The 179,453-nt window shown below is 59.7% G+C and carries 163 protein-coding genes, 1 tRNA gene and 6 pseudogenes; 98 read left to right on the top strand and 72 right to left on the bottom strand.

Annotated features, from left to right (window positions below):
- On the top strand, positions 1 to 596 hold a 596-nt coding region (locus tag BKP54_RS02865), incomplete at its 5' end, for a 4Fe-4S dicluster domain-containing protein (RefSeq protein ID WP_198956809.1).
- A gap of 236 nt (positions 597 to 832) precedes the next feature.
- Here BKP54_RS02865 and BKP54_RS02860 read toward each other — a convergent pair.
- The 6 genes from BKP54_RS02860 to BKP54_RS02835 all read right to left on the bottom strand — a co-directional run bounded on the left by BKP54_RS02860 (position 833) and on the right by BKP54_RS02835 (position 6,710).
- Positions 833 to 1,906 carry a GSU2403 family nucleotidyltransferase fold protein gene (locus tag BKP54_RS02860; protein ID WP_084814248.1) on the bottom strand — a complete coding sequence of 358 codons (1,074 nt, stop codon included), beginning with the start codon at positions 1,904 to 1,906 and terminating at the stop codon, positions 833 to 835.
- 301 nt (positions 1,907 to 2,207) lie between these two features.
- A complete protein-coding gene (locus BKP54_RS02855; RefSeq protein WP_084814247.1) occupies positions 2,208 to 2,435 on the bottom strand; it encodes a hypothetical protein in 228 nt (75 codons plus the stop codon).
- A gap of 262 nt (positions 2,436 to 2,697) precedes the next feature.
- Complete coding sequence (locus tag BKP54_RS02850; RefSeq protein ID WP_025428240.1) at positions 2,698 to 3,003, bottom strand: hypothetical protein; 306 nt, start codon at positions 3,001 to 3,003, stop codon at positions 2,698 to 2,700.
- Positions 3,004 to 3,219: 216 nt separating this feature from the next.
- The gene (locus BKP54_RS02845) at positions 3,220 to 4,953 is read right to left on the bottom strand and encodes an adenylate/guanylate cyclase domain-containing protein (RefSeq protein ID WP_084814246.1); all 1,734 of its coding nucleotides are present in this window, start codon (positions 4,951 to 4,953) and stop codon (positions 3,220 to 3,222) included.
- 251 nt (positions 4,954 to 5,204) lie between these two features.
- Entirely contained in the window at positions 5,205 to 5,987 is a 783-nt protein-coding gene (locus BKP54_RS02840; RefSeq protein WP_084814245.1) for a pyrroline-5-carboxylate reductase, read from the bottom strand.
- Positions 5,988 to 5,990: 3 nt separating this feature from the next.
- On the bottom strand, positions 5,991 to 6,710 hold the full coding sequence (locus BKP54_RS02835) for a GntR family transcriptional regulator (protein ID WP_025430602.1): 720 nt from the start codon (positions 6,708 to 6,710) through the stop codon (positions 5,991 to 5,993).
- Positions 6,711 to 6,908: 198 nt separating this feature from the next.
- Here BKP54_RS02835 and BKP54_RS02830 point away from each other — a divergent pair, with 198 nt between their 5' ends.
- The 10 genes from BKP54_RS02830 (at position 6,909) to BKP54_RS02785 (ending at position 16,241) form a co-directional block, all read left to right on the top strand.
- Positions 6,909 to 7,742: a transporter substrate-binding domain-containing protein gene (locus BKP54_RS02830; RefSeq protein ID WP_084814244.1), complete on the top strand. Its 834-nt coding sequence runs from the start codon at positions 6,909 to 6,911 to the stop codon at positions 7,740 to 7,742.
- 61 nt (positions 7,743 to 7,803) lie between these two features.
- A complete protein-coding gene (locus tag BKP54_RS02825) occupies positions 7,804 to 8,574 on the top strand; it encodes an amino acid ABC transporter ATP-binding protein (protein WP_084814243.1) in 771 nt (256 codons plus the stop codon).
- A gap of 10 nt (positions 8,575 to 8,584) precedes the next feature.
- Positions 8,585 to 9,253: an amino acid ABC transporter permease gene (locus tag BKP54_RS02820; protein ID WP_025430605.1), complete on the top strand. Its 669-nt coding sequence runs from the start codon at positions 8,585 to 8,587 to the stop codon at positions 9,251 to 9,253.
- 11 nt (positions 9,254 to 9,264) lie between these two features.
- Positions 9,265 to 9,930, top strand: a complete 666-nt coding sequence (locus tag BKP54_RS02815; protein ID WP_084814242.1) for an amino acid ABC transporter permease — start codon at positions 9,265 to 9,267, stop codon at positions 9,928 to 9,930.
- A 35-nt stretch (positions 9,931 to 9,965) separates the two neighbouring features.
- Positions 9,966 to 10,844 carry a dihydrodipicolinate synthase family protein gene (locus BKP54_RS02810; RefSeq protein WP_084814269.1) on the top strand — a complete coding sequence of 293 codons (879 nt, stop codon included), beginning with the start codon at positions 9,966 to 9,968 and terminating at the stop codon, positions 10,842 to 10,844.
- 62 nt (positions 10,845 to 10,906) lie between these two features.
- Positions 10,907 to 12,139, top strand: a complete 1,233-nt coding sequence (locus BKP54_RS02805; protein ID WP_084814241.1) for an FAD-binding oxidoreductase — start codon at positions 10,907 to 10,909, stop codon at positions 12,137 to 12,139.
- Positions 12,140 to 12,236: 97 nt separating this feature from the next.
- On the top strand, positions 12,237 to 13,706 hold the full coding sequence (locus BKP54_RS02800; RefSeq protein WP_025430609.1) for an aldehyde dehydrogenase family protein: 1,470 nt from the start codon (positions 12,237 to 12,239) through the stop codon (positions 13,704 to 13,706).
- The gene (locus BKP54_RS02795; protein ID WP_084814240.1) at positions 13,703 to 14,734 is read left to right on the top strand and encodes a proline racemase family protein; all 1,032 of its coding nucleotides are present in this window, start codon (positions 13,703 to 13,705) and stop codon (positions 14,732 to 14,734) included. The genes BKP54_RS02800 and BKP54_RS02795 overlap by 4 nt, the downstream gene beginning before the upstream one ends.
- On the top strand, positions 14,731 to 15,483 hold the full coding sequence (locus BKP54_RS02790) for an SDR family NAD(P)-dependent oxidoreductase (RefSeq protein ID WP_084814239.1): 753 nt from the start codon (positions 14,731 to 14,733) through the stop codon (positions 15,481 to 15,483). The genes BKP54_RS02795 and BKP54_RS02790 overlap by 4 nt, the downstream gene beginning before the upstream one ends.
- 5 nt (positions 15,484 to 15,488) lie before the next feature.
- Entirely contained in the window at positions 15,489 to 16,241 is a 753-nt protein-coding gene (locus tag BKP54_RS02785; RefSeq protein WP_084814238.1) for an SDR family NAD(P)-dependent oxidoreductase, read from the top strand.
- Between the two features lie 297 nt (positions 16,242 to 16,538).
- On the opposite strand, the gene BKP54_RS02780 is transcribed toward BKP54_RS02785, so the two are convergent.
- Positions 16,539 to 17,435, bottom strand: a complete 897-nt coding sequence (locus tag BKP54_RS02780) for a DMT family transporter (RefSeq protein ID WP_084814268.1) — start codon at positions 17,433 to 17,435, stop codon at positions 16,539 to 16,541.
- A gap of 161 nt (positions 17,436 to 17,596) precedes the next feature.
- Here BKP54_RS02780 and BKP54_RS02775 point away from each other — a divergent pair, with 161 nt between their 5' ends.
- Entirely contained in the window at positions 17,597 to 18,487 is an 891-nt protein-coding gene (locus BKP54_RS02775) for a LysR family transcriptional regulator (protein ID WP_084814237.1), read from the top strand.
- A 285-nt stretch (positions 18,488 to 18,772) separates the two neighbouring features.
- Here BKP54_RS02775 and BKP54_RS02770 read toward each other — a convergent pair whose 3' ends face one another.
- From BKP54_RS02770 to BKP54_RS02760, 3 genes are all read right to left on the bottom strand, one after another.
- Positions 18,773 to 19,216, bottom strand: coding sequence for a TA system VapC family ribonuclease toxin (locus BKP54_RS02770; protein WP_084814236.1), 444 nt, complete (start codon positions 19,214 to 19,216; stop codon positions 18,773 to 18,775).
- Positions 19,213 to 19,440, bottom strand: a complete 228-nt coding sequence (locus BKP54_RS02765; protein ID WP_128090363.1) for a CopG family transcriptional regulator — start codon at positions 19,438 to 19,440, stop codon at positions 19,213 to 19,215. Before BKP54_RS02765 ends, BKP54_RS02770 begins: the two co-directional genes overlap by 4 nt.
- 322 nt (positions 19,441 to 19,762) lie before the next feature.
- The gene (locus BKP54_RS02760; protein ID WP_084814235.1) at positions 19,763 to 20,596 is read right to left on the bottom strand and encodes an IclR family transcriptional regulator; all 834 of its coding nucleotides are present in this window, start codon (positions 20,594 to 20,596) and stop codon (positions 19,763 to 19,765) included.
- Positions 20,597 to 20,925: 329 nt separating this feature from the next.
- On the opposite strand from BKP54_RS02760, the gene BKP54_RS02755 reads away from it, so the two are divergent.
- The 10 genes and pseudogenes from BKP54_RS02755 to BKP54_RS02710 all read left to right on the top strand — a co-directional run bounded on the left by BKP54_RS02755 (position 20,926) and on the right by BKP54_RS02710 (position 31,778).
- Entirely contained in the window at positions 20,926 to 21,987 is a 1,062-nt protein-coding gene (locus tag BKP54_RS02755) for an ABC transporter ATP-binding protein (RefSeq protein ID WP_084814234.1), read from the top strand.
- Positions 21,987 to 22,859, top strand: coding sequence for an ABC transporter permease (locus tag BKP54_RS02750; protein WP_084814233.1), 873 nt, complete (start codon positions 21,987 to 21,989; stop codon positions 22,857 to 22,859). Before BKP54_RS02755 ends, BKP54_RS02750 begins: the two co-directional genes overlap by 1 nt.
- A 4-nt stretch (positions 22,860 to 22,863) precedes the next feature.
- Positions 22,864 to 23,658 carry an ABC transporter permease gene (locus BKP54_RS02745; protein ID WP_084814232.1) on the top strand — a complete coding sequence of 265 codons (795 nt, stop codon included), beginning with the start codon at positions 22,864 to 22,866 and terminating at the stop codon, positions 23,656 to 23,658.
- Positions 23,659 to 23,666: 8 nt separating this feature from the next.
- Positions 23,667 to 23,975 carry a (2Fe-2S)-binding protein gene (locus BKP54_RS02740; RefSeq protein WP_084814231.1) on the top strand — a complete coding sequence of 103 codons (309 nt, stop codon included), beginning with the start codon at positions 23,667 to 23,669 and terminating at the stop codon, positions 23,973 to 23,975.
- Positions 23,968 to 25,365 carry an FAD/NAD(P)-binding oxidoreductase gene (locus BKP54_RS02735; protein ID WP_084814230.1) on the top strand — a complete coding sequence of 466 codons (1,398 nt, stop codon included), beginning with the start codon at positions 23,968 to 23,970 and terminating at the stop codon, positions 25,363 to 25,365. The genes BKP54_RS02740 and BKP54_RS02735 overlap by 8 nt, the downstream gene beginning before the upstream one ends.
- Entirely contained in the window at positions 25,362 to 26,504 is a 1,143-nt protein-coding gene (locus BKP54_RS02730) for an FAD-dependent oxidoreductase (RefSeq protein ID WP_084814229.1), read from the top strand. Before BKP54_RS02735 ends, BKP54_RS02730 begins: the two co-directional genes overlap by 4 nt.
- A gap of 17 nt (positions 26,505 to 26,521) precedes the next feature.
- Positions 26,522 to 27,577, top strand: a complete 1,056-nt coding sequence (locus BKP54_RS02725) for an ABC transporter substrate-binding protein (protein ID WP_084814228.1) — start codon at positions 26,522 to 26,524, stop codon at positions 27,575 to 27,577.
- Positions 27,578 to 27,747: 170 nt separating this feature from the next.
- Positions 27,748 to 28,665 (top strand): hypothetical protein, encoded by a 918-nt coding sequence (locus BKP54_RS02720; RefSeq protein WP_084814227.1) that lies wholly within the window; start codon positions 27,748 to 27,750, stop codon positions 28,663 to 28,665.
- A gap of 422 nt (positions 28,666 to 29,087) precedes the next feature.
- Complete coding sequence (locus BKP54_RS02715) at positions 29,088 to 30,131, top strand: GlxA family transcriptional regulator (protein WP_084814226.1); 1,044 nt, start codon at positions 29,088 to 29,090, stop codon at positions 30,129 to 30,131.
- Between the two features lie 166 nt (positions 30,132 to 30,297).
- A pseudogene (locus BKP54_RS02710) lies at positions 30,298 to 31,778 on the top strand (sulfite oxidase).
- A 103-nt stretch (positions 31,779 to 31,881) separates the two neighbouring features.
- On the opposite strand, the gene BKP54_RS02705 reads toward BKP54_RS02710, so the two are convergent.
- From BKP54_RS02705 to BKP54_RS02695, 3 genes are read right to left on the bottom strand one after another with little or no spacing between them, the layout of a single operon-like run.
- Positions 31,882 to 33,033, bottom strand: coding sequence for an efflux RND transporter periplasmic adaptor subunit (locus BKP54_RS02705; RefSeq protein WP_084814225.1), 1,152 nt, complete (start codon positions 33,031 to 33,033; stop codon positions 31,882 to 31,884).
- A gap of 15 nt (positions 33,034 to 33,048) precedes the next feature.
- On the bottom strand, positions 33,049 to 36,192 hold the full coding sequence (locus BKP54_RS02700) for a multidrug efflux RND transporter permease subunit (protein ID WP_084814224.1): 3,144 nt from the start codon (positions 36,190 to 36,192) through the stop codon (positions 33,049 to 33,051).
- On the bottom strand, positions 36,189 to 36,410 hold the full coding sequence (locus BKP54_RS02695; protein WP_084814223.1) for a hypothetical protein: 222 nt from the start codon (positions 36,408 to 36,410) through the stop codon (positions 36,189 to 36,191). The genes BKP54_RS02700 and BKP54_RS02695 overlap by 4 nt, the downstream gene beginning before the upstream one ends.
- A 308-nt stretch (positions 36,411 to 36,718) precedes the next feature.
- Between BKP54_RS02695 and BKP54_RS02690 the strand changes: the two genes are divergently transcribed.
- Positions 36,719 to 37,321, top strand: coding sequence for a TetR/AcrR family transcriptional regulator (locus tag BKP54_RS02690; RefSeq protein ID WP_084814267.1), 603 nt, complete (start codon positions 36,719 to 36,721; stop codon positions 37,319 to 37,321).
- Positions 37,322 to 37,332: 11 nt separating this feature from the next.
- On the opposite strand, the pseudogene BKP54_RS37250 reads toward BKP54_RS02690, so the two are convergent.
- Together BKP54_RS37250 and BKP54_RS02685 are read right to left on the bottom strand one after the other, a co-directional pair.
- A pseudogene (locus tag BKP54_RS37250) lies at positions 37,333 to 37,548 on the bottom strand (MFS transporter); the annotation flags it as partial.
- Entirely contained in the window at positions 37,537 to 38,049 is a 513-nt protein-coding gene (locus BKP54_RS02685; RefSeq protein WP_084814222.1) for a hypothetical protein, read from the bottom strand. The gene BKP54_RS02685 and the pseudogene BKP54_RS37250, both read right to left, overlap by 12 nt.
- A gap of 368 nt (positions 38,050 to 38,417) precedes the next feature.
- On the opposite strand from BKP54_RS02685, the gene BKP54_RS02680 reads away from it, so the two are divergent.
- Positions 38,418 to 40,181 (top strand): adenylate/guanylate cyclase domain-containing protein, encoded by a 1,764-nt coding sequence (locus BKP54_RS02680; RefSeq protein WP_192433551.1) that lies wholly within the window; start codon positions 38,418 to 38,420, stop codon positions 40,179 to 40,181.
- A 239-nt stretch (positions 40,182 to 40,420) separates the two neighbouring features.
- Here the strand turns inward: BKP54_RS02680 and BKP54_RS02675 are convergent, their stop codons facing one another.
- The 5 genes from BKP54_RS02675 to BKP54_RS02650 form a co-directional block, all read right to left on the bottom strand.
- The gene (locus BKP54_RS02675; RefSeq protein WP_084814220.1) at positions 40,421 to 40,816 is read right to left on the bottom strand and encodes a type II toxin-antitoxin system VapC family toxin; all 396 of its coding nucleotides are present in this window, start codon (positions 40,814 to 40,816) and stop codon (positions 40,421 to 40,423) included.
- Positions 40,813 to 41,013, bottom strand: coding sequence for a type II toxin-antitoxin system VapB family antitoxin (locus BKP54_RS02670; protein ID WP_084814219.1), 201 nt, complete (start codon positions 41,011 to 41,013; stop codon positions 40,813 to 40,815). The genes BKP54_RS02675 and BKP54_RS02670 overlap by 4 nt, the downstream gene beginning before the upstream one ends.
- 335 nt (positions 41,014 to 41,348) lie before the next feature.
- Positions 41,349 to 43,157: an adenylate cyclase gene (locus tag BKP54_RS02665; protein ID WP_084814218.1), complete on the bottom strand. Its 1,809-nt coding sequence runs from the start codon at positions 43,155 to 43,157 to the stop codon at positions 41,349 to 41,351.
- Positions 43,158 to 43,571: 414 nt separating this feature from the next.
- Entirely contained in the window at positions 43,572 to 44,588 is a 1,017-nt protein-coding gene (locus tag BKP54_RS02655) for a DUF4105 domain-containing protein (protein ID WP_084814216.1), read from the bottom strand.
- 54 nt (positions 44,589 to 44,642) lie between these two features.
- The gene (locus tag BKP54_RS02650; protein ID WP_084814215.1) at positions 44,643 to 44,909 is read right to left on the bottom strand and encodes a hypothetical protein; all 267 of its coding nucleotides are present in this window, start codon (positions 44,907 to 44,909) and stop codon (positions 44,643 to 44,645) included.
- 228 nt (positions 44,910 to 45,137) lie between these two features.
- Between BKP54_RS02650 and BKP54_RS02645 the strand changes: the two genes are divergently transcribed.
- Positions 45,138 to 45,440: a DUF2147 domain-containing protein gene (locus tag BKP54_RS02645; protein ID WP_198956817.1), complete on the top strand. Its 303-nt coding sequence runs from the start codon at positions 45,138 to 45,140 to the stop codon at positions 45,438 to 45,440.
- Between the two features lie 428 nt (positions 45,441 to 45,868).
- Here BKP54_RS02645 and BKP54_RS02640 read toward each other — a convergent pair whose 3' ends face one another.
- From BKP54_RS02640 to BKP54_RS02625, 3 genes are all read right to left on the bottom strand, one after another.
- A complete protein-coding gene (locus tag BKP54_RS02640; protein WP_245317784.1) occupies positions 45,869 to 46,711 on the bottom strand; it encodes a polysaccharide lyase in 843 nt (280 codons plus the stop codon).
- Between the two features lie 883 nt (positions 46,712 to 47,594).
- A complete protein-coding gene (locus tag BKP54_RS02630) occupies positions 47,595 to 48,164 on the bottom strand; it encodes an OmpA family protein (RefSeq protein WP_025430581.1) in 570 nt (189 codons plus the stop codon).
- A 24-nt stretch (positions 48,165 to 48,188) separates the two neighbouring features.
- Positions 48,189 to 48,611, bottom strand: a complete 423-nt coding sequence (locus tag BKP54_RS02625) for a cysteine rich repeat-containing protein (protein ID WP_025430580.1) — start codon at positions 48,609 to 48,611, stop codon at positions 48,189 to 48,191.
- Positions 48,612 to 49,193: 582 nt separating this feature from the next.
- On the opposite strand from BKP54_RS02625, the gene BKP54_RS02620 reads away from it, so the two are divergent.
- The 3 genes and pseudogenes from BKP54_RS02620 to BKP54_RS02610 all read left to right on the top strand — a co-directional run bounded on the left by BKP54_RS02620 (position 49,194) and on the right by BKP54_RS02610 (position 51,840).
- Positions 49,194 to 50,159, top strand: coding sequence for a hypothetical protein (locus tag BKP54_RS02620; RefSeq protein WP_084814212.1), 966 nt, complete (start codon positions 49,194 to 49,196; stop codon positions 50,157 to 50,159).
- 103 nt (positions 50,160 to 50,262) lie between these two features.
- Positions 50,263 to 50,541, top strand: a pseudogene (locus tag BKP54_RS36345) (SOS response-associated peptidase family protein); the annotation flags it as partial.
- 297 nt (positions 50,542 to 50,838) lie between these two features.
- A complete protein-coding gene (locus BKP54_RS02610) occupies positions 50,839 to 51,840 on the top strand; it encodes a phosphatase PAP2 family protein (protein WP_158071669.1) in 1,002 nt (333 codons plus the stop codon).
- A gap of 411 nt (positions 51,841 to 52,251) precedes the next feature.
- Here the strand turns inward: BKP54_RS02610 and BKP54_RS02605 are convergent, their stop codons facing one another.
- The 5 genes from BKP54_RS02605 to BKP54_RS02580 all read right to left on the bottom strand — a co-directional run bounded on the left by BKP54_RS02605 (position 52,252) and on the right by BKP54_RS02580 (position 57,876).
- Positions 52,252 to 53,238, bottom strand: a complete 987-nt coding sequence (locus tag BKP54_RS02605; RefSeq protein ID WP_158071668.1) for an acyltransferase — start codon at positions 53,236 to 53,238, stop codon at positions 52,252 to 52,254.
- A 64-nt stretch (positions 53,239 to 53,302) separates the two neighbouring features.
- Positions 53,303 to 53,695, bottom strand: coding sequence for a hypothetical protein (locus BKP54_RS02600; RefSeq protein WP_128090361.1), 393 nt, complete (start codon positions 53,693 to 53,695; stop codon positions 53,303 to 53,305).
- Between the two features lie 474 nt (positions 53,696 to 54,169).
- Positions 54,170 to 55,168 (bottom strand): phosphatase PAP2 family protein, encoded by a 999-nt coding sequence (locus BKP54_RS02590; RefSeq protein WP_245317776.1) that lies wholly within the window; start codon positions 55,166 to 55,168, stop codon positions 54,170 to 54,172.
- Positions 55,169 to 55,348: 180 nt separating this feature from the next.
- Positions 55,349 to 56,722, bottom strand: coding sequence for a hypothetical protein (locus BKP54_RS02585; RefSeq protein WP_084814206.1), 1,374 nt, complete (start codon positions 56,720 to 56,722; stop codon positions 55,349 to 55,351).
- A 236-nt stretch (positions 56,723 to 56,958) separates the two neighbouring features.
- The gene (locus BKP54_RS02580; protein WP_084814205.1) at positions 56,959 to 57,876 is read right to left on the bottom strand and encodes a hydrogen peroxide-inducible genes activator; all 918 of its coding nucleotides are present in this window, start codon (positions 57,874 to 57,876) and stop codon (positions 56,959 to 56,961) included.
- A 166-nt stretch (positions 57,877 to 58,042) separates the two neighbouring features.
- Here BKP54_RS02580 and katG point away from each other — a divergent pair, with 166 nt between their 5' ends.
- Complete coding sequence (gene katG, locus BKP54_RS02575; protein ID WP_084814204.1) at positions 58,043 to 60,217, top strand: catalase/peroxidase HPI; 2,175 nt, start codon at positions 58,043 to 58,045, stop codon at positions 60,215 to 60,217.
- A 388-nt stretch (positions 60,218 to 60,605) separates the two neighbouring features.
- Here the strand turns inward: katG and nhaA are convergent, their stop codons facing one another.
- On the bottom strand, positions 60,606 to 61,835 hold the full coding sequence (gene nhaA, locus BKP54_RS02570) for a Na+/H+ antiporter NhaA (protein WP_128090360.1): 1,230 nt from the start codon (positions 61,833 to 61,835) through the stop codon (positions 60,606 to 60,608).
- A 115-nt stretch (positions 61,836 to 61,950) separates the two neighbouring features.
- On the opposite strand from nhaA, the gene BKP54_RS02565 reads away from it, so the two are divergent.
- On the top strand, positions 61,951 to 62,865 hold the full coding sequence (locus BKP54_RS02565; protein ID WP_025430574.1) for a hydrogen peroxide-inducible genes activator: 915 nt from the start codon (positions 61,951 to 61,953) through the stop codon (positions 62,863 to 62,865).
- 171 nt (positions 62,866 to 63,036) lie between these two features.
- On the opposite strand, the gene BKP54_RS36000 is transcribed toward BKP54_RS02565, so the two are convergent.
- The 3 genes from BKP54_RS36000 to BKP54_RS02550 form a co-directional block, all read right to left on the bottom strand.
- Positions 63,037 to 63,861, bottom strand: coding sequence for a hypothetical protein (locus tag BKP54_RS36000; protein WP_025430573.1), 825 nt, complete (start codon positions 63,859 to 63,861; stop codon positions 63,037 to 63,039).
- Between the two features lie 55 nt (positions 63,862 to 63,916).
- Positions 63,917 to 64,942, bottom strand: coding sequence for an HAD family hydrolase (locus BKP54_RS02555; protein WP_084814203.1), 1,026 nt, complete (start codon positions 64,940 to 64,942; stop codon positions 63,917 to 63,919).
- A gap of 79 nt (positions 64,943 to 65,021) precedes the next feature.
- Complete coding sequence (locus BKP54_RS02550; RefSeq protein WP_084814202.1) at positions 65,022 to 66,728, bottom strand: arylsulfatase; 1,707 nt, start codon at positions 66,726 to 66,728, stop codon at positions 65,022 to 65,024.
- A 786-nt stretch (positions 66,729 to 67,514) separates the two neighbouring features.
- On the opposite strand from BKP54_RS02550, the gene BKP54_RS02545 reads away from it, so the two are divergent.
- From BKP54_RS02545 to BKP54_RS02525, 5 genes are all read left to right on the top strand, one after another.
- Entirely contained in the window at positions 67,515 to 69,632 is a 2,118-nt protein-coding gene (locus BKP54_RS02545) for a carboxy terminal-processing peptidase (protein ID WP_084814201.1), read from the top strand.
- Positions 69,633 to 70,028: 396 nt separating this feature from the next.
- Positions 70,029 to 70,106 (top strand) — tRNA-OTHER (locus BKP54_RS35715).
- Between the two features lie 134 nt (positions 70,107 to 70,240).
- Complete coding sequence (locus BKP54_RS02535; protein ID WP_025430569.1) at positions 70,241 to 70,516, top strand: type II toxin-antitoxin system ParD family antitoxin; 276 nt, start codon at positions 70,241 to 70,243, stop codon at positions 70,514 to 70,516.
- Positions 70,513 to 70,842: a type II toxin-antitoxin system RelE/ParE family toxin gene (locus tag BKP54_RS02530; RefSeq protein WP_025430568.1), complete on the top strand. Its 330-nt coding sequence runs from the start codon at positions 70,513 to 70,515 to the stop codon at positions 70,840 to 70,842. Before BKP54_RS02535 ends, BKP54_RS02530 begins: the two co-directional genes overlap by 4 nt.
- A gap of 128 nt (positions 70,843 to 70,970) precedes the next feature.
- The gene (locus BKP54_RS02525; RefSeq protein WP_025430567.1) at positions 70,971 to 72,563 is read left to right on the top strand and encodes a gamma-glutamyltransferase family protein; all 1,593 of its coding nucleotides are present in this window, start codon (positions 70,971 to 70,973) and stop codon (positions 72,561 to 72,563) included.
- A 266-nt stretch (positions 72,564 to 72,829) separates the two neighbouring features.
- Here BKP54_RS02525 and BKP54_RS02520 read toward each other — a convergent pair whose 3' ends face one another.
- On the bottom strand, positions 72,830 to 73,426 hold the full coding sequence (locus BKP54_RS02520) for a TetR/AcrR family transcriptional regulator (protein ID WP_025430566.1): 597 nt from the start codon (positions 73,424 to 73,426) through the stop codon (positions 72,830 to 72,832).
- 101 nt (positions 73,427 to 73,527) lie between these two features.
- Between BKP54_RS02520 and BKP54_RS02515 the strand changes: the two genes are divergently transcribed.
- The 3 genes from BKP54_RS02515 (at position 73,528) to BKP54_RS02505 (ending at position 78,011) form a co-directional block, all read left to right on the top strand.
- On the top strand, positions 73,528 to 74,214 hold the full coding sequence (locus BKP54_RS02515) for a PspA/IM30 family protein (protein ID WP_025430565.1): 687 nt from the start codon (positions 73,528 to 73,530) through the stop codon (positions 74,212 to 74,214).
- A 27-nt stretch (positions 74,215 to 74,241) separates the two neighbouring features.
- Entirely contained in the window at positions 74,242 to 74,520 is a 279-nt protein-coding gene (locus BKP54_RS02510) for a YiaA/YiaB family inner membrane protein (RefSeq protein ID WP_025430564.1), read from the top strand.
- 92 nt (positions 74,521 to 74,612) lie between these two features.
- Positions 74,613 to 78,011: an acyl-[ACP]--phospholipid O-acyltransferase gene (locus tag BKP54_RS02505; RefSeq protein ID WP_025430563.1), complete on the top strand. Its 3,399-nt coding sequence runs from the start codon at positions 74,613 to 74,615 to the stop codon at positions 78,009 to 78,011.
- A 21-nt stretch (positions 78,012 to 78,032) separates the two neighbouring features.
- Here the strand turns inward: BKP54_RS02505 and BKP54_RS02500 are convergent, their stop codons facing one another.
- The 7 genes from BKP54_RS02500 to BKP54_RS02470 form a co-directional block, all read right to left on the bottom strand.
- Positions 78,033 to 79,052: a hypothetical protein gene (locus BKP54_RS02500; protein ID WP_084814199.1), complete on the bottom strand. Its 1,020-nt coding sequence runs from the start codon at positions 79,050 to 79,052 to the stop codon at positions 78,033 to 78,035.
- Complete coding sequence (locus BKP54_RS02495) at positions 79,049 to 80,155, bottom strand: GNAT family N-acetyltransferase (RefSeq protein WP_025430561.1); 1,107 nt, start codon at positions 80,153 to 80,155, stop codon at positions 79,049 to 79,051. Before BKP54_RS02495 ends, BKP54_RS02500 begins: the two co-directional genes overlap by 4 nt.
- Positions 80,148 to 81,347, bottom strand: a complete 1,200-nt coding sequence (locus BKP54_RS02490) for a hypothetical protein (protein ID WP_084814198.1) — start codon at positions 81,345 to 81,347, stop codon at positions 80,148 to 80,150. Before BKP54_RS02490 ends, BKP54_RS02495 begins: the two co-directional genes overlap by 8 nt.
- Positions 81,348 to 81,358: 11 nt before the next feature.
- Positions 81,359 to 82,270 (bottom strand): ThiF family adenylyltransferase, encoded by a 912-nt coding sequence (locus BKP54_RS02485; RefSeq protein ID WP_245317775.1) that lies wholly within the window; start codon positions 82,268 to 82,270, stop codon positions 81,359 to 81,361.
- Positions 82,240 to 83,187, bottom strand: a complete 948-nt coding sequence (locus BKP54_RS02480) for a hypothetical protein (RefSeq protein WP_245317774.1) — start codon at positions 83,185 to 83,187, stop codon at positions 82,240 to 82,242. Before BKP54_RS02480 ends, BKP54_RS02485 begins: the two co-directional genes overlap by 31 nt.
- Before the next feature lie 298 nt (positions 83,188 to 83,485).
- Positions 83,486 to 83,746 carry a helix-turn-helix transcriptional regulator gene (locus BKP54_RS02475; protein ID WP_084814195.1) on the bottom strand — a complete coding sequence of 87 codons (261 nt, stop codon included), beginning with the start codon at positions 83,744 to 83,746 and terminating at the stop codon, positions 83,486 to 83,488.
- 217 nt (positions 83,747 to 83,963) lie between these two features.
- Positions 83,964 to 84,164 (bottom strand): helix-turn-helix transcriptional regulator, encoded by a 201-nt coding sequence (locus BKP54_RS02470; RefSeq protein WP_192433684.1) that lies wholly within the window; start codon positions 84,162 to 84,164, stop codon positions 83,964 to 83,966.
- A gap of 164 nt (positions 84,165 to 84,328) precedes the next feature.
- Between BKP54_RS02470 and BKP54_RS02465 the strand changes: the two genes are divergently transcribed.
- Positions 84,329 to 85,219 carry a LysR family transcriptional regulator gene (locus BKP54_RS02465; RefSeq protein ID WP_084814193.1) on the top strand — a complete coding sequence of 297 codons (891 nt, stop codon included), beginning with the start codon at positions 84,329 to 84,331 and terminating at the stop codon, positions 85,217 to 85,219.
- A 107-nt stretch (positions 85,220 to 85,326) separates the two neighbouring features.
- Here the strand turns inward: BKP54_RS02465 and BKP54_RS02460 are convergent, their stop codons facing one another.
- The gene (locus tag BKP54_RS02460; protein WP_084814192.1) at positions 85,327 to 86,277 is read right to left on the bottom strand and encodes a LysR substrate-binding domain-containing protein; all 951 of its coding nucleotides are present in this window, start codon (positions 86,275 to 86,277) and stop codon (positions 85,327 to 85,329) included.
- A gap of 131 nt (positions 86,278 to 86,408) precedes the next feature.
- Between BKP54_RS02460 and BKP54_RS02455 the strand changes: the two genes are divergently transcribed.
- From BKP54_RS02455 to BKP54_RS02430, 6 genes are all read left to right on the top strand, one after another.
- Entirely contained in the window at positions 86,409 to 87,641 is a 1,233-nt protein-coding gene (locus BKP54_RS02455) for a M20 aminoacylase family protein (RefSeq protein ID WP_084814191.1), read from the top strand.
- Between the two features lie 51 nt (positions 87,642 to 87,692).
- The gene (locus tag BKP54_RS02450) at positions 87,693 to 88,478 is read left to right on the top strand and encodes an ABC transporter substrate-binding protein (protein ID WP_025430552.1); all 786 of its coding nucleotides are present in this window, start codon (positions 87,693 to 87,695) and stop codon (positions 88,476 to 88,478) included.
- Positions 88,479 to 88,595: 117 nt separating this feature from the next.
- Entirely contained in the window at positions 88,596 to 89,285 is a 690-nt protein-coding gene (locus tag BKP54_RS02445; RefSeq protein ID WP_084814190.1) for an ABC transporter permease, read from the top strand.
- On the top strand, positions 89,282 to 90,022 hold the full coding sequence (locus tag BKP54_RS02440) for an ABC transporter permease (protein ID WP_084814189.1): 741 nt from the start codon (positions 89,282 to 89,284) through the stop codon (positions 90,020 to 90,022). The genes BKP54_RS02445 and BKP54_RS02440 overlap by 4 nt, the downstream gene beginning before the upstream one ends.
- Before the next feature lie 82 nt (positions 90,023 to 90,104).
- Positions 90,105 to 90,899 carry an ATP-binding cassette domain-containing protein gene (locus BKP54_RS02435; RefSeq protein WP_084814188.1) on the top strand — a complete coding sequence of 265 codons (795 nt, stop codon included), beginning with the start codon at positions 90,105 to 90,107 and terminating at the stop codon, positions 90,897 to 90,899.
- A gap of 24 nt (positions 90,900 to 90,923) precedes the next feature.
- Complete coding sequence (locus tag BKP54_RS02430) at positions 90,924 to 92,774, top strand: LysR family transcriptional regulator (protein WP_084814187.1); 1,851 nt, start codon at positions 90,924 to 90,926, stop codon at positions 92,772 to 92,774.
- Between the two features lie 28 nt (positions 92,775 to 92,802).
- On the opposite strand, the gene BKP54_RS02425 is transcribed toward BKP54_RS02430, so the two are convergent.
- The 4 genes from BKP54_RS02425 to BKP54_RS02410 are packed head-to-tail and all read right to left on the bottom strand — an operon-like array spanning position 92,803 to position 97,447.
- The gene (locus BKP54_RS02425) at positions 92,803 to 93,426 is read right to left on the bottom strand and encodes a UbiX family flavin prenyltransferase (protein WP_084814186.1); all 624 of its coding nucleotides are present in this window, start codon (positions 93,424 to 93,426) and stop codon (positions 92,803 to 92,805) included.
- Entirely contained in the window at positions 93,416 to 94,762 is a 1,347-nt protein-coding gene (locus BKP54_RS02420) for a UbiD family decarboxylase (RefSeq protein WP_084814185.1), read from the bottom strand. Before BKP54_RS02420 ends, BKP54_RS02425 begins: the two co-directional genes overlap by 11 nt.
- Positions 94,763 to 94,775: 13 nt before the next feature.
- Positions 94,776 to 96,062: a Zn-dependent hydrolase gene (locus tag BKP54_RS02415; protein ID WP_198956814.1), complete on the bottom strand. Its 1,287-nt coding sequence runs from the start codon at positions 96,060 to 96,062 to the stop codon at positions 94,776 to 94,778.
- A 14-nt stretch (positions 96,063 to 96,076) separates the two neighbouring features.
- On the bottom strand, positions 96,077 to 97,447 hold the full coding sequence (locus BKP54_RS02410) for a dihydroorotase family protein (protein ID WP_057216542.1): 1,371 nt from the start codon (positions 97,445 to 97,447) through the stop codon (positions 96,077 to 96,079).
- Positions 97,448 to 97,780: 333 nt separating this feature from the next.
- Here BKP54_RS02410 and BKP54_RS02405 point away from each other — a divergent pair, with 333 nt between their 5' ends.
- A complete protein-coding gene (locus tag BKP54_RS02405) occupies positions 97,781 to 99,088 on the top strand; it encodes an MFS transporter (RefSeq protein WP_084814183.1) in 1,308 nt (435 codons plus the stop codon).
- 293 nt (positions 99,089 to 99,381) lie between these two features.
- On the opposite strand, the gene BKP54_RS02400 is transcribed toward BKP54_RS02405, so the two are convergent.
- Positions 99,382 to 100,038 (bottom strand): TetR family transcriptional regulator, encoded by a 657-nt coding sequence (locus BKP54_RS02400; RefSeq protein ID WP_084814182.1) that lies wholly within the window; start codon positions 100,036 to 100,038, stop codon positions 99,382 to 99,384.
- Between the two features lie 92 nt (positions 100,039 to 100,130).
- Here BKP54_RS02400 and BKP54_RS02395 point away from each other — a divergent pair, with 92 nt between their 5' ends.
- Positions 100,131 to 100,787, top strand: a complete 657-nt coding sequence (locus tag BKP54_RS02395; RefSeq protein ID WP_084814181.1) for a class I SAM-dependent methyltransferase — start codon at positions 100,131 to 100,133, stop codon at positions 100,785 to 100,787.
- A gap of 90 nt (positions 100,788 to 100,877) precedes the next feature.
- Positions 100,878 to 101,744 (top strand): SDR family oxidoreductase, encoded by an 867-nt coding sequence (locus BKP54_RS02390; protein WP_084814180.1) that lies wholly within the window; start codon positions 100,878 to 100,880, stop codon positions 101,742 to 101,744.
- A 96-nt stretch (positions 101,745 to 101,840) separates the two neighbouring features.
- Here BKP54_RS02390 and BKP54_RS02385 read toward each other — a convergent pair whose 3' ends face one another.
- The 4 genes from BKP54_RS02385 to BKP54_RS02370 form a co-directional block, all read right to left on the bottom strand.
- Positions 101,841 to 102,626, bottom strand: a complete 786-nt coding sequence (locus BKP54_RS02385) for an alpha/beta hydrolase (protein WP_245317772.1) — start codon at positions 102,624 to 102,626, stop codon at positions 101,841 to 101,843.
- A gap of 211 nt (positions 102,627 to 102,837) precedes the next feature.
- Complete coding sequence (locus BKP54_RS02380; protein ID WP_025430537.1) at positions 102,838 to 103,734, bottom strand: NAD(P)-dependent oxidoreductase; 897 nt, start codon at positions 103,732 to 103,734, stop codon at positions 102,838 to 102,840.
- 184 nt (positions 103,735 to 103,918) lie between these two features.
- Positions 103,919 to 104,908 carry a sugar-binding protein gene (locus BKP54_RS02375; protein ID WP_025430536.1) on the bottom strand — a complete coding sequence of 330 codons (990 nt, stop codon included), beginning with the start codon at positions 104,906 to 104,908 and terminating at the stop codon, positions 103,919 to 103,921.
- 47 nt (positions 104,909 to 104,955) lie between these two features.
- Positions 104,956 to 105,936 (bottom strand): NAD(P)-dependent oxidoreductase, encoded by a 981-nt coding sequence (locus BKP54_RS02370; RefSeq protein WP_084814178.1) that lies wholly within the window; start codon positions 105,934 to 105,936, stop codon positions 104,956 to 104,958.
- A 132-nt stretch (positions 105,937 to 106,068) separates the two neighbouring features.
- Between BKP54_RS02370 and BKP54_RS02365 the strand changes: the two genes are divergently transcribed.
- From BKP54_RS02365 to BKP54_RS35710, 3 genes are read left to right on the top strand one after another with little or no spacing between them, the layout of a single operon-like run.
- Positions 106,069 to 106,866: an ATP-binding cassette domain-containing protein gene (locus BKP54_RS02365; RefSeq protein WP_084814177.1), complete on the top strand. Its 798-nt coding sequence runs from the start codon at positions 106,069 to 106,071 to the stop codon at positions 106,864 to 106,866.
- Between the two features lie 37 nt (positions 106,867 to 106,903).
- Complete coding sequence (locus BKP54_RS02360) at positions 106,904 to 107,902, top strand: ABC transporter permease (protein WP_084814176.1); 999 nt, start codon at positions 106,904 to 106,906, stop codon at positions 107,900 to 107,902.
- 52 nt (positions 107,903 to 107,954) lie between these two features.
- Complete coding sequence (locus tag BKP54_RS35710; RefSeq protein ID WP_158071667.1) at positions 107,955 to 108,107, top strand: hypothetical protein; 153 nt, start codon at positions 107,955 to 107,957, stop codon at positions 108,105 to 108,107.
- 84 nt (positions 108,108 to 108,191) lie between these two features.
- Here BKP54_RS35710 and BKP54_RS02355 read toward each other — a convergent pair whose 3' ends face one another.
- The 3 genes from BKP54_RS02355 to BKP54_RS02345 all read right to left on the bottom strand — a co-directional run bounded on the left by BKP54_RS02355 (position 108,192) and on the right by BKP54_RS02345 (position 110,397).
- Positions 108,192 to 108,449 carry a hypothetical protein gene (locus BKP54_RS02355; RefSeq protein ID WP_128090359.1) on the bottom strand — a complete coding sequence of 86 codons (258 nt, stop codon included), beginning with the start codon at positions 108,447 to 108,449 and terminating at the stop codon, positions 108,192 to 108,194.
- A 289-nt stretch (positions 108,450 to 108,738) separates the two neighbouring features.
- Positions 108,739 to 109,533 (bottom strand): Ku protein, encoded by a 795-nt coding sequence (locus BKP54_RS02350; protein ID WP_084814175.1) that lies wholly within the window; start codon positions 109,531 to 109,533, stop codon positions 108,739 to 108,741.
- Between the two features lie 3 nt (positions 109,534 to 109,536).
- Entirely contained in the window at positions 109,537 to 110,397 is an 861-nt protein-coding gene (locus tag BKP54_RS02345) for a Ku protein (protein ID WP_084814174.1), read from the bottom strand.
- Positions 110,398 to 110,568: 171 nt separating this feature from the next.
- Between BKP54_RS02345 and BKP54_RS02340 the strand changes: the two genes are divergently transcribed.
- Positions 110,569 to 110,898, top strand: a complete 330-nt coding sequence (locus tag BKP54_RS02340) for a hypothetical protein (protein ID WP_084814173.1) — start codon at positions 110,569 to 110,571, stop codon at positions 110,896 to 110,898.
- The gene (locus BKP54_RS02335) at positions 110,895 to 111,125 is read left to right on the top strand and encodes a hypothetical protein (RefSeq protein ID WP_057206861.1); all 231 of its coding nucleotides are present in this window, start codon (positions 110,895 to 110,897) and stop codon (positions 111,123 to 111,125) included. Before BKP54_RS02340 ends, BKP54_RS02335 begins: the two co-directional genes overlap by 4 nt.
- 98 nt (positions 111,126 to 111,223) lie before the next feature.
- On the opposite strand, the gene BKP54_RS02330 is transcribed toward BKP54_RS02335, so the two are convergent.
- The gene (locus BKP54_RS02330) at positions 111,224 to 111,418 is read right to left on the bottom strand and encodes a hypothetical protein (protein ID WP_084814172.1); all 195 of its coding nucleotides are present in this window, start codon (positions 111,416 to 111,418) and stop codon (positions 111,224 to 111,226) included.
- A 19-nt stretch (positions 111,419 to 111,437) separates the two neighbouring features.
- Complete coding sequence (locus BKP54_RS02325; RefSeq protein WP_084814265.1) at positions 111,438 to 111,998, bottom strand: NADPH-dependent FMN reductase; 561 nt, start codon at positions 111,996 to 111,998, stop codon at positions 111,438 to 111,440.
- 413 nt (positions 111,999 to 112,411) lie between these two features.
- On the opposite strand from BKP54_RS02325, the pseudogene BKP54_RS34845 reads away from it, so the two are divergent.
- Positions 112,412 to 112,507, top strand: a pseudogene (locus BKP54_RS34845) (LysR family transcriptional regulator); the annotation flags it as partial.
- 27 nt (positions 112,508 to 112,534) lie between these two features.
- On the opposite strand, the gene BKP54_RS02320 reads toward BKP54_RS34845, so the two are convergent.
- Complete coding sequence (locus BKP54_RS02320; RefSeq protein ID WP_084814171.1) at positions 112,535 to 113,278, bottom strand: NYN domain-containing protein; 744 nt, start codon at positions 113,276 to 113,278, stop codon at positions 112,535 to 112,537.
- A 143-nt stretch (positions 113,279 to 113,421) separates the two neighbouring features.
- Complete coding sequence (locus tag BKP54_RS02315; protein ID WP_084814170.1) at positions 113,422 to 113,943, bottom strand: prepilin peptidase; 522 nt, start codon at positions 113,941 to 113,943, stop codon at positions 113,422 to 113,424.
- A gap of 328 nt (positions 113,944 to 114,271) precedes the next feature.
- Here BKP54_RS02315 and BKP54_RS02310 point away from each other — a divergent pair, with 328 nt between their 5' ends.
- From BKP54_RS02310 to BKP54_RS02245, 14 genes are all read left to right on the top strand, one after another.
- Positions 114,272 to 114,475 carry a hypothetical protein gene (locus tag BKP54_RS02310; RefSeq protein ID WP_084814169.1) on the top strand — a complete coding sequence of 68 codons (204 nt, stop codon included), beginning with the start codon at positions 114,272 to 114,274 and terminating at the stop codon, positions 114,473 to 114,475.
- Between the two features lie 95 nt (positions 114,476 to 114,570).
- Positions 114,571 to 115,572, top strand: a complete 1,002-nt coding sequence (gene cpaB / locus BKP54_RS02305) for a Flp pilus assembly protein CpaB (RefSeq protein WP_084814168.1) — start codon at positions 114,571 to 114,573, stop codon at positions 115,570 to 115,572.
- A 63-nt stretch (positions 115,573 to 115,635) separates the two neighbouring features.
- Positions 115,636 to 117,123 (top strand): type II and III secretion system protein family protein, encoded by a 1,488-nt coding sequence (locus BKP54_RS02300; RefSeq protein ID WP_084814167.1) that lies wholly within the window; start codon positions 115,636 to 115,638, stop codon positions 117,121 to 117,123.
- A gap of 55 nt (positions 117,124 to 117,178) precedes the next feature.
- Positions 117,179 to 117,406 carry a pilus assembly protein gene (locus tag BKP54_RS02295; RefSeq protein WP_245317783.1) on the top strand — a complete coding sequence of 76 codons (228 nt, stop codon included), beginning with the start codon at positions 117,179 to 117,181 and terminating at the stop codon, positions 117,404 to 117,406.
- A 100-nt stretch (positions 117,407 to 117,506) separates the two neighbouring features.
- The gene (locus BKP54_RS02290) at positions 117,507 to 119,123 is read left to right on the top strand and encodes a pilus assembly protein TadG-related protein (protein WP_084814166.1); all 1,617 of its coding nucleotides are present in this window, start codon (positions 117,507 to 117,509) and stop codon (positions 119,121 to 119,123) included.
- Positions 119,123 to 119,605: a TadE/TadG family type IV pilus assembly protein gene (locus BKP54_RS02285; protein ID WP_084814263.1), complete on the top strand. Its 483-nt coding sequence runs from the start codon at positions 119,123 to 119,125 to the stop codon at positions 119,603 to 119,605. Before BKP54_RS02290 ends, BKP54_RS02285 begins: the two co-directional genes overlap by 1 nt.
- On the top strand, positions 119,599 to 120,222 hold the full coding sequence (locus tag BKP54_RS02280; protein WP_084814165.1) for a TadE/TadG family type IV pilus assembly protein: 624 nt from the start codon (positions 119,599 to 119,601) through the stop codon (positions 120,220 to 120,222). The genes BKP54_RS02285 and BKP54_RS02280 overlap by 7 nt, the downstream gene beginning before the upstream one ends.
- Positions 120,223 to 120,250: 28 nt before the next feature.
- On the top strand, positions 120,251 to 121,393 hold the full coding sequence (locus BKP54_RS02275; RefSeq protein ID WP_084814164.1) for a pilus assembly protein: 1,143 nt from the start codon (positions 120,251 to 120,253) through the stop codon (positions 121,391 to 121,393).
- 29 nt (positions 121,394 to 121,422) lie between these two features.
- Positions 121,423 to 122,001: a L,D-transpeptidase gene (locus BKP54_RS02270; RefSeq protein WP_198956812.1), complete on the top strand. Its 579-nt coding sequence runs from the start codon at positions 121,423 to 121,425 to the stop codon at positions 121,999 to 122,001.
- Positions 122,002 to 122,020: 19 nt separating this feature from the next.
- A complete protein-coding gene (locus tag BKP54_RS02265; RefSeq protein WP_084814162.1) occupies positions 122,021 to 123,478 on the top strand; it encodes a CpaF family protein in 1,458 nt (485 codons plus the stop codon).
- Complete coding sequence (locus BKP54_RS02260; protein WP_084814161.1) at positions 123,475 to 124,428, top strand: type II secretion system F family protein; 954 nt, start codon at positions 123,475 to 123,477, stop codon at positions 124,426 to 124,428. Before BKP54_RS02265 ends, BKP54_RS02260 begins: the two co-directional genes overlap by 4 nt.
- Before the next feature lie 7 nt (positions 124,429 to 124,435).
- On the top strand, positions 124,436 to 125,380 hold the full coding sequence (locus BKP54_RS02255) for a type II secretion system F family protein (protein ID WP_084814160.1): 945 nt from the start codon (positions 124,436 to 124,438) through the stop codon (positions 125,378 to 125,380).
- A 16-nt stretch (positions 125,381 to 125,396) separates the two neighbouring features.
- A complete protein-coding gene (locus BKP54_RS02250) occupies positions 125,397 to 126,701 on the top strand; it encodes an AAA family ATPase (RefSeq protein WP_084814159.1) in 1,305 nt (434 codons plus the stop codon).
- Between the two features lie 179 nt (positions 126,702 to 126,880).
- Positions 126,881 to 127,459, top strand: coding sequence for a hypothetical protein (locus BKP54_RS02245; RefSeq protein WP_084814158.1), 579 nt, complete (start codon positions 126,881 to 126,883; stop codon positions 127,457 to 127,459).
- Positions 127,460 to 127,651: 192 nt separating this feature from the next.
- On the opposite strand, the gene BKP54_RS02240 is transcribed toward BKP54_RS02245, so the two are convergent.
- Positions 127,652 to 128,173 carry a tetratricopeptide repeat protein gene (locus tag BKP54_RS02240; protein WP_084814157.1) on the bottom strand — a complete coding sequence of 174 codons (522 nt, stop codon included), beginning with the start codon at positions 128,171 to 128,173 and terminating at the stop codon, positions 127,652 to 127,654.
- Between the two features lie 316 nt (positions 128,174 to 128,489).
- Between BKP54_RS02240 and BKP54_RS02235 the strand changes: the two genes are divergently transcribed.
- Positions 128,490 to 128,984, top strand: coding sequence for a hypothetical protein (locus BKP54_RS02235; protein WP_128090356.1), 495 nt, complete (start codon positions 128,490 to 128,492; stop codon positions 128,982 to 128,984).
- A gap of 183 nt (positions 128,985 to 129,167) precedes the next feature.
- On the opposite strand, the gene BKP54_RS02230 is transcribed toward BKP54_RS02235, so the two are convergent.
- Complete coding sequence (locus BKP54_RS02230) at positions 129,168 to 130,211, bottom strand: AraC family transcriptional regulator (RefSeq protein ID WP_084814155.1); 1,044 nt, start codon at positions 130,209 to 130,211, stop codon at positions 129,168 to 129,170.
- Between the two features lie 129 nt (positions 130,212 to 130,340).
- On the opposite strand from BKP54_RS02230, the gene BKP54_RS02225 reads away from it, so the two are divergent.
- On the top strand, positions 130,341 to 131,336 hold the full coding sequence (locus tag BKP54_RS02225; RefSeq protein ID WP_084814154.1) for a prolyl oligopeptidase family serine peptidase: 996 nt from the start codon (positions 130,341 to 130,343) through the stop codon (positions 131,334 to 131,336).
- 1 nt (position 131,337) lies between these two features.
- Here the strand turns inward: BKP54_RS02225 and BKP54_RS02220 are convergent, their stop codons facing one another.
- Positions 131,338 to 132,165: an arylamine N-acetyltransferase gene (locus BKP54_RS02220; protein WP_084814153.1), complete on the bottom strand. Its 828-nt coding sequence runs from the start codon at positions 132,163 to 132,165 to the stop codon at positions 131,338 to 131,340.
- 1 nt (position 132,166) lies between these two features.
- Positions 132,167 to 133,339, bottom strand: coding sequence for a serine hydrolase domain-containing protein (locus BKP54_RS02215; RefSeq protein WP_084814152.1), 1,173 nt, complete (start codon positions 133,337 to 133,339; stop codon positions 132,167 to 132,169).
- Between the two features lie 177 nt (positions 133,340 to 133,516).
- On the opposite strand from BKP54_RS02215, the gene BKP54_RS02210 reads away from it, so the two are divergent.
- The 3 genes from BKP54_RS02210 (at position 133,517) to BKP54_RS02200 (ending at position 135,989) form a co-directional block, all read left to right on the top strand.
- Positions 133,517 to 134,332 (top strand): glucose 1-dehydrogenase, encoded by an 816-nt coding sequence (locus BKP54_RS02210; protein WP_084814151.1) that lies wholly within the window; start codon positions 133,517 to 133,519, stop codon positions 134,330 to 134,332.
- A 36-nt stretch (positions 134,333 to 134,368) separates the two neighbouring features.
- Complete coding sequence (locus tag BKP54_RS02205) at positions 134,369 to 135,295, top strand: LysR family transcriptional regulator (RefSeq protein WP_128090354.1); 927 nt, start codon at positions 134,369 to 134,371, stop codon at positions 135,293 to 135,295.
- 142 nt (positions 135,296 to 135,437) lie between these two features.
- A complete protein-coding gene (locus tag BKP54_RS02200) occupies positions 135,438 to 135,989 on the top strand; it encodes an isochorismatase family protein (RefSeq protein ID WP_084814149.1) in 552 nt (183 codons plus the stop codon).
- Between the two features lie 441 nt (positions 135,990 to 136,430).
- Here BKP54_RS02200 and BKP54_RS02195 read toward each other — a convergent pair whose 3' ends face one another.
- Positions 136,431 to 137,312: an AraC family transcriptional regulator gene (locus tag BKP54_RS02195; protein ID WP_084814148.1), complete on the bottom strand. Its 882-nt coding sequence runs from the start codon at positions 137,310 to 137,312 to the stop codon at positions 136,431 to 136,433.
- A 104-nt stretch (positions 137,313 to 137,416) separates the two neighbouring features.
- Positions 137,417 to 137,578, bottom strand: a pseudogene (locus tag BKP54_RS02190) (transposase domain-containing protein); the annotation flags it as partial.
- A 370-nt stretch (positions 137,579 to 137,948) separates the two neighbouring features.
- Between BKP54_RS02190 and BKP54_RS02185 the strand changes: the two are divergent.
- The 4 genes from BKP54_RS02185 (at position 137,949) to BKP54_RS02170 (ending at position 143,443) form a co-directional block, all read left to right on the top strand.
- Complete coding sequence (locus BKP54_RS02185) at positions 137,949 to 139,898, top strand: PrkA family serine protein kinase (protein ID WP_057206879.1); 1,950 nt, start codon at positions 137,949 to 137,951, stop codon at positions 139,896 to 139,898.
- Between the two features lie 25 nt (positions 139,899 to 139,923).
- Positions 139,924 to 141,240 (top strand): YeaH/YhbH family protein, encoded by a 1,317-nt coding sequence (locus BKP54_RS02180; RefSeq protein ID WP_084814147.1) that lies wholly within the window; start codon positions 139,924 to 139,926, stop codon positions 141,238 to 141,240.
- Between the two features lie 12 nt (positions 141,241 to 141,252).
- Entirely contained in the window at positions 141,253 to 142,794 is a 1,542-nt protein-coding gene (locus BKP54_RS02175; protein ID WP_084814146.1) for a SpoVR family protein, read from the top strand.
- Positions 142,795 to 143,116: 322 nt separating this feature from the next.
- The gene (locus BKP54_RS02170) at positions 143,117 to 143,443 is read left to right on the top strand and encodes a GYD domain-containing protein (protein ID WP_084814145.1); all 327 of its coding nucleotides are present in this window, start codon (positions 143,117 to 143,119) and stop codon (positions 143,441 to 143,443) included.
- A 736-nt stretch (positions 143,444 to 144,179) separates the two neighbouring features.
- Here the strand turns inward: BKP54_RS02170 and BKP54_RS02165 are convergent.
- The gene (locus BKP54_RS02165; protein WP_084814144.1) at positions 144,180 to 146,576 is read right to left on the bottom strand and encodes an arylsulfatase; all 2,397 of its coding nucleotides are present in this window, start codon (positions 146,574 to 146,576) and stop codon (positions 144,180 to 144,182) included.
- Positions 146,577 to 147,274: 698 nt separating this feature from the next.
- On the opposite strand from BKP54_RS02165, the gene BKP54_RS02160 reads away from it, so the two are divergent.
- Positions 147,275 to 148,774: an arylsulfatase gene (locus BKP54_RS02160; protein ID WP_084814143.1), complete on the top strand. Its 1,500-nt coding sequence runs from the start codon at positions 147,275 to 147,277 to the stop codon at positions 148,772 to 148,774.
- Positions 148,775 to 149,605: 831 nt separating this feature from the next.
- Here BKP54_RS02160 and BKP54_RS02155 read toward each other — a convergent pair.
- Complete coding sequence (locus BKP54_RS02155) at positions 149,606 to 150,481, bottom strand: transporter (RefSeq protein WP_245317770.1); 876 nt, start codon at positions 150,479 to 150,481, stop codon at positions 149,606 to 149,608.
- Between the two features lie 513 nt (positions 150,482 to 150,994).
- Entirely contained in the window at positions 150,995 to 151,948 is a 954-nt protein-coding gene (locus tag BKP54_RS02150; protein ID WP_245317781.1) for a GntR family transcriptional regulator, read from the bottom strand.
- Positions 151,949 to 152,051: 103 nt separating this feature from the next.
- On the opposite strand from BKP54_RS02150, the gene BKP54_RS02145 reads away from it, so the two are divergent.
- The 14 genes from BKP54_RS02145 (at position 152,052) to BKP54_RS02080 (ending at position 166,190) form a co-directional block, all read left to right on the top strand.
- The gene (locus BKP54_RS02145) at positions 152,052 to 152,735 is read left to right on the top strand and encodes an amino acid ABC transporter permease (RefSeq protein WP_084814141.1); all 684 of its coding nucleotides are present in this window, start codon (positions 152,052 to 152,054) and stop codon (positions 152,733 to 152,735) included.
- A gap of 10 nt (positions 152,736 to 152,745) precedes the next feature.
- Entirely contained in the window at positions 152,746 to 153,399 is a 654-nt protein-coding gene (locus BKP54_RS02140) for an amino acid ABC transporter permease (protein ID WP_084814140.1), read from the top strand.
- Positions 153,383 to 154,111: an amino acid ABC transporter ATP-binding protein gene (locus tag BKP54_RS02135; protein WP_084814139.1), complete on the top strand. Its 729-nt coding sequence runs from the start codon at positions 153,383 to 153,385 to the stop codon at positions 154,109 to 154,111. The genes BKP54_RS02140 and BKP54_RS02135 overlap by 17 nt, the downstream gene beginning before the upstream one ends.
- A 49-nt stretch (positions 154,112 to 154,160) precedes the next feature.
- A complete protein-coding gene (locus BKP54_RS02130) occupies positions 154,161 to 154,952 on the top strand; it encodes a transporter substrate-binding domain-containing protein (RefSeq protein WP_084814138.1) in 792 nt (263 codons plus the stop codon).
- A 64-nt stretch (positions 154,953 to 155,016) separates the two neighbouring features.
- Positions 155,017 to 156,030, top strand: coding sequence for a zinc-binding alcohol dehydrogenase family protein (locus BKP54_RS02125; protein WP_084814137.1), 1,014 nt, complete (start codon positions 155,017 to 155,019; stop codon positions 156,028 to 156,030).
- Entirely contained in the window at positions 156,027 to 156,830 is an 804-nt protein-coding gene (locus BKP54_RS02120) for an SDR family oxidoreductase (RefSeq protein WP_084814136.1), read from the top strand. The genes BKP54_RS02125 and BKP54_RS02120 overlap by 4 nt, the downstream gene beginning before the upstream one ends.
- A 25-nt stretch (positions 156,831 to 156,855) precedes the next feature.
- Positions 156,856 to 157,554, top strand: a complete 699-nt coding sequence (locus BKP54_RS02115) for an RraA family protein (RefSeq protein ID WP_084814135.1) — start codon at positions 156,856 to 156,858, stop codon at positions 157,552 to 157,554.
- A gap of 4 nt (positions 157,555 to 157,558) precedes the next feature.
- Positions 157,559 to 157,891, top strand: a complete 333-nt coding sequence (locus BKP54_RS02110) for a UxaA family hydrolase (RefSeq protein ID WP_084814134.1) — start codon at positions 157,559 to 157,561, stop codon at positions 157,889 to 157,891.
- A complete protein-coding gene (locus BKP54_RS02105) occupies positions 157,888 to 159,081 on the top strand; it encodes a UxaA family hydrolase (RefSeq protein WP_084814133.1) in 1,194 nt (397 codons plus the stop codon). The genes BKP54_RS02110 and BKP54_RS02105 overlap by 4 nt, the downstream gene beginning before the upstream one ends.
- A 146-nt stretch (positions 159,082 to 159,227) precedes the next feature.
- Complete coding sequence (locus tag BKP54_RS02100) at positions 159,228 to 162,299, top strand: AAA family ATPase (RefSeq protein ID WP_084814132.1); 3,072 nt, start codon at positions 159,228 to 159,230, stop codon at positions 162,297 to 162,299.
- Between the two features lie 40 nt (positions 162,300 to 162,339).
- Complete coding sequence (locus BKP54_RS02095) at positions 162,340 to 163,518, top strand: YcaO-like family protein (protein ID WP_084814131.1); 1,179 nt, start codon at positions 162,340 to 162,342, stop codon at positions 163,516 to 163,518.
- Positions 163,519 to 163,526: 8 nt separating this feature from the next.
- A complete protein-coding gene (locus tag BKP54_RS02090) occupies positions 163,527 to 164,294 on the top strand; it encodes a TfuA-like protein (RefSeq protein WP_084814130.1) in 768 nt (255 codons plus the stop codon).
- 35 nt (positions 164,295 to 164,329) lie between these two features.
- On the top strand, positions 164,330 to 165,514 hold the full coding sequence (locus BKP54_RS02085) for a hypothetical protein (protein WP_025430510.1): 1,185 nt from the start codon (positions 164,330 to 164,332) through the stop codon (positions 165,512 to 165,514).
- Between the two features lie 16 nt (positions 165,515 to 165,530).
- Entirely contained in the window at positions 165,531 to 166,190 is a 660-nt protein-coding gene (locus BKP54_RS02080; RefSeq protein ID WP_084814129.1) for a hypothetical protein, read from the top strand.
- A 290-nt stretch (positions 166,191 to 166,480) separates the two neighbouring features.
- On the opposite strand, the gene BKP54_RS02075 is transcribed toward BKP54_RS02080, so the two are convergent.
- The gene (locus BKP54_RS02075; RefSeq protein WP_057206895.1) at positions 166,481 to 167,137 is read right to left on the bottom strand and encodes a TetR/AcrR family transcriptional regulator; all 657 of its coding nucleotides are present in this window, start codon (positions 167,135 to 167,137) and stop codon (positions 166,481 to 166,483) included.
- A 112-nt stretch (positions 167,138 to 167,249) separates the two neighbouring features.
- Here BKP54_RS02075 and BKP54_RS02070 point away from each other — a divergent pair, with 112 nt between their 5' ends.
- The 4 genes and pseudogenes from BKP54_RS02070 to BKP54_RS02055 all read left to right on the top strand — a co-directional run.
- Positions 167,250 to 168,452 (top strand): HlyD family secretion protein, encoded by a 1,203-nt coding sequence (locus BKP54_RS02070; RefSeq protein WP_084814128.1) that lies wholly within the window; start codon positions 167,250 to 167,252, stop codon positions 168,450 to 168,452.
- Positions 168,453 to 168,477: 25 nt separating this feature from the next.
- Complete coding sequence (locus BKP54_RS02065) at positions 168,478 to 170,061, top strand: DHA2 family efflux MFS transporter permease subunit (protein WP_057226120.1); 1,584 nt, start codon at positions 168,478 to 168,480, stop codon at positions 170,059 to 170,061.
- Between the two features lie 148 nt (positions 170,062 to 170,209).
- Positions 170,210 to 170,674 carry a hypothetical protein gene (locus tag BKP54_RS02060; protein ID WP_084814127.1) on the top strand — a complete coding sequence of 155 codons (465 nt, stop codon included), beginning with the start codon at positions 170,210 to 170,212 and terminating at the stop codon, positions 170,672 to 170,674.
- A gap of 82 nt (positions 170,675 to 170,756) precedes the next feature.
- Positions 170,757 to 171,000: pseudogene (locus tag BKP54_RS02055) on the top strand (transposase domain-containing protein); the annotation flags it as partial.
- A gap of 25 nt (positions 171,001 to 171,025) precedes the next feature.
- Here the strand turns inward: BKP54_RS02055 and BKP54_RS02050 are convergent.
- The 3 genes from BKP54_RS02050 to BKP54_RS02040 all read right to left on the bottom strand — a co-directional run bounded on the left by BKP54_RS02050 (position 171,026) and on the right by BKP54_RS02040 (position 173,488).
- Positions 171,026 to 171,451, bottom strand: a complete 426-nt coding sequence (locus BKP54_RS02050) for a pyridoxamine 5'-phosphate oxidase family protein (RefSeq protein ID WP_057206903.1) — start codon at positions 171,449 to 171,451, stop codon at positions 171,026 to 171,028.
- A 269-nt stretch (positions 171,452 to 171,720) separates the two neighbouring features.
- Positions 171,721 to 173,040, bottom strand: a complete 1,320-nt coding sequence (locus BKP54_RS02045; RefSeq protein ID WP_084814126.1) for an epoxide hydrolase — start codon at positions 173,038 to 173,040, stop codon at positions 171,721 to 171,723.
- A 46-nt stretch (positions 173,041 to 173,086) separates the two neighbouring features.
- A complete protein-coding gene (locus BKP54_RS02040) occupies positions 173,087 to 173,488 on the bottom strand; it encodes a cupin domain-containing protein (RefSeq protein ID WP_084814125.1) in 402 nt (133 codons plus the stop codon).
- Positions 173,489 to 173,801: 313 nt separating this feature from the next.
- On the opposite strand from BKP54_RS02040, the gene BKP54_RS02035 reads away from it, so the two are divergent.
- Both BKP54_RS02035 and BKP54_RS02030 read left to right on the top strand, forming a co-directional pair.
- Positions 173,802 to 174,227, top strand: coding sequence for a VOC family protein (locus BKP54_RS02035; protein ID WP_084814124.1), 426 nt, complete (start codon positions 173,802 to 173,804; stop codon positions 174,225 to 174,227).
- 742 nt (positions 174,228 to 174,969) lie between these two features.
- Positions 174,970 to 176,889 carry an alkyl sulfatase dimerization domain-containing protein gene (locus BKP54_RS02030; protein ID WP_280951614.1) on the top strand — a complete coding sequence of 640 codons (1,920 nt, stop codon included), beginning with the start codon at positions 174,970 to 174,972 and terminating at the stop codon, positions 176,887 to 176,889.
- 526 nt (positions 176,890 to 177,415) lie between these two features.
- On the opposite strand, the gene BKP54_RS02025 is transcribed toward BKP54_RS02030, so the two are convergent.
- A complete protein-coding gene (locus BKP54_RS02025) occupies positions 177,416 to 177,607 on the bottom strand; it encodes a DUF6494 family protein (protein WP_025430499.1) in 192 nt (63 codons plus the stop codon).
- 87 nt (positions 177,608 to 177,694) lie between these two features.
- Positions 177,695 to 179,254, bottom strand: a complete 1,560-nt coding sequence (locus BKP54_RS02020) for a hypothetical protein (protein WP_198956808.1) — start codon at positions 179,252 to 179,254, stop codon at positions 177,695 to 177,697.
- Positions 179,255 to 179,453: the final 199 nt, after the last annotated feature.

Raw genomic sequence — 179,453 nt, 5'->3', positions numbered from 1 at the left:
CGGCGGCAATCGCCAGCTGTCGCGCCAATGACGAGCCGATCGAAATCGAGCGTGGTTGGCGCGACAGCGCCATCGGCCAGGACCTGAAGCGGGTCAGGAACGTCAAGCCGCTGTGGTCGAAGTTCGGGACAGTGGTCGGCGTGGCGCTCGGCGGTCTCGACATGTGGACCAACCAGCTGTTCGGCTTCTCGTTCTTCGGCACGCTGAAACATGGGCTAACCGACGCGCAGAGCCTCGAACCGGCAGCCCAGCACAAAAAGATCGACTATCCGAAGCCCGACGGTGTTTTGACCTTCGATCGGCTGTCCTCGGTGTTCCTGTCGAACACCAACCACGAGGAAGACCAGCCGATCCACCTGCAGGTGAAGAACCCGGAGCTGCAGCGCACGTCGGAACTGGACGTCTTTGCCGGTCCGTCGACGCGCTACTGTCCCGCCGGGGTCTATGAGTGGGTGGAGAAGGACGGCAAGCCGGTCTTCGTCATCAACGCGCAGAACTGCGTGCACTGCAAGACCTGCGACATCAAGGACCCGAACCAGAACATCAACTGGGTGCCGCCGCAGGGCGGCGAGGGACCGGTCTATCCCAACATGTGAGGGCGGGCGTTTGAGCCCGACTTCGGGCGTCGACGAGGACGTGTGGTCGGCTGCCTGCGTTCTTGGCCCATATCTGTCGCAAGTTTCCGAACATTGGCCTCCATGTCATGAGCGGCTCGACTATTGTACGGAGACATTGGGGAACTCTTCAGCGCCATCACCTATGAAATAAAGCTTACCCAAAGTCGGCTATGCCGCGTGTGTCGAAAAATGACACGACCACCGCTGTCATGTCGCTACCCTTTTCCGAGATCGTTGACTTCCACACCGAGGGCGCCCGCCAGCGCCTCCTTACCGCTATCAGGCATCAGCGCGATGCCTGCCGCAAGGCCTTCCTGCCACGAGGCCCCCCGATCCAATGCCTCCTGGTACGCGTCTGCCAAGAGGTCGCCCTGCCGGGTTTGGATCATGGCCTCGAAGAGCGTGGCCGCTTGCAGGAGGTCCTTGTCCCGCTTCGCCCGCCCGAGCGCGTCTGTCAGCCGCCTTGAAGCCACAATGAGCTTATGGACGGCATACCGTTCGGGAGCAGGCACGTTCACGCTCACGCCTTCCCGATGGAGCAGCACCGTCCGCACGGGCTCGTAGATGAGGTAGTCGAGGAACCGGAGGTTTTCCGCCGACGCACCGCCGAGAGCGGGCATGGGCGAAGGCTTACCCGTGTATTCATCCGACCCCCGATTGCCCGTCAGGAATTCGACCCGGTAATTGGTCCGGTTGACGAATGCAGTCACACGCGCGTTGTCGGCCTGATGGGGGACGGCCCGAAACGAGGGGTCGACAGCTTCCAAGATACCCAAGATCGGAGGCAGGCTGTCATCGACCTCCTGCGAGATCGCGAAATCCATAGCCAGGTCGGCATCGCCAGTCTGCATTGCCGTCGTGGGCAACCGGACGCCAAGGACGCCCGAATAGCAGCCATAGGCAACCGAGCCGACGAGGACGCCACGCAGACGGAAGAACCCCGCATCCGCGAGCGCCTTCGTGACATCGCCGGCGAACCGATCGGGAGCCGACATGCCGCCCGAGCGAAGAAGGGTGGACACCAATCGTCGCCGCTGCTTGATGTTGTCCTTGATCTCGCGATGTCGCCCGACACGCGCTGCGATCTCGGAATCAGCTGCGGGGCCAACATAGGTTCGCTTGTCCTTGCCCTCGGGAGTTGGGATGTCGAAATAGAAATAGTCTTTGCCCTTCACCGGGACCGTGACAAAGCGGCCCTCGAGTGGAAAGTCCGACTGCCATTGAGCGTCCAACGTCTGCTGGGCGAGTTCCGCGAACATCGTCCGGAATACAAGATCCATATCTCTCATGGTCTTCGAAGGCCTCGGTTATAATGAGTTTGCTAAAACATTATAGACGGCAGAAGAGTTATAATGTTTCTGCGAAAAAATTATAACTCTTCTGCCGTCTGTCAAGGCATCAGCCGCGGTCGATCTTTGCGGTAAGCCGACTCGGGTGGCGGCTGCACGCAAATCACGAGCTAGCCAACGCCGGGAGCAAAGGCTTTCGCCGGACGAATTCAACTCATCAAATGTATCAGAAGGTGATCGGAAAATGACGCGACGCATGAGGGAGGCTCCGGAGCTCGCTCAATTGGGAGTGACATAGCTCCTAACGCACCATGCGCGGGCTCACACCTGCCAGCATCTTGATGATGTCGTCCTCTAGCTTCTGACAGCGATCCTCATACTCCTCGATCACCGTGGGATCTGGCATCAGTTGCTCACGTAACTCATCACGCTTCATGGCGGCGACGCCGTAGGCTTCGAGCAGATCGTTGATCGCAAGGAAGTTGGCATCGGAAATCTGTTTCCGGTGTCGTGGCAGCCGCATCATCATTCGGCTTCGCCCGACCTATTCGAAATTCATCACCCGCTCCTCGGCCTGTCGGCTGAGAAGATTGTCCACCACCAAGATGAAAGTGGCAACATGACTTTGAACCGAGGCATCAACGCAGCGGGCCTGTCAGACAGCGGGGAAGGCCTGAAGACGAGGGCCTATCGCGACGTCGCTGGCATCTGGACGGCTACGGCCCCTCGGGGTCGCCGATCTCAGGTGAATTGAATTGCGGGTATGTCTGCGCAACATGGCGGCGCAGTTCTTAAATCCCTGACCCGTCGAGTTCTCGCTCGTCTTCGCCTTCCCAGGGTGAGGGCATCGAGGTGCGATTGAGATTGGCCGAGGGCATCGGCATCCAGCACTTCAATTCGGGCTCGGCGTATTCGATGATGCGGCCGGGCGAGGAATCAGAGGCGCGCCAGCCTTCTGCACCGAACTGATCGCCATTCGACCAATACGCGAGGTCAACTTCTGCCGCCCCCTGTTCGGACGGGCGGATCGTAACGAGGATCCGACTGCCGTTTTTCGGCGCGCTTGCCATGTGGCGCCAGGGGTCTGGTTCGGCCATCATTTTCCTCCTGTCCTGCTGCAGGTTGCAAGTGTCGCCTCGCCATCGAAAACGGTCAACTCAAACTGTGCACAACCCATCGTCTATCGATTGACTGTCCGGTCAGGATGGACGCCCCGAATTGAGGCGTACCATCGCTCCTCGGCTGGTATTTCGCCTCAATCATGCGGAGCGGCCCGCGGGGGTTAGTCTTCCCTGTTCCCGGCGCATCAACGCTCATGGTGGCAATCCTGCCTTCACAAGCCCTTTTCGGAACAAATCCAGCTGCTCCGGACGCTCCAGCAGCAGCCCTCGGCTGATGAAGTTGTCGATCGAGAAGTCGGGACAGAGCCCTAGCAGCTGACGTTTTGCCTTCTCGGTTGCGATCGGATCCCCTGTTTGCGCGTAACAGGCGACCAGGCGCGCGCACGTGAATGGGCCTGGGCTTGGTAGTTCTTCCAGGGCGGCAGCGGCTTCCGCGTAGCGGCCAGTAAGATAGAGGGCGTTGCTGAGGGCTGCGCTGTACCATGGCGGCGGAAACGGATTTAACCGGAAACCTTCATCGATCCATTCCAGCGCTTCATCGAGCTTGCCGCGTCGGGCCAGCAGGCCACCCATTTGCACCAGCGTGTTGGCGTCGTTGGGGTTCATCTGATAGGCCCGACGATAGTGTCGCTCACCCAACTCAAATTCACGTCGGTTAACGTGAATAAGTGCCAGCAATCGTTGGCAACCACTCTCGCCTTCGTCAAGTGTTACCGCCCTACGCGCCAGGGCTAGCGCTTCGTCAAGAACGCCGGATGGTGAGTTGGCGTAGCCGTTCAGTGCGATTTTCGCCAACGCGAGGTGGGAAAGTGCCAACCCGAACTGCGGATCTCGCTCCAGTGCTGCACTGAACATCGTGAACGCCTGTTGATTGTCGTCCTTGTCATAGCTGCGCATATGCACAAGGCCGCGCAGATAGTACTCGTAGGCTGCCAGGCTGTTTGTTGGTTTTCGCAGTGCTTGGCGAACATCCTCGCACTCTATGTGTCCCACGAGGGTGGCGACAATCGTCCGGGTTAGTTGATCCTGAACTGCGAATAGATCTTGGACATCCCGGTCGTAGCGTTCAGACCACAGCTGCTTTCCGGAAACCGCTTCGACGAGCTGGGCCGCAATTCTTAGTCGCTCGCCTGCGCGCCGAACACTGCCCAGAACAAGATAAGTAACACCCAACTTCTTGCTGATCTCATTCAGGTCCGAGTGCCGGTCGCGAAAGCGGAATGACGAGCTAGCATCGATGACGGTAAGCGAACGAAACCGCGCCAGTCCGCATATGACGTCCTCAGTAATTCCGTCGCTGAAAATATCGTGGTGTTGCGATCCGTCCAAATTCTCAAACGGCAAAACAGCAATCGATGTCGGCCTGGCAAGCGAGCCTATCGAAGGGCTGGCTGCCGGCGTTTCCCCCCAATGCCACACGTGGAGGGGACGGGCTATGTTCTTGAGTGATATCTCGCCGCCGTCGACAAATTCCAAGTAGCGACCCGACCCAAGCTGCCGGTGAACGAGATCAGAAATACATATGCCACCTGGCTCCGCCGCCGCCTCCAGGCGGGCTGCAACGTTTACACCATCGCCCAGGACGTCATCACCTTCGACCACCACATCGGCGAGATTGATACCGATCCGCAAGACAAGCGGGAAATCTACTCTCTGGGTTTGTCGGCGGGACTCAAGCTTCGATTGAATTGATATCGCACAATCCACCGCTTCCACAGCTGAGCTGAAGACCACGAGGGAGCCGTCGCCCATCAACTTGACAACCCGGCCGCCTCGGGCATCAACACTTGGCTGAAGAACTGAGGATTGCAGCCGTTTAATAGACCGAACTGTTCGCGTTTCGTCGGCTTCCATGAGCCGCGCATAGCCGACGACGTCGGTCGCCATAATGGCCGCCAGCCGCCGATCAACGCGTTGCTTCGCCATTGCGGTCGTCTCCGCATGAGGTGACGGAAGATATTATCGTACTCTCAAGTGCCGCAAAAGGCGCCGGCCGCGCTCTATCCCGTGTCGGGCCTATTCGCGTGCTGGACAAATGGTCCAGAAACCTACGAGCGCTTGGCGCGCTTCCTCGATGCTCTGGAAAGGCGATGGGTGCCGTGCAAAAACTAATTTGCCGCCCAGAACATCCGCGTAGAGGTCGAATGGGGTAGTCTGGCGCAGGGACCTGCGTCGGCCTACCCGCGTATTCGTGCTAGAACGCGGTCGAGCGCGAGCATGATTGAGCGACTCCCGCCATTTTCCTCGAAGTCTCTGAATACCTGCTCGTTCAGGCCACCCTTGGTGGCAAATTCACGGCTCATCTCAATGAAATCGACCTCCTTGTCGGCAAGGAGCGCCGTTTCGGAAAGGCCAGCAAAGAGGGGTGCGAGATAGGCCTGGCCCTTTTCTTCCGGGAGGCCGTTTTCGGCGAGCCATTCTGTCGCGCGATGCATGATGCCGAAGTAGGTGGCCATCAGGGCGCTCGCCGCCGCGAGTAGATCGTATTCCTCCCTGGTATCGCATTCGACGGCGCTGCCTAGCACATTGAAAATTTCAGCGGTCTCCCGGTCCGGTGGATAGACGGCCGTGACACCCTTGCGCCTGCAGACAAAAGGCAGTGGTATCGCCTGCGTCAGGCTCACATCCGCCCCGATCCAGTCCGATAGCGTGGGTCGACCGGTTGCAGCGATGACGCTGATTACCTTCTGACCGTCGCGGAACTGCAGGGGGCGGATGACCGCTTCGGCAATCTGTGGCCGGACCGCAAGAACGACGGTATCGCAACCATCGACGATCGCCTGATTATCGCTTGAGACGAGAACGGCGGGGAAATCCGCTGCGAGTTTCGCGGAAATCTCCGCATTGCGCGAAGAAAGCATGACCTGTGACACGGCGGCCGGCTCTGCGAGCAGGCCACGCACCATTGCGTCGGTGATCGCTCCGGTTCCGATGAATCCGATCTTCTGGGGGAGGGGCATGGTCTATTCCGCAGCAGCGAGCGGCCCGAAGGCGACGTCGGTCGTGTAGTTCTCGCGCAGGAACGAGATGAAGTTGTCCTGAAATTGCCGGGTGTGGGCATGCGCCAGTTCGTCGGCGCGCTCGACGTTCTTCGCCCGGATCGCCTCCAGCATCAACTCATGCTCGTCGGTCAAGAGATAGCCGTCGCCGGTGCGCTCGAGATATTCGAAATGCAGGTGCAGCATGCGCTGACCCTGGTTGAGGAGCCGCTCGTAGAAGGAAGCGAGATAGGTGTTCTTCCCAGCGTAGGCGACGGCCATGTGGAATTGTTTGTTGGCCTCCGACATCTTCAGGTGCACGCCGGTCCTGACCGCGGTCTCGAATTCCTTTTGACGCCTGGAGATGATCTTAAGGTCCGCATCGGTCCTGAGAGCTGCGGCCAACCGGGTATTCATGCGCTGGGCAACATCGAGTGCTTCAACATATTTGGGAAAGCTCGCAACTTCGATCGGCGCCACGATCGTGCTGCGGTTGGAAAGCGTGACCACCAGATCCTCGCCCGCCAGCCGGATCAGGGCCTCGCGCACTGGCGAGCGGGACATATCGAAGCGCTCGGCAAGCGTCATCTCATCCAGCAGTTGGCCAGGCGGCAGGGCGAGCGCGAGAATTTCGTTTCGCAGCGTGTCGTAGACGCTTTTCCAGCCGGTACCGCGCACCCGTTTCGATTCAATCTCGTCAGACACTTACGTCCCTTTCCGTATTTCGTCGGCATTGGGCCAGAAAAACGACCGCGCAGCAATTGTAAAATTTCTGCTTGACTTTGTCGACACGGAGACGACATAAATTTGTCAGTCGACACGTAGCCGACACAAAAAGACAAAAGAACGGCCACAGCCGACCGGTGGAACCGCGCATTACGCGCTCAGAAATGGGGAATACACATGCTTTCGAGAGTGATGACGTCCGCGATGCGGGCGACGGCGGCGCTCGTCCTGGTGGCGAGCTTTTCTCCCACAGCCGCATCGGCTGAGACCGCAGAAGGATACTGGCAGGGCGTCCAGAAAACCGGGACGCTGCGTTGCGGAGCAGCGGTCGCTCCGCCCTATGTCATGCGCGATCCAGCAAGCGGCGAATATTCCGGATTTTTCGCCGACCTCTGCCGGGAGTTTGCGGAAGTTTTGAAGGTGAAGCCCGAATTCGTCGACACGACCTGGGACAATATCGTCGCCGGCCTGCAGGCCGGGAAATGGGACGTGTCGCTGGCGCTCAACCGGACACCGGCACGGGCCATGGCCGTTCAGTTCTCCGTTCCGGCGATGGAGTATCAGATCTCGCTTGCCTACAATAAGGACAATCCGAAGATCCCGGCTGGCGCGGCCGCAGTTGCCGATATCGACAAGGCAGACATCACGCTTGCGGTGATGTCGGGCACGGCACAGGACAAGGCGATCTCCGCGGCCGTCAAGACTGCGACGATCTTGCGCTTGCCAACCAACGATGAAACACGCCTTGCCGTCGTATCCCGGCGCGCGGACATCCTTGTCGACGCGTCGGATACCAACCAGCTCTTCACGCAGTCGAACCCGGATTGGGCCGTTGCGCTGAACCCCACTCCGGCGCTTGCAAAACAGGGCGTCGCCTTCGGCCTGCCGCACCAGCTTTCGGCCGCCGATGTCGAGGTGGTCGACATCTTCCTAGAAGAACGCGTTGCAACGGGACACGTTGAGGAACTGATCCGCAAGGCAGTGGACCAGGTTCTCAAAGCCAGCAACTGAGCAATGCCGGGGCCGCCTTCCGGCGGCTCCGCTTTTTTGCCTCAAGGAGGAGGTTTGGACGATGTCGGATACCGCTCCACTCGTTAAAATCGAAGGTCTTCACAAGAGCTACGGCGGCGTGGTGAAGGTACTGCAGGGCCTGGACATAGAGATGAACGCCGGTGACCGCGTTGTCGTCATCGGCCCTTCTGGTGGTGGCAAGTCCACTCTACTGCGCGTCCTGATGGGCCTCGAACAGATCGACAGCGGGTCCGTCGGTTTCGGTGGAAAGCCCTATATCTGCGCAAACGGCAACGGCAAGACCACGATCGATGCCAAGGTCCGGCGGTCGATCGGAATGGTGTTTCAGCACTACACGTTATTCCCGCATCTCGACGTGATCGGAAACCTGATCCTCGCACCGATGAAGGTGAGGGGAGAGAAGAAGGCCGACGCCCGGGCGAGAGCGATGGCACTGCTGACCCGCTTCGGTCTGGCACAGAAGGCCAACGCCTATCCCGCCCAGCTTTCGGGCGGTCAAAAACAGCGGGTGGCAATCGCCCGTGCCTTGATGCTCGATCCGAAACTCATGCTGTTCGACGAGGTGACCTCGGCGCTCGATCCCGAGCTTGTGGCCGAAGTCGAACAGGTGATCTTGCAGCTCGCCCAGCAGCAGATGCCGATGGTCATTGTGACCCACGACATGTGGTTTGCGAAGAACATCGCCTCCCGCGTGATTTTCTGCGCCGGCGGCGTGGTCGTCGAAGATGGTCCGCCAGACCAGGTGCTTGGCTCTCCCAAGGAGGAGCGCACGCGCGAGTTCATCGAGCGGGTGTTCCACATAAGGCACTGAGGAGGACGCCATGAACTACAGTTTTGACTTCGCGTCCGTCTTTCGCAATTTCGGACCGCTCTGGGATGGCCTGCTCGTCACGGTCGAACTCACGATCGCCGCCAATGCCATCGGCCTGACGCTCGGTTTCGTGCTGGCGCTGCTCGTCATGAGCCGCTTTGCGGTGATCCGCCTTCCGATCACGCTCTTCATCGAGTTTTTCCGGTGCACACCGGCGATTATACAGATCGTCTGGTTTTTCTACTGTGTTCCCATGCTGTTCAACGTGTTCCTGGGCTCCGTCACGATGGGCATTCTGGCGCTCGGGCTCAATCTCGCGGCGTTCAATGCGGAAGCCTATCGTGCCTCCATCCAGGCCGTTCCAAGGGAGCAGCTTGATGCAGGCGTGGCGCTAGGTCTGAGACCGTTCCAACGGATCCTCTACATCGTCCTGCCCGCGGCCGTTCGCAACTCAGTTCCGGTTCTGCTCACCAATGGCATCGGCGCCTTCCAGCAGAGTGCGCTGGTTGCCATCGTCGCCGTTCAGGACCTGATGTACCAGGGCAAGACCCTGGCCACCCAGACCTACCGCCCGATCGAGACGTTCACCATCGTCGCGCTCGTTTACTTCGCCGTTTCGTTTCCGGTGTCCCAGATCGTCGGTTATCTGGAACGCCGTCGCGAAGCCCTGGCAAGCTGAGGAGGCGAGCGATGACGTTCAATTTCGCGATCGTGTTCAAATTCCAGGAGGCGCTCCTGTTCGGCCTCTGGATGACGCTCAAACTGACCCTGATGTGCATCGTGCTCGGTTGCGTCCTCGGATTTCTGCTGGCGCTCGCCAGGACCTCCAGGAGCGCGATCCTGCGCGGCCTGTCCAATGTCTATGTGGAGTTCTTCCGCGGCACGCCCGTGCTCGTGCAACTGTTCTGGGTTTTCTTCTGCCTGCCGCTGGTCCTCGGTGTCGAGCTCTCCAACATGGCGTCCGGCGTGATCGCGCTGACGCTCTATATGGGTGCGATCAGCAGCGAGACTTTCCGGGCCTCGCTCAAATCTGTCGGACGCGAACAATTGGATGCCTGTGTGGCGCTCGGACTTTCTCCTTGGGCGCGCACGACGAGCGTCGTTCTTCCGCAAGCCATACTGCGCGCCGCACCGACGCTGCTCTCCAACTGTGTCAGTCTCTTCAAAGAGAGCGCGCTTGTCTCGGCCGTCGGCATGGTAGACCTCATGTTTGTCGGCCAAAACATCTCCAACAACACGGCCCGCCCGGTCGAAGTGCTGACCGTCGTCGCGTTCATCTACTTCATCATTGCCTTCCCCCTGACGCGCGCCGTCACCGTCATCGAACTACGCATCCTCAAGCGACTGGCCGTCTGACGGCCTCCCATCTGAACCCTCGAATGGAGATCTCCATGAAACTCTCAGGCGTCATGCCCGCCCTCGTTACCCCCTTCGATACGCAAGGTAAGATCGACTTTGCCGCTTTTGAAAAGCATCTGACCAATCTGCGTGAAGCGGGCGTCACGGGCTGGGTGCCTTGCGGGTCCTCAGGTGAATACAGTTTCATGTCCGACGACGAGCGTGACCAGGTGCTGAAGTTCGTCAAGGACTTTGCGAAGCCTGGCGAGATCCTGATCGCCGGCACGAACGCGCCGTCGACAGCCGGCGTTATCGCCAACACGTTGCGCGCCAAGGAAATGGGCTACGACGCCGTCTTGTTGGCGACACCCTTCTACACCAAGCCAACCCAGGCCGAACTGATCAAGCACTTCCACACCGTTCTGGACGCAACCGACGTGAAGATCGTGCTCTACAGCTATCCGGACAAGGACGGGGTCGAACTGGGCTGGGACGTTCTCGACGCGCTCGCCGACGATCCACGCATCATCGGCATCAAGGAAAGTTCGGGCTCCCTGCAGCGCGCCATCGGTATCGCCACCCGCTACGAGGGTCGCATCCAGTTGGTTTCCGGTTCTGATGACATCGCTCTCGATTTCATGATCTGGGGAGCCGACAGCTGGATCTGCGGACCTGCCAACTGCATGGCGAAGGCCGTCTGCGATCTCGACCGCACGTTCAAGGCTGGCGATCTCGCCAAGGCAAAGAAGCAGATGGCGACGCTCTACACGGCGATGAACATCCTTGAATCGGGCAAGTTCGTACAAAAGCTCAAATATGGCTGCGAAGTCCAGGGTACGCCAGTTGGCGAATGCAGGGCTCCGCTCGGTCCGCTGACGGATGAGGAAAAAGCCGAGTTCCGTGCTGCCATGCAGCCGATCCTGAACTGGTAAGTCGATATGACCGGGCGACAACCTCCCGGTCAACCCTGAAGCCTGGCTGGAAAGAGAGCGGCATGACCACTGTGGTTGTTGGCGCAGGTATCATCGGCACCACCATCGCCTACGAATTGCAAAAGCGTGGGCGACGGGTGGTTTTGCTCGACAAGGGAGATGTCGGGGGCGGTGCGTCCTTTGGCAATATGGCTTCCATTGCCGTGACGGAGTTCATGCCGGCTTCGCGTCCGTCGATCTGGCGGCAGATTCCCGGCTGGCTGCTCGACCCGGAAGGCCCGGTTCGTATCCGTCCGGGCTATATGCCAAAGCTGGTTCCCTGGTTCGCCCGATTTGTCGCCGCTTCGAGGCCCGGCAAGCTGCGGCAGCTTGAAGCGCAGGGAGCGGCCCTGTGCAAGCGCGTCTACGACGATCTGTTGCCGCTGCTGCGTGAGACCGGCCTGGAAGGTGAGTTGACGGAGGAAGGTTGCCTCTCGCTCTACAGCAACGAGGCGGAGTTTCGCGCCGACCGAGAGCATATCGAAATCCTGGAACGCTTCGACTTCCCGCATCAGCGGCTGACGGGTGCGCAGGCCCGTGAACTCGAACCGGAGCTGTCGGACGGCATCGGTGTTGCGGTCCTCTTCCCCCAGAACCGAAGCCTGCGCGACCCCTTCCGTCTGGTGAACAGTCTGGCCCGGAAATTCACCTCGCTCGGGGGTGAAATCCGGCGCGGCGAGGTCGCGGGGTTTGAATGGTCCGACCGCATTACCGCCGTCCGGCTCGTCGGCGGTGGGCATATTGCCGCCAACGAGGTCATGATCTGCGCAGGGGCACATAGCGGCCTTCTGTCAAAAATGTTGGGAGAACCGATGCCGCTGGAGACCGAGCGCGGCTACCATACGCAGATCATGTCTCCCGGCATCTCGATGCGCCACTCCATCATCTGGCCCGCCCGAGCCTTCATGGTTACGCCGACGGCAGGCGGCATTCGTGTCGGTGGCACGGTCGAAATGGCCGGTCTCGACGCCGCTCCCGACTACCGTCGCGCCAAAGTGACGGTTCGGCGAGCGCAGACGGCCTTGCCGAACCTGCGTCGCGAGAACGTTTCCGAATGGATGGGCCATCGCCCGGCCTTTCCGGATACCGTGCCGGTGATGTCAGCCTCGGCGAAGGTGCCAGGGCTCTTCTATGCGATCGGGCATGGCCATCTGGGGGTAACCTATGCGGCGACGACAGCGCGCCTGATGGGCGATCTGATCACCGGCGTGACGCCCCCCGTGGACATGCGTCCCTATCGTATCGACCGGTTCTGAAGGGAGGATTGAATGGCAAAGGATCTCTCGGCAGCAGCTACAGCCGGCCACAGTTTTCAGGCCCGTGGCCGCCCAAAGCGTTACTTGTGAGGATATCATGCAGAACAAACTTTTTATCGACGGCCAATGGGTCGCTCCTGCGGACGGGGCCATGCTTTCGGTCATCGATCCGGCGACCGAAGAGGTCTTCCACCATATTGCCGCGGCTGGCGCTATGGAGGCCGAAGCAGCCGTGAAGGCGGCCCGAGAGGCCTTCGACAATGGTCCCTGGCCCCATCTTTCGAGCAAGGAGCGTGCGACCTATCTGCGCGCCATTGCGCAGTGCATCCGCGATCGCATGCCGGAGTTGGCCCGTTTGGAAACCCGCGATAACGGCAAACCGCTTCCGGAATCGGAGTGGGATCTTGCCGACGCAGCCGGTTGCTTCGATTTCTATGCGGACCTGGCCGAGGAACTGGACGGCGAGGTGGAAGAGGTGAAGCTTGCAGATGCGCGTTTTGTCTCGAAGGCCGTGCGCGAGCCGCTTGGCGTCGCCGTCGCCATCGTTCCCTGGAACTATCCGCTTCTCATGGCCTCTTGGAAAGTGGCGCCGGCCTTGGCGGCCGGCTGCACCATGATACTCAAGCCCGCCGAAACCACGTCGCTGACTGCGCTTGAGCTTGGGGCGATTGCCGAGGCGGTCGGCCTTCCCAAAGGCGTGCTGAATATCCTGTCCGGCAAGGGCTCGGTCGTCGGACAGGCGCTGGTCGAACATCCTGAGGTCGACAAGGTCGCCTTCACCGGTTCGGGACCGGTCGGCTCGCGTATCATGGCCGTCGGTGCAAAAGACATTAAACGCATCAGCCTCGAACTGGGCGGCAAATCTCCCTTCGTCGTTTTCGCCGACAGCGATATCGAAAAGGCCGTCGAATGGATCATGTTTGGCATCTTCTGGAACCAGGGTCAGGTGTGCTCGGCCACCTCACGGGTTCTCGTTGAGGCATCGCTTTATCCGCGACTGCTTGAGCGGCTGGTGGAGGAAGCGAGGAAAATCAAGATGGGCAATGGCCTCGAAGAGGGTGTTCTGCTCGGCCCGCTCGTCAACAAGGGCCAGTACGAGGATGTTTTGCGCCATATCGACCGTGCTGTCGAACAGGGCGCGACGGTGGCCTGCGGCGGCAGATGCGATATCTTCGACAAGGGCTTCTGGGTCGCGCCCACAATCCTGACAGATACGGCGCTCGACAGCGACGCCTGGGTCGAAGAAATTTTTGGTCCGGTGGTCTGCATTCGTCCCTTTGAGACCGAGGAGGAGGCGATACGCGTTTCCAACGACTCGCGTTTTGGCCTGGCTGCTGCGGTTATGTCGGCGGACGACGAACGCTGCGAACGCGTGGCTGCCGCCTTGCGCGCCGGCATCGTCTGGATCAACTGTTCGCAGCCGACCTTCACCGAAGCGCCATGGGGCGGCTACAAGCAGTCCGGTATCGGCCGCGAACTCGGCCGCTGGGGCCTGGACAATTATCTGGAGACCAAACAGATCACTCGCCTGGTCAGCGATGAACCCTGGGGATGGTATCTGAAATGACCTTCGACAAGGAGCTCGATATCCTGTTGGTCCATTGCCAGGGCGAAAGCGGCAATGTTCTCCTCAATGGCGCGCCCGAAATTCCGGGCGCGACTATCCTCGACAAGATGAACCATCTCAACGATGTGGACCCATCACTGCGTCTGTTCCTGACGCGCGAGCCGCGGGCGCAGGTTGTTCACACGACGAACCTGCTTTTGGCTCCGACCCGGCCCGATGCCGATGCCGCATTTATCGTGCTGCAGCCGGACCGTGCCCATCCGATGTCGGGCTCCAATTGCATTTGCGTTGTCACGGCCCTTCTGGAAACCGGCCGGGTCAAAATGGTTGAGCCGCAAACTATTGTCCGCCTGGACACGGCAACCGGTCTGATCGTTGCCCGGGCGCGTTGCGAAAACGGCCGGTGTTTGTCGGTCAGCCTCGACAACGTGCCAGCATTTGTCCAGCAACTCGATGCTGCGATCGACACGCCGAAATGGGGCTCAATCAAAGTCGACATTGCCTTTGGCGGAGTCTTCTACGCCCAGATCGACGTGGATCAGGTTGGGCTGCGCATCGTGCCGGAAGCGGCCCGCGCACTTGCTGAGACGGGAACGGAGATCAAATCGCTGCTGGCGGATCAGGTTGCGGTAGACCACCCTGAGATCCCCGGCCTGAACGAGATCGCCTATGTGATGTTCCGCGAGTATCAGGCGGACGGTTCTGTCGTCACATGCACGACGCTGAAGCCGGGCCGCGTTGACCGTTCGCCCTGCGGCACGGGATCCTCGGCCAACCTCGCAATCCTGCACGCACGGGGGAGGGCGAAAACCGGTCACAGTTGCGTTTCGCGCAGCATCATCGGTGGCACCTTCACGTCGGAGATCCTGGGAGAGACCACGGTCGGAGGACGCCCAGCCGTCATGCCGCGCATCACCGGCCAGGGATATGTCTTCGGCCGCCAGCAATTGCGATTGGATCCGAAGGATCCGTTCGCGCAGGGGTTTGCCCTGTCGGACACCTGGGGTCCGCAAGTGGGTGAACTATGAAGCTTTCAGGACAATCCATCCTTGTGACCGGCGCCACGGGTGCGATCGGTCAGGCGATCTGCCGCGCGCTGGTGGCTGACGGTGCCAAGGTTGTCATCCATTATGGCCGGAACCGCGATACCGCAGAGACGCTTCTGGCGTCGCTTGACGGCAAGGGCTGGTGCTTGCCTGCCGATCTGTCAGACCCCGCCGGTCCGCAGGCGTTGTGGGACCAGTCCACGGCACTCGCCGGCAGGCTGACGGGGCTGGTCAACAACGCCGGCATCCGGTCCGAAGTCTCGATCGAGGCCACTATGGAAGAGTGGCAACGGGTCTGGGCGCGCGAAATGCGGGTCAACTTTCTGTCGGCGGTCGATCTGTCAAAGCTTGCCATTCAGCATTTCCGTCAGAATGGCGGCGGGCGGATCGTCAACATGGCAAGCCGCGCCGGCCAGCGTGGCTATACGTCCAGCGCCATGGCCTATGGCGCCTCGAAGGCCGCATTGCTCAACCTCACCAAATCCATCGCGCAAAGCCATGGGCATGAAGGTGTAACCTCAGTCGCGCTTGCGCCGGGCTGGGTGCGCACCGAAATGGCCGAAGCCTATATCGCCGAGCACGGCGAGGCTGCAGCCTTGGCCGGCATCCCTATCGCCCGGATGGCCGACCCGCAAGAAATCGGTGAGATCACCGCCTTTGCCTTCCGCCCCTCACAGGCCTCATTGAACGGTGCTGTCCTGGACGTGAATGGCGGCAGCTACATGAGGTAATTTCCATGCGTTTCAAAGAAAAAGTTATCATCGTCACAGGCGCCGCCGGTGGGATAGGAGGGGCGATCAGCGCCCGCTTTGCCGCCGAAGGCGCGCGGGTGATCGTCACCGACATGAATCTTGAAGGCGCCGAGGCGACTGTCGCGCAGCTCGCAGCCGAGGGCGGCAACGCCCGTGCGCTGGCCAGCGACATCTCCACAGCCGAGGGCTGCCGCACCATCATCCAGAACGTCATCTCAACCGAAGGGCGCATCGATGTGCTCTGCAACAATGCAGGCATCAACCGCCGCGGCAATCTACTTTCGCTCACGCCGGACGACTGGCGCCTGAGCTTCGCGGTCAATGTCGATGCGATGTTCCACCTTTGCCAGGCGGCACTTCCCCACATGATCGATGCGGGCGGTGGTGCGATCGTCAACACCGCATCCCAATGGGGTCTGTATCCAGCGCCGAACCACATCGCCTACAACGTGACGAAGGCGGCGGTTGCCAGCTTTACGCAGAACCTCGCCCGCGACTATGCGCCCGACAATATCCGCGTCAATGCCGTCTGCCCCGGCGAAATCCACACACCGATGCTGGAGGCCGGCGTAAAGCGTTCAGGACGCACCATCGCCGACCTCGACAAGCTTGTGCCCTTCGGTCGCATTGGCAAACCCGAAGAAGTCGCTGCGCTGGTCGCCTTCCTCGCATCTGACGAAGCGGCATTCATGTGCGGATCACTGGTGGAAATCACCGGTGCGCAGGCCGTTGGGTGACATCCAGATACCCTGGGTTTCGGCACCAAAAGGAATTCGAATGATGGTCGGATCGACAGGCCGCATTTTGCGAGATCTGCTGCTCCAGCCACCCAAGGCCGCGCCCATGCTATCACTGGCGCGCCGAAAATTTTGACAAACTCCAATTCGGTCGAATCCACACCGAGATCAGCCATGCTTGGCGAAGTAGAGAGGCAATCATGTTAGGGACGGGAGCTGGGCGTGGCCGGCCGACAAGGTTGCTCGGATACCCTCAACCTATTGCAGTGAAGCCGCCGGAAGAATTGGAGTAGATGACTAATAGCGGGAGGTTAGCCAGACGCCTACGAGTGTCACAGCCAATCCCAAGAACATCGCCAAAGTGAGAGGCTCGGAAAACAGCGCCCACGCCCACAACATAGTCACGGGCGGGCTGAGGTAGATCGCAGCGCTGACCTTTGCCACCGGAAACAGGCGAAGACTGGTGTAGTAGACAGCGTAAGCGAGGAAGGTCGCGATCAGGACCAGCCAAGCCGTACCCATTGCGAAGTTTAGCGTCATCGGGGGGACGAGATCGCCCTGCATCATAGCGCACAAGCCGAAGAGCACCGAACCCGTCAGCGTCTGGATGCAAAGTCCCTGATGAAGGGGCATCTGATGGCTCTTCCGCCGCTTATACAGAACCGAGGCGATTGCAAAGACGAACATCGAGCCGACGGTCAACCCATAGGCCCAGAGCGGAGCGGTACCGAAGCTCAGGCTCTCGAAAGACACGATCAGCACACCGACCACCGCGACCACCGTTCCAAGCCATTGCCGCCGTGTCAGACGTTCGCCGAGGACGGGTTGCGAAAGGCCCGCGATCGCAAGCGGCAGGAGGTCCGCGATCAGTGCGACTAGCCCTGTCGGCACTCGCTGTTCGATCGCCAGCGCGAAACCACCCAGATAGAGAAACACGGCCATGACACCGAAGAGTGCCTGATCCAACACCGCGCGCAGGCTGATCCTTGGGCCGATCGCCAGTGCAAAGGGAAGCAGGATCAGGCCTGACAGAAGCGTGCGCCAGAATAGCACCAGCATCACACTCGCTTCCTCGGCGGCGTAGCGAATTCCGACGAACCCGGAACTCCATCCAACAACCAGGAGCGTTGCCAGGAGTGGCCATAAAAGACGGTTGTTGTTTGAGGCTGCGGCGGAGAGGGGCTGATCTGTCATCGATAACTCAGTGTGGAAACGGACACCGTTCGATATGCAAATCGCAGCCACGACGCACATGACAAATTTCGATCAATGCATGACACTTCGCAAGAAAATGTCATGCAGTTTGTTCTCGTGTGATATGAAGCGTCACAGAAATTTGGAAACGGATCTGGGTCTTGAACGAACTCACCAATCGCCGTCTGGAGATCGACGCTTTGCGGGCATTGTGGGCAATCCGACATCACGGTGGCGTCACCCGAGCAGCTCGGGCTTTGGGCCTTTCGCAATCTGCAGTCAGCCACAAGATCAAAAGACTTGAGACGAGCCTCGATTGCGAACTGCTCGGCCGCACGTCTGGGGGGCCGACGTTTACCGCGGCTGGCGAAGATCTGCTCGATTATGCCGGCAGAATTCTAGGAATCCACGACGAGGCGCTCCTAAGCCTTTCGAAGACACCATTGGCAGGGCGTCTCGCGCTTGGGCTCACCGAGGATACTGCGTGCAGCGACCTTGCTCGCATACTCGGACGATTTCGACATCTGCATCCGAATGTTTCCGTCCGTACGAAGGTACGGATGAGCCTCGTTCTTCGCGCCATGCTTGATCGGAAAGAACTCGACGCCGCCATCGTTCAGGTCTTCGCACACGAGGTCCGGCCTACCGATGTCGTCCTTCTCCGGGAGAACCTCCATTGGGTGAGACATCCGGATTTGGTTCTGCCCGAGTGCGGGCCTATGCCTTTTCTTTCGTTCGACGATGATTGTTTTTATCGCCAGTGGGCACTCGACATTGGTCAAGACGACGAAGTGGTTTTGGAAACCGTTTTCGAATGCTCAAGTGCCGCGGGAATCGTCTCGGCGGTCAACGCGGCTATGGGTGTGGCGCTCTTGAGCGATCGGCATATTCGCGGTGAGATGGTGGTAGTCAACAGCCGTCTGCCTTCCCCGCCATCATTGGCCTATGTTATCCGACGAGCCCGCGGGACGAGAAATCCGGCACTCGACACCTTGATCGTGCAGATGGAAAAAGAGATCAGCCGCCATGGAGGTCTAACGTTGGCGAGTTAATTCCCCCGCATGCACGAAGCAACGAAGATCTGATAGTGGTCTCCAAGAGGGACGGCAGGGAAACGTCGGTCCCGTCGCGAGTTTAGGTTATTTCGGGACTGTCCGATCAGGATGGACGCCCCGAATTGAGGCCTACCATCGCTCCTCGGCTGGCATTTGGTAGCGTGCGTCAGCGGTGCTCAGCATCAAATGCAAAAGCAGCGAACCGGTCGATGTGCTCGGGCGAAGGGGCGGTTTCCATACGGATTTTGCGCGTTTAGGATCGCATATTATATCGACGGGAACTCACGACCTAGCACCCGTGATGAGGTGCAAGGCAGAGTTGCCCTTTGTGACCGCTGCTACTGTTAGCTTGCGATCGAATGTCGCCAGTTGCCCGTCGTGCGCCATGGCGAGCGCAAGCAGATAAGTATCGGTTATCTGGCCCGAAGTCAGGATTTTCGCGGGAGCGATAGCATCGGACCCGACGAGGCTCACATCGTCTGGCCAAAAACGATGGCCAGGGAGCGATCGCAACTTGCTGACGATCTCCATCATGAGTGCCGGCGAGCCGGGGGAATTGGGGTATTTGGGGTTGCCAACGATCCGGATCACACCGTTTTCAGTTATGGGACAGGTCGCCCAAGCGGTCTGGCCGGTCGACGCAAACCAATCGTGCGCATCATCATGGGCTACATGGCCCGGATCGATCAACGCGATCAGGACATTAACGTCGAGCAGGAAAGTCACGGCAGTTCGTCACGCAAGGCGTTGACGATTTCGAGGGTAACTGGCGGGGTATCCGGTCGTGATGTCAGAAGAGGAATTCCATTGCGCTCGTTACCGCTGCGGGGCCGGCGCAAAGAACGTCTTGCTAGTTCGGAAATGACCTCGCCAAGGCTCCGATGCTGCTGGGTTGCCATGGCCTTGGCTGCAATCAGGACATCGTCATCGATCGCAAGTGTCGTTCTCATATCTGCCTCATCGCGCATCAGTCATCACGCATCATATAGGGCAAGAGGTTGAATTTCTCAAGACTGATACAGAAGAGCGTCGCAGCCGTTCAGCCTGCGTGCCGCCGGAGGGCGGCCAGGAATGACGTCGACTTGCGCCCCAACGTTGCGGCCTCCGGCCCGCACACCGCCGCATAGATGAACGATAGGAGTCGCCGGGCCCAATCTTCACGACGCCCCAACTGATCTTCGCTGGCACGGTCTCCGTCGGCGTATCGACATCCAATTTTTGCACGCCTGAGCACAGTAGGAGCGCGCGTCCAAGTCCGAATATCTTTTGAATTCAAGACTTGGACGAGGCGCGCAGTGCCGAGGCGGGATAGCGCAAGGTCGGATCGAACGGGTTGAGCTTGTTGCTGATCGCCTGCGCTTCCGATTTCAGCAGATCGGTGATCGTGCCGCTGCGCATTTCGGTCAGTCGAGATGCCAGGGTCCCGATGCTTAAGGAGGCGACGGCAATGCCGTTTCGATCGAGAACCGGAACGCCCAAGCCGGCCATGCCTTCAATCATCTCGAAATTCATTTGGGCGGCGCCGATGCGGCGCACCTCCTCGATCTTGATGCGCAGATCAACTTCATCGATCGCCGCACGATCCATGATGCGGGGCATGTTGAACTTGATGATGGCCTCGCGCTCCTCCTCCGGCAGGTAGGAGAGGATGGCAATGCTGCCCTGACCGATGCCCAATGGCACCTTGCCGCCGATGTCGCCGGTGAATGAGCGGATGGGGAATGGTCCCTCGACGCGGTCGAGGCAAATTGCATCGAAGTTGCTGCGCACCAGCAGAAACACTGTGTCGTTGAAGGTTGCCGAGAGCCGCAGCAGTGACGGGCGGGCGATATCGAGGATGCCCTCGCGCCGCCTTGCCTGCGAGGCGATGGAAAAGAACTCCAGCGACAGACGGTAGGATTTGCTGTCCGGCATCTGCTCGACCATGTCCTCGGCGATCAGGGTCTTCAGCAGACGATGTGCCGACGGTTGGCTCAGATTCAACCTGCGCGCAAGGTCGATCAACCGCACACCTTCCACCGACTGGGCCGCCAGATCTTTCAGGATGTGGATTGCCTTCGAGAGGCTGGAGCTGCCGACGGCTTCTGATTCCGAAATCTGCGTCATCAATTTAAAGATCCCTTATCGATATTCCGAATTATGGACTTTTTTCATAAAAAATTTCAACATAGAAAATTCGGTTTGTGTTTTTTGTCAAACTCCGGAAATTAACCGGCAAGCCCTTCTCAAGGTGGCGGATGGAAAACGTGGACGGACTGCCGTTCGTCCCGGCCGGGAAAACTGTGCGGTCCTGTCGTGACAGCCGCAGTTGCTGACTTCGGCATCTGTCTGAGCGGGCCCGATGGATTTTGACGACGTGTCGTTGCCGCATGGATCGCTGACAATAAAATCAGGGCAGGCGATCTCTCCAGGCAATGAATGACGGGAGAGCGAGCATGAGTTTCCTCAGCCTAAAACAGGTTTCCAGATTCTACGGATCGGTTGCCGCTGTTCACAATTTCGAACTTGGTGTGGAGAAGGGCGAGTTCATTTCGCTTCTGGGACCATCCGGTTGCGGCAAAACGACAACGCTACAAATGATCGCGGGTCTCGTGCGTCCCTCCTCGGGCACGATCATGATGGGCGGCCGCGACATCACCTACATGCCGCCGCCGCAACGGCAGCTCGGCGTGGTCTTTCAAAGCTACGCGCTCTTCCCGCACATGACGGTTGCGCAAAATGTCAGCTTCGGCCTCGAGATGCGCAAGGTTGCGAAGGCCGAGCGCGAAACGCGCATCAAGGACATTCTTGCTCTTGTGCACCTCTCGGCGCTCGCCGATCGATATCCGCGCGAGATGTCCGGCGGCCAGCGCCAGCGTGTGGCGATCGCCCGTGCGCTGGTCATCAATCCGCCGGTTCTGCTGCTGGATGAGCCGCTGTCCAACCTCGATGCCCAGCTTCGCGAAGAGATGCAGTTCGAGCTGCGTCGCATCCAACAGGCCGTCGGCATCACCACCATCATGGTTACTCACGACCAGGCCGAGGCGCTCTCCATCAGCGACCGCGTCGTGGTCATGGAGAAGGGCAAGATCACTCAGGTCGACACGCCCTACGAACTCTATGAACACCCGCGCAACGATTTCATTTCTTCCTTTGTCGGAAAGTCGAACTTCATGCCGGCGACTGCGGTCGCAAACGGTGCGGGCGCGACTGTCTGCATCGGCAACACCGACATCGTGTTCGAGACGGGCAGCAAGCCGGCAAGCAAGGATGTTTCCGTATTCATCCGCCCGGAAAAGCTGCGTCTGACGACACCATCCCACGGGCAGCTTCAGGGAACCGTCACCACCCGCTACTTCATGGGCAGCCAGTGGCTGGTCAGCGCTGCGACCCCTGCCGGCGTTCTGGCCGTCGCCGTTCCCAATCTCGGCGCACCGCCGCCGCTGGAAGGCGAAAATGTGGGCCTGTCCTGGCAGCATGGCGACTGTCGCGTTCTCGCTGCGGGAGCGGCCGAGTGATGGACGCGGCGACCCCTGTGGCGGCGCCGCGCGCCTTCGCCCCGTTGTTCCTTTCGGCTCCGCCAACGCTGTTTTTCATCGGGCTTGTTCTGCTGCCCCTGGCGCTAACGATCATCCTGTCGTTCAACAGCTACGACTATACCGCCGGCATTCAGAATGACTTCTCGCTCGCAAACTATCTGACCGTTCTGCAGGACGAGTATTACCTCTCGACCTTCTGGCGTACGCTGCGCCTGGCACTGCTGACCACTGTGATCGCCGTGCTGATCGGTGTTCCGGAAGCCTACATCCTCTCCAACATGCGCAAGCCCTGGCGGTCGATCTTCCTGCTCGTCATCATCGGCCCGTTGCTGGTCTCGGTGGTCGTGCGCACCTTTGGCTGGAGCATGCTGCTGGGCAAGAACGGGCTGGTGAACGGCGCGCTTGCCGCCGTCGGCCTCGAGCCGGTGCAACTGCTCTACACCGAAGCGGCGATCGTCATCGGCCTCGTCCACATCATGCTGCCGTTCATGGTCATCCCGGTTTGGACTGTGCTGCAGAAGCTGGATCCGACCGTCGAGGCGGCGGCGCTCACGCTCGGCGCATCCCGCTTTACCGCCCTGCGCCGGATCGTCTTTCCGCAAGCCGCCCTTGGCATTCTCTCCGGCAGCCTGATCGTTTTTGCGCTGTCGGCGAGTTCCTTCGCCATTCCCGGCCTTCTCGGTGGGAGGCGGCTGAAGATGGCAGCGACCCTCGTCTACGACGAGTTCCTGATCGAACTCAATTGGCCGCTCGGCGCCACCATCGCCATCATCGTCCTCGTCGCCAACCTCGTGATCATGCTCGCCTATAACAGGCTCATCGAGCAGCAGGCCAAACGGAAGCTGGGTTGAAATCATGCAGAGAAACGGTCCTGTCGCGCTGGTCTTTCACAGCCTCATCGTCGTGTTCATGCTGGCTCCCATGGTCGTGGTGTGCCTCGTGGCCTTCACCCCTGAAAACACTTTGGCCATGCCATGGAACGGCCTGTCGCTGCGCTGGTTCGAGGCAGTCTTCCGCCACAACGACTTCATGTCGTCATTCGGCAACAGCATTCGATTGGCCCTCCTTGCGGCAACGATTTCGACATTGCTTGCTGTCCCGGCCGCCCTTGCCATCACACGCTACGAGTTCCGCGGCCGTGATGTGCTGAACGCATTGTTCCTGTCGCCGCTGATCATCCCACATCTGGTTCTTGGCGTTGCCTTTCTCCGGTTGTTTTCGCTGATGGGCATGACCGGCTCCTTCACCTGGCTGGTGGCCACGCATGCAATCATCATCACGCCCTATACGCTGAGGCTCATCCTCGCGTCGTTGACCAGCATGGATCGCAATGCCGAGAACGCGGCCCGCACCCTTGGGGCGGCCGAGTGGACGGTGTTCAAGCGCATCACCTTGCCGTTGCTGCTGCCGGGGATCAGCGGCGGCTGGCTGCTTGCCTTCATCAACAGCTTCGATGAACTGACGATGTCCATCTTCGTCACATCGCCTTCGACCGTGACTTTGCCGGTTCGCATGTACATGTATGCCAGCGAGTCCATCGACCCGATGATGGCCGCGGTTTCCACGCTGATGATTGCGCTTGCGACCGTGACCATGATCGTCCTGGACCGGATGTTCGGGCTCGATCGTCTTCTTGTCGGCAAAGGCTGAGAACGGCGATGTCGAGACAAGCCCTGTTCGAGCGCCGATATCGCCGGGACGAGGAAGCAATCCCGTTCCTGCTCAACGGTTTGCCCGAGATCGGACGACGCGGCGACACGGTCATGACGGCCATCCTTTCGCTCGAAGCCAGCCTTCGCCGCACCGAATTCACCGGCGAGAACCGCGCAGGTTTCTGCCTGATCGGTGCCTGCCAGGATTGCTTCGTGATGACGGCGGACGGTAGCCGCGTGCGTGCCTGCAGCACGGCGCTGAAACCCGGCATGGCTTTTTTCACGACCACGATGGAGCGCGTCGAGCATGACTGATGCTCTGCCGGTCGTGATCATCGGTGCCGGTCCGGCCGGCATCCGCGCCGCCGAACAACTGGTCGAAGCAGGTATCCGGCCGATCGTTCTCGACGAGGGGTTGCGCGCCGGCGGGCAGATCTACCGGCGCCCGATGATCGACGACGGTCGTTCCTACCGCAACCGGTACGGCTCCGAGGCGAGAAAGGCCGAGCAGTTGCACGCGGCCTTCGAGCGGCTCCGCCCGGCAATCGAGTATCGGCCGGAAACACTTGCCTGGAACGTCAGCGGCCAGGAGCGCGGCGGTCACCTCGATGTGATGACTGACGGCGTGCATAACCAGATTGCCTTTTCCAAGCTGCTTTTGTGCACCGGCGCTACGGACCGCGTGCTGCCATTTCCCGGTTGGACGAGGCCGGGCGTATTCACGCTCGGTGCCGCCCAGACGGCTTTGAAGGCGCAAGGCTGCACGGTTGGCGACCGACTGGTTTTCATGGGGTCCGGCCCGCTGCTTTATCTTGTTGCGTGGCAATACATGAAGGCGGGAGCGACAGTGGCCGCCGTGCTCGATACGGCGCCGTTGCGATCGAAAATCCATCTGGTGTCGCTGTTCGTCCGAGCGCCGCGCATCGTCGCGCTCGGCCTGTTCTATGGCGCTCAGCTCCAACTCTCGGGCGTCAAGATCCGATATGGTGTTCGGCCCGAAACGGTCATCGGCGCAGACCGGGTCGAGGGCATCCGCTTTCAGGCGAGTGGCTGCACACAAGAGCTCGAATGCGACGCGATTGCCTACGGGTTTGCGCTGCGCCCGGAAACGCAGCTGGCCGACCTCGCCGGATGTCGCTTCCGCTTCCAGGATCGCGACCGGGCATGGTTGCCGGAACGCGACGCCCTGGGCCGCACGAGCCGGAAGGATGTCTACGTCTCCGGCGACGGCAGCGGTATTGCTGGTGCCGATGCCGCCGAAATCGACGGCCAGCTGGCGGCATTGGCGATCCTCAATGATATGGGCAAGACAGTCGAGGGCGATCGTCTCCGGCAATTGATGGCTCCCCGGGCACGGATCCTGCGCCAGCGCGAAATTCTCGAAAATGCGTTTCCCTTCCCGCGCGACTGGTTCGAGACGGTGCCGGCCGAGACGACGCTTTGCCGGTGCGAGGAAATCAGCATCGGCGAGATCCGCCGCGCGGTCGAGGCCGGGAACATCGGCGAGATCAACCGGATGAAGGCTTTGAGCCGCGTCGGCATGGGGCGTTGCCAGGGCCGGATGTGTTCGGCCGCCGCCGCTGAGGTGCTCTGCAGCATCCGCAATGTCGAGCCGCACGAGGGCGGCCGTCTGCGGGCGCAGGCGCCCGTGAAGCCCATTCCGCTCGGCTTCGGCAGTCCTCTCGATGGGGAGGCAGGCCGATGATCCAGCGCATTTCGGCAGATGTGACCATCATCGGCGGCGGGCTCGTCGGCAGTTCAGCAGCGCTGGCGATGCGCAAGGTCGGACTTGCCGTCGTCTTGATCGACAAGGGCTTCTGCGGCGCCCAGGCAAGCGGTGTCAACTATGGCGGCGTGCGCCGGCAAGGACGGCCTCCCGAGCAATTGCCGCTGTCCCAGCGGGCACACGGCATCTGGCCACGACTGAAGGCGCTGGTCGGCATCGACGGGGAATACGTGCCGTCCGGCCATCTGAAGCTAGCGCGCACCGAGGCGGATTTTGCCAAGCTTGAAGCCTATGCCGAGATAACCAAGCCCTACGGGCTCGATCTCGAACTGGTTTCGGCTTCCGCATTGAAGACGCGTTTCCCCTGGTTGTCGGCGGCAGGCGCAGGTGCATCGCTTTGCCCAGGCGACGGCCATGCCAATCCTAGGCTGGTCTCGCCCGCCTTTGCGCGTGCGGCGGAACGGGCGGGCGTGAAGGTCTTCGAACAGACGCCTGTGCGTGATGTGCGCGCGACCGGCAGCGGATTTGTCATGCTGGCGGGAGAGAATGTCGAAATTCGCAGTCGTCAGATCGTCAACAGCGCCGGTGCCTGGTCCGATACGTTTGCCGCGCAGTTCGGCGAAAGCGTTCCGCTGACCCGCATCTATCCCTCGATGGTGGTCACCGAGCCGCTGCCGGTGCGATTGCCGGTCAGCATGGGCGAGCAGGGCGGCAGTTTTTACGGACGGCAGGTTGCGCGCGGCAACTATGTGATGGGTGGCGGACGCGGAGCAGCACTTGCCGATCCCGATTTCTCGCGGCCGTCGGTGACGGCGGCTTCATCGGTCATGCAGCGCGCCATAGCGCTCTTTCCGCATCTGGCCAATGCCCAGGTCATCCGGTTCTGGTCCGGCACGGAAGCGGAGATGCCTGACGGCAATCCGGTCATCGGCGCAAGCCAGACGACGCCCGGCCTCTTCCACGCCTTCGGATTCTGCGGCGCCGGGTTCCAGATTGCGCCTGCCGTCGGCGAAGTGCTCTCGGAGCTCGTCGCCACCGGGCGAAGCACCACGCCTATCGATGCCTTTTCCATCGGCCGCTTCAGTCAAGCAGCGGCTCAAACTGCAGTCTTGTTGTAAACAGAAAGGGGAATACCATGATTGACCAACGCCTTATGAGAACTTCGGCCCTCGCGCTGCTCGCGTTCGCCGTTCAGCAGACCACCGCCCAGGCGGAAACCAAGACGCTTTACATCGGCATGAATGGCGGCAATTTCGAGCGCGCCTACACCGATCACGTGCTGCCTCCCTTCGAAAAAGCCAACGACGTCAAAGTCGTCATCGTTCCCGGCACCTCCGCCGACATTCTCGCCAAGGCCACGGCTGCCAAGGACAATCCGCAGATGCATGTCATGCTGCTCGACGACGGCGTCATGGTGCGCGCCATTGGCGCCGGGCTTTGCCAGAAGATCGCCGACGATCCTGTGCTTGCTGATATCCAGCCGGCTGCGCGCCTAAAGGATGACATGGCAATCGGCGTCGACATGGGCATGACGGGCCTTGCCTACAACAAGAAGCTCTTTGACGAAAAGGGCTGGCCAGCACCGAGCTCCTGGATGGATATGGCCGATCCGAAGTTCGAAAATGCGGTGGTGTTCCAGTCCGCTTCCGCCTCCAGCTTCGGCCTGCATGCCTTCCTGATGTTCAACCGCATCCAGGGCGGCGACGAGACCAATGTCGAGCCCGGTTTCGAGAAGTTTTCCGATACGATTGGCAAGAACGTCATCGAGTTCATTCCAAGCTCTGCCAAGATATCGGAGATGGTCCAGACCGGCGAAGCGGCAATCTTCCCGCTTACGCCGACGGCGGTCAACAACCTGAAGGACAAGGGTATACCGGTCGAATACGCCCAGCCGAAGGAAGGCTCAGTCGTTCTCGCCGTAACCGAATGCGTCATCGCCGACAACAGTGAGCCGGAGCTCAGCCAGAAGCTTGCCCATTACCTGCTGTCGGCAGAGGCCCAGAGCCTGGCGCTGGACAATGGCAACATCATTCCGTCCAACAGGAACGCCAAAGCCGGCACGGCTGCGGCCAATGAGAAGCTGGCGACCTTCAAGACCAACATGGAAACCGCGAAGGTTCTCGATTGGGATGCTATCAACAGGAGCCGCCAGGACTGGAACAAGCGCTGGAACCGCATGATCGAGCGCTAATGCGCGGAAATTCTTTCCTAGCCGCTTCGGCCTGACATCAAGCGCCCTCCGCTTCCCGGCGGAGGGCGCAGCCGTATCCGGGACTGCTAGCGCACCACGCCTGATATCAGGGCGCTTCATGCCTTGGCCTGACCAATTGTGTTTGCATGAGCATGCTTTAGAACACAGGGATGATCGCTCTCACGAAGATACGCGAGTTAGATATTTCACCGGCCGACGCCGGGATCGGGCCTTTGCATCTAAGTGCTGCAAGCGGGCTCGTGTGCCTGGATTCGATCATCTGCGTCATTGCAGATGATGAGCTTCACCTAGGCGTGTTTTCCTTGATCAACGGGAAGCCCGGTCATCTGATCCGCCTGTTTGATGGCGTGTTGCCAGAGCCCAAGGCTGCCCGCAAGCGGCAAAAACCCGATCTCGAAGCGCTCGCACTCGTTCCCGCCTTCCGGGATTTTCCTCATGGCGCGCTATTGGCATTTGGCTCAGGCTCCAGACCCAACCGCCGCAGGGGCGTTCTGCTTGGACTAGGTCCCGATGCCGACATGCTGATGCCGCCGCGAACCGTGGATCTTTCACCCATTCTTGTTCCGCTCAACGAGGAATTCTCCGAGGTCAATATTGAAGGCGCGGTCGTGGTTGGCGATGAACTGCGCTTGTTCCAGCGCGGCAACAAGAGCCAAGCCGACAACGCGATCATCCGGTTCCCGCTTTCAACAGTACTGGATGCATTGCAGGCCGGGTCTGTCGAAGCCATCAAGCCATTCTCTATCCGCCGGCTAGACTTGGGGGTGCTCCACGGGGTCCCATTCTCCTTCACGGACGCGGCAGTCTTGAGCAACGGCGATATGGTTTTCAGCGCCGTTGCAGAAGATACCGAAGATGCATTCCGTGATGGACCCTGCATCGGCGCTGCTATTGGGGTAGCTGACAATAGTGGTAACTTGCGTTCGTTGCGCCGCCTTGAACGACCACACAAGATAGAGGGTATCCACGCTCGATCGGATGGAGGCCGTCTGGATCTCCTGCTTGTCACTGACGCGGACAACCCAGAGATACCCTCAGTGCTTTTTTCCACCACGATGGAAATCTGAGATCCCGAAAATAGGAAGCGAGCCGGGCGATTCTCTGGGCTATCCGACACGCATGATTTGGGTTCGGGGAACACCTCTTCCCCAAGAGCTTTTGTAGCCAAGGCCCTCCCGATTTCGATCAACCCATCCGATCGATTGAAGCAAACTTCGGCTACTGCGCCTATCACACGGCCAAGCTCCCTTGCCAGGCTGACTGCCGTACCGATACGGACTACGATCGGCAGAGAGAACGCGTCGCAGTTACAGGCGCAACGTGGAAGTGCGCGAATGACGCCCTCGTCTCGGTGGAAACGCCGTTCTACCTTCTTTCTATAGTCCCCACCATCCCCAGATCAGGTAGGATAAGATGGTGATGGCCGATGATTGCGCGGCGTACGGGAATGTCGAACGGTGCCTATTTACTAGGATGAATAGAGGTGGTTATGAGCTCTACAAACGATACCCCAAGCGGCGGTCGACTGAAGATCGGGTTCATTCTCGCCCGCTCCTTTACGCTTTCGGCTTTCGCGTTGTTCGTCGATACTCTGAGATTAGCCAGCGACGAGGCCGACAAATCCGGCAGGGTCTTGGCCGATTGGCAAGTGTTGGGAAGCACGCGTCATCTCATTACATCCAGTTGCGGCGTGCAGGTCGCGCCGACATCAGATTTCATTGACCCAAGCGAGTTCAATTACATCGTCGTCGTCGGTGGGCTACTCAACAGCGAAACGCCTGTTGATCATCACACCGTGGAGTATCTGAAGAAAGCCGCCGCGCGCAAAGTTACGTTGATCGGGGTCTGTACGGGAACATTCATCCTGGCGGACGCGGGTTTGATGAAAAACCACCAAAGTTGCGTGAGCTGGCTTCATCATGACGTGTTCCGGGATCGGTTTCCCGGGCATGAGGTTCGGGCAGACCGGATTTTCAATCTCGATCGCAACCGCGGCTCTTGTGCGGGTGGCAGCAGTGCCGCAGACATGGCCGCTTTCATCGTAAGACGCCACATCAGCAAAGCCGCGGAGCGAAACGCACTCGAAGTGTTGCAGATCGACAAAGCCCGCACCGCCTTGCATATCCAGCCGCGTCGGCCGCTGTCCATAGAATCCAATGATCCCCGGCTCAAGGCGGCACTCATCATAATGGAAAGGAACATCGAGCAAACAGTCTCGATCGACAAGCTTGCTGCGTCCGTTGGACTATCGCGACGGCAGCTCGAGCGCCTATTCGTGGAGAAAGCAAACAGCTCTCCGGCCATTATCTATAGGCGCATGCGTCTGGAGCGGGCAAAGCATCTCGTAATGGAAACGACCGCCCCCTTGATCGAAATCGCGATGGAAGTTGGTTTTGAAAATGCCTCGCACTTCGCAAAAGCCTTCCGAAAAGCGTTTGGCCAATCACCAACCAAGCTGAGGGACGTACTCGCTGTCAATCCGGGAGGACTTCCCCCGGACCCATCGCCCTTCAACAGAACCGACGTGTTGTAAAAATCTACCTTGGCGGCCGAATTGCCGGGTTTAGCCCAACTGGACGCTGGATCTGCCGGGTTTTGCGTTCAGGGTCGCATAATGTATCCTCGGGAATTGCGTCGCGCGATCCAACTCCGCATCGTGCAGGTGCTGAAATGATCGTGAGCAATGCTAGCGGAGCAACGTGTCCTCAGGATCGGGATCGATCGCCTTGCAGACCGCAACGGGCGGTTTGGCGCAGGGCAACCCCGCCCTAACATGGAGGTTCCCAGTGCCTCTGTTCATTGTGCACCATCAGCATTCGCCCCAAACCTGCCCCGCACGCGATCCGGCCAAGGGCGCGATGCTGCTGAACCATTTGAGCCGGCCTAGCGCCGCACGCCATGGCGTGGTCATCAAGGGCGAAGCCGTCGTTCGCGGTTCCCATTCACTGTTCTTCATTGCCGAAGCGGCGGATGAGACCGTCCTCCAAGCGTTCTTGACGCCGTTCCTTCAAGCCGGTGAGGTCGAAGTGATGGCCGCGTCGACCTGCGCCGGGGTCGTGGCGAGCGGCGGCTGCGATGCACGCCCGGCCGACGTTTCCGCCGCGGTGCTCGACCCGGCGGACGCTTGCCAGGACGCCGTTGAGGCGGGGCTCCTAATTCATAGCGTCTATCCGCTGAACGGCGAGACGTCGGTGCAGGACCTCGCGGGCGGGGCAGTCGTGCCCAATGGTCGGTTCTACTTGCGCAATCACTTCGATATTCCGAACCTCGATGGCGAGAGCTATCGGCTCTCCGTCAACGGGCTGGTCGAAAGGTCTTTGAGTCTGAGCATGAGGGACCTTCACAATCTCCATGCTGAGAGCCTCGTGGTGACCCTCGAATGCGCTGGCAACGGCCGCAGCCTGTTCGATCCGGCCGTGCCCGGCGAAGCCTGGGGCCTAGGCGCCGTCAGCACCGCCGAATGGACCGGCGTTCCCTTGAGCAAGGTGATCGAACGGGCAGGCCCGCGGTCCGGCGCGACGGAACTTACGTTCCGCGGTGCGGACGGCGGGCTCGTCGAGGGTCACGATGCGCCGATTCGTTTCGAGCGTGGCCTCAGCTTCGACCAGATTCGCGAAACGGACGCGCTTCTCGCCTACGAGATGAACGGCGAGCCGCTGTCGTCAACTCATGGCTATCCGCTGCGGCTGATCGTGCCCGGTTGGTATGCGGTGGCGTCCGTCAAGTGGCTGACCGAGATCGTCGTTACCGACAAGCCCTGTGAGACCCACTATCAAACGGAGAAGTACTGGTACCAGTGGGTGCGGAACGGGCGCGACGAGCGCGCGCCGGTGACGCTCATGAGTGTGCGGGCGCTGATCTCTTCGCCCGATCAGGGGGAGAGCCTACCGCGCGGCGAGACCGCGATCCGTGGCGTCGCGTGGTCTGGCGCCGGGAGCATATCCAGGGTCGATGTCAGCCTAAACGACGGCCGTGGCGCGAGGCGCGGCTCGTCGGCGAACCGCGGCGCTCTGCCTGGCAATGGTGGGAGTTGATCACGCGACTTGAGCAGACGGGGCCGCTCGCCGTGCGGGCGCGCGCCACCGACATGGCCGGCCGGACTCAGCCTGAGCGCGCCGAGTGGAACCGGCTGGGCTACGGTAACAACTCGATCCACTCTGTGACCGCACAGGTGATCTGAAGCTCAGAGCGAGTGCTCGAAGGGACGTCTGGTCAGCAAAATGTCGCCGCGGCGGAAACGGTCGGAAAGCCAAGTGCATTTACAGCGATCCTACAGCGCCGCGCTACTTCTGCGCCTGCCCCGCCGGCATCGGCTTGACTGGCGCACCGGGGAAGATCTTCTGCAGATTTCCGGCGATCACCTGGTCGCCTTCCGAAACACCCGAGGCCAACCCAATGAGATCGCCGCTGGTCGGGCCGAGGGTGACGAGCCGCTGCTCGACCGTATCGTCCTTGCCGACGACATAGACATATTTGCCGAGCTGGCTCGATCCGAGTGCCGTCTCCGGCACCATCATCACGTTCGGTTCATCCCTGATCTTCAGGCGCACGCGGACATACTGGCCGGGAAGCAGGGTCAGATCGGCGTTGTCGATCGTGGCGCGCGCTACCACCGTTCCGGTATTGCCCTCGACCGTGTTGTTTATGAAGCTGAGGTCGCCGCGGTAACGCGGTTCCTTGTCGCCGGGCAGAAGCACCTCCGCCTCCACTTTGCCCTTTGTCCGAGCCTTCCGGATGTCGGCGAGTTCGGCTTCGCTCGGGTTGAACGAGACATAGATCGGCGAAAGCTGCACAAGGTTGTTGAGCGGGGTTCCGGTCGTGCTGCTGACCAGTGTTCCCTCCGGCGCCAGGTTACGCCCGAGCTGACCGGCAAAGGGGGCGCGGATTTCGGTGTAGTCGAGGTTGATCTCAGCGGTGCGCACCGCCGCCCGCGACATGGCAAGTGCAGCCTCCGCCTGACGCACTGCGCTCTGACGCTGGTCGAAACTGTCCTTGTCCAGATATCCTGTCGTGGCAAGCTCGTTGCCGCGCGTGAGATTGGATCGGAGATAGGCGAGTGACGCTTCGTCCCTTTCAACCTGGGCCTTTGCCTGATCCAGTTCCGCCCGATAGTCGCGTGCGTCGATCCGGTAGAGGAGATCGCCGCCCTGAACATCCGAACCGTCCGGAACCGCCTGTGACTCGATATAGCCGGTGATCTTGGCGCGAAGCGTCACGTTGCGGATCGCCTCGGTCCGTGCGGAATAGTCGAGATAGATGGGGATCGTTTTCTTGACGACAGCCGCGACGGGAACGGGCATGGCCTGTTGCGCCGGAGCCGGGGCGGCCCCGGCATCGCCGCCTTTGATCTCAAACCCGCCATACCTGTAGTGGTAGGCCGCAGCAACGGCGGCGATTATGACCACTGCGGCAAGGACCAGTCTCGAACCACGCATGTTAGGCTCCAATCCTTATTCCGCCGCCTCCGGCTCGTGGCTCTGGCCGACGGGCTTCGAGGAAAGTCCCTCCCGCCATTGTTCGATGACCGCATAGAAGACCGGGACGAAAATGAGTGTGAGAACGGTCGCTGCGAGCATGCCGCCGAACACGGTGGTGCCGATCGACTGGCGGCTGGCAGCACCGGCGCCCTTGGCGTACATCAGCGGCAGCACGCCGAGGATGAAGGCGAAGGCTGTCATCAGGATCGGGCGCAAGCGCAGGCGCGCCGCTTCCGCTGCTGCTGCCACCACATCCAGCCCTTCTTCGCGCCGGCGGCGAGCGAACTCGACGATCAGGATGGCGTTCTTGGCGGCAAGTCCAACCAGCATTACGAAACCGATCTGCGAATAGACGTCGATCTGCATTCCGCGAAGCCACAGTGCCGACAGCGCGCCCAGAAGCGCGAGCGGTACCGAGAGCAGCACCATGAACGGCATCGACCAGCTTTCGTACTGGGCGGCCAGGATTAGGAAGCAGAAAACGAGCGCGAGCGCAAAGACGAGCGCGGCGATCGAACCTGCGCGGATCTCCTGATAGGTAATGCCGGTCCATTCGAATGTGTAGTCCTGCGGCAGCGTCGTACGGGCCACCCGCTCCATTGCCGCTGCCGCCTGGCTTGAACTGAAGCCGGGTGCTGCCGCGCCGTTGATCAGCGCCGAGGGATAGTTGTTGTAGTGGGTGATGGTCTCTGGGCCGACCGTCGACTTGAACGAGCCGAGCGTGTTGAGCGGCACCATTTCGCCCTGGCTGTTGCGCACATAGAACCGTGAAAGATCGGTGGCCGAGGCCCGCGCAGCCTGATCGGCCTGCAGCGTCACGCGGAAGGTGCGACCGAACAGGTTGAAGTCGTTGACATAGAGCGAGCCGAAATAGATCTGCAGCGTGCTGAAGATATCCGGCAGGTTGAGGCCGAGCAGTTTCGCCTTGTCACGGTCGAGATCGTAGTCGAATTGCGGGCTCGACGTGCTGAAGGTGGTGAAGAGCTGGTAAGGATTGATCTCCGGCTGTTTGCGCGCCTCGGCAATCAGCGCCTGGGTTGTGTCGCTGAGCGCCTGTGCACTGCGCCCGGCGAGATCTTCGACCTGAAACTCGAAGCCACCGGTCGCGCCGAGCCCCTGGATCGACGGGGGATCAAAGGCGAGCACCAGGGCGTCCGGGATCTGCAGCAATTGCGGCTGCACCGCCTCGCGCAGCGCCGAAGCGCCTTGTGCCGCGGGACGTTCATCCCATGGCTTCAGAACCGCGAATTGCACGGCGGAATTCGACTGGGCGGCGAAGGACAGGAAATTGAAGCCGACGACGGAGCCGACGAAATCGACACCTGACGTGCCGCGCAGGATCTCTTCGGACCGCCGCGCGACGGCCTGGGTGCGTTCGAGCGAGGCGCCGTCGGGAAGCTGGATGACGACGAAGAAGTAACCCTGGTCCTCGACCGGCAGGAAGGTCGACGGCGTGCGCTGCCAAAGCGCGTAGGTCGAGCCGATGGCGATGAGGAAGAGCGCAAACAGCGCCCAGCGCCAGCGCACGAGCCCGGCTATGCTGCGTGCATAACCATCCGACAGTGCGTGAAAGCCGGTGTTGAACCAACGGAAGAGCGCAAAGCGCGGCTCGCCGCGATAACGCAGCAAGGCGGCGCTGAGCGCCGGGCTGAGGGTCAGCGAGTTGAAGGCGGAAAAGGCGACCGAGATCGCGACCGTCAGGGCGAACTGGTTGTAAAGGCTGCCGGCAACGCCCGGGATGAAGGCGACCGGAATGAAGACCGCAAGCAAGACTGCGGTGGTCGCGATGATCGGGCCTGTCACTTCCTGCATCGCCTTGCGCGTAGCGGCAAGTGGCGGCAGGCCGGCCTCAAGCTGACGTTCGACGTTCTCGACGACGACGATCGCGTCGTCGACCACGAGGCCGATGGCGAGCACCATGCCGAGCAGGCTCAGCATGTTCAGCGAAAAGCCGAACAGATACATGACGACCAGCGTCGCGATCAGCGACACCGGGATGGCGATCGTCGGAATGATCGTAGTGCGCAGGTTCTGCAGGAAGATGAAGACGACGAAGACGACGAGGGCGAGCGCCTCGAGTAACGTAAACACCACATCCTCCATCGCCGCCGAGACGAAGCGGGTGGTGTCGTAAAACATGTGGTAGGCGATGCCTGCGGGGAAGCGCTGCGACAGTTCATCCATTTTGGCCTGGACGCGGCTTTGCAGGTCGAGCGCATTGGAACCAGGCGCCTGGAATACGGCGAGTACGACACTTTCCTTGCCGTTGAAGGTGACCGACGACGAATAGAGCAGTGCCCCGAGTTCGATGCGCGCCACGTCGCGCAGCCGCGTCGTCGCCCCGGTCGTCTGGTCGGCCCGAAGCACGATATCGCCGAACTGCGCCGGATCGCTCAACCGACCGAGCGCGTTGATCTGCATCTCGAAGGGTGTCCCGGCTGGTGCCGGCGATTGCCCGATCTTGCCGCCTGCGACCTGGATGTTCTGTTCGGCGATGACGTTCTGCACGTCGACGGCGGTGATGCCGAGATTGGCCAGACGGTCGGGATCGAGCCAGACGCGCATCGAATAGCGACGCTCGCCGAAGAGCTGGACGTCGCCGACGCCAGGCAGGCGCTTCAATGGATCGAGGATCTGCAGGTAGGCGTAGTTGCTGACGGAGGCGAAATCGACCGAATTGTCGGGCGAATCCAGGCTCACCAGCACGGTGAAGTTCGGGATCTGCTTGGCAATGGTCACGCCGGTCTGGTTGACGAGCGCGGGAAGCGAGGAGGCTGCCTGCGAAACGCGGTTCTGGACGTCGAGTGCGGCGACGTCGATCGGATAGCCCACTTCGAAGGAAATGATGATCCGCGACGAGCCGTCATTCGAACTCGTCGAGGTCATATAGAGCATGCCCGGCACGCCGTTGATTTGCTGTTCGAGCGGCGTCGTCACCGTATCGGCGACGACCTGGGCGCTGGCACCCGGATAGTTGGCGGCGACGACGATCTGTGGCGGCGTCACGTCGGGAAACTGCGAGATAGGCAGCAGGAAATAGCAGATGCCGCCGGCAAGCGTCATGATGATCGCGATCGCCGATGCGAAGATCGGCCGGTGAATGAAGAAGTCGATCATGGCGGGATCGATCCCTGCAAGGCGCCGCCGTGAACGGTCCACGGGGCGCCGTTGTGGTAAAGTGCCCCGCGATTGGAGCGTTCGAAGGGCAGAATGTCTGCGGCAGCGATGCTGGCGGCATTTCGGGAGATCTCGAAAACGGGCAGGCAGACGTCTGCCACGCGGACCTTGCGGTCAGCGGTGCGGTTCTTCGCCTTCGGCCCATCCAGCATGCGCATCGTAAGGCTCCAGCACGAGATCACGATGGGCCGGAGCGACCCAAATCTTGAACGTGATCGAAACTTACAAGTCTGTGCGGTGTGCACTCTGGCTAAAAGACGCCCGACGACCGCGCCCACCGACATTACGCTAGAAATTCTTCTGCAGTTACCGCCGTGTCCCGGAAGCGCCCTCGCGACAAACGGCCACTCCTCGATGCGCCGCTGGCGAAAATGTTACTGGTCGGTAACATCGTCGCATGTTATCTGTCGCCAACGGGTCGTCAAGGGGCAAGTTTTTCCATGCCGACGACGTCGGGCCGAATGCGATGACCACGGATTCCCGCAAGCAACCACGTCTTTCGCCGCGCGATCGCCTCGTCGAGGCGGCCCGCCAGCTGTTCCGCAGGCACGGCATTCGCGGGATCGGCGTCGACGCCATCGCCGATGCCGCCAGCAGCAACAAGATGACACTCTACCGTCACTTCAATTCGAAGGATGAACTCATCGTCGAATGTCTTCAGCGCGCGGGAATGGAGATGGACGGCTTCTGGCGGGAGCTGGAGGACGCCCACCCCGGCGACGGGCTGGCGCAGCTCAGGGCCTGGGTCCGGCGGATCGCCGAGCACCTCGGCGACGACGATTGCTACTGCGAAATGATGAGCGCCGCCGTCCAGCTGACGGACGAGGACCATCCCGGCAGGTCGGTGATCCGGAAGTTCAAGGATGCGCAACGCGATCGCGTTGTGGAGCTTTGCCGCAAGGCCGGTGTCGCCAATGCGGAACTGCTCTGCGACACGTTGCTGTTGTTGATCGAGGGCGCGCGTGTCGCCCAGCAAAGCAGCGGACAGCAGGGGCCGAGTGCCCGCCTTGCGGAAATCGCCGACGCGGCGATCCTGTCGCTTTCCGTGAGCGGCGCCGTCCGCAGATAGCGGCGCGTTGCCTACCGCTCCGCAGGCCATTCGGGATGGTGGCTGTCGATCACGAAGACGTGCTCGTTGTCGATGCGCGCAGCTCCGGCGATGAGAGGGTGGTTGCTCTGAGCCAGCCTGCAAGCTGATAGGTGATCAGCCAGCAGACATGCGGCAGTGCGAACTGCCACGGCAAAGAGCGCCTGCCTGTCTTCCGCATGTGAAGAGTGACGCAGTCATAACTTCCCGAACGCCACGCCTCTCCAACCCCAGCCGGTCCGATGAGCGGCTTCGATTAGGGGCGTCTTTATTTCGGTGGTATTGAAGCGATATTCGTAAACCTTGCCGTAGGACAAATCTTCCTTGAAGGCGAAGGCCATGTCGAAGCTTTTTTCCCACTTTCGACCGCGAAACGCATTAGCGCTCAAAGTAAGTGTGGGCACGCCGGCGCGCCATTCGACAGACCATTCCTGATCGACGGCGCGAACTTCGCAATTGGCAGCATCGAATTTCATCAACACCTTGAACACCCTTTGCAGCCCAGCTTTGGCAAATAGTTCGTACCAGCGGGCATCAACGATCTTCCATTCGGCGACGAGATCAACGCCTTCCGGCTTGCCGTCGCGAATGATGAACGGCGCAGTCTTTCTATTGATGGCGAGAAGATCATTGCGAAGCGCTGCCGCGGATTGGCGGTCCACGCCATTCGGCGCCGGTTTATATCCTATCAGCCAGTCGAACAATTTCACGGCAGGTTCCTCAATCTGGGCACTGTGGACAATCTCTACAGTGAGACACATTAAAAATTGAGATCATGTCCGATCAGGTCCAACTGTTTGCCAGGCTCGCTACGAGAACAGATAAGAATAAAATGCACGGCTTTTGCACGCCCCTCTAACTAGAACGGATGACGCAGAGATTCGACCAGCGCGCACCAGCAAGGTCGCAAATGGGGTGGGAAACCTGTCATGCAGCATGGCTGCGGGCACGACGTGACCACGCCCAAAAGCGGTCCTTCATCCGATCTCGCTGGCGAAAAACATCTGTGAATGTGGGAAAATGCGCGCATATTAGCCCAACGATAACGATATCGTGCGCCGCAGGAGCGTTCACCGCTGTGGATCGAAAGCTTGCAGCCATCCTTTCAGCCGATGTTGCCGGCTTCAGCCGCCTCACGGCGCTGGACGAGGAGGGTACGGTTCGCGCACTCGATCTATGCCGCGGTCGGATTGACGAATTGGTTAGCGAGCATGGTGGCCGTATCTTCGGTAGCGCAGGCGACGGCCTTGTCGCCGAGTTCCCAAGCGCTGTTCAGGCCGTCCGGTGCTCAGTAGAAATCCAGCGCCGTCTCTTCAGTCTCTCACAAGCCCTCCCACCCGATCGCCGCTTGGAATTCCGCATCGGCGTTAATCTGGGTGACGTCGTTGTGTCGGGAGACGATCTGCTCGGCGACGGCGTCAATATCGCGGCACGTGTGCAGGAGATCGCCGCTCCGTCAGGCATCTGCATTTCCGCATCGGTGCGCGAACATCTTGACGGCAAGGTGCCGTTCGCGCTGACCAGCCTCGGCGAACGGAGCTTGAAGAATATCCCCCGGCCAATCTTCGTCTTCCGGGTCGATTGGCAGCAAGAGATGCCTGTCGGAGGCAGCATCGCGTCCGCGCCATTACTTGCGGCCCGCCGTGGCAAGGACCAGCCGTCAATCGTCGTCATGCCCTTCGACAACCTCAGCGGCCAGGGCGACGAATACTTCGTAGACGGCGTTGTAGAGGAGATCACCGCCGCGCTCTCGCGCGTTCGGGATTTCTTTGTAATCGCGCGACAGTCCGCATTCACCTACAAGGGACGCTTCGTCGACGTGCGTGAAGTCGGCAGGGAACTCGGCGTCAATTATGTGGTCGAAGGCACCGTTCGCCGGGGCGGCGACCGACTGCGCATTTCCGTGCAACTGGTCGATGCGGAGACAAGGACCCAGTTCTGGTCCGATCGTTACGAGGGCGCAATCGAAGATATTTTCGAGTTCCAGGATCGGATCGCGGCGCAGGTGGCAGGCGCCATTCATCCGGTCATCCGCAATGCAGAGATCGAGCTGGCCAAGCGCAAGCCGCCGACCAGCCTGCGGGCCTATGATCTCGTTATGCGCGCCTACCCGTACCTTTGGGGCCGCCGCAAGGATACCAACAACCAGGCGATCGAACTGCTTCAGCAAGCGATCGCCGTCGATCGGAGCTATGGTCGCGCGCATGCACTTTTGGCGTGGTGCCACGCCTCAAACGCCTCCTACCTATGGACAGAACAACCGAAACCTGAGCTGGAAAAGGCGCGCGCAGCGGTCGAAGCTGCAGGCTCGATCAGCGATGATCCAACCGCGCTGACTGCCGCCGGCGCGGCAATGAGCATCTGCGGCGACCAGCAGCGCGCCACCATCTTTATCGAAAAGGCCCTTGCGCTTGATCCAAACAATGCCTGGGCATGGGCGCGCCTGGGCTGGATCGCGATCTACAAGGGCGAAGCCACTCGCGCGCCGGAACGCTTCCAGCGTGGGATGACCCTGAGCCCAAGAGATCCGCTCACATTCAACATGAGATTAGGGATGGCCTTTTCTTTGGCCATGGAGGGTTCTCTTTCACAGGCCATCGCGATAGCCCAGGAGGTCATCAACAGCTATCCTGACGTGACCTGGTCCTATCGCCATCTCGCCGCTTGGTCGGCGATGAGCGGAGACCTGGAGACCGCCCGATGGGCCGCGCAGAAGCTATTGGCGGCCGAGCCAGGCTTTACAATCGAGTGGTATCGAGCGCTGCCCTGGTTTCAAAACATACCGCATTGGGAAGAGCAGATGGCCGAGGGTTTGCGGCAAGCAGGTTTGCCCGAACGCTGATTGCCGTTCGAGGACATGCGCGGTCCGCTCTCGGCCGAGGATTTGCTCTTTTGGCGGAGCCGGCCAATGTCTTGGAAGGGGCGAGAGCAGCTAAGGTCTGGTTCTGGCGCGTTTGAGGCCACGAGCGCATCAGCCGCTCAGCATAAATCCTATTCGATTTAAGGATAAAAACATGCAGCCGTTCAAAGTGCTACAGCGACCTTTGTGCGTCTAATAAGACGCGCGGCGCTGTAGCATCATTATTTCAGCATCTCGTTCCGCGTGTTGGCAGGCGTGTGCAGTGAAGCCCCCGTCTTTTCGGCCGCTGCCCGCAGACGCTTGTCTCTGGTCCATAAGGCCGCTCGCTGATCAAGGAGGACCGAGGCCAGCAAGTGGGCATCAGTGTAGCCAATGCCCATGCTGAAAATGCCGTGGCGATCAATCATCGTCATGACTTCGTCGTGCGTTGCGACGAACGCTTCGCGCTGAGCGGCCAGGAAAGCTATCACGCTCCCGCGATCCCGAAGGCTGCCAAGCGCCAGTTCGCCAATCACAGCCGGATGGCAGAGTAGGCGATCGTCCTCAATAATCCTACGCAGCTCTGCATCGACATGGCGGAAATGATCAATCCAGATAGAAGTGTCTGCAAGTATCACTTGGTCGCTGCGCTCCGGCGGCGTGGGGCCGCCTCCGCATCGGGCATAGTTCCTCCGAGCGCGATGAGGCGTTTTCCCGACTCCACACGAACAAGCGTCTCCAACGCGTGGCGGACTAAAGCGGCGGTTTCTTTTGTACCGGTTAGGGATCTGGCTCTTTCCATCAGAGCGTCGTCGAGGTTGATAGTCGATCGCATTATCTGGTTTCCTAATTCTGGCATTATAAATAGCACCATTTGGTGCTGAAATCTACGCCTGGTTCCCACTCGTTGCGACAGCGCAGCGCCTTTATCTTATTGTGAAAGTGCCAGCGAGGCGGTGGTTACTCCACCGCCTTGAAGGTCACCCCCGCGCCAAAGGTGATTGCGGTCGCGGTCGGCAGGATGTGGGTCGATGCGTTCGTGGCCATTGCACTGCCTTCCATCTGATGCGGATGGTTGGCGCTATGTCCAACTTGGGGACCAGTTCATGCATCGGGAGAGTGACGGATCCGGCGGGAAAAAGGAACGTATGTTACTGTAGCATACGGCGTTCACGGGCGGTGCGCGGCGTCGGAAACCCTGAATTCAGCTTCGACATCTCTCGCACTTGGCACTGGCAGTCCGACCCGTCGAAGCGCTGCGATGATGCGCATGCTGTCCTTCTGCTGCAGGTTTCTCTTCCGGTTCTCGGCCACGATGTTGGGCAGATAGTCGGGGCGCATCTTCATGAACACCTCGCCCTCGCGCCTTGCATCTGCCAACAGCCCGGCCTCAGAGTAGATGACCGCCGCAACGCCATGGAAGAGCGGAAATTTCTTCAGGTCGGCCTTGCGGATCAGCCGCACCGCCTTCTCATGATCCTGGAGCATGCAGGCGATCAGGGCGCGCGTCCCGAAGTAATATCCGGCTCCGCCTGGATTGAGCTTGATCGCACGATCCAGCAGTTCCGCACCACGCTCCCATTGCCCCGAGAACGCGATGCGCGTTCCGAGCTCTCCGAGGAACTCCGTGTCGTTCGGGTTGGCGGCGAGCGCCTCCTCGCCGACCTCGAACGCCTCCTTCGGCTCGTTGTTGAAGAAGAGAGCCGTCATGAGCGCCTGCAGGGCGCGCGTGTTGTCAGGTTCGAGCGAGACTGCCCGCCGCGCCGAACCGAGCGCGCGCTCCATCGCGGGAACCTTGTCACTCTGAGGGTTGAACTGGAATCTGCCCTCGTCGAGATGGACAATCGAGAGCATCGACCAAGCTGTGGCGTAGGCCGGGAAACGCGCCACAGCGCTCTCCAGGCAGTCGCGCGCGGCCAGGTGTTCTTCCGGGGCCAGCTTCTCGCGGTAGGCGTAGAAACGCAGCATACAGTCATGGACGCCCACATCGTCCGGCGGCGGGTTAGCCGCCAATGATTTCGCGATGATGCCGTAAGGCTGGGCTATGGCCGTAGCCACTTTGCTGGCGACATCGGACTGGATGGCGAAGAGTTCGTGGGTGTCCAGATCCTCGTCGTAGTCCTGCGACCACAGGATCGATCCGTTGGAGGTTTCGACCAGGCGCACTGTCACGCGAACCTTGTCCCCCGCAACGCGGACCCCACCTGCGAGAAGGTAGTGCGCGCCCAGTCCATCGCGAACCTTCGATGTCTCGATATCGGGAGGCAGTGACTTCGATGTCTCGCGGCCGAAGACCATAATCTCCTTGAAGCGGGGAAGGGCGGTGAGAAGCTCCTCGGTTAGCCCGACGGCATAGCGTGCAGCCTGCGGGCCATCGCCCAGGTCCGCGAAGGGTGCGATCACGAGTGTCGGCTCGTCCGGAATCTGCCCGACGGAACGACTGGAGGCTGCCCCCGTCAGACCGCCTGCGTAATAGCCAAGTCCCGCGCAAACGAATGCTACAAACACGGCCAGCACGGGCCAGCCGAGATGCCGCCATGTGAAGGCCCGGCGTCCGCCGCCGTCTTCGCTCAGTTCATCGTCGGCCGCCTCTGCCGGCGCCGGCGCGTCATTCCATGTAAAGGTTGGCACGTAGCCACCCTTGGGGATGTCAATGCGGATCGGATCGTGTTGGCCTGCAGTAAGATAGTAGCGTTCGATGACCCGGCGCAAACGTCCGGCCTCGATCCGCACGATGGGATCGTCCTGAGAGAAGTCCGCGCTGCGGTTGAACACCTCGATGGCAACCGAATACGCCTTGAGACGGTGCGCCCGGCCTGCAAGCGCTTCCTCGGTAACATACTTCAGGAAGGCAGCGCCGCGTCCACCACTAGGAAATTCGCGGCTGGAGAGAATCCGCGCAAGTTGCGCCCTGACCTCCTCATGGGTCGGACAGGGGCGCTCTGCCCGATCAACCGGCGACGACACCGAGGTCTGCATGCATTCTCCTCACCGGTCACAGAACGCGAGCAGTTTTTGCTTGTATTGGAATCCCCTTATGCAACCTACCTCCCGAAGGGCATCTCGTCCACACTTGAAAGAGGTTTCGCAGCCGTAAAGTGTGGCGCTGTCGAGACAGAACCACCGGGAGAAATATAGGGTGGTGAACAGTGTACGATATTGCACATCCTCTCGCTCCGCAGCCAACCACCGCACGGCGGGCTTCGGCCGGAGTCGGCATTGGTGCGGTCGCCATCATCGGTAGGGCCGCAGCCGTGGCGGTGTTCTGAACGCGCTTAACGAGCTTCAGGAGTTCCGTCCTGATTGAGGGCGTAGGCGAAGCTTCGCCTGGCCGACTCCTGAAAGGGCGCATCACGCGACATCGTCGCGATTTCCTCGGTATGTTGCTGTAGGTTACGGTGTGGCAGCGGCGGCCGGGGAGGGCACTCCGACGCGGATTGCCTTCGAGAAGTCGGTCGACAATCCATCCGCCCGCGCCCGCTCGTCGATTTTGGAAATCTCTCGCAACTGGGCAAGCGGCATCGACGTGTCGATGGCTCCCCGGTCATAGGCGTAGTCGGGAAGATAACCGTTGACGATCAGCCGCCAGTCGAACGGGACCTTGTCTCCGGCGACTCGCATCAGCTTGGCGACCGTCGTCGTGCAGTTCGTCGTGATCGAATTGTAGAACTGCGGAGTCCGGGCGAGAGCGTTGGCCTCGGCGACGTATTCGAGTAGCAGATTTTGTGCCTGCTCTGGACTGGCCCTCAGCCGATAGACTTGGACGTCCTCGCCACGCACGTTGGAGCGGACGCCGACAACGTCGCGTTCTTCCGCGGCAAGGATCACCAAAGGGTCGTTCTTGAAGAGATCGGCAAGAGGAGAAAACGCGCCACCGACCTTGTGGCGTACCTCGATCGACCAGGCGAGTTGCTCTCCGTCTTCGAAGCCGAAGCTGAAGATGACATGTGCGATCTTCGGCCCTGCCCAGTATGACATGAACAGGTCGACGGTCTTCACTTTGCTCACATCGTAGGTCCGTGTCGTCCAGCGCTCCGTGAAGTCGGAATTGCTTCGCCACCCGAAGTCCCGGACATCTGTCAAGGTCAGCGAATTTCCGTCGATCCTACCCGTGACCTGCCGGGCGACATCCGGTGCCCATGCAGCGTTCGCTTCCGGCTTGATCGAGCTCCACCAGAAGAGAACAAGGGCGAAGACGACAGCGAACGAAAGGATGGCCCTCACGCGCAGCCGGCTGGCAAGCGCCGCTATAGTGAAGAGACCGAAGACGAGGAAGACGCCAGCGCCAATTGCCCGTCCGGCATCAGGCAGGGAAAGGCGAAACCAGAGGGCCAGGGAACCCCAGACTGTCAAAGCCGCCACGATCAGCGCGACCGCGAAGATGAGGATGATCGCCATCAACCGAGGCATGTTGTTCCTTTTCTGTAGCCGCCGCAGTGCCGCGACGATGCGGAGATCGCGTGTTCAACGGGGGGCAGGGAATGGCACGACCTTGTCAAGATCCAGCATGGTGTGGATTTCCTTGCCAAGGCCATCTATGAGTTCGAGCGCCTCGGCGTACCGTTCATCTCGCTCCGGAGCTGTAGACGACTCCCAGTCCCGCACGAGTTGGTCCGCGATGGAAAAGTCGTTGCACAGTTCTCGGAAGCTTTCATTGCGGGAGGCAAGCGCATCGATCTCCTGCGTCTGCCCGGGAAACCTGCGCTTGGCGAACGCCGTATCGTATTTCATTCCATCGCCCCCCGGACCGGCGACGTGAGGGGTTCCCGCACATCCGCGCAGTCATCATGAAGATGGCACAGAATCCGGACGACGCCATGTAGGTTACAGTAACATACGGCGTGTTTCTTGCGGTCGGCAGCGGATGTGTGGTCCAAATCGGACATCGGTCCGTTGGCGGGCCAGCCATGCGAGGACGATGCGGTGAAACCCATCCTGATCTCCGTCACAGCGCTGCTAATGTCGACCGGACTGGCGAGCGCAGCCGACCCGATCGTCGGAAACTGGAAGACGACGCTCGGCGACACCGCCGCGATCGAGCCGTGCGGCGGCGGCTTCTGCATCACGCTGAAGAGCGGCAAACATGCAGGCGAGAAGATCGGCGCGTTTGAAAGCGGCAGCGGCAGCTATTCTGGCAAGATCACCGATCCCGACGCGAAGAAGACCTACAACGGAACCATCAGCGTCTCCGGCGACACGGTCACCCTCAAGGGCTGCGTGATGAAGATAGTCTGCGAGTCGCAGAGATGGTCACGCCTTTAGTCCGCGGGACCAGATGATACGGTAACATACCGGCGTTTCTGTCGGGACCTGCGGTTCTCGCGCCGGGATTAAATTCCGGTGATCGGCCGGGCAAGTGGATCGGGCACAGCGGCATGACAGGGCCTCGAAAGAGATATCTCGCGCTACAGCGCCGCGGGCCTTATTAGACGCGCAAAGGTCGCTGTAGCACTTTGACTTGCTGCATGCAGCTCTCGCAGCAGCAGCCCCTCGGCTGCGGCCGACATCTCGGGGCCTGGACCGACCGTCATTGACAACGTCTGGAATAGGTCACGTTTGACGGGGCCGGCGTGCACGGCGACATCGGCGTGCGCGGCCTCCGCGTCAGGCGCGGTTGAGATCTCGCCTCTGGACGTGCTTGAGGATCAGGACGGTGCGATTGCGGGATCCTTTCAAGCGGTCGGTCGAATTTAATCTGATGCTGAGCGTAGCGCCGCAAGTCCGGCGGATCCAAGAACGTCTTCACTGCGTGTGGAGCGGCGAAAGTTGTCGAAGTAGAGCGTCCATTCCCCTTGGGCCGCCGAGCGGTACGGGCCGAACTTGAAATACTGCCGAGAGCCAAGCCCATGTTCTTCATGCCCGATATGGCCTCGGACCGTCACGATCCAGCGGTCGTTGGCGAAGAGTTCGATATGCCCTGTGCCATCCGGTCCCGGCTGGGTCATCACCGCAAAGTCAATCCATCCACTATGCGGCGTCGGCAGCTCATTACCCCGGTGGATGACGGTGATGCGATCACTGTAGGCCGTGAACAGGCGCCCGTCCTGTGGCTTCCAGCCAGGGTCGGTGGCAACCAGCGCACGCATCTGCCGCTTTTCCGGCCGCAGAAAAACCGGGGTGAGGGCCGATGCGCCGGTCGACAAAGAAGGGCGCCGCGAGATCACCGGAAAAGTGGTCTCAACGGTCGCAAACAGTCGGCCGCGAACGAGACGAAGCGCCAGGAACGGACTGAAGTCACCCCTCGCCTCCGGACCGATCTCGCGCTTCCATTGGGCGATCACATGGCGGTGGTCCCCTTGCGGGATGGGATCGGCAAACCTGACGGAAAAGCCGTACCAGACCGCCTTGTCATATGGTACGCGCAGTGTCGTGCGTTCCCACACCTCGGCCCGCTCGCTTCGATCGTCTTCGCCCTCCCAGAGCGGTCGGACGCTTAGCTTCAACGCGCCGGCACTACCAAAGGTGACGTCGCGCTGAAACTCGACTGAGCCTGCACGTTGCTCGACATTGTCGCGGTAATAGAGCCCACCCATAGGCGAGAAGCTGTCGCCTTCGAAGCCGTCAACAAGGTTGGTTTCCCAGGACAACGGCGTCGCGGCGTCGCCAATCCCGTCAGGTGCGTTGCCAGCGGTATCCAATTCGATCTCCTCCATATCATCCGTACTCGCAACGTATTTTGTGCTTAGAGCTCCGTTCCTATCTTGCGACAGCCTATTGCGAGCCTCCGGTCAGCGATGTGGTCGTTGCACCGGGTTAGGTAGCAGCCGTTGTTTGACTTCAATCGACCGGCCCCACCGCAGACGTCACACGTGTGGTAGGATCGCTCCGCAATCTCGTGGTAGATCACACCAAGCGCGGCGGCTACTTCTGCCGACGGCCGATAGCCATTCGTCGGACTGAGATAGCAGCGAAGGCCACCCCATTTTTCCTCTATTTGCCGAATGTAGAGCTTGGAAAGCAGCCCGTGTTTGGCGAGGAAGACTTCCACGCGCCGCACATACTCTTCGATTAATTCGTTCCAGCCCGTGTTCGCAGTTAGGAAAAGGGACCAAGCCTCCTCGCTCGCGTCTGGATCGAAGAGGCCAGCATAAGTTTGCCGAAGGTGCACGACGAACTCCGCATGTGTCATGCAGCGGCTCCTTTCGTATGAACCCGGGTTGGGAGGGACGGTCAGTTGCTGAGACATCCCGACAACCTCACGTCGCGTAATATTCATGACGATCCCTCCAAAAAGATCCAATTTTGTCACGGAATGAAACTGGCTCAGTCGATGTTGCCCACGAGGTGACGGCCGCCAAAAGTTTGGTCGTAAACGCCGACAGCATCGCCACGCGATGGCGCGGCGATGCTGGTTCTGACGCAACCGGCAGGGACAGCGAGACCCCTGACTACAAGATGAAAAACCAATCACTCATGTTACTTCACGAGACCGAGGTTCACGAGCTGAACGCGCCGATTGTCGGCAGCCTTCGGGTTCGCCGGATCTACTGGCCATTCCTCGCCGACGCCGATCGCGAACAGACGGTCCGGCGCGACAGCGAATGTCGTCGACAGGGCCTCCGTAATCGCATTTGCCCGCTTCTGGCTGAGATCCAGATTGTGCTTGGCATCGCCCGTTGAGCTCGTGTGTCCGACGACAAGGAACTTGTAGCGCCGCAGGTTCGGATGATGCAGGGCGTCGGCGATCAAGCCGACTGTACGATAGGATTTCGGTTCGATGGCGACGGAATCGTTCTCGAAGTCGATCTCGACGATGAGCTGCGACAGCTGCGAAAGTTTCTGCCAGTTAGGAAGCGCGGCGACGCCCTTGCCTGCACTCGCAGCCGCTTCTTCCACAAGCAACGCGATGTCGACGGCGGGAGCGGCTCCCTCCAGTCTGTCAAGCGTGCGCACGACCTGCGGGCCGCTCAGGTCCTGCGAGAATGGGTGGCCGGGTGCCAGCAGCAGTCCGGCGGCAAACATCGTTGCAAGTCGAAAGCTCTTCATGATCCTGTGTCCCTTCAACATTGTTCACCGCCATCCGGCATCGGTGATAGCCTGGCCGCACTGGCCTTCCTTCACGCGTGTCGCCTTGTTCAGGCAGGCAAGAATGTTGCCCTCGCCTTTCACGTCGCCACAGTACTGAGCGACGTAATGCTTGCAGATCGTCGTGAACGACGACTGGGCGGCAAGGCGCTGCTCGATCGAGGCAGTGACGCCCACCAGTGTCGCCGTGCAGGTGGGCGAAACCTTCGCGGCATGTGCCTCCAGGCAGTCTTGGATGCGGCCGTTTCCGAGGTTCAGGCCCTTGCAGAACTTCTTGATGTCGGATCCGCAGTCGCTGGCGAGCGTGCTCACCGCATCGGCGAAGCTGATGGTGTCGGCACGGGCCGCGCCCGTCAGCGCGAGGAACGCGACCAGCGCCCCTCCTAACAGTCTGGTTCTCATCGACATGCTACCCCCATAGTGAACGGTTGATCGCCGGAGAAACTCCCCGCACACATCTGTTGCGCTACCGGGGGCGCGAGGGGAAGTATGTTACGGTTACATTGGCCGTAGGATACGGCTTCAACGAGCCGCAACCGAGCTCCGGCTAGAACGTCACGGCCAGTCGCGTGAATGTCCCTAGCTTTGCCAACCGCTACGGTCGAACGCCCGGGAACAACGCTGGAATGCGCACGAAATCGGATTGCATGGGCTTCCGAAGAATTGGTCAGCGGAACCGACCGCCGGAGCGTCACCGGAACGCAAATGGTTCGTGACACTTGGCGCGGCTTTCAAAGCGGTCTCGGGTGGTCGTTGAGCCGTGCTCAGACGGAGCTGAGTTCGCCCGTGACGTCATCAACGTCATTCGCCGCCGCTCCGGATCTGGAACTGCTCGCTGGACAGCCCATCGACATACCCGGTCGCGACATGCCCGCGATCTTAATTTTGCTGCAATGCAACACAAACATTAGCGCTTACTGTTTGGCCGGGACTGTGGGGTCAAGAACAAGGTTTTGTCACCAAAACCTCGTCGCCATTTAAGGATATCAGATGTTCGACACACCCAAATCCAAATCGAACGACCTGGAAACCATAGCCCGCAGCGGCGGGGCGTTCCGCCGCATGGCTGCACGCGTACCAACCTATCTAACGGACGTGCGGGAGAATCCCGCCTGGCTGCCGATGTTCCTGCTGGCGCGGACAATGCCGTTCCGGAAGGCCCACTGGCTGACCGCCAAACCCGTGCGCTCCACTGACGACGCTACGCCTTCGATGTTCGGCAACCTTCAGGCGGAGGCAATCGCGACCGAACTCAGGCGAACCGGCATCTTTGCCGGTCTGACGCTGCCTGCGCCGATCCGCGAGGAAATCGCCCGGTTCGGCCGCGAAACGCCGTGTTTTGGCAACTTCGAGCGCAAGGTGGAGTTTCTCGCCGATGAGCACGCGGACGCCGAGCGGCGTTTTGGCCGCACGATACTGAGCGGCCATCATTTCGAGCGGGTTCTGCAGTGCGATGCCGCTTTGGCCGTGCAGCGGGACCCATTGCTCCTCAACGTGGCAAGGCACTACCTCGGAGGCGAGGCCAAACTCATCACGACGCGAACATGGTGGAGCTTTCCGACGAAGTCTGCTTCAGAGGCCGATCTCAGCCGTGCCTCGTTCAAGTTCCATTTTGATCTCGACGATTGGCGGATGTTGAAGTTCTTCTTCTACCTCACTGACGTCGATGCGGACGCCGGGCCGCATGTTTATGTGCGGGGCAGCCACAACCGTCGCCGTGTCAAGCATCAACTGACGCTACTGGTCGGGCATCCGGCAGATGAGGTGCTGGGCTTCTACGGTGAGGACAGTGCCATTACTATGATCGGAAACGCGGGTACGGGTTTTGTGGAGGATCCTTTTGGCTTTCATATGGGAACCTTGGCAAAACAGTCTCCGCGCCTGATGATGGAAGTTGGATTTGGCGTGTCGAAGCCGTCAAACCGCCGCTATCATGGTGAACCCGTCGTCCGGTGAACAGAAGACGCCAGATTGACTAAGTCGCAAAGCGGCAAGTTGGAGAAGCTCACAGCGGCATCTTCGACGTCCACGCCGACTTGTTCACATTCACGGAGCCCGCAAAAATAAGCAGCCCTACGCTATCGCCATTAAGTCGGGTGAGCCGTTCGTGCACCTTCAGCGTCGTCACCTGCGAACCGAATGAAATGATGGCGACGATTAATGACCGCATGCTGGCGATCCTCCACCCCAGGACTACGATCGCTGGCTGTCTCCGGAACCCGAGGCGCACGACCTCATGAAGCCGTTCCCGGCCGAGCTGATGACGATGTGGAAGATCGGGGCAAGCGTTGGCTCGCCAAAAAACAATACGGCCGATATCCTCGATCCGGTTGAATGACAGGACCAAGGCCGCCCGGCGCGCGTTTTGCGTTTCTTCATGACAGAAGTGCCGCCAAGCGATCGACTAAACGGACGACGCTGGCAAACGAACAAGGTCGCTTACCGGCGTCGACAACATCAGGGCGCGCGCGCCGCGTTCGAGGCTCTTCTGCGGGGCCTGCGGTCGACCAGGTGCGTCGATGCACACATGCGATCATCCCTCGACGGATTAAGAGGACTTTCAGGTCTTGATTGTATTATCGCTTCTAGATGAGGCGGGATCACTTGGGCGACTATGTTTAATCCTCAAACATTTATGAGCGCATTGCTTGCTGGTGCACGCCGTGATGCGGCGGCCATGTCTTTGTCGGTTGTTTATCTACTGCTGGGTTTTAGCATCATCGAATTGGCACTAGGCGCCTGGATTTGGTACTTCGTCATATCTTTGGTTGGCCTAGTCTCCATGACGGCGTTATTCGCGGCGGGAATGAGAGGTACTTATCATGTCCTGGTCAATCACGCGGATCGCCCGATTACCGCAATCATTCGCGACATCCGCGGCATCTCACTCGCAACGGCAGCGTTCTATCTCCCCGTTGCCGGCGCACAAGTGATCCTTACAAGCGTATTTTGGCAGTGGAAAACTCATCTCCCTGAGTTTGCTTGGGACCAGACGCTGAGCAGTATTGACCGAACACTTCACTTCGGCCTGCTACCGTGGCAGTGGCTTCAGCCGCTCTTGGGCTATTGGCCGGTGACGTTCCTACTCAGCATCAACTACGGTATTTGGTTCATGGTGATGTGGATGTTTTGGATGGCTGTTGCGTTCAGCGAGCGACCTCAGCGCACTCAATTCCTCGTCACTTTTGCGCTGCTGTGGATCATTCTCGGTAGTTTCATGGCAACCGCCTTTGCGTCGGCCGGCCCATGCTTTTTCGGCAACCTCGGCCTTGAGGAATCCCCCTATGCCGAGCTGATGTCCTACCTCAAGGCTGCTGATCAAAACGCGCCGATCTTTGCTCTCAACGTCCAGGACATGCTCTGGCAGGGCCACACAGGTGCAGGCTCCGAAATGGGAATTTCAGCCATGCCCAGCCTTCACAACGCGACAGCACTCCTGATGGTCCTCGCTTCAAGAGGCTTTCATTCCGCCATACGATGGGCACTCAAGATCCATTTCGTTCTGATATTTCTGGGGTCGATACACTTGGGCTGGCATTATGCCGTCGATGCCTACGTCTCCTTTGCGGCGACGCTATTGATCTGGTTCGGGATCGCATCGCGTTACCAATCCCGTACACCGATCCCGCAGTTTTAGAAGGAACGGGCCGCCGGGGCCGTCCGCCATGTTGATCACCCCATCAGCAGTTTCAACATCCGCTCAGAACGCCATTCGTGCCGTCGACGTCGGTGGGCAAAGACTCGCCGCTGGCGAGCATCAGGTCGGAGGAGCCGTAGTCATACCAGCCGATCGACTCGTCATTGTGTTGCTGGCGTCGGGCAAATCAATCCTGGGGTTTGGTAGAAAGCGACGCCGGAGGGGGCCTTGCCCGGTGTCCTGCCGAAAAGGGCACGAGTTTGCGGCCAGCGTTCGGCGGACGACGTCGTCAGGCACGGGATGGGTTGGCATGGTTCACCTGACCTTTTCGACGGATGCGCGGCGACCGTCTCGCGCAACAGTTCGTCGCTGCAAGGCTCAATAGACATAGGAGTCCTTTAGTGGGCTAATTCAGGCCGTCGCCTTCCGGCGACGAAAGAGAGCTCTCATTGGCTGCTCAACGTAGGAATAAGACAACGACGCGAGACCAATCGACAACAGCCCGACAACAATGAAAGTGGGGATCGGACCCCATTCGCCTCGAAGAGCGCGAGTAATTGGGTAGTGCCACAAATAGATCGAATAGGACCAGAGACCGAGATGGCGCATCCAGTGCCGCGACAAGAACCGCGAAACTGGCGTCTCGCCCGAGATCAGTGAAAGGATCAGACAAGCCGCGGCTAAGTCGACGACAATCCCACCCCAGGCAATGATGCCGATATGGCGGAACCGGAAGAAGATCAACGCAACGAGAAGCACGTAGATCGAATATCTTCCGATCTTTGCGGCCTGTTCACCAGTCGGTCTCCACGGCATCACGGCAAGCATGCCGCCAAGGATCAACCCGCTCGTGCGCGTATCGAACCGGTAGTAGGAGCGATACCAATCCTGCCAGACGTAACAGTCTATCACGCGCCATGCTGTCGCCAGCAGGAAAGCTACTCCCAGCACCCAGAGCAGCGCTTCCTGTTTGATTGATCGGGTTGCGACTATCAGGAACGGCCAGAGAAGATAGAACTTCGCCTCGACGGCCAATGACCATGTGTGGTTAAGCATCAACGGCTCGTGCCAGAAGGCCATCGAATAGTCCGAGACATACAGACCGGCCAGCAACACATCCGACGTGACGTTGCGATCGAGCAGGAACCACGGCGCGACGGCGGCATACACGGCAAGCATCAGGAAGAGCGCTGGACACAACCGGACGATCCGTCCTGCGAAAAACTCCAGGAGCGACCGGCCTTCCCGCAGGATCGTTGTGACCAGATAGCCAGAGAGGACGAAAAACAGATCGACGCCGATCATGCCACCGAGGGCGACTGGAACGCCGCAGTGGAACGCGACGACGGCGGCCACAGCAGCGGCCCGAACGCCGTTTAGTGCCGGATTTTCCTGCAACCCCAAGCCCCCCGCGAACTTACGCTATCGTATAGAATATATCCGGCGTCCGCCAACTCTTGTCCTAAGCGGCGATCCAGTTTGCCGAGAGTTCGCCATTCCGCAGGTAGACGTAGTTGATCGAGCCCGTGGCGCGCTCGGCCGGCGATAGGTCTTCAGCGCCGATATATGGTTTCTGGACCAAAGGGTGTCGGTCGTCCCGACGCCGTTGCGATAGATCTTGCGGTTCGCTGTAGTGGCCTGGGTATGGTTGAGACGGTATTCGACGCCTGGGGACGGCGTCACGCTGTCCATCAACCATCAACCAAGTGTCTGTGGAGTTCCAGATGCCGAACTGATCCGGAGTGTTTTCACACAGCCCCAGCGTCGATCGGCTTGTATTCGCGTTCTCGTCCTGGGTGTAGGAGAGGATCGCATTGTTGGCGGTGAAGTTCTGCGGCACGAAACGAACGCCCATTGTCCATGTCGTGAACCTGGGGACGTTCGCCTTCGCTTGGCCAAGGGCATTTAGGTTGAGCCAGCCGACCTGGCCGGTCATCGGATCGGCATGGAGTTCGAGCAGGTTGCCGACCGACGAAATGCCCGTCTGTTAGGGTGAACGTGCCGGCGGAAGCCGTCAGCGTCGCCTCTGGTGCCAAATAGACGAACGCGATCACGCGAGGGTCAGGACGCCGTTGGTGCCGTCGAAGTCGAGCGTCAAGGATTCGCCGCTGGCGAGCGTCAGATCGCTTCCGTGGTCGTACCATCCCACCAATTCGTCATTGGTCGCTTGGTCGACGTATCGTTGTAGATAGCAGTAGGCGGCGCGACGCCGGAGACGCCTTGCCCGGTGTCCTGCCGAGTGGGCACGAGTTTTCGGCAGGCGATCGCCGGCAACGAAAAAAAAACGCCACAAATGGGCGAGTTCGGTTGCGAGGGCTTTGATGTCTGATCAGGCGTTAGCGACTCTAGCCGGCCGGTCCAGCGTCCAAATCGTCAGATATTCAGATGCTTTCCAGAAAAAGAGCGCCAGCGCTCCGCCTAATATTCCGTCGCTCGCATAGTGCCAGCCGAGCTGGACGGAACCGATAGCAATCACCCCAGCAAAACCGATCCCGGCCCAACGGCGGATACGCCCCATGCCCCAGGTTGCGCAGGAAATGATGACCGCGAACAAGACATGCAGACTTGGCATGGCGGATATCCCAGAGATGGCGCCGGCCTCGCGCGTATAGGATGACCAGAGAACGTCCTGCGCGGTCAATGCCCATACCATGCCGGTTTCAGCGTCGATGTCCGTAAGCAACTTCATCAGCGGCGAATATGTCTGGTCTCCCAACAGCGGAGCGACAAAGCACGGCCCGACTGACGAGAACGCGATTGCAAGGATGTTGCCGGCGATAAGCCAACCCAGCAGAGCAGAGAACATAAACCGCAGGCGCTTTACGTGATCGCTTGTCCACGCAGCCCACACCATTGAGCAGACCACGACGATGAGCCACATGTTATAAAGGATGTTCAACAGGACGACGGCATATGCGTTCCCAAAGACGGCACTCGTCACGACATAGGGATCCAACCCGGCGAAGATGAAGCGGTCAAGATTGATCAAAACTCGATCCCAGCCGAAGGGGTTGAGCGCCGGGATCGTCGACTTGATCGTGGCGAACACGGTTATCATAGAGATGAAAATCACCATGGAGTGGAGTGCGTGGGCGAAGCGGTCATCGCGAGATAGAACCGCTTTCATGTGCGCCACAAGCGCTGCAGTCGGTCGTTCTCGCCCCTCAATCAGGAACTTGATGACCGTCCAAAGCATGTAACTGAGGGCGTAGATTAGCATCGCCATCGACGCCCACCGCAGGTAGAACGTCCCAGTTCGGTAGTGCGGATCGACGCCAAGATGCAAAACCAGTGCAAACATCAATGCGATGTGCGTTAGCAGTATCATGTATGCAAATCGATAGTCGTGCGCGGTGCGCAAGAGCGCCGAAAGATGCGTCCTCATAACAATTCGATCACCAATTGTTATCCCCAAGTGATGATCGAATGGAAATTATAAGATTCCGTCAACCCCGTCTCGCTTCTGGCCCCTGAGAGAAACGAGCTTTTAAGCCAGATTGGGAAGCTGTCAGGCAACCTCGAGGTGAGAGCCTTTCGCCCCATGCGAGATCGCGGGCGCCTGCTTTTGCACGTGGGATGCGTTAAGTCGGCGCGCCACTATGTCGTGGTTGAGCCACTGGACGGGACCGGAGGGATCCGAGGTTTCGCCAAAAATCAGCTGCCCGGTCGCCTCCACCACGAGGGCACTCAGGTGGTCGCTGATCATCGCCTTGCCGTCCCGATGCATCTGCGTGATCTCGTTGGACGTGCCGATGGTCAGATCGGATTGTGCCTGGCTGTTTGCCATGGGCCACGCCGAGAAATCATAGAACGGACGCATGACCTCGTTGGCCTGCATATCGGTAATTTTCTGGATGACATCCGTCATCGTGAAGCCGTCTGCCAGAAGCCGCTCACATGCCTGCCACTGTTCTTCGGCCCATTGACCGCCGTTTTCCTTCTTCAAGGCGAGCAGCAGCGGTATCAGGGGAAGCTCGATACCCGTGAAGACGTCGGAGGAATTGGTCCGGATTTCAGGGCAGTTATAAACGGTTGCCTTGATACCCGCCGCCCAGGCTTCCTGCGCGATGCCTTCGAGGCGCATCTTGGCGTAACCTTGGGTGTAGTTGGTGTAGGTCTGCCAGCGATAACTGCCGTCGATCAGGACCGCCGTTCCATGGTAGCCGTAGGCCGTGTACCGCACCTGACCACCCGATGCCTCTACGCGCTCTCGGATCGCCGCGCTGAAGTCGATGAGATGTCGAAAGGTGATTGCGGAGACTTCGTCGAAATTCTGCAGGATGAGCTTGCCCATATCGCTGTCAAGCAGGGCTTGCGACGACATGTGGCGAGAACCACGCCCCTTGTAGACCCGATTGGCAACGACCAGGAATACCTTCGCTTTCGGGATGCCTCCGGCCATCGTATGGGCGAAAATGACATTGCGGCCGTCGGCAATCATTCCGTCGAGAACGGCCATGACCTGTGAAAGCGAATTCGTGAAGCGCGAAGTGGCAATGTCCCGGCACTGCTGGATGTAGTCCCAGTCGAGTCTGTCCTGTTCCCAGCTCTCCAGCGTCATATTGGCCAGGAGATCAGTCGGAGTGGGCCCACCTGCCGGAGCGTCGAGATCGAAGCCGGCCATAAGGGGGATGTTGATGATCCTGCCGCCCAGTCGCTCTTCGGCGGCGGAGAGTTCCTCGGCGTCCAGAGGTCGCAGTGCGTTGTTCTCGTCGCGCCGCCCGACCGTGATTCCCACGATCTCCATGCCTGCCTGTCGGGCTTGGTCGAGCAAGCCAGTTGCGTATCCGCGGCCGAACAGTTCGCCGAAAAGGACGAAAACATCACCTTTGCGAAAGACGTTGTTCTCGGCAAGGCGATTCAATGCGATCGGGTTTTCCATACTGTCAGCTCTTTGGTCCGTTCGTCGTCGAGCGGTGACTCGGACGACCTTCAATCGTTACATGACCGGACTGACCCGTAATGGGAAGTCATATTAAGTGACCGTTCATTTCAAAACGTGATGTGCCGCCGGGATCGCTGGGCGTGGAGCTTCGGCATCCAAGGAGGTCCCACAACGGTTTGGGAACCTGCGATTGCCTGTTGTCGCCAGCCGGTGACCGGCCTAGCAGCTTCCTTTCACGCGGCGGCATCCATTTGCCTCTGCCTGCTCAGTCCGGCTTCGCGCACGATGTCGGCGATCCGAGTGAACTGCGTCGACAGTGGATTGGTCTTTCGCCAGACCATCCCGATCGTTCGGGTCGGACGGGGGCCGGCAAGCCGGGACACGCAGACCGAAGAGGACCGCGTTTCGGTCTCGATGGCCATCTGCGGGATAAGCGTCACACCTATGCCCGCACCCACCATCTGAACGAGCGTCGAAAGCGAGCTCCCCTCCATCACATCGCGCGTTGATGCTGTCGTGATGTTGCAGACGGACAGCGCCTGATCCCGGAAGCAATGCCCCTCCTCCAGCAGAAGCAGGCGCATCTCGTGAAGTCTCTCCGAAGACGGCACCGGCTTGCCCGCATCCTCGAGCGGCCGTACCAGCACGAATTCCTCGTCAAAGAGCGGGATTTCCTCCAGGGCAGGCTCCGAAATCGGCAGCGCGACGATGGCGATATCCAGTTTCGCCTCCGCCAAGTCCTCGATCAGTCTTTGTGTGATCGCCTCACGCGGCCGCGGATCGAGTCCCGGATACAGTCGTGTCAGCGACTTTATTATGGTTGGCAGCAGATAAGGCGCTACCGTTGGAATGATGCCGAGGCGAAGGCGGCCCGCGAGCGGCCCGTGCGCAGCCCGTCCGAGATCTGCCAGTTCGTCGACAGCGCGCAGGATCGCGCGGGTACGGCCAACGAACTCCTCGCCGAGACCCGTGAGCCGTATGCGGCGCCCGCCTCTTTCCACGAGCGGCGCGCCAAGCAGTTCCTCCAGTTCCCTTATCTGCACGGATAGCGCGGGCTGCGAGATGGCGCAGCTCTCTGCGGCGCGGCCGAAATGGCCGATCCGGGCAAGGGCGTCAAAATAGCGGAGATGTTTCATCGTCAGGCCATTCATAACCTCAGCATATCGCTGCCTTTAGAATATACAATTGGAATTTATGAGGTGGGCTTGTTACTCATTGGCCACTCGGAAGGCACTTGCCGGTGGCGCTGACCCAAGAGGTGTGCCCGCGAAGCCCTTCCAGTGTCCGTAGATTGAAGAAAACCCGTTGGAGGACCAAATGGATACGAAGACAACCACGGCCGGCAAGTGTCCGGTCATGCACGGCGGCGCCACGGCTCTCGGCAACTCCGTCATGGAATGGTGGCCCAACGCACTCAACCTCGACATCCTGCACCAGCACGACAGCAAGACCAATCCGCTGGGCAAGGGGTTTAACTATCGCGAAGAGCTCAAGAAGCTGGACGTGGAAGCGCTGAAGGCGGACCTGCGCGCCCTGATGACGGACAGCCAGGAATGGTGGCCGGCTGACTGGGGTAGCTATGTCGGCATGATGGCGCGCGTCACGTGGCACGCGGCCGGCTCCTACCGCGCCGCCGACGGCCGCGGCGGTGCCAACACCGGTAACCAGCGCTTCGCCCCGCTCAATTCCTGGCCGGACAATGTCAACACCGACAAGGGTCGCCGCCTGCTTTGGCCGATCAAGAAGAAATACGGCAACAAGATCTCATGGGCCGACCTGATCGCGCTTGCCGGCACCATCGCCTACGACGTTGCCGGCCTGAAGACCTTCGGCTTCGCCTTCGGTCGCGAGGACATCTGGGCGCCGGAAAAGGACGTCTACTGGGGTGACGAGAAGCAGTGGCTCGCCCCGAGCGACGGCCGCTATGGCGACGTCTCCAAGCCCGAGACGCTGGAAAACCCGCTTGCTGCCGTGCAGATGGGCCTCATCTACGTCAACCCGGAAGGCGTGAACGGCAAATCCGATCCGCTGGCGACCGCCGCGCAGATGCGCGAGACCTTCGCGCGCATGGGAATGGACGATGAGGAAACCGTGGCCCTCACCGCCGGCGGCCACACCATCGGCAAGTCCCACGGCAACGGCAACCCGGGTGACCTCAGCCCCGATCCGGAAGCCGCAGGCCCGGAATTCCAAGGCCTCGGCTGGATGAATACCAAGGGTCGCGGCGTCGGCCGTAACACGGTCGTCTCGGGCATCGAGGGCGCCTGGACCGCCGAGCCGACGAAGTGGGACAACGGCTTCTTCGAGATGCTGTTCAACCATGAATGGACGCTGACGCACAGCCCTGCGGGCGCCTCTCAATGGGCGCCGATCACCATCGCAGAGGAAGACAAGCCAGTCGACGTCGAGGATCCCTCGATCCGCACCATTCCGATGATGACCGATGCGGATATGGCGCTGAAGGTGGACCCGATCTATCGCGAAATCTCGCTTCGCTTCAGGAGTGACTTCACGGTCTTTTCGGATGCCTTCGCCCGCGCCTGGTTCAAGCTGACGCACCGCGACATGGGTCCGAAGTCCCGCTATCTCGGCCCTGATGTGCCGGCCGAAGACCTCGTCTGGCAGGATCCGATCCCGGCCGGCCGCAAGGACTACGATATCGGGGGCGTCAAGGCGAAGATCGCGGCATCAGGTCTTTCCATCGCGGATCTGGTTGCCACGGCATGGGACAGCGCCCGCACCTTCCGCGGTTCGGATTTCCGCGGCGGTGCAAACGGCGCCCGCATCCGCCTTGCCCCGCAGAAGGACTGGGAGGGCAATGAGCCGGCACGTCTGGCCCGTGTTCTTTCCGTTCTCGAACCGATTGCCGCGGCATCGGGTGCCAGCCTTGCCGACGTGATCGTGCTCGCCGGCAACTACGGCGTCGAGCAGGCGGCAAAGGCCGCAGGCTTCGACATCGAAGTGCCCTTCGCCGCAGGGCGTGGCGATGCGACCGCCGAGCAGACGGACGCCGACGGCTTCGCTCCGCTCGAGCCGCTCGCCGACGGCTTCCGCAACTGGCAGAAGAAGGACTATGTGGTGAGCCCGGAAGAGCTGCTGCTCGATCGCGCCCAACTGATGGGCCTGACCGCGCCCGAGATGACAGCGCTCGTCGGTGGTCTCCGCGTCATTGGCACGAACCATGCTGGTACGGCGCACGGCGTCTTCACGAGCCACGTCGGCGCGTTGACGACGGACTTCTTCGCCACGCTGACCGACATGGGCTATTCTTGGGTTCCGACCGGCAACAACCTGTATGAAATCCGCGACCGCAAGACCGGCGCGACCAAGTACACGGCGACCCGCGCCGACCTCGTCTTCGGTTCGAACTCCGTTCTTCGCGCCTATGCGGAGGTCTATGCCCAGGATGACAACAGGGAGAAGTTCGTCAAAGACTTCGTCGCAGCCTGGACCAAGGTCATGAACGCCGATCGGTTCGATCTGGCTGCATGATCCCTGGGATCACCCAGTCAACGCCTTCCCCCGTCGAACGGGGGGAGGCCCTCGGATCCGCCGTCTCTGGAGATCGGCTCATCCGCATTCATGCTCGAAGGCTAGGAACGGCTTGCCGGCTTCTTCGCAGGCTTCTCGGATTTGGCACTTCGGCCTGACGGCATCTTTCCAGCCGCCTCCCGCGCGTGGGCTTCCGGGCCGGCGACGATCGTGCCAGGTTTGGAACTATCCCGGCGATCGTTTTCTTTCGATTTGTGCGCTTCAGCCTCTTTTTCCATTGTTGCCGTTCCTCCGTTGCAAGACGCAACCTTAACGGCGCCGCCGCAGTCTGGTTCCGTGCCATCGCAGAAAACGCGGATATTCCTTTAGAGCGTCGATGCAGGAGCTGTCAGCCACATGGCGGTTGGTGCCGAGACGCCCTTTTGTTAGAGCGCAGGCCGTCTCTTGTTGCTGGAGCCCGCAGCAACAGAGCACCAATAATGGCCGACGAGACCGAACCGAGCAACACACCAAGTTTCAACTCGTTTTGAAGCGCAATCGCATCAGGGAATGCGAGCAGTCCAACGAACAGAGACATCGTGAACCCGATCCCGCAAAGCATCGCTACCCCATAGACCTGTTTCCAGCTCGCGCCGCTAGGCAGTCGCGCCCAGCCCAGACGGATGACAGCAGCTGACGCCAGAAAAACGCCGAGCTGTTTTCCCGCAAACAAACCAAGCGCGATGCCAAGCGGAACGGGTTCGGCGAGTGATGAAACCGTCATTCCGTCGAAGGACACCCCGGCGTTTGCGAAACCGAAGAGAGGAACGATCAGGAAGGTGACCCACGGAGCCAACCCATGCTCGGCTTTGTGAAGCGGTGACGACATGTCGTCGGCATTTGCAGAATTTGAACGCAATGGGATAGTCAAGGCAAGGATTACACCAGCCAGCGTTGCGTGAACACCGGATTGCAGAACAAGGAACCAGAGGACCGCACCCAGAGCGATGTAGGGAAACAGGTGCTTCACGTTTGTCCTGTTCAATGCCACGAGTGCGACGGTGACCGCCGCTGCGCCAGCCAGCGCCAGGCCGCTCAACGAGCTTGTATAGAACAAGGCGATGATCACAACGGCTCCAAGATCATCGATAATGGCGAGTGCTGTGAGAAAGACCCGAAGAGATATTGGCACCCGCGGACCAAGAAGCGACAGCACCCCAAGGGCGAACGCGATATCCGTCGCAGCAGGGATTGCCCATCCGTTCGGATGTCCGCCCTCACCTAGGTTGAAGGCAAGATAAATCAATGCCGGACCGACCATGCCGCCGACTGCAGCACTTCCGGGGAGGACGCGGCGCGACCATGTCGATAGTTGTCCGTCAAGTACCTCCCGTTTGATCTCAAGACCGACCATCAGAAAGAAAAACGCCATCAGTCCGTCGTTGATCCAGTGCAGGACAGACAAGCCGCCCACGTAGACGTGCAGTACCTGTTCATAGGACGAGCCGAACGGCGAATTGGCGACGACCAGCGCAGCTGCAGCGGCGAGCATTAGGATGATGCCGCCGGAGGCGTTGTTGTCGAGAAAGGCACGGAGGAGTGATGCGGGGCGCTTGGCCGCGAGCGCTGAATTAATCATGGATTAAGCAATTCTCAGTTTGAAGGACGGATGTCCTTCACCTGATCACGTTCTATCGATCGAAGGAAATCGATAGCCATGTTGCCTCTTATAGAGCCAATCTATAAGAGAGGGTATGCCCAGTATCCAACAGCTTCGTTATCTGGTTGCCATTGCCGACACTCTCAACTTTAGTCGGGCTGCCGAGATATGCCATGTCACTCAACCCACCTTGAGCATGCAGCTTCGAGAGCTTGAACTTCGACTCGATGCACATCTGGTCGAGCGTACACGCTCACGCGTCGGCCTTACGCCAACAGGCGAGGAGGTGGTGTGCCGGGCCAGAGAGGTGCTGGCCAAACTCGGGGATATCCGTGAAGTCGCCAGACACGACCAGACTTCCGGCCTCCAGGGCACATTACAGATGGGCGTTGTTCAAACTGTTGGAGCCTACGTTCTGTCTGTTGCCATGCCGTCAATCAAACAGGATTACCCAGGCCTGCGGATTGTGGTGCGGGAGGACCGCCTTGAGAACCTGCCGAAAAAACTATCTGACGGTGCACATGACGTGCTGCTTCTTCCATGCGGCGTCGATGATTCCGAGTTTTGTTCCGTTCGACTGATTCGAGAACCCCTTCACCTCGTGCTTCCATCCGATCATCTCCTTGCGCAGCAGGAAACGATCGAGCCGGGACAGCTTGCGGGAGAAACTATCCTTTCGATGGAGCACGGCCATAGAATCCACGACCAGATCGCATCGCTTTGTAGCGATGTGGGCGCGATACATGCGAAAGACTATGCTGGGAACACGCTGGACACGCTGCGCTTGATGGTTGCATGCGGAATGGGGTTGACCCTGCTACCGGCGCTTTATGTTAGGTCCGATGTCATGCGGGAGACGCTGGTGACAGCGCGACCGCTATCGTCTAGGGCACCCTCACGCGACATTCATATGGTTTGGCGCAACTCATCTCCACGACAGGCCAGCTACAACGCGCTAGCGGAATTGATAGCAAAGTGCGTGGCTCCATGGGCAGCATCAACGCAGTGAGTTCTAATCGATCCCAAACTTGGTTTGGAATATTGTCGCGACCGACGCGACCAGCTCTGTTGGCAGGCTCCGCGCAGATTGAAGGAGATCGGGTCGCTTGATCGGAGCGACGGGCTCTTGCACGTCACTCCGCCTTTTCCCGACAGGTTTCGAACCACTATCAGCGACCTTTTAGCAGGGCGGATAGGGGTAATATCCACACTGGTTGTAGTTGTTGTAGTAGGGGTTGGCATAGCCGTAGCGGTAGGGCGCGGTGGCGGCTGCGCCAATGGCGGCCCCCGTCGCAAGCCCGGCGCCGGCATACCAAGCGCCATGATAATCTGGAGCGTGCCAATAGTTGGCGTGGACATCGTTCACATGAACGTCGGCCCCCATTCGATCGCCGCCGCCAAAGCCGCCGCCACCAAAGTCACGGCCGCCACCGCCGCCAAAGTCACGGCCACCACCGCCGCCAAAGCCGCCCCCGCCGCCAAAGCCCCCGCCACCAAAGCCGCCACGGTCGATGAACAGTGCTGCAGGGCCGCTTCCGCCCGAAAGACTTCCTTCAAGGACCGCCACTTCGAACGTCAGGTTCCCACCCGCGAGCTTTGGCTTCATAATCGTCACGACAGCATCTTCGACCTTCGACCCGTTCCCGCCAAGGACCGAAATCGTGGCATTGGGCGGATCTGTGGAAAAACTGCCTTTGCCTTCGTCCCATTGCATGACGAACTGCTCGGTCGTGAGATGACCGGCCGCACGAACTGGCCGATCGGCGAAGACGATTGAATTCATCGAAACGCCCGTCATTGTGAGCGTGGTTCCCTCCAATTTTGCGCCCGCAGAGTTGAGGACGAAAAGCGACGGAACCGGCCCTGTCGGTGATACCTGGCCGATCGTTTTGGCAAGCGGGACGTGCGGCTTGACATCGGCGTCCTGCGCCAAAACCGAGCCGGGGATGAGAAATTGGCTTGTGGCAAGGAATACGGAAAGAAAGACAGCAGTTCTGGGTTTCATAACTACCTCCTGCGTTTCAGGCTTGAAATGCGTATGAGCAGGCGAAGCTGCTCGGTCAGTCCGCGAACACTCGTCTCCAGTCGTTTTTCATGCTGATGACGATCCAGCCGTCCTTGATGGCTTCGTCGTAAAGTTCCTGCGTGAAAGTGCCGACCTTGGTCTCAGGCAAACCATTTGCCGGACCATAGGCATATTCTCGTTCTGCGTCGTCATGCAGCACGAGAACGGAAAGCCGGGGGCCGTCCCCCGCTTCGGTATATTCGAGCATCTCCTTGTCGCCCGTTGAATTGCCGAAAGCGATGATCGGTTGTCTCCCGATAATCAGATGGATGCCCTCCGGTTTTCCGGCATTGTTGTCATTGAGGAGAAGCTTGGGGTCCTTGGTCAGGAAGGGCTTTCCGTCCTTTCCATAACCATAGGTCGTTCCTCCGGCTGTCCCCACCACCTGTTCAGGAGGGATCCCGTATGTGCTCTCGGAGTAGACACGCACGAAGTCCTGGCCGCCGCCTGTGACGATGTAGGTCTTGAAGCCATTGTCGCGCAGATAACCGAGTACCTCCTTCATGGGCTGGTAGGTGAGTTCGGTATAGGGGCGCTTCCATCGCGGATCCTTTGCCGATGCGATCCACTTGCTGACCTCGGCTTCGAACTGGTCGACCTTCATGCCGGAGAGCGTGGCAGCGAGGATCTTTTCGAGATCCGCCATAGGGAGCTTGGCGATCGCTTCCCGGTCGCCGGTCAGCACGGTCTTGAAAGGCTCGACGTCCTTGAGTTCGGGCTTCTCGGCAACCACGGCCGGCACCCGCTCCAGGCAATAGATGAGCTGGCTGTACATCGGGTGTTCCACCCACAGCGTTCCATCCTGATCAAAGGTCGCAATTCTTTCCTCGGGCGGCACGAAAGTCGGCTTCGTATTGTCCGTTGTCGCCCGGACGAACTCGACAATCGCCTGTTTCGTGACGGTGTCATTCCAGGATGGCAGGGGGTCGGTCTGAGCCTGCGCCGTGGCAACCGCGAACAACGTCCACAATCCGAGGGACAAACCAGCCGAATGCTTGCGGAATGCAAGTTTCGAGTACATTTCGGACCCTCCGTCGGGATCATAGAGATGACGGACGCCCCGAAGGGCGCCCGTTGCGCTGTCGTTATTCGCCCGCACGTCAGTCGTGCCCTGTCTTCATTTCCTTAACTTGCTGCATGACCTGCTCAAGATTATAACTTGCAGGGTCCTGCAGCGGCGGAAAGTTGATGTAGGTCTCGAGATGCTTCAGCCACAGCTGCTGCCCGACGGGCAGGATGTTCCAGTCATAGACATAGGCCGTCGAAGGCGAGGCGATCGCGCCCCCCATGCCGAAGAGTGTCTTGATCTGCTGACCGACCGAAGTTTCGAACGGATCACGCTTGATGTTGACGACCTGTGTCCAGGAATAGGGCTGCACGCCGGAAATGAAGCCCGCAGGGTCATCGGACACCATCGCGAAATACATCTTCCAGTTTTTGAAGCGGACCGCCGACGGCTCTTTGCCGGAATAGTACAAGAAAGAGTCGCGTGCGGATGGTGCCTTACCTTCCAGGAAGTCGCGCTGATCGATCCCGTCGAGAGTGGTTTTGACAACTTTCGGATACTTGCCCGCTTCGATCTCCTTCTTGAGCCCTTCACCCTTCGGGCCGCCAGCAATGTTCACCAATGTCGGCAGCCAATCGAGTGATGCGAAGATCTCGTTCTTGACCGTTCCCGGTTCGATATGGCCGGGCCAGCGCACGACTAGCGGAGCGCGCATGCCACCTTCCCAGGTGCTGAGCTTTCCGCCCTTGAACGGAGTGGTGCCGCCGTCGGGAAAGGTAATCGTCTCGGCACCGTTGTCGGTGGTAAAGACGACGATGGTGTTGTCGAGTTCTCCCATCTCCTCGAGCTTCTTCAGCACGTAGCCGATGTTGTCGTCCATTTGCTTCATACCAGCTTCGTTGACGCCCCAGTCCTTGCCGCCCGGCTCGCCAACCATGTTCAGGTACTTGTCCGGCAGCACGGTGGTGATGTGCATGCGTGCCGGATTGTACCAGACGAAGAAGGGCTTCTTGGTTTTCTCGGGGTCGTTCCTGTCGAGGAAGTCGATGACCTTGCCGGAGATTTCTTCGTCAATCGTCTTGGAGCGCTCGAGTGTCAGCGGCCCTTCGTCCTTGCAAGATTGATTTTCAGGGGTTCCGTCGGAGGATGCGCACGCTAGCATGGGACGCGGTGGTGTCAGGCACGTTGTTGTCTTCGGATCGACCGCCGCAGGATTCTCGGTCAGCCCGGGGATTGGCGTATTCCTGCAAGGAGGTGCGATCCCCTGCTCTGTCGGCGTCTTGTTGATGTCGGGGAAGCTCACGCCCTGCATGGCGTCGAGGTGATACAGATAGCCCCAGAACTCCTGAAAACCATGGGCAGTCGGCAGGGACTCGGTGGTATCCCCGAGATGGTTCTTGCCGAACTCGCCTGTCGAATAGCCGAGATCGTTCAGGAACCGGGCAAGGTGAGGCGTGCCTGCCCGCAGGTAGGACGGGCTTCCGGGAATTTCCGGCAGGACCATGCCGACGCGCACCGGCTGCATGCCGGTGATGAAGGCGGTACGACCAGCCGTGCAGCTTTGCTCGGCGTAGTAGGTCATGAATTTCGCACCCTCATTGCCGATGCGATCGATGTTGGGCGTTTCACCTACCATCAGGCCCTGGTGATAGATGCTTGGCTGCATCCAGCCGATATCATCGCCCATGATAAACAGGATGTTGGGCTTGGTTTCCTGCGCTTGCACGATTGCTGTGCCGGCCCAAAGGCTACTCACCGCCGTCAATGCTGCTGCGATGCACGTTGTTTTTATGCGAGGCATTTCACGTCCCTCCCTCAGAGAACCTTGCAAGGTTCATTCACTAGATTTGATGCGCGAGAAGAGTTGAATGCGAAGGCGTGGGTGCTGCCATTGCGACGCAGTCGAGAGTGTGCAGCGCCACGATGCAAAGCTGCTACCCAATTCTTAAAACGAACACGGCTCAGAACAAATGGCCCAGTTTGGCCGGATCTGCATAGCATCAGGTCGAACAGCTTCCACCTAAACAGTTTCGGTGGATCTGGTCGTAGCGCATAAGATATGCCCATCAATGCGACGAGAGATCGCTCACGCTCGCGTATAATCATGGTGCAGGAGGAGGGCATTTCAAGACGTGCATTCTCTTTAAAAGGCACGCTGCAGTCGACAATCTGCATTTTCGATACTTGGACGTTCAAAGAGTAATGCCAATGGCTTACTCACGTAGGCCTCGACTGAGACGGCCTTTTAATGCGCACCTGCCCCTCTAGAAGCTGAAGTCCAGGGTTGCATGATGCCGGTTACGCCACAGCGATGAATGGAATGGCACCTCGGCAGCCCAATTTATAGCCAGCCGCAGAACCAGGGTTTTGACGAGTTTTATGGAATTCCTCCCAACGACACCTGGGACGCATTTGGGATGATCCGCCAGGGCCACCTTGCGTTCCTGAGCCGCCCGCAGTTTGCGTAAACCTCGTTGAGCGAAGGGTCGTCGGAGGCGCGCATGATCCACCTAGTTGCCAAAAAGCCATAATTGCTTCACCTAGATCGCGTATCGACACTCGGCATCAAGAATTGGATCAACGCTGAATGCGCATATCATACATTTTCCTTGGTGCATTTCTTGCAATCGTACAGTCCGCATATGCTGAAGTCGCCGCACCGCCTGTTTTGGCGCCGCTTAAGCAACAGGCACAAGCCGCTCAGTTGAGTGCGGAATTTCTCACGCGTTTCAGCTACAAGCCCGTTCCACTCGACGACGCCCTGTCGGCCAGGATCATGGATCGGTTCATCAAATCACTTGATCCGGACCACACGCTCTTCCTGCAAGCGGACATCGACAGGTTCATGTCGGACCGCAACGAGATCGACGACGCAATCGAACGGAAAAACTTGAAGATCCCGTTTGCGATCTTCAACGTGTATGGGAAGCGCGTTGTCGACCGCATGAACTACGCCCGCAACTTGCTTAAGCAGGACTTCGATTTCGGTGCGCAGGAGAACTTTTCGGTGCTGCGCGAAAAGGCTCCTTGGCCCCAGTCGGAGGCCGAGAGCAACGAGCTTTGGCGCAAACGCGTAAAAAGCGACTGGTTGCGGTTGAAACTGGGCGGCAAGACCGACGCGGCCATTCGCGAAACACTCGACAAGCGATATGCAAACGCTCTGCAGCGCGCTTACAAGTATAAAAGCGATGATGTTTTCCAGTCGTTCATGGACGCCTACACAACGTCGGTCGACCCGCACACGGACTACTTCGGCACGGCTGCTTCGGCCGATTTCAATATCGCGATGAAGCTTTCGCTGGTTGGCATCGGTGCGGTACTGCAGGAGCGCGACGACTACACGACGATCCGTGAGCTCGTGCCTGGCGGGCCGGCGCAGTTGTCTGGCAAGCTCTCGGTCGGAGACCGCATTACCGGCGTTGGTCAAGGCAAGGATGGGGCGATAAAGGAAGTGGTTGGCACGCGCCTTGATGAAGTCGTGCAACTGATACGAGGGAAAAAAGGGTCCATAGTACGCTTGGACATCCTGCCGGCGGATGCTGGAGCGGATGCCACCCATCGGGTTGTCAATCTTGTGCGCGATAAGATCAGCCTTGAGAAGCAGGCAGCCCAGAAGGCCGTCCTGTCTGTGAAAGTGGGCGAAGCCACGCGTAAAATCGGAGTGATTACTCTGCCGGCATTCTACGAGGATTTTGAAGCCCGACGCAAAGGAGACAAGGACTATAGAAGCGCGAGCCGCGATGTCCGAAAGCTTCTCGATGAACTGAAGCAGGAACAAGTCGACAGCGTTCTCATTGACGTGCGCAACAATGGCGGCGGTTCACTGAACGAGGCGATTGATTTGACCGGCCTGTTCATCGGCGGCGGCCCGGTCGTTCAGCAACGCGGTAGCGACGGTAAGGTCGCGGTAACAAGCGCTGATTTTCCAGCACCTGTCTGGACAGGCCCTGTGGGTGTCCTGATCAATCGAGGGTCGGCGTCGGCTTCGGAGATTTTTGCCGCGGCAATCCAAGATTACGGTCGAGGCGTGATTGTTGGCGAACCCAGTTTCGGTAAGGGCACCGTCCAAACTGTCGTCAATCTTGACGAGGTGGTTCGCAACAGCAAACCCGAATTCGGTGAGCTGAAAGTCACGATTGCGCAGTTTTTCCGGATCAACGGCGGTACGACCCAGCTGCACGGCGTGACGCCTGATATCAGCTTGCCGGGATTTTCTGATCCGACACGCTTTGGCGAGACCAGTTATGACAATGCCTTGCCGTGGGCTCAGATCAAGCCCGCGACCTATACGCCCGCCGGCACCGTAACGGCGTTGCTGCCGACCCTTCAAAGCCGCCATGATGCGCGGGTTGAAAGCAATCCGGATTTCCAACGCCTGTTAGAAGACATTGCGGACTTGAAAGCGCAGCGCGACAAGGGGGTTGTCACCCTCAATGAAGCCGAACGTCGTAGAGAATTGACTGCTCGCGAAAATCGACTGAAGTCCCGGGCGCAAGCAGGCGATGGCGAAAATACTGGCGAAGATGATGGCCTGCGTGCAAACGAGCGTAGCCTGAGTGCTGATATTGCCATTGAGAATGCCCGCAAGAACGCAAAGGACGTGTTGCTGGACGAGGCCGTTGCCATTCTTGCCGATGAGGCGGACTTGCGGGAAGGCGCGCCGAAGGCGGCCACAAAACAATCGGGGAACACGGACGGAAAATAATCATACCCGGCCGGTGCAACACCATCAGATTTTTGAGGCATAGCCTCAACAGTTACGGGAGGCTTTAAGGCGCATCCGCCCAATGACCGCCCGTCCAGCGCGACGCTCGGCGTCGATAGTGCTTACAGTCGTCTCGTAGGTATGCCCTATTGAGCTGGCGCAGTCGTTGAAGGCTGGGTCGTCGAGGGCTGGGAGGTCGTCGGCTCAGTCGTAGTCGCCGGCGGTGTCGCTGTTTCCGTTGTGGTCGTCTTGCCAGGAAGTAGGAAAACAACGGCAAGGATGACTACGACGACGGCGACAATGACGCCAATAACGGTGTTTCTGCTCATAACTGCTCCTCCTGAGCGTGTTTACCCGTACTTTATAAACTGGAGCAGCTGGGTTCGTTTTCAATTCTGAAGTCGGCGTATAGCAGCCCGGTAGCTCGTCTGCCTCTAACCAGAAGGTCGCAGGTTCGAAATGCTGCCATTTCAGCCGGATGAGCATGGGATGAAAGCCGCTGCGCCGAGCTTGCCTTCTCGTTGTCGAGTTTCATCAGAGTTTACCCTCCGCCCGGGGCATGCGGCCGCATTTGTACGTCCGGTGGGCGTTGTCGGAAGCGGACGTCGTTGCCAATTTTTGCCAAAGCGGCTATGCTCGTTCCTATGAGCACAATGAACATTTCCCTGCCGGACTCTCTGAAGAGCTTCGTGGATGAGCAAGTCGCTGGGCGGGGCTATGGGACGAGCAGTGAGTATATCCGAGAATTGATCCGTCGAGATCAGGACCGGCTCACGTTGCGCAGGCTGTTGCTTGACGGAGCCTCCTCTGCGCAGACTGAACCGGCCGACGCCGCTTATTTCACCGGGTTGCGCGATCGAGTTCGTGGTCCGCAGAGCAAGTGAATAACAAACCGATTATTCCACGTGAATTGGCGCGCAGTGATGTCGACGCGGCCGTCGATTATTACGCACGCGAGGCCGCAATTGATGTCACGCTGGGCTTCATCGACGCTCTTCAAGCGGCTTACGATTTGATCGCAAGCCATCCAGAGTCCGGATCGTTGCGGTACTCGTACGAACTGGGATTACCTGACTTACGGAGCGTCTCTCTGAAGCGATACCCGTATCTTGTTTTCTATCATGAGCAGGCCGGCTGCATCGACGTGTGGCGTGTGCTTCATGCCAAGCGCGATATCCCGCAGTGGATGCAGGGGTCGGATAGTCACTGACTGCGCGGAGATTTGCACGGCTGTATCCGCTGTGGCCCACCACCCAATGCACGACCTCTGGCCAAGGTCACTTGCGCTGGCGTCGGGGGACTGACGAAGCAGATAGCTGGGAAGACTTTAGGGACGTCATGCGCAACTTCGAAGATCCTGGTCGGTCGCTGGCCGTCGCCCGTCACGGGATGGCGGCAACCTCACATCCGGCCTCAACCCTGACGGCCATCGAGATCCTGAAGGCAGGAGGGAACGCCATCGATGCGGCGGTGGCGGCCGTCGCGGTTCAGTCAGTAGTCGAGGCAGGTTCGACTGGTGTTGGCGGGGATTGTTTCGCAATGATCGCGGTGGAAGGATCCACCGACATTCGCGCGTATAACGGCTCGGGCCTGACGCCAGTAGCACTAAGCGTCGACGCGCTGCGTGCCGACGGTGTGACAGCAATCGAGCGCTCTTCTCCTCACGCGGTCACGGTTCCTGGAGCGGTCGATGCCTGGTGCCGCCTCTTAAGCGACTTCGGCCGGATGTCGATGGCCGAGGTGCTTCAGCCTGCAATCGCGATGTCCCGCGACGGCTATGCGCTGACGCCCCGTGTCGCCGCCGACCTGGGCATGCAGCGCGATCTCCTGGCTGCCGACCCAACCGCCCGTGCCACTTTCCTGGTCGCGGGAGAGGCGCCGGCGATCGGCAGCGTCCAGCGCCAGCCCTTGCTTGCGGATACACTCGACGCGATCGCACGCGACGGCAGGGACGCCTTCTATCGCGGCGCCATCGCCGAGGACATGGTGGACTATCTGCGCGGCCTCGGCGGCTATCACTCCCTGGACGATTTCGCCAGCGCTGCAGGAGACTACGTTACACCCATCTCCACGACCTATCGCGGCCGCACGATCTACGAATGCCCGCCGAACGGCCAAGGCGTCGTCGCGCTGCTGATCCTGAACATCCTCTCGCGTTTCTCGCTGTCCAACGACCCGTTCGACCCCGATGATCTGCATCTCCTCCTCGAGGCAACACGGCTCGCCTACGCCGCGCGTGACGCGATGGTCGCCGATCCGTCTGTGTCGGATGGGGCCGTCGAGCGCATGCTGTCGAGCACACTTGCTGATCGCCTTGCCCGAAGCATCTCCCTCGATCGGGTCACCGAACCGCTGCCCTCGTTCGACACCGTCGAGCACAAGGATACCGTCTATCTTTGCGTGGTGGATCGCGACCGCAACGCGGTCAGCTTCATCAATTCGATATTCAGTTCCTATGGCAGCGGGCTGATGGCGCCACGCTCAGGCGTATTGTTCCACAATCGCGGCCAGAGCTTTTCGCTTGCGGCAGGTCACCCCAACGAAATCGCGGCTCGCAAGCGTCCGATGCATACGATCATCCCGGGAATGGTCGCCGAGGGCGGACGTGTCGTGATGCCGTTCGGTGTGATGGGCGGCCACTACCAGGCCATGGGCCATGCTCACCTGTTATCCCGGCTCTACGATTGCGGTGTCGATCTTCAAACCGCCATTGACCTGCCGCGCCTCTTTCCTCTGCCCGCTACAGCGACGGTCGAAGCAGAGGAAGCCATCCGCACCAGCATCGGCTCCGAACTGGAACGGCGTGGCTTCAAGGTTCAGCCGTCCCTCCGCGCCATCGGCGGCGCGCAGGCGATCCGGATTGACTGGGAGCGTGGCATTCTGATCGGAGGGTCGGACGCCCGCAAGGACGGGATGGCGTTGGGCTACTAACTTTGCCTCACAGGTAGAGTGATGAGATGGACGGCTCTCCCAAATGTTCGACAGCCACCGTATGCTACAGCGATGCCGGATGCGGAGGCCGTCCATCATCACCCCAGTAGGCGTGTCATGTCTCTTGCCCTAGAAATGGACAAGCAGGATTGAAATCTACGTTGACCGAAATCAATCAACAATTTGCAGACTAGATACTTGGGCCAGAGCAGCCGCGACCAAGCTGATTTAGTCTGGCTGGGAAGAGCATCCTGCGGGCTCAGGTCTCAGCTGGCGTTGTGCGCAAGAAGGCGGGCAAGCACCGTAACTTCTCGTTCCAGCAATTCGGGCGTTATGCCCACGAAGCGACCTTCCAGGCTAACCGCGATCACGCCATGCACGGCCGAAAAAAACGTGCGGGCGCGGATTGCCACGTCCTCGGCGGAGGCATCCTGAAGGTGCGGTGCAAGCGGTGCAGCGATCAGGCCGATCAGGAAGGCGTGTTCAGCAAGATGCCAATCGGGAACGGGGACACCCTCGGGCATCCGATGCTCGAAAAGTGCAGACCACAGGTTCCGCTCGGTGAGCGCGAACTTCAGATAGGCAAGGGAGAGATTGAGGAAGGTTTCCTCGATTTCGGCTGAAGGTGTCACGGCAGAATTCAACGCCGTTTCCAGGCGCTTGAGCGTGTCGGAGTTGACGCGAAGGATGAGCGCATCAAGGTCATCGAAAACGGTGTAGAGCCCTCCCAAGGCAGCCCCTGCACGCTCGGCAATGTCGCGCGCGCGCAACCCCTTCAGGCCCTGCTCGCGGATGAGATCCGTACCCGCGGCGATGAGCCTTGCCTTCAGGTCCGCCTTCTTCGCCTGCCGCTTGTCGGTCATGTCCTGCGCCTTTTTGAACGGTGTTCATTTTTAACTTGAACGATGTTCATTTTTGTGAGAAAACAACATTGAACGATGTTCATATATAGGGAGGTGAAACAATGTTCAAACATGTTCTGACCCTGATACGTGGCCGCGCGCATGCGGCAGATGAGGCTTTTGGCGAGCGCCACGCGCTTCCCATTCTGGCTCAGCAGATCCGTGACGGCGCACGGGGTGTCGAAGCTGCCCGCAAGGCCGTCGCCGTGGCCATCGCCCGCAACCATCTGGAGAAGGAAAATGCCGAGCGGCTTTCCGCCCGGATTGCGGACCTTGAGACGCGCGCCGTCGCCGCCCTTGAGAAGGGCAGGGAGGACCTTGCCCGGGAGGCGGCCACTTTAATTGCCTGCCTGGAAACAGAGCTGCAAAACGCCCGCCAGGTACAGGCGGAGTTTTCAAGCGGAATAGAACGTCTGAAGCATGCGGTGCGGCAGAGCGAAATGCGCCTTGGGGCGCTGCGCCGCGGCGAACGCCTTGCGGTCGCACGCGACCGGACCCAACGCCTCACCCGCGACGTCCCGGACCACGAGTCCGCAACGCTTGCGGATGCCGAGGCGACCCTCGCCCGGCTCGAGAAGCGCCAGCGCGAAGCAGAGTTGATGTCCGATGCGTTGACAGATCTGCAAGGTGACCAGGATCCGGCCGCCATTGTCGAGAAGCTCGCACAGGCCGGCTGCGGCCGGCCGCTCGTCACGACTGGGGAAGAGGTCCTCCAGCGACTTCGCAGCAAGACTAGCCAGACCCACTGAACCCCATAGCGCACAGGGAGCACGACAATGAACGACAGCTTGATGAAACACTCGCCCGCCTGGACCAGCTTTTCCTATGCAAGTTTCGGTCTTGCCGCCTTCATGCTGGCGCTCGGCATCTACATGATGCCGCTCGACCTCTGGGGGAAGGGCTATCTCGCCATGGGTATCCTGATGCTGGTGCAGACGACGGTGAACGTCACCAAGACGTTGCGCGACAACCAGGAAGCCGAAAAGCTCATCCGCAGGATCGACGACGCCAAGACCGAGAAACTGCTGCTGGGCATCAAGAGCGACGACATTTAACCAGGCATTAGCCTTGCCGTCGCAAGGCACAACCTATGAACGAGCTAGCAAGGATTTTCATCTAGAACGCTCAAAAAAAGGGGGGACGTTCCGTGAAAGACAATCTCATGACTACTCGGCGCTTTGCGCCGCTCTTCTGGACCCAATTCCTGTCGGCCTTCAACGACAACTTCCTGAAGAACACGCTCGTCTTCCTCATTCTCGCTCAGATGGCGGCAAACGAGGCGGCATCGCTCGTCACACTTGCGGGCGCCGTCTTCATGGCGCCGTTCCTGCTCTTTTCAGCACTTGGCGGCGAGCTTGCCGACAAGTTCGACAAGGCCATCATGGCTGAACGGCTGAAACGGGTGGAACTCGCGGCCGCAGCCGTCGCCGTCGTCGGCATCGCGCTCTCCTCGGTCACGGTGCTGATGGTGGCGCTCTTTCTCTTCGGCGTCATCTCGGCGCTCTTCGGGCCGGTCAAATACGGCATCCTGCCCGATCATCTGCAGCGCAAGGAGCTACCACGCGCCAATGCCTGGATCGAGGGTGCGACTTTCATCGCCATCCTCGCGGGCACGATCGTCGCCGGCCTTGCCGCCGCAGAAGGTGTCAATCCCTGGGTCTTCGGGCCGATGATGCTCGGGCTCGCGGTTGCATGCTGGATGTCGAGCCGCTTCATTCCCCGCGTCGGCGCAAAGGCACCGCAGCTTGTTGTCGAGCGCAACATCTTCAAGTCGACCGGCCGCCTAGTCAACGCGCTTCGCGGCGACACCCGCCTTTGGCGTTCGGCCCTGATGGCCTCCTGGTTCTGGCTGGTCGGCGCCATTGTGTTGTCGCTGCTGCCGCCGCTGGTGAAAGACCATCTGGGCGGCGGCGAAACGGCGATAACCGCCTATCTCGCCGTCTTTGCGATTGCCGTCGGCATTGGTTCGGCGATCGCCGCCTGGATGTCGGCCGGCCGTATCGTGCTCCTGCCGGCGCCTTTGGGCACGCTGATCATGGCGCTGTTCGGCTTCGATCTTGCCTGGAGCGTCGCCCATGTCGAGGCAATCGGCTCAGCCAAAACTCTCTCGGCCTTCTTCACTGGCCCCTACACCATTCGCATAGCCATCGACCTCGCCGGCATGGCCATTGCCGGCGCGTTCCTCGTCGTCCCGACATTTGCAGCCCTGCAGGCCTGGGCTCAGGAAGACCAGCGCTCCCGCGTGATCGCTGCCGCCAATGTGCTTTCGGCCGGTTTCATGACGGTTGGCGGCGGTCTCGTCGCCGGGCTGCAAGCCGCCGGCACGTCGATGTCGGTACTCTTCCTCGGCCTTGCCGTCGTGAATATCGTGGCTGCTTGGGTGATGCTACGGACCCTGCCGACCAATGCTTTCCGCGATTTCGTGTCCATCCTTTTCCGCGCTTTCCTGCGCCTGGAGGTCGATGGTCTCGACAATCTGAAGAAGGCGGGTCGTGCGCCGATCATCGCGCTCAACCATGTCTCTTTCCTCGACGGTGCACTGGCGCTGGCGCTCACCGACGAAGAGCCGACCTTCGCGGTCGACTACGCCATTGCCAAGGCCTGGTGGGTGAGGCCCTTCCTGAAGATGTGCAACTTCCTGCCGCTCGATCCCTCGAAGCCGATGGCAACGCGCACGCTGATCAAGACCGTCAACGCCGGCGATCCGCTCGTCATCTTCCCCGAAGGTCGCATCACGGTCACCGGCGCGCTCATGAAGGTCTATGACGGTGCAGCCATGGTCGCCGACAAGACCGGCTCCATGGTTGTTCCGGTTCGGATCGACGGCTTGGAGAAAAGCTACTTCTCGCGCCTTTCTTCCCTTCATGTCCGCCGTCGCCTGTTCCCGAAGGTGAAGGTCACTATCCTGGAGCCCGTCCGCCTCTCCGTGCCGGAGGGACTGAAGGGCCGCAAGCGCCGTATCGCTGCGGGAGCCGAGCTCTACCAGATCATGTCGATGCTGATGTTCCGAACGACGGATACAGATGTGACCGTGCTGGAAAAAGTCATCGAAACGGCCCACGAGCGTGGCTTCCGCCGACTTGCCGTGCAGGACCCGCTGACTGGCTCACTTTCCTACGGCAAGCTCCTGACCGGAGCGGCGGTGCTCGGTGCGAAGTTCCAGGCCATGTTCCCCGAGAGCAGGACGCTCGGCGTGCTGCTTCCCAATGCCAACGGCTCCGTGGCAACAATCCTCGGCGCCATGTCTGCGGGCAAGGTACCCGCCATGTTGAACTTCACCTCCGGGGCGGCCAATATCCTTGCGGCATGCAAGGCTGCCGAGGTGCGCCACGTCCTGACCTCGCGCGCTTTCGTGGCCCAGGCCAAGCTCGGTCCGGTGGTCGAAGAACTGTCCAGGACGGTGGAGATCGTCTGGCTTGATGATCTACGCCAGACGATTGGCCTTGCCGACAAGCTCCTGGGCCTCCTGCGCAAGGGAAAGCCGCTGGCGCGACGCACCGCGGACGATCCAGCGGTAGTCCTTTTTACCTCCGGCTCGGAAGGCACGCCGAAGGGCGTGGTGCTGACGCACCGCAACATCCTTTCCAATGCCGCGCAGGCAGCTTCGCGCATTGACTTCCATTCCGGCGACAAGGTGTTCAACATCCTGCCGGTGTTCCACTCGTTCGGCTTGACGGCTGGCACCATCCTGCCGCTCGTTTCCGGCGTGCCCGTCTATTTCTATCCGTCGCCGCTGCATTACCGCATCGTTCCGGAGCTGATCTATGCGTCCAATGCCACTATCATCTTTGGTACCGATACGTTCCTGAACGGCTACGCGCGCACGGCTCATCCTTACGACTTCCGTTCCATCCGCTACTGCTTTGCCGGTGCCGAGCCGGTCAAGGCCGCGACGCGCGCCCTCTATATGGAGAAGTTCGGCGTGCGCATCCTCGAAGGCTATGGCGTAACCGAGACCGCACCGGTGATTTCGTTGAACACGCCGATGTTCAACAAGGCGGGCAGCGTCGGCAAGATCATGCCCGGCATGGAGTACCGGCTGGAGCCCGTGCCGGGTGTCATCGACGGCGGTCGACTGTTCGTTCGTGGCGCAAACGTCATGGCCGGATATCTGAGGGCGGAGAACCCCGGCGTGCTCGAGCCGACGCCCGACGGCTGGCACGACACCGGCGATATCGTCACGGTCGACGAGGACGGCTTCATCTTCATTCGCGGCCGCGCCAAGCGTTTTGCCAAGATCGGCGGCGAGATGGTTTCGCTTGCCGCGGTCGAAGCACTGGCCGGTGAGCTCTGGCCCAGCAACCTGACAGTCGTTGTCTCGCTTCCCGACAGCAAGAAGGGCGAGCGCCTGGTCATGCTGACTGACGCACCGGACGCAACGCGCAGCACCTTCATGAGCTTCGCGAAGAGCAAGGGTGCGATGGACATGATGATTCCCTCCGAGGTGAAGGTGGCCCCGGTGCCCGTGCTCGGTTCTGGCAAGGTCGACTTCGTCAGCGCTCACCGCCTGCTGGCCGAGCAGGCGAAAGCTCAAGAGGCTGCCTGAGGCGAAATGGGCGAAGCCGGCTCAGTCCGGCTTCAAGCTCACGACAAGCTCAGCCGGCGGCAAGCGGAATTTGGGAAGGGTCGAAGGTGCAGGGCCGACGCGCAGCACGTTGATAAGCCGGTGGTCGGCGGGAAACATGAAGCGCTTCGTCAGAATGTCGGCGGTCCGGTCTGTATCCGCCAGCGCCGCCATTGGCCAAGCTGCAAGGCCGAAGCGGGTGAAGCCCAGCCAGAAGCGATAGAAGGCCCGTCCGGACGCAACCGGTGTCTCTTGGGCGGGCCGATGAAAGAAGAGGCAGGCCGTCGCCGTCATCGTCTTTGCCGCTTCCGTCACAAGGGTCTTGCCAAGCCCGATGCGATCCGCGAGCTCGAAAAGCGGTGAGCCGAGCACGCGCCCGGCCACGGCACCCTCAAACGGTCCCATGCGTAGCGCCTCCAGATTGAGGCCGTCGAAACGATAAGCGGGATGCGCGGGCGACAGGCGCATCCATGCGACCAGTTCGTCGCGGAACGCACGATCCCGCATGATCGACAGGCTTGCCTGATCGTTGAGCGTGGCAAGGAAGGAAAGGTCGTCATGCCCGCAGGCGTGCGTCACGTCGCCGGCTTCCGCCGCCCAGCGTTCGACGGCAGCGGCCGTCTCCGGTGACGCCGGCGCAAAGGGACCACGCCAGGTAAAGCGCTTTTCGATCCAGTCGCCGAGCTGCGGTACAATCGCTTCTCCATCAGGGATGAGGCGTGCGACCAGCCGGTAACCGTGCCGCCAGGAAAGGATATTGTCGTTCCAGAAGTCTTCGACCACGGTGCCGGTTCCACGTGCGGCAAGCGCCATCACCATGCCTTCGAGCGCGGCGCCACAGGAAAGGCCCAGGTCGCGCCCACTGGGATCGCCGATCTGCAGTTGCCGTGACAGATCCGCGACCAGCAGGATGCGACCTACATCGTCCAGCGCCCAACGGGCCGGCTGGGTGTTGTGGACGGATGGCGCCAGGTTCGCCAAGCCTGCGAGATCTGCCAGGGCGGCGGCATCGATCCGTTTCATAAGGTCTTCCCGAACAGGTGCAGCCGGTGCAAGGGGCGGGCGCCGGCCCTTTCGGCCTGCCGCAGGCTCGCCACGTTCGCATCGGCGATCCAGGTGCCGCCAGCGTTTTCATATCCGGCCCGCTGCATTTGACCGAGCATGTGGGCGAGCATGAGCGGATTGAGACCGCGCCCCTGGTGCGCCGGCTTCACCCCCTGGAAGATGACGACGGCGCGCCTTCGCCGCAAACGGTGCTTTAGGAGATGCCAGGGAGCACTCAACCCCAGCCGTGACCCCATCGCTTTCAGCATCGGGTTGACATCGGGTATGGCGATCACCGAACCAACCGGCACGCCATCTTTCTCGACCACCGCCGAAATGCGCGGGTCCATGATCCACTTCATCTCCTTGGCCTGGAATTCGTACTCCGCGCGGGTGACGGGTACGAACATCGGATTATCCGAGAAGCTTTCATTGAGGATCAATCGCGAGTCTTCCAGGCGCTGGCCGAGCGTGGCACGACGGATCGGAGAGAAGCGAAAGCCTTCTTCGTGGAGGGTCTGCAACTGCCCCTTGCCCAGCAGCCCGGCCGTCGTCGATGCCCCGACATCGATCTCGAAAGTGCTCATCGGAAAGGTCGCCGAATAGCCTGCGGCCTCCAGGAGCCGCGGGAGGTAGGGTGGCCCCCATATCTGGTCGGTATAGGGTGCATTCTCGAAACCGCCGGTCATGATGCCGACCTGCTGCATGGCGGTCAGATTGAAATTGCCGAGGAGTTCAGTGAAGCCCCGCGCCCTTGCCCAGTCCTCCGCCCGTTCGAGCAGCGCGGCGGCTACCCGCCCGTCATCGCTGCAATCGAAATAGCCGAAATAGCCTCGCGCCTGGCCGAACCTGGCGTTCGAGGCACGATGAACGTGTGCCGTGATCCGCCCGCGCACGGCAGCACCTTCATGAGCGGTGAAGAAGGCGAAGTCGGCGGCCGTGTTGAAAAGTGGGTTCTGTTCGGCGGACAGGAACCGTTTCAGGTCGCCAAACATCGGCGAAACATAGGGCGCCTTCTCGCCGTAGATCTCGAATGGAGCCGAGAAGAAGGCCTTCAGGTCGCCTTCGCGAATCTCAATCATGACCCGCACTCCTCTGCGAAATGAGAAAGGCCATGCGTTGCACGACCTTCAATTCCGTCTCCGCGCCTGGCGTTGCTGAGATGGAGGGCATATTGAGGGCGACCAATCGGAAGGGGTGAAGCGACGCAAGCATCACATGCGTTGCCTCGTATTTCTCCAGCAGCCACGCAAGCTGTTCGGAATCCGTTTCCGGCAGGTCCTGGATTTGTGCAGCACGCAGGAGCGGTCGCTCTAAGAAGAGCGTCTTCAGCGCCGGCAGGTCGAAATCGACGAGTTCCGGTTCCCCGAGTTGCAGTGCGCCTTCGACAAGCGGGTGGTTCTGCAACTCCCGCAGGAAGCCCAGCGGGTCATCGATACGGTCCTCTGCCAGATGGCGAATGAGGCTTTGCCGACGCTGCTCGGCCCTCAGAGTGATGCTGTCCTTCCATATGACCCCGAGCAGCGATGCGCAGACGACGACAGTTGCTGTGCGCACCAGGGCGGCGGTGCCGAGCCCGTTCTCGATACCGATTGCGAGTGCTCCGACCAGTGCGACGGAGAGCAGGATGACGAAGGAGGCGAGCGTGTCCCTATGGCTGACGGTGCGCTGACCCAGACTGATCAACAGCCAGCACAAGAACAGCACCGCGACCCCGCCCAATCGCACCGGCATATCGATGTATGGGGAACGGAAATCAGTGACGAAGAGCGGCAGGATCAGAAGCAGCGACAGCGCCACCCGGTCGACGGCCTGGTTCTCGGCCTTCGATAGGCTCGCCCGATCGCGCGTAACCGCCATATGCGCGGCGAGCGCGAAACTGACGAACTGATAGGCAAACAACATGACCGAGCGCCAGGGCTCGGCGAAGGTGGCTGGTAGCAGTGCGAGAACAATGAAGCTCGCCGCGCCTCCTGCCGCGATCCATTTCGTTAGCTTCGGCGCATGGCGCCGAAGCAGGCCCTCGGCAAGGATGATCGTCGCCAATGGCACCAGCCCGGCGGCCATTACCGTTGCAGCTTCGAACACGTAAAGCCCCGTCCACCAGGAAAGGACACGGCTCGCCATCAACAGCGAAAGCACGCGCAGCCCGAAAAGGAAGCGGCGGGTGAGTGGGCTTGTTGCGTCGAAGTCGTGGATGGCGCCGATCAGGATCAGCAAGCCGCCGAGGGCGGCGAGCGAGACAAAACTGTCGGCGATGAGGGAGGGGCTCATGATCTGTATGCCTAAGACGCCGCAGCGGTCATTTGCGAGAGATAGCGGCGTACGATCGGCCGGAGTATCGCTGCGACGAGCGGATTGCGCGGATGCTCGACACGACCCGCATGCGGGTTAAAGAACCATCCGCGATGGTCGGCGCCGTGCGGCGTGCCGAGGATCGCACGGATCCCTTCATAGGCCATCAGCATACCCGTGGTGATCACCATTGGAGCGAAGGACATGCGGCTGCGCTTGCCGGCAACCACCTCGCCGGCGAGCGACAGATCGATGTAGTGCCGGGACGACGAATGGACCATCACGTATTCCGCCTCGCTTTGGAAGGCAGCGGCCCGCTGGGCGGTCGTCAAGGCGTGCCAGGCGGTTTGCACTGTCGGGTAGCGCAGCCGCTCCTCCGGCATCGGGTCCTGCGGACGGGTCACATAGATGGAGGGTAGGGGGGAGGCATAGGCATCGATCACTGTCGTGCCCTGCCTTCGCGCCGTCCGGTAAAGAAGCAGACTTGCGCCGAGATCGTCCGTGCCGTTGACCACCACGTCCGCATCGGCGACCAGATCCTCCACGTGGTCCGTCCACTCCGGGCCGAAGACTGTAACCGCCAGACCCGGGTTGATCTTGAGGCACAGGTCGCGGGTCGCCTCCGCCTTCATTTGCCCGATCGTATCGGCAAAGCAGAAGACCTGGCGATTGAGGTTGGACGTTTCGAAACGATCGATATCGGCGAGTACGAGGCGGCCGATGCCTGCGCGCACGAGCGCCTGGATGCAGGCGCCGCCCATCCCGCCGGTTCCGCAGACGAACACCATCGCTTTTGAAAGGCGCTCCTGTTGCGCTTCGCTGACGAAGCCGATGTTGCGCGTCGTGAAAGTCTCGTAGAAGGACATTTCGCTCATCGGATGAAGGGCCTCAATATGCCCCATTGCCGCTTGCTGTCGGCCCAATGCAGCACCGGCAGGAACAGTCGTTGCATGAGGATGACGAAGCTCGCGACCGCGAGCCTCCAAAGAGCGTTGCGCGGCACACTTTCGAGGAGATAGCGCTGCGCGGCATTGAGATCGAGTTGACCGATCTGAATGAGGTCGTCGCCGCGTTCATAGTCGAGCTCGGCGGCGCAGAAATCGTTGTATTCTGCCTTGCGGTGTTTCGGCGCTACCTCGAACGTCTTCTTCAGGTTGTCCGAACCGCCGGTATAGGCATTGGTGATGACGAAGCGGTCTGCATCGAAGCCGGCCTCGGGACCGACGCCGAACACATGACGGTGCGAGGCCATGATTTCGGTCGCAATCAGATGCTGGCGCAAGGACCGCCGTGCGCCACGCGTCGGTGCTGGAAAAACGTTGCTGAAGGTCTCGGCCACCATGCCGGCGACGGCTGGAACCTGTGTCACGTTGGAAATCCACAACGGGCGGAGCTGGTTGCGCACGAAGAGAAGAAAACAGGTAAGGCCGTAGAGGACCCAGGACAGACCCTGACTGCGCACCGCGGGATCGACCATCACAAGTCCCAGGTGGAGAACGTCGGCGGGCTTGCCCGATAGGGAGAGGCCTATCACCGGTAACGCATTGAACGCGACCGGCTGTCCGTCCGATATCCGGTATACGAGCGTGACGATCGTTCGATTGAGCACATCCTCGCTGTCAGAAAAGACTCCGTAATCCAGGCTTCCATCCGGAACCGACCGGCGTGCAACCGTCCGAAGATCTTGCCGCAAGGCGGTGATTTCTCGCGCTGACATCCAGAGGCCGGGAAACTCGACAATCCGCGCGCGAAATTCGGCTGATGTCCTGAACTTGAGGTCCATTCGCTTCTTCAGGATGATCGCCAGCAGATTATACAACGGGTCAGGTCCAATGATTCACGGCTTCGCAATGCGCGCGCGGCGGCCGCATGCATCTAATTCTTGCAGCCGATAGGAAACAATTCGTTTAAGGTGGTGGCCCCAATTACAATTTGCGATGGAAATCTAGCTTTGCCCGCAAGGCCGACGACGGCTGCATACTTCTACGACGTCGACTAAGCCGTTCGCCTAAGGAGCAAAACGGCTTCTATCGTGCAGTCGATGTTCTCGTTTTTTGCTCAAAGAATCGCATGCATCGACCGGAACGATGTCAAGAAGCCCCGCCATACTGCTTGGCTTATTTCGGCTTTCTGCCAGCCTTCATCGGGTCTGGGGCCGCGGCGGATTCCGGGCGATTTACGAACAGCTCCGAGATGTCGACGCCCAATGCTGCGACAAGTCGATCTAGCAGTTCAACCGAAGGGTTGTATTCACCGCGCTCAATGCCGCTAATTGCGGTCCGGTCCACATTCGCATCCACCGCCAGATGCTCCTGCGTGATCTTCTTCGAAGACCGTATGTGCCGGAGATTCCAGGCTATGCGCGTACGAGTGTCCATAATTTATGGCCACCACCTTGCGTGGCATTAATCCATAGAATATATTCGACATATTTCTTAAAAGGAGTGCTTCGCAGCGGCATCGCCCGCGCGCGATTGCGACGGACCCTGCGCATCGATTGGAGAATGGACCCATATGGAACTTCGCCAGCTGAGCTATTTCGTGGTGGTCACTGAGGAACTGCATGTCGCTCGGGCGGCAGTACGGATGCGGCGACTACCCTTTCTCAGCATCCCGCATCAGTTGGTAAGGGTCGGCGCCAATCGCCCGACTGACTTTCACGAACTCTGCAGGATCCAGGCGCCGTTCGCCGAGTTCGAACTTAGACACGAACGTCTGTCGCTGCCCGATCCGCTCTCCGAGTTCGACCTGCGTAATGTTTGCAGCTTTTCGCGCAGCTACGAGGCCATCGATCATTCGACCATAAACGATTGCGTGAAATGAGGACAATTTCGAGCGCCAGCTAGAGAAAACCGACGCAATGAATAAAACCGATTTTCGGATACCCCAAAATAGGGTATTCATGGTTGCAGCGCGACGGAGTGCTCGCGTTTTCAACGCGCCAGTTGAAAGGAATCGACATGGAACTTCGCCAGCTGAGCTATTTCGTGGCGGTTGCCGAGGAGCTGCATTTCGGTCGGGCGGCAGCCCGGGTGCATATCGCCCAGCCGGCCTTGAGCTGTCAGATCCAGTCGCTGGAAAAGGAACTCGGCGTTCGCCTGTTGGAGCGCTCGACCAGAAAGGTCGAACTGACCAGGGCAGGGGAGATTTACTACGATCGCTGTGTGCGGATCCTGGGCGATGTCGACCTGTCGGCCGAGGTGGTGCGCTCGGTTGCCGGTAAGGCGAGGCGCAAGATCCGGATCGGAACGGTCTATCCGGCAACGATCGGTCTGCTGCCGGCGTTCCTGGCGCGCATCGGCCGCAAGTATCCCGATATCGAACTGCATATATCAAGCGGCTCGACCAACGACATCATCCGTGGACTGGAGAACGGCCAGATCAATCTCGGCTTTATCCGCCCGGTCGAAAACATCGGCTCGCTCAGGTTCTTCTCGATCGCGCATGAGCGCTACCTTCTGGCTTTGGAGAAGAACAGCGCGTTGCTCGCCCGAAGCGAGATCGGCATCGAGGACCTGAAGGGTGAGAAGATCATCTCGTTCTCGCGTCAGAACCTGTCGTATACCGAGCGCTACTTTACTGAAAAGTTCGAGGAGCACGATCTGTCGAAGAACGTCGCCTATACCTGCGACGACACCTTCTCTTTGGTGTCGCTGGTATCGGCCGGTCTTGGCATCGGCTTTGCGCCGGAATGGACGCTGGATCTTCCCAACCGCAATTTCGAGCTTCGGAAGGTCCGGGGTGTCGACTTCAGGATCGGGCTTGGGGTCGCCTGGTCCAAGGACGACCCGACGGCCGCCAGAGACGATATCATCGATATCGCCCGGTCGCTGGTGAGGCAGGGCAGGTGAGGGCGCTTGTGCTCGACGGCTGGGCGCGGGTGGTCGCTCCTGTTGCGATCCCTCGGGCAAGCGGAGCGGTTTTCAAGCCTCATGGCGGGAGAGCCCCACCTTGCAGACTACAGAGGCGTCAAAGTTGCAAAGACACGCCGGTCTACTGGGTTGCTCGATCGGAGGCGTCTCTTGATGATGCCGGACAGGGAATCGATAAAGGAAAGTGCTGCAGATCCTTGGGGACCATTTCGCCTCGAAATAATGCTGAGGTCCCGCGGTGAAAATCTCTCCTCGAGATCCAACAATACCGTGCGGCCGTAGAAAGGGGGTACAGCCGTCATGATGCTTGGAACCCAGGTGCACATATCTGCCTGCTCAACGAGTGTCTGAGAAAGCAACACGGAGTGTGCCAGTACAACGCGCTTTTCATCCAATGTCGCGCCATGTCGCCAGAAAACCTCCTGCATCAGGCCATCGCGTCCGTCAGGGGCGTAGTTCAGCAGCCAGTCCTGATCCAGCAGTTCGTGAATGGACTTGCATCCCTCTTTCGCATGACCTCGACGAACCATGATGCCCGTCTCGTAACGAACCAACGGCTCAATCAAAAACTCCTGAGCAGACATCGCTGGCGATGCCTGGCCTATGGCGAGATCCATGTAGCCGTCGCGAAGAAGTGGTTGCGTGATCATTACGAAACTGTCGAAGAATTCGAGCCTGACATTCGGCATGCGTCTTCTAAACTCGGTAACGACCTCCGGCAGCAATGTCAGGGAAAGCCACGGCGTTACGGCAATGCAGAGCCGTCCCTCAATTTGACCACGCCGAATGCTCATCTGGCTCTCCGCCTGCCTGAGCTGATTGAGAACGAGACGAGCGTGGGTCAGTAAAGCATAGCCGTGATCGGTAAACTTCAGGCCACTTGGCGAGCGAACGAGCAGCGGTAGCTGCTGTTCGGCTTCCATCTCCCTCAAGGCCCGCGTTACAGCGGGTTGCGATATCCCCAGAAGGCGCGCTGCGGCGCGGATACTGCCGGTGTCGGCGCTGGCAACCAGAGCCTCGAGTTGATGCAGCTTCATCCGACCTCCGCTGATAACGATTGGTTATCACCATAATAAACTTTTGTCTCCCGCTCAATGCAAGCATTCACTAGATTGCTAAGCACTGCCTCACGGGCAGAGGTCGGGAATTCTCAGCGGCGGAGTGGTGGATGAAGAACGCGATCGTGTTGCCAGGGATTTCCGATTTCCAATCTGAAGCGATCTCGATTCGCAGACAGATTCACGCTCATCCAGAGCTGGGCTTTGAGGAGTTCGCGACGAGTGAGCTGGTCGCCAAGCTGCTCGCCGAATGGGGCTATGAAGTTGCGAGGATCGCAGGGACTGGCGTTATCGCAACGCTGCGCAATGGTGAGGGGCGGTCGCTCGGCATTCGCGCCGATATGGATGCGCTGCCGATCGAGGAAGTGACGGGACTTCCCTATAGCAGTACCGTTCCTGGAAAGATGCATGCCTGTGGTCACGATGGTCACACGGCGATGCTTCTCGCTGCAGCCAGGCATCTGGCGCAGTCGCGAGACTTCCACGGCGCTCTCCATCTAATTTTTCAGCCGGCCGAAGAGGGCCTTGGGGGAGCCGCGCGGCTGTTGGGAGAGGGGCTGTTCGAGCGGTTTCCCTGCGATGCTGTCTTTGCCATGCACAACGTCCCAGGCCAACCGATCGGCACGTTCGGCTTTCGCAGCGGCGCGTTCATGGCTTCCGCCGATACGGTGACGATCCGTATCATTGGTCATGGCGGACATGGTGCTGTTCCACACAAGGCGGTGGATCCAGTCGTTGTCTGCTCGGCGGTCGTCATGGCGCTTCAAACAGTGGTCTCACGCAATGTCGATCCGCAGGACGCTGCGGTAATCACGGTTGGATCAATTCACAGCGGAACGGCGTCGAATATCATTCCGGACGCGGCCGAGATGTCTGTAACGGTGCGCTCGCTGTCACCGGAAGTCCGCCGCGAAGTCGAGGCGCGGATCTGTGGCTTGGTGCACGCGCAGGCGGAGAGTTTTGGGGCGAGAGCCGTCATCAATTATGAGCGCTGTCATCCGGTGCTTATCAATCACCCGGTCGAGACGGAATTTGCCCAAGCCGTCGCTCGGCAATGGCTCGGTCCGGAGGCATCAATCCTGAACGCGCACCCGATCATGGCCAGCGAAGATTTCGCCTTCATGCTGGAGCGCTGTCCTGGGTCCTACATCAATATCGGCAACGGCGAGGCGAGCCACCCGCTGCACAACCCGAGCTACGACTTCAACGATGAGGTATTGGCGATCGGGGCGACCTATTGGGTCAAGCTCGCCGAGCGGTTTCTCGCAACGCCCGCTCAGTCCGACATCACCCGACGCACGCGAGGCATCGCAGCACAGCGCCCATGTGCTGCGACCGAGTAATCGGTCCGGTTCGGGCGAAACCAACGAAAACCAAACTGGGGAAAAATCATCGTGTTCAAGATCATAGCAGCATCTCTCATACTGCTTTCCGGCTCCGTCGCGGCACATGCCGCGGATCGAACCGGACAGACGATTAAACTGGGCATCGATCCAACTTATCCGCCGCTCGAGTTCAAGAAGCCGGACGGGAGCCTGACCGGTTTCGGGGTTGAGATCACCGAGGCCATCTGCGCCGAACTACGCGCCAAGTGTATCTGGGTGGAGAGCAGCTGGGACGGCATCATTCCTTCGCTGCAAGCACGCAAATTCGACATCATCGCGTCGTCGATGACGATCACGGAGAAGCGCAAGGAGCAGATCGCCTTCTCTGACAAATACTCCAACGCGCCCTCGCGCCTGGTCGCAAGACGGGGTTCCGGTCTGGAACCGACGCCGGAATCGTTGAAAGGCAAGCGGATTGGCGTCCAGCAGGGGTCATCGCAGGAGACCTACGCCATGGCCGTATGGCGGCCTGCCGGTGTGGAAGTTGTCGCTTACCAGACGCAGGACCAGATCTATTCCGATCTCGGATCGGGACGTCTCGATGCATCTTTGCAGGCGTCAATCCAGGCAAGTGACGGCTTCTTGAAGAAGCCTCAAGGGCAGGAATTCGAGTTTGCTGGTCAGGATATGAACGACCCGAAGTACTTCGGCATCGGCTCGGGTTTTGGGCTCCGCAAGGAAGATGCGGAACTGCGCGAGGACGTCAACAAGGCGATCGCGGCCATCGTCGCTGACGGTACCTACAAGTCAATCAATGACAAGTACTTCGACTTCGACGCCTACGGCGGACAATAAACGCGATAGCGATGTTCCTGCCTGGTCAACTCGCCCTGTGCAATCGTATCGGCTGCACAGGGGTAAATCCCGCGTTGCCGTGGCCATTCACGACGCGCTTACGAAAAGAACAGACATATGGCCCTCGACGGATATGGTCCCCTTGTATTGGCCGGGTTGCTGACGACGATTGAGCTCGCCGTTCTGTCGATCGCAGGCGCATTCTTTGTTGGCATCGTCGGGGCAAGTTGCAAGCTGTCGTCCAGACGCTCGCTACGCCTTGCAGCAACCGTTTATACGACGGTGATCCGCAGCGTACCCGATCTCGTCATGATGTTGCTTCTCTTCTACAGCCTCCAGATGTGGCTGAACGAAGTTACCGATCGCCTCGGTCTGCATCAGATTGATATCGATCCGTTTGCAGCCGGTGCGATCACACTCTCGTTTATCTATGGTGCTTACTTCACGGAAACATTCCGAGGCGCGTTCCAGGCCGTCCCGCGCGGACAACTCGAGGCGGCGGCGGCATATGGTATGACGCCGTGGAAAACGTTCTGCAGGATCTTGTTTCCGCAGATGATGCGCCATGCCCTTCCAGGCATCGGCAACAATTGGCAGGTCATGATCAAGGCGACCGCACTGGTTTCGCTCATCGGCCTCAACGACTTGATCAAGGTTACGCAGGACGCGGGCAAGGCGTCTTCCAGCTTCTTTTTCTTTAGCATTCTGAGCGCGGCCATCTTCCTTGGGCTCGCAACGGCGACAAATGTCGTCGTGTTCATGCTCGAGCGATATTTCTCAACCGGCGTCAGGAGGGTAGGCGCATGATTGAGATCCTGCAGGAGTACTGGAAGGCCTATCTGTTGACCGATGGCTACCGGATTACCGGCGTCGCCATGACCTTGTGGCTCCTTGTTGCCTCCATCGTCCTTGGATTCGTTCTGGCGATACCGCTTTCGGTGGCACGAGCATCGGCCAATCCATACATCCGGGTTCCGGTCTGGCTCTACACCTATGTGTTTCGAGGCACGCCCCTCTATGTGCAATTGCTGATCCTCTACACCGGTTTCTACAGTTTCAGCTTCGTACGGTCGGTGCCTCTTCTCGACAGCTTTTTCCGCGAGGGGATCAACTGTGCGATCCTGGCATTTGCGCTTTGCACCTGTGCTTACACGACCGAGATCTTCGCCGGCGCCATCCGCGCCGTGCCTCATGGTGAGATAGAGGCGGCCCGGGCATATGGCATGTCGGCATTTACGGTTTACCGGCGGATCGTCCTTCCGTCAGCCCTCAGACGCGCACTGCCAGCCTACAGCAACGAAGTGATCCTTGTCCTGCACGCGACTTCGATCGCGTTCACTGCGACCGTGCCTGATGTTCTCAAGGTTGCCCGCGACGTGAATTCGGCGACCTATGCCTCTTTCGAAGCCTTCGGTATCGCCGCCGTTCTCTATGCATCGATCGCATTCACTCTCGTGTGGCTGTTTCGTCAGCTTGAAGGCAGGCTTTTGGCATTTGCGAGGCCTCACACGGGCCTGAGTGGCGTAGGGCAGACACTGGTGTGAGCACCGTGCTCGATCAATTGGGACAGTCTCACGAAAATAACGAAGGGTCGGAGTTGGTCCGCCCTCACAAGGGAGGGTGCTTATGGTGAACGGTCAGGAGGAGTTGGAGGGGAAATCGATCGCGGTGGCGGTCGGGAACCTGCACAAAAGGTTTGGTGCCCTGGAGGTTCTCAAAGGCGTCAATTTGAACGCATTGGAGGGCGAGGTGGTCTCGATGATCGGGGCCTCCGGATCCGGCAAGAGTACGTTGCTGCGCTGTATCAACCTACTTGAACTTCCCTCGCAGGGAACAATCGAGGTCGCCGGCGAAAAGCTGAAACTTCAAGCCAATCGCGACGGAAATCTCCACCCTGTCGATCACCAGCAGCTTCGACGCATCCGGACGCGCCTGTCCATGGTATTCCAGGGGTTCAATCTTTGGCAGCATATGACGGTTCTGCAGAATGTCGTGGAAGCGCCGATCCACGTGCTCGGCATTTCGCGTGCGGATGCGCGAGAGAAGGCGGAACACCTGCTCAACAAGGTCGGTCTTTACGAAAAGCGACACCAGTATCCGGCCTATCTCTCCGGGGGGCAGCAGCAGCGGATCGCCATCGCCCGTGCCCTATGCATGGATCCCCGTGTCATGCTTTTCGACGAACCCACGTCGGCGCTCGATCCTGAGCTCGTCGGAGAAGTCCTGAAAGTCATCCGGGACCTTGCGGAAGAGGGACGAACGATGCTTCTTGTGACCCATGAAATGAAGTTCGCCAGAGACGTTTCGAACCATGTTATGTTCCTTCACAATGGAATCGTTGAAGAACAGGGGCCACCTGAACGGGTGTTTTTCCACGCTGAGAGCGAGCGTTGCCGCCAGTTCCTGTCGCGCTCGCACTGACATCTAGGGAGGGCTGCTAGACAATTGGAAACCAAGCAGCTTTCTTACTTTGTTCTCGCTTGCCAGTATAGAAACCATGCAGAGGCGGCCGCAGACGCAGGCATGTCGTCTTCGGCGCTTAGCGAAAACATCAGTCAGCTCGAGCAGGACCTCGGGATCAAGCTTTTTCAACGGGGGCCCTTGGGGCACTATCCGACTGAGGCGGCACGATGGCTGTATCAACGCGTCGAGCCGATTTTGCAAAGGATCGAAGCGGCCGAAGACGGCACATACGCCGCTATCCCTGCGCCAGCACGCCGCTTGGAGGTTTCGACCCCTCTCCAGTTCACGCTGGGGCGTTTGTCCAGAGCTATAAGCCTTTCCGTCAGATATCTGCGAAAGGAGCACCCGCAGGTCATTCCACGCGTCCGTTTTGATGTGCCGATTGAAGAGGACCAATCCGATCTGCCCGCTCACGTGGCTATCCGCTACGGTGACGATAAGACCCCTTACGAAGATGCATTGCTTTATCGCGATGATTGGATCGCTGTCACCAACTATGAACGGGCCGGCGAGCCGGGCCGCAGCCTGGACTTTGATGCACTCCGGCGGTTGCTGATCCTGGCGCCACCGCTTTTGCCGGCGCAGCGCAGACTGGTTCGCGCCTATTGCGCGGCCCATGATCTTCCCGAGCCGATCGCAACTGCCGAGGATGTTGGAACCTTTCCTTATCTCTCCCGCGAAACGCGCGCTTGGGCTATGCTTGCACCACGTAGCCTTGTCGCCGTGGGCGCTTCGCGCCTGCAGCTCGATTATGCGGTTTTGCCGGTCGAACTCAGCAGCCCTGTCGTGGCGCATGTCACAGGCACCGCGCAACCGGCGAGAACATTCGTCGACCATCTTCAGCGCGTTCTGTCTTCGCCGCCGAGACCAGTGGTCTACGACCCGCGGATCACTTTGCGGCAGATGCGCTATTTCCTGGCATTGATGGACCAGCTCAACGTTACAGCCGCCGCTCGCAAACTTCACGTCGTCCAGCCGGCATTGTCCAGCCAGTTGCGCAAGCTCGAGGCGACGCTGGGGGTCAATCTTTTTGAGCGTCAGCGGACGGGCCTGAAGCCGCTGGCAGATGCCCACGGCTTAGCGGGGCTTTTCAGAGATGGGGTTGAAGCATGCGACCAACTCGTTGTGCAGGCCAACAGGATCGCGCCCGGCGACGCTCAGAAAATAACCATTGGTGTCGTTCCTCTTGCGACGCATATCGGCCCGCTTTCGGAGGCACTTGCCGCGGCAATCAGCGAATGGACCGGCCAGCATGCGGCGATCAAGCTACAGCTTGTCGAGGCACCGGCCACGGCACTTCATCGTTGGGTAGAGGCTGGCGAGATCAGTTTCGCCATCGTTGAAACGCAGGTGTCACGATCGTCACAGCTCGATCTGCGTAATCAGGATCGTATGGTGGTGGTCACCAAATCAGTCGATGCCATTCTTCCGCCTGGCGACGTCGAATTGGCAACGTGCACGACGCTACCGCTGATATTACCAAGTCCTGTGTTCGGTCTTCGCCAACTGCTGGACCAGGCCGCAGAGAGCGAAGGCCTGGCTTTCGCGCCTGACATGGAGATCAACTCCATTGCCATGATCCTTGCGCTCGTCCGCCGAATGCGGCTTGCGACTATCCTTCCTGAGACGGCCATCCAGAATGTGGCGCGTGCCGAGATGTTTCAGATCAACCCGATCGGTAGTCCGAGCATCTATCGGCGGTTATCGATCGTTTTCTCGACGGACCGAAGCCTGACCGATGCGGAGCGCGCGCTCGTGGAGCTTCTCAAAATGCGCTTGGCCGATGCAAGCCGAGAGGAGGCTCACCCGCTTGAACCTGGTTTGAACGACTAAGTCGCAGCGCGAATACCTCACACGGCCATTATTCCTTCCAGCGCTTGACCACGCCGACGTCCAGATCGAAGAGGTCCAGCGCGCGCCCGACGGTGTGATCGATTATGTCTTCCACAGTCTCAGGGCGGGAATAGAACGCTGGCACCGGCGGCATGACGATCGCACCCATCTCGGTCACCGACACCATATTGCGGCAATGGCCCAGATGAAGAGGTGTCTCACGGAACATGAGGACGAGCCTCCTTCTCTCCTTCAACATCACATCCGCGGCTCTCGAAACCAGTGTGCCGCATGCTCCCGATGCGATTTCACCCAATGTCTTGGCCGAGCAGGGCGCAATGAACATGCCTTGGGTGCGGAAGGAGCCGCTTGATATCGCAGCCGCGACGTCGTCGTTGGAGTAGACATGATCGGCGCGGTCCCGGATGTCTTTCACCTTGATGCCGGTCTCGTAGGCGAGGGCCACCATCGCAGATTTGGACATGACGAGGTGTGTCTCGCAGTTCAGCTCGCGCAACACCTCGAGCAACCGGATTCCGTAGATATGGCCAGAGGCGCCCGTGATCGCCACCACGAAACGCTTCCTGGGCTGAGGCACGACAAACTTGCGGCTCGCGCTGGTCGCGTCTGGGACAAGGTTCTCAGTAGTCATCAAGCTGCCTCCTCACACTTTCGTAGATATCCGAAGGCGGCTTGACGAATTCCGATCGTCCACCCGGTTCGCCGTCGCCGGGGCGCGTCGTGGCGACCATTCCGATCTTCGTGACAACGAGGTCTTCGTGGACGGGATCGCACCGGTCGGCCTTGACCCCGGGCAGAACGATCAGGTCCTCGTGGCCGCGGAAACGTGCAGCGAGCGACCATTCGACCTGCTGCCAGTCTTCCGGATCGGCGTCGTCTTCGACGGCGATCACGAGCTTCAGAAGATTGACGCACCCCATCGCAAGCAGGATAGCGCGCTTGCCTTCGCCGAGCCTCGGGCGCCGCATCGATATGACTGCATGCAACCGGCCCATGCCGCCGTCGGTGATCACAACGCGTTTCACGGCCGGAATGGCACGTTGCAGATCACGTGTGAGCGTTGCCCCAATCGAGACCGCCCCCATGAGGCAGTGTTCTGCTGCATAACCAGGCAGGATCGCCTGATAGATCGCCGACTTTCGATGGGTGATACAGGTGACGTCCACTCCAATTCCGGGTCCGTAATAAACATAGAAGCCTGGGAATTCGGAAACCGCCCCCTCATCGATCAGGTCATCGGGCCGCAAGCGCCCTTCAATAACGATCTCGGCGTGCGCTGGAACTTCGACGTCAACCGTGCGGCATCGCACGAGCTCGATCGGCTCGCCCAGTAGCGCACCGGCAGTGTCGAATTCGTCATCACCGAGGTCGAGGTATAGCTGTGAGCCAAGAAGCACGGCCGCGTGGTTGCCGATGGCGATTGCAATTTCGAGGTCGCGTCCGAGGTGCTTGGCCTTCTCCGCCAGTTGGGCCAAATGGTGGTTCTTGGCGATACCGGCCATCATGCGTTGACCACCCTCGAGACGGAGTCGAGCAATCGAGACGTTGCGGCGGCCGGTCTCCGGATCTTTCGCGATGATGACGCCTGCTGTGATGTATGGGCCACCTTCCTTCTCGAACCAGTGTGGGACTGGCAACAAGGCGCCCACATCGAAGGGCGGCTTATGGGTCACCTCCTGCACCGGGGCACGATCAACCAGAAGCGGTTTGATCGGCGCGCGCAGCGCAGACAGGCAGAACGCATCGAGTTCGGCGGCATCTATACCCAGGGCGAGGGCATACCTCTGCCTGTTGTTGTAGAGATTGCCGACGACCGGCATGGTGTGGCCGCGTACGTCCTCGAAAAGCTGTGCAGGACCGCGGTCGCGCAAGCTCAGGACGGATGCAATTTCAAAGCGGCTATCAACCTCGCGTACTACGCGGTGCAGCTCTCCTCGCTGTTCAAGTGTTGCGAGAAAGCTACGCATACTTTGATCAGGTCTAGACAATAGCTTCTCCCGAACCCTGCTCTGGTTCTGTGACGAGGTCGAATTTTAGGATGGCGTCGTGGATAACGGCGGCGCCTGCTGCAAGACTATCGCGCTCGGCCCACTCTTCGGGCGCGTGGCTGCGACCCTCGCGGCATGGAACGAAGACCATGGCGCTCGGTGCGATCCTCGTGAGGAAGGCCGTGTCGTGTCCGGCTCCTGAGGCCATGGTCCGGCTCGACAAACCAAGGGAGATTGCACTCTCTTGGAGCATCGACCGAAGCGTGTCGTCGCATTGAGCCGGGTCGCTATCGGAGAGGACCTTCCAGACCGGCCGACCGATCCCCAATTGGTGTGCGATCGCACGGGTGCGTTGGTCCAATGCGGCTGTGAAGTGTTGCGTGAGCGAATGGTCTTCGGCACGGATATCTACGACGATCCTTGATGCGCCGGGCACAACATTGGCGGCGTTGGGTTGTTGTTCGACGATGCCGCAGGTGGCCACGAAATGTCCTTGTCCGGCCAATGCGTCCTTGGAAGCTCTGTCGGCCACGAAAGACACTGTCATCGCCGCGGCAAGCCCGGCATCGCGCCTCATGGTCATGGGTGTGGTGCCGGCGTGGTCAGCACGGCCCTCGAAAGCGATCTCAACCCGGGCGATTCCGACGATAGCGCTGACGATGCCAAGGTCTATGCGGCTCTCCTCGAGCACTGCACCTTGCTCTATGTGCAACTCGAAGCAGGCAACGACATCGCCGCGGACCGCATCGGTCAAGCGCTTGGGATCACCTCCGACACGCGCGATCGCTTCGCCAAGGCGTTCTCCGGTGGGATCCGTAAAGTCGAGCTGATCGCCGGTCAGCATTCCGGTCATTGCGCGACTGCCCACGCAAGAAAGTCCGAACTCGGACGGCTCTTCGGCGAGGAAGTCCACTACCTCGACGGCATGACGAAGTTTTCGGCCGGCTTGGTGCAGCGACCGCGCAATCTCAAGTGCAGCAATAACGCCGGCGACGCCGTCGAAGCGACCGCCAGATGGGACGGTGTCTGAATGCGAGCCGATTATGATCGTTCCGGCAGTCGTATCAGAGCCCTCCAGCCTTCCGATCAGGTTTCCCCCCGCATCGATGCGAACTGTCATTCCCGCATCCTTGAAGCGCCGCGCGAGCCATTCACGCCCCTCGATGAACAATTTCGAAAACGAGCGTCTCGTGTAAGGTCTTTCGGGCTCGGTGATCGTCGCGAGGTCCATGAGATCGCTCCACAGACGCTCGGCGTCGAGGGGCATATTCCTTCCCAATCTTATCGCGGCGCTCATATCAAGATCTCCCGCGAGGGCGTGATGAACTTGCCTGCTCCGGGGTGAGCCAGGACCTGCGTGCCATCGAAAACCATGTGGCCCCGCTGGAAGGTCGCAACCGGGCGGTGCTGGATCTCGAGCCCTTGGTACGGGCTCCAGCCAACAACGTTATGACCGCTTGCAGCCGGATCATAGCGTCTGGGGTCTTTGGCCATGACGACGATATCGGCATCGCGACCCGGCTCGAGCGCTCCCTTCCGGTGTCCTATTCGAAACAGTCGCGCGGGATTTGCTGCGAGCAGCCGGGCGGCCCATGTCGGGCTCAACCCGCGAAGCAAGAGCCCATCGAGAAGCAGCGAGTAGAGAACTTCAAGGCTCGGTGCACCGGATGCATTCTTGAGCATGTCGGGGTCGCTTTTGCGATCCTCCGACCAACTGACGTGATCGGTCGAGACGACAGTCACGCCGCCAGCGGCAAGGTGCCGCCAGATCGCCTTGAGCTCGCTGCGCGGTCTGATCGGAGGGTTGACCTTGGCCTTGCCGCCAAGGCGCGACACGTCGTTTTCCTCATCGAGCACGAGATAGTGGATACAGGCCTCTATCGTCGCATCGAACCCGTTTGTCCGATGGTTTGAACACAGCTCATAGCCACGACCGATCGAGCAGTGCACGATATGCGCCGAGCAACCCGTTGCAGCGCCGATCTCGTATGCCTCAGCCGTGGCCAGTGCTTCGGCGATCGCTGGCCTTGCCATGCCATGCGCGCGATAGTCGCTGATGCCCAAGGCTTGGACGTCGGCGTCAGCAGCGCGCACCATTTCATCGTTCTCGTTGTGAACGCCTGCAGCCAGCCCGTGGCGTGCAATTTCGGCGAAGCACGCATGCAATGTCTGCGGAGGTATGCGCGGAAAGCGCTCTGGGTGTGTTCCGAATGTTGAGAACTTGAAAGCAGCCGCTCCGGCGCCGACCATCTGGGCAATATGCTTTGGCCCGTCATTGGGATGGACGGTGCCGTAGAGCGCAAAGTCCACGCGCGCCTGTTGCCCGGCTTCCAATGCCTTTTGGGCAAGCCGCTCGGCGTTGCAGATGAGATTGCCGTCGTCATACGGCATATCGACGATTGTGGTTACGCCACCGGCGGCGGCTGCGCGTGTCGACCAGATGAAATCCTCCTGACCGGCCTGCGAGCGCGAATGCACCTGTGAATCGATGGCGCCGGGAAGAATATAGGCATCTTCGAAGTCGTGCCGCTCCTTGCTCGACGCTGGGGGAATACCCTCGCCAATGCGTTCGATGATGCCGTCGCGCACAGCGACATAGCCGTTCTCCCGGACACGATTGGCGTCCACCACGCGGCCAGTTAGGATCAAGTCAAAATCACTCATAGCGTCTCCTCAATGCCATGAGCATGCGCAGGCAGGTCGTCTCTGGATAATTGCTTTGTCCGAAGTCGGCTATCGCCGGACCCGAATTCGCCGAGGCGCCGAGGCGATCTGACGAGGATGTTTGCTATTTGAGAGCGCGGTGGCCCCGCAGGTCGCAAATCTGTTGGGCAGTTCGCCGTCCGCTATGGCTCACTTCGCCATTCCTGTTTGGACGGAAGCCTTGCATCCCAGCAGGGTTGCGATTGCAGGGCGCATTCGGCACGGGCACTTGGGGACTGGTACAAGCCGCCGCTGCCGCCATCACCATAAGCAAAAATAAGAGGGAGCATTGTCATGAGCAGCATCACATCTGGGGCGGAGGCCTCAGATCGCAAACAGGTCATCGCTGGACGCCGGGCTGTTGTCGCGGCATCGGTCGGGAACGCGCTTGAATGGTACGACTTCATCATCTACGCGTTGTTCGCCGTCTATATAGCCCAGAACTTCTTTCCTGGGGGCGACCAGACGACGGAACTCGTCAAGGCATTTATCGCGTTTGGTTTGGGCTTTATCATCCGTCCGCTGGGCGCAGTTCTGATTGGCGTTTACGCGGACCGCGCCGGTCGGAAAGCGGCCCTGACGCTGACGATCATGATCATGGCGCTTGGCACTCTCGTTATCGCCGCCGCGCCCACCTATGCCGCCATCGGGATTGGTGCGCCACTCCTCCTGCTGGTCGGCCGGATGCTTCAAGGTTTTTCCGCGGGCGGCGAACTCGGCGGTGCAGCCGCTTTTCTCGTTGAGCATGCCCCTGAGGGAAAGAAGGGCAAGTACGCATCATGGCTGCAGGGAAGCATGGCGATCTCCAATATTCTCGCCGCACTTGTCGCATTCACGGTGACCGCTCTGCTCACGCAGCAGCAGATCGGTGAATGGGGATGGCGCCTGCCGTTTCTTGTCGGACTTCTCATCGCGCCGGTGGGTATCTGGATGCGCCGCACGCTCGATGAGACGCCGCATTTCCGCGAGGAGATTGCTCGTCAGAACAAATCCGGCGTGACCGAACGACTGCCGCTAAAGGCGGCGTTCGTGGAGTTCTGGCGGGAACTGCTCAAAGGCACGGGAATGTGTGTGCTGTGGGGTGTGTCGACCTACACGCTCGTCATCTTCATGCCGATCTATATTCAGCGCAGCTTCGGCATGAGCGGCTCGGACACCTTCCTTGCTTCCCTTATCGGCAATGTATTCATGTTGATCAGTTGCGTCGTGGCGGGAAGCTTGTCGGACGTTGTTGGACGCAAGAAGATGCTGGTCGTGGCAGCAATCATCCTTGCGACGGCGGTCCATCCGTTGCTTTGGCTGCTGCACATGTCGTCGACGCTCCCCACGCTGATCTTCGTGCAAACCGCGTTCTGCATCATGGTCGGCCTCTATGTCGGCGTGGCACCGTCGGCCCTTTCCGAGATCTTCCCGACACGCGTTCGGTCGACCGGAATGTCTCTTGCCTACAATACCGCTACGACAATCTTTGGCGGTTTCGCACCCGCTATCCTCACATGGCTCTCCCAAGGCGGAGGAATCTATGCGCCAGCCTGGTATATGACCGCAGCGGCGGCATGCGCGTTGTTGGCTATCGCCACGTTGAAGAGGCCGGTCGGGTAAACATGCCGGCCGCAACGCCGAGCGGCTGGGAGCATTCGCCGCCGTAGCGCAAGGCGCTGATAGCGATTCTCTCTCTACGGTGACGCAGGCAATGATTGGCTGGGGGGAGGAGATGGCAACGACGACATGGAAGTCGGTATTGGCAACGCAACCTTCGTAGGCGGTGAGGGGAGCGGCGCCGCGGGTTAAGTCCCGGACTGATCGTGTCGTCGGTTCCATGTGTAGGGTTCGGTTTGCGGCCATCCCGCCGGTGAGTCTTCCCAGAGTTCCTGGCGACCATACGATCAGAGCATTCAAACGCGCCCGGCCGTTGCGGAAATATCGGAACGCAGGCAGCGGATATAGGCGCAGAACATATCGGACATGGCATTCGCGTATGCTGCGATTTCCGCGTCGGTCTTCGGCTCGGCTGAGAACTCCTTCCCGACCGCGGTCATGGTCGTCATGACGAGGTCGCCGGCCGTGGCCCGGACCGCCGCGGAGGCATCCGGAAGAAGCTCGGACATGAACGCCTCGATGACCGTGTCATCCGCCGCCCGCGCGTCCTGCGCTTCCGGCGCATCCCGGTAAAGCGGGGCGGCATCGCTAAGTGCCACCCGAACGGCAGCTTCCTCGCATTCCGAACGGATGAAGGCCTGCACGAGGCTACGGAGCCGCTCGAGCGGCGGACGGGACCGGTCCGTCAGGATGTCGCCCAGGAGATCCGATGTCTGCCGCCACTCATCGCTTTGCAGACGGAACAGGATAGCCGCCTTGTTGGGGAAATACTGGTAGAGAGATCCGACGCTGACACCTGCCCGTTCGGCCACCCGCGCGGTCGTAAAACGCTGCGCACCCTCCTGCGCCAAAACCTGAACAGCCGCCTGAAGAATGGCGGCGACAAGCTCGTTCGAACGCGACTGTTTGGGCTGTTTTCGTGTGGAAATACGGGGACTTGCGCGATCAATCATCGGGACCTTTTGCAATGCGATTAGCAAACGCGACGAATTATTCGTATTTTTAATTCGAAAGCAAGTCATCGCAGCGAACCAAGGATTTTCCGATGAACACTCTCAAGGACATACGCCTTGCATCTCTTCTCGACCGTCTCTTCGACGAAGCGGATGCCGCCACCAGCCCGGCCTTGGCAGAACTCTCCCACGCGGAGCGCGACCGCCTCATGCACAGCAAGACGGAGTATCTCGACTTCTACAGCCGCATGAAGGATCTTTGGCTTCCCGTGTCCCGCCAGACCGGCGAATTGCTCTACATGCTGGCCCGAAGCAGCGGCGCAAGGATGATCGTCGAGTTCGGCACGTCGTTCGGCCTCTCGACACTCTACCTCGCGGCAGCGCTCCGGGACAATGGCGGGGGGCAGCTGATCACCAGCGAGTTCGAGCCGTCGAAGATTGCAAGGGCACGACAGAACCTGGCTGACGCGGGCCTCATCGACCTCGTCGAAATCCGCGAGGGCGATGCGCTGGCGACGCTGAGTATGGATCTTCCCGAAAGCATAGATCTGCTCCTGCTCGATGGCGCGAAGCCGCTCTACCCGGAAGTCCTTTCACTGGTCGAGAGCCGTCTGCGGACCGGGGCACTGGTCGTTGCCGACGATGCGGATCATTGCCCGGACTATCTCGATCGCGTCCGCTCGACTTCGGGCGGCTATCTGTCGACACCGTTCGCCGACGACATCGAGCTGTCGATGCGCCTGGCCTGAGCCTGCCAACGTTCAACTGCCACCAACCCAAACCGAACATACAACGGAAGGGCCGTCCCAATGGGACGGGCCCCTCAATGGAGAATTGTCATGCATGTATTCGTAACGGGCGCGACCGGCTGGGTCGGCTCCGCCGTCGTCGAGGACCTGATCCGCTCAGGACATAAGGTCAGTGGCCTTGCACGTTCGGCGGCGAAGGCATCAGCCCTTGCAGCCATCGGTGCGAAGGTTGTCGAAGGTTCGCTGGACGACCTCGACATCCTCCAGGCTGCCGCTTCAGCCGCCGACGCCGTAATTCACACCGCCTTCAACCACGACTTCTCGAGGTTCCTGGAGAACGCGGCACAGGACGAACGGGCGATCGAGGCACTGGGAGGCGCACTCAAAGGGTCGGACCGCCCATTGCTCGTTACCTCCGGCCTCTTGGGTCTGCCACGCGGCGCAACCGAAGCAGACCTTCCCAATCCGGCGTCGCCGCGCAAGTCGGAAGCTGCCGCAAGGGCGGTGGCGGAACAGGGCGTGCGCGCAGCGACGGTGCGTCTTGCGCCATCCGTTCATGGGGTGGGGGACCATGGATTCATCCCGATCGTCGCGGGCCTCGCGCGAGAAAAAGGCGTGTCCGCCTATGTCGATGACGGCTTGAACTGCTGGTCCGGGGTTCACCGTCTGGATGCGGCGCAGGTCTACCGCATGGCCCTTGAAGCCGGCGTGACGGAGAGCGTCTACCATGCGGTTGCCGTCGAAGCGGTTCCGTTCAGGGAAATCGCCGAAGTGATCGGGCGCCAACTCCGCCTGCCGGTCGAACCGCGGCCGCGAGAGCACTTCGGCTGGTTTGCCAACTTTGCAGCGGCGAACATGGCGGCGTCCAGCGCCAGGACCCGCTCGCTCCTCGGCTGGCAGCCGAGTGGTCCGGGCCTGATCGCCGATCTCGATCAACCCGCCTACTTCCCGCGCTGATCGTGAGACGAGTTCTCACTGCCGCGCCGATGCCGAGCCCCAGGCGTTACACTGAAACTGCACGCCAAACACTCGCCTCACGTTTTGCGGTCTATCTCAATGCGCGCGCAGGAAGCGAAATAGATCCTGTGTGAAGTCATGCGGGTTCTGCAAATGGGAAAAGTGGCTGACTTCCGGCTGTATTAGCAGACCGGCACCGGGAATGTTTTCGGCGATGAACAGCGTATCGTTACGCCTGACAATTTCGTCGTGGTCGCCGGCCGCAACCCAGATAGGGTGTTCAAGGTTGCGAAGGTCACTTTTCGTTATGTTTGGTTGCGAGCCCCACATTTTTTCCATTTGCTCAAGGAAGTCGTCGTATTCGACGGGTGTGGGAGACAGCTTTTCATACTCATCGCGCGTCCGCTGAGAATAGTTCTCAAACATCCTGCTATCGGATAGATCGTAGATCCCGGATGGGTCACTGTTAGCCGCAAATGCGAATAGGCGGCTAATTCGGCCAGGATTAGCGATCACTAGCTTGAGGCCGACGATTGCGCCGTCGCTCCAGCCTATGACCGCAGCCTTGGACACCCTTAAATCATCCATCAATGCGATGACGTCGGAGGCCATGCGGTCGTAGCTGAAGGGGTCCGCATTCCGAGTGCTGCGTCCGTGGCCGCGGCTGTCCATAACGATGACCTGATAGGACTTGGCGAGTTCCGGAACCTGATGGCCCCAGTAATTGGAATTGGCGAGACCGCCATGGAGCATAATCACGGGCTCACCGGAACCGTAGACAGCATACCAGATCTTGATGCCGTCGACCGCGACATACCCTTCGCGGGTCGTCGCGGGCAACTCGGGAGTTGCGGGAAGAGTTCGCCACCTTGGTTCTGCCATAGTAGCCTCCATCAACCCTTAGTTTGCGGCCTTCGAAGATCGCGGCAATCGTTGTCCGTGTAAGTTGCAATATACGTGATCTTCTCGCGGTTGCCAGTCGCCCGGTTGGGTGACTGGGGCGTTGGCTGCCATAGACGGCCTGAGCCATGCGGGAGTTTGCGCGTACGACAAGTCTACGCGTGAAGGTGACGAGGAAAACGTTGGGCGGTTTTCAGCCTGAAGTGACGTATTTTCTCCAGCCATGCTCGCTGCGAAAACCCAAAATGTCACGCGCCTTCCAGTTCGACAGCAACGTCTCGAACTCGCCGAGTTCCCGCTTGAGCGGTACACCTGGATAGAAACGGTCGATGAGTTCGCGGGTAGGCAGATCGGAAGAGGTGTCGTCGTTTGCGGCATTGAAGATCTGGAATCCAAGCCCGTCCTTCTCAATCGCGCGAAGCGTGATCTGGCCGAGGTCGCGCGCATCGATGTAGCTCCACGCGATGCGTTTTCGAAAGCCCGGATTTGCGAACCATCCAGGAAACAGTTTGTACTCGCTCGGCTCAATGACGTTGCCGATGCGCAGCGCATAGATGTCGAAGCCGCTGCGCAGGGCAAAGGCGCGTGCCGTCTGCTCATTGACAACTTTCGACAAGGCATAACTGTCCATGGGGTCGACGTCGTACTCCTCGTCGAGCGGAAAGTAGCGCGGACTGCGGGGCTCGTTGGCAAAGACGAGGCCGTAGGTCGTCTCGCTGGATGCTATGATGACCTTGCGAATACCGAGTTTCACAGCGGCTTCGATGACGTTGTAGGTGCCGAGCGCGTTCACGCGGAAAAGTTCGTTGTCAGGGGCGATCATGATGCGTGGAATGGCGGCAAAGTGCACGACGGCGTCGATCGGCTGTGGCCTCAAGGATGGGTCGAACTCGTGCAGCCCGGTGTAACTCGACAAGGCGTTGAAGACTTGCCCGCTATCGGTGATGTCCGTGATGAGCGTCCTGACCTTCGGATTGTCAAGAGGCCGGGTATCGAGATTGAGGACCTGGTGGCCCTGCTCGATGAGATATTGCACGACATGGCGGCCGGCTTTGCCGCTGCCGCCGGTGAAGATGATCCTCTTTGCCATTCTGCTCTCCACAATGTGACGCGCATAAGGTCCCGCTCGCCAATGCGACGCCACGGATCAATTCGTTCCGATGCTGGCGATCCATGTCGCTCGCGTCAATGGGGATGCCTTGCCACCGCCTGCGCTGGCAAGGCTTCGGTCGGCGGTTGTCCGGGCGCCCGCGAACGGGGCCCGGACGAGATCGTTACTTCTGGATGCACGTGTCGACTGTGTCCTTGGTGCATTCATCAAGACCGGTGAACACCGGATCTTCCACCGGCTTGCCGGCGATCAGATCCATCATGACAGACGGTGCCTTGTAGCCCATCTCGAACGGACGCTGCCCGACGAGTGCCGTCACCAACCCTTCACGCGCAATGGCAACCTCGTCGCCAATCGTATCGGCGGCGCCGATGACGAATTCGTTGCTGGCAATCTTGTCAGCGATCGGCTTGAACAGGTCGCGATAGGGCTGCGGTGCGCCGAATAGCGGCCAGCCACCCATGATACCAAAGGCATCAAGGTCCGGATTGGCGGCGAGAATATCCGTCATGGCCTGCACGCCTGTTGCTCCGTTGTCATTGGTGAAGACCGGGCAGCCTGCGACTTCTGTCCAGCCTCCCTCCCCCTTCAGTTCCGTCAGTCCCTCCTTACCGGTCAACGTGTCGCGCATGCCCTGGGCTCGGCGCAGAATGTTGTCCGCCCCCGGATTGCCCTCGATCGTGCAGATCTTGCCGCCATCCGGCTTGGCCTTCTTGATGTATTCGCCAATCCGGGCACCCATCAGGTAGTTGTCGGTCCCGAGATAGGTCTTGCGCAGGGCCGAGTCCTCTTTGGCGAGATCGGCGTCGAGCGTCATGACGGGGATCGTCGGGTTCGCGGTCTTCAGCGTTTGAGCGATCAGTTTGGCATTAGACGGCGAAATGGCGATTGCAGCCGTGTCGGCCTTGCCGAGCATGTCCTGAACGATCTGCGCTTCACCCGCCTCGTCGGATGTCGAGGCCGGTCCGGTGTAAAAGCACTCATACTCGGAGTCCGGGTTTTCCTTGTTCCATTTCTGGCAACCCTGGTTGATCGCTTCAAAGAAGGGGTTGTCGAGGCCCTTCACGACGATGACGAGCTGCTTCTTGGCCAGAGCCTGACCGGCACAGAGCGCCAGGACAGCAACGGCGGCCAGCAATATTGTCTTTCTCATTCTTTCCTCCCGTTGAACAAGCGGACATTGTCTGTCCGCGGCACAAATCAACCCGGATAAAAGACGATACGAGGATCGTTCGACTGACGCTCGTATTGCCAGGCCGAGTCGATAAGCTTTTCGAGATCGTAGTCAGGGCGCCAATCCAGAAGATATTTGGCCTTGCTGTTATCCATCCAGTTCGAGTGGAAGGCGCTGGGGACGTCAACCGAGCCGAGGCCGCGCGTGCGTGCGAGGTAGCTTGCGACCTCGCCATAGTCCACTGGACGGTCCATGGAGACGTTGAACAACTGCCGTGCAGCGCGGGGATTGTCGATCGCAGCCAGGATCGCTGAGACCAGGTCGCTGACGTGTACGAAATTGCGCCTGAGCGGCCGGCCATCGGCGTCGCGAAGGAGCGGCACGGTTCCGGCCTCGGCATATCGCCTTGCTTCTGCGGGCGCAAAGAAGGTTTTCCAGTCAGGCCCGCCAAACACATCGTCGCCGAACGACAACGTCTGTTTGAAGTCGTCCTTCTCCATGATCCACGGCGCGCGAAGACAGCAACCGTTCGTGCCGTATTGAATTGCGTACTGCTCGAGCATCACTTCCTCGAGGACCTTCGATAGCGCGTAGCAACCGGGATAGGCGCGATGCGGCGTCTTCTCAGTCACGGGACCATCGTGGCGATAAAAGAAGTGGCCAACAGACGCGTCCCCGCCGACGAGGATAAACTGGCGTGCGGATGGGCTGATCCGGAAGGCCTCGAGTAGCCAGAACAATCCCTTAACCGTGATGTCCATGACCGCGTCGGGCGTTTCCTTGCAGGTGGCGAGGTGCACGACATGGGTGACGCCTTGCATTGCCGCATCTGCGACGTTGCGGTCGGCGATCGTCCCGCGGACCATGTCGATTCGATCGCACGGGTCGAGCAGGCGATTGTGGCAGAGCGCACGGATCTGCGCCTGTGAAAAACGCGGTTGGTCAAGCAGCCCCGCGATGAGGTTCCGCCCGACCTTGCCCGTTGCACCGGTGACAAGGATAAGCATTTTTGTCTCCCACCGATGGCTAATATACAGGGCAACGTGTATTTGTCATACAAAACAGTTTCTAGGCATAGGACGTCATTGACGCCTTCATAAGGATTTGCGTAAATAAAGATGTAGACCGCTGGGTGAAGACTGAGGAACGATCGCGCCCGTTGGCGTGCCGGCGCGCTTCGGGAGGCGAGACGACTGGTGGCGACACTCGAGATCACCAACATTTCCAAGCATTTCGGCGCCATTCAGGCGGTCAACGACGTTTCGCTCTCGCTGGAAGCAGGCCAGGTGGTCGGCCTCATGGGAGATAACGGCGCCGGCAAGTCGACGCTGGTCAAAATGATTGCCGGCAACCACCGCCCGAGCCAGGGAACGATACGGCTCGACGGAAACGAAATCGTTCTGCATCGGCCGATAGAGGCAAGGCAGCACGGCATCGAGATCGTTCATCAGGACCTGGCGCTGTGCAATAATCTCTCGGCGGCGGCAAATGTGTTCCTTGGACGCGAACTCAGGCGCGGCTTCGGCCCACTGCGTGTTCTAGACTACAAGGCAATGTACCGTCGCGCGGGAGAAATCTTTAGCGAGCTTCGATCGGAAACCCGGCCTCGCGATCTCGTCAGGCAAATGTCCGGAGGGCAACGGCAGGCGGTCGCGATCGCGCGAACGATGATCTCCGAGGCAAAGATCGTCCTTATGGACGAGCCGACGGCGGCCATTTCGGTGCGCCAGGTCGCCGAGGTGCTGCATCTGATCCGTGGGCTGCGCGACCGCGGCATCGCGGTCGTGCTCATCAGCCATCGCATGCCGGATGTTTTTGATGTCGCAGATCGCGTCGTCGTCATGCGGCGCGGCCGAAAGGTCGCCGACAAGCCTATTGGGCAGACGTCGCCTGAAGAAGTGACAGGATTGATTACGGGCGCCATCGAAAGAGGATGAGCGCTGCAGGTGCCGCATCGGAGGAATGCGTAGGAAAATGGCAACAACGCTCGACCAGACGATTGCTCAGAAACAACGCACGCTGGGCGCTGCGGTCCTCGCCAACCAGACGTTCTGGGTGTTGGTCGCCGTCGTTCTGGCGTGCATATTCCTTTCCTTCGCAACGGATTCGTTCGCCACACCGAAGAACCTCTACAACATCACCCGCAACGCCACCTTCGTCGCTATCATTGCCCTCGGCATGACGCTGGTTATCATCACCGGCGGGATCGACTTGTCGGTTGGGTCGGTGCTTTGCCTATGCAGCATGGTCCTGGCGGTCGTCATGCATTCCGGCTATAGCATCGAGGTCGGGATTGCCGCCTCGGTGGCAACGGCGCTTCTCATCGGCGCGTTCAACGGTGTGCTCATCGCCTATGTCGGATTTCCTCCTTTTGTGGTGACACTCGGCATGCTTTCGATCGCGCGAAGCCTGGCGATGGTGGCATCCAACAATACGGTTGTTTTCCAATTCGGACCGGACCACGACAAGCTGCTCGCTCTTGGCGGTGGGGCCTGGCTGTTCGGCATCGCCAACCCGGTGATCTACATGATTGTGCTGACGCTGCTGACGGGTTTCGTCCTGCGATGGACGAGGCTGGGCCGCTATATCTACGCCATCGGCGGCAACGAGCACGCCGCGACTGCTACCGGTATACCTGTGCGTCCGATCAAGGTCGGTGTGTATATGATTTCTGCCCTCTCCGCCGGTGTCGCCGGTATCATCCAGACTGGCTGGCTCGGAGCGGTAACAACGAATATCGGCGCTGGCATGGAACTTCAGGTCATCGCAGCGGCGGTGATTGGTGGCGCCAACCTGGCCGGCGGGGTCGGCACAGCCCTAGGTGCACTGGTCGGTGCGGCGCTCATCGAGGTGATCCGTAATAGCCTCGGGCTGCTCGGCATCAACGCGTTCTGGCAGGGAACGTTCATTGGCGGCGCGACCATCCTTGCGGTGCTTTTCGACCGCATCCGCAATTTCCGGCAGGCCGAGTAGCTCCGAGATTTCATGGCGCCGACCGCGCCGTGGTGATCCTTTCGCAGCCGACATGGATGCCAGCTGGACGGATGTTGTGGCCGGGACCGATGGCGTCCTCTTTGCTCGCTGGCATCAGCGCATGATCCAAGCCGGCATGGCCGTGGTCAAGATCGCAGGCTCAGTAGAATTGCAGCGCGCGGGGGCGGCAAGCCTTTTGGATTGAGAGGTCCCGTTGCGGTCTGGCGGTTGAAGCTCAGGGTTCAGCCTTAGAGGTTCCGTACCTCGCCCAATGGGCGAGACGTTGCTCCTAGCGCACCATGCGCGGGCTTACGCCTGCCAGCATCTTGATGATGTCGTCCTCTAGCTTCTGACAGAGATCCTCATACTCCCCGATCACCGTGGGATCCGGCGTCAGTTGCTCGCGTAACTCATCACGCTTCATGGCGGCCAGGCCGTAAGCTTCCAGCAGATCGTTGATCGCAAGGAAGTTGGCATCGGAAATCTGTCTTCGGTGTCGTGGCAGCCGCATCATCATTCGGCTTCGCCCGACCTTTTCGAAATTCATCATCCGCTCCTCGGTCTGTCGGCTGAGAGATTGTCCACCACCAAAATGAAAGTAGCAACATGACTTTGAGCCGACGCATCAACGGGGCGCGTGTCTCTAGCGGATCGAGAACTAGTCATGATCCCAATCCCATTCGCAAACTCCCACGTGATCAAAACGCGCGGAGTGTGACATGTTCAAGCAACCACATGCCGGTCTATCTCAAAGCGGCACAATTATGCGTCGGATTTCTCATGGCGCTACTCTCAGAGTTTGGGATCATCCCGGGAAGAAAGCCCGTAGGAAGGGACTACCGGGCTTTGCCGCGCTTCTCTCGTTCTAAGCTGTCGCGAAGCGCTGACATGATATCGACGACGTTGTCTTTCGCCGGTGTAATCCTGCGCTTGGCCTTCGGCTTCAACGTCTTCTTCTTCTCGGCGATCAGTTCGAGCATGCGATCCTGAATGGGATCGGTGATCGGCACCCACTTCTTCGTCTGCTGCTTGATCAACTGCTTCATCAGCGGAGCAAGGCCGCCCTCGGGCTTTGCCTTGATGTTCGAGAAATACTCTTCCTCAGGTCTCACCTCGTCACCATAGCGCAACGTCCATAGAACGATGCCTTCGCCGCGGGGCTCAAGCATCACCGCGCGCTCTCTCTGGCCGAAGACGAGACGGGAAATCCCAACGACGTTCTCTGAGCGCATGGCGTCGCGGATCACGGCGAACGCATCTTCACCAACCTTGTCGTTCGGCACCAGGTAGTGCGGCTTTTCGAGCCAGATCCATTCGATGGAATCGCGTGGCGTGAACATGTCGATCTCAATCGTCCGGACGCTCTCCAGCGCCACCGCATCGAGTTCTTCTTCCTCGAGCATGATGTAATCGCCTTCGCCGCGCTCGTAGCCCTTCACCTGGTCTTCTGTGTTGACCTCCTTGCCGGTGATGCTGTCGACATATCGTGAAGCCACGCGGTTGCCGGTGGCGCGGTTCATGGTGTGAAAGCGGATCTTTTCGGTGTCGCTGGTGGCCGGCGACAGGGCGACGGGGCAGGTGACCAGTGAAAGTTTGAGATAGCCCTTCCAGTATGGTTTGACGGCGGCCATGACTTAACCTGCCTTCTTGCGCGCTGCCGGCCGGGGCGCGGGGACGGCTCGCGCAGCTGCTGCAGCGGTGCGAGGCTTGGACGCCCGGGCAGAGCCGAAGCCGGCACTCACGCGAAGCGCTTCCATGAGGTTCGTCGACGGCTCGACCTTCGGCTGTTTCTTCACCTTGACCGTGCGGCCTTCCATCTTCGCCTTCACGAGCTCGGCAAGCGCCGCGTCGTATCGGTCGTCGAAGGTCCGCGGATCGAACAGGCCGGCCTTGGTCTTGATGATGTGCTTAGCCAAATCCAGCATTTCACCTTCGATCTTGAGCTTCGGAATGTCGGCGAACGCGTCCTTAGCGGAGCGAACCTGGTAGTCGAAGTTGAGCGTGGTTGCGATGAGTCCATCTCCATGGGCGCGAATGAGAACTGTCCGGAGCCGGCGGAAAAGCACAGCCTGGGCGAGGGCGCCGACCTTGGACTCTCGCATTGCATCCCGGATCAGGACGAAGGTCTCTTCGCCCAGCCGATCGGGAAGCAGGTAGTAGGGCTTGTCGAAATAGAGATCATCGATTTCGCCGAACGGCACATAGGATTGGATGCGCAGCGTCTTGTCGCTTGGAGGAACCGCCGCGGCCAGCTCCTCGGGTTCAAACAGCACGTAGCGGCCGTCATCGATCTCATAGCCTTTGATCTGGTCTTCGCGCTCGACCACCTTCCATGTGTCGATATCGACATACTCCCGCTTCACGCGATTGCCGGTTTTTCGGTTCAAGGTGTTGAAGCTCACGCGTTCGGAAGTTGACGCGGCGCTGTGCAGCGCCACGGGGCAACTGATCTCGGCAAACTTCAAAAAGCCCTTCCAAAGAGCACGTCCGGCCATGTCGATTTCTCCCGGTAAACCCGGATTCAACGGAGGCAGATTACGTTTGTTCCGGCTAAGACGCGAATCAATTGTGGCGTTTAGTGGGCTGTCGATAGTAGGATGACCCTATCCACGGGTATTGCGTTAGAGGAGTCTGTTGCACCAGGCCAAGAGTAAGGAGGCGGTGCTATGAACACGAAGCTCCATATCGACGGGTCATTTGAGGCTATGCACCGGGCGCTCGACGAAGCCAATCGCGCTTTCGAAAGTGGCGGCGCCGATCGACATCGCGACGCTCTGCAACGTCTCGGCCGCGCGGTGATGAACTCCCTTGCGGAGATCATCGAGACCGATGGCGGAACGGACGGCTACCTCTACGACGCCGACGGCATCGCCCATGATATCGAGGCTTGTTATCACAAGCGGGTCGAGGAAGAAGAGGCGGCTGAGCCGCACCAGGCGCCGCAGCAGGCTAGCCACGGAACGCTCAACTTTCGTCAACAGGGAGTAGGGCGATGATCACCGGCACAGATCTGCTGCAGATTTCACTTGCGCGTGTGAACATGGACCGGTCCGACCTCGAGGCGGCCGGCGTGATCGATCCCGGACAAGCGGGCGACAAGGCCTGGTCAAACTTCGGACGGGACATGGACACCTTCATATTGAAGCTACCGGAATGGCGCCGTGCAGCGCTCGCCGCTGTGATCAGAGCGAGAGCGGGCAGCACCAGTGAGGTGTCCCATTAACGCGCTCAGATCTATGTTTTCGAGCCCAATGTGACGTATAGCTACGAGAAACGCCTCCAAGTACCTGCTCTCCGTTCACGCACGCATGCCAGACTTTCTCAGACCGCTGCTTTATCTGCTTGTTCTCTTTTTTTACGCATCACCGCTGCAGCGGCGGGAACTTTTTTCATCGATTGCCGCTCGAGCAGCGCTTGATGGAACTCGCCAATTGGCGCCGATCCCGTATCGAATTCCGGCGCCGTTTCGTGGAGTTTTACGGCTCGCTCGGTGTCTTTGGCCTGTATCCAGATCATTTACGGGCGCTGCCACCGTTCAAATATCAATAGCGTCTGGAATCTCGCTTTTCTGGCTCCGGCAGACCGCTGCAAAGTCCTTGAGGAATTTCTCCGCCCCAGGACGATTAGTCGAAGTCATGAGGCTTCCCCTGATTGCGTCAGGCGCCTGCTTCATCACCGGAAACCGAAAGAAAACATTCTCGGAGAAATTTGAGCTTACGGTCGAAAGTACCGTTCGCAGCGCCGCCAGCATGTCCTCGCCTCGGTGCGAAGCATGTGCGAGGGCTATTGGTTTTCCGACCACCGCCTCACCGGAGACAAGCCAGTCGATCGCGTTTTTGAGGCCGCCGGGAATGCTGCGAACATATTCAGGGCTCGAAATAATCAGCCCGTCACTCGCGGAAATTTTCTCGATGAACCGGATGACGCTCTCTGGGGTATTCGGGCCCTCAAGGTCAGGAGAAAAGACCGGCAACTCACCGATCCGGTCAAAGACATCGATTGCGATATCGGCCGGTGCCAAGGCTTGGAAAGCCCTTAACAAGGCCGTGTTGGTGGATAGCTGACGTGTGCTGCCCGAAATCGCCAATATCTTCATGCCCAAAAGATAATGAAATATCCTGATCCGGCAAGCGGTACACACCAGCGAGTTGAGCCCGAGTCGATAGTTGAAGTCGTTCAATTCCACTCAAGAGCTGAGGTTCAATCGTCTACTGAGTCCAGGCCGAAGACTTCGCTTTGATCAGTCTTTAATCGTGGCGGCGCGCGTGCCACGAGTTCGTGCGGTTGACGCATCGATTCGATCCATCAAGCGCATGCTGACGCCAAGTTGTTTGACCGGCGCCTTGCGAGCATGCTCAGCCAGCCGCCTGCTAGGCTTGCGTTCGGAGGCTTGCGTTCGACAGTGAGGACAGCTCTCTTGAAATCTCTCAGCGTCGGGAACCGGCCGTGCGCTCGGTTGCCGGCAAGTCGATGCGCAAGATCCGGGTCGGAACCGTCTATCCCGCAACGATCGGGCTTGGGGTCACCTGGAGCAAGGATGATCCCACAGCAGCCAGAGATGACATCATCGATATCGCGCGGTCACGGGTGAGGGCGGGCAGGTGAGGGGCCGCTCGCGTCCCTGCCGGGCAATCAAGCCTTCTTCTTGGCCGTCTGTTGTTTGACGCGGATCCGTAGTGGCTTGCCTTCCACATGCTCGATATCGAAGGCACTTGTCTTGCGCACGAGATCGCTCAGCTTGCGAAAGCCGTAGGTTCGCGGATCGAAATCCGATGCCAGATTAGCCAGTCGTGTACCGATCGCCCCGAGCGGAACCCAACCGTCTTCGCTTTCCATCTGGGCAATGACTTTCTTGATGATGGGCGTTGCTGCGTTCGGCTGCTGCAATGGCGTCGATGCCTGGGCGGGTTCCACACCATTTGACGCGACAGCCGGTAATAGGTTTTCCGTATAGATGAATCGACGGCATGCCTGACGGAAGCTTTCGGGCGTCTTTCGCTCGCCGAAGCCGAAGACATCGGTGCCTTGCTCGCGGATCCGCGACGCCAGCCTGGTGAAATCGCTATCGGACGAGACCAGGCAAAAGCCGTCGAAACGACCGCTGTGCAGCAGATCCATGGCGTCGATCACAAGGGTGATATCGGACGCGTTCTTTCCGGTGGTATAGGCAAACTGCTGCTGCGGTATGATCGCGTGCCGCGACAGCACCTCGATCCACGCTTTTGATCGTGCACTGGCAAAATCACCGTAGATGCGCCTGACGCTCGCCTCTCCGATCTTCGCGATTTCCTCAAACAGGCCATCGACGATTTTTGCCGAAGCGTTGTCGGCATCGATCAGGACGGCGAGGCGAGGAGACCGGGCTTCTGCAGGCATTGAACGCTCCTTCACTTTGCGGCGGTTCGAACGTGTGGCCGGCAGTTTCTAGCTGGCGGCTTCTGGTCACCTGCACCGTCCCCGTGAGCTCCTGCCAGCTTATCGCCGTCGCATCGTCGGACCTCCTGCGGACAGCGAACTTTCTATGCGTGGCGGTAGCCCAGGGCCAACGTCACCAGCGTGGCGAAGACCATGATGACGCCGTAGGGGATCTTGCGGCTGGTGCGGATCTCTTGGACGCGCATGATCACGGCGTAGTGCGCGAAGGCCAACGGCACCGGCAGTTTGAGGGCCAGCATGACCACGATACCGCCGAGCAGCAGGAAGAGAGAGAATGGAAGCATGCCGTGCCAGCCGACGAAGAGACCGATCGGCAGGAGAAGTTTGGCGTCGCCAGCGCCAAACAGCCGAAAAGCCCAGAGCACAACGCCGAGCGCAAGGAGCAGCAGGCCCGCCGCGACTGCACCACCGATGCCGTCGAGCGAAAAGAGCGTGGCGCCGATATCCTGCGTTGTCAGGAGGCTTGCCGCGGCACCGAAAACATAGATGGCGACCAGCGCGAGCACTACCTCGTTTGGTATGCGCCACCGCTGGAAGTCACTCCAAGCGGCGTAGAGAAAAACCAGCACTGCGGCCAATGGAATTATGTTGATTACATTAATCATGTTTCACCGGCTCCATATGGCAGCGGACTTCTTCTGTGATTGTTCAGGTCTTCCAATCGTACCGCAAGAAGTCGTCGGTAAGTAAACGCAAGAAATATTACGTGATGTCATCATCGCGCAAACTTCATCTCAAGTACCCTTGAATGCCAGGGTTTATGATTTTAACCATACCCCAAAGATGTTACAAACCACTTCGTATTAGAAGTTGACGATATAATAATTAAGGGATTATTAATTATGTCAGTCGGAGAGGTGGTCTCGATGACAGGTGGGGGCCGGGGGAATAAGCGGTCTCGCAAAATTAGTATTGTGTTGGAGGTAATTCTCGATGAAAGCAGTTTTGACAAAAGTCCGCGCTTTCGCGCGGGAAGAAGACGGCGTTGCGCTGACTGAATACCTGATCCTGCTTGGCCTGCTTATTGGCGGCGCGATCACTGCAGTGACTACGGCAGGAAGCAACCTTAGCGATGCTTGGGATGCGTGGGGAACGTGGTGGACTGATAGCCTCGCGCCCCCACCTGCTACTCCTTAAACTCATAACTGTTGGGGAGAGGGGGTTTGTTAACCCCTCTCTTCTAAATTAGTATTTCAGGATGATTGTATTTTTCAGTTTTGTGAGTTTCGGCAATGCGTTTTTCAACGATCATTAGCCTCGCAATCGCCCTCGTTCTTGCCATTGCTGCAGTGTTTGCCACACGCACTTATCTCGCTGGTGAGCGGGCTCGCCTTGCAGCGAACGGAGGCGTCAAACAATCGGAAAAGACGCTTGTCGTTGCGGCCAAGCCGATGCGCTTCGGCGACCGGGTGCGCCCGGAAAATCTGAGAGCCATTCCGTGGCCTTCCGAGGAACGACCCGAAGGCTCATTCCAGGTGATCGAAGCGGTTCTCGGCGACAAGGATGAGCCGCGCTATGCGATGGAGGCGATCGATCCGGGCGAGCCGGTGCTGTCCTCCAAGATCACCGGCACAGGCGAGCGGGCCACTTTGTCAGCGGCTCTCGACGAGGGGATGAAAGCGGTTTCCATTCGCGTCAACGATGTGCTCGGTGTTGCCGGTTTCGTGCGCCCTTCGGATCGGGTCGACGTGCTCCTGACCCGCGTTATCCGCAACCCCAAGAGCGGCAATGAGCAGACCTCGGTGGACGTGCTGTTGCAGGGTGTCAAGGTGCTCGCCGTCGACCAGACGGCTGACGAGCGCAAGGACGAACCCTCGATCGTAAAAACTGTCACTTTCGAGGTAACGACCGACGAAGCCCAGCGACTGACGCTTGGTGCCAACATCGGCACTCTCTCGCTCACACTGCGTAATATCGCATCAGCTTCCGTCGAGACGACTCGGCCGATCACTGTGGCGGATCTGGGTGGGGGCACCGTCGCTGCCGATCTCGCGCAAAATTCCGACGACGGACGATTCGACGTGATCGAGCGCATGGTTCGCAAAGTTGGCGAAGACCTCGGAGGGCGGATCAACTCCGTCGAGAACAAGATGAACGCCCCTGTGCGCGAAAAACAGGTGCAAATCGTCGAACGAAACACGGAACCTGTCTTGCCGGTGGAACCGAAGTGGGCGACCGTCGGCGTCTGGAACGCGACCAAACGGGAGGAACATCGGGTGGGACTGATCCAGTAACAGGCGATGCGGCCGCTCTAGGGGGAGTGGGCGCGGGCTTTGAGCAGAGGGGCTTGAGCAGGAATGTTGAGGGGAAGCGTAAGGCGAGCGGCAAGAGGCAAGGCCCTCGCGGCCGCCACCGCGATTGTTGCGGGCTGTGGCCTACTGGGGCCTGGTTTCGTCGCACCGGCAGGCGCACAGGAAAAGTTCGTTCATCTCGGTGGATCCGTTCAGCAAGTGGTGCTGCCACCGAATGACACGATAACGATCGCGACGGGTAAGCCGTTCGGCGACCTCGTTATCGGCAGCGCCGAGCTGATCGATGTCGTGCCGCTTTCCGACAAATCACTTTTCATCCGCGCCAAGAAGAACGGGGCGACGAACATTTCGGTTTATGGCGACGACAAGAAGCTTCTTGGTGTCATCGACATTCGTGTCGCCAGCGATTTCAGCGAGGTAGCCTCGGCCATCCGCTCCGCTTCGCCGGGGTCGCAGGTTCGGGTGATCAACTCGAATGACCGCATCCGCCTGACTGGCATCGTTCGCGACGCCACCGAGCTGCAGCGGGTACTGGAAATCGCTCAATCCTATTCCGATCAGCCGGTCCTTAACCAGTTGCGCGTCAACGATTCCCAGCAGGTCATGCTTGAGGTCCGGGTGATCGAAGCCTCGCGCCAGACCGGTCGCGATCTCGGAATCGGCTGGGCGGGGCGTGGCAACAACGGCATCGGCAAGGCGACGACCAGCCAGGGAATCGGCGTCAAGGACGGCTCGCTGGTGCGCACCCTAGAGGATGCGGCCGGTGCAGCAACGGGCATGCAGCCGTTCGGCCAGTTGATCGCCAAGGTGCTCGAGATTTCCGGCGGCCGGATCGACATCGTGATCAATGCTTTGGAGGAGAAGGGGCTGGTGCGCCGTCTCGCTCAACCGAATCTGATCGCCATGAGCGGTGAAACTGCCAGCTTCCATGCCGGCGGTGAGGTTCCGATCCAGACGACGGTGGCAAACGGCGCGACGTTAGCGACGCAAACCGATTATCGCCCCTTCGGCGTGCGGCTGACATTCACGCCTGTGGTACTCGACGGTGGGCTAATCAGCTTGAAGGTTGAGCCGGAAGTCTCGGAACTTGATACCTCGATCAACGTCAACGGCAATCCCGGCTTCATTTCGCGCGCGGCCAAAACAACTGTGGCACTACGCGACGGCCAGAGTTTTGCCATGGCCGGGTTGCTGCAATCGATCAACTCCAAAGATATCCAGCAACTCCCAGGCTTGGGGCAGCTTCCGGTAATCGGCGCGCTGTTTCGCTCGACGAGCTTCCTGAAGCGCGAATCCGATCTCGTCATCGTCGTCACCCCGCACATCGTGCGGCCGGCGACACCGGGCGAGGCGCTCTATAGTCCGCTCGACCAGACGCGTTCATCCAATGACGTCGAGCTTTTTGCGCTTGGCGTTCTGGAAGTCGACAAGGACATGCTGCGCCGCTTCCGCAACGGTGAAGGCGTCACCGGGCCCTACGGCCATAGGCTTGATCTCGACACGGGAGGCGTACTTGCTGTTGCAAAGAAATAGGTCCGCATTCCTGGTTTTGGCAGTGACAAGCCTGGTTTCCGGCTGCGCCGATTACATGAACCACAGGGACACGATCACCTTTGGGCTTGGAAACGCGGTGGAGGCCAATAAGGGCATCCACATACAAGACCCGTTCCCGCGCGCGGCTCAGAACACCCGTATCGCCGCTGACGGCAAGCTGATCCAGAAGGTGATGCGCGGCTACAACGGCGGCGGCACGCAACCTGCGGCCATAACGCCGGGGCAGTCGATGGGGAGTAACGGCGCGACGCCCAGCTATTAGCGGGCGCGTGCAGAGTTCGACGCGGAGGCAGCGCCGAAAAGGAATGCAATAAGAACAACGTGTCACGACGGTGAGCCGCCGCGATCGGAGAGGCATGCCTATGTTGAACAGGGCGATCAAGAGGTTTTGGGACGACCATCGAGGTTACGTCATCGCCTTGACGCTCATTGCCATGCCGTTGTTGCTCGGTGTCTCTCTTATCGTCATCGACGTCGGCCGCAGCGCCAATCTCCATACGGATCTTCAGAGTGCGGTCGACGCCATGGCGCTGGCGGGAGCCCGCGAGCTCGACGGCCGCGACGACGCAATCACCCGCGCGCAAGAAGCGATCGAAAAGCTTGCCAACACCGCAGCCTTTGGTGACGGTGGGACCGGGATGTCTTTCGGCTCGTACATCACCGTTGCCTACGATGCGGGAGACGATGCGGCAAGCACGGTGAGGGTCAAATTCCTCAAGGGCATCCCAGGCGATGGAACCTTCGCAGGCGACGACGACGACCCGATCACCGAGGCGATGGAGGCGACAGACCCGAACGAGGCGGGTTATGTCTGGGTATCTGCCAAGAACCAGGCGATGCAGACGATCTTCCCCGTGCCGGTCGGACTTGATCGCAATACGATCGATGTGTCCGCCGACGCCGTCGCAGCCTACCGGGTCAGTGCCTGCGACGTGACGCCGATCTTCATCTGCAACCCTTATGAGCCGGCAGGCAACAGCAGTGCAGCCGTCAGCGAACAGGCAGCCGAGCAACTGCACACCAAATTCGCGGCCGGCGATCTCTATGGTCTCCAGATCGAGCTGCACAGCACATCTTCATCCAATCCCGGACCGGGCAATTTCGGATTTCTCCGTACCCCGCTCGGAAATGGCGCATCCGTGCTGGCTGAGGCGCTTGCGACTGGCAATCCGGGCACCTGCTACACGAAGGACAGCCTCGATACCGAAACCGGGGCAAAGGCGGGCCCGATCGAAGACGGCGTGAACACCCGCTTTGGTTTCTACTCCTCGTCCTTCAACAAGGACAACGACGACGACCGCTATCGCCCGGCGCAAAACGTGCGCGCGGCACAGAATCAATCGGGCGGCAAAAAGTGCGACACCTATAATCCGGTGAAGGTCGGAAGCACGGTCGGAGATGTCACCAAGGCGGTGCCGCTCGGCTACGGCGCGACCATGACGACGATGGGCGGCGGCAAGATCAGTACCGGCAACAACTGGAATTACGGGACCTACTGGCAGGTCGCGCAGGGCGGCACGAAACCGTCGGTCACCGCCGTCCTCAGCAACTATTCGAGTTATCCGGGCGGCGGCGCTTCGGCACCAAGCCAGCCCTCGGCCTACGACGTCTACCGCTACGAACTCAACAATCCGTCGCTGATCAGCCATGCCTCAGCAAACGGAGAAAAAGGCACACCCGGCACCGGCGGCCAATGTTACACGGGACCGGCGCTTTCGAACTATACCGCGGACGAATATGGCGATCGCCGCGAGATCTTTTCCGCGATCGTCAATTGCGGTTACGAGAAGTCGGTTGGCCACCTGAACGGCCACAAGGCCACGGCGGCGGTCGCGTTCGCGCGCATGTTCCTGACCAAACCGGCGGTCAAAGAGGGCAGCGAGCGGTATCTTTCGCTGGAGATGATCGACATCACCGGCAAGGGCGGGCGCGGCACGCTTGACGAGTTCCTGCGCGAAGAAGCGGAGCTGGTCCGATGATCATCGCTCTGCGAAAATTCACCCTCGATCGCTTCCGCCACGGCTTCTGGCCGAGCGATGACGGGGCCGTGCTGACCGAAGCGCTGGTTGCCATACCTTTCGTTACCCTCTTTGCCGCCGGTATCCTCGAATTCGGCAACATCTTCTGGCAGCGGATGCAGATCGACGCCGGTCTCAGGGACGCCGGCCGCTATCTTGCGCGGTGCCGGCCGGATACGGGGACCTACGACCCGACATGTAATGAGACAACCGCCAAGTTGATCGCGTTTTACGGAACGCAGAGCCCCGCCAAGGGCGCCAGCTTGCGCGTCAGCGGCTGGGGGCCCGATCTCTCGGATATCACGATCATTCCCGTCGATGCCGATGGCACGATCACGGTGCAGACCTCGCATCTCTACCAGAGTTCGCCGATCTTTTCCTGGCTTGGCCTCGATCAGATCACCATCAGTTCCTCCCACGAAGAGAGATATATCGGATGGTAAAGCGTCGATCGCCCGTCTCCTTCTGGCAGGATCAGCACGGTGTGACACTCACCGAAGGTCTGATAACGCTGCCGTTTGTACTTCTGGTGATTTCGGCCTTTGTCGAGTTCGGTTACGCCATGTCGCAATGGAACCAGACAGTCAAGGCCCTGCAATTTGGTGCCCGCCTTGCCGCCGTCTCCGATCCCCTGACCAGCGACTTTGCAGATGTTTTTCCAACCGACGCCGACGACCCTCTGGACAACGGTGACGCGACCCCAAACGACGCGACGATATCGTCCACCTGCGGGCCGGCCCTCTCCAATTGCAGTGACGCGCTAAACCGGATCGCCCTGGGAAGTGACGGTGTTTGCGGGGTGGCGGGGGACCCGAACCCGGGCATCTGCGACCTCAATTGGCGGATCCAGCCGGCAAACCTGGTGGTCACCTACCAGCGCTCGGGTCTCGGCTATTGGGGGCGGCCGAACGGACCGGTGCTGACCATGCGGCTGGAAGTGCGCGGCGTCACATTCGACCTGCCGCTGCTTGGCGCTCTGTTGGGATTGGATCAGATCGAAGTCCCCGCCCATCCGGTGACGCTGACGACGGAAGACCTAGAGACATGTTCAAGCTGCTGAGCCCTTCAATATTGCGTGGGGGATCGAGATGACCGCACACATGAACTTTGCAACGACTACCAAGATCCTCGTCCTCTCGGACGATGCGGCGGCGGCAAGCCTTATGCTCGACACGTTCGGGTCGCTGTCGCGCTACGAAGTGCGCCATATGGGGCTGAGCGCGCTTGGCGAGGCGGGACGGGTCGATCCGACACAGTTCAACCTGATTGTGCTCGACGTCGATTGCGGCGACATGCTCTGCCGCCCGGAGATTTTTGCCTTTCGTGCCAGCCATCGCAGTATTCCGATGGTGATCGTTTCCGAGGTTCTGTCCGATGAACTGATGCGGCCGCTCTTTCGGCTGAACGGTGACGACTGGCTGAAGAAGCCGCTCGAGCGCCGTGCACTGATCGAGATGATCTCGACCCATGCACCAGGCGTCGGCGGCAACGAGAGCCGGGTTCATGCAATCGTTGCCGCCGTAGGCGGTGCAGGGGCGAGCGTCATCTCCTCGTCGCTTGCCCATCTATTGGCGCAGCCGACGAAAGGCGTCGCGCCGCGTGTTGGTCTGTTCGATCTGGATTTCTCGTCCGGATCGCTCGGCTACTACCTCAACCTCCTCAACGACTACGACCTGAAGACCGTCATCGCCAATCCGGCGCGTGTCGATCTCGAATTCATCGATCTGGTGCGCAAGCGTCATCCCGGTGGCTTCACGCTGCTGTCGTTCAAGCAGCCGTCGGTGCTGCTCGAACCTAAAGGGGCCGAACTGGTACTGCGCATGCTGGATGTCGCCGCCTTCGAGAGCGATCACATGGTAATCGACATGCCCTATTACGAAACACCCTGGAAGAGCGATGTACTGGGGTCTGTCAACAGCGTTTCCATCGTCACGGAGATGACGATCCCGGCGCTCCATCAGGCCAAGGACCTCTACCTCGATCTCGTACGGCTGCGGGGCAGCGCGGATTCGATCCAGATCGTCATCAACAAATATCATACTAAGCTCTTCAGCCTTGGGGTGCGCCGTGAGCAGGTGGACAAGGTGTTCAAGGACACGCATGCGCACATCATCCCCTATGACTGGGACACGCTGAGCGAGGCGGTAAACCGCGGTGTCCTGCCCCACGAGGTCAACTCGCGCTCACCCTTCTGCGGTGCCGTCGGCAAACTCGGAGCACTCGTCAGATGAAGGCACTTCTTCACGACGGCAGTGGATCTATGCACCGAAACGGCGCTGGCTTCGGGCGTTGTCGGTGGACGCGGACCGCGCTGCTCTTGAGTGCACTGGCGCTCACGCCGGCTCCGACTGGAGCATTGGCGGGCGGGACGGTGCCGCGCAGTCTCGGGCCGAAAACGAGCACGGTCGTAGTGATCGAGAAAAAGTATCCGACCGGCACGATCGTCGTCGCCAGTCAGGAGCGGACGCTCGACCTCGTTCTCTCCGGCAACCGTGCGATCCGCTATCGGATCGGCGTCGGCCGCGAGGGTTTCCGTTGGAGCGGCGTGGTGAAGGTGGGGCGAAAGGCCGAATGGCCCGATTGGCGGCCGCCGGCCGAGATGAAGGCGCGCGCACCGGAACTGCCGGAGTTGGTGCCTCCCGGTCCGTTCAATCCGCTCGGCGCCCGCGGCATCTATCTCTATCGGGGGAGCGCCGACACGCTTTATCGCATTCACGGAACGAACGAGCAGTCCACCGTCGGGCAGTTCGCGTCCTCCGGCTGTTTCCGCATGAGCAATGCCGACATCATCGATCTCTACGAGCGGGTGAAGATCGGAGCAACGGTGATCGTCGAATAGTCGAACAGGGTAGGAAGCAATGGCAACAGGGTTCATCGGACGTTTCTACAAGCAGCGGCAGCCGGACGACGGGGACCTTGCGGAAACCGATCAGTCCTCTTTGATGTCGGTGGCCGAAGTTGCCGTCGTGCCTAAACCGGAGACTGCCAGCGCCGCGGCAAGCACCAGGCTGGAAGAGTCGCTCGGGCTCGACATGGTTGCGGAACGGGTCAACCTGCACCGCTACCTGCTTGATCGCATCAACCTCGGCATTCTCGACGCTATGGACAACGAGGAAATCGCCACGGAGATCAGGCCACTCGTCAAGGATTACATCCGGCGTAACAATTTCCCGCTTAATGCCAAGGAAATCAACGACCTGATCCATGACATCACCGACGAGATGCTCGGGCTCGGGCCGATCGAGCCACTGCTTGCCGATGACTCGATCGCCGATATCCTGATCAACGGTTACAACAGCGTCTATGTCGAACGGCGTGGCAAGCTCGAAAGCACGGCCGTGCGTTTCAAGGACGAAGATCACCTCCTGCGCGTGATCAACAAGATCGTCTCCGCTGTTGGCCGACGTGTCGATGAATCGACGCCGCTGGTCGATGCTCGCTTGAAGGATGGATCGCGTGTCAACGTCGCCATCCGGCCGGTCTCGGTCGACGGACCGCTCGTCTCGATCCGTAAGTTCACGCGCAAGCCGCTGACGCTGGAGCGATTGGTCGAGAATGGCGCCATGGCGAATGCGATGCGGATCCTTTTGAGCGCTGCTGTCAAGGGTCGGGTGTCGATGATCGTCTCCGGGGGCACCGGCTCGGGCAAGACGACCCTGCTCAACGCCCTGTCGTCGCAGATTTCGGCCACGGAGCGCCTGATCACCATCGAAGACGCGGCCGAGTTGCAGCTGCAGCAGCCGCATGTCGGGCGACTGGAAACCAGACCGCCGACGCTCGACGGCCGCAACGAAGTGCGCCAGCGCGAGCTCCTGAAGAATGCGCTGCGCATGCGACCCGATCGCATCATCGTCGGCGAGGTGCGCGGCGAAGAAGCCTTCGACATGCTGCAGGCGATGAATACCGGCCACGAGGGTTCGATGACGACCATTCACGCCAACACGCCGCGCGACGCGGTCGGACGGCTCGAGCAGATGGTCGGCATGGCGGGTATGCCCATGTCGCAGCTCAGCATCCGCTCGCAGATCGCCTCGGCGATCACCATCATCGTTCAGGTCCAACGCCTGAGCGACGGTAGCCGCAAAGTAGTATCGATCTCCGAAATCACCGGCATGGAAGGCGAGGTCGTGCAGATGCAGGAGATCATGCGGTTCAAGCGAACCGCGACCGACGATACTGGCCGCATCCACGGCGAATTCCGGGCAACCGGCCTCCGTCCCCGCTTCGTCGAGGAGTTCGCGCAGCTCGGGATCGTGATCCCTGCGGCGATCTTCGATCCGGGAAAACCTCTGCAAACGGGGACGATCGAATCATGACTTTGCTGCTTCTCTACGCCGCCGTCTTTATCGCCGCCCTGATTGCCGTCGAAGCACTGGTGCGCAGCTACTTCCGGAAGTCCGAGCGCCAACGCGCCGTCAATCATCGGCTGAGCGTGCTTGATGCGAACGAGGACCACTTCAAGACTTACCGTGCGATGCTGAAGGAACGTGGTGCTGATGAAGATTGGCGATCCTTGCCGTCGGTTCAGCGCGTCCGGCAGTTCTATGCACAGTCAGGCATCAAGTTCGACGCGCAGCGTTTTGCACTCTACGGGATCGCCGGCGCGGTGCTGGTCTGGTTTGTCGTCCAATTCCTGGTTCCTAGCACCCCGGTCCGGATTCCAGTCTTCTTGGTGATCTGCCTTCTCGTCCCCGTCATCGTGGTCTGGCGCACAAGGGCCAGCCGGATACGCAGATTTACCCTTAAACTTCCCGAGGCGCTCGATGTTGCCAATCGCAGCCTGTCGGCAGGCCATCCGCTGCCGGCCGCAATTTCCCTCGTGGCGCGCGAAATGCCCGATCCGGTCGGAACGGAATTTGGCCTGCTCTCGGATGAGTTGACCTATGGCACCACTCTGGATGACGCCCTCGTCAATCTCAGTCACCGCGTCGGTGCGGAAGACTTGAACCTGCTGGCAATCGCCTTGAGCGTCCAGGCGGGCACGGGCGGCAATCTGGTCGAAATCCTTCAGAATCTCTCGAAGACCCTGCGTGATCGCACGATGCTGAAGGCCAAGGTCAAGGCGATTTCGTCGGAAGGGCGGATCACCGCGATTTTCATGTCGGTCTATCCGTTCCTTCTCTACGCGATGATCAAGGCGATTGCGCCGACTTACTTCGATCCAGTCTGGGCAAGTGGCCACGGCACGACCATCGTCGCTGTGCTCGTTGCTATCATGGCGGTCGGCAACGTTATTCTCTACAAGATGGTCAACTTCGAATACTGAGGTCGCCATGGGCGAGTACGGAATCTACATCGTCGTTTTCTTCGCGGTTCTGATGTTCTCCGCCGTTACTTCGGAGCTGGTGTTTCGCCGACGCGAGGTCGGCGTCCGATTATCGGAGACGACCGCAAAGGCAGGTGGCGACGATCTCCAGCTCGGGGATAGCACGCTTGCCGATCTGGGTGAGGCGGAGAACCGCCTGATCCGCCGCTACTTCGAAATTACCCGGCGGGACCAAAATGCCAATTCCACACAGAACCGGCTGATCCGGGCCGGATATTTCGGAGCAAGAGCAGTTACCGTGTTTCAGGTGGTGCGTGCGCTCCTCTGCGCCGTGGTCATGGTCGCGGCGGCTTGGGCTTTGGATCGTTTCGCTCCGCAGATGTCCAGGCTTGCGATCCTGCTCGTCGCGATGATTGCGACCGGCGTCACCTTCGTGCTGGTGAACATCCACATTGACCGGCGCGGCGACGCCAAGGAGCGGGAATACCGGCGGCTGTTCCCGGATTTCATGGACATGCTGATCGTCTGCCTGGATGCGGGAATGAGCATCGAGGCGGCAGCGAACCGTGTCGCTCGGGAGTTCGTCCAGAAACGTCAGGATTTTGGTCTGCATTTGTCGATCATGATGCTGGAGGTACGCGGTGGCCGCCGACTGCGCGAAGCTCTGACCAATCTTGCAACGCGCCTGAGGATCGACGAAGCGCGCGCGCTTGCCGTGCTCTTCCGCCAGTCGGAGGAGCTTGGAACCAGCGTCACCCTGACGCTGCGCGTCTACAGCAAGGAAATGCGTGATCTTCGCACCGTGCGCGCCGAAGAGAAGGCCAATGCCCTGCCGATCAAGATGCTGTTGCCGCTCGGCGCCTTCCTGTTTCCCGTCAGTCTTATCATCGTGCTCGTTCCCATCGTCCTTCGCGTCCTCGGCATTCTCACCGGCTTGAAGCCTGGTGGATAGGTAAGAGTGAGGTCCCATGCAGTATTCGCCCAGCCAGAATCGTGAAGACTTCGCCGTCGCGCTTGACCCGCGCATGCCGGTGGCGCCGTTGAGCCTTGAAGAGTCCGGGCTTGAATTGTCGTTCCTGTTGCGGCTCGCTGCCAAATGTGCAACCGAGCAGGATACCGTTACCGCTTCGCACCTTGCCGAACGGATGAAGCTGTCGAAAGTACTGACAAATCTCCTCATAAAGGATTTGGTGAAGCTGTCCTATCTCGAAGCGAGGGGGCTCGCGGGAGAGGACGTCAAGTCCGACATCCGCTACGCGCTTTCAATGAAGGGCCTCGACTACGCGCAGGCGGCAGCACGGCAGTCGGAATATGTCGGCCCGGCCCCCGTGTCTCTTGATGCCTTCTGCCGCCAGATCGGCTTGCAGTCGATTCACCACGAACGCGTCACCTATGAGCGGTTAGTCCGGAGTCTGGAAGGGCTGGTGCTGTCGCCGGCGTTGGTCGAGAAGCTTGGGCCGGCCGTAAATTCGGGCCGCTCCATCCTGCTCTATGGCCCACCGGGCAATGGCAAGACAAGCATCGCCGAGCGGACCTCGGAGCTTTTCTTGCAGACGATCTGGGTGCCCTATGCCATTGAGGTCGGCGGTTATGTCATCAGCTTCTATGACGAGGCGACGCATCAGCCAGTGAGGGAACCGGCGGTCAGGTCGCATTCGAAGGCCGATCAGCGATGGGTGGAATGCCGGCGGCCGGTCATCAAGACCGGTGGCGAGCTCACCCTGGATCTACTCGACCTGACCTATAGCCCAGGATCCCATGTCTACGAAGCTCCGGTGCATCTGAAGGCATCAGGCGGAGTCTTCATCATCGACGATTTTGGGCGCCAGCAGGACCGGCCACAGGCGCTCATCAACCGTTGGATCGTGCCGCTCGAGCGGGGCTACGATTTCCTGACATTGCATACCGGTAAAAAGTTCAAGGTGCCGTTCGATGAGCTTGTCGTCTTCTCGACCAACATAGCGCCGCGAGAGCTCTCCGACGAAGCCGGCCTGCGGCGCCTCAAATATAAGATATATGTGAATAACCCTTCGCGGGATGAATATGTACGTATCTTCGAGTCCTATGCCCGCGAGGCCGCGATAGACTTGGTGAGCGGTGATTTGCACCTGTTTTACGAACGAAAATACGAGGGGGATACGCCGGCGTCCTGCTACCATCCCAAATACCTCCTGGATTTCATCTCCTCCTATTGCGAGTTCAACGACATGCCGAAGGTCGCCTCGCTGGAGATGCTGGACCGGGCTTGGGGAGGGGTGTTCACATTGGACTAAAGCCGGGGCTGATGCGGGCACACGATGGGATGTCATTAAGAGATGTCTGAAATATTGATGCAAACCGATCATGAGTTCGGCAACGTGGAACGCCGGAAGTGAACGTGGCCCAAGGGGATTTGGGGTTTCGGGAAACACAGAGAGCTTGGGCTGACCCGGCTTCGTGACGGAGGAATTCGATGACGCATATTTCGAATGTCGAGGTCGACATCAAGCCCGACGCTGCATTGCGGCGCAACGAGCACGCTGCCAAGGAGCCAAGCCGTTCGGGGAGCACGCCGATCATCGCACTGGCCCTTATTCTGCTACCGCTCAACACGGGTATTTTGCTCTACACGGCCAAGAATGCTGCAGACGTCCGCGAGAGCCGAGAAAGCCTTTCCGCCCTCAAGCGCTCGATCGATGGCTTGAAGCAGCAGATTAGCAAACAGGCCGCGAACATCGCCAACGGCGCCAAGGCCGACGACATGGCGGCCGTTCGAAAGACTGTCGAGGAGCTGCAAAAGGATGTCGCCGATCTCGATGACCGCATGAGCCCGAGTATGTTTGCCTCCAGCGGCAGCATGATCATCAGCGCGCCTGGAAAGGAAGTGGCCCAGCGCCTGGCGCCGTCATCCTATTCGGTCTCCGCTCCGGAAAACGCCGTTGACGATGTCTTGGCCGCGGCCGATCCTCAGGGCGGTTCCATCGCGAACTTGCCGCGCTACGAACGGTCTGTCTCGGCGGATGGCAAGCTTGTGCTGAGAAAGGTGCGGTAGGGCCGAACTCGTCTTGAAATAGGTTCTCTCCCGCAAATTGCTTTACGCGGCGTTGCTATGGTGGCGGTTCGTTGTTGTCTTGCGCCGTGTGTCTTCTCGCGCTCCAGCGGCACTGCTGCGTTGTTCAAGTCGGAACGGAAGCTCACCGCCGGCGCCATACGCCGGCAGACCCGCATGGGTGGTGTCGGCGGCTTACCGCTGCGCGTATTTGACGCTGTTCTTCATCAGCTCGAGGTTCCTGGCCGTCGTCTCGTTCGTCGGATCGAGTTCGTATGCTTTCAGGAAGTAGTTGCGGGCCCCGGGCAGGTCGCCGCGCAGCAAGTGGGAATAGCCAATATTGTTGTAGTAGACGGCCGTACCACCAATCATTCTGGAGAGTTGCGCGTAGGCGCGGTCGGATGTGTCGAAGCGGGCGATCATGTCGGAAGAGGCGGCAAAGCCCAACCATGCGGCAGGGTCTTGCGGAAAGACGTCAACGGCCCGCTTGTAGATCGCGTAAGACTTCCCGTAGTTCTTCTCTTGAAACTGGAGCTTGCCTTTGGTCACCAGTTCATCGTCCTTGTAGAAGGCGACCGCCGATTCATCGTTGAGAGTTTTGGCGCTATCGCCGAAGGCGGCCAAATCGTCCAGCGCGTCCGTTTGGCATCCGGCCAGCATCAGCCCCCCAACGAGCAAAAGCATAACGCGTCCTGACTTGCTCCGAGACATTACCATTGGTCCCCCCAATTTCGGGTATCCTAGCCTCGCCCACGGATGGGCTCATTGAAAATCTTGCTGAAAAATAGCTAATAAAGAGAGAATTGAAATTACGAGTCGCATTAAAGAGACACATGCCGGCGAGCTCGAAGCTCCGTTGTTCGCTCCGGTCTTGTCGGCACGATAGCGGTCTGCTTGATGACGACAAATGCGGGGCGGCGCGAGTAACAAAAGGACCGAATCTCATCAAGAGGTAGCGGCATGGCGGCAAGCCTCAATTAAGCGTCATCTAATATTTTCTTGCTCGGCGCGTGCAGGAGATAGGAATCGAAACATGCGAACCTCGGTAATGACGGTCATTCGGCTTGGGCCTTGCGCGGTCTACGGCGCTGCAGCCCTCTCCCTTGTCAGCGTGGCGCTGGTCGCAAACGCCCCGTCCAGCGCACTCGCCTGGGGCATGTATATGACGATGGTGCCCTCGACGCGCAGACTCGTACTCGCCCTCGTCTCCGCTCCGGATCCGGCATTCTGGGGCGCGGTCGCGATGCTCATCATCGGCGCTGCGGTCGGTGCCTATCTTGCTGTGCGCCCGGAACGATATCTGCGACTGCGCTTCGTTCACGCGCATGTCGCGCTCATCGCCTCAGGGCTTGCGGTGACCCAGATCTCAGGAAGCGGCGCAGGGCTTGCCAGCACTTTATTCTCTCAGCTTCCGGCCAGTAGCTGGTCGGTCGTGCTGAGATCGCCGATAGGGCTCGTCCTGCTTGTGCTTGTATTTCTGGCGTGCCTCAACGCCCATGCGGCGATCATCAAGCGCATTCGTGTTTAACTCCCGTCGAGTTCGGAGAGCGTCGTTGTGGTCGATCCCTGGCAAGGCTGACGGTCCTTTTTCAGCTTGGATGCAGGCGGGTCTGCCTGGCATAAGCGCAAGCTCGGCCATCGCAAATCTGATGTTACATGCCCCAGCCGGACGAGCTCGTTTGCGGGGTGGCGGGTTGATCAAGGCGCACGACTAGGGGAAGGCCCGGTTAGCGCTGTCTACTTGAACAGGACCACCCATCCGGCGCGAACGCCACTCCGTCGGGTTCATGCCGGTCACGCGCCGGAATTCACGATTGAAATTGGATTTCGTCAGGAAGCCTACGTCGTAGACGATCGTGGTGACGGCGATATCGGCTTTTTCGAGAAGCCGGCAGGCCTCCGCGATCCGGAAATCGTTGACATATTGCGAGAGGTTCTTGCCGCAAACGCTGTTGACGGCCTTCGACAGGTGGCGGGCGGGAATGCCGGCCCTGCGCGCCAGGCGGCTAAGGTTGAGCTCATGGTCGCGGTAAAGTCCTTGCGTCTGCATCAGTTGCGCCAGGCGCGCAACGATATGGGTGTCGTCGTCCGATGCCGGCGCCGGCTCCACGGCTTCGGGCTCGCACGGGGTCGGAGCTCGGGATGCGATCGCAGCCCCGACCCCGAGCAAAAGCACGAGGGGGATCGTCGCAACGGTCACGATCGTGGCGGCATACGAACCGTCGAACACGCGCAGGTCCAATGCGATCAAACTGTCCGCGATGACCGCAATCAACAGCGTCGCAGCCATGATCTGCAGCGACCGATGAACGAGAGGGGCATCGTCGAAACGCGCAAGGTCGAGCGCGTCCGAGCCCCCCGATGCGAGATGTCCAAGCGCGACCGCATAACAAGCAAAAATGGCGATGAGGGTCAGATCGAGCCATTGTGGTGAGGCGACGGCAAGGACTGTCACCAGCAGCGGCGGCAGAATGTGCGGCCAGAAACGATAGGCGGATCTGTTGCCCGGCTCGGCGACGAAGGTTGCGAAACAGACCCAGGCCATGGGGCCGACGGCAGAGGCAAGAATGGCCTGGGCCGGCAAGACACGTTCGATCCCATAGCCCCAGCGCACGCCGATGACCGTCGCAAGAACGCAAAGCAGCAGGACCAATATCCGGAAATGCCGGCTGGCAGCCTGCTCACGAAGGCTCATCTGTACCAAAAGAACGAGCAGCAGCAGCGCCGCGACGAACGGCAACGGAACGAAGAGCATCGAGTCGGTCCTGTTTTGCGGCCACTATTGACCAGATCGTGATCGGAGACGACCTCGAACATGATCTTGGTCTCGATTGCGCAACCGTCATGTCAACGTCCCCGGCGTCATTTCAATCGGGCCAACTCCATGATCTCGTTCAGACCGTTTTTCCTGCTTCTTCTTCAGGTTACACTTGTCATATCTTCGGCCGCCTGTGCGAGCGTCGGCTTCCAGGAGGTTGAAGTTTCCGATCCTCTCGATCGTCCTGTCCATGCAGCGATCTGGTATCCATCGAACGAAGCGCCTCGGTTGCAGGCACTCGGCGATTATTCCCAGACCGTTACCGCCGACGGTCCCGTCGTTGGCAAGCGACTACCCCTGGTGGTCCTCTCGCACGGCACGGGTGGCAGCGCCTACGGCCATCACGATACAGCCTTCGCGCTGGCCGAAGCCGGGTTTGTCGTTGTCGCCCTTTCGCATTCCGGCGACAACTATGCCGACATGCGCCACTACGCCACCCGCAGACAGCTGACCGAGCGGCCGCGGCATATATCGCTGATCATCGACTACATGCTGCAGACCTGGCCGCAGCGTGCTACAATCGATCCGGATCGTGTCGGCATTTTCGGGTTCTCCATTGGCGGCTTCACGTCGCTCGTCGCCCTGGGTGGCAAGCCTGAGCTTTCCGGTCTGATCGACCAATGTGTGGCGTTTCCGCAAAGATGGGTCTGCCGCGAGTTCGGCGGGGCAGACAGTATCGCCCGGAGCTTCGGCGCTGCGCCGCTGGACGTCGTTCGCGATGAACGGCTGAAGGCGGCCTTCGTCGCCGCCCCGGCGATGCCGGCCCTGTTCCTGCCTGACGGTCTGCGCGAGGTGCAAAAGCCGGTGGCACTCTGGGCGGCGGAGCTGGATCACATCGTGCCAGCGGAGCCGGACTTCGCAATCGTGAAGGGCGGGTTGCCGGTCATGCCAGTATCTCATATCGAGCCTGGCGCCGGACATTACTCATTCCTCGCGCCTTGCACAAAGAGCCAGCTGGCGGCGTTGCACGAAATCTGCACCGATACACCCGGGTTCGATCGGGCAGCATTTCATGCGCGCCTAAATGCAGCCATCGTCGCCTTCTTCCGCCGAAATCTTTAGCTCAGGCTGGTGTGCTCGTTGCCCGAGGCAAGATTCGCCGCCATTCGTTTTGAAACGGCAGCCCGAACAGATCAATCAGCGCCTCCTCGGTTGCCACTGGATCCAGCCAACGACGATCGACCTGTCCATTGCGATGGCGGACCGTCAGCCTATTCCCGAGCAGCACGTTTCGTGCTTCCAGCGTCGTCAAGGCCACAAGCAGTTGCTGGCGGAAATGGGAGTGTGGATGGGTCGAGGCGCCGGCGTTTGCGATATCGTATTCTTCGTCGGCGCAGATTCTCGTCGAAACCTCGTAGACCGGTGACCACTTTGCGGCGAGCAGTACCTTGAGCAAAAAGCCTTCCGGTGTAGCGGTCAAACGAAACATCTCATGCGTCGTCGGTTGTGGCGCTGCGACGTCAAAGCGCAAGGGAAGTGTTGGAACGCAGCTGCCGAAGCCGACGTCGACAAGATAGGCTACTCCGTCAATAACGACGCGGAGCGCCATATGTGACCAGGCCGGCGGCGGAGCGGTTCTTTCCCGCATCCAAAGGACGCGGGCAATCAGCGGCTCTGCCACGTAGCCGAGCGATAACAGGACCCTTTGAAACAGTCCGTTGTGCTCGAAGCAGTATCCGCCGCGCCGGCGCGCGATCAGTTTGACATCGACGGCTGCGGGCGACAGATCGATCCCGTGTCCCAGAAGGACGTCTATGGCTTCGAACGGAATCGTCGCGACATGGTGCGCAATAATCGCCCGAAGGTTCGCAAGATCCGGTGAGCGCGGCCCGCCGTAGCCAATGCGCGCGAAGTATTGGTCGAGGTCGACGGGAACAGCAGATCTCGGCATGTCAAAGGCTCCGGTATAGTGCGTCGCGTAGGTCGATCGTAAACCGGCCGATCATGCCTTCGAACGCGGTGTTGGTGAGCGCAACGATGGAAAGGCGTCGATCCGGATCGATGAACCATTTGTGCCCATAGGCTCCGTCCCATTGCAGCGTGCCCGGACTTTGGGGACTTCCGGCGTCTTCAGGAGAGGCAAGGATCGCGCCTCCAAAGCCGAATTCCCAGCCCGGTCCCGCGGCTGCGCCTGCAGTCTTCGCCTGCATTTCAAACATTGAACGGGCGGTCTCGCCTTTCAAGATGGGCGTACCACCCGTTCTGAGACATTCGAGAAGGCGCAGGATATCGCCGGCCGTGCCGGCCATGCCGGCGCCGCTTGAAGGAAAAGCTTGGGTGTTGAAAATCCGCACGGGGGAGAACCTGACCGGATTGCCGAAGAACGGAATGGCATCGTCATCCGCCAATCGCCGTGGTCGCGGTGTCCCGTCGCCGTAGTGTGTAACAAGCCGGCTGCGATCGACAACCGAGAATGCCGTATCCTCCATCTGCAGCGGACCGGTCACCAGCGTCGCCACCGCGTCTGAAAGCGTACGTTCCGTCGCACGCTCGATGACGGCACCGAGAACGTCGAGGCTCATCGAGTAGCCCCAGCCCTCTCCGGGCGGATAGGCGAGCGGGACGGCGTTCAATTTCCGAATGAGGTCGGAAAGATCGTCATTGGTGTTGTCGAGCCCGGTGCTGATGGCGAGCCTCCGATAGGGGCCGTCACCTCGTTCCATGAAGGCGTAGCTGAGCCCGGCGCTGTGCGTCAGCAGATGGCGCAGGGTAACGCGCGGCAGACTTCCGTCCGACAGGCGCGGCGAGAAGTCGGGCAACCATGTCGATACCGCATCGTCGAGATGCATCACGCCTTTGTCGATCAATGCCAGGGCGGCCGCCGTTACGATCGGCTTTGTGACGGATGAGAGCAGGAAGATGCTCTCGAGTTGCATCCGGCGCCCTGCCTCTCGATCGGCAAAGCCGGCAGCGCGCTGGTAGGTGAGGCTGCCGTCGATGGAAACCAGGACGACGGTGCCGACGATCCGCTCTTGCGTCAAAGCGTCGTCGATCGCCTTATCAATCGCGGCCCGCAATTGCGGCAGCGGCGTTCGTTTCAGTTCGGTTGACGTCAGTCCGCCCATTGATTTTCTCCCGTCAGCGCCCCGGTCTTTGCCGACAGGGCCTCGCATCGATGGAAACGGCTCGGCGTGGACGAGTCGATTGCCTGCCTGCGTATGGGAGGCATACGCCGCTACAGGAGGACGCGGTCGCAAGCGTAGGCTACACAACCACCGCAGTTTCAGCGTGGAGGTCGGTCGATGAATGCACTTGAACAGAGATATTCCGGAAAGGTCGCGCTGGTCGCCGGCGCAAGTAAGGGCATAGGCGCGGCCACCGCCAGGGCATTTGCGAAGGAAGGCGCGGCCGTCGTGCTGCTTGCCCGCTCGAAACAGGCGATCGATGAAGTCGCAGGTTCGATCCGCGAGCGGGGCGGGGAGGCGTTGGCGATCCAGGCGGATGTTGGTGACGAGCGCGCGATGAAACGCGCCCTGGACAGCGCCCTTGAGCGGTATGGACGACTGGACGCTGCCTTTAACAATGCGACCGACGGCGGTATGCCGGCGCCCCTTGCCGATCTCGATATCGAGGCATTCGATCGCAGCATGCGAACCAATATTCGTGGCACCTTCATTGGTATGCGCCACCAGATCGCAGCCATGTTACACAACGGCGGTGGCGCGATCGCCAACATGGCCTCCGTTGCCGGGGTGAACGGGACATCAGGTCTTTCGGCCTATGTCGCGGGAAAGGCCGGCATTATCGGCCTTACGAAGGCTGCGGCGCTCGACTACGCCGATCAGGGGATCCGCATAAACGTCGTCGCCCCGGGGCCGATCCTGACCCATCATCTCGAAGCCGCAGGCGCGCAGGTACAGCAGCAAGCCGCCCTTTCGACGCCGATGCGCCGTCTTGGCACGGTCGAGGAGGTTGCGGCGGCCGTGCTCTGGCTTTGTTCCGAGCAGGCAAGTTACATCACCGGCGCGGTGCTTCCCATCGACGGGGGAATGACGGCAGGCACCAAGCTGTCTATGAATTATCGCCGGGATCAGCCACCTCGGCTGGCGGTGGATTGACGGATTTTGCGGCGCCGGCTTCGGGTCCGTCGTAGCGTGCAGGCGCAAATTTGGGATGGAGATAGCCGTATGGACTGGGAAGAACTGCGTCTTGTTCAGGTGCTCGCCCGCCACGGCTCCCTAAGTGCGGCCGCCCGCAGTCTTGGCACCACGCAGCCGACGCTCAGTCGTCGCCTTGACGCCTTCGAGACAAAATGCGGCCATAAGCTCTTCGAAAGGCATTCGAACGGGCTGATGCCGACTGTCGCATGCCAGTCCATCCTGTCGATTCTCGATCAGATGGAGGCGAGTGCCCTGGCAGTAGAGCGCCGCTTTGCGGCGCAGGAGGAAGGGCTGCAGGGAACAGTTACCGTGACTACCCTCGACTGGCTGGGCGACTATGTCATCGCGCCCATTCTGGCGAAGTTCGCCGCCGACCATCCGGGCATCACCATCAATCTCATCAACGATAGCAGGCGCTTCAACCTGTCCCGGCGAGACGCTGATATCGCCTTCCGGTTTGGCGGCTTCGACCAGAAGGACATCGTTGAATGGAAGGTGGCGGAGATTCGCTATGGGTTGTTCGCATCGCGCGACTACATCGAGCGTTTCGGAAAGCCGGCAGCCGGGGATAGCACGGCGCATTCCATCGTCGAACTCGCCGAGGCGCCCGTACGCGTATCGCTCTCCACGTGGCTGAAGGAGATCCTTCCGGACGCAAGGGTGATCCTGCGGACAAATTCGATACGCTCACAACTGAGTGCGGTGGAGGCGGGTGTAGCGGTTGCCACGCTTCCGTTCTTTCTGGCCGCCGATCGACTGGGATTGCTTGCCGTGGATACAGGGAACTCTCCACCGACATTGCCACTCGTGATCGGCGTTCATAGCGACATGCGCCGCATACCTCGTATCCGAAAACTCATTGACTTTGCTGTCTCCGAGTTCGTCGGCCTTCGATCACGGCTCAGTCCTGCAAGGCCATAGCTATGGACAGCGTCGGGGCGACAGCGACAGTGGAGCAAATGAACACATGGCCTAGCCTCTCGTTAGCGAGAGGTTCATCGGCTCAAGCTACATTTGGCGCTGAATACCGGGTCGAATTCAAATTTGATTTTGGAGGGTTGTGATGGCGGTCGATTTCCAGGGCAGCTACATTGATAGAGCGGCCCTCGTCATTATGCACTATCAAGTCGACGTGTTCGCAATCCTTTTCGGGGAGCAACCATCGCCGTTGTTGGGGCAGTGTAACGCACTGATCCGGCGCTGGCGCGCCACTGGTCGACCGTTGCTATTTCCCAACTTTTCGCTAGGCGAAGGGTATGAACATGCACCGCCGGCGGAAAACCGCCAAATCTCACCGTATCTACCGACCGGACGATTTCGTACTGGTCTGCCCGTCGAAGGTCTTGCGGTCGAACGGGGTGACCTTTTCTATGCATGTCCGCGAGCCAGCGTCTTCTATGGCACATCGCTTGACGCCGACCTTCGGACGCGCGGCGTAAGCACGCTGGTAATGGCTGGGATAAGCACCACCGGCGTTGTTCTTTCAAGCGTCGCCTGGGCCAGTGATGCGGACTACGCTGTGCACCTAGTCCAGGACTGCTGCTATGACCCGGATCAGGATGCGCACGAAGCTCTGTTTCGTTCCGGGTTCGGCGGGCGCGTACAAGTCGTGTGACGCGGTATGCGGGTCAGTGACAGTCTACAGCGCCGCGCGTCTTATTAGACGCGCAAACGTCGCTGTAGCACTTTGAATTGCTGCATGTTTTCATCCTTAAATCGAATACGATTGAAGGAAACATGCAGTAGCGGAATGGGCGCGCGAACCGAAGCGCCCGCGGCGTTATCGCACCAACAGCGCGTCAACGAGATAGGGATCGGATCAATCGGACAACATCAGGGCGGGCGGTAACAACGTGCCGCATAAACAGGCCGGAGACATGACTGCACCCGACCCGCAAAGCTCAAACAGTAGCCATCCGGTGAAGGCCGCTATGATCTCGCCTGATGGAATGCCCACGTTCAGCGAACGCGCTGTTGAGCCGGATCGGCGGATTTGGGTGGGAAGCAGCTTGTCCGCCGCTCTGGACGGGAACGGACAAGTCGCCATTAAGGGTCGCTATTTAAGCGGCAGGAAGAGCTCTGCCATCGCCGCATGTTCAGGTGCTTCCGGAAAGAAGGTGAGGCGCTGGCAATACAGCGGGAAATCCCTCGCTTCCTCGCCACTGGCCGGCAGCCAATCGCGGTAGAGGTAAAGCGCGGCAGGCTCCAGATCATCAGTATTGCCGACGACTTTCAACACGGCGCAACGGCCGCCGGGGATTATGCCCGCTTCAATCTGCTCTCCGTTCGTCTTGATCGGCTGATCAGTGCTGACACAAAGGTCCAGCCGATACTCGTCCGCCGACGTCACGCGCGGATCGGAATGGAAGATGTTGAAAGTCAGACTGGTCTTCGGATTCAGGCCAGTGGCTTTGCGCCATGCTATAAAGCGTTTGATCGTGTCGCCGATCCTTACCGGATCACCTTGATGTTTCATGATCGCGACAGAGGTCGGAGACACCTCGCGGATTTCGACGTCATTGGCTGCAAATGTCCTTTGCATGAGCTTGCTCCTTGCTTGGTTGAGAGGCCCGAGGGCGGCAAGCCATGGTTCCCAATCGGGAGATTTCCTGAACTGCGAAGGCGACTGGGTGAACCGTTGCCGAAATGCGCGAGCAAAGGCGTCAGGAGCTTCGTAGCCGGCATCCATCGCTATCTCGGTCACGCTGTCTGCGTCCCTGTAGGCCAGCCTGTAGGATGCTCGCTTCATGCGGACGAGTTGGATATAGCGATGCACGGACAGCCCAAAGGCCGCCGCGAACTGCCGATGGAAATGATACTTGGAGAAGGCGGCCACGCGGCTCAACTCATCCAGGTCCAGATTGCAGTCAAAATGCTGATCGATGTGATCTAGGACCCGTTGCATCCGTGCATGGTAGTTTCGAAGCGTAGTCGTCATCATCCTGTCCTTACCGTGGCACGACCAAATAGCCCCACACAAGTGCTGTGCGCTCGACCGATCTTGCGGATTATCAGGCTCGGCTGCTCGGTAACAACGTTGGCCTATGAGGTAGCCATCCGCCTGAGCGGCCAGCCCCGTCGGCGTCCCAGAGGTAGATGCTCCAACCTGCTGATTGACATGTCAGCGATGTGAGCAAGCACATCGGCCAGCCAAGCTTGCGGATCGATGTCGTTGAACTTGGCAGTCATGATCAAGGTTGCCATGAAGGGCCTGCGATCGGGACGGCAAAGAGCCGCGACTTTCGGCCAAGCCGCGCAATGCCCGCTCGGCGGCGCGACCCCAATGTTTTTTGATCATCAGTGCGCCCCTTTTTCCCGTACTCCGATCAACCTGATGGGCCGCTCGGTTGTTTCATGCTTTTGGACAGTGGACTCGCTGTTCAGATAGGGTGCGAAGATGGCTGGCCGATGTTATTGTTAGCAAGCAGCGCCTTGATTCGCTCGGCGTCAGCGCCTGTGAGATGGATAAGTAGTGAAGGCAGCCAATTTCGGGAACAAACCCGGGCCTAATTTCGTTGAAAATGAAGTGGTCGTAGCAGAAGCGTAGGACTTCGGGCGACCGCAGGAGGCTTCCATGAGAGCCAATGACGGCGATGTTTTCGACCTCTTTTCGCAGACTTACGCAAGCGGAGTGCAAGAGAAGTTAAGTCTGCAGGAATATCTCCTCGCCTGTCGCGACGACAGGAGCATGTACGCCACGGCGCCGGAGCGCATGGTGGCTGCCATCGGCGAGCCGCAGTTGATAGACACGAGCGCGGATGAGCGCCTCGGCCGGATTTTCGCTAACCGCACCATCAAGATCTACCCCTCCTTTGCGGACTTCTATGGAATGGAGGATACGATCGAGCGGATCGTCGGATATTTCCGATATGCCGCGCAGGGGCTCGAGGAACGCAAGCAGATCCTTTACCTCTTGGGGCCGGTGGGTGGCGGCAAGTCGTCGCTTGCCGAACGTCTCAAGAAGCTGATGGAGCAGCAGCCGATCTACACGCTGGCCATCGACGGTAAGATAAGTCCGGTCTTTGAATCACCCCTTGGCCTGTTCGACCGCGATCGCATGGGGGATCTGCTCGAAGACAAATACGGCATTGCGAAGAGGCGGCTCACCGACTTGGTATCGCCTTGGGCAACCAAGCGGTTGGACGAAATCGGCGGCGACATTTCGAAGTTCAGCGTCGTCAAACTCACGCCCTCGCGGCTGCGCCAGATCGCCATTGCCAAGACGGAACCGGGCGACGAGAACAACCAGGATATTTCCGCGCTCGTCGGCAAGGTCGATATCCGCCAGCTCGAGAATTTCAGCCAGGCCGATCCCGACGCCTATTCCTATAGCGGCGGGCTCAACAGGACTACGCAAGGGCTGCTCGAATTCGTCGAAATGTTCAAGGCGCCGATCAAGGTTCTGCATCCGCTGCTGACAGCCACGCAGGAAGGAAGCTACAACGGCACGGAGAACTTCGGCGCCTTCCCCTACCAGGGTGTCGTGCTTGCCCATTCCAACGAGTCCGAATGGCTGCAATTCAAGCACAACAAGAACAACGAGGCCTTTCTCGACCGGATTCTGGTCGTCAAGGTTCCCTATTGCCTGCGCGTCACGGAGGAACGGCTGATCTATGAAAAGCTGCTTCGCGAGAGCGAGTTGTCCGAGAGCCCATGTGCGCCCGAGGTGCTGGAGAACCTTAGCCGCTTCACGGTGGCGACGCGCCTCGCTCTACACGAGAACTCGCCGTCCTACACGAAGATGCGGGTCTATGACGGCGAAAACCTGAAGGATACCGATCCCAAGGCGAAGTCCCTGCAGGAATATCGCGATGCCGCGGGCGTCGATGAGGGCATGACCGGCGTCAGTACCCGCTTTGCCTTCAAGGTGCTGTCGGAGACCTTCAACTACGACACCAAGGAAGTCGCGGCCGATCCGGTTCATCTGATGTATATCCTGGAACAGGCCATCCGGCGGGAGCAGTTTCCCAAGGAGACCGAAGCGAACTATCTCGATTTCATCCGCTCGGAGCTCGCCGCTCGTTATGCCGAGTTCATCGGTCACGAAATCCAGAAGGCTTATCTCGAATCCTATAGCGAATATGGTCAGAACCTGTTCGACCGCTATATCTCTTACGCGGATGCCTGGCTCGAAGATCAGGACTTCAAGGATCCTGATACGGGTCAGATCCTAAATCGCAACGTTCTCGACGGCGAGCTGTCGCAGATCGAAAAGCCTGCAGGGATCGCAAACCCCAAGGATTTCCGCAACGAAGTCGTAAAGTTTACCCTGCGCGCCCGCGCCAGAAACAACGGGCGCAACCCCGCTTGGACAAGCTACGAAAAGCTCCGGGAAGTGATCGAGAAGCGCATGTTCGGCCAGGTCGAGGACCTTTTGCCGGTCATCAGCTTCGGCTCGAAGAAGGACAGCGTGACCGAGAAGCAGCACGCTGAATTCGTGGAACGCATGACCGAACGCGGCTACACCGAGCGTCAGGTGCGGCGGCTCGTCGACTGGTATATGCGCGTCAACAAGGCCGGTTGACGATGCGTAAGCGGGGGATGGGCACATGCCGAATTTCATCGATCGCCGGCTGAACCCCAAGGACAGGAGTCTCGGCAACAGGCAGCGCTTTTTAAAGCGGGTCCATGAGGAATTGAAGCGCACGATAAGGGATCAGGTAAAGTCGGACAGGATCATCGATGTGGACGCCGCCCACGGCGTTCCGATCCCGAAGCGTGGTGCGGACGAACCCAGCTTCCAGCATTCGCGCAACAGCGGCGAGCGGCACTATGTCCTGCCCGGAAACGAGACCTTCTCGCCCGGAGACCGACTTAGGAAGCCGGAATCAGGCGGCGGCGGAGGGGTCGGCGGCCCCGGACGGGGCGAAAACACGGACGACTTTGTCTTCGTGCTGTCGCGCGAGGAAGTGCTCGATCTTTTCTTCGAAGATCTGGAGCTTCCGGACATGGTGAAGCTGAACCTGCGGGAAACCGTCAGCTACAAGTCCCATCGCGTCGGTTTCTCGACTGTGGGCACGCCCAGCAATATCAATGTCGGGCGAACGATGCGCAACAGCTTCGGGCGGCGCATGGCCCTGCGTCGCCCGAGCGAGAGGGAATTGCAGGCGCTTGCCGACGAGCTCGCGGCACTGGAACGGGAGGAGCAACCGTCCCCGCAGCAGCGCCACAGGCTCTGGCATCTGCGCGAAGAACTGGAAGTGCTCGAACGGCGGCGGCGGCGTATCGCCTATGTCGATCCCGTCGACGTGCGGTTCAACCGTTTCGAACGTCAGCCTCTGCCGAATGCGAGCGCGGTGATGTTCTGTCTGATGGACGTCTCCGCCTCGATGGGGGAGCGCGAGAAGGATCTTGCCAAGCGCTTCTTCGTTCTCTTGCATCTGTTTCTCAAGCGTCGGTACGAGCGGATCGACATCGTGTTCATCCGCCACACGGATGAGGCGCGGGAAGTTGACGAGGAGACGTTCTTTTTCAGCAAGCAGAGCGGCGGCACGGTCGTTTCGACGGCGCTTGAGGAAATGCTCCGGGTCATCGAGGAGCGCTATCCCTCGAATCTCTGGAATATATATGCGGCCCAAGCCTCCGACGGCGACAATGCCAACGGCGACTCGGAGCGGTGCGCCGAACTTCTGCGGGAATCGCTCATGCGTCTGTGCCAGTATTACGCCTATGTCGAGATCATAGACGAGCGCGAGAGCGGAATATTCGGGTCGACGGACAACGGCACCTCACTCTGGCGCGCCTACCGCACGGTCGACAGCGCGGTACCCAATTTCCAGATGACGCGCGTCGCAATGCCCGCCGACATCTACCCGGTCTTCCGCAAACTCTTTGCCCGGCATCAACCTGTTCAACTGCGCAGGTGAGGGGGCGATCGAATGGCAAGACGGCCAGCCTCCACCCTGCTGTTCGACGGTTCGGAATGGAACTTCGCGACGCTTTCGCGTGCCTATGATGCGATCGAGGCGATTGCGATCGGTGAGATGGGACTGGACGTCTATCCGAACCAGATCGAGATCATCTCCTCTGAACAGATGCTCGACGCCTATTCGTCCGTCGGCATGCCGCTGATGTATCAGCACTGGTCGTTTGGCAAGCGCTTCGTTTTCGAAAGTCAACTCTATCAAAAGGGCTATCGCGGGTTGGCCTATGAACTCGTGATCAACTCCAATCCCTGCATCACCTATCTCATGGAAGAAAACACGATGCCGATGCAGGCGCTGGTCACCGCGCATGCGGCCTTCGGCCACAATCACTTCTTCAAGAACAACTATCTGTTCCGCCAATGGACGGATGCCGGCGCGATCCTCGGCTACATGGACTTCGCCAAGAAGTACATCGCCAAATGCGAGGAGCGGCATGGTCTCAGTGCGGTGGAGGAGATACTCGATTCGGCGCATGCCCTGATGGATCACGGCGTATTCCACTATCGCCGTCCCCCCCGGCTCTCATCGGAAAAGGAGACGGCGCGGGCCCGGGAGCGGCTGGAATATGAAGAGCAGACCTATAGCGATTTATGGCGCACGCTGCCGACGGCAAGCGGAACATCCGGCATCGAGGAGGCGGAGCGCGAGGCTTCTGAACGGAAGAAGGCGCTTAACCTTCCCGAGGAGAATCTGCTCTACTTCCTCGAGAAGCACAGTCTGATCCTTGAGCCCTGGCAGCGGGAAATCTTGAGGATTGTTCGCGTTATCGCGCAATATTTCTATCCGCAAAGTCAGACCAAAGTGATGAACGAGGGATGCGCGACCTTCGTCCACTATTCCATTATCAATAGACTGTTCGACCAGGGCAAGGTCAGTGAAGGCGCAATGTTGGAGTTGCTGGCGAGCCACGCCAATGTCGTTTTTCAGCCGGGCTTCGACGATTCCCGCTTCTCGGGTATCAACCCTTACGCGCTGGGCTTTGCTATGATGCAGGATATCGAACGCATCTGCACCATGCCGACGCAAGAGGATCGGGACTGGTTTCCCACCATATCCGGCAACGGTGACCCACTGGGCACGCTGATCGGCGCGTGGGAGAACCACCGCGACGAGTCCTTCATCCTGCAATATCTGAGCCCGGCGCTGATCCGCAAATTCCGCCTGTTTCGTCTCTCTGACCGCGCGGCCAACAAATTTTGTGAAGTCACCTCCATCCATAACGAGCAGGGGTACGCTGCCGTGCGTGCCGGGCTCGCTCGGAACTATGACCCGGTGGCCAATAGACCGGACATACAGGTGGTCGATGTCGATCTGCTGGGAGATCGGCAGCTTCGACTGAAGCACGTCATCAAGAACGGCATTCTGCTGGAGGAAAGCAATCGGGACGCGACACTCGCGCATATAAGCCGGCTTTGGGGATATGAAGTGAGCCTGGCAGGCATCGATGCGTCGACCAGTAAGGTCCTGTTTGAGTGCTCTTCCACAGGAGCGTGACCGCAAGCGAGCGGCGCCAGAGCGGGACCTTTCACTCTACCGGCCGGTGCTTGTTGTTGAAGCTGAAGTGACTGATTACGCCCAAGAAAAATTATAACTCCCACGAAGGGCAATGCTGAAGAACAGGCTGCCCGCCATCGCCGCCGCCAAGAAGTGGCGCCGGAGCTTGACGGTCACAAAAACCCGCATCGAGATACAAGTGAGCGCCGACGCCGAACGGCGTGCCTGTCAAGCATCAGGAGAAGTCCGCACGTTGGAAATGACTCGCGTTCTCCCCAGCTTGAGCGTTAACTGTGTTGTTCTGGCGGGGAGGAGGCAATCCATGGCCATGTATCTCACGCGTTTCAGCTACACGCCCGAGACTTGGGCGCGCATGATCGAAAACCCTGAGGATCGTCGCGAGGCGGCACGCACCTATATCGAATCCGTCGGCGGAAAGCTCCATGGGTTCTGGTATGCCTTCGGCGAGCGTGATGGTTGGAATCTGTGGGAGGCCCCTGATAACGTATCGATGGCGGCTGTCGCGCTTGCGATCGGTGCAGGCGGTGCGCTCAGCTCTATGGAGACCACTGTCCTCCTCAGCGTCGAAGATACGCTGGACGCTTTGCAAAAGGCAAAGTCGATTCGGTATCGTCCACCGGCTGCGTAGGTGCCGGCCCACTGCTTCTGTCGGCCGTTCAATCAAGGCCGACAAGTGCGCAACGGCAACAGATCTTTGAGAACACGAACCTACCACGTCAACGACTGCAGGCGATGGCGGAGGACAGCCGCCGCCAAACCCAGCACCGAGGAACCGCAAGACTCTGACACAAACGCCGATCTTGGTGCAATCGCTGCGCCAAATCAACGATACCGCCACTTACGGGACGTCCGAATGCACTCTCGATCGCCCGGTCATGGCCCACCCCGCTCGTTCTGGCTACCGGTTCAAAGGGCAGCGTTCCACCCGTAGCGGCAGTTCCGGCATATCAGGACAGAGGGCCTTTTTGGGTAACAGGAGCCAACCGTCTCTCAGCAAAACACCCGAAGGTGAATTGGGGGATCGCTTGAGTCGGCCCCCACAACCAACAATCTTCCGAGCTTCACGGCGCCCGGTCCCGTGGACATGCCCGGTATGGGCACCACGCTCTGTTCCTAAGGTGCCAGATTCCTTTTTGCGCAACAGCAGGGCACGACAGTTTCCGATCAGCGGCTGGAATCGGACATTGCGGACAGTATGCCACCAGCAGCAGTTCGGCGGCACGGCCGGCGAGCGATGTGCGTCGGTTTCAAAGGAGTTTGCGCATCGGTGATGCCTTCCACTCCAGAGGTCAGTGCTCCTTCGCGAGGACACTAAAGACGGGGCTCGCGAGATGCCGCTGCACACCAGGGCGCGGCAGCCCCGCCTAGATCTGCGGCGGCCCGACCTTCACCGTCAGCTTGTCAATCGTTCCGGTGAAGCGAAACGGCACCTGGTAGTCCTTGTCGTCAATGGGCGAGCGGGTGTCGATGCCCACGTCGAAGGATTCGTCGATCGTCGCCACGAAGGGGATGGTGTGCGCGATCGCCTGCTTGGCGACCTCGACGCCATCGACACTCAGGACGCCGGTGCCACCCTTACCGAAACCAGGTCCCTCATAGGTGAAATCGAAGACGATGGTGTGTTTGCCCGGCGTCAATGCATCCGTGCCTTCCCAGCGGAACCGCTCCAATGCCAGCAGATTGTAGGTGAAGACCGGCTTGCCCTTCACCAGATAGAGGCCGTAGCCGCCAAAGCGGCCGCCGAGAGTGTTGATCATGCCTTCGCCGCCACCCTCCGGGACCTCGATCTCGGCTGTGATGGTGTAGGACCGGGTCAGCGGACTGGGGGCAGCCGATGGCGGCAGGCCCGAGAGCTCGCCGGCGTAGGTGAACGTGTTCCGGCCCGCGGTGGTGCTCGGCTGTTGGCCAAAGCGCGTGGCAACCGAGTTGTCGAGAGGGAACACCTGATACTTCGCAGCCTCTACCAGGAACAGATCCTGCAACTCCTTGAGCTTGGCAGGCTCCTTGGCGGCAAGATCGTCGAACTGCGAGAAGTCCTTGGTGAGATCGTAGAGCTCCCAATTGTAGCCATCGATCACATTGGGCAGCTTGCCGAGCCCGAGCAGCCAGGGAGCCGCTGGTGGCGTGGTGGAGGCGATCCAGCCGTCATGGTAAACCGCACGGTTGCCGAACATCTCGAAATACTGGGTCTTGCGGGCGGAGGGTACGTCCTTGGCCCCCTTCGACCATGTATAGGCCATGCTGACGCCCTCGATCGGCTTTTGGGCAATACCGTTCACCGTTTGTGGCGCCTTGATGCCAGAGGCCTCCAGAATCGTCGGAACGATGTCGATCATATGGTGGAACTGGCCGCGGATGCCGCCCTTGTCGGTGATGTGGCCCGGCCAGGACATTGCCATGCCCTGGCGGGTGCCGCCGAAATGCGAGGCGATCTGCTTGGTCCACTTGAAGGGCGTGTCAAAGGCCCAGGACCAGGCGACCGACATATGCGGCGTCGTCACGTCGGATCCCCAGGCGTCATAAAACTTCAACTGATCCGCGACCGGCATGTTGATCCCCTGGATCGCCGCCAAATCGAAGGCCGTGCCGAGGGTCGAGCCCTCGGCGCTGGTGCCGTTGTCGCCCTCAATGTAGATAATCAGGGTATTATCGAGCTTGCCCTGGTTGCGGACCTCGTCGATCACCCGGCCGATCTCATGGTCGGCATAGGCGACATACGCGGCGAAGACCTCGGCCTGGCGGGCGAACATCTTCTTGTCGTCGGGGGTGAGCGTGTCCCACTCCGGCAGGTCGTCCGGCCAGGGGGTCAACTGGGTGTTCTCGGGGATGACGCCGAGCCGCTTCTGGTTGGCGAAGATCTGGTCGCGCAGGGCGTTCCAGCCCATGTCGAACTTGCCCTTGAACTTGTCGATCCATTCCTTAGTCGGATGGTGCGGAGCGTGGGTCGCGCCCGGCGCGTAGTAGAGGAAAAACGGCTTCTCAGGCGTCGCGGCATCGACCTCGCGCAGGTAGTTGATGGCGTCGTCGGCCATGCCAGTGATCAGGTTAAAGCTGGGCTTGTCGTTCCATGGGAAGATTTGGGTGTGGTTGCGGAAGAGCCAAGGTACCCACTGGTTGGATTCGCCGCCCATGAAGCCGTAAAAATAGTCGAAGCCCATGCCCGAGGGCCATTGATCGAACGGACCCGAGGTCGAATAGGTATAAGTGGGGGTGTTGTGGTTCTTGCCGAACCACGAGGTGGCGTAGCCATGGTTCTTGAGGATCGAGCCGATCGTGGCGTTATCTGGCCTGATGATTGAATCATAGCCCGGAAAACCAGTGGCTTGCTCGGCAATGACGCCGAAGCCCGACGAATGGTGGTTACGACCGGTGATCAGCGCGGCGCGACTGGGCGAGCAGAGCGCGGTGGAGTGGAACTGCGTGAAGCGCAGCCCATCTGCCGCGATCTGATCCAGCGTCGGTGTCGGGATGACACCTCCGAAGGTTCCCGAGACGCCGTAGCCCGCGTCGTCGGTTATGATCAGAAGCACGTTCGGCGCACCTTTCGGCGGCACTACGATGGGCGGCCACCAGGGCGTCGACTCCTGGGCGTCCAAGTTGATGGTCCCGCCGAACGCCGGTGGCGCGGCTGGCAGCGACTGGCCGTCGATCGTCGAAGTGGCGCTGGGTGATCCAGGGACCCCGGTGACATTTTGGGCTGCAGCGGGAAAGACCGAAAAACAACTAGCGGCGAGCACCGCGAGGTAAACGCGCGTTTTCATCGTTCAATGCTCCCTGTTGGGCCATGGCCAAAAACGGGTAGGCGGGCGATCCCTTCCGGCCCTCAATGTTCGTTCGTACGCTGATGAAAGCTCGTAACGGTGCGGCCGACATCTGCATCTTTAACGACGCGATTGCTGACACCAGCGCGAAAATGCTGCGATGCAGAATTGTTTCGCGACGGCACAAGTGTCTAGGCTGCATAAAAACTTGATTGAACTACAACATACTAGCAAATTACTACATTGCAGTGAAGCGCATTACTGCATTTTGCAGAATCGTACGGAATCCCGTTACGGGCGAATTTGGCGGTCGATTCCGGCCTCGGAAAGGAATTCGTCGAACGACTGGTTTCCCCCATAGCGACGCTTAAGCCGGTTGTTCCGATTTCTTTGAACGAAGATTGGACCCTCATCTCCCGCACGATCCCCGGCGGCCCGCGGATGCCTGCCGGCAAGAACGTTCGTGTCTACAGCGGGCTCCAAACGAGAAGGAGCCGTGACGCGCGTGAACGATCAGCTTAACCCCAATGCCCGATTAGAGAAGCGGTCATAGGCAATTGTCCTGAAGTTTCGCTTTTGTCTTCTCAGTCGATCACATCCCGCCGGGAGGGGGGCTTCGAAGCGGTCAATTACCGCTTGACCTGCCGACGTTACGGACGGAGTCTTTGGCGTTGAGACAGCAGTCGCTGGGGGATCCAATGATGCGTAGAGTCATGTTGGAACTGCTTGCATTCATGGCAGCGGCAATTCCGAGCTTTGCCCAGCAGGCCCAGAAGCCGAACGTTGTCTTCATTCTCGCTGACAACATGGGGTACGGCGACCTCGGCTCCTATGGTGGTGGCGAGCTACGTGGCGCGCCGACGCCGCGCCTCGACCAACTGGCCAGCGAGGGATTGCGGCTCACTCAGTTTCTGGTCGAGCCGGCCTGCACGCCGTCGCGAGCCGCGCTGATGACGGGGCAGTATTCGATCCGCAACGGCCTGTCGCTGATAGCCATTGAGGGCTCGCCCTTCACGCTCCCCGACAAGGCGTTCACGATGGGTCAGCTATTCAAGGACGCCGACTATGCCACGGCAATCTTCGGGAAGTGGCACCTAGGCGCTGAGCCGAAGAGCCTTCCGACGGCACACGGGTTCGATGAGTTCTACGGCATTCCGCCGGACATTTCCTGGGACTCGGCGACATACGTCAGCACAATCGAGCTGACGCACTCGATCCCTGCGCCGCCCGGCGAACTCCTGGCGAAAGGTCCGCAGATCGTCGAGGCAACGGCTGGTGGACCACTGCGGACCGTGAAGCCGTTCACGACGGAGGTGCGTGCCGAGATCGACACCGAGCTCGTCGACAAGTCGATCGACTTCATGCGGCGGCAGAAAGAAGCCGGACGGCCATTCTTCCTCTACCTGCCCTTCTCTATGGGGCATGTGCCGAACCTGCCCTCGGCGGAGTTCAAAGGAAAGTCGCGGATCGGTAACTACGGCGACAAGCTAATGGAGGGCGACCATCACGTTGGGCAGATTCTCGACACGCTCAAGGAACTCGGCATCGAGGACAACACTGTCGTGGTCTTTGCCTCCGACAATGGACCGTATGGCGAGACCGCGCGGGAGTTCGGCAACGGTGGCACGCCCGATATGGGCAATTCAGGCCCATTCCGCGGCGAGCTGGGTGAGGTGACCGAAGGATCGATCCGCACGGCAGCGATCGTCCGCTGGCCTGGCAAGATCAAACCGGACACCACCTCATACGCGATGTTCTCGATCATGGACTTCCTGCCCACCTTCGCCCACATCGTTGGCGGCAACCTACCGACCGACCAGGCGATCGACGGCATCGATCAATATGACGTGTTGGTGGGCGAGAGTGAGATGGGACACCGCGACAGTTTGCTCAGTTTCATTGGCGGCGATCTTGTCGCAGCGCGCTGGAAGCAGTGGCGCATCTACTTCACCGACGTGCATCCAACCGGTAGCGGGACACAGCGCCAACCCGGCATCTTCTCTACCAGCGCCCCGCTCGCTGGCTACCCTCTCGTTTACAACGTGGAAATGGACCCGCACGAGGATCTCGTGGTCGGTGGCCTTTTCGGTTGGACATCGGGACCCGCGCTCAAGGTCGTCGAGGAGTACTTGGCATCGGTCAAGAAGTTTCCGAATCCGCCTGCGCCCAACATCACGGAGTTCCGAGCACATGACTAAGCGGAGCGCGCTGGATGAAGCCTTGGAGATGAGCTCTCACCCAAGAGCGCTTGCGTTGATCTATGTGAGCGGCACAAGCGAGGTTACGGCCTTCGCGGCGATCAGGCATAGCAGTGAATGGACCACAGCGTGGCGCAGCGCCGGAGCATTCTCCGGCCACAGATAGGGCAATAAATCTCTAACAATCTGATGGGGTTGTTACTCGTCATTATTTCAATGAAATTTAGGTGAAAGTCTGGCGGGGCGCACTCAGACCGCGTCGGGGGCATTCTATCGGCGTCTGTCAGCACGCGTCGGCAAGGCCGAGGCAGTCACTGCCACGGCCCGGACTTGGCTCCATGTTGCCGGCTCCCGGTCGTCTCAGTCGGGTGGAGAGTTCGCGTTACAGCCCTTGTTCTGAACGCCCGGAAGCGTGAGGAGCGTATACTTGGCCAGTATGACCCGAGCATCCCAATTGAGGCCGACAGTGGAACGGCCGCTTCCTAGAAGGTAGCGCTGAAAGCCGACCGTTGTTTTCAGGCATATCGAGGCGGACCCGTAGGAGGAGTATAATGTCGCGGGTACTCGGGCCGCTAGTGAAGGCGGTGCAGACATACAAGGCGACCCTGTTGCAAGCACCTAACCGGCCTGCCGCAAACATGACACGGTTTTGAAGCGACTACCTCACTTGCGTATCGAGAACCGTTCGCGCAACGGACGCCGTGCGCCCGTTTTTCAATGCAGGCTCAGGAGGCGAGCGCGGCCCGCGAGCGGCCGCGCAACGCTGAGTGACAGGAATGAGGGAGTTCCGATTTGGAAGCTAGGCTACGACCGCCTGCGCCGCGACCCGCTTCATTTGGCCTTGGCGAGCGCCGAAAGTGGCAGGTTCACGGTGAGGAACATGCCCTGGCCTTTCATCCGGTTCTCGGTGTCGAACTCGAAGTAGACGCGCAGATTGGTATAGATTGGCACCCCGTGGGCCGTGAAGTTGTAGCCGACCTGCGGCCCAACCGCGAGCGTGCGTGACTTGAAATCTCCCAAGATAGGCGGCTGACCTCGGTCCGGGGTCAATTGCTGGTAAGCGTAACCCGCCACGCCGACGAAGAACTGCTCGCTCAGGAACTTCGCCACTGCCCAATCGAAGTGCGCATCGATGCCGCTTGTGTAGTCCGTGGACGTGTTCTCGAAGTTGTAGGTAAAGCCCAGCGTTCCCGAGAACTCCCAGCCCGTGTCCTGGTTGAGGTAGGTGTATGCGCCGCCGACATCGATCGCGGCATGGCCAATGCCGATATTGGCCAGCCGGGAGGAACTGTAGGAGCCAACCGGAATGTCGCCGGTGACGTAGGCCATCCAGTTATGCACGCCGCCGGGGTTCCAGAAGAGCTGGGCGGTCGGATAAAGGTCTCCGAACCCCGTTATGCTGTCCGACCGGTCAATGTCGAAACCCCCCAACTGGCCCTCGGCGGATGCTTCAGAATATGCAGGCAGGAAGGCGATGGAGAAGTTGGGTTGGGCTTCTAGGATCTTGATGTCGGGCGCGTAGCTCGGCACGATGAACTGCCCCACGAACTGGCCGTCCAGTCCGAGGGTGAGATCGTCGCCGCGCGGAAGCACCGTGCCGGCCCCGGCCCTTCCGGAGTAAGCATATGTGACCAAGGGGAGTGAAAACCCTGGCGTTGGCGCAATCGCCGCAAAACTGCCGTACTGCCCTGGGAGCCAGAAACTCACGCCACTTTCGTCCGCGCAAGCTGGGGACGCTGAAAAACCGATCGTACCGAGAAGTATAACGTTGACAGCCAGTCGCCCGACTGGGTGCTTGCAACGGGGTACTAACGACAGCATCATCCCACCTCGTCCGCCGCCGAACAGTCGGCACCTTGAAGCACCTTCAGGTTACACTGTCGTCCGTTCAATCAAGGCCGACAAGTGCGCAACGGCAACAGACTACGAGAAAAGCCCCGGACTCCTGCAGAAGCCAGCAACGCCGCTTGGTATGGAAAGCAACGAACAACCATTGGCGGACCAGATTTGCGTGTCGCCGAAGGACCAGTTCACGATGATGCTTGATAAGAGTACGCGATGGGTCGAGAGCCATACCTGAGCCCGCTCGAGGCGCACAGTGGGTGACGGTCTCATTCTGTGCTTCCGAGGTCGCACAGTGTATCGCGGGGAACGTGTTCAATCCGGCTCCCGTCAGCCTGCCTGAAGCAGCGCTATTCTCGGATTCGAAATTGCGTTCTGCTATTCGTCTGATGTTCCCCGGTCATCTCGATCGATGCTCGCAAGAAGGGTCCGTCGTGCCTCCTTGAGATGTGCCATGCAGGTGGGCACGATAAGCTCCTCGTCTCTTGAAAGAATCGCGTCGATATAGGCTAGATGCTGATGTATCGCTGCCTCATTCCGGCTTCTCTCGTCCTTCTTGTTCCATTGATAATGGTAAAAAAAGATCAGCGAGATCACGTGATAGAAGTCTGTCACAAAACGGTTGCTGGAAGCGTTGTTGATCAATCGGTGTAGTCGTTCGTCGAGGAGGGAGAACAGGTGATAGTCCTCCTCTATAGTTGCTAGAAGCTCTTCGTGCTCTCGGCGCAGGCACCGAAGCTCATTCCAGCACGCATCGTTCGGATCAAGTTGTGCAAAACGCAGGACAGACCTCAGCTCGAAAATTTCTCTGATATCCGAAAGCTCATGCGCGAATTCTAGTGTCATTCCGCGAAAGACCCATTTGCCACCGGGATGGCGTTCCATCAGGCCGAAATGCCTGAAGCTCTGCAGGAATTCGCGGATCGTCGTGGTCGAAACGCCGAACTGGCGGGCGAGCTGCGACGCGTTGATTGTTTGGCCCGGCCCACTGTCCGACTGTAGGGTCCATGTGAGGAAGGAGCGCTCCACCATCGCCGTGGGCGCAGTGGCTTCGGCCTCCGGATAATGCTCCGATGGATGAGATTTTCGAAGGATGATCCTGTCAGCGGATAAAATTCCGCTCTCGATTGCCGCCGAAATACATTTGCGGACCGTCGTTCTGCTGGTGCCGAGGCTGCGCCCGATCTCCCGTTCCGATCCCAGCCCTTGACCGATTTCGATTGCCTGAAGGTGTCGAAGGAATTCGTTGAACTGACGTTTGAACAAAGTTTGTGAGCGCATGTATCCGTCGACATGGTGGTTTTTTAAACAAAAAATACCGCTTTTGCCCATCCAAGACAAGCGTATAGGTTCTCCGTAGCAGCTAGGGAGGATGGCTTGCGATGAGATTTACACAAACGCACGTCCGTTGGCGCCCCGCGAAAAGGGGCGACACATGAGCTACGATTTTCAGTTTGATGGACTAATTCCGTACTGGAACCAATTCGCTGAAGGCGTTTGGCTGACGATCCAGCTATCCGTCGCGGCAACGATTGCCGGGTTCGTCCTGGGCACGCTCTGTGCGATTGCCAGGGCCGGCGGCTCCCCTTCGCTCAAGGCCATCGTCGGTTGCTATGTAGACGTCATTCGCAATACGCCCCTGCTCGTCCAATTGTTCATCATATATTTTGGTATTGCCACGCTCGGCCTGCGCATTCCGGCCAATGTCGCTGCGATCATCGCGCTCGTCGTCAATATCGGCGCCTATGTTTGCGAGATCATACGCGCCGGTATCGAGGCTGTTCCGAAAACGCAGATAGAAGCTGCCGAATGTCTCGGGCTGTCACCCGCCCAGACCTACTGGCATGTCATTCTGCAGCCTGCCGTCGAAAGGGTCTATCCGGCGCTGGTCAGCCAGTTCGTGCTGCTGATGCTCGCCTCTTCGATCACCTCGCAAATCTCGGCCGAAGAGCTGACAGCGGCTGCAAATCGAATCCAGTCCGACACCTTCCTGTCCTTCGAAACCTATATCGTCGTCGGTGCTCTCTACTTGGCGCTCTCATTCCTGATGCGTTGGGTGCTCCTTGGGATCGGGTTCGTGGTTTTCAAGCGCCAGCGCAAGCTCGGCACTGCCTTGTGAGGAGGAGACCATGCCCACTTTCGGTCTGACACAATTCGTATTCCTGCTTGAGGCTGCCGTCTGGACGATCGCCCTTTCCGCGCTTGGTTGTATTGGCGGTGGCGTCATCGGCTTCATCGTCGCATTGGGCCGGATTTCGCCCAATCGGCCCGTCCGCTGGATTGCCACGCTCTTCGTGCAGTTCATTCAGGGAACGCCACTGCTTGTGCTGCTCTTCATCGTCTACTTTGGATTGAGCATCGCAGGTTTCAACAATCTGCCGGCAATGATTGCTGCCGGCGTGGCGATCACGCTCTATACCTCAGCCTTCCTCGCCGAGATCTGGCGCGGATCGATCCAGTCGATCGCAAAGACCCAATGGGAAGCCGCAGAATGTCTCGGTCTGTCTCGTTGGCAGAGGATGACTCGCGTTATCCTTCCCCAGTCGCTGCGTATCGCAACACCCCCAACTGTCGGCTTCCTGGTGCAGGTGGTGAAGAACACGTCGCTCGCGTCGGCAATCGGTTTCGTCGAGCTCTCGCAGGCCGGCAAACTGATCAACAATTCCACCTTCCAGCCTTTCAGCATCTTCATGGTGGTCGCCGCAATCTACTTCGTCATCTGCTTCCCGCTCACGCTCGCCAGTCGGAAGCTGGAAAGGAAACTCAATGTCTCCAATCGTTAAGCTATCCAATGTCCGAAAGAGCTTTGGCGCGTTGCAGGTTCTGAACGGCGTCTCCTTCTCGGTCGAACCTGGCGAAGTGGTGGCTATCATCGGCCAGTCGGGTTCGGGCAAGTCCACGGCCCTCCGCTGCATCGATGCGCTGGAGACCATCCAGGGCGGGGAGATCGAGGTCTGCGGCCATAAGATCCACGCACCGGATCTCGACAAGCGCGCTCTGCGTCGCGACGTGGGTATCGTTTTCCAGAGCTACAACCTGTTTCCACATTTGACCGTCCTGGAGAATGCGTCCCTGGCGCTGACCTGCGTCAAAAAGGTGAGCAAAGCTGAGGCGCGGGATATCTCCCTTGACTGTCTCCGACGGGTGGGCCTTGCCGAGAAAGCAGAGTTCTATCCGGAACAGCTGTCCGGTGGCCAACAGCAGCGTGCCGCAATCGCCAGATCGCTGGCGATGCAGCCACAGGTCATGCTCTTCGACGAGGTAACATCTGCGCTTGATCCGCAGCTGACCGGCGAGGTTCTGAAGGTCATCGAAAATCTCGCTCGGGGCGGCATGACCATGATCCTCGTCACGCACGAGATGGCCTTCGCCCGAAAATTGGCGAGCACCGTCCTTTACATGCATCTCGGCAAGGTCTGGGAGCACGGCCCCGCTGCCTTGCTCGACGCCCCGCATACCGAGGAACTGCGCAGCTTCGTCGGCAACGGGCTCTAAGGACCCACGGCTGACGCGACCCCAATACGACCAAATCGGAGGAGAACCCATGAAACGTCGTCACATACTTACCATCACCGCACTCGCGGTACTGGGTACTTTCGCGGGCCAGGCGCAGGCTGATACGCTTGCCGACATTGAAGCGCGCAAGAAGGTGCTCATAGCCCTCGACCTCGGTTCGCCGCCGTTCGGCATGATCGACGCGAACATGCAGCCCTACGGTGCTGATGTCGAAGTCGCCAAGCTGCTTGCCGAACAGCTCGGGCAGCCGTTGGAAATCGTGCAGGTCACCAGCCCCAACCGCATCCCGTACCTGCAAACCAGCAAAGCGGACGCGGTCATAGCATCGCTCAGCATCACCGATGAGCGCAAGAAGGTGATCGACTACTCCAAGGCATACGGGGTGATCCAATCTGTCATCGCGGCGCCGGCAGGCCAGAACATCAAGAGCATGGCAGATCTGAAGGACAAGCGCATCGGCACCACCCGCGGCAGCGTCAATGACAAGGAAGTCACGAAGGTCAGCGACGGCGCGGAGATCGTTCGCTATGACGATGACGCTACGCTCGTCACAGCTCTCGTGAGTGGCCAGGTCGACGTGATGGCGACGTCACCGCAGATCATGAAGGCTGCGATCGAGCGCAATCCTGCCCCGCAGTTCGAGGTGAAGCTGGTTCTCAAGGTCTTCCCCTATGCCATCGGCATTCGCAAGGGCGAAGACGCGCTGAAGCAGCGCCTCGACAAGTTCGTCGATGAGAACCTCGCGAACGGCAAACTCAACGAGATCTACAAGAAATACAACGGTGTCGACCTGCCGGCCGACATCGCCAACCTGAATTGACCCATGCCGGCGAACCGGGCGCTTGCGTCCGGTTCGCTTGACCAATCCGGAAAGGTGTCTCTACGTGAAAGCCCTGTTGATCGAAAGTGAAGGCGTCAGCCGCTTTACCGATGTTGCGCCACAGCCCCTCGGTAAAGGAGACGTACGTGTCGCCGTTCGCCATGTCGGCATCTGCGGCAGCGATCTCAATACATTTCGTGGCCTGAACCCGCTCGTGGCTTTGCCGCGCATCCCCGGTCACGAAATCGGGGGTGAGATCGTTGAGACCGGATCTGGGGTCTCAGCGGAATATCGCCCGGGCCAACGTGTTATCGTCCTTCCCTACACGAGCTGCGGCACATGCACGTCGTGCCGAAAGGGACGAGTGAACGCCTGCCGTTACAATCGCACGCTCGGCGTTCAGCAGGACGGCGGTCTTGCAGAGGAGATCGTCCTTCCGGCTGAAAAGCTTTTGCTCAACGACACGCTCGATCCTCGCTTCCTCGCACTGGTCGAACCGCTGTCTGTCGGCTTCCATGCCGTCGCACGGGGTCGCGTTTCATCGAGTGACCGCATTGTGGTTCTCGGATGCGGCATGATCGGCATGGGTGTCGTGATCGGGGCGGTTGCGCGCGGCGCAGAAGTTATTGCAGTCGACCTCAGCCTGGAGAAGACGGCACTCGCACAGCAGTTTGGCGCGCGCCATGTGATCAATGCGGGCACGGAGGATGTTGCCGCGCGGATCGTCGAACTGACGAGCGACCAGGGCGTCGATGTTGCCTTCGAGGCAGTAGGCCTGCCGGAAACCTTCCGCCAGGCGATCGATCTGGCAGGGTTCTCGGGGCGGGTCGTCTATGTCGGCTACGCCAAGGCGCCGGTCACCTACCAGACACAGATGTTCAACCTCAAGGAGCTGGACATCATGGGCTCGCGCAACGCGACCCAATCCGACTTCCAGGTGGTGATCGACTATCTCGAGACGATAGGGGACCAGGCTGCTCCTCTGATTTCCAAGGTTGTCCCTTTCGAGGAAGCCGAAACGGCACTGCCTTACTGGGATCAGCACCGTGATGTTTTAAAGGTCATAGTTGAACGATGAATACGCACGCACTTTCCAATTCTTCCCCAGCTCTTCCCAACTGGGACCACGCATTCCGGTTGGACGGGCAACGCGCTCTGGTCACCGGCGGCGGAAGCGGACTTGGCCTTGCGATCGCACGTTGCCTTGCGGCGTCAGGCGCAGAGGTCATCCTTGCCGGGCGTCGAGCCGATCTCCTTGATGAGGCGGCCGCTTCGATAGGGCCGTTGGCGAAGGCGGCACCTCTCGATCTGCGCGACATCGGATCGATCAAGGCCTTTGCCGCCAGCCTCGAGGCAAAGCATGGCCCGATCGACATTTTGGTCAACAATGCCGGCAATACAGTGAAGAAGCCGTTCGAGGACTCCACCATAGCCGATTTCGACGAGGTGATGGATGTCCATGTCCGCGGCGCCCTCGAACTGACTAGGCAATTCCTGCCTGGGCAGATCGCAAGGGGACGTGGGTCGGTCATTTTCACGGCCTCCATGACATCTTTCATCGGTCAGCCGATGGTCATGGGCTACACAACCGCCAAGACTGCTCTCACAGGGGCTGTCCGCGGGCTTTCAGCGGAGTTCGCCGGCCGCGGAATTCGCGTCAATGCAGTCGCACCCGGTTGGATCGATACCGACCTATTTCAGAAAGCGACTGCCAGCGATCCTGCTCGTCGGGCCAAGATTATGGGCCGCATCCAGATGAATCGTCTTGGTTCGGCGGAGGAGATCGGCTGGACCTGTGCGTTCCTCGCATCCCCTGCAGCTGGATACATCACCGGCCAAACCATCATCGTCGACGGCGGCGCCGTCATAGGCTTCTAAAATTGCCAGCAAGGGAGAGCTCCCAATGAGCATCGCAGCACAAACCTCGACCGACGCAGACCTTTTTCACGTCCTGAAGACCGAGCTTTTCACCGCCGTCGTTGGCGATATTCTCGACACACTTGGTTATCGTCGTCAGTTCCTGCCCGCCGGCATCAAGCCCCTGCGGGATGATATGAAGATCGCCGGCCGCGCGATGCCTGTCCTTGAAGCCGATGTCTTTTCCGATGGAAAGGGCTCATTCGGTCCGCTGGCGGAAAAGCCGTTTGGCATCATGTTTGAAGCCCTGGACTCGCTCAAGCCCGGCGACGTTTACATCGCGACCGGGTCTTCGCTGCGCTACGCATTGTGGGGCGGCCTCATGTCGACGAGAGCCATTCACCTCAAGGCTGCAGGCGCAATTCTCAACGGATATGTTCGCGATGCGGGCGAGATCGAACTGCTCGGCTTTCCGGCCTTCTCGCGCGGGATCTACGCTCAGGACCAGGGGCCTCGCGGCAAGGTCATCGACTACAACACACCGATCGAGATCGAGGGCATTCGCATCGAGCCTGGCGACCTGATCTACGGCGATCGTGAAGGGGTGCTGGTCATCCCCAAGGCCGTGGAGAAGGAAGCGGTCAAACTTGCCCATGAAAAGGTGCACACCGAAAACAAGGTGGCCGATGCGATCCGCAACGGCATGAGCACAGTCGAAGCCTTCGCAACTTTCGGAGTCATGTGACGCCATGGGTTGCGCTGAACAGCTAACGCATATCGACGATCCGCGGCTGTTGCTTCTCGCGGAGAAGGACAACGTCTTCGTCTGTCGCGAGCATATACCGGAAGGGTCGCGGATCAGCGTCGGCGGGCAGGAATTCACGCTCGCCAAGACGGTCCAGCGTGGTCACAAAGTCGCCCGGCGCGCGATCTTGCCAGGCGAAAAAGTCTACAAATATGGCGCGCCGATCGGCTCAGCGGTCGTTGCAATCGCCCCGGGCGACCACGTTCACGTCCACAACGTCAAGAGCGACTACACGCCGAGCCACTTCTTCGACATTCAGGAGGTCTCCAAGAAATGACCTTGCAAGGCTATCTGCGACCCGACGGCCGCAAAGGCATCCGCAATATCGTGGCCATCGCCTATCTGGTCGAGTGTGCCCACCACGTCGGGCGCCAGATCATTTCCGCGTTCGATGGACAGGAGGTCCATCTGATCGGATTCCCCGGATGTTTTCCCAATGCCTATGCCCAGCGGATGATGGAGCGGCTCTGTACGCATCCCAATATCGGCGCAGTGCTATTGCTGTCGCTCGGCTGCGAGAGCTTTAACAAGTATTCGCTGTCGAAGGTAATCGAAGAGAGTGGCCGTCCGGTGAAGACGCTCACCATTCAGAACGATGGCGGCACGCGCAGTACAATCGCGGCAGGCCGCGCTTGGGTCAGTGAGCAGCTTTCGCGCCTCGCTCTGGACCGTCGGGTCGAGATGGACGTCAGCGAACTCGTCGTCGGCACTGTTTGCGGAGGATCCGACGGAACGAGCGGCATCACCGGTAATCCAGCAGCTGGCCGTGCTTTCGATGCTCTCGTGGCCGCAGGCGCGACATGCATTTTCGAAGAGACTGGTGAGTTGATCGGCTGTGAGGAAATTATGGCCGATCGGGCGATTACCCCCATGCTTGCCGACGAACTCCGCGCCGCTGTCGCGAAGGCCGCACGCTACTATGCAACGCTGGGCTATGGCAGCTTTGCGCCGGGCAATGCCGACGGAGGCCTGACGACGATCGAGGAAAAGTCGATGGGCGCTTATGCAAAGTCGGGCGCGTCACCGATCGTTGGCCTGATCAAACCGGGCGATATCCCTCCGCATGGGGGCTTGTATCTAATGGATGTGGTGCCCGACGGGGAGGTGCGCTTCGGCTTCCCCAACATTTCGGACAATGCTGAGATCGTCGAAATGATTGCCTCAGGGTGTCATGCCGTCTTCTTCATCACCGGGCGCGGCTCTGTCTCGGGATCTGCGATTTCGCCCGTGATCAAAATCTGCGCCAATCCGGATACCTATCGTCGGCTCGAAGATGACATGGACGTCGATGCGGGCCGGATTCTGGAGGGGAGGGCGAACCTTGACGATGTCGGGCAAGAAATTCTCGCACTCCTTAAGGATGTAGCAAGTGGCAAACCGACGAAGTCCGAGGGGCTAGGGCATCAGGAGTTTATCCTGACCTACAAGTCCTTCGAGCCGATCGGCCCGGCTTGTCTACCGGTCTAGTCCCGCCCATGGACTGGCAATTAAAAGCGTTTGTTGGATCTAAATTAGCCAGCCCTAATTCCCTGCGCCTATTAACACCGCCCGCCTATGCTATAATTATTTAGGGGAATTTTGCGTCCATACACGCGAAGCGGCAGGAGTGGCGAATGCTGCGCGAAAGTCGGGTCAACGGACTACGACAACCGACGAAAGCTTCGCGTCACAAGGCGCGCGCCTCCCTGTATGGTGGCGAGCGGCGGATCATCACCGCCCTCTGTTATGATCTTGTCGGGTCGACCAGGCTTCTTTCCCTGCTGGATATAGAGGATTATCAGGAACTGATCGCAGCGTTTCAGAATGCGGCGAAACAGGCGATAATCTCCCATTCCGGCGTCATGCAACTTGAGGCCGGAGATGGAGGCGTGGCGCTCTTCCCTATCGAGGTCGGTGAGAAGGATGCGGCATCGCTCGCCATTCGCGCAGGCCTCGGGATCGTCGAAGGTTGCGCGCGCGTCGGCCGGGAAGCTGGGCGCGAAGACTTGCACGTTCGCGTCGGGATTGCCACATCCATCGCCCTGATCCAGGAGACGGACGAGGGGAAGGGGCAACCGGTTACGAGTGCGGCACTGGCCATAGCCACCCGTCTGGAAGAGATCGCCGCACCAGACAGCGTTCTTGTTTCTGAGGACACGCGCAACCTGGCCGGCAGGTCGCATGCCTTCGTGTTCGAAGGCGTCAAGACGCTCAAGGGCTTTACCGTGCCGGAGAAGGTTTGGCGTGCACTTGGGCACAAGATTGAGGTCGATAGGTTCTACGCGTTCGGAAGCCTTGGCGGCCCGTTCATTGGTCGCGAAAGCGAGCTGAGCATGATCGCCGCCTGTTGGGAAAGGATTCCCGCCGAGGGGGGCGAAGTACTCCTGATCGAGGGAGACGCGGGCATCGGAAAGTCGCGCCTTCTGCGCGAAATCCGCAAGAAGACTCGCGACCGGCGATCAGGGCTGTTCTTCTTCCAGTGCCTGCCCGGAGGGTATCGCTCGACGCTGCATCCCCTGTTGAACAGCTTTATGGGCGTCATGTCAGGACAGGACGGTCAGGGGGGGCTGACGGCTTCCGCTGTGGCAGCGCTTTTTGAACGTAACGGCATACGCGACGCAGAAACGATCGAAACGTTCGCATACTTGCTGGGTGCGCTGGGACGAAATCAACGGCTTGCCGACAACGGTCCCAAAGCCATCCGGGAAAAAGCTCTGCGCGCAGTGTTTCGCGCACTCGAGGCGTTGTGCGCGAATGGGCCGGTCGTCCTGGCCATCGAAGACATTCATTGGATCGATCCGACCTCCCAGGATCTGCTGGCGGAGGCCGCGCGAGTTGCGCGCCAACTTCCGATTCTCCTGGTCGTGACCTCGCGTCTCGGTTTTGCGGCGGATTGGCTGGATGCAGCCAACCCCACGCGTCTGACGCTGCTCCCCCTTGATCGTGACGAAACACGACTGGCCATAGAAGCAAGGTGGCCGGAGCACAGGCAGGCTATGCTTCCTGAACTCTATGACATCACCGAGAGGATATCCGGCGGCGTACCGCTCTTCATCGAGGAAATCTGCCAATGGGTCTCGCAGAACGTTGCGACGGATACGATGAGCTTATCGGAAAACGTTGGACCCACCCATGTATCCGCATTCGAGGGAATACTCGATGCACGCGTCAAGCACCTGGGCCCGGCCAGAGATGTGGCGCGAGCGGGCGCTATTGCCGGCACCTGGTTTACCCTATCCCTGCTTCGCGCGCTGCTGCCGGGTTTTGGCAAGAAGTCTTTGGCCAAGGCGGCTGATACCCTGTGCGACACGGGGTTCCTGATGAGGATCAGGGCGCCAGGGCATACGACCTATGGTTTCCGGCACGTTTTGATTCAGGAAACGATCTACAACGCGCTGCTGCGAAGGCAGCGGCAGGCATTGCATCGCCGGCTGTTCGGCGCTGTTAGCCAAAACCGCCAAATGGCGCCCTGGATCGACACCGGAACACTGGCCGATCATGCGGAACGGGCCGGGTTCATGGAAAGCGCAATCGATCTGTACATTTCGGCGGGCAAGGAAAGCTCGAGCCGGTCGGCGATGGTGGAGGCGCGCAACTATCTGGAGCACGGTTTGGCACTTTGCGACCAAGTGAGCCAAGGGCATCCGGTCGAACCCCTGCAGCTATCGGCGCTGACGTCGCTCGGTCCGATTCTGACCGGCCTTCTGGGACTGAACGCGCCGCCGGCTCGCAAGCTTTATGAAGATGGGGTGGTCATAGCCCGCCGACAGCCCATGGAAGATCAATCCAAGTGGTTTCCGATCTATTGGGGCTGGTGGCTCACTGGATCGGATTTTCGCGTCATGCGAGATCGCGCACGGCAGGTGCAGGCCATGCTGGCGGAAGCCGAAGACCCGGAAATACAGCTCCAGGTCAACCACTGCATCTGGGCGATCGATTTCAATCTCGGCCATCATCGGGAAACCCAGGATGCGGTCAAGGCGGGCCTTGCCCTTTACGATGAGCAGTCGGCGAAAACCAGCCGAATGTTGTTTGGCGGCCATGACGCCAAGGTTTGCGGTCTCGGGCAACTCGCACTTTCGCTGTGGCTGACGGGACAATCGAAAGCATCAAACGCGGCTCTGACGAAGATGGTCGCTTTCGTTGATCGGATATCCCACGTGCCGAGCAAGGCGCATTCACTTGATACGGAAGCGGTGTCCGCCTTTTACCGGGACGACTATGGGCGTCTCATCGAAATTTCCGAAAGAATGGCGAACTTCGCGAAGACCCATGAGATGCAGTCGCTGTCTGGTCTGTCGCTGCTCTTCGGTGGGTGGGCTCGCGCTCATGGCGAGAGCCTCACGAGCGGGCACACGATGTTTCGCGAGGGGCTGTCGCTCTTGCAAAACCTTGGCGCCGTCGCAGATCTGCCGATTTATCTCTACATGCACGCCACTCTGCTCGGGCTTGCGGACAAATATGTGTCGGCGATCGAGGTCACGAATGACGCGATCGAAAAGGCCAGGGAAACCGGTCATGCCTATTGGCTTGCCGAGCTTTACCGACGACGCGCTGTCCTTCATGCGCGGGGCAACACCACCACGGAACCAATTGTCGCCGACCTGCGCTCGGCGGTGGAAATTGCCGAGAGCCAGGGAGCAACGGCGCTTCTGAGGCGGGCGAGGCATTCAATCCAGGAGCTTGGCGTTGTCGTTGAGCTTTGAAGCGACAGGCCGGAACACGGATCCGTCAAACCCCAGAGGGATGCTCGCAACCTTTCGCGGCCGTATCATTGCCGACCTCGGCAAACCCCTGTCACAGCTCGCAGGTCCCGAAGTGGACGATCGATGCCTGCGTGCAATTCTGCCGCTCTGTCGGCGCGCGCGCATAACCCGCCTCGGTGATCTGACCGGGCTTGACCGGATCGGGCTGCCGGTGGTGCAGACCGTTCGACCCGCCGCCCTGTCTGAAGTCACTTCGCTCGGGCGAGGTCTTGCCACGGCAAGCGCGGCAGTGGGGGCGATCATGGAATCGCTGGAGCGCTTCTACGCTGAAGCCATCCCGCCGGAGCGGGTGTTTCTCGCCACGGCCGATGAGCTCAAGATCGCTGGGGGCCTGTTTGAAAATCTTCTGGTGCCTGGCCGCCGGGGGACCTGGCGGGAAACGACGATACCGTGGATTACCGGCATCGATGTGGCGACAGGCCGGACGCAGCCGGTTCCCCTGGAACTTGTTCACACCTGCTACACGGATCCGCCGCCCGCCCATGATGGCTTGTTCATGCGTACGACCACGGGTCTTGCCTGTCACATGACCGTCGTCGGCGCGTTTCTGCATGGACTGTTCGAATGCATCGAACGCGACGCCGTCGCGCGCGCTTTCGCCACCCACGGCTTCTTTGATCGAATGCGAATTTCGCCGTTCGGGCTGGGTGACAGCGTTGATCACATACTGTCTGTCGCCGGCAAGCACGGCATATCCATTGGCCTTTGGCTCGCCCCTTCGCCGGCAAAAGTTCCAGTCGTCTGGTGCCAGACGATCGAGACGGGTCCGGGCGAGCCCATCCTTGCTCTTCCGACTGAGGGCTATGCGGCGGGGCCGAGCGTCGAGACCGCGGCGTCAAGCGCAATGCTCGAAGCCTTGTCAGCACGCGCAGGGGCGATATCGGGTGCACGCGATGATCAAACCCGGGAGCATTATAGACGAAGCACCGATTCTGTCGTTGCGAGGGCACGTCAGCTCATTCTTGGTGGCGCATTCGGGACGCCAAACCCGGCAATCGAAGCGCCCGCAATCTGCGATCTCAGATCGCTTATCGACGGAGTCACATCTGCCGGGCTGGGGCCCATATTGGCAGTGCCCGTGGGAGCGGACGCTGAAACGGGAGTTCAGTGCATAAGGGCCATCCTTCCCGGAGCCCTTCCTTTTTCGATTTTGCGGTGAGTGTTCACATGGTCGATGCGAGCGAGGAAAGTCCGATCCTGGTGTTTCTTGGTCCGACTCTTCGGTTGGCCGAGGCGGAGTCAGTTCTCGACGCCATCTACCTGCAGCCCGTCGCGCAAGGCGACATTCTGCTCGCCGCCCACGCATTCCGCCCGCGTGCGATGGTCCTGATCGACGGGCAATTCGAAGACAGGCCGGCTGTCCGACACAAGGAAATCCTCTGGGCGATGGCACAGGGGATCGTCGTGATCGGCGCTGCGAGCATGGGCGCACTCAGAGCGGCGGAACTCGACGAATTCGGAATGATCGGCGTGGGCCTGATCTACAGGTGGTATCGGCGCTGGCGGCTCGCTCCCGATGATGCCGTCGCCGTTCATTCGGGGCCGCCGGAGCTTGGCTTCCTTCCCTTGACGGACTCATTGGTAGATCTGCAGCGGACGTTCGCCAGCTTGATGCGCAGGAATTTCATAACGGCTGCCCAGCGCGATTTGCTGACAACAATCACACGAAACATGAACTTTCGAGAGCGGCAGTTGGAAGCGATCCTGCGCGCTGCGGGGTGTCGGGCGGAGAGTCTCAACGAGCTGCGGAATGTGATGGTGAGACAAAAAAGACTGGACGCGCTGCTTGCGCTGCGAAGCGCGCGAACCATCGCGGGGGAACGAAATGCGACGCGTGTAAGCATCTCGTGGGTTGCGACGAACACCTTTGTTCGAGACCTTGAGGCGGGCGGCATTGACTCAAAATTAGTAAACAATTATAAATTGAATCCTTAATTGCCGGATTTTCAATCGAGGGGGGCAATTGTGCGATGCGTCTGCTTCGGGACGATGCCCTCGACTCTGCAAATGCGCGTCTCGGCACGCGTTTCTGGATTTATCCCCAGCCGCCCTTCATTCCCGGATACGAACAGCCCGATCGTGTGTGGCTGTCGATACCGCGTGACGAAATCGGTGAGGGCCCCAGCGACCTTTCCATGTATGTCGCTGATCCGCTCTATGACAAGCGGCCCTACGGTCTAGCGGGTTTGCCGCCATTCGATGGGGCAAGGCGTGCGCCGGTGAGGCCAGGCCCGGATCGCCACTTCGACAACATCGATCCAACCTCACGACCGTTTCTCGCCGTCCACGCCTACGCCTGCGTGCGTTTCGTTCTCGACATCTGGCAGAGTTATCTGGGGCGGCCGATCCATTGGTTCTTCGATCAAACTTTTCCCAGGCTTGAAATCATTCCTTTTGCCGATTGGGACAATGCGCAGGCGGGCTATGGCTATCTGGAACTCGGCTGGTCCGATGTCGACGGCATACTTCGACCCTATGCGTTGAATTTTGACACGATCGCGCACGAAGTCGGGCACCTCATATTGCTATCGGAGACAGACGTGCCAACCGCGATATCGCCCGACGGCGACTTCTTTTCGTTCTCCGAAGCCTTTTCCGACTGTGTTTCGCTGATCTCGTTCCTGCATTTCGATTCCGCGATTGACCGGCTTCTGCGGCGAACGAGAGGCAATCTGCTGCTCGACAACGAACTGAACCGCTTTGCGGAAACCAGCCCCGAGACGCAGATCCGCCTTGCCACCAATTTCCGCCAAATGTCCGCAGTGACACGCGAAGTGCACGACCGCGCGCTGCCGTTCGTCGGCGCCATCTTCGATAGCATCGTTGCGCTTTACCATCGGGATCTGGTTGCAAACGGCTGCGCCGACAGCCGGCTTCTGGATGTCGATATCCGGGAACTGGCGCGGGACGAATTCGATACGTTTCGTCAGGCGACGGCGGACGCGTTCAGCATCAAGCCGCTGTATTTCAAGCTGGCACTGACCGCTGCACGCGACGCGGTGGGCGCGGCGCTTGCTACCGCATTGAGAACGCTTGATCCGAACACACTGCGCCTTGACCAAGCGGCAAACGCCGTCATTGCCGCGGCGGGTGGAGCGGCGGCCGAACTGCTGGAAGAGAATTTTGCGTGGCGTGAAATCATCGGTTCAAGATGAGCCATAGGAGGGAAAGATGAGTGGTTGTTATGTTAATCCTGTTGTTGGAAATGCAAAAGATCTAGAAAGTCTAAAAGATGTAATTGAATATGAGGCTTATCGTCCAGGAGATATTAGACTATATGGGCGGCCGGCGAAATTTTATGATAAACAAAATAAAGATGAAAATATTAATGAAATGATATCTGGGATTGATGGTAAGATCAGAAGTATTGGAGACGCTAGCATAATTGATGATATTGGAAGGTTAATTGATTATATATTGAAGAGCTCCGGAGTTGTCGGCAATGGAGTAACAATAGCGGTATTTGATGGAAAGTCTTATAGTTTCCTTCCTGTTAGTTTGGGTGGTAAAGTGGATTATATAAAAAGCATCGGTGTGATTTATGGTTATGCGTATGAGGGGCATTGCTACAAGTTGCCAAAACCGCAGATCATGTGTCTATCTAAAAGACCGTCGAAAATCGCCAAAGGCGATTGCGGCTGCGATTGTGGATTTGACTCGGCATTCGGTTACGCCGTTTGGTCGATCGATAAGCTCGATCGTGCCATATCTCTCGATGTTCGCGCCGGCGATCTCAAGACGCTGGTGCTGGACGAAAACATGCCGGGCAACCGCTCGCCGCTCGCCTATGCGCAGACGATGGCGTTGGCTCCACAACGGCAACGGGACTAATAATTGGCGACAGAGCCCCTACAAGGATGGAGACACCACTTTGTATGTGTGCGGCTCGACGCCGCTGCAAGGCCGATTGGGCGCGACAAATTCAGCGTGATGGAATGCCTCGAGCAAAATTAGTTGCGCCCAATGGCAAGCCGTTGGTTGGCATGGGTGCGGCTGGCATTGGCTGCTCTCACGATGGATCAGTTCGATGCCGGCTCTTGCACCTGGCCGCCACATTGGAGTCCTGGGGCAACGATTTCGGCTCGACCGGATCGTGGGAGCGCAACGCCGGTAAGATGCCGTCAAGATCGAGCGGTCGCAGTGCCCCTTAGAAACAAATCCGCGCACATCCGCGCGCGCGCGGCGATCTCTTCGATGCGGGGCGCCGGTTTCTGACGCAGCATGGCGGCCCGCTGGGGTTCCATGACCATCATCCCGCGAAGCATCCCGCAAGCTGCATGCGGATCTGCAAGCGTAAGGGCGCCGCGATCGGCCTGCTTGCGCAACCAATCTTCCATCAGGTTGTTGGTCTTGACGATCGCCTGCTCATAAAAGGAAGTTGCGATCTCCGGGAAGCGGTCGGACTCGCCGATGACAAGGCGCGTGATGGTGATGGTATCGTCGGAGAGCGTCAGCATGCCATAGGCCGTCAGCATCCGCTCGAGACCCTGCCGCAGGTCCGTCGTCGCCAGCGTGCTCACATCCAGCGCCAGCAGGAAGCGGGCGATACGATCGGAAATCAAGTCCGAAAAGACGTCGGCCTTCGTCGGGAAAAGCCTGTAGAGCGTTTTGGTCGAGACGCCCGCCTCTTGCGCGATCGCCGCAATGCTGGCTGCTGCGTATCCGTTCTCGTGGAACTGCTTGTTTGCGGCCTCGATGATGACATTCCTGGTGTCCTCGTCGCACCGCACCTGGGGTCGGCCTCGCGATCTCTTCTCGATTTTGTGATTTTGGACCATCGTGAGTTTCCAAATTTTCGTTGACTTCGATTTTATAGCGCGTATTTTGGAAAATATCAAATTTCCAATTAACAGAGGCCGTAGCCTTCGCGACCTGTTCCGGAGAATAACAATGCCTGGTAATAAGCTGCATGCCTTGAATAACAACGTCCCCTCCGCCGCTCATGCGGTTGCGGAAGCGGTGCCCGCAACGCTCGATGCCGGCAATCCGCCACGCGTCGCAGAGCTGGCCGGGTCGGCCGCTGAAGCAAGGACGGCCCGCAAACGCTCGGGCCGCTCTCTGCTCATCGGGGCAACTGCGCTCGCGTTGATTGCCGCCGGCGGCTATTTCGGCCATGACTATTGGACGGTTGGCCGCTTCCACGTGTCAACGGATGACGCCTATGTGAAGGCCGACTCCAGCACGATCGCTCCGAAGGTGGCCGGCCATATTATCGAAGTGCTTGTCAGCGACAACCAAACGGTCATCGCTGGTCAACCGCTTGCAAGAATCGACGATCGCGATTTCAGATCCGCGCTCGACCAGGCGAAGGCTGATGTCGCTGCCGCCGAGGCTACGCTTTCTGCCAAGGAAGCCGCCCTCGACATCCAGCAATCGACGATCGCCGCAGCACGCGCGACCGTCGACGTCGACAAGGCCAATGAGACCTTCGCGCAACAGAACGACAAGCGCTATTCGAATCTTGCGACTACAGGATATGGCCCGGTGCGGACCGCTGAGCAGGCAGCCTCGCAGATCGGGGTAGCCAGGGCCTCCGTCGCGCGCGACAGCGCCGTTCTCGACGCCGCGATCAAACAGGTTGATCTTTTGAACGCCGAGGTTGCCCAGGCAAAGGCCGCTCTTGCCCGTGGCCTGGCCCTTCAACGCCAGGCCGAACTCGATCTTTCCTATGCGACCATCCTCGCGCCTGTTGACGGCTCGGTGGGCAACCGCACGCTAAGGGTCGGCCAATATGTTCAGGCCGGCACGCAGTTGATGTCGATCGTGCCAATCACGGCGGTCTATGTGATCGCCAATTACAAGGAAACACAGTTGACCGACGTGCATACCGGCCAAGCTGTCGATCTCGAAGTCGATATGTTCCCCGGCCGCACCTATCATGGCCGTGTCGACAGCATCGCGCCGGCAAGTGGCCAGGAGTTTGCCCTGCTTCCGCCTGATAACGCCACGGGCAACTTCACAAAGGTCGTCCAACGTATCCCGGTCAAGATCATCCTTGATGGCCAAAGCACCGCTGCCGGCGATCTTCGCCCCGGCATGTCGGTGCAGCCGAGTATCGACACCAAAGCTGCCGCTCAGGGCGACCGGGTCTGACGGGAAAGGCGAGGAGATTGCATCCATGTCCTCCGAAATTTCAACAACCACAGTCGCCTCGCAGCCGCGGGCCAGCACCAGGGATTGGATCGCCGTACTCGCCGGCATGATCGGCGCGTTCATGGCCATTCTCAACATCCAGATTACCAATGCCTCATTGCTCGATATCGAGGGCGGCATTGGTACCGGCATCGACAATGGCGCCTGGATCTCCACCTCCTACCTGATCGGCGAAATCGTCGTCATTCCCTTGACGGCCTATTTCAGCAGCGTCTTCTCGTTCCGCCGATACATTCTGGTAAACTCCGTTCTCTTCCCGTTGTTTTCGATTGCCTGTGCCTTTGCTCACGACCTTGGAACGATGATCCTCCTGCGCGGGCTGCAGGGCTTTGCCGGTGGGGTTCTGATTCCCATGGCGTTTACCATGGTACTGACCAAGCTTCCGAAGACGCAGCAGCCGCTCGGCCTGGCGTTCTTTGCTCTATCGGTCACGTTTGCCCCGGCAATCGGCCCGACGATCGGCGGCTATCTGACCGAAAACTACGGTTGGCAGTCTATCTTTTTCATCAACGCCGTACCGAGCGCCCTCATGGTCGTTGCCCTTGCCCTGACGCTCGACAAGCAGCCGATGCAGCTCCACCTGCTGAAGGAAGGTGACTGGGCAGGAATCATTGCGATGACCGTCGGGCTCGCCGCTTTTCAGACCGTGCTTGAGGAAGGCAACAAGGAGGATTGGTTCTCCTCTCCATTCATCGTCAAGCTCAGCATCATCGCCTTCGTTTTCCTTGCCGCTTTCATCTGGATTGAACTCACCGTGAAGAAGCCGCTGGTGAACCTGCGTCTGCTGACACAGCGCAATTTCGGGATCGGCGTTGCCGTCAATATGCTCGTCGGTGTCGCGCTTTTCGGAAGCGTTTATATTCTGCCGCAATATTTGGGCCAGGTGCAGCGATACAACGCCGAGCAGATCGGCAACGTCCTGGCTTGGACGGGTTTGCCGCAGTTGCTGCTCATTCCGCTCGTCCCTGTCCTGATGAAACGGTTCGACGTCCGTTACATCGGTTTCCTCGGCATCTCGATCTTTGCAATCAGCTGCTTCATGAACATTACCCTTTCGGCGGACAGTGCCGGCGATCAGTTCTGGATCCCCAACATCGTGCGTGCGATCGGACAGGCGCTGGTGCTGACGCCGATCACCGCCATCACCACGGCTGGCATTGCTCCGTCCGACGCCGCTGCGGCCTCTGGGCTGTCCAACATGCTGCGCAACCTCGGCGGCGCCATCGGCACGGCATCGCTCGGCACGATCCTTACGAAGCGCGAGCAGTTCCATTCGAACATCATCGGCCAGTCGGTGACCCTTGCCCGGGAGGAGGTCCGCGACCGTCTCTCCCAGACTGCCAGTTACTTCATGGCGCACGGCGTTTCCGACCCGGTTCTTGCCAGTCACAAGGCGATCGCGGCTCTGGGCCAAGTCGTTCGACGCCAGGCGCTCATTCTGGGTTTCAGCGACACCTTCGCTGTCATCGGGGTCGTGCTCGCAATCGCTGCGGTTGCTTTGTTGCTGACCCAAAAGCCGGGCGCTGGAGGCGGCGCCGGTGCTCATTGAGCCCCTCGCAAAAACCATCTTTCTGAAGATAGCGGTCATGTTGCCAGCGCCGAGCCCCAAGGGGCTTCGCGCTGCACAAGGGGGAAGGTACGCAACGGAGGGTTGATCGCGGTATGTTGCTCCAACGCGGAATTACACAGGGGAAATGATGCGTATTGCCACGACGATCGGGCTGTTGCTCGCCATGAGCGCAGCGGCAAAGGCGGAGACGCTCTATTACGGCTCGCGTGCCGGCATGGAGGTGACGGTGGTGAAGAAGTCGAACATCGGGACGACTCACGCCAAAATATTCACGAAACACACGCGGGAGAATGCCACCGCCTTTTGCCAGGAGTACGTGCAGAAGGTAACGCTGAAGTGCATCGCGGACGAACTGAAGGTGGAGCTGCTGACGGAAATCTCGGCCAACTGCAAAACCGGCACGTTCATCACGCTCAATGGACAAGGCTACCAGTTCAAAGGGTCGAACCCGGACTATGATCCGACCGGGATGAGCACCGAATACCTACTGGTCGAGGAAGGCGGCGGGGAGCCGTTGGACGGCTCGAGCGCCTCCGGCTACGATGTAGCCTTGGACCAGTACAAGGCGTTGTGCCCGAACCGGGTGCAGTAATCCGGAAATCCGCCTGGCTGTGTGACAGCCAAAACCGGTGATCGCCGACATGGGCAGAATGAACGGACGATGGCGCTAGACCGCACTCTTCGCGGGGCACGACGCCGGGGCCGAAAGCTCAGCCACTATCGCCACGCTCATTGAGACCTGCAAGCTCGACGCCATCGATCCCTTGGCCTACTTGACCAGCACACTCACCGCCATCGTCAACGGGCCACAAGCAGCGACATCGGCGAACTCCTGAGTGGAATTATCCGATCAAGGTGCGATCGGGATACTGCGTATGCTGCGTCTGGCACCGCGTACTGTATTTCTTCCGCAGATAGCTGGTCAGCGCACGCTCGCGTGGCACTAAAAGCGGACCTCTAGACGTTCGACAGGGTCCTTGGTGAAATCGGAATATCGCATCCACCGAGGGACGACCTTAAACAAGACGGCACCATTCTCGACAAACTCTCTCTCAACTGGAACGCTTTCAAGATGCGCTTTCTGGTATTCCTGCATTTCGGAGGCGGAAACCTTCATGGCGTCGCCCTCATATTGAACCGTGATATTCTTGTCCCAGCCGACGACAAGTGCGACGCTTGTTCTATCTGACAGGTTCTCGAACTTGCGGGTCTGCTCGGAGGTATCGAACACGATTTCGAGGTTGTCACGCACCGAAAAGTCAATGGCCGCAGCTTCGGGCTTGCCGTCTGCATGAGATGTTGCGATCACCGCCAGGGTGTGCTGGCGCAAGAATTCCAAGATGACTTTCTTGCCTTGAGCGTTGTCCATGGCTGAAGTCCCCCGAGATAACGTAGAGGGTATCGAGAGGATGCGAATTCGCGGCATCCTCACGCCTGAAGCCTGACATAGCGCCGGAGGGGGGCAAGGTGCGACATCGGCTCCCTCCTCAACCTGGACAATCTCGATGGCCGTTTCCAAATCCTTTATCGCGAGATCGGATAGGTCTTCTCGGATTTGCGCTCGAAGGCCGCCTGCGTGAAGGTGACAGCGGAGGTCGCCGTATTCACCGGCTCGTGCGCTTCTTCCAAATCGACGCGCTAGAGCCGGCGCAGTGGCCGGAAAGCGGCGCGCAACTCGGCGCTGAAAAGCTCCGGTTCTTCCCACGCTGCGAAGTGTCCACCCTTGTCCACTCGGTTGTAGTAGATCAGGTTGTGGTACGCTCGTGCCGCCCAGTGCTTCGGCGGCCTGTAAACCTCTCCCGGGAATATCGTCACGGCCGCCGGGATCGCAATAGGAGCCAACTTGCTGTTGCCGGCGCTGCTTTCCCAATAGATCCGGCCGCTCGAGGTCGCGGTGTTCGTCAGCCAATAAAGCGTGATGTTGTCAAGGATCTCGTCGCGGCCCAACGCGCGTTCCGGTTCATCGCGTGTGAACACCCAGTCGGCGAGCTTGTCATAGAACCATGCTGCCAGTCCAACCGGCGAGTCGGCAAGGCCATAGCCGACGGTTTGTGGACGCGTTCCCATGATTGCCGCATAGCCAAAGCCCTTGCTGAGGAACTCCCTGGCCTGGTCAAAAACTGCCCGTTCCTCGGCGGTCAAATTCGCCGGTGCAGGATCACCACTTCTCAACGCCCGTGCAACTTCCGGCGGGATGGTGGTCGAGCGCTCAATCCTGTTCACATGAATGCCGAGCAGACCCGCAGGAGCCTGACGGCCCATCGCATCGGAAATGATGGCGCCCCAATCGCCGCCCTGTGACACGTAGTTTCCATATCCGAGGCGCTTCATCAGGGCGTCCCAGGCGCGAGCGACGCGATCCGGGTTCCAGCCGGTACCTTTGGGCTTTTCCGAAAAGCCGAACCCTGGAATGGACGGAAGCACGACATGGAAAGCATCTTCCGCCGTCCCTCCATGCGCCGTGGGATCGGTCAGCGGGCCAATGACTTGCAACAGTTCGAAAACGGAACCGGGCCAGCCGTGGGTCATGATGAGCGGCAATGCGTTCGCATGACGCGAGCGCACATGGATGAAGTGAATGTCGAGGCCGTCGATGTCAGTCAGAAACTGCGGCAAGGCATTAAGCTTCGCCTCTGCCTTGCGCCAATCGTAGTCAGTCTCCCAGTAGCGCACCAGCGCCTGAAGCTTCGCCAGTTGTACGCCCTGGGAGCGGTCATCGACCGTTTCAGGGTCTGGCCAGCGCGTCGCGGCAAGGCGCTTTCGAAGATCGACGAGCTCTGCCGCCGAGACATCCACACGGAAGGGGCGAACTTCGCCAGCCTCCAAAGGCTTCGTGGTGTTCGCTTGGGCGACAGCGCTGGCAGGGCGAGACACCGCAAGGGCTGCCGCCACCGCTCCATTTAAGAGCAGAGCCCGGCGCGACAGCGCAAAAGCGTTGGCGGTTTTCTCAGCGGTCATTTTCACACGTCCTTCTCTCTGCTTTCGAGGATCCATGTCGAAACGCTCACTTGACCGGAACGACAAGCGGGGTTCCTTTCTCGACGATGTAGGTCGCGAGCTCCGATGCCTTGCCGCTGCCGACATTCTTCGCGAGATGAGCCACCCCGGCCGGAATGAACAGGGCCTCGCCGGCATGAAGGGTAACCGGCGCTCTACCCTCGAGCTGGTATTCCAGCGAGCCTTCGAGGACATAGGCCACCTCTTCGCCCGGATGAGAGTGCTTGATGGAGATGGCGCCGGGCCCGAAGTCGACGCGTGCCTGAACGGTTTCGTGCGCGGGTATGCTGAGATCGTGCTGCACAAGGTCGGTGCGCTGAATTCCCGGTTGCTGTGCGTTGGCCGTGGGCAGCGCCAATCCACTTCCAACGATCAGCAGCGCACCCGCCATGACATGAGACATATTCATATGGTCTTCCTTTCCGCATTGTTCGAGCCTTCGTCTTCGAGGCCAGCGGCACCATTTGAGTGCGTTCGTGTATTGACGATGTGTCCGCCCGACGGGCCGTTTGTAACGGCATGTATCGCCGCTCACGTCCCGGGTCCGTATGGCGATAAAGGGCAGTTGTATGAGGATGTATCCGCCCGGCAGTTTGACACAGTTCGATACGCACCGGCTGCATTTGTGAAAAATGCGATACACAAGAAACGCGCAAATCTCCTCTGCGAGCCGAGGATGGTGTCACCACCCTGGCCGCGCGCAACATAAGAGGAAGATCGTAATGAACGCTATCACAGCTCAGTCCGACAAGCCCCGCGGGCTGCCGGGCCACTCGACCGTAGGCACCAATGACCTGGATGCTGCAGCGGCTTTCTATGACAAGCTGCTCGGCGTATTCGGTATCGGCCGCGTTCTGGTGCAGCCCGGAAGGGCTGTCTATTACGGGCACAAGGCGCTCGAATTCGGCGTGATCAGCCCCTTCAACGGCGCGCCGGCAAACGTCGGGAATGGCGGGATGGTCGCCTTCGAAGCACGGTCCCGTGCTCATGTTCAGGAGGCCCACGCGGTTGCTTTGGCGGCTGGCGGCTCTGACGAGGGCGCTCCAGGTCCGAGAGGGGAAAACGCCGACGGCCCGTACTGCGCATATTTTCGCGACCCTGAAGGCAACAAGTTCCTCGTGTACAGAAATGGACCTGACGAGGCTTGATCGTCGGGCATCACCGTTGACCGGGCCACCGGGTTTTCAACGCGATGATCCAGCGGCCGCGGGCCGACTCTTGAACCCAAACAGTGTGACGCCCCGGCGTATCCGACGCCCGGCATCCGCTCAGATGCCGCTCAATTGGGGGCATCTTTTTGTTGCAAGGTCGGACATATCAACAAGACGGCCGGCCCAACGGGGACGCGGTTGCGCGGGTGGGTAACCTGCCCGCGCTCCCACCATGCAACTTCAGTGGTCGAAGTAGGAGTTTGTTCCCACCTGTCTGGATGAACACACAGACCGTCATGGACTGCTGCCACTGGGTTTTGCTTGGGCCGTAGGTCATACCCGATGCGACGCCATCTCGCCTCTGGACGGTTGCACAAGTCGATCACGGAACTGCACGACAAAGAGCACAACAAGCCTTGTGCGCTAAAGGCTCGGTTCTCCGTTTCCGACTCCAATTGCAGGCCCCGCGACGTGATGTTTGCGCCTAGGATGGCCATTATCAATGTTAAAATTAACAGTTACGTACTTTCCCCATTCCCCGCGCGCGTTAGGTAATCGATCTCACAGCGGCAACAGCTGTTGTAAGAAAGCTCACGAAGCTTTCGCGAACTGCAGTCTCTATCGATGGTGGCAGCGCCACCGCGAGCATCTCATCTGAATACAATCGGGAGAAGTGAGAATGCGAATTCAGCGATATTTATCTGGCTTGTCGATCATTGCCATCATTGCGGCCACTGCAATGCCCGTCCATGCACAAAGTCCACAGCCGCAAAAGGACGCGACGGAGGCAACGAAAGCTGCCAATGGCAAACTGCTGCAACAACTTCCTTTCAGCGACACGACTGAATTCGAGGATGCCAAACGCGGCTTAGTCGCTCCCTTGCCGAGCGAACTTATCAAGGGAGAGAGCGGGAACGCGATCTGGAACCCTGAACAGTACGGCTTCATCAAGGAAGGGGCCGAAGCGCCGGCGACCGTCAATCCTAGCCTTTGGCGGCAGTCGCAGCTCATCAACATGAGCGGTCTGTTTGAGGTAACCGACGGAATCTATCAGGTCCGCAACCTCGATCTTTCCAATATGACGATCATTGAAGGCACCGAGGGCATCACCATTGTCGACCCGCTCGTCTCTGCCGAGACGGCAAAAGTTGCCATCGACCTCTACTTCAAGAACCGGGGCACCAAGCCTGTGAAGGCGGTCATCTACACGCACAGCCATGTCGACCACTACGGCGGTGTGCGCGGCGTGGTTTCAGAAGACGACGTCACCTCCGGCAAAGTTAAAATCTACGCTCCGGAAGGCTTCCTGGAAGCCGCTGTGGCGGAGAACGTGATGGCTGGTACGGCCATGAGCCGCCGGGCAAGTTACATGTACGGCAACCTGCTTGCGCCCGACCCGAAAGGCCAGGTCGGTGCTGGACTTGGCACCACGACATCGGCCGGAACGGTGACGCTCATTCCTCCGACCGACATCATCACCAAGACCGGTCAGAAAGAAACAATCGACGGCCTCACCTACGAATTCCTGATGGCCCCTGGCTCCGAAGCGCCTTCGGAAATGCTGTGGTACATCGAGGAGAAAAAGGCGATCTCGGCCGCCGAAGACGCGACCCACACGCTCCACAATACCTACTCGCTTCGTGGCGCCAAAATCCGCGAGCCTCTACCGTGGTCCAAGTATCTGAACGAGGCGCTCGTCATGTGGGGCGACAAGGCGGAGGTGATGTTTGCCCAACACCATTGGCCGACGTGGACCAACGAGAAGGTCGTGAACCTGCTTGAAAAGCAGCGCGATCTCTATCGCTACATCAATGACGAAACACTGCGCATGGTGAACCATGGGATGACTATGCGGGAAATCGCCGAGACGTTCAAACTGCCGCCTAGCCTCGATAATTTCTGGGCAAACCGCGGCTATTACGGCTCGATCTATCACGATGTCGCGGCCACATACGTGCTTTATCTCGGCTGGTTCGACGGCAACCCTTCGACGCTGCACGAACTTCCGCCGGTCGAAGCGAGCAAGAAATACGTCGAGTTCATGGGCGGTTCGGACGCCGTTCTGGACAAGGCGAAGAAGTCGTTCGAGGCGGGGGACTACCGCTGGGTTGCCCAGGTCGCAAACCATGTCGTCTTTGCCGATCCGAACAACCAGCCCGCCAAGGATCTCGTCGCCGATGCGCTGGAACAGCTCGGCTATCAGGCGGAGTCCGGACCCTGGCGCAACTTCTACCTGACGGGTGCGAAAGAGCTGCGCGAGGGTGTTAAAAAACTTCCGACGCCGAATACAGCCAGCCCGGACACCGTGCGTGCGATGTCGCTGGACCTGTTCTTCGACTATCTCGGCGTACGGCTCAATGCTGAAAAGGCCGGCGACGCTCACATCGTCCTCAATTTCGACTTTGGTGCCGACGGCAAGTATCTCGTCGAACTCGAGAACGGTGTCTTGAACAACACGAAAGACAAGCAAGCCGACGAGGCTGACGCAACCATCACCCTGACGCGAGCCGATCTAAACAGCATTGCACTCGGGGAGACCAAACTCGACCAGGCCGTTTCCGACGGCAAGGTCAAGGTCGCCGGCGACAACGCCAAACTCGGCCAGCTCGTTTCAATGCTCGATAGTTTCGACTTCTGGTTCAACATAGTGACGCCGTGACGAAACCTGATCTTCCTGCCGTCTTAGGGCGGCAGGAAGCTTTCCTCCATTTTTCAGGCGCACGATGAGCATGCAGGCATAAAGCGTTCAAGCCAATGCACCTGAAAGCCAAAATTCGCCATTGGTGTAAGACAATCCGCCGAAAAGCTCAGAAACGGATTTAATGCCCCACATTTTTGGAAACCATTGGAACCGCTGGTTTTCCCGAATTCCTCGTTGACCAAGATTCTGCCGATGACTTCCTGGCGGAGGGGCTTCGGCCCTGGCTGCTGGCGATGGCTTGAGGACAAAGCCGAAACACCCCTGACGCTTCGCAGAAGGAAGGCTATGACCACTCCCTATTCCTTCATCTCAACCTTTATGGCATGCCGAACGCCTCGTCTGATCCACCCGACAGCGAAATGATGAACGCGCCCGAAGAAGGGTTGAGTGGACGAAAACAGCCGAGCATGGCAATGGGTGGACACTAGGCTCCGAAATTGCACCAATGGGATGCGACGTCGCGCGGTAGAGAGCTTGATGCTTTTTATGGAAGCTCGATCTCGCCATTTACAACGTGGTTGAGGTCGGTGCCTTCCGCCGTCAGCGTCATGCGAACCTTCAGCGTCTTTTCGCCGGTCTGCCCTTCGCGCACCGTCTCCTCGATCTTGCGCTGCGAGGTGATGCCGACTTCCTTCAAGAACTTGCGGATGGATAAATTGAAGGCGTCTTCGCTCATGGCGGAACTCCTCTGTGTCCGGACGGGATTGTAAGGGAAGGCGAGTTGTCAAGGAAGCAGGATCGTGAGGCGCGCGGTGTGGACGACTCAGGCCAGTTCCATGATGCCGCTATCGGCCGACAGATCGTCGAGCGCAATGACGGCGATGCATCCGTCGAACGTTCCGACAGCCAGCAAGGCGTCTGAAGCATCCATCGCATAGATGACCGTGGCAACTCCGTCGACGGCGGCACGCGCCTTCGCCACGACCGTGCCGGCTGCCGCGTCGAGCACGAGGATCGTGCCGTCGAGCAGCGCCGCAACAACAAGTCCTATTGGCGCAACATGAACCACGGCGCTGGCGGCCGCAGCGGTGGCGTGACGCCAGATCTCACGGCCCGGTCGCTCGATCGCCTTTCGGTAGATGAAGCCATGATGGCCCTGACGCGGATCCGGGTGATAGTACCGGCCGGCCACGACGATACCACGACCGGCGTCGTCCTCGACGTAACAGCCGATGCATTCCATGGCATGACTGGCGTGGCTGCCGTCGGCAGGCAGGAGCGGCCACAAGTCCTCGACGGTGCCGTCCGGTTTGACGCGGCAGAGACGTTTCTTCTTGTGTGAGGTCGGTGGCGTGCCTTGCAGCAGGTAGAGATCTGGTGCGCCATCGATGCCGATATGATGATTGAAACAGTCATAATCGCCGAGGTCGACGAACCGAGCCTGTCCGGTGCCGATATCGATCAGGACATCGGCCTGACCAACGCCCGCCGGATGCCTGTCGCGCCGCCCCAGAACCCGACCGTCGCGGGAGGAGACAAAGGAATAGACGCCCTCGAACGTACCAAATTCCGCAAGCCGGCCATCACGGAGCACCTGCAGTCGCGAGCGCGGTGCTTCGCCAAGCGCTGAGGCAGGCGGTCCGATCTGAACAATCGGCGGCGACGATCGCAGGATGCGCGCGCCATACCCCTCACCGGAGAAGCAGACGACGCTGCCGTTCTCCAGGTCATGAATTTCGAGCAGGCAGTGGTCATGGACGGCGGCGAGCCGGCCGCTGTCCAGCCAAGCGACGTCCCAGATTGCGCCTCGCTGCACCAGTCGATCGGTGCCGAACCAATTGGCCAGCTGCCGTTCCATCGCCGATTGCCGATCTTGATCGGACATCTGCCTATCGATCAGCTGACGCGCGATCCATGTCGCCGGATCGATCTCGACAGCGATACTGCCGACTGCCCCCTCGTAAGCAACGTTCACCGGGTAGAGTCGGTCGAACGGATCTTCCTCGCTTTCTTCGCTGCCCCACTCTTCGTCCCAAGGACTGACCAGCAGATCGAGCCGATCGCCAGCGACATTGAAGCTGCAGCGCTCAATCTCGGGGAGACCCCCGGCCAGCGGCCAAGACCGATCAGATGACCAGTTCCAAGCGACCAGCTCGCCTTCAAAAAACCAGCCACCATCGTAGCTGCCTGCCGCAATCGCGATGACCGGTTCGTGCGGATGAAAGCTGATGTCGTTGATCGGGAGCCGCAGCATATCGAAGGCCGCAAAGGGCCGCCGCTCGCCGCGATGGTAGAGGGCCAGCCGATGGCGCAACCTTTGCCCGGTATAGGCGGCACGCCCTGGCGGATTTGTAAGCAGCGGAAACAAGCTCGCGACGGCCAAGATATGGCTATCCGGGCTAACGAACACACCCGTTATTTTGCCGTTTCCGGGGAGCGTTGGAGAAAAAACAATCAAGCAATCGGCCCTCGTCGCTTTCAAAGCCTTGCCGGATAATTTGATATCTACGCCGCATGATCAACCGGCAAGAAGCTCGCAAACTACTAATGTCCGTAGCGTGACATGGCGGGTGCCGACGGTT

The sequence above is a fragment of the Ensifer sp. 1H6 genome (genome assembly GCF_001976035.1).
Lineage (GTDB): Bacteria > Pseudomonadota > Alphaproteobacteria > Rhizobiales > Rhizobiaceae > Ensifer > Ensifer canadensis.
The sequence above is the reverse complement of the archived record's forward strand: the minus strand, read 5'-3'. Positions and strand labels throughout refer to the sequence as shown.

Coding starts and splice junctions, on each gene's coding strand:
- BKP54_RS02860 (WP_084814248.1), bottom strand. CDS start 1,906: ATGAGAGATATGGATCTTGTATTCCGGACGATGTTCGCGGAACTCGCC.
- BKP54_RS02855 (WP_084814247.1), bottom strand. CDS start 2,435: ATGATGATGCGGCTGCCACGACACCGGAAACAGATTTCCGATGCCAAC.
- BKP54_RS02850 (WP_025428240.1), bottom strand. CDS start 3,003: ATGGCCGAACCAGACCCCTGGCGCCACATGGCAAGCGCGCCGAAAAAC.
- BKP54_RS02845 (WP_084814246.1), bottom strand. CDS start 4,953: ATGGCGAAGCAACGCGTTGATCGGCGGCTGGCGGCCATTATGGCGACC.
- BKP54_RS02840 (WP_084814245.1), bottom strand. CDS start 5,987: ATGCCCCTCCCCCAGAAGATCGGATTCATCGGAACCGGAGCGATCACC.
- BKP54_RS02830 (WP_084814244.1), top strand. CDS start 6,909: ATGCTTTCGAGAGTGATGACGTCCGCGATGCGGGCGACGGCGGCGCTC.
- BKP54_RS02825 (WP_084814243.1), top strand. CDS start 7,804: ATGTCGGATACCGCTCCACTCGTTAAAATCGAAGGTCTTCACAAGAGC.
- BKP54_RS02820 (WP_025430605.1), top strand. CDS start 8,585: ATGAACTACAGTTTTGACTTCGCGTCCGTCTTTCGCAATTTCGGACCG.
- BKP54_RS02815 (WP_084814242.1), top strand. CDS start 9,265: ATGACGTTCAATTTCGCGATCGTGTTCAAATTCCAGGAGGCGCTCCTG.
- BKP54_RS02810 (WP_084814269.1), top strand. CDS start 9,966: ATGAAACTCTCAGGCGTCATGCCCGCCCTCGTTACCCCCTTCGATACG.
- BKP54_RS02805 (WP_084814241.1), top strand. CDS start 10,907: ATGACCACTGTGGTTGTTGGCGCAGGTATCATCGGCACCACCATCGCC.
- BKP54_RS02800 (WP_025430609.1), top strand. CDS start 12,237: ATGCAGAACAAACTTTTTATCGACGGCCAATGGGTCGCTCCTGCGGAC.
- BKP54_RS02795 (WP_084814240.1), top strand. CDS start 13,703: ATGACCTTCGACAAGGAGCTCGATATCCTGTTGGTCCATTGCCAGGGC.
- BKP54_RS02790 (WP_084814239.1), top strand. CDS start 14,731: ATGAAGCTTTCAGGACAATCCATCCTTGTGACCGGCGCCACGGGTGCG.
- BKP54_RS02785 (WP_084814238.1), top strand. CDS start 15,489: ATGCGTTTCAAAGAAAAAGTTATCATCGTCACAGGCGCCGCCGGTGGG.
- BKP54_RS02780 (WP_084814268.1), bottom strand. CDS start 17,435: ATGACAGATCAGCCCCTCTCCGCCGCAGCCTCAAACAACAACCGTCTT.
- BKP54_RS02765 (WP_128090363.1), bottom strand. CDS start 19,440: ATGAGAACGACACTTGCGATCGATGACGATGTCCTGATTGCAGCCAAG.
- BKP54_RS02760 (WP_084814235.1), bottom strand. CDS start 20,596: ATGACGCAGATTTCGGAATCAGAAGCCGTCGGCAGCTCCAGCCTCTCG.
- BKP54_RS02755 (WP_084814234.1), top strand. CDS start 20,926: ATGAGTTTCCTCAGCCTAAAACAGGTTTCCAGATTCTACGGATCGGTT.
- BKP54_RS02750 (WP_084814233.1), top strand. CDS start 21,987: ATGGACGCGGCGACCCCTGTGGCGGCGCCGCGCGCCTTCGCCCCGTTG.
- BKP54_RS02745 (WP_084814232.1), top strand. CDS start 22,864: ATGCAGAGAAACGGTCCTGTCGCGCTGGTCTTTCACAGCCTCATCGTC.
- BKP54_RS02740 (WP_084814231.1), top strand. CDS start 23,667: ATGTCGAGACAAGCCCTGTTCGAGCGCCGATATCGCCGGGACGAGGAA.
- BKP54_RS02735 (WP_084814230.1), top strand. CDS start 23,968: ATGACTGATGCTCTGCCGGTCGTGATCATCGGTGCCGGTCCGGCCGGC.
- BKP54_RS02730 (WP_084814229.1), top strand. CDS start 25,362: ATGATCCAGCGCATTTCGGCAGATGTGACCATCATCGGCGGCGGGCTC.
- BKP54_RS02725 (WP_084814228.1), top strand. CDS start 26,522: ATGATTGACCAACGCCTTATGAGAACTTCGGCCCTCGCGCTGCTCGCG.
- BKP54_RS02720 (WP_084814227.1), top strand. CDS start 27,748: ATGATCGCTCTCACGAAGATACGCGAGTTAGATATTTCACCGGCCGAC.
- BKP54_RS02715 (WP_084814226.1), top strand. CDS start 29,088: ATGAGCTCTACAAACGATACCCCAAGCGGCGGTCGACTGAAGATCGGG.
- BKP54_RS02705 (WP_084814225.1), bottom strand. CDS start 33,033: ATGCGTGGTTCGAGACTGGTCCTTGCCGCAGTGGTCATAATCGCCGCC.
- BKP54_RS02700 (WP_084814224.1), bottom strand. CDS start 36,192: ATGATCGACTTCTTCATTCACCGGCCGATCTTCGCATCGGCGATCGCG.
- BKP54_RS02695 (WP_084814223.1), bottom strand. CDS start 36,410: ATGCGCATGCTGGATGGGCCGAAGGCGAAGAACCGCACCGCTGACCGC.
- BKP54_RS02690 (WP_084814267.1), top strand. CDS start 36,719: ATGACCACGGATTCCCGCAAGCAACCACGTCTTTCGCCGCGCGATCGC.
- BKP54_RS02670 (WP_084814219.1), bottom strand. CDS start 41,013: ATGCGATCGACTATCAACCTCGACGACGCTCTGATGGAAAGAGCCAGA.
- BKP54_RS02665 (WP_084814218.1), bottom strand. CDS start 43,157: ATGCAGACCTCGGTGTCGTCGCCGGTTGATCGGGCAGAGCGCCCCTGT.
- BKP54_RS02655 (WP_084814216.1), bottom strand. CDS start 44,588: ATGCCTCGGTTGATGGCGATCATCCTCATCTTCGCGGTCGCGCTGATC.
- BKP54_RS02650 (WP_084814215.1), bottom strand. CDS start 44,909: ATGAAATACGATACGGCGTTCGCCAAGCGCAGGTTTCCCGGGCAGACG.
- BKP54_RS02645 (WP_198956817.1), top strand. CDS start 45,138: ATGTCGACCGGACTGGCGAGCGCAGCCGACCCGATCGTCGGAAACTGG.
- BKP54_RS02640 (WP_245317784.1), bottom strand. CDS start 46,711: ATGGGTGGGCTCTATTACCGCGACAATGTCGAGCAACGTGCAGGCTCA.
- BKP54_RS02630 (WP_025430581.1), bottom strand. CDS start 48,164: ATGAAGAGCTTTCGACTTGCAACGATGTTTGCCGCCGGACTGCTGCTG.
- BKP54_RS02625 (WP_025430580.1), bottom strand. CDS start 48,611: ATGTCGATGAGAACCAGACTGTTAGGAGGGGCGCTGGTCGCGTTCCTC.
- BKP54_RS02620 (WP_084814212.1), top strand. CDS start 49,194: ATGTTCGACACACCCAAATCCAAATCGAACGACCTGGAAACCATAGCC.
- BKP54_RS02610 (WP_158071669.1), top strand. CDS start 50,839: ATGAGCGCATTGCTTGCTGGTGCACGCCGTGATGCGGCGGCCATGTCT.
- BKP54_RS02600 (WP_128090361.1), bottom strand. CDS start 53,695: ATGGGCGTTCGTTTCGTGCCGCAGAACTTCACCGCCAACAATGCGATC.
- BKP54_RS02590 (WP_245317776.1), bottom strand. CDS start 55,168: ATGATACTGCTAACGCACATCGCATTGATGTTTGCACTGGTTTTGCAT.
- BKP54_RS02585 (WP_084814206.1), bottom strand. CDS start 56,722: ATGGAAAACCCGATCGCATTGAATCGCCTTGCCGAGAACAACGTCTTT.
- BKP54_RS02580 (WP_084814205.1), bottom strand. CDS start 57,876: ATGAATGGCCTGACGATGAAACATCTCCGCTATTTTGACGCCCTTGCC.
- katG (WP_084814204.1), top strand. CDS start 58,043: ATGGATACGAAGACAACCACGGCCGGCAAGTGTCCGGTCATGCACGGC.
- nhaA (WP_128090360.1), bottom strand. CDS start 61,835: ATGATTAATTCAGCGCTCGCGGCCAAGCGCCCCGCATCACTCCTCCGT.
- BKP54_RS02565 (WP_025430574.1), top strand. CDS start 61,951: ATGCCCAGTATCCAACAGCTTCGTTATCTGGTTGCCATTGCCGACACT.
- BKP54_RS36000 (WP_025430573.1), bottom strand. CDS start 63,861: ATGAAACCCAGAACTGCTGTCTTTCTTTCCGTATTCCTTGCCACAAGC.
- BKP54_RS02555 (WP_084814203.1), bottom strand. CDS start 64,942: ATGTACTCGAAACTTGCATTCCGCAAGCATTCGGCTGGTTTGTCCCTC.
- BKP54_RS02550 (WP_084814202.1), bottom strand. CDS start 66,728: ATGCCTCGCATAAAAACAACGTGCATCGCAGCAGCATTGACGGCGGTG.
- BKP54_RS02545 (WP_084814201.1), top strand. CDS start 67,515: ATGCGCATATCATACATTTTCCTTGGTGCATTTCTTGCAATCGTACAG.
- BKP54_RS02525 (WP_025430567.1), top strand. CDS start 70,971: ATGCGCAACTTCGAAGATCCTGGTCGGTCGCTGGCCGTCGCCCGTCAC.
- BKP54_RS02520 (WP_025430566.1), bottom strand. CDS start 73,426: ATGACCGACAAGCGGCAGGCGAAGAAGGCGGACCTGAAGGCAAGGCTC.
- BKP54_RS02515 (WP_025430565.1), top strand. CDS start 73,528: ATGTTCAAACATGTTCTGACCCTGATACGTGGCCGCGCGCATGCGGCA.
- BKP54_RS02510 (WP_025430564.1), top strand. CDS start 74,242: ATGAACGACAGCTTGATGAAACACTCGCCCGCCTGGACCAGCTTTTCC.
- BKP54_RS02500 (WP_084814199.1), bottom strand. CDS start 79,052: ATGAAACGGATCGATGCCGCCGCCCTGGCAGATCTCGCAGGCTTGGCG.
- BKP54_RS02495 (WP_025430561.1), bottom strand. CDS start 80,155: ATGATTGAGATTCGCGAAGGCGACCTGAAGGCCTTCTTCTCGGCTCCA.
- BKP54_RS02490 (WP_084814198.1), bottom strand. CDS start 81,347: ATGAGCCCCTCCCTCATCGCCGACAGTTTTGTCTCGCTCGCCGCCCTC.
- BKP54_RS02485 (WP_245317775.1), bottom strand. CDS start 82,270: ATGGGGCATATTGAGGCCCTTCATCCGATGAGCGAAATGTCCTTCTAC.
- BKP54_RS02475 (WP_084814195.1), bottom strand. CDS start 83,746: ATGGACACTCGTACGCGCATAGCCTGGAATCTCCGGCACATACGGTCT.
- BKP54_RS02470 (WP_192433684.1), bottom strand. CDS start 84,164: ATGATCGATGGCCTCGTAGCTGCGCGAAAAGCTGCAAACATTACGCAG.
- BKP54_RS02465 (WP_084814193.1), top strand. CDS start 84,329: ATGGAACTTCGCCAGCTGAGCTATTTCGTGGCGGTTGCCGAGGAGCTG.
- BKP54_RS02460 (WP_084814192.1), bottom strand. CDS start 86,277: ATGAAGCTGCATCAACTCGAGGCTCTGGTTGCCAGCGCCGACACCGGC.
- BKP54_RS02455 (WP_084814191.1), top strand. CDS start 86,409: ATGAAGAACGCGATCGTGTTGCCAGGGATTTCCGATTTCCAATCTGAA.
- BKP54_RS02445 (WP_084814190.1), top strand. CDS start 88,596: ATGGCCCTCGACGGATATGGTCCCCTTGTATTGGCCGGGTTGCTGACG.
- BKP54_RS02440 (WP_084814189.1), top strand. CDS start 89,282: ATGATTGAGATCCTGCAGGAGTACTGGAAGGCCTATCTGTTGACCGAT.
- BKP54_RS02435 (WP_084814188.1), top strand. CDS start 90,105: ATGGTGAACGGTCAGGAGGAGTTGGAGGGGAAATCGATCGCGGTGGCG.
- BKP54_RS02425 (WP_084814186.1), bottom strand. CDS start 93,426: ATGACTACTGAGAACCTTGTCCCAGACGCGACCAGCGCGAGCCGCAAG.
- BKP54_RS02420 (WP_084814185.1), bottom strand. CDS start 94,762: ATGCGTAGCTTTCTCGCAACACTTGAACAGCGAGGAGAGCTGCACCGC.
- BKP54_RS02410 (WP_057216542.1), bottom strand. CDS start 97,447: ATGAGTGATTTTGACTTGATCCTAACTGGCCGCGTGGTGGACGCCAAT.
- BKP54_RS02405 (WP_084814183.1), top strand. CDS start 97,781: ATGAGCAGCATCACATCTGGGGCGGAGGCCTCAGATCGCAAACAGGTC.
- BKP54_RS02400 (WP_084814182.1), bottom strand. CDS start 100,038: ATGATTGATCGCGCAAGTCCCCGTATTTCCACACGAAAACAGCCCAAA.
- BKP54_RS02395 (WP_084814181.1), top strand. CDS start 100,131: ATGAACACTCTCAAGGACATACGCCTTGCATCTCTTCTCGACCGTCTC.
- BKP54_RS02390 (WP_084814180.1), top strand. CDS start 100,878: ATGCATGTATTCGTAACGGGCGCGACCGGCTGGGTCGGCTCCGCCGTC.
- BKP54_RS02385 (WP_245317772.1), bottom strand. CDS start 102,626: ATGGCAGAACCAAGGTGGCGAACTCTTCCCGCAACTCCCGAGTTGCCC.
- BKP54_RS02380 (WP_025430537.1), bottom strand. CDS start 103,734: ATGGCAAAGAGGATCATCTTCACCGGCGGCAGCGGCAAAGCCGGCCGC.
- BKP54_RS02375 (WP_025430536.1), bottom strand. CDS start 104,908: ATGAGAAAGACAATATTGCTGGCCGCCGTTGCTGTCCTGGCGCTCTGT.
- BKP54_RS02370 (WP_084814178.1), bottom strand. CDS start 105,936: ATGCTTATCCTTGTCACCGGTGCAACGGGCAAGGTCGGGCGGAACCTC.
- BKP54_RS02360 (WP_084814176.1), top strand. CDS start 106,904: ATGGCAACAACGCTCGACCAGACGATTGCTCAGAAACAACGCACGCTG.
- BKP54_RS35710 (WP_158071667.1), top strand. CDS start 107,955: ATGGATGCCAGCTGGACGGATGTTGTGGCCGGGACCGATGGCGTCCTC.
- BKP54_RS02355 (WP_128090359.1), bottom strand. CDS start 108,449: ATGAATTTCGAAAAGGTCGGGCGAAGCCGAATGATGATGCGGCTGCCA.
- BKP54_RS02350 (WP_084814175.1), bottom strand. CDS start 109,533: ATGGCCGCCGTCAAACCATACTGGAAGGGCTATCTCAAACTTTCACTG.
- BKP54_RS02345 (WP_084814174.1), bottom strand. CDS start 110,397: ATGGCCGGACGTGCTCTTTGGAAGGGCTTTTTGAAGTTTGCCGAGATC.
- BKP54_RS02340 (WP_084814173.1), top strand. CDS start 110,569: ATGAACACGAAGCTCCATATCGACGGGTCATTTGAGGCTATGCACCGG.
- BKP54_RS02335 (WP_057206861.1), top strand. CDS start 110,895: ATGATCACCGGCACAGATCTGCTGCAGATTTCACTTGCGCGTGTGAAC.
- BKP54_RS02330 (WP_084814172.1), bottom strand. CDS start 111,418: ATGATCTGGATACAGGCCAAAGACACCGAGCGAGCCGTAAAACTCCAC.
- BKP54_RS02325 (WP_084814265.1), bottom strand. CDS start 111,998: ATGAAGATATTGGCGATTTCGGGCAGCACACGTCAGCTATCCACCAAC.
- BKP54_RS02320 (WP_084814171.1), bottom strand. CDS start 113,278: ATGCCTGCAGAAGCCCGGTCTCCTCGCCTCGCCGTCCTGATCGATGCC.
- BKP54_RS02315 (WP_084814170.1), bottom strand. CDS start 113,943: ATGATTAATGTAATCAACATAATTCCATTGGCCGCAGTGCTGGTTTTT.
- BKP54_RS02310 (WP_084814169.1), top strand. CDS start 114,272: ATGAAAGCAGTTTTGACAAAAGTCCGCGCTTTCGCGCGGGAAGAAGAC.
- cpaB (WP_084814168.1), top strand. CDS start 114,571: ATGCGTTTTTCAACGATCATTAGCCTCGCAATCGCCCTCGTTCTTGCC.
- BKP54_RS02300 (WP_084814167.1), top strand. CDS start 115,636: ATGTTGAGGGGAAGCGTAAGGCGAGCGGCAAGAGGCAAGGCCCTCGCG.
- BKP54_RS02295 (WP_245317783.1), top strand. CDS start 117,179: ATGAACCACAGGGACACGATCACCTTTGGGCTTGGAAACGCGGTGGAG.
- BKP54_RS02290 (WP_084814166.1), top strand. CDS start 117,507: ATGTTGAACAGGGCGATCAAGAGGTTTTGGGACGACCATCGAGGTTAC.
- BKP54_RS02280 (WP_084814165.1), top strand. CDS start 119,599: ATGGTAAAGCGTCGATCGCCCGTCTCCTTCTGGCAGGATCAGCACGGT.
- BKP54_RS02275 (WP_084814164.1), top strand. CDS start 120,251: ATGACCGCACACATGAACTTTGCAACGACTACCAAGATCCTCGTCCTC.
- BKP54_RS02270 (WP_198956812.1), top strand. CDS start 121,423: ATGCACCGAAACGGCGCTGGCTTCGGGCGTTGTCGGTGGACGCGGACC.
- BKP54_RS02265 (WP_084814162.1), top strand. CDS start 122,021: ATGGCAACAGGGTTCATCGGACGTTTCTACAAGCAGCGGCAGCCGGAC.
- BKP54_RS02260 (WP_084814161.1), top strand. CDS start 123,475: ATGACTTTGCTGCTTCTCTACGCCGCCGTCTTTATCGCCGCCCTGATT.
- BKP54_RS02255 (WP_084814160.1), top strand. CDS start 124,436: ATGGGCGAGTACGGAATCTACATCGTCGTTTTCTTCGCGGTTCTGATG.
- BKP54_RS02250 (WP_084814159.1), top strand. CDS start 125,397: ATGCAGTATTCGCCCAGCCAGAATCGTGAAGACTTCGCCGTCGCGCTT.
- BKP54_RS02245 (WP_084814158.1), top strand. CDS start 126,881: ATGACGCATATTTCGAATGTCGAGGTCGACATCAAGCCCGACGCTGCA.
- BKP54_RS02240 (WP_084814157.1), bottom strand. CDS start 128,173: ATGGTAATGTCTCGGAGCAAGTCAGGACGCGTTATGCTTTTGCTCGTT.
- BKP54_RS02235 (WP_128090356.1), top strand. CDS start 128,490: ATGCGAACCTCGGTAATGACGGTCATTCGGCTTGGGCCTTGCGCGGTC.
- BKP54_RS02230 (WP_084814155.1), bottom strand. CDS start 130,211: ATGCTCTTCGTTCCGTTGCCGTTCGTCGCGGCGCTGCTGCTGCTCGTT.
- BKP54_RS02225 (WP_084814154.1), top strand. CDS start 130,341: ATGATCTCGTTCAGACCGTTTTTCCTGCTTCTTCTTCAGGTTACACTT.
- BKP54_RS02220 (WP_084814153.1), bottom strand. CDS start 132,165: ATGCCGAGATCTGCTGTTCCCGTCGACCTCGACCAATACTTCGCGCGC.
- BKP54_RS02215 (WP_084814152.1), bottom strand. CDS start 133,339: ATGGGCGGACTGACGTCAACCGAACTGAAACGAACGCCGCTGCCGCAA.
- BKP54_RS02210 (WP_084814151.1), top strand. CDS start 133,517: ATGAATGCACTTGAACAGAGATATTCCGGAAAGGTCGCGCTGGTCGCC.
- BKP54_RS02200 (WP_084814149.1), top strand. CDS start 135,438: ATGGCGGTCGATTTCCAGGGCAGCTACATTGATAGAGCGGCCCTCGTC.
- BKP54_RS02195 (WP_084814148.1), bottom strand. CDS start 137,312: ATGACGACTACGCTTCGAAACTACCATGCACGGATGCAACGGGTCCTA.
- BKP54_RS02185 (WP_057206879.1), top strand. CDS start 137,949: ATGAGAGCCAATGACGGCGATGTTTTCGACCTCTTTTCGCAGACTTAC.
- BKP54_RS02180 (WP_084814147.1), top strand. CDS start 139,924: ATGCCGAATTTCATCGATCGCCGGCTGAACCCCAAGGACAGGAGTCTC.
- BKP54_RS02175 (WP_084814146.1), top strand. CDS start 141,253: ATGGCAAGACGGCCAGCCTCCACCCTGCTGTTCGACGGTTCGGAATGG.
- BKP54_RS02170 (WP_084814145.1), top strand. CDS start 143,117: ATGGCCATGTATCTCACGCGTTTCAGCTACACGCCCGAGACTTGGGCG.
- BKP54_RS02165 (WP_084814144.1), bottom strand. CDS start 146,576: ATGAAAACGCGCGTTTACCTCGCGGTGCTCGCCGCTAGTTGTTTTTCG.
- BKP54_RS02160 (WP_084814143.1), top strand. CDS start 147,275: ATGATGCGTAGAGTCATGTTGGAACTGCTTGCATTCATGGCAGCGGCA.
- BKP54_RS02150 (WP_245317781.1), bottom strand. CDS start 151,948: ATGGGCAAAAGCGGTATTTTTTGTTTAAAAAACCACCATGTCGACGGA.
- BKP54_RS02145 (WP_084814141.1), top strand. CDS start 152,052: ATGAGCTACGATTTTCAGTTTGATGGACTAATTCCGTACTGGAACCAA.
- BKP54_RS02140 (WP_084814140.1), top strand. CDS start 152,746: ATGCCCACTTTCGGTCTGACACAATTCGTATTCCTGCTTGAGGCTGCC.
- BKP54_RS02135 (WP_084814139.1), top strand. CDS start 153,383: ATGTCTCCAATCGTTAAGCTATCCAATGTCCGAAAGAGCTTTGGCGCG.
- BKP54_RS02130 (WP_084814138.1), top strand. CDS start 154,161: ATGAAACGTCGTCACATACTTACCATCACCGCACTCGCGGTACTGGGT.
- BKP54_RS02120 (WP_084814136.1), top strand. CDS start 156,027: ATGAATACGCACGCACTTTCCAATTCTTCCCCAGCTCTTCCCAACTGG.
- BKP54_RS02115 (WP_084814135.1), top strand. CDS start 156,856: ATGAGCATCGCAGCACAAACCTCGACCGACGCAGACCTTTTTCACGTC.
- BKP54_RS02110 (WP_084814134.1), top strand. CDS start 157,559: ATGGGTTGCGCTGAACAGCTAACGCATATCGACGATCCGCGGCTGTTG.
- BKP54_RS02105 (WP_084814133.1), top strand. CDS start 157,888: ATGACCTTGCAAGGCTATCTGCGACCCGACGGCCGCAAAGGCATCCGC.
- BKP54_RS02100 (WP_084814132.1), top strand. CDS start 159,228: ATGCTGCGCGAAAGTCGGGTCAACGGACTACGACAACCGACGAAAGCT.
- BKP54_RS02095 (WP_084814131.1), top strand. CDS start 162,340: ATGCTCGCAACCTTTCGCGGCCGTATCATTGCCGACCTCGGCAAACCC.
- BKP54_RS02090 (WP_084814130.1), top strand. CDS start 163,527: ATGGTCGATGCGAGCGAGGAAAGTCCGATCCTGGTGTTTCTTGGTCCG.
- BKP54_RS02085 (WP_025430510.1), top strand. CDS start 164,330: ATGCGTCTGCTTCGGGACGATGCCCTCGACTCTGCAAATGCGCGTCTC.
- BKP54_RS02080 (WP_084814129.1), top strand. CDS start 165,531: ATGAGTGGTTGTTATGTTAATCCTGTTGTTGGAAATGCAAAAGATCTA.
- BKP54_RS02075 (WP_057206895.1), bottom strand. CDS start 167,137: ATGGTCCAAAATCACAAAATCGAGAAGAGATCGCGAGGCCGACCCCAG.
- BKP54_RS02070 (WP_084814128.1), top strand. CDS start 167,250: ATGCCTGGTAATAAGCTGCATGCCTTGAATAACAACGTCCCCTCCGCC.
- BKP54_RS02065 (WP_057226120.1), top strand. CDS start 168,478: ATGTCCTCCGAAATTTCAACAACCACAGTCGCCTCGCAGCCGCGGGCC.
- BKP54_RS02060 (WP_084814127.1), top strand. CDS start 170,210: ATGCGTATTGCCACGACGATCGGGCTGTTGCTCGCCATGAGCGCAGCG.
- BKP54_RS02050 (WP_057206903.1), bottom strand. CDS start 171,451: ATGGACAACGCTCAAGGCAAGAAAGTCATCTTGGAATTCTTGCGCCAG.
- BKP54_RS02045 (WP_084814126.1), bottom strand. CDS start 173,040: ATGACCGCTGAGAAAACCGCCAACGCTTTTGCGCTGTCGCGCCGGGCT.
- BKP54_RS02040 (WP_084814125.1), bottom strand. CDS start 173,488: ATGAATATGTCTCATGTCATGGCGGGTGCGCTGCTGATCGTTGGAAGT.
- BKP54_RS02035 (WP_084814124.1), top strand. CDS start 173,802: ATGAACGCTATCACAGCTCAGTCCGACAAGCCCCGCGGGCTGCCGGGC.
- BKP54_RS02030 (WP_280951614.1), top strand. CDS start 174,970: ATGCCCGTCCATGCACAAAGTCCACAGCCGCAAAAGGACGCGACGGAG.
- BKP54_RS02025 (WP_025430499.1), bottom strand. CDS start 177,607: ATGAGCGAAGACGCCTTCAATTTATCCATCCGCAAGTTCTTGAAGGAA.